Origin of the sequence: Actinophytocola algeriensis (assembly GCF_014203735.1) — a bacterium.
Lineage (GTDB): Bacteria > Actinomycetota > Actinomycetes > Mycobacteriales > Pseudonocardiaceae > Actinophytocola > Actinophytocola algeriensis.
In genome coordinates, this window is sequence record NZ_JACHJQ010000001.1 from 717,689 (window position 1) to 941,236 (window position 223,548).

General features: G+C 70.6%; 228 protein-coding genes, 3 tRNA genes, 2 pseudogenes and 1 riboswitch (2 of these 234 only partly in view). Of the genes and pseudogenes, 121 read left to right on the plus strand and 112 right to left on the minus strand.

Annotation, left to right across the window (positions count from 1 at the left end; translation table 11 throughout):
• Both FHR82_RS03325 and FHR82_RS03330 read left to right on the plus strand, forming a co-directional pair.
• Positions 1-952 carry the 3' portion of a glucosidase family protein gene (locus FHR82_RS03325; RefSeq protein WP_221463271.1) on the plus strand. 1,592 nt of this gene lie to the left of the window's left edge, so 952 of the gene's 2,544 nt are visible here — the last part of the coding sequence; the start codon falls outside the window, past its left edge; its stop codon occupies positions 950-952.
• 196 nt (positions 953-1,148) lie between these two features.
• On the plus strand, positions 1,149-1,901 hold the full coding sequence (locus tag FHR82_RS03330; RefSeq protein ID WP_184808712.1) for an NPP1 family protein: 753 nt from the start codon (positions 1,149-1,151) through the stop codon (positions 1,899-1,901).
• A 428-nt stretch (positions 1,902-2,329) separates the two neighbouring features.
• On the opposite strand, the gene FHR82_RS03335 is transcribed toward FHR82_RS03330, so the two are convergent.
• Both FHR82_RS03335 and FHR82_RS03340 read right to left on the minus strand, forming a co-directional pair.
• Positions 2,330-3,106, minus strand: a complete 777-nt coding sequence (locus FHR82_RS03335) for an ABC transporter permease (RefSeq protein WP_225943961.1) — start codon at positions 3,104-3,106, stop codon at positions 2,330-2,332.
• Positions 3,099-4,058 carry an ATP-binding cassette domain-containing protein gene (locus tag FHR82_RS03340; RefSeq protein ID WP_184808713.1) on the minus strand — a complete coding sequence of 320 codons (960 nt, stop codon included), beginning with the start codon at positions 4,056-4,058 and terminating at the stop codon, positions 3,099-3,101. Before FHR82_RS03340 ends, FHR82_RS03335 begins: the two co-directional genes overlap by 8 nt.
• 122 nt (positions 4,059-4,180) lie before the next feature.
• Between FHR82_RS03340 and FHR82_RS03345 the strand changes: the two genes are divergently transcribed.
• From FHR82_RS03345 to FHR82_RS03355, 3 genes are read left to right on the plus strand one after another with little or no spacing between them, the layout of a single operon-like run.
• Positions 4,181-4,945 carry a TetR/AcrR family transcriptional regulator gene (locus tag FHR82_RS03345; protein ID WP_221463272.1) on the plus strand — a complete coding sequence of 255 codons (765 nt, stop codon included), beginning with the start codon at positions 4,181-4,183 and terminating at the stop codon, positions 4,943-4,945.
• 51 nt (positions 4,946-4,996) lie between these two features.
• The gene (locus FHR82_RS03350; protein ID WP_184808714.1) at positions 4,997-5,650 is read left to right on the plus strand and encodes a DUF998 domain-containing protein; all 654 of its coding nucleotides are present in this window, start codon (positions 4,997-4,999) and stop codon (positions 5,648-5,650) included.
• 10 nt (positions 5,651-5,660) lie between these two features.
• Positions 5,661-6,302, plus strand: coding sequence for a LysE family translocator (locus tag FHR82_RS03355; RefSeq protein WP_184808715.1), 642 nt, complete (start codon positions 5,661-5,663; stop codon positions 6,300-6,302).
• A gap of 94 nt (positions 6,303-6,396) precedes the next feature.
• Here FHR82_RS03355 and FHR82_RS03360 read toward each other — a convergent pair whose 3' ends face one another.
• Complete coding sequence (locus FHR82_RS03360) at positions 6,397-7,356, minus strand: hypothetical protein (RefSeq protein WP_184808716.1); 960 nt, start codon at positions 7,354-7,356, stop codon at positions 6,397-6,399.
• Positions 7,357-7,481: 125 nt separating this feature from the next.
• On the opposite strand from FHR82_RS03360, the gene FHR82_RS03365 reads away from it, so the two are divergent.
• Positions 7,482-7,928, plus strand: a complete 447-nt coding sequence (locus FHR82_RS03365) for a DUF6319 family protein (protein ID WP_184808717.1) — start codon at positions 7,482-7,484, stop codon at positions 7,926-7,928.
• An 83-nt stretch (positions 7,929-8,011) separates the two neighbouring features.
• Here the strand turns inward: FHR82_RS03365 and FHR82_RS03370 are convergent, their stop codons facing one another.
• Positions 8,012-8,590 carry a DUF1361 domain-containing protein gene (locus FHR82_RS03370; protein WP_184808718.1) on the minus strand — a complete coding sequence of 193 codons (579 nt, stop codon included), beginning with the start codon at positions 8,588-8,590 and terminating at the stop codon, positions 8,012-8,014.
• A 40-nt stretch (positions 8,591-8,630) separates the two neighbouring features.
• On the opposite strand from FHR82_RS03370, the gene mgrA reads away from it, so the two are divergent.
• The gene (gene mgrA / locus FHR82_RS03375; protein ID WP_184808719.1) at positions 8,631-9,674 is read left to right on the plus strand and encodes an L-glyceraldehyde 3-phosphate reductase; all 1,044 of its coding nucleotides are present in this window, start codon (positions 8,631-8,633) and stop codon (positions 9,672-9,674) included.
• A gap of 230 nt (positions 9,675-9,904) precedes the next feature.
• Here the strand turns inward: mgrA and FHR82_RS03380 are convergent, their stop codons facing one another.
• The 13 genes from FHR82_RS03380 to FHR82_RS03440 all read right to left on the minus strand — a co-directional run bounded on the left by FHR82_RS03380 (position 9,905) and on the right by FHR82_RS03440 (position 25,005).
• Positions 9,905-10,885, minus strand: coding sequence for an o-succinylbenzoate synthase (locus FHR82_RS03380; RefSeq protein WP_184808720.1), 981 nt, complete (start codon positions 10,883-10,885; stop codon positions 9,905-9,907).
• Entirely contained in the window at positions 10,885-11,367 is a 483-nt protein-coding gene (locus FHR82_RS03385; protein WP_184808721.1) for a gluconokinase, read from the minus strand. Before FHR82_RS03385 ends, FHR82_RS03380 begins: the two co-directional genes overlap by 1 nt.
• Before the next feature lie 13 nt (positions 11,368-11,380).
• Positions 11,381-12,106 carry a hypothetical protein gene (locus FHR82_RS03390; protein WP_184808722.1) on the minus strand — a complete coding sequence of 242 codons (726 nt, stop codon included), beginning with the start codon at positions 12,104-12,106 and terminating at the stop codon, positions 11,381-11,383.
• A gap of 46 nt (positions 12,107-12,152) precedes the next feature.
• Positions 12,153-13,124, minus strand: coding sequence for a hypothetical protein (locus FHR82_RS03395; RefSeq protein WP_184808723.1), 972 nt, complete (start codon positions 13,122-13,124; stop codon positions 12,153-12,155).
• Positions 13,114-13,428 (minus strand): hypothetical protein, encoded by a 315-nt coding sequence (locus FHR82_RS03400; protein ID WP_184808724.1) that lies wholly within the window; start codon positions 13,426-13,428, stop codon positions 13,114-13,116. The genes FHR82_RS03395 and FHR82_RS03400 overlap by 11 nt, the downstream gene beginning before the upstream one ends.
• 10 nt (positions 13,429-13,438) lie before the next feature.
• Entirely contained in the window at positions 13,439-13,918 is a 480-nt protein-coding gene (locus FHR82_RS03405) for a YbaB/EbfC family nucleoid-associated protein (RefSeq protein ID WP_184808725.1), read from the minus strand.
• A gap of 44 nt (positions 13,919-13,962) precedes the next feature.
• Positions 13,963-16,857 carry an MGH1-like glycoside hydrolase domain-containing protein gene (locus FHR82_RS03410; RefSeq protein WP_184808726.1) on the minus strand — a complete coding sequence of 965 codons (2,895 nt, stop codon included), beginning with the start codon at positions 16,855-16,857 and terminating at the stop codon, positions 13,963-13,965.
• 6 nt (positions 16,858-16,863) lie between these two features.
• Complete coding sequence (locus tag FHR82_RS03415) at positions 16,864-19,356, minus strand: LamG-like jellyroll fold domain-containing protein (RefSeq protein WP_184808727.1); 2,493 nt, start codon at positions 19,354-19,356, stop codon at positions 16,864-16,866.
• The gene (locus tag FHR82_RS03420) at positions 19,353-20,366 is read right to left on the minus strand and encodes an ABC transporter permease (RefSeq protein ID WP_184808728.1); all 1,014 of its coding nucleotides are present in this window, start codon (positions 20,364-20,366) and stop codon (positions 19,353-19,355) included. Before FHR82_RS03420 ends, FHR82_RS03415 begins: the two co-directional genes overlap by 4 nt.
• On the minus strand, positions 20,363-21,334 hold the full coding sequence (locus tag FHR82_RS03425) for an ABC transporter permease (RefSeq protein WP_184808729.1): 972 nt from the start codon (positions 21,332-21,334) through the stop codon (positions 20,363-20,365). The genes FHR82_RS03420 and FHR82_RS03425 overlap by 4 nt, the downstream gene beginning before the upstream one ends.
• Entirely contained in the window at positions 21,324-22,859 is a 1,536-nt protein-coding gene (locus tag FHR82_RS03430) for a sugar ABC transporter ATP-binding protein (protein ID WP_184808730.1), read from the minus strand. The genes FHR82_RS03425 and FHR82_RS03430 overlap by 11 nt, the downstream gene beginning before the upstream one ends.
• On the minus strand, positions 22,859-23,938 hold the full coding sequence (locus tag FHR82_RS03435; protein ID WP_184808731.1) for an ABC transporter substrate-binding protein: 1,080 nt from the start codon (positions 23,936-23,938) through the stop codon (positions 22,859-22,861). Before FHR82_RS03435 ends, FHR82_RS03430 begins: the two co-directional genes overlap by 1 nt.
• Before the next feature lie 272 nt (positions 23,939-24,210).
• Positions 24,211-25,005, minus strand: coding sequence for a DeoR/GlpR family DNA-binding transcription regulator (locus FHR82_RS03440; protein ID WP_184808732.1), 795 nt, complete (start codon positions 25,003-25,005; stop codon positions 24,211-24,213).
• A gap of 155 nt (positions 25,006-25,160) precedes the next feature.
• Between FHR82_RS03440 and FHR82_RS03445 the strand changes: the two genes are divergently transcribed.
• On the plus strand, positions 25,161-27,221 hold the full coding sequence (locus FHR82_RS03445; RefSeq protein ID WP_184808733.1) for a PQQ-dependent sugar dehydrogenase: 2,061 nt from the start codon (positions 25,161-25,163) through the stop codon (positions 27,219-27,221).
• A gap of 2 nt (positions 27,222-27,223) precedes the next feature.
• A complete protein-coding gene (locus tag FHR82_RS03450) occupies positions 27,224-28,144 on the plus strand; it encodes a LamG-like jellyroll fold domain-containing protein (protein WP_184809278.1) in 921 nt (306 codons plus the stop codon).
• Between the two features lie 24 nt (positions 28,145-28,168).
• Here FHR82_RS03450 and FHR82_RS03455 read toward each other — a convergent pair whose 3' ends face one another.
• The 3 genes from FHR82_RS03455 to FHR82_RS03465 form a co-directional block, all read right to left on the minus strand.
• The gene (locus tag FHR82_RS03455; RefSeq protein WP_184808734.1) at positions 28,169-29,080 is read right to left on the minus strand and encodes an aminoglycoside phosphotransferase family protein; all 912 of its coding nucleotides are present in this window, start codon (positions 29,078-29,080) and stop codon (positions 28,169-28,171) included.
• Between the two features lie 22 nt (positions 29,081-29,102).
• Complete coding sequence (locus tag FHR82_RS03460; protein WP_184808735.1) at positions 29,103-29,384, minus strand: hypothetical protein; 282 nt, start codon at positions 29,382-29,384, stop codon at positions 29,103-29,105.
• 387 nt (positions 29,385-29,771) lie between these two features.
• A complete protein-coding gene (locus FHR82_RS03465; RefSeq protein ID WP_184808736.1) occupies positions 29,772-30,467 on the minus strand; it encodes a histidine phosphatase family protein in 696 nt (231 codons plus the stop codon).
• A gap of 53 nt (positions 30,468-30,520) precedes the next feature.
• Between FHR82_RS03465 and FHR82_RS03470 the strand changes: the two genes are divergently transcribed.
• The 5 genes from FHR82_RS03470 to FHR82_RS03490 all read left to right on the plus strand — a co-directional run bounded on the left by FHR82_RS03470 (position 30,521) and on the right by FHR82_RS03490 (position 35,230).
• Positions 30,521-31,195: a PadR family transcriptional regulator gene (locus FHR82_RS03470; RefSeq protein ID WP_184808737.1), complete on the plus strand. Its 675-nt coding sequence runs from the start codon at positions 30,521-30,523 to the stop codon at positions 31,193-31,195.
• 150 nt (positions 31,196-31,345) lie between these two features.
• Positions 31,346-32,344 (plus strand): ABC transporter ATP-binding protein, encoded by a 999-nt coding sequence (locus FHR82_RS03475; protein ID WP_184808738.1) that lies wholly within the window; start codon positions 31,346-31,348, stop codon positions 32,342-32,344.
• Positions 32,341-33,117, plus strand: coding sequence for an ABC transporter permease (locus FHR82_RS03480; protein ID WP_184808739.1), 777 nt, complete (start codon positions 32,341-32,343; stop codon positions 33,115-33,117). The genes FHR82_RS03475 and FHR82_RS03480 overlap by 4 nt, the downstream gene beginning before the upstream one ends.
• Before the next feature lie 79 nt (positions 33,118-33,196).
• Positions 33,197-34,165, plus strand: a complete 969-nt coding sequence (locus FHR82_RS03485; protein WP_311770846.1) for a YeiH family protein — start codon at positions 33,197-33,199, stop codon at positions 34,163-34,165.
• On the plus strand, positions 34,166-35,230 hold the full coding sequence (locus FHR82_RS03490) for an ABC transporter substrate-binding protein (RefSeq protein WP_184808741.1): 1,065 nt from the start codon (positions 34,166-34,168) through the stop codon (positions 35,228-35,230).
• A 518-nt stretch (positions 35,231-35,748) separates the two neighbouring features.
• On the opposite strand, the gene FHR82_RS03495 is transcribed toward FHR82_RS03490, so the two are convergent.
• A complete protein-coding gene (locus FHR82_RS03495) occupies positions 35,749-36,633 on the minus strand; it encodes a LysR family transcriptional regulator (RefSeq protein ID WP_184808742.1) in 885 nt (294 codons plus the stop codon).
• A 61-nt stretch (positions 36,634-36,694) separates the two neighbouring features.
• Here FHR82_RS03495 and fxlM point away from each other — a divergent pair, with 61 nt between their 5' ends.
• The 4 genes from fxlM to FHR82_RS03515 are packed head-to-tail and all read left to right on the plus strand — an operon-like array spanning position 36,695 to position 41,150.
• Positions 36,695-37,888, plus strand: a complete 1,194-nt coding sequence (gene fxlM / locus FHR82_RS03500; RefSeq protein WP_184808743.1) for a methyltransferase, FxLD system — start codon at positions 36,695-36,697, stop codon at positions 37,886-37,888.
• Between the two features lie 47 nt (positions 37,889-37,935).
• Positions 37,936-39,261: an MFS transporter gene (locus FHR82_RS03505; RefSeq protein ID WP_184808744.1), complete on the plus strand. Its 1,326-nt coding sequence runs from the start codon at positions 37,936-37,938 to the stop codon at positions 39,259-39,261.
• Between the two features lie 17 nt (positions 39,262-39,278).
• Positions 39,279-40,709 carry a pyridoxal phosphate-dependent decarboxylase family protein gene (locus FHR82_RS03510; RefSeq protein WP_184809279.1) on the plus strand — a complete coding sequence of 477 codons (1,431 nt, stop codon included), beginning with the start codon at positions 39,279-39,281 and terminating at the stop codon, positions 40,707-40,709.
• A 51-nt stretch (positions 40,710-40,760) separates the two neighbouring features.
• Complete coding sequence (locus tag FHR82_RS03515; protein WP_184808745.1) at positions 40,761-41,150, plus strand: hypothetical protein; 390 nt, start codon at positions 40,761-40,763, stop codon at positions 41,148-41,150.
• Positions 41,151-41,738: 588 nt separating this feature from the next.
• Here FHR82_RS03515 and FHR82_RS03520 read toward each other — a convergent pair.
• A complete protein-coding gene (locus tag FHR82_RS03520) occupies positions 41,739-42,242 on the minus strand; it encodes an Lrp/AsnC family transcriptional regulator (RefSeq protein WP_184808746.1) in 504 nt (167 codons plus the stop codon).
• A 95-nt stretch (positions 42,243-42,337) separates the two neighbouring features.
• Here FHR82_RS03520 and FHR82_RS03525 point away from each other — a divergent pair, with 95 nt between their 5' ends.
• A complete protein-coding gene (locus FHR82_RS03525; protein WP_311770847.1) occupies positions 42,338-43,525 on the plus strand; it encodes an MFS transporter in 1,188 nt (395 codons plus the stop codon).
• Here the strand turns inward: FHR82_RS03525 and FHR82_RS03530 are convergent.
• Together FHR82_RS03530 and FHR82_RS03535 are read right to left on the minus strand one after the other, a co-directional pair.
• Complete coding sequence (locus tag FHR82_RS03530; protein ID WP_184808747.1) at positions 43,437-44,411, minus strand: transcriptional regulator; 975 nt, start codon at positions 44,409-44,411, stop codon at positions 43,437-43,439. The genes FHR82_RS03525 and FHR82_RS03530 overlap by 89 nt on opposite strands.
• On the minus strand, positions 44,408-45,070 hold the full coding sequence (locus tag FHR82_RS03535) for a YqeB family protein (RefSeq protein ID WP_184808748.1): 663 nt from the start codon (positions 45,068-45,070) through the stop codon (positions 44,408-44,410). The genes FHR82_RS03530 and FHR82_RS03535 overlap by 4 nt, the downstream gene beginning before the upstream one ends.
• 134 nt (positions 45,071-45,204) lie before the next feature.
• On the opposite strand from FHR82_RS03535, the gene FHR82_RS03540 reads away from it, so the two are divergent.
• The 7 genes from FHR82_RS03540 to FHR82_RS03570 all read left to right on the plus strand — a co-directional run bounded on the left by FHR82_RS03540 (position 45,205) and on the right by FHR82_RS03570 (position 51,383).
• Positions 45,205-46,239: an NAD(P)-dependent alcohol dehydrogenase gene (locus FHR82_RS03540; RefSeq protein ID WP_184808749.1), complete on the plus strand. Its 1,035-nt coding sequence runs from the start codon at positions 45,205-45,207 to the stop codon at positions 46,237-46,239.
• A 5-nt stretch (positions 46,240-46,244) separates the two neighbouring features.
• A complete protein-coding gene (locus tag FHR82_RS03545) occupies positions 46,245-47,285 on the plus strand; it encodes an amidohydrolase family protein (protein ID WP_184808750.1) in 1,041 nt (346 codons plus the stop codon).
• Positions 47,282-47,935 carry an iron-sulfur cluster assembly protein gene (locus FHR82_RS03550; protein WP_311770848.1) on the plus strand — a complete coding sequence of 218 codons (654 nt, stop codon included), beginning with the start codon at positions 47,282-47,284 and terminating at the stop codon, positions 47,933-47,935. The genes FHR82_RS03545 and FHR82_RS03550 overlap by 4 nt, the downstream gene beginning before the upstream one ends.
• Before the next feature lie 130 nt (positions 47,936-48,065).
• Positions 48,066-48,863, plus strand: coding sequence for an IclR family transcriptional regulator (locus FHR82_RS03555; RefSeq protein WP_311770849.1), 798 nt, complete (start codon positions 48,066-48,068; stop codon positions 48,861-48,863).
• 447 nt (positions 48,864-49,310) lie between these two features.
• Positions 49,311-49,880: an ArsR/SmtB family transcription factor gene (locus tag FHR82_RS03560; protein WP_184808752.1), complete on the plus strand. Its 570-nt coding sequence runs from the start codon at positions 49,311-49,313 to the stop codon at positions 49,878-49,880.
• Positions 49,877-50,572, plus strand: coding sequence for an SRPBCC family protein (locus FHR82_RS03565; protein ID WP_184808753.1), 696 nt, complete (start codon positions 49,877-49,879; stop codon positions 50,570-50,572). Before FHR82_RS03560 ends, FHR82_RS03565 begins: the two co-directional genes overlap by 4 nt.
• Positions 50,573-51,002: 430 nt before the next feature.
• Entirely contained in the window at positions 51,003-51,383 is a 381-nt protein-coding gene (locus FHR82_RS03570) for a hypothetical protein (protein WP_184808754.1), read from the plus strand.
• Positions 51,384-51,388: 5 nt separating this feature from the next.
• On the opposite strand, the gene FHR82_RS03575 is transcribed toward FHR82_RS03570, so the two are convergent.
• Complete coding sequence (locus FHR82_RS03575; RefSeq protein ID WP_184808755.1) at positions 51,389-51,796, minus strand: DoxX family protein; 408 nt, start codon at positions 51,794-51,796, stop codon at positions 51,389-51,391.
• A gap of 385 nt (positions 51,797-52,181) precedes the next feature.
• On the opposite strand from FHR82_RS03575, the gene FHR82_RS03580 reads away from it, so the two are divergent.
• Positions 52,182-52,685, plus strand: a complete 504-nt coding sequence (locus FHR82_RS03580) for a hypothetical protein (RefSeq protein WP_184808756.1) — start codon at positions 52,182-52,184, stop codon at positions 52,683-52,685.
• A gap of 97 nt (positions 52,686-52,782) precedes the next feature.
• Here FHR82_RS03580 and FHR82_RS03585 read toward each other — a convergent pair whose 3' ends face one another.
• Positions 52,783-53,298, minus strand: a complete 516-nt coding sequence (locus FHR82_RS03585) for an RNA 2'-phosphotransferase (RefSeq protein WP_184808757.1) — start codon at positions 53,296-53,298, stop codon at positions 52,783-52,785.
• Positions 53,299-53,329: 31 nt separating this feature from the next.
• Between FHR82_RS03585 and FHR82_RS03590 the strand changes: the two genes are divergently transcribed.
• On the plus strand, positions 53,330-54,196 hold the full coding sequence (locus tag FHR82_RS03590; RefSeq protein ID WP_184808758.1) for a class I SAM-dependent methyltransferase: 867 nt from the start codon (positions 53,330-53,332) through the stop codon (positions 54,194-54,196).
• Positions 54,197-54,408: 212 nt separating this feature from the next.
• Here the strand turns inward: FHR82_RS03590 and FHR82_RS03595 are convergent, their stop codons facing one another.
• Both FHR82_RS03595 and FHR82_RS03600 read right to left on the minus strand, forming a co-directional pair.
• Complete coding sequence (locus tag FHR82_RS03595; RefSeq protein ID WP_184808759.1) at positions 54,409-54,621, minus strand: hypothetical protein; 213 nt, start codon at positions 54,619-54,621, stop codon at positions 54,409-54,411.
• Positions 54,622-55,019: 398 nt separating this feature from the next.
• Positions 55,020-55,421 carry a histone-like nucleoid-structuring protein Lsr2 gene (locus FHR82_RS03600; protein WP_184808760.1) on the minus strand — a complete coding sequence of 134 codons (402 nt, stop codon included), beginning with the start codon at positions 55,419-55,421 and terminating at the stop codon, positions 55,020-55,022.
• 328 nt (positions 55,422-55,749) lie between these two features.
• Here FHR82_RS03600 and FHR82_RS03605 point away from each other — a divergent pair, with 328 nt between their 5' ends.
• Entirely contained in the window at positions 55,750-56,703 is a 954-nt protein-coding gene (locus FHR82_RS03605; protein WP_184809282.1) for an acyl-CoA desaturase, read from the plus strand.
• The gene (locus FHR82_RS03610; RefSeq protein ID WP_184808761.1) at positions 56,700-57,809 is read left to right on the plus strand and encodes a glycosyltransferase; all 1,110 of its coding nucleotides are present in this window, start codon (positions 56,700-56,702) and stop codon (positions 57,807-57,809) included. The genes FHR82_RS03605 and FHR82_RS03610 overlap by 4 nt, the downstream gene beginning before the upstream one ends.
• 16 nt (positions 57,810-57,825) lie before the next feature.
• Here the strand turns inward: FHR82_RS03610 and FHR82_RS03615 are convergent, their stop codons facing one another.
• Both FHR82_RS03615 and FHR82_RS03620 read right to left on the minus strand, forming a co-directional pair.
• Positions 57,826-58,590: an SGNH/GDSL hydrolase family protein gene (locus tag FHR82_RS03615; RefSeq protein WP_311770850.1), complete on the minus strand. Its 765-nt coding sequence runs from the start codon at positions 58,588-58,590 to the stop codon at positions 57,826-57,828.
• Positions 58,591-58,706: 116 nt separating this feature from the next.
• Complete coding sequence (locus tag FHR82_RS03620) at positions 58,707-59,489, minus strand: pentapeptide repeat-containing protein (protein ID WP_184808762.1); 783 nt, start codon at positions 59,487-59,489, stop codon at positions 58,707-58,709.
• 22 nt (positions 59,490-59,511) lie between these two features.
• Here FHR82_RS03620 and FHR82_RS03625 point away from each other — a divergent pair, with 22 nt between their 5' ends.
• On the plus strand, positions 59,512-60,513 hold the full coding sequence (locus FHR82_RS03625) for a serine hydrolase (RefSeq protein WP_311770851.1): 1,002 nt from the start codon (positions 59,512-59,514) through the stop codon (positions 60,511-60,513).
• A gap of 141 nt (positions 60,514-60,654) precedes the next feature.
• Here the strand turns inward: FHR82_RS03625 and FHR82_RS03630 are convergent, their stop codons facing one another.
• A complete protein-coding gene (locus tag FHR82_RS03630) occupies positions 60,655-61,431 on the minus strand; it encodes an SGNH/GDSL hydrolase family protein (protein WP_184808764.1) in 777 nt (258 codons plus the stop codon).
• A 95-nt stretch (positions 61,432-61,526) separates the two neighbouring features.
• Between FHR82_RS03630 and FHR82_RS45620 the strand changes: the two are divergent.
• Both FHR82_RS45620 and FHR82_RS45625 read left to right on the plus strand, forming a co-directional pair.
• Positions 61,527-62,567 (plus strand): annotated as a pseudogene (locus FHR82_RS45620) (glycerophosphodiester phosphodiesterase); the annotation flags it as partial.
• Positions 62,568-62,603: 36 nt separating this feature from the next.
• Positions 62,604-63,554: pseudogene (locus FHR82_RS45625) on the plus strand (glycerophosphodiester phosphodiesterase family protein); the annotation flags it as partial.
• Here FHR82_RS45625 and FHR82_RS03640 read toward each other — a convergent pair.
• From FHR82_RS03640 to FHR82_RS03660, 5 genes are all read right to left on the minus strand, one after another.
• Positions 63,532-64,074, minus strand: a complete 543-nt coding sequence (locus FHR82_RS03640) for an HdeD family acid-resistance protein (RefSeq protein ID WP_184808766.1) — start codon at positions 64,072-64,074, stop codon at positions 63,532-63,534. The pseudogene FHR82_RS45625 and the gene FHR82_RS03640 overlap by 23 nt on opposite strands.
• Before the next feature lie 69 nt (positions 64,075-64,143).
• Entirely contained in the window at positions 64,144-64,734 is a 591-nt protein-coding gene (locus FHR82_RS03645; protein ID WP_184808767.1) for a hypothetical protein, read from the minus strand.
• Between the two features lie 12 nt (positions 64,735-64,746).
• Positions 64,747-65,739 carry a trypsin-like serine peptidase gene (locus tag FHR82_RS03650; protein WP_184808768.1) on the minus strand — a complete coding sequence of 331 codons (993 nt, stop codon included), beginning with the start codon at positions 65,737-65,739 and terminating at the stop codon, positions 64,747-64,749.
• Positions 65,740-65,913: 174 nt separating this feature from the next.
• Positions 65,914-66,558 carry a response regulator transcription factor gene (locus tag FHR82_RS03655; protein WP_184808769.1) on the minus strand — a complete coding sequence of 215 codons (645 nt, stop codon included), beginning with the start codon at positions 66,556-66,558 and terminating at the stop codon, positions 65,914-65,916.
• Positions 66,559-66,604: 46 nt separating this feature from the next.
• Positions 66,605-67,723 carry a sensor histidine kinase gene (locus FHR82_RS03660; RefSeq protein ID WP_311770852.1) on the minus strand — a complete coding sequence of 373 codons (1,119 nt, stop codon included), beginning with the start codon at positions 67,721-67,723 and terminating at the stop codon, positions 66,605-66,607.
• A gap of 108 nt (positions 67,724-67,831) precedes the next feature.
• Here FHR82_RS03660 and FHR82_RS03665 point away from each other — a divergent pair, with 108 nt between their 5' ends.
• Both FHR82_RS03665 and FHR82_RS03670 read left to right on the plus strand, forming a co-directional pair.
• Positions 67,832-68,428, plus strand: a complete 597-nt coding sequence (locus FHR82_RS03665) for a class I SAM-dependent methyltransferase (RefSeq protein WP_184808770.1) — start codon at positions 67,832-67,834, stop codon at positions 68,426-68,428.
• On the plus strand, positions 68,425-68,964 hold the full coding sequence (locus FHR82_RS03670) for a YceI family protein (RefSeq protein WP_225943960.1): 540 nt from the start codon (positions 68,425-68,427) through the stop codon (positions 68,962-68,964). Before FHR82_RS03665 ends, FHR82_RS03670 begins: the two co-directional genes overlap by 4 nt.
• On the opposite strand, the gene FHR82_RS03675 is transcribed toward FHR82_RS03670, so the two are convergent.
• Positions 68,946-69,356, minus strand: coding sequence for a Rid family hydrolase (locus FHR82_RS03675; protein WP_225943959.1), 411 nt, complete (start codon positions 69,354-69,356; stop codon positions 68,946-68,948). The two genes, FHR82_RS03670 and FHR82_RS03675, sit on opposite strands and share 19 nt — an antisense overlap.
• A gap of 69 nt (positions 69,357-69,425) precedes the next feature.
• On the opposite strand from FHR82_RS03675, the gene FHR82_RS03680 reads away from it, so the two are divergent.
• The 7 genes from FHR82_RS03680 (at position 69,426) to FHR82_RS03710 (ending at position 75,237) form a co-directional block, all read left to right on the plus strand.
• Positions 69,426-70,475, plus strand: a complete 1,050-nt coding sequence (locus FHR82_RS03680) for an aldo/keto reductase (RefSeq protein WP_184808772.1) — start codon at positions 69,426-69,428, stop codon at positions 70,473-70,475.
• Positions 70,476-70,550: 75 nt separating this feature from the next.
• Positions 70,551-71,396, plus strand: coding sequence for a sigma-70 family RNA polymerase sigma factor (locus FHR82_RS03685; RefSeq protein WP_184808773.1), 846 nt, complete (start codon positions 70,551-70,553; stop codon positions 71,394-71,396).
• 13 nt (positions 71,397-71,409) lie between these two features.
• Positions 71,410-72,372 (plus strand): NAD-dependent epimerase/dehydratase family protein, encoded by a 963-nt coding sequence (locus tag FHR82_RS03690; RefSeq protein WP_184808774.1) that lies wholly within the window; start codon positions 71,410-71,412, stop codon positions 72,370-72,372.
• 95 nt (positions 72,373-72,467) lie between these two features.
• Entirely contained in the window at positions 72,468-72,875 is a 408-nt protein-coding gene (locus FHR82_RS03695) for a YciI family protein (protein WP_221463423.1), read from the plus strand.
• Complete coding sequence (locus tag FHR82_RS03700; RefSeq protein ID WP_184808776.1) at positions 72,872-74,119, plus strand: RNA polymerase sigma factor; 1,248 nt, start codon at positions 72,872-72,874, stop codon at positions 74,117-74,119. The genes FHR82_RS03695 and FHR82_RS03700 overlap by 4 nt, the downstream gene beginning before the upstream one ends.
• A gap of 111 nt (positions 74,120-74,230) precedes the next feature.
• On the plus strand, positions 74,231-74,626 hold the full coding sequence (locus tag FHR82_RS03705; RefSeq protein ID WP_184808777.1) for a VOC family protein: 396 nt from the start codon (positions 74,231-74,233) through the stop codon (positions 74,624-74,626).
• Positions 74,623-75,237, plus strand: a complete 615-nt coding sequence (locus FHR82_RS03710) for a TetR/AcrR family transcriptional regulator (protein WP_184808778.1) — start codon at positions 74,623-74,625, stop codon at positions 75,235-75,237. The genes FHR82_RS03705 and FHR82_RS03710 overlap by 4 nt, the downstream gene beginning before the upstream one ends.
• On the opposite strand, the gene FHR82_RS03715 is transcribed toward FHR82_RS03710, so the two are convergent.
• On the minus strand, positions 75,200-75,778 hold the full coding sequence (locus tag FHR82_RS03715; protein WP_311770853.1) for a TIGR03086 family metal-binding protein: 579 nt from the start codon (positions 75,776-75,778) through the stop codon (positions 75,200-75,202). The genes FHR82_RS03710 and FHR82_RS03715 overlap by 38 nt on opposite strands.
• A gap of 65 nt (positions 75,779-75,843) precedes the next feature.
• Between FHR82_RS03715 and FHR82_RS03720 the strand changes: the two genes are divergently transcribed.
• A complete protein-coding gene (locus FHR82_RS03720; RefSeq protein ID WP_184808779.1) occupies positions 75,844-76,587 on the plus strand; it encodes an AraC family transcriptional regulator in 744 nt (247 codons plus the stop codon).
• Here the strand turns inward: FHR82_RS03720 and FHR82_RS03725 are convergent.
• Genes FHR82_RS03725 through FHR82_RS03745 form a run of 5 tightly spaced genes read right to left on the minus strand, consistent with a single transcriptional unit; the run spans position 76,581 to position 80,568 of the window.
• On the minus strand, positions 76,581-77,150 hold the full coding sequence (locus FHR82_RS03725) for a hypothetical protein (protein WP_184808780.1): 570 nt from the start codon (positions 77,148-77,150) through the stop codon (positions 76,581-76,583). The genes FHR82_RS03720 and FHR82_RS03725 overlap by 7 nt on opposite strands.
• Positions 77,147-78,457, minus strand: a complete 1,311-nt coding sequence (locus FHR82_RS03730; RefSeq protein WP_184808781.1) for a hypothetical protein — start codon at positions 78,455-78,457, stop codon at positions 77,147-77,149. Before FHR82_RS03730 ends, FHR82_RS03725 begins: the two co-directional genes overlap by 4 nt.
• Positions 78,454-79,233 (minus strand): ABC transporter ATP-binding protein, encoded by a 780-nt coding sequence (locus FHR82_RS03735; protein WP_184808782.1) that lies wholly within the window; start codon positions 79,231-79,233, stop codon positions 78,454-78,456. The genes FHR82_RS03730 and FHR82_RS03735 overlap by 4 nt, the downstream gene beginning before the upstream one ends.
• Before the next feature lie 10 nt (positions 79,234-79,243).
• On the minus strand, positions 79,244-80,011 hold the full coding sequence (locus FHR82_RS47235) for a cupin domain-containing protein (protein ID WP_184808783.1): 768 nt from the start codon (positions 80,009-80,011) through the stop codon (positions 79,244-79,246).
• Between the two features lie 32 nt (positions 80,012-80,043).
• Positions 80,044-80,568: an RNA polymerase sigma factor gene (locus FHR82_RS03745; RefSeq protein ID WP_184808784.1), complete on the minus strand. Its 525-nt coding sequence runs from the start codon at positions 80,566-80,568 to the stop codon at positions 80,044-80,046.
• 75 nt (positions 80,569-80,643) lie between these two features.
• Here FHR82_RS03745 and FHR82_RS03750 point away from each other — a divergent pair, with 75 nt between their 5' ends.
• Positions 80,644-81,360, plus strand: a complete 717-nt coding sequence (locus FHR82_RS03750) for a copper homeostasis protein CutC (RefSeq protein WP_184808785.1) — start codon at positions 80,644-80,646, stop codon at positions 81,358-81,360.
• Here the strand turns inward: FHR82_RS03750 and FHR82_RS03755 are convergent.
• Complete coding sequence (locus tag FHR82_RS03755) at positions 81,348-82,043, minus strand: maleylpyruvate isomerase family mycothiol-dependent enzyme (protein WP_184808786.1); 696 nt, start codon at positions 82,041-82,043, stop codon at positions 81,348-81,350. The genes FHR82_RS03750 and FHR82_RS03755 overlap by 13 nt on opposite strands.
• Positions 82,044-82,088: 45 nt before the next feature.
• On the opposite strand from FHR82_RS03755, the gene FHR82_RS03760 reads away from it, so the two are divergent.
• Positions 82,089-82,985 carry a MerR family transcriptional regulator gene (locus tag FHR82_RS03760; protein WP_184808787.1) on the plus strand — a complete coding sequence of 299 codons (897 nt, stop codon included), beginning with the start codon at positions 82,089-82,091 and terminating at the stop codon, positions 82,983-82,985.
• Between the two features lie 15 nt (positions 82,986-83,000).
• Here the strand turns inward: FHR82_RS03760 and surE are convergent, their stop codons facing one another.
• Both surE and FHR82_RS03770 read right to left on the minus strand, forming a co-directional pair.
• Entirely contained in the window at positions 83,001-83,759 is a 759-nt protein-coding gene (gene surE, locus FHR82_RS03765) for a 5'/3'-nucleotidase SurE (protein ID WP_184808788.1), read from the minus strand.
• 9 nt (positions 83,760-83,768) lie between these two features.
• The gene (locus FHR82_RS03770; RefSeq protein ID WP_184808789.1) at positions 83,769-84,686 is read right to left on the minus strand and encodes a 1-phosphofructokinase family hexose kinase; all 918 of its coding nucleotides are present in this window, start codon (positions 84,684-84,686) and stop codon (positions 83,769-83,771) included.
• A gap of 75 nt (positions 84,687-84,761) precedes the next feature.
• On the opposite strand from FHR82_RS03770, the gene FHR82_RS03775 reads away from it, so the two are divergent.
• Both FHR82_RS03775 and FHR82_RS03780 read left to right on the plus strand, forming a co-directional pair.
• Positions 84,762-85,625 (plus strand): aminoglycoside phosphotransferase family protein, encoded by an 864-nt coding sequence (locus FHR82_RS03775; protein ID WP_311770854.1) that lies wholly within the window; start codon positions 84,762-84,764, stop codon positions 85,623-85,625.
• 24 nt (positions 85,626-85,649) lie between these two features.
• Positions 85,650-86,297 carry an enoyl-CoA hydratase-related protein gene (locus FHR82_RS03780; RefSeq protein ID WP_184808790.1) on the plus strand — a complete coding sequence of 216 codons (648 nt, stop codon included), beginning with the start codon at positions 85,650-85,652 and terminating at the stop codon, positions 86,295-86,297.
• 31 nt (positions 86,298-86,328) lie between these two features.
• Here the strand turns inward: FHR82_RS03780 and FHR82_RS03785 are convergent, their stop codons facing one another.
• Entirely contained in the window at positions 86,329-87,933 is a 1,605-nt protein-coding gene (locus FHR82_RS03785; protein ID WP_184808791.1) for an ABC-F family ATP-binding cassette domain-containing protein, read from the minus strand.
• A 545-nt stretch (positions 87,934-88,478) separates the two neighbouring features.
• On the opposite strand from FHR82_RS03785, the gene FHR82_RS03790 reads away from it, so the two are divergent.
• Complete coding sequence (locus tag FHR82_RS03790; protein ID WP_221463274.1) at positions 88,479-89,582, plus strand: Fic family protein; 1,104 nt, start codon at positions 88,479-88,481, stop codon at positions 89,580-89,582.
• On the opposite strand, the gene FHR82_RS03795 is transcribed toward FHR82_RS03790, so the two are convergent.
• Entirely contained in the window at positions 89,537-90,373 is an 837-nt protein-coding gene (locus FHR82_RS03795) for a tetratricopeptide repeat protein (protein WP_184808793.1), read from the minus strand. The two genes, FHR82_RS03790 and FHR82_RS03795, sit on opposite strands and share 46 nt — an antisense overlap.
• A 262-nt stretch (positions 90,374-90,635) precedes the next feature.
• Here FHR82_RS03795 and FHR82_RS03800 point away from each other — a divergent pair, with 262 nt between their 5' ends.
• Positions 90,636-92,015: an FAD-binding oxidoreductase gene (locus FHR82_RS03800; RefSeq protein ID WP_184808794.1), complete on the plus strand. Its 1,380-nt coding sequence runs from the start codon at positions 90,636-90,638 to the stop codon at positions 92,013-92,015.
• Between the two features lie 282 nt (positions 92,016-92,297).
• Here the strand turns inward: FHR82_RS03800 and FHR82_RS03805 are convergent, their stop codons facing one another.
• On the minus strand, positions 92,298-92,840 hold the full coding sequence (locus tag FHR82_RS03805; protein ID WP_184809351.1) for a sulfotransferase-like domain-containing protein: 543 nt from the start codon (positions 92,838-92,840) through the stop codon (positions 92,298-92,300).
• Between FHR82_RS03805 and FHR82_RS03810 the strand changes: the two genes are divergently transcribed.
• The 5 genes from FHR82_RS03810 to FHR82_RS03830 all read left to right on the plus strand — a co-directional run bounded on the left by FHR82_RS03810 (position 92,775) and on the right by FHR82_RS03830 (position 95,717).
• Positions 92,775-93,107: a phosphotransferase-like protein gene (locus FHR82_RS03810; RefSeq protein WP_311770855.1), complete on the plus strand. Its 333-nt coding sequence runs from the start codon at positions 92,775-92,777 to the stop codon at positions 93,105-93,107. The two genes, FHR82_RS03805 and FHR82_RS03810, sit on opposite strands and share 66 nt — an antisense overlap.
• Before the next feature lie 734 nt (positions 93,108-93,841).
• On the plus strand, positions 93,842-94,393 hold the full coding sequence (locus FHR82_RS03815) for an RDD family protein (RefSeq protein ID WP_184808795.1): 552 nt from the start codon (positions 93,842-93,844) through the stop codon (positions 94,391-94,393).
• 14 nt (positions 94,394-94,407) lie between these two features.
• Positions 94,408-94,812, plus strand: a complete 405-nt coding sequence (locus FHR82_RS03820; protein ID WP_184808796.1) for a hypothetical protein — start codon at positions 94,408-94,410, stop codon at positions 94,810-94,812.
• Between the two features lie 174 nt (positions 94,813-94,986).
• The gene (locus FHR82_RS03825) at positions 94,987-95,313 is read left to right on the plus strand and encodes a hypothetical protein (protein ID WP_311770856.1); all 327 of its coding nucleotides are present in this window, start codon (positions 94,987-94,989) and stop codon (positions 95,311-95,313) included.
• Positions 95,314-95,336: 23 nt separating this feature from the next.
• Positions 95,337-95,717 carry a hypothetical protein gene (locus FHR82_RS03830; protein ID WP_221463275.1) on the plus strand — a complete coding sequence of 127 codons (381 nt, stop codon included), beginning with the start codon at positions 95,337-95,339 and terminating at the stop codon, positions 95,715-95,717.
• Between the two features lie 154 nt (positions 95,718-95,871).
• Here the strand turns inward: FHR82_RS03830 and FHR82_RS47915 are convergent, their stop codons facing one another.
• Complete coding sequence (locus FHR82_RS47915) at positions 95,872-96,360, minus strand: saccharopine dehydrogenase NADP-binding domain-containing protein (RefSeq protein ID WP_225943957.1); 489 nt, start codon at positions 96,358-96,360, stop codon at positions 95,872-95,874.
• A gap of 174 nt (positions 96,361-96,534) precedes the next feature.
• Here FHR82_RS47915 and FHR82_RS03840 point away from each other — a divergent pair, with 174 nt between their 5' ends.
• Complete coding sequence (locus FHR82_RS03840; protein WP_184808798.1) at positions 96,535-96,897, plus strand: nucleoside triphosphate pyrophosphohydrolase family protein; 363 nt, start codon at positions 96,535-96,537, stop codon at positions 96,895-96,897.
• On the opposite strand, the gene FHR82_RS03845 is transcribed toward FHR82_RS03840, so the two are convergent.
• Entirely contained in the window at positions 96,894-97,499 is a 606-nt protein-coding gene (locus tag FHR82_RS03845; RefSeq protein ID WP_184808799.1) for a GyrI-like domain-containing protein, read from the minus strand. The two genes, FHR82_RS03840 and FHR82_RS03845, sit on opposite strands and share 4 nt — an antisense overlap.
• Before the next feature lie 30 nt (positions 97,500-97,529).
• Entirely contained in the window at positions 97,530-98,279 is a 750-nt protein-coding gene (locus FHR82_RS03850; RefSeq protein WP_184808800.1) for an SDR family NAD(P)-dependent oxidoreductase, read from the minus strand.
• On the opposite strand from FHR82_RS03850, the gene FHR82_RS03855 reads away from it, so the two are divergent.
• Positions 98,278-99,381, plus strand: a complete 1,104-nt coding sequence (locus tag FHR82_RS03855) for a helix-turn-helix transcriptional regulator (RefSeq protein ID WP_184808801.1) — start codon at positions 98,278-98,280, stop codon at positions 99,379-99,381. The two genes, FHR82_RS03850 and FHR82_RS03855, sit on opposite strands and share 2 nt — an antisense overlap.
• A gap of 210 nt (positions 99,382-99,591) precedes the next feature.
• Here FHR82_RS03855 and FHR82_RS03860 read toward each other — a convergent pair whose 3' ends face one another.
• Positions 99,592-99,807 carry a hypothetical protein gene (locus tag FHR82_RS03860; RefSeq protein WP_184809352.1) on the minus strand — a complete coding sequence of 72 codons (216 nt, stop codon included), beginning with the start codon at positions 99,805-99,807 and terminating at the stop codon, positions 99,592-99,594.
• Here FHR82_RS03860 and FHR82_RS03865 point away from each other — a divergent pair.
• Complete coding sequence (locus FHR82_RS03865; RefSeq protein WP_184808802.1) at positions 99,743-100,045, plus strand: SDR family NAD(P)-dependent oxidoreductase; 303 nt, start codon at positions 99,743-99,745, stop codon at positions 100,043-100,045. The genes FHR82_RS03860 and FHR82_RS03865 overlap by 65 nt on opposite strands.
• Before the next feature lie 476 nt (positions 100,046-100,521).
• Here the strand turns inward: FHR82_RS03865 and FHR82_RS03870 are convergent, their stop codons facing one another.
• The 5 genes from FHR82_RS03870 to FHR82_RS03890 all read right to left on the minus strand — a co-directional run bounded on the left by FHR82_RS03870 (position 100,522) and on the right by FHR82_RS03890 (position 104,663).
• Positions 100,522-101,547, minus strand: coding sequence for a hypothetical protein (locus tag FHR82_RS03870; protein ID WP_184808803.1), 1,026 nt, complete (start codon positions 101,545-101,547; stop codon positions 100,522-100,524).
• Positions 101,547-102,047: a SigE family RNA polymerase sigma factor gene (locus FHR82_RS03875; protein ID WP_184808804.1), complete on the minus strand. Its 501-nt coding sequence runs from the start codon at positions 102,045-102,047 to the stop codon at positions 101,547-101,549. The genes FHR82_RS03870 and FHR82_RS03875 overlap by 1 nt, the downstream gene beginning before the upstream one ends.
• 251 nt (positions 102,048-102,298) lie before the next feature.
• Positions 102,299-103,321 (minus strand): site-specific integrase, encoded by a 1,023-nt coding sequence (locus FHR82_RS03880; RefSeq protein WP_184808805.1) that lies wholly within the window; start codon positions 103,319-103,321, stop codon positions 102,299-102,301.
• 93 nt (positions 103,322-103,414) lie between these two features.
• Positions 103,415-103,487 (minus strand) — tRNA-Arg (locus tag FHR82_RS03885).
• 96 nt (positions 103,488-103,583) lie between these two features.
• Positions 103,584-104,663, minus strand: a complete 1,080-nt coding sequence (locus tag FHR82_RS03890) for a LacI family DNA-binding transcriptional regulator (protein ID WP_184808806.1) — start codon at positions 104,661-104,663, stop codon at positions 103,584-103,586.
• A 95-nt stretch (positions 104,664-104,758) separates the two neighbouring features.
• On the opposite strand from FHR82_RS03890, the gene FHR82_RS03895 reads away from it, so the two are divergent.
• Both FHR82_RS03895 and FHR82_RS03900 read left to right on the plus strand, forming a co-directional pair.
• Positions 104,759-105,967 (plus strand): MFS transporter, encoded by a 1,209-nt coding sequence (locus FHR82_RS03895; RefSeq protein ID WP_311770857.1) that lies wholly within the window; start codon positions 104,759-104,761, stop codon positions 105,965-105,967.
• 23 nt (positions 105,968-105,990) lie between these two features.
• Positions 105,991-107,964, plus strand: a complete 1,974-nt coding sequence (locus FHR82_RS03900; protein ID WP_184808807.1) for a bifunctional copper resistance protein CopD/cytochrome c oxidase assembly protein — start codon at positions 105,991-105,993, stop codon at positions 107,962-107,964.
• A gap of 106 nt (positions 107,965-108,070) precedes the next feature.
• On the opposite strand, the gene FHR82_RS03905 is transcribed toward FHR82_RS03900, so the two are convergent.
• The 3 genes from FHR82_RS03905 to FHR82_RS03915 are packed head-to-tail and all read right to left on the minus strand — an operon-like array spanning position 108,071 to position 110,489.
• The gene (locus FHR82_RS03905) at positions 108,071-108,898 is read right to left on the minus strand and encodes an ABC transporter permease (protein WP_184808808.1); all 828 of its coding nucleotides are present in this window, start codon (positions 108,896-108,898) and stop codon (positions 108,071-108,073) included.
• 11 nt (positions 108,899-108,909) lie between these two features.
• Positions 108,910-109,848 carry an ATP-binding cassette domain-containing protein gene (locus tag FHR82_RS03910; RefSeq protein WP_184808809.1) on the minus strand — a complete coding sequence of 313 codons (939 nt, stop codon included), beginning with the start codon at positions 109,846-109,848 and terminating at the stop codon, positions 108,910-108,912.
• The gene (locus FHR82_RS03915) at positions 109,845-110,489 is read right to left on the minus strand and encodes a TetR/AcrR family transcriptional regulator (RefSeq protein WP_184808810.1); all 645 of its coding nucleotides are present in this window, start codon (positions 110,487-110,489) and stop codon (positions 109,845-109,847) included. Before FHR82_RS03915 ends, FHR82_RS03910 begins: the two co-directional genes overlap by 4 nt.
• Positions 110,490-110,684: 195 nt before the next feature.
• Here FHR82_RS03915 and FHR82_RS03920 point away from each other — a divergent pair, with 195 nt between their 5' ends.
• The 7 genes from FHR82_RS03920 to FHR82_RS03950 all read left to right on the plus strand — a co-directional run bounded on the left by FHR82_RS03920 (position 110,685) and on the right by FHR82_RS03950 (position 123,178).
• Entirely contained in the window at positions 110,685-111,125 is a 441-nt protein-coding gene (locus tag FHR82_RS03920; RefSeq protein WP_184808811.1) for a single-stranded DNA-binding protein, read from the plus strand.
• A 278-nt stretch (positions 111,126-111,403) separates the two neighbouring features.
• The gene (gene ettA / locus FHR82_RS03925) at positions 111,404-113,080 is read left to right on the plus strand and encodes an energy-dependent translational throttle protein EttA (RefSeq protein ID WP_184808812.1); all 1,677 of its coding nucleotides are present in this window, start codon (positions 111,404-111,406) and stop codon (positions 113,078-113,080) included.
• A 12-nt stretch (positions 113,081-113,092) separates the two neighbouring features.
• Positions 113,093-116,728: a hypothetical protein gene (locus FHR82_RS03930; protein WP_184808813.1), complete on the plus strand. Its 3,636-nt coding sequence runs from the start codon at positions 113,093-113,095 to the stop codon at positions 116,726-116,728.
• Between the two features lie 107 nt (positions 116,729-116,835).
• Positions 116,836-121,803, plus strand: coding sequence for an NAD-glutamate dehydrogenase (locus FHR82_RS03935; protein ID WP_184808814.1), 4,968 nt, complete (start codon positions 116,836-116,838; stop codon positions 121,801-121,803).
• The gene (locus FHR82_RS03940; RefSeq protein WP_311770858.1) at positions 121,803-122,231 is read left to right on the plus strand and encodes an acyl-CoA thioesterase; all 429 of its coding nucleotides are present in this window, start codon (positions 121,803-121,805) and stop codon (positions 122,229-122,231) included. Before FHR82_RS03935 ends, FHR82_RS03940 begins: the two co-directional genes overlap by 1 nt.
• On the plus strand, positions 122,224-122,859 hold the full coding sequence (locus tag FHR82_RS03945) for a DUF8010 domain-containing protein (RefSeq protein ID WP_184808815.1): 636 nt from the start codon (positions 122,224-122,226) through the stop codon (positions 122,857-122,859). The genes FHR82_RS03940 and FHR82_RS03945 overlap by 8 nt, the downstream gene beginning before the upstream one ends.
• 19 nt (positions 122,860-122,878) lie before the next feature.
• Complete coding sequence (locus FHR82_RS03950) at positions 122,879-123,178, plus strand: hypothetical protein (protein WP_184808816.1); 300 nt, start codon at positions 122,879-122,881, stop codon at positions 123,176-123,178.
• On the opposite strand, the gene FHR82_RS03955 is transcribed toward FHR82_RS03950, so the two are convergent.
• The 3 genes from FHR82_RS03955 to FHR82_RS03965 are packed head-to-tail and all read right to left on the minus strand — an operon-like array spanning position 123,179 to position 126,207.
• Positions 123,179-124,756, minus strand: coding sequence for a glycoside hydrolase family 13 protein (locus FHR82_RS03955; RefSeq protein WP_184808817.1), 1,578 nt, complete (start codon positions 124,754-124,756; stop codon positions 123,179-123,181).
• A 55-nt stretch (positions 124,757-124,811) separates the two neighbouring features.
• Entirely contained in the window at positions 124,812-125,210 is a 399-nt protein-coding gene (locus tag FHR82_RS03960) for a globin (protein WP_184808818.1), read from the minus strand.
• 22 nt (positions 125,211-125,232) lie between these two features.
• A complete protein-coding gene (locus FHR82_RS03965; protein WP_311770859.1) occupies positions 125,233-126,207 on the minus strand; it encodes a mechanosensitive ion channel family protein in 975 nt (324 codons plus the stop codon).
• A gap of 202 nt (positions 126,208-126,409) precedes the next feature.
• On the opposite strand from FHR82_RS03965, the gene FHR82_RS03970 reads away from it, so the two are divergent.
• On the plus strand, positions 126,410-127,048 hold the full coding sequence (locus tag FHR82_RS03970) for an HNH endonuclease (protein ID WP_184808819.1): 639 nt from the start codon (positions 126,410-126,412) through the stop codon (positions 127,046-127,048).
• Between the two features lie 22 nt (positions 127,049-127,070).
• On the opposite strand, the gene FHR82_RS03975 is transcribed toward FHR82_RS03970, so the two are convergent.
• Positions 127,071-127,310, minus strand: a complete 240-nt coding sequence (locus tag FHR82_RS03975; RefSeq protein WP_184808820.1) for a hypothetical protein — start codon at positions 127,308-127,310, stop codon at positions 127,071-127,073.
• 301 nt (positions 127,311-127,611) lie between these two features.
• Between FHR82_RS03975 and ctaJ the strand changes: the two genes are divergently transcribed.
• Both ctaJ and FHR82_RS03985 read left to right on the plus strand, forming a co-directional pair.
• Positions 127,612-127,854 carry an aa3-type cytochrome oxidase subunit CtaJ gene (gene ctaJ / locus FHR82_RS03980; RefSeq protein ID WP_184808821.1) on the plus strand — a complete coding sequence of 81 codons (243 nt, stop codon included), beginning with the start codon at positions 127,612-127,614 and terminating at the stop codon, positions 127,852-127,854.
• Positions 127,841-128,338 carry a DUF5130 family protein gene (locus FHR82_RS03985; RefSeq protein WP_184808822.1) on the plus strand — a complete coding sequence of 166 codons (498 nt, stop codon included), beginning with the start codon at positions 127,841-127,843 and terminating at the stop codon, positions 128,336-128,338. The genes ctaJ and FHR82_RS03985 overlap by 14 nt, the downstream gene beginning before the upstream one ends.
• Before the next feature lie 81 nt (positions 128,339-128,419).
• On the opposite strand, the gene pepN is transcribed toward FHR82_RS03985, so the two are convergent.
• Positions 128,420-130,984, minus strand: a complete 2,565-nt coding sequence (gene pepN, locus FHR82_RS03990; protein ID WP_184808823.1) for an aminopeptidase N — start codon at positions 130,982-130,984, stop codon at positions 128,420-128,422.
• A 129-nt stretch (positions 130,985-131,113) separates the two neighbouring features.
• Between pepN and FHR82_RS03995 the strand changes: the two genes are divergently transcribed.
• Both FHR82_RS03995 and FHR82_RS04000 read left to right on the plus strand, forming a co-directional pair.
• Entirely contained in the window at positions 131,114-131,728 is a 615-nt protein-coding gene (locus FHR82_RS03995; RefSeq protein WP_184808824.1) for a mycothiol-dependent nitroreductase Rv2466c family protein, read from the plus strand.
• 62 nt (positions 131,729-131,790) lie between these two features.
• Complete coding sequence (locus FHR82_RS04000) at positions 131,791-133,218, plus strand: aldehyde dehydrogenase family protein (protein WP_184808825.1); 1,428 nt, start codon at positions 131,791-131,793, stop codon at positions 133,216-133,218.
• Here the strand turns inward: FHR82_RS04000 and FHR82_RS04005 are convergent.
• Together FHR82_RS04005 and FHR82_RS04010 are read right to left on the minus strand one after the other, a co-directional pair.
• Positions 133,215-133,913 carry an MBL fold metallo-hydrolase gene (locus FHR82_RS04005; RefSeq protein ID WP_184808826.1) on the minus strand — a complete coding sequence of 233 codons (699 nt, stop codon included), beginning with the start codon at positions 133,911-133,913 and terminating at the stop codon, positions 133,215-133,217. The genes FHR82_RS04000 and FHR82_RS04005 overlap by 4 nt on opposite strands.
• On the minus strand, positions 133,910-134,665 hold the full coding sequence (locus FHR82_RS04010; protein ID WP_225943956.1) for a 2-phosphosulfolactate phosphatase: 756 nt from the start codon (positions 134,663-134,665) through the stop codon (positions 133,910-133,912). Before FHR82_RS04010 ends, FHR82_RS04005 begins: the two co-directional genes overlap by 4 nt.
• A gap of 27 nt (positions 134,666-134,692) precedes the next feature.
• Here FHR82_RS04010 and FHR82_RS04015 point away from each other — a divergent pair, with 27 nt between their 5' ends.
• A complete protein-coding gene (locus FHR82_RS04015) occupies positions 134,693-135,163 on the plus strand; it encodes a ribose-5-phosphate isomerase (RefSeq protein ID WP_184808828.1) in 471 nt (156 codons plus the stop codon).
• Between the two features lie 3 nt (positions 135,164-135,166).
• Positions 135,167-135,967, plus strand: a complete 801-nt coding sequence (locus tag FHR82_RS04020; protein ID WP_184808829.1) for an Fpg/Nei family DNA glycosylase — start codon at positions 135,167-135,169, stop codon at positions 135,965-135,967.
• Between the two features lie 55 nt (positions 135,968-136,022).
• Here the strand turns inward: FHR82_RS04020 and FHR82_RS04025 are convergent, their stop codons facing one another.
• On the minus strand, positions 136,023-136,808 hold the full coding sequence (locus FHR82_RS04025; RefSeq protein ID WP_184808830.1) for a hypothetical protein: 786 nt from the start codon (positions 136,806-136,808) through the stop codon (positions 136,023-136,025).
• A gap of 132 nt (positions 136,809-136,940) precedes the next feature.
• Here FHR82_RS04025 and FHR82_RS04030 point away from each other — a divergent pair, with 132 nt between their 5' ends.
• Entirely contained in the window at positions 136,941-137,477 is a 537-nt protein-coding gene (locus tag FHR82_RS04030) for a GNAT family N-acetyltransferase (RefSeq protein WP_184808831.1), read from the plus strand.
• Here FHR82_RS04030 and FHR82_RS04035 read toward each other — a convergent pair.
• From FHR82_RS04035 to FHR82_RS04045, 3 genes are all read right to left on the minus strand, one after another.
• Positions 137,460-137,861 carry an acyl-CoA thioesterase gene (locus FHR82_RS04035; RefSeq protein ID WP_184808832.1) on the minus strand — a complete coding sequence of 134 codons (402 nt, stop codon included), beginning with the start codon at positions 137,859-137,861 and terminating at the stop codon, positions 137,460-137,462. The two genes, FHR82_RS04030 and FHR82_RS04035, sit on opposite strands and share 18 nt — an antisense overlap.
• Positions 137,858-138,613, minus strand: coding sequence for an SDR family NAD(P)-dependent oxidoreductase (locus tag FHR82_RS04040; RefSeq protein WP_184808833.1), 756 nt, complete (start codon positions 138,611-138,613; stop codon positions 137,858-137,860). The genes FHR82_RS04035 and FHR82_RS04040 overlap by 4 nt, the downstream gene beginning before the upstream one ends.
• A gap of 371 nt (positions 138,614-138,984) precedes the next feature.
• Positions 138,985-139,055: transfer RNA gene (locus FHR82_RS04045), tRNA-Gly, on the minus strand.
• 79 nt (positions 139,056-139,134) lie between these two features.
• On the opposite strand from FHR82_RS04045, the gene FHR82_RS04050 reads away from it, so the two are divergent.
• The 6 genes from FHR82_RS04050 (at position 139,135) to FHR82_RS04075 (ending at position 144,598) form a co-directional block, all read left to right on the plus strand.
• Positions 139,135-139,208, plus strand: a tRNA-Pro gene (locus FHR82_RS04050).
• Between the two features lie 206 nt (positions 139,209-139,414).
• Positions 139,415-140,794: a trigger factor gene (gene tig / locus FHR82_RS04055; RefSeq protein ID WP_184808834.1), complete on the plus strand. Its 1,380-nt coding sequence runs from the start codon at positions 139,415-139,417 to the stop codon at positions 140,792-140,794.
• Between the two features lie 110 nt (positions 140,795-140,904).
• A complete protein-coding gene (locus FHR82_RS04060) occupies positions 140,905-141,522 on the plus strand; it encodes an ATP-dependent Clp protease proteolytic subunit (protein WP_311770861.1) in 618 nt (205 codons plus the stop codon).
• A gap of 31 nt (positions 141,523-141,553) precedes the next feature.
• Positions 141,554-142,186 (plus strand): ATP-dependent Clp protease proteolytic subunit, encoded by a 633-nt coding sequence (locus tag FHR82_RS04065; RefSeq protein ID WP_184808835.1) that lies wholly within the window; start codon positions 141,554-141,556, stop codon positions 142,184-142,186.
• A gap of 237 nt (positions 142,187-142,423) precedes the next feature.
• Positions 142,424-143,728 (plus strand): ATP-dependent Clp protease ATP-binding subunit ClpX, encoded by a 1,305-nt coding sequence (gene clpX, locus FHR82_RS04070; RefSeq protein WP_184808836.1) that lies wholly within the window; start codon positions 142,424-142,426, stop codon positions 143,726-143,728.
• 279 nt (positions 143,729-144,007) lie between these two features.
• Positions 144,008-144,598, plus strand: a complete 591-nt coding sequence (locus FHR82_RS04075) for an RBBP9/YdeN family alpha/beta hydrolase (protein WP_184808837.1) — start codon at positions 144,008-144,010, stop codon at positions 144,596-144,598.
• Here FHR82_RS04075 and fdhD read toward each other — a convergent pair.
• Complete coding sequence (gene fdhD / locus FHR82_RS04080) at positions 144,585-145,415, minus strand: formate dehydrogenase accessory sulfurtransferase FdhD (protein WP_184808838.1); 831 nt, start codon at positions 145,413-145,415, stop codon at positions 144,585-144,587. The genes FHR82_RS04075 and fdhD overlap by 14 nt on opposite strands.
• 83 nt (positions 145,416-145,498) lie before the next feature.
• On the opposite strand from fdhD, the gene FHR82_RS04085 reads away from it, so the two are divergent.
• Together FHR82_RS04085 and FHR82_RS04090 are read left to right on the plus strand one after the other, a co-directional pair.
• The gene (locus FHR82_RS04085) at positions 145,499-146,071 is read left to right on the plus strand and encodes an ArsR/SmtB family transcription factor (protein WP_184808839.1); all 573 of its coding nucleotides are present in this window, start codon (positions 145,499-145,501) and stop codon (positions 146,069-146,071) included.
• Between the two features lie 250 nt (positions 146,072-146,321).
• Complete coding sequence (locus FHR82_RS04090) at positions 146,322-147,860, plus strand: phytoene desaturase family protein (RefSeq protein ID WP_184808840.1); 1,539 nt, start codon at positions 146,322-146,324, stop codon at positions 147,858-147,860.
• A 38-nt stretch (positions 147,861-147,898) separates the two neighbouring features.
• Here the strand turns inward: FHR82_RS04090 and FHR82_RS04095 are convergent, their stop codons facing one another.
• A complete protein-coding gene (locus tag FHR82_RS04095) occupies positions 147,899-148,147 on the minus strand; it encodes a mycoredoxin (protein ID WP_184808841.1) in 249 nt (82 codons plus the stop codon).
• A gap of 66 nt (positions 148,148-148,213) precedes the next feature.
• Complete coding sequence (locus FHR82_RS04100; RefSeq protein ID WP_225943955.1) at positions 148,214-149,179, minus strand: hypothetical protein; 966 nt, start codon at positions 149,177-149,179, stop codon at positions 148,214-148,216.
• A gap of 145 nt (positions 149,180-149,324) precedes the next feature.
• Between FHR82_RS04100 and FHR82_RS04105 the strand changes: the two genes are divergently transcribed.
• The 6 genes from FHR82_RS04105 (at position 149,325) to FHR82_RS04130 (ending at position 156,530) form a co-directional block, all read left to right on the plus strand.
• A complete protein-coding gene (locus FHR82_RS04105) occupies positions 149,325-151,952 on the plus strand; it encodes a valine--tRNA ligase (RefSeq protein ID WP_311770862.1) in 2,628 nt (875 codons plus the stop codon).
• Complete coding sequence (folC, locus tag FHR82_RS04110) at positions 151,945-153,300, plus strand: bifunctional tetrahydrofolate synthase/dihydrofolate synthase (protein ID WP_184808844.1); 1,356 nt, start codon at positions 151,945-151,947, stop codon at positions 153,298-153,300. Before FHR82_RS04105 ends, folC begins: the two co-directional genes overlap by 8 nt.
• On the plus strand, positions 153,297-153,683 hold the full coding sequence (locus FHR82_RS04115) for a DUF4233 domain-containing protein (RefSeq protein WP_184808845.1): 387 nt from the start codon (positions 153,297-153,299) through the stop codon (positions 153,681-153,683). The genes folC and FHR82_RS04115 overlap by 4 nt, the downstream gene beginning before the upstream one ends.
• A 61-nt stretch (positions 153,684-153,744) precedes the next feature.
• Positions 153,745-154,152: a nucleoside-diphosphate kinase gene (gene ndk, locus FHR82_RS04120; protein WP_184808846.1), complete on the plus strand. Its 408-nt coding sequence runs from the start codon at positions 153,745-153,747 to the stop codon at positions 154,150-154,152.
• Positions 154,153-154,257: 105 nt separating this feature from the next.
• A complete protein-coding gene (locus FHR82_RS04125) occupies positions 154,258-155,559 on the plus strand; it encodes a hypothetical protein (protein ID WP_184808847.1) in 1,302 nt (433 codons plus the stop codon).
• Positions 155,560-155,600: 41 nt separating this feature from the next.
• On the plus strand, positions 155,601-156,530 hold the full coding sequence (locus FHR82_RS04130) for an ABC transporter ATP-binding protein (RefSeq protein WP_184808848.1): 930 nt from the start codon (positions 155,601-155,603) through the stop codon (positions 156,528-156,530).
• A gap of 63 nt (positions 156,531-156,593) precedes the next feature.
• On the opposite strand, the gene FHR82_RS04135 is transcribed toward FHR82_RS04130, so the two are convergent.
• On the minus strand, positions 156,594-157,316 hold the full coding sequence (locus tag FHR82_RS04135) for a hypothetical protein (protein ID WP_184808849.1): 723 nt from the start codon (positions 157,314-157,316) through the stop codon (positions 156,594-156,596).
• Positions 157,317-157,543: 227 nt separating this feature from the next.
• Here FHR82_RS04135 and FHR82_RS04140 point away from each other — a divergent pair, with 227 nt between their 5' ends.
• Together FHR82_RS04140 and FHR82_RS04145 are read left to right on the plus strand one after the other, a co-directional pair.
• The gene (locus FHR82_RS04140) at positions 157,544-158,344 is read left to right on the plus strand and encodes an ABC transporter permease (RefSeq protein WP_225943953.1); all 801 of its coding nucleotides are present in this window, start codon (positions 157,544-157,546) and stop codon (positions 158,342-158,344) included.
• Positions 158,344-159,156: an ABC transporter permease gene (locus FHR82_RS04145; protein ID WP_184809295.1), complete on the plus strand. Its 813-nt coding sequence runs from the start codon at positions 158,344-158,346 to the stop codon at positions 159,154-159,156. Before FHR82_RS04140 ends, FHR82_RS04145 begins: the two co-directional genes overlap by 1 nt.
• Before the next feature lie 26 nt (positions 159,157-159,182).
• Here FHR82_RS04145 and FHR82_RS04150 read toward each other — a convergent pair whose 3' ends face one another.
• The gene (locus FHR82_RS04150) at positions 159,183-159,593 is read right to left on the minus strand and encodes a DoxX family protein (RefSeq protein ID WP_184808850.1); all 411 of its coding nucleotides are present in this window, start codon (positions 159,591-159,593) and stop codon (positions 159,183-159,185) included.
• A 167-nt stretch (positions 159,594-159,760) separates the two neighbouring features.
• On the opposite strand from FHR82_RS04150, the gene FHR82_RS04155 reads away from it, so the two are divergent.
• Positions 159,761-161,683, plus strand: coding sequence for a TIGR03960 family B12-binding radical SAM protein (locus FHR82_RS04155; protein ID WP_184808851.1), 1,923 nt, complete (start codon positions 159,761-159,763; stop codon positions 161,681-161,683).
• 3 nt (positions 161,684-161,686) lie between these two features.
• On the opposite strand, the gene FHR82_RS04160 is transcribed toward FHR82_RS04155, so the two are convergent.
• On the minus strand, positions 161,687-163,177 hold the full coding sequence (locus FHR82_RS04160; protein WP_184808852.1) for a S8 family peptidase: 1,491 nt from the start codon (positions 163,175-163,177) through the stop codon (positions 161,687-161,689).
• A 177-nt stretch (positions 163,178-163,354) separates the two neighbouring features.
• On the opposite strand from FHR82_RS04160, the gene FHR82_RS04165 reads away from it, so the two are divergent.
• The 7 genes from FHR82_RS04165 to FHR82_RS45640 all read left to right on the plus strand — a co-directional run bounded on the left by FHR82_RS04165 (position 163,355) and on the right by FHR82_RS45640 (position 171,258).
• Positions 163,355-164,143, plus strand: coding sequence for a TIGR03936 family radical SAM-associated protein (locus FHR82_RS04165; protein ID WP_184809296.1), 789 nt, complete (start codon positions 163,355-163,357; stop codon positions 164,141-164,143).
• A 225-nt stretch (positions 164,144-164,368) separates the two neighbouring features.
• Positions 164,369-167,548: an Rne/Rng family ribonuclease gene (locus tag FHR82_RS04170; protein ID WP_184808853.1), complete on the plus strand. Its 3,180-nt coding sequence runs from the start codon at positions 164,369-164,371 to the stop codon at positions 167,546-167,548.
• Positions 167,549-167,704: 156 nt separating this feature from the next.
• Positions 167,705-168,016, plus strand: a complete 312-nt coding sequence (rplU, locus tag FHR82_RS04175) for a 50S ribosomal protein L21 (protein WP_184808854.1) — start codon at positions 167,705-167,707, stop codon at positions 168,014-168,016.
• A gap of 13 nt (positions 168,017-168,029) precedes the next feature.
• Positions 168,030-168,287: a 50S ribosomal protein L27 gene (gene rpmA, locus FHR82_RS04180; RefSeq protein ID WP_184808855.1), complete on the plus strand. Its 258-nt coding sequence runs from the start codon at positions 168,030-168,032 to the stop codon at positions 168,285-168,287.
• 87 nt (positions 168,288-168,374) lie between these two features.
• Positions 168,375-169,853, plus strand: a complete 1,479-nt coding sequence (gene obgE, locus FHR82_RS04185; RefSeq protein WP_184808856.1) for a GTPase ObgE — start codon at positions 168,375-168,377, stop codon at positions 169,851-169,853.
• Positions 169,854-169,861: 8 nt separating this feature from the next.
• Complete coding sequence (gene proB / locus FHR82_RS04190; RefSeq protein ID WP_184809297.1) at positions 169,862-170,971, plus strand: glutamate 5-kinase; 1,110 nt, start codon at positions 169,862-169,864, stop codon at positions 170,969-170,971.
• A gap of 158 nt (positions 170,972-171,129) precedes the next feature.
• Positions 171,130-171,258, plus strand: a complete 129-nt coding sequence (locus FHR82_RS45640) for a hypothetical protein (RefSeq protein ID WP_260417888.1) — start codon at positions 171,130-171,132, stop codon at positions 171,256-171,258.
• Between the two features lie 298 nt (positions 171,259-171,556).
• On the opposite strand, the gene FHR82_RS04195 is transcribed toward FHR82_RS45640, so the two are convergent.
• A complete protein-coding gene (locus tag FHR82_RS04195; RefSeq protein ID WP_311770863.1) occupies positions 171,557-173,659 on the minus strand; it encodes a RecQ family ATP-dependent DNA helicase in 2,103 nt (700 codons plus the stop codon).
• A gap of 124 nt (positions 173,660-173,783) precedes the next feature.
• On the opposite strand from FHR82_RS04195, the gene nadD reads away from it, so the two are divergent.
• The 8 genes from nadD (at position 173,784) to FHR82_RS04235 (ending at position 181,056) form a co-directional block, all read left to right on the plus strand.
• A complete protein-coding gene (nadD, locus tag FHR82_RS04200; RefSeq protein ID WP_184808858.1) occupies positions 173,784-174,374 on the plus strand; it encodes a nicotinate-nucleotide adenylyltransferase in 591 nt (196 codons plus the stop codon).
• Positions 174,375-174,451: 77 nt separating this feature from the next.
• A complete protein-coding gene (rsfS, locus tag FHR82_RS04205) occupies positions 174,452-174,853 on the plus strand; it encodes a ribosome silencing factor (protein WP_184808859.1) in 402 nt (133 codons plus the stop codon).
• Positions 174,850-175,464 (plus strand): histidine phosphatase family protein, encoded by a 615-nt coding sequence (locus FHR82_RS04210; protein ID WP_184808860.1) that lies wholly within the window; start codon positions 174,850-174,852, stop codon positions 175,462-175,464. Before rsfS ends, FHR82_RS04210 begins: the two co-directional genes overlap by 4 nt.
• Positions 175,461-176,180, plus strand: coding sequence for a diglucosylglycerate octanoyltransferase (gene octT, locus FHR82_RS04215; RefSeq protein ID WP_184808861.1), 720 nt, complete (start codon positions 175,461-175,463; stop codon positions 176,178-176,180). Before FHR82_RS04210 ends, octT begins: the two co-directional genes overlap by 4 nt.
• 37 nt (positions 176,181-176,217) lie before the next feature.
• Positions 176,218-177,075 (plus strand): DegV family protein, encoded by an 858-nt coding sequence (locus tag FHR82_RS04220; RefSeq protein ID WP_184808862.1) that lies wholly within the window; start codon positions 176,218-176,220, stop codon positions 177,073-177,075.
• A 140-nt stretch (positions 177,076-177,215) separates the two neighbouring features.
• Positions 177,216-178,034 (plus strand): ComEA family DNA-binding protein, encoded by an 819-nt coding sequence (locus FHR82_RS04225; protein ID WP_311770864.1) that lies wholly within the window; start codon positions 177,216-177,218, stop codon positions 178,032-178,034.
• Positions 178,031-180,439, plus strand: coding sequence for a DNA internalization-related competence protein ComEC/Rec2 (locus FHR82_RS04230; protein WP_184808863.1), 2,409 nt, complete (start codon positions 178,031-178,033; stop codon positions 180,437-180,439). The genes FHR82_RS04225 and FHR82_RS04230 overlap by 4 nt, the downstream gene beginning before the upstream one ends.
• Positions 180,440-180,489: 50 nt before the next feature.
• Positions 180,490-181,056: a hypothetical protein gene (locus FHR82_RS04235; protein WP_184808864.1), complete on the plus strand. Its 567-nt coding sequence runs from the start codon at positions 180,490-180,492 to the stop codon at positions 181,054-181,056.
• 34 nt (positions 181,057-181,090) lie between these two features.
• Here the strand turns inward: FHR82_RS04235 and thrC are convergent, their stop codons facing one another.
• Positions 181,091-182,350 carry a threonine synthase gene (gene thrC / locus FHR82_RS04240; protein ID WP_184808865.1) on the minus strand — a complete coding sequence of 420 codons (1,260 nt, stop codon included), beginning with the start codon at positions 182,348-182,350 and terminating at the stop codon, positions 181,091-181,093.
• 11 nt (positions 182,351-182,361) lie between these two features.
• A riboswitch (SAM riboswitch) is annotated at positions 182,362-182,492 on the minus strand.
• A gap of 148 nt (positions 182,493-182,640) precedes the next feature.
• Between thrC and holA the strand changes: the two genes are divergently transcribed.
• Positions 182,641-183,618 carry a DNA polymerase III subunit delta gene (holA, locus tag FHR82_RS04245; protein WP_184808866.1) on the plus strand — a complete coding sequence of 326 codons (978 nt, stop codon included), beginning with the start codon at positions 182,641-182,643 and terminating at the stop codon, positions 183,616-183,618.
• Between the two features lie 132 nt (positions 183,619-183,750).
• On the opposite strand, the gene rpsT is transcribed toward holA, so the two are convergent.
• The 4 genes from rpsT to FHR82_RS04265 form a co-directional block, all read right to left on the minus strand.
• Positions 183,751-184,011 carry a 30S ribosomal protein S20 gene (gene rpsT, locus FHR82_RS04250; protein WP_184808867.1) on the minus strand — a complete coding sequence of 87 codons (261 nt, stop codon included), beginning with the start codon at positions 184,009-184,011 and terminating at the stop codon, positions 183,751-183,753.
• A gap of 127 nt (positions 184,012-184,138) precedes the next feature.
• Entirely contained in the window at positions 184,139-185,515 is a 1,377-nt protein-coding gene (locus tag FHR82_RS04255; RefSeq protein WP_184808868.1) for an AAA family ATPase, read from the minus strand.
• Positions 185,512-185,775, minus strand: a complete 264-nt coding sequence (locus FHR82_RS04260; RefSeq protein ID WP_184808869.1) for a type II toxin-antitoxin system antitoxin — start codon at positions 185,773-185,775, stop codon at positions 185,512-185,514. Before FHR82_RS04260 ends, FHR82_RS04255 begins: the two co-directional genes overlap by 4 nt.
• A gap of 4 nt (positions 185,776-185,779) precedes the next feature.
• Positions 185,780-186,721, minus strand: a complete 942-nt coding sequence (locus FHR82_RS04265; RefSeq protein ID WP_184808870.1) for an SPFH domain-containing protein — start codon at positions 186,719-186,721, stop codon at positions 185,780-185,782.
• A gap of 61 nt (positions 186,722-186,782) precedes the next feature.
• Here FHR82_RS04265 and FHR82_RS04270 point away from each other — a divergent pair, with 61 nt between their 5' ends.
• The 4 genes from FHR82_RS04270 (at position 186,783) to FHR82_RS04285 (ending at position 190,554) form a co-directional block, all read left to right on the plus strand.
• Positions 186,783-187,538, plus strand: coding sequence for an ABC transporter ATP-binding protein (locus tag FHR82_RS04270; RefSeq protein ID WP_184808871.1), 756 nt, complete (start codon positions 186,783-186,785; stop codon positions 187,536-187,538).
• Complete coding sequence (locus tag FHR82_RS04275; RefSeq protein WP_184808872.1) at positions 187,523-189,058, plus strand: hypothetical protein; 1,536 nt, start codon at positions 187,523-187,525, stop codon at positions 189,056-189,058. Before FHR82_RS04270 ends, FHR82_RS04275 begins: the two co-directional genes overlap by 16 nt.
• Positions 189,059-189,070: 12 nt before the next feature.
• On the plus strand, positions 189,071-189,907 hold the full coding sequence (locus FHR82_RS04280; protein ID WP_184808873.1) for an EamA family transporter: 837 nt from the start codon (positions 189,071-189,073) through the stop codon (positions 189,905-189,907).
• Positions 189,908-190,014: 107 nt separating this feature from the next.
• Positions 190,015-190,554: a hypothetical protein gene (locus FHR82_RS04285; RefSeq protein WP_184808874.1), complete on the plus strand. Its 540-nt coding sequence runs from the start codon at positions 190,015-190,017 to the stop codon at positions 190,552-190,554.
• Between the two features lie 9 nt (positions 190,555-190,563).
• Here FHR82_RS04285 and FHR82_RS04290 read toward each other — a convergent pair whose 3' ends face one another.
• The 3 genes from FHR82_RS04290 to FHR82_RS04300 all read right to left on the minus strand — a co-directional run bounded on the left by FHR82_RS04290 (position 190,564) and on the right by FHR82_RS04300 (position 193,644).
• Complete coding sequence (locus FHR82_RS04290; protein WP_184808875.1) at positions 190,564-191,556, minus strand: TAXI family TRAP transporter solute-binding subunit; 993 nt, start codon at positions 191,554-191,556, stop codon at positions 190,564-190,566.
• A gap of 83 nt (positions 191,557-191,639) precedes the next feature.
• The gene (locus FHR82_RS04295) at positions 191,640-192,986 is read right to left on the minus strand and encodes a sensor histidine kinase (protein ID WP_184808876.1); all 1,347 of its coding nucleotides are present in this window, start codon (positions 192,984-192,986) and stop codon (positions 191,640-191,642) included.
• 4 nt (positions 192,987-192,990) lie between these two features.
• Entirely contained in the window at positions 192,991-193,644 is a 654-nt protein-coding gene (locus tag FHR82_RS04300) for a response regulator transcription factor (RefSeq protein ID WP_184808877.1), read from the minus strand.
• A 70-nt stretch (positions 193,645-193,714) separates the two neighbouring features.
• Here FHR82_RS04300 and FHR82_RS04305 point away from each other — a divergent pair, with 70 nt between their 5' ends.
• Positions 193,715-194,992 (plus strand): Nramp family divalent metal transporter, encoded by a 1,278-nt coding sequence (locus tag FHR82_RS04305; protein ID WP_184808878.1) that lies wholly within the window; start codon positions 193,715-193,717, stop codon positions 194,990-194,992.
• An 89-nt stretch (positions 194,993-195,081) separates the two neighbouring features.
• The gene (locus tag FHR82_RS04310; RefSeq protein WP_184808879.1) at positions 195,082-195,720 is read left to right on the plus strand and encodes a class I SAM-dependent methyltransferase; all 639 of its coding nucleotides are present in this window, start codon (positions 195,082-195,084) and stop codon (positions 195,718-195,720) included.
• A gap of 119 nt (positions 195,721-195,839) precedes the next feature.
• On the opposite strand, the gene FHR82_RS04315 is transcribed toward FHR82_RS04310, so the two are convergent.
• Positions 195,840-196,667, minus strand: a complete 828-nt coding sequence (locus tag FHR82_RS04315) for an HtaA domain-containing protein (protein ID WP_311770865.1) — start codon at positions 196,665-196,667, stop codon at positions 195,840-195,842.
• Here FHR82_RS04315 and FHR82_RS04320 point away from each other — a divergent pair.
• Positions 196,557-197,219, plus strand: coding sequence for a FecCD family ABC transporter permease (locus FHR82_RS04320; protein ID WP_221463452.1), 663 nt, complete (start codon positions 196,557-196,559; stop codon positions 197,217-197,219). The genes FHR82_RS04315 and FHR82_RS04320 overlap by 111 nt on opposite strands.
• On the plus strand, positions 197,219-197,983 hold the full coding sequence (locus tag FHR82_RS04325; protein ID WP_184809299.1) for a heme ABC transporter ATP-binding protein: 765 nt from the start codon (positions 197,219-197,221) through the stop codon (positions 197,981-197,983). Before FHR82_RS04320 ends, FHR82_RS04325 begins: the two co-directional genes overlap by 1 nt.
• Positions 197,984-197,993: 10 nt before the next feature.
• Here FHR82_RS04325 and FHR82_RS04330 read toward each other — a convergent pair whose 3' ends face one another.
• The gene (locus tag FHR82_RS04330; protein WP_184808882.1) at positions 197,994-199,457 is read right to left on the minus strand and encodes a phospholipase D-like domain-containing protein; all 1,464 of its coding nucleotides are present in this window, start codon (positions 199,455-199,457) and stop codon (positions 197,994-197,996) included.
• A 107-nt stretch (positions 199,458-199,564) separates the two neighbouring features.
• On the opposite strand from FHR82_RS04330, the gene lepA reads away from it, so the two are divergent.
• Positions 199,565-201,409 (plus strand): translation elongation factor 4, encoded by a 1,845-nt coding sequence (lepA, locus tag FHR82_RS04335; RefSeq protein WP_184808883.1) that lies wholly within the window; start codon positions 199,565-199,567, stop codon positions 201,407-201,409.
• Positions 201,410-201,415: 6 nt separating this feature from the next.
• Here the strand turns inward: lepA and FHR82_RS04340 are convergent, their stop codons facing one another.
• From FHR82_RS04340 to FHR82_RS04350, 3 genes are read right to left on the minus strand one after another with little or no spacing between them, the layout of a single operon-like run.
• Entirely contained in the window at positions 201,416-201,595 is a 180-nt protein-coding gene (locus tag FHR82_RS04340; RefSeq protein WP_184808884.1) for a hypothetical protein, read from the minus strand.
• Complete coding sequence (locus tag FHR82_RS04345; RefSeq protein ID WP_184808885.1) at positions 201,592-202,119, minus strand: RNA polymerase sigma factor; 528 nt, start codon at positions 202,117-202,119, stop codon at positions 201,592-201,594. Before FHR82_RS04345 ends, FHR82_RS04340 begins: the two co-directional genes overlap by 4 nt.
• A gap of 59 nt (positions 202,120-202,178) precedes the next feature.
• Positions 202,179-202,631, minus strand: coding sequence for an NUDIX domain-containing protein (locus FHR82_RS04350; RefSeq protein ID WP_184808886.1), 453 nt, complete (start codon positions 202,629-202,631; stop codon positions 202,179-202,181).
• Positions 202,632-202,654: 23 nt separating this feature from the next.
• Between FHR82_RS04350 and FHR82_RS04355 the strand changes: the two genes are divergently transcribed.
• The 3 genes from FHR82_RS04355 (at position 202,655) to FHR82_RS04365 (ending at position 204,209) form a co-directional block, all read left to right on the plus strand.
• Entirely contained in the window at positions 202,655-203,191 is a 537-nt protein-coding gene (locus FHR82_RS04355; RefSeq protein WP_225943952.1) for a Uma2 family endonuclease, read from the plus strand.
• A gap of 61 nt (positions 203,192-203,252) precedes the next feature.
• Positions 203,253-203,819: a Uma2 family endonuclease gene (locus tag FHR82_RS04360; protein WP_446471752.1), complete on the plus strand. Its 567-nt coding sequence runs from the start codon at positions 203,253-203,255 to the stop codon at positions 203,817-203,819.
• Between the two features lie 39 nt (positions 203,820-203,858).
• Positions 203,859-204,209, plus strand: a complete 351-nt coding sequence (locus FHR82_RS04365) for an MmcQ/YjbR family DNA-binding protein (RefSeq protein WP_184808889.1) — start codon at positions 203,859-203,861, stop codon at positions 204,207-204,209.
• On the opposite strand, the gene FHR82_RS04370 is transcribed toward FHR82_RS04365, so the two are convergent.
• Positions 204,183-204,614 carry an HD domain-containing protein gene (locus FHR82_RS04370; RefSeq protein ID WP_184808890.1) on the minus strand — a complete coding sequence of 144 codons (432 nt, stop codon included), beginning with the start codon at positions 204,612-204,614 and terminating at the stop codon, positions 204,183-204,185. The genes FHR82_RS04365 and FHR82_RS04370 overlap by 27 nt on opposite strands.
• Entirely contained in the window at positions 204,611-205,573 is a 963-nt protein-coding gene (locus tag FHR82_RS04375; RefSeq protein WP_184808891.1) for a zinc-binding dehydrogenase, read from the minus strand. The genes FHR82_RS04370 and FHR82_RS04375 overlap by 4 nt, the downstream gene beginning before the upstream one ends.
• A 68-nt stretch (positions 205,574-205,641) precedes the next feature.
• Between FHR82_RS04375 and FHR82_RS04380 the strand changes: the two genes are divergently transcribed.
• Together FHR82_RS04380 and FHR82_RS04385 are read left to right on the plus strand one after the other, a co-directional pair.
• Complete coding sequence (locus FHR82_RS04380) at positions 205,642-205,893, plus strand: hypothetical protein (protein ID WP_184808892.1); 252 nt, start codon at positions 205,642-205,644, stop codon at positions 205,891-205,893.
• Positions 205,894-205,911: 18 nt separating this feature from the next.
• Complete coding sequence (locus FHR82_RS04385) at positions 205,912-206,376, plus strand: guanyl-specific ribonuclease (RefSeq protein WP_184808893.1); 465 nt, start codon at positions 205,912-205,914, stop codon at positions 206,374-206,376.
• On the opposite strand, the gene FHR82_RS04390 is transcribed toward FHR82_RS04385, so the two are convergent.
• The 18 genes from FHR82_RS04390 to FHR82_RS47240 all read right to left on the minus strand — a co-directional run.
• Positions 206,366-207,139 (minus strand): enoyl-CoA hydratase-related protein, encoded by a 774-nt coding sequence (locus FHR82_RS04390; protein ID WP_184808894.1) that lies wholly within the window; start codon positions 207,137-207,139, stop codon positions 206,366-206,368. The two genes, FHR82_RS04385 and FHR82_RS04390, sit on opposite strands and share 11 nt — an antisense overlap.
• Positions 207,140-207,282: 143 nt before the next feature.
• Positions 207,283-210,507 (minus strand): ATP-binding protein, encoded by a 3,225-nt coding sequence (locus FHR82_RS04395; RefSeq protein ID WP_184808895.1) that lies wholly within the window; start codon positions 210,505-210,507, stop codon positions 207,283-207,285.
• The gene (locus FHR82_RS04400; protein WP_184808896.1) at positions 210,504-211,127 is read right to left on the minus strand and encodes a hypothetical protein; all 624 of its coding nucleotides are present in this window, start codon (positions 211,125-211,127) and stop codon (positions 210,504-210,506) included. The genes FHR82_RS04395 and FHR82_RS04400 overlap by 4 nt, the downstream gene beginning before the upstream one ends.
• A gap of 7 nt (positions 211,128-211,134) precedes the next feature.
• A complete protein-coding gene (locus FHR82_RS04405; RefSeq protein ID WP_184808897.1) occupies positions 211,135-212,766 on the minus strand; it encodes a CATRA system-associated protein in 1,632 nt (543 codons plus the stop codon).
• A gap of 1 nt (position 212,767) precedes the next feature.
• A complete protein-coding gene (locus FHR82_RS04410) occupies positions 212,768-213,316 on the minus strand; it encodes a TIR domain-containing protein (RefSeq protein ID WP_221463281.1) in 549 nt (182 codons plus the stop codon).
• Positions 213,317-213,431: 115 nt separating this feature from the next.
• Positions 213,432-213,959: a hypothetical protein gene (locus tag FHR82_RS04415; protein ID WP_184808899.1), complete on the minus strand. Its 528-nt coding sequence runs from the start codon at positions 213,957-213,959 to the stop codon at positions 213,432-213,434.
• Positions 213,960-214,029: 70 nt separating this feature from the next.
• Entirely contained in the window at positions 214,030-214,653 is a 624-nt protein-coding gene (locus FHR82_RS04420; RefSeq protein ID WP_221463282.1) for a cyclase, read from the minus strand.
• A gap of 184 nt (positions 214,654-214,837) precedes the next feature.
• Positions 214,838-215,569, minus strand: a complete 732-nt coding sequence (locus FHR82_RS04425) for a sirohydrochlorin chelatase (protein ID WP_184808901.1) — start codon at positions 215,567-215,569, stop codon at positions 214,838-214,840.
• A complete protein-coding gene (locus tag FHR82_RS04430; RefSeq protein ID WP_184808902.1) occupies positions 215,566-216,465 on the minus strand; it encodes an ABC transporter permease in 900 nt (299 codons plus the stop codon). Before FHR82_RS04430 ends, FHR82_RS04425 begins: the two co-directional genes overlap by 4 nt.
• Positions 216,458-217,231: an ABC transporter ATP-binding protein gene (locus tag FHR82_RS04435; protein WP_184808903.1), complete on the minus strand. Its 774-nt coding sequence runs from the start codon at positions 217,229-217,231 to the stop codon at positions 216,458-216,460. The genes FHR82_RS04430 and FHR82_RS04435 overlap by 8 nt, the downstream gene beginning before the upstream one ends.
• 15 nt (positions 217,232-217,246) lie before the next feature.
• Positions 217,247-218,311, minus strand: a complete 1,065-nt coding sequence (locus FHR82_RS04440) for an ABC transporter substrate-binding protein (RefSeq protein WP_311770866.1) — start codon at positions 218,309-218,311, stop codon at positions 217,247-217,249.
• A 14-nt stretch (positions 218,312-218,325) separates the two neighbouring features.
• Complete coding sequence (locus FHR82_RS04445) at positions 218,326-219,603, minus strand: sulfate adenylyltransferase subunit 1 (protein ID WP_184808904.1); 1,278 nt, start codon at positions 219,601-219,603, stop codon at positions 218,326-218,328.
• On the minus strand, positions 219,603-220,547 hold the full coding sequence (gene cysD, locus FHR82_RS04450; RefSeq protein ID WP_225943951.1) for a sulfate adenylyltransferase subunit CysD: 945 nt from the start codon (positions 220,545-220,547) through the stop codon (positions 219,603-219,605). Before cysD ends, FHR82_RS04445 begins: the two co-directional genes overlap by 1 nt.
• Positions 220,544-221,236, minus strand: coding sequence for a phosphoadenylyl-sulfate reductase (locus tag FHR82_RS04455; protein WP_184808905.1), 693 nt, complete (start codon positions 221,234-221,236; stop codon positions 220,544-220,546). Before FHR82_RS04455 ends, cysD begins: the two co-directional genes overlap by 4 nt.
• Positions 221,233-221,409 (minus strand): Insertion element protein, encoded by a 177-nt coding sequence (locus tag FHR82_RS04460; RefSeq protein WP_184808906.1) that lies wholly within the window; start codon positions 221,407-221,409, stop codon positions 221,233-221,235. Before FHR82_RS04460 ends, FHR82_RS04455 begins: the two co-directional genes overlap by 4 nt.
• A gap of 37 nt (positions 221,410-221,446) precedes the next feature.
• A complete protein-coding gene (locus tag FHR82_RS04465) occupies positions 221,447-223,120 on the minus strand; it encodes a nitrite/sulfite reductase (RefSeq protein WP_184808907.1) in 1,674 nt (557 codons plus the stop codon).
• 107 nt (positions 223,121-223,227) lie between these two features.
• Positions 223,228-223,359: a putative leader peptide gene (locus tag FHR82_RS47920; RefSeq protein WP_376706384.1), complete on the minus strand. Its 132-nt coding sequence runs from the start codon at positions 223,357-223,359 to the stop codon at positions 223,228-223,230.
• Positions 223,360-223,419: 60 nt separating this feature from the next.
• Positions 223,420-223,548 carry the 3' end of an FAD-dependent monooxygenase gene (locus tag FHR82_RS47240; RefSeq protein ID WP_184808908.1) on the minus strand. The gene runs 1,092 nt beyond the window's last position, so only the last 129 of its 1,221 coding nucleotides appear in the window; its start codon lies beyond the right edge, outside the window; the stop codon is at positions 223,420-223,422.

Sequence of the window (223,548 nt, forward strand, 5' to 3'; positions counted from 1 at the left end):
CTGGGCTTCTTCGCGCGCGGCCGCTCTGCGGGAGCGGTTCGAGGCGGTCTGGTGGGCGGGCGGTGACGCGAACGGGTACTCCGAGTCGATCGACGACCCGGACGACCCCGCGAACGACAACCGCCCGGTGTTCCAGCGGCACTGGACCGGTGTCACGCCGATGGAGATCGAGCTGCCCGGCGGCAACGCGCTCGCGTCGCCGACGCACGGCCCGGTCGCGTTGGCACAGCGGGAGAAGCCGTGCTACACGGGTGAGTTCGGGCTTTACCACACCGGTTCCGGCCCGACCTCCGCGCCAGAGGGCAACCCGGGCCCGTCGTGTGACAGCGTCACCTCGACGGTGAAGAGCGAGCGGTCGACGTACTCGCTCAACACCGCGGTGATGGCGGTGGCCGAGGGCAACTTCGGCAGGCTCGCGCAGCAGCGGCCGTACATCGACGGCAACGTCCGCATCCAGCTCGACCCGAGCGTGTGGGAGACCCCGGGCGCCATGCCCGAGGTGGCCCCGTCGCCGGACTTCGTGGCGAACATCGACCGGCCGTTCTACGACCGTTCCATGTCGCTGCAGGCGTGGGGCACGTACGGGACGCTGTGGCCGGTCGTGCACCAGTGGCTCGGCGTGTCGCCGTCGCTGGGCACCGGCGCGCTGTCGGTGGTGCCGCAGCTGCCGGACGGCCAGAAGCCGGTGTCGGGCAAGCACATCCGGGTCGGCGCGCACGGGTCCGTGGACGTGTCGGCGGCGCTGAAGGGCAACCGCCTGACGACCACCGTGCGGCTCGATCGCGTGCGTGCCGAGCTGACGGTGGGCGCGGTCCTGCCTGCCGGGAAGCAGCCCGCTTCGGTGACGTACAACGGGAAGCGGGTGGCGTTCGAGGTCGTCCGGACGACGCGGGGTGCCGAGGTGCGGGCGGAGGTCCGCGGCTCCGGGAGCCTGACGATCACGCTGAAGTGAGAAGTGAGGCGCACCGCGGCCGGGTCCTCGTTCGAGGGCCCGGCCGTACTGCCGGCCTGACGTGACGGTGCTCGTGCTCGACGTCGACGGAACGTAAGCAGATGGTCACTTTTGCGACCTTCGGCGGTTGACCAGCACTGATCGCACCCGCTTACGTTGATTGCGTCATCCCGCGATCAATGGAGAGGGCCCTGCGATGCGTGGAAGAAGAACCGTTTTCGTTGCTGTGACGGTCACCCTGCTCACCGTCCTGATCCCCGGCGTCGCGTGGGCGGACCCGCCCCGCGCGCTGCCCGCCAGCTACGCCGCGGCCGACGGGAAGTGGCAACCCGCCTTCGACTACGACGGCGACGGCTGCTACCCGACCCCTGCCATCGGCCCCGACGGCACCATCGCGCCCGGGTTGAACAACTCCGGTGCGCTCAACGGCAACTGCCGCGACGCGTCCGATCTGGACAACACCAACTCGTACTCCCGCAGCAAGTGCAACAACGGCTGGTGCGCCTACCTGTACGACCTGTACTTCGAGAAGGACCAGGCCATACCCGGCTGGGACTGCTGCGGCCACCGCCACGACATCGAGCACGTGGTGATCTGGGTGCAGAACGACCAGGCGCAGTACGTGTCGACCTCCGCCCACGGCAACTACTCGACCTACCCGCGCAACCAGGTCGCGTGGGAGGGCACGCACGCGAAGATCGTCTACCACAAGGACGGCCTCTCGACGCACTGCTTCCGCATCGCGAGCCAGACCGAACCACCGGAGAACCACTACGGCGCCTGGCAGTACCCGGACCTGGTCAGCTGGGACAACTACCCGGCGGGCATCCGGGACCGGCTGGTGAACGCCGACTACGGCAGCGCCAGCCTCGCCATCAAGGACAGCGCCTTCGCGAGCAACCTGGCAAAGGCCAAACCGGCAGGCATCCCGTTCGACCCGAACGCGTAGCCACCCACGATGACCTGAAAGCCGCTGCCGAGACAGCTGCGATGCCACGAAAGGCCCCTTCGGGACACTCGGTGCGATGAAGGACCCCTTCGTAACGCCCGCTGCGATGAAGGACCCCTTCGTCACGTCCGGTGTGATGAAGGGGTCCTTCGTTGTGCTCACCGTGGTGAAGGACCCCTTCGTCACGTCCGGTGTGATGAAGGGGCCCTTCATGACACCGCCACAGCCCCGAAAAGCGCCTTTCACGGCTCAAGGCCAACCGAGCGCGGGGCGGAAGCCCGTAGGGAGGTCGACGGGATGGCAGGCAGACCCGCACCCAACCGCAGCCAAACAACGAAACCGAGGAGCCATCCCAGAGACCTGCCCCTCCGGCGAGGAGCCCCCGGAGGGCACACCCCGCCGAAGAAACGCCAACAGCGCGACTCAGATCATGCCGTCCGGCGCTTGAACAACCGTCCGGTCACCAGCACCGACACCACGAGAATGCCCACACACCACGCGAGCGCGATCCACGGACTGTTCCCCACCGGCGTGCCGAGCAGGAACCCCCGCAGCGACTCGATCATCGGCGTGAACGGCTGGTTGTCCGCGAACCCGTGGATCCACGTCGGCATGGTCTCCACCGGCACGAACGCGCTGCTCGGGTACGGCAGGAACATCACGAAGAACGTGAACCCGCTCGCCGCCTCCGGGGTCTTCGCCAGCAGGCCGACCGCCGCGGAAGCCCACGACAGCGCGAGGATGGCCGCCAGCAGCAGGCCCACCGCCGCCAGCCAGTCCACAACGGACGCGGACGGCCGGAAGCCGATCAAGAACGCGACGCCGAGCACCAGCACGGTGGACACCAGGTTGCGGGCGGTGCTCGCGGCGACGTGCCCGCCGAGCACGGACGCGCCGCTGACGTCCATGGACCGGAAGCGGTCCATGATCCCGTTGGTCATGTCGTTCGTGACCGCCACCGCGGTGAGCGACGCGCCGAACGACGCGCACAGCATGATCACCCCCGGCACGACATAGGTCACGTACTCGGTGCCGGTGTTGATCGCCCCGCCGAACAGGTAGACGAACAGGAGCATCAACATGATCGGCAGGGCGAGCGAGGTCAGCAGCGCGTCGCCGTTGCGGATCGTCAGCGTGGTCGCGCGGCGGACCATCACCCCGAGGTCGCCGAGCGGCGAGGCGGGGCGGAGTGCGAGGTCAGACAACTGCGGGCTCCTTCGCGGTGGTGGTGTGCCCGGTCAGTGCCAGGAACACGTCGTCGAGGGTCGCGGTGTGCACGGCGAAGCGCGCCACCGCGGTACGTGCGGGGTCCAGTTCGTCGAGCAGTGCGCGGACGTGCCCTGCGCTGCCGTCGGTCGCGACCGACAGGGTGAGCCGGTCGCGGTCGGGCAGCAGCGCCCGGTCGCCGAGGAACGCGGCGAGCCCGTCGAACGCGGCCACGCCGGTGAGCGTCAGGTCGAGCCGGTGGCCCGACACCTGCTGCTTGAGCTGTGCCGCGGTGCCCTCCGCGACGATCCGGCCGCCGTCGACGAGCGCGATGCGGTCGGCCAGTCGGTCGGCCTCCTCGAGGTACTGCGTGGTGAGGAAGATCGTCACGCCGGAGCGGGTCAGCTCGGTGATCACGGTCCACATCGCCGCGCGGCTGCGTGGGTCCAGGCCGGTGGTCGGCTCGTCGAGGAACATCACCGCGGGCGGCACGATCAGGCTCGCGGCCAGGTCGAGGCGCCTGCGCATGCCGCCCGAGTAGGTGCCGACGCGGCGGCTGCCCGCCTCGACCAGGTCGAACTGCGCGAGCAGCTCGTCGGCGCGGGCCGCGGCCTTGCCTCGGGACAGGCGGCACAGCCGCCCCATCATCCGCAGGTTCTCCGCGCCGCTCAGCAGCTCGTCGAGCGCGGTGTCCTGGCCGGTGAGGCTGATGCTGCGGCGCACCCGCGCCCGGTCGCGCACGAGGTCGTGCCCGGCGACGCGGGCCGACCCCGAGTCGGGGCTGGTCAGGGTGGTCAGGATGCGCACGGTGGTGGTCTTGCCCGCGCCGTTCGGGCCGAGCAGCGAGAACACGCTGCCGCGCGGCACGTGCAGGTCGACGCCGGTGAGCACCCGCACCGAGCCGTAGGACTTCGTGAGGCCGGTAGCCTCGATCGCTGGTTCGCCGGGCATGGTTCCCCCTGGGAGTTCGTGGACGACGGACTTACTGCGTACGAGATAAACTCTACTGCGTAGAGCGTAAACAGTGAATCAGGGATGTCCCTGAGCCGGGTCAGGGTGGGATGAGCAGTGGGATGAGTGACGAGGAAACAGAGACCGGGCTGCCCGCGAGCTTCGAGATGGCCTGGGGCGTGCGCGACCGGCCGACCAAGGGGCCAAAACGCGGGCTCTCGCTGGAGCAGATCGTCGACGCGGGCATCCACGTCGCGAACACCGAGGGCATCGGCGGGGTGTCCATGGGCCGGGTCGCGAAGGAGCTCGGCGCGTCGGCCATGTCGCTCTACCGCTACGTCGCCTCGAAGGACGAGCTGCTCGCGCTCATGATCGACGGTGCGTTCGGGCAGATCGAGATCGAGCTGGTCGACGGCACGTGGCGCGAGCGGCTCAAGCGGTGGGCCGAGGTCGAACTGGTCGCCTACCGCCGGTTCCCGTGGATCCTGCGCATCCCGGTCACCGGCGCGCCGATCATGCCCCGCCAGCTCTGGTACATGGAGCAGGGCCTGCGCACGCTCGGCGGCACCGGGCTGGAGGAGCACGAGAAGCTGTCGGCCGTCCTGCTCGTCACGAGCTTCACCCGCAGCTTCGCGATGCTGAGCGGCGACATCGCGGCGGCGTTCGAGGCGGGCGACCCCACGACGGCCCGCATCATGCCCCGCTACGGCGAGCTGATCAAGAAGCTGACCACCGCGGAGGAGTACCCGGCACTGCACGCCGTCGTCGACGCGGGCACGTTCGACGAGGACGGCGAGGAGTTCGACAACCTCGACTACGACTTCCACTTCGGGCTCGAGCGCGTGCTCGACGGCATCGAGTCGCTCATCAACCGCCGCAACGCATGACCGATTTGTCTTCTCACGCTGTTCTCAGATTGCGCCGTTAACCTCGAAGCCATGCCCTCCAGAAGCGCGCTGGCGAGCGTTCTCACGCTCCTGCTCGGCTCCGTGCTGATGCTGTCGCTGCACGTGGTCCCGCCGACGAACGAGATCAACGTGGTGCGCAGGACGCTGTCCGAGTACGCGCTCGGGCCCACCAAGTGGGTGTTCGACCTCGCGGTGCTGCTGGTCGCGGTCGGGTCGGCGCTGGGTTTCTACGCGGTGGTGCGGCACCGCCAGGTGCGGCCGTACTCCGGCGCCGTGGTGCTCGGCGCGCTGTGGATCGCGAGCCTCTTGGTGATCGTGGCGTTCACCAAGACCGACTGGACGGTCGGCCCCAGCATCGGCGGCACCATCCACCGGTACGCGAGCGTCGTCGGGTTCGTCTCGCTGCCGCTGGCCGTGCTCCTGGTAGCGCACAAGGTGTTCCCGGACCGGCTGGGGTGGCGGTGGGCCGCGCGCGGGTTCGCCGCCGTGGCGCTCGGGTGGTTCGGGCTGATCCTCGTCGGCGTGGTCCGCATGGGCATGGGCTACGGACCGTGGTGGCGGTTCATCCCGCTGGGCCTGGTGGAACGGGCCATGGCACTGGCCGCGGTCCTGGCGATCCTGACCATCGCGCTCGGCCTGGTCCGGGCCGCAAAACCACAGGACGTGGCGCTGGCCCCGGTCTAACCTCGGCGACGTGATGTCGCTCAGCCAAGTTCTCGCCTTCGCCCTGCTGTCGGTGGTCATCGTCGCCGTGCCGGGGCCGAGCGTGCTGTTCACCATCGGCCGCGCGCTGACGGTCGGCCGCCGCGAGGCCCTGCTGACCGTCGTCGGCAACGCGATCGGTGTGTACCTGCAGGTCGTGGCCGTCGCGGTCGGGGTCGGCGTGGTCGTGGAGCGGTCGGCCGCGGTGTTCACCGTGATCAAGCTCGTCGGCGCCGCGTACCTCGTCTACCTCGGCGTGCAGGCGATCCGGCACCGCCGCAAGGTCACCGAGGCGCTCGCGGAAGGCGTGCCGACGGTCCTGCCGTCCGGGCGTGCGCTGCGCGACGGGATCGTCGTCGGTGTCGCCAACCCGAAGTCGATCGTGTTCTTCGTGGTCGCGCTGCCGCAGTTCACCGACCCGGCCGCGGGGCACGTCCCGGTGCAGATGATGGTGCTCGGCGCGCTGTTCCCGGTGATCGCGGTCGTGCTCGACAGCGTGTGGGCACTGCTCGCGGCGACCGCGCGGGTGTGGTTCTCGCGGTCCCCACGCAGGCTGGAGCTGGTCGGCGGCACGGGCGGCCTGATGATGATCGGCCTCGGCGCGAGCATCGCCGTGACCGGCCGCAAGGACTAGGTCTGTTCTCGCGCGGGGTGCGTTGTTCGTCGCCGGAGGGCCAGGTCGACGGGATGGCGGACAGCGTCCGGGGTGGTGCGGGGCTCGCGCCCGGCTAGGCGAGCGGCGGCAACCCCGCCCACGCCGTCGCGGCGAGTGTGCGGGCCGGGGCACACCGGTCCTCGCCCCGCCGCGCGATGCCGGTCGCCGTCTCCAGTACCGCGAACTCGCGGGTGCCGGTGCCGAGGCCGAAGTCCCCGTGCTCGGTGACGATCCGGCACGACGCCAGCTCTGGATCGTGCCCGGGCACGACCCAGGACGTGCGGCCCGCGAGCGTCTCGCTCCGGGCACCGTCCGGCACGTCCACCGCCGAGGGTGACACGCCGACCAGGAACCGCACCTCGGCGGAGGGCGGATCGCCGTCCGGGTCACCCCACCGGCACCGGTGCTCTGCCGGGTACGGCGACTCGGCGACCTCGTCGAGCCCCAGGGCGGCCTCGATGTCGCGGTCCTGGACGACGTCGCACGCGTAGACCACGGCCAGCGAGGACACCGGCGGCGCCCAGTGCCGCACCTGTCCGGCCGCGAGCACCTCGTAGGCGCCACGCAGCGCGGCCTCGGTCAGGTGGCACAGCGTGTCCTCGCCCGGCCGGGAACCGGGCACGGGTTCGGCGGTGGCGGTCACGGAGACGCCGTCGGCGAGCACGAGCACGGTGTCGCACGTGTCGGCCAGCCGCCCAATGGTCGTGCCGCGGCCTGGGCTCGCGACCCGGTCCCGCCAGTCCGGCGTGAGCGGGTCGTCGCGTAGGAGGCCGACCCAGACGTAGGCGTGGCCGCCGTCCACCGCCACGGCCACGCGGCATTCGTCGAAGGTCGGCGTGCCCGGCATCCGCGCGGTGCCGATCTCCTCGAACGCGGCGGACCCGGTGAGGCTGCACGGGTCGATCGTGGTCGGCTCACCCAGCACGGACGAGGTGAGCGGCAGCTCCTCACCGGCCTCGGGCACCCCCGGCATCCCGGTCGTGCACCCCGTCAATACCAGCACCGCCGCCAGCGCGCACAGCCTGACCCGCACATTCCCCACGACGCACAGACGCGATGATGCGTGCGGAGGTTCCCGGACCCGCCGCGGATGCGCGAGGCGAACGCGTGTTCTAATATCGCCTCCCGCGGTGTGTCCCGTGACGAAGGAGCGTGAAGGTGTCCCCAACGAGCGAGGCCACGGAAACCGAGGCCCCGGCCGAGACCGCGCAGGCCGCACAGGCAGAGCCCGCGAAGGCGGCTGAGCCCAAGGCTGAGCAGGCCGAGCCCAAGGCGGAGGCGGCGCCTGAGCAGCCCGCCAAGCGCGGCCGCAAGCCGAGCACGGCCCGCAAGACCCGCACGGTCGAGCTGACGCTGACGGTCACCGGCACCATGGACGGCGAGTGGCAGGCCGACCTGTCGCACTCCGGCAGCCGGGTCGTGCAAGGCCTGCAGATCCCGGCCGCCGCGGTCTCCCGCGCGGCCGCCGAACTGCACGAGGACATCTCGAAGGCGATCGAGTCCGTGCTCGACGTCGCCCGCGAGCAGCACCAGGCCCGCCTCGCCGAACTGGAGGCGGAACTGACCAAGGTCAAGCAGGCACTGGCCGACCTGCAGGACGGCTGACGTGCCGCGGCACGGCCGTGCGTGTCACGGCCGTGCCGCCGTCACCAGCGGCTCGAGGCGCAGCTCGCCGACCCGGTACGCCGCTAGCCCAGCCGCACCGCGCGGTCCATGATCGCGGGCAGCGCGCGGGCCAGCGCGGCGCCACCGGCCAGCATCGCGAACAACACGAAGAGCACCACCACGGTCCTCGGCTGCGGCACGCGGACCAGGTCGAGCAGGCCGCCCGGGTTCGTCACCAGGTCCCACGAGTTGAACCGGAACACCCGGCCCAGCACGATGCCCACCGCGCACAGGGCGTGCAGCGACAGGTCCGTGAACAGCACCGCCCGGCGGGACACGCCGCGGTCGGCCAGCCAGCGTTCCAGCCGCACCAGTGACAGCACGTACGCGGCGAACCCGATCGCGAACAGCGTCAGGTACTGCGCGAGCAGGCCTGCCGCGACCCAGCCGTCGACGTAGTGCAGGTCGCGCGGCAGGTGCAGCACGTCGGTCAGCACGTAGGGCGCGTTCGGCAGGAACGCCACGAACACCGCGCCACCCGTGATCAGCAGCCAGCGCGGCCGTTCCCGGTGTCCGAACAGGAACCGGGAGAGCACGAGCGGGATCAGGGCGAGGAACGCGTTCCACCCCATCCATCCGGCGTTGGCCACCAGCGCGGACATAACATCACGGTACCCGCGACCCGCCCCGAGGAGACCGACGATGAGCATCCCGCCCGCCTACCAGGCAGCGGAAGACCGCTACGACGACACGATGTCGTACCGCCCTGCCGGCGAGAGCGGCCTGCGCCTGCCCGCGATCTCGCTCGGGCTGTGGCAGAACTTCGGCACCGAGGTGCCCCTGGAGCAGTGCCGCGCGATCCTGCGCCACGCGTTCGACCGCGGCGTCACCCACTTCGACCTGGCCAACAACTACGGCCCGCCGTACGGGTCGGCAGAGACCAACTTCGGCACCCTCCTGGCGCAGGACTTCCGCCCGTACCGCGACGAGCTGATCATCTCCACGAAGGCCGGCTACGACATGTGGCCCGGCCCGTACGGCCAGGGCGGCGGCTCCCGCAAGTACGTGCTCGCGAGCCTCGACCAGAGCCTGTCCCGCATGGGCCTGGACTACGTCGACATCTTCTACTCGCACCGCTTCGACCCGGACACCCCGCTGGAGGAGACCATGGGCGCACTCGCGTCCGCGGTGCAGCAGGGCAAGGCGCTCTACGTCGGCATCTCCTCGTACTCGCCAGCCAAGACCCGCGAGGCGCACGCGCTGCTCGCCGGCATGGGCGTCCGCCTGCTGATCCACCAGCCGTCGTACTCGATGCTGAACCGCTGGATCGAGCCCGACCTGCTCGACGCGCTCGGTGAGCTGGGCGTCGGCTGCATCGGTTTCTCGCCACTCGCACAGGGCATGCTGACCGGCCGCTACCTGAACGGGATCCCCGCCGACTCCCGAGCCGCCCGCGACGGCTCGCTGTCGCAGTCGATGCTGTCGGAGGAGAACCTGGACCGCATCCGCGCGCTCAACGACATCGCGAAGTCTCGCGGCCAGTCACTGGCACAACTCGCACTGGCGTGGACGCTGCGCGACACCCGCATGACGTCCACGCTGATCGGCGCGTCGAGCGTCAAGCAACTCGACGACAACCTGGGCGCCCTGTCCGGCCTCGACTTCACCGACTCGGAGCTGGCCGAGATCGACAAGCACGCGGTGGAGAGCGGCATCAACCTGTGGGCCCGCTCCAGCGCTGAGTGAACTTCCGTTGGCCGGGGTGGGTTGGTGGTTTGTCCTCGCCGGACGGGCTTTGCCTCCGGCGCCTGCGCACCCTCACGACGTCCGTTGTGCCGTGAAAGGCGCTTTCAGGGCGCTCACCGTCCTCAACGCGCCTTTCACAGCGCCGGCGATGTCCTGAAAGCGCCTTTCACGGCATACCAGCCCACACAACGACCACGCGAAGACCCGACCCCAGCCACAGCACCAGTGAACTAAGCCAGCACCCGACCCTGTTCTACCAGCCGCGCGAGCCGGTCCCGCCACCACAGCACCCGATCGGGGTCCCGCAGCTCGTAGCGGTCAAGCAGGGCCGGGTCAGGCGTCGGGGTGACCGGCGCGACCGGCAGGTACCCGTCGACCGGCGTCAGCGCCCGCGTAGGCCCGACGACGTCCCCGTCGAGCAGCGACAACGTGCCCAGTCCGCACGCGAAGTCCAGCTCGGGCAGCGCGCCGGCCAGCGCGAGGCCCGCGCTGAGGCCGACGGAGGTCTCCAGCGCCGAGGACACCACGCACGGCAGCCCGCACGCCTCGGCGACCCGCAGCGCCCTGCGCACCCCGCCGAGCGGCGTGGCCTTGATGACGGCGATGTCGGCGGCCCCGGCGACCGCGACCGTCATCGGGTCCTCGGCCCGCCGGATCGACTCGTCGGCGGCGATCCGCACGTCGACCTTGCGTCGCACCTGGGCCAGCTCGTCGACCGTCGGGCACGGCTGCTCGACGTACTCGAGCCCGCTCGCGGCCCGGTCGAGGAGGGGGATCGCGGCCACGGCGGCGGGGACGTCCCAGGCGCCGTTGGCGTCGACGCGGATCTGCCCGTGCGGCAGCGCGTCCCGCACGGCCTCGAGCCGTTCGATGTCCTCGGCCAGGGGCCCGTCCGCGACCTTGACCTTCACGGTGGCGCACCCGGACGTGGTGACCATCCGGTGCGCCAGATCGGGCCCGACGGCGGGCACGGTCGCGTTGACCGGGATCCGCCCGCGCACGGGGTCGGGCCAGCCGACGGTGCACGCCTCGATGGCGGTGGTCAGCCAGGAGGCGGCCTCGCGGTCGTCGTACTCGGGGAAGGCGCAGAAGTCGCCCCACCCGGCAGGCCCTTCGATGAGCACGCCCTCACGCACGTCGATGCCGCGGAAGCGCGTCACCATGGGGATCGCGTAGACCCGGGCCTGGCCGAAATCGATCATGGTCTTCATCAGATCTCCGAAGCTACCCGGTCCACGATGACCTCGACGGGCAGGGCGAAATCCACGACCAGGGCCTTCTCGTCCGCCTCGAGCGGTTCGAGGTCCGCGTACTGCGAGTCGACGAGCGACTGGGGCATGAAGTGCCCCTTCCGCGCTGCCACCCGGGCCCGCACGGTGTCCTTGTCGCCGTGCAGGTGGAGGAAGGTGATCGTGGGCGCCGCCTCCCGGAGCGTGTCCCGGTACACCCGCTTGAGCGCGGAACACGTGACGACGGCACCCTCGTCGTGCTTGGCGAGCCACGCCCCGATGGCGAGCAGCCAGGGCCGCCGATCGACGTCGGTCAACGGCACCCCGGACCGCATCTTGGCCACGTTCTCCGGCGAGTGGAAGTCATCCGCATCCGCGAACGGCACCCCCATCCGCTCCGCGAGCGCGGTTCCGACAGTGGTCTTCCCGGACCCGGTAACTCCCATCACCACAACGAGTGCCATGGGTCCGATGCTGTCATCCCTCGGCGGCGTTGGCCCAGCGACGCACCCGCGCCTCGACGAACTCCCGCACCCGGTGTGCGTCGTCGGCCGCGAAGACGAGCTGTCCCTCGCGGAGATCGACGACCACCACGTCGCCGGGAGGAACCCGCATCGACGTACCCGCCAGGGGGTACTCGCCGCCGTCCGGCTCGGTCCGCACGGCGACACCGGTCACGTCGCTGAGCGGCACCGAGTGCGTGACCTTCCGCGCGGAAGTGGGCCGGACCACGACGTCGAGCGACTCCGGCGTGACGGTGAGCCTGTCGGCGTCCTTCCCGCGGGCCGTGAACGTCACGTCCAGCGCACTGTCGACGACCTCGGACGACAGGTCGGCGAGCACCATCCGGGCGGCACTCCGGGCGGGCAGCCAGCCGAGCAGCGCCAACCCGACCGCGACCACCGCGACCGCGACGAAGAACGTGGTCTCGGACCACCCGAGCTCTTCCTCGATCCCCGACCCGGTGGCCATCATCACGAAGAACCCGGCAGGGACCCAACCGGCGATCGACACGGTGGACGTCCACATGTTCGGCTTGGCGCGAGTGCTCCACCAGGTCCACATCCCGATACCACTGAAAACGGCGGCGGCGCCGGCCGAGATCAGCATGTTCTGGGTGTCCCGCTGGACCGCCGCCATCGCGACGGTGACCACGCCGAACACGAAAGCCGGTGCGAGCGCGCCGACGATGAGCAGTCTCAACGTTCGCTCGGTGAGTGACGAAGTGCCGGACACTATCTCCCCCTAGCTAGTACAAGTCGCCTTTTCTGGTCCACCAGTCGGACTCGCGGGTCGGCCCGAGAGGTGGGTTCTCCTGCCGCTCGTCTTCCTGGGCGTGCATCTGCCCGACGCGTTCCTGGCCCTCGGCCGAGCGGTCGGACGTCCTCTGCTCGGTGCTGTCGACCTTCGCGGCCTCCGTCGCCCAGCCCACCGACGCACGCGGTACCAGCCCGAGACCGGGCCGCCAGGGTTTCGCCCCGGACACAGGGCTGACCAGCTTGGTCACCGTCTGGGCGATCTGCTTGATCTGCTTGCCGATGTCGGCCAGCGCGTCGAGCAGTTTCCGCAGCATGCCGCCGACCTTGTCGATCAGCGTGGCCGCCCAGGACATGGCCCGGGCACAGAAGTCGGCCACCGCGGCGCCCGCGGTCAGGAAGCCCATCGGCAGCCGTCGCGCCGCGAGCTGGAGCAGGTTCCACACGAACTCCGCGATGAGGTCGCGGATGGCGGATCGAACCGCCGCGATGCGGGTACCGCCCATCGCGATGGCCTGTGCCGCTCCGACACAGGCCAGGCTCGCGCCGGAGAGCTGTGCGGCGCGGAACTCCATGTGGTTCGAGAACGCGATCGACGACCGCGTGTTGCCCGACACGTAGGTGGGCACCTGCATGGCGATCGCGCTGCTCTGCTCCGATGCCAGCCGATCGAGTGCGAGCGCGGTGTCGTTGAGGGTCGCGATCGTCGACGCGACGACCCGCGGATCGCCGATCGTGATGTCCAGCGGCCACCGGAGGATCGAGATGTGGTCGATGATCCAGGAGATCGCCGAGGTGGCCAGCGCGTCCAGCGGGTTGGCGATGACGCCGAGGCCTTCTATGAGGACGTTGCCGATGCCGAGTACACCGTCGAGCCCGTTGCTGTTCTCGTCGCCGATCACCCCGGCCAGCTCCGAGAGCGCGTCGACCGGACCGGCGCCGCTCGTGTTCATCTCAGTGAACATCAGGGCTCCGGAACCGGTCGGCGTGTGCCTGATCTTCGTGGCGGTACGAGGTCGCGGCGTCGTCGGTGTAGGTGGCGTCGCTGCTCACGTGCAGGCCGAGGAGGCGGATGCCTTCACCGGTCTCGGTCGTCGATGCGATGGCCTGCTCGGCGAAGCACTGTGCGAGCAGCCCCAGCGAGGTGACGCCGAGGTCGATGCCCTTGACGGTGCTCGCCAGCTCGGCGACCTCCTCGCCGCGCTGGTGCATGCCGCTCGCGAAGGTCTCCAGTTCCCCGGGTACGACGTGGATGCCGTCGTTGGTCATGTGCGTCTCCTCAGCGCAGCAGGGAGCCGCCGGGCTCGTCGTGGCCCGGGCCTTCCGGACGGCCGCCCCTGCGCCTGCGGAGTACCGCGCCTTCGGCGTCCTCGTCCGGGGCCTGCCTGGTGGGAGTTGGCTCGGGTGGCGGCATGAACTGGGTGATGAAGTCCATCGTGTCCGAGGAGCCGAACTGTTCTGCCAGGGAGGCCGTCACGCGGTTCGAGACCTCGCGTTGCGCTGCCTGCACGGTCTTCATCACCAGCGGGCCCAGCTTCTCCGGGGACACCTTCGCCGCGGGCGCCGCGAACGTGATGTTCTGCAGTGCGCCCGTCGGGGACAGGGTGACCGTCACCGCGCCGTCCGGGGACGTGGCCGTCGCGCTGGCGTTGGTCAGTTCCGTGCGTAGCTGCGCTGCCTTCGTCTCCAGGTCCGCTGCCTGCTGTTGCAACTGCCGCAGCACTGCGTCCGGGTCCAGGCCGTCGAGCGGGTTCGCCATGTCCCGCAGGCTAACGCACGAGATCACAGCGGGTGGCCGGACCGCTACGCGGCACCCAGCCCGGTGAGGTTGGTGACCTCCAGTGTGCCACTCGAGGCCCGCACGCCGAGGCCGTAGTGGTGGTCCTGGGTCAGCGCGCCGCCGATCGACGCGGACCGCAGTGGCAGCCAGCTGCCGTCCACCCGTGCGTACGACGTGATCGTGTCGTCGTGGTGGAGCAGGGCGAACTGGTCGCCGGGCCGCAACGTCACCGCCGCGTCGCCCGGGGTTTCCAGGAACTGGCCGTGCACCCGGACGTTCAGGCCGGACGCCCCTCGGGTGTTGTTGTACCAGGCGGTGACGTAGTTGTCCTTGTCCATCACCCAGCCGACGAACACGCTGTCCTCCGCGGCGCCCGTGTTCGTGAACGCGCCCACCGTCAACAACGACACGGTGTCCCGCGACGACGGGGCCACCGGCGACGACACCAGTGCGAAGTACGGGGACGACCCGGTCGCGGTCAGGCCGTCCGCCGACGTCAGCGACGGCACCGCCTCGCCCGCGAACGGTTGGTGTGCCGTGAAGTCCGTCAGTGACGCCAGGTCCACGACCGGGTAGTCCGCCGGGTCGAACGGAATCCGCGCCACCCCGTACTCGCTGGACGTGGTCGCGGTGAACGCGCGGACCGGGTAGTCGCCCGGCGGCAGCCCGTCCGGCGGCGTGACGGTCCACCGCGTGACCAGCCTCGCGCCGGGGCGCAGGACCTTGGCCGTGGCAGGAGTCCTCGGCGTCGCCCGCCAGCCCGGCGGCACGGCCAGCGACACCCGGACGTCCTTGACCGCGCGGCCGGAGTCGTTCGTGAACGTCGTCGTCGACCCGTCCAGCGCCAGCGGGGTCGACGGGGCGACCGGTGACCACACACCCAGTTCCGTCACGCCGACCTTCGCGCCCGGTGGGTTCTCGAAGAGGACGCGCACGCGGCTCGTCGTCACCGGTGGGAACGTGACGCGGTTCAGCGCGTTGCCCGCCGGCGGGCTCCGGTGCTGGTCCGGCACCACGCGCCACTCCGTGCCCGTCCAGTACTCCAGCTCGTACGACGCCGGGGTCCGCACCCCGCCACCGTCGTCGTACAGGTACATCCGCACGTCCCGCACCGGGGTCGGCACGCCGAAGTCGACGCCGAGGTGGTCGGACGCGTTGGGGGAGTTGTAGTTCGTCCACCTGCTGTGCGGGATGTCGTCGTAGTAGATCCGGCCGTCCAGCACGTCCCACGTGTCGTCGATCGCGTTCGTGTACGACGCGAACGGGCGTGGATAGCCGGTCCCGGCCGGGTTCGACGCGTCGTTCACCTCCGCTGGCCGCGACACCGGCACCGTGGCCACCGGCACCGACAACCGGCCCAGCCCGGAACGGGACGCCACCACGCGACCGTCCACGTACACCCGCAGCCCCGCGCCCTGCCCGTACCGCGAACCGTCGCGGTCCCACAGCACGGTCACGTTCCGCCCGCGGTACGGCACGTTCTCCAGCGCGAAGTGGTCCCATGTGGACGGTACGAGCGGGTTCACCACCAACGGGTCGCCCGGCCGCACGCCCACCAGACCGTTGATCACCAGGTCGGTGAACGTCGAGTGGTTGTAGTGCTCGCTGTGCCCGCGCCCGTCGTAGATCCACCGGTCCTCGTCCGGGTGGTGCGCCTCCGCCACGTACGGCACACCGTTCTTGTACTGCGTCAGCGCATAGCCCCGCAGCAACGAGTAGTAGTCGTCCCGCGACACGTACGGCTGCGACCGCGTGTTCAGCAGGTTCGCCAGCCCTGTCAGCGTCTGCGACGTCGAGAACGGCCAGCTCGGGCCGTTCCACCGGCAGCACCCCGTCAACGCGTCGTGCATGAACCAGTCGGAGCGCCGCTCCACCGTCGTCGGCCCGTACGGCGCCGCGAACCCCTGCGGGTCGGTCAGGGTCGACCACGCCACGTCGTCCGACGGGCGGTCCATGCCGAACATCCACGGCACGTACCCCATCTGCTCCCGGTCCGCGACCAGCGACTCCGACGGGTCGAGGTCCGCGCGTGCCTTGTGGTGGAAGAAGTCCCCGTCCCACAGGTGCTCGTGCGCCGCGTCCGACAGGGCGGCCGCCCGGGTGTCGAACCGGCGGGCCAGCGCCTGCTCACCCGCGAGCCGCGCGACCGCCGCGATGGCCTTCGCGTCCCCGTACTGGTAGGCGTTCAGCGTCGGCCGGTAGCCGTGGCCGCCGTGGTACGGGTCCGCCGGGTCGGTCTCGTACGCCGACGCCGTGTACTCCATCGCGTCCCACACCGGCACCGACCAGTACAGGCCAAGACGAGGGTTGAACTGCGGCGCCCACTTGTCGTACTGCCGCACCAGGTCCGGCAGCAGTGCCACGACCGAGGCGCGGTCACCGGTCACCAGATAACGCTGGTAGGCGGCGGAAGCGGCCCAGAAGGCGTACTGGTGCGCCCAGTCGTCGGTGTCCTCGTTGACGTAGTCCTCTTTCGGCTTCTCACTCGCCCCGGGACCTTGCAGCCAGTAGCGCAGGTAGTCGTCGACCGGGCGGCGGTCGCGCAGCCACCGGCCCTCCGCGATGTGGTGCCCGGCCGCCGCGACGATCCCGCCCAGCGGCGCCGAGTAGCCGGGCGGGTTGTGGAACTCCGTGATGACGTGACCGTTCGCCCGGTCCGTGTAGCGCAGGTGCCGCTTGTACGTGCTCCACCGGTAGTAGTACACGTCCCGCAGCTGCTGGTCCGGGACGTCCAGGAACGGGATGTTCGCCTCGTACCACTCGGGTTCCGCCAGGTCACCCAGCAGTGCGCGGTGGTCGAGGAACGACGTTCCCCTGCCGACGGGCGGGTACGGCGCCGCACCGGCCGTGGTGGGAACCACGGCCGGCACGAGCGTCGTCACCAGCACCGCCGCCAGCACAACAGCGGCCCGGCGCATGGGTTTCTACCTTCCGGACGTGTACAGCTCGGTGACCTCGGTGTCGGTCAGCGCCCGGTCGTAGACGTGCACCTGGTCGATGCCGCCACGCCAGAAGTCGACCTGGTTGCCGCCGTACTTCGCCCGCCCGATCACGGTGTTGCCGTCACCGGAGGAACCGCCGCACACGGACGTGCTGCCCGCGAGCTGGCCGTCGACGTACAGCTTCAGCGAACCCGTGTCCACGTCCCGCACACCCACCAGGTGGTACCACTGCCCGGTGTTCGGCGGTGCGGGCGCGAGCGCCCTGGCCCCGACGAAGCTGAAGGCGAACCGGTTGTCCTGCCCCGAGTACTGCAGGAAGTAGGCGCTGTTCGAGTCGCCGTCCTGGCTGACCGCGGTGGCGAACCCGCCCAGGCTGTCCAGCTTCACCCACGCGGCCACCGAGTAGTTGGCGATCGCGGTGTCCACCAGTGAGGCGCCGGTGTCCACGTAGGCGTTGCCGCCGTTGAACTGCAGCCCCGGCCCGTTCCTGCCCTCCGTCCACACCGGACCGTTCACCAGTGTGCCGTCGTGGTCGCCGACCTCGTCGGCCGTGGTGGTGCCGGAACCCTCGGAGAGCGGGTAGTACGCGATCCCGTCCGGACCCGGCGTGCCGGGCGGTGGCGGCTCGGTGCCCTCACCGGACCCGTCCGCCTCGCGGATGATCTTCTCGTTGATCGCCTTCACCTGCGCGAAGTCCATCTTCTCCACCTGCCGGTCATAGGTGAAGAAGCCGTTGACCTCGTGCTCGACGTCGGTGATCTGCGTGTAGATCGCGCCGGAGATGCCGCACCGCTGCGCCGAGGTGAGCACGTCCTCCTGGTTCTCCACGTAGCGCCTGGTCAGCGTCGTGGAGTCGGGCGTCATCTCGTACGCGTGGCCCTCGCCGAACCACATGTGGCCCTCGACCTCGAGACCGAAGCCACCGTGCTCGCCGTCGGCCGACACCCGCCGCCCGTCCGGCGACGGGGTCGCCGGGCCGACGTACGCGTGGTGGTCGATCATGTCGCCGCGGCCCGAGTCGCCGTGCGAGGCACAGCAGTTCACACCGCTGTGCGCGTTGACGAGCCTGCTCGGGTCCTGCGCCTTCACGTCGTCGGCGATGCGGCCGGTGTCCTCCTTGGCCCACTCGCCCCAGCCCTCGTTGAACGGCACCCACACCACGAGCGAGGTCCAGCTCTTGTGCTGGTCCACCATCGTGTGCAGCTCACGCTCGAACTGGGCCCGCGCGGCGGGTGGCGCCTCCTCGTTCGACGTCTTCATCGACGGCATGTCCTGCCACACCAGCAGACCGAGCTTGTCGGCGTGGTAGAACCAGCGGTCCGGTTCCACCTTGATGTGCTTGCGGACGGTGTTGAACCCGAGCACCTTGTGCTGCTCGAGGTCGAACTTCAGCGCCGCGTCCGTTGGCGCGGTGTGGATGCCGTCCGGCCAGAAGCCCTGGTCCAGTGTGGACATGTGGAACAGGATCTTGCCGTTGAGCGTCATGCGCAGCTTGCCGTCGGCGCCGGGCTTGGTGCCGATCTCCCGCATGCCGAAGTACGAGCCGACCTCGTCGACCTTCTTGCGCCCGTCGTAGAGCGTGACCTTCAGGTCGTACAGGTACGGCGAGTCCGGCGACCACAGCTTCGCCTTCGGCACCGGTACCGTCAGCTCCTGGTTGGCTGGTCCGCGGACCTTGCCGACCACGCGGCCCTTGTCGTAGGCGACCGCCTCGACCGTGCCCTCGATGGTCGAGCGCGCGGTGAGCCGCAACGTGCTGTCCGCCAGCTTCGGCGTCATGTCCAGCCTGCCGATGTGCCGGGAGGCCACCGGCTCCATCCACACCGTCTGCCAGATGCCGGAGCTGCCGGTGTAGAAGATGCCGCGGTCGGGCACCTGCCGCTGCTTGCCGACCGGCTGCCACGTCTTGTCGGTGAGGTCCTCGACCCCGACGACGATCTCCTGCTCGCCGTGCTTCTTGAGCGCGGCGGTGATGTCGACGGAGAAGGAGTCGTAGCCGCCGCGGTGCGTGGTCACCTGCTTCCCGTTGACCCACACGCGGGTGTCGTAGTCGACCGCGCCGAAGTTGAGGCGCACGCGGTCACCGCGCCACTTCGCCGGCACGTCGAACGTGCGGCGGTACCACATGCGTTCCTCGGTCCGCTGGATGCCGGACAGCGCCGACTCCACCGGGTAGGGCACGAGGATGCGTTCGTCCAGGGACTCGCCGATCGGCGGTTCCTCACCCTCCGCCGCGCCCGCGAACTCCCAGACGCCGTTGAGGTTCTTCCAGTCGGGCCGCGTGAGCTGCGGGCGAGGGTACTCGGGCAGCGCGTTGTCCGGACCGACGAGATGGGTCCAGGGGGTGGTGAGCGGCGGCGTTCCTGGCTGCCAAACGGGGTCCGCGACCGCGGGCAGCGCTGGTACCAGCGCTGCCGCGACCAAGGACGCCGCCAGGACGGCGAGCGTTCTTCGGTACACGGGTGACCTCCTCATCGTGACGCGCGACTGAGATATGCCTGGACGGCAACGACAACGGCCAGGAACGCGCCGCTGACCACCGACTGGTAGTGCGAGGACAGGGTGCCGATCTGGTTGATGACGTTCTGGATCACGCGCAGCAGGAGGACGCCAGCGAGCGTGCCGGCGACGGTGCCCGCACCGCCGGTGAGGAGCGTGCCGCCGATCACGACGGCCGCGATCGCGTCCAGCTCGAGGCCTTCGCCGACGATCGTCACGCCGGACGCGGAGTACGCGGCGGCCAGCGCACCAGCGAGCCCAGCGCACAACCCGCTGCCCAGGTACAGCAGCATGGTGTTGCGGGCGACGGGGAGCCCCATGAGCGTGGCGGCCTCGCGGCTGCCACCGATCGCGAACGTCGCGTGGCCGAACCTGGTGCGCTGCAACACGACCATGCCGATCGCGAACAGCACGACCGTGATCCACACCGGGATGCCGAGCCCGAGGAACGTGCCCTGCCCGAGCTTCGTCAGCCAGTCGTCACGCGGCATCAGGCGGGTGGTCGAGCCCTCGTCGGTGATGGCGAGCAGCAGACCGCGCGCGCCGAGCAGCGTCGCCAGGGTCACGATGAACGGCGCGAGCCTGCCGTAGGCGACGAGCCAGCCGTTGAGCAGCCCGATCGCGCCGCACACCACCAGCGGCAACAGCAACCCGACGAGGCTGCCCCACTGGATGCCGTACGCGGCAAGCACCCCGCCGAGCGCGTACACCGAGCCCACGGACAGGTCGATGCCACCGGAAATGATGACGAACGTCATGCCCAGTGCGACGATCGCGAGAAACGAACTCTGGATCGCGATGTTCTGGGCGTTGCCCACGGTGGCGAACGAGTCGAACGAGAACGACGCGATCACCACCACGAGCGCCAGCACCACGATCGAGCCGCGCCGCTGCACCTGGCTCGCGAACCGTTCCCGCCTGGTCGTCCGGTTGGCCGCGACCGAGTCGGCGGCGTGTTCCTCGGTCGGCCGTTCCGTCGCTGTCATGCCACACCAGCCGATCGCGAGCGCTGCAGGTACACGGCGACGACGATGATCGCGGCCTGCACGATCTGGGCCGTCGAGTCGGGCAGGTCGTGTTTGATCAGGGTCGCCGCGATCAGCTGCATGAGCACCGCACCCGCGACCGTGCCGAGGATCCGCACCCGCCCACCGGACAGCGGCGTGCCGCCGACGACGACCGCGGTGATCGCGGACAGCTCGAACAGGTTGCCGATCGCGGACGGGTCGGACGCGGTGAGCCGCGCGGTCGCCAGCACACCGGCGATCGCCGCGAGCACGCCGGAGATCACGTAGGTCAGCATCAGCACCCGGCGCACCGGCAGGCCCGCGAGCGCGCTCGCCGACCGGTTGCCGCCGATCGCGACCAGCTGCCGCCCGAACGTCGTGTACCGGACGAGCAGCCACACCAGCACCGACAGCAGCGCGGCGATCAGCACGATGTACGGGATGCCGAGTGCCTTGCCGGCACCCAGCTCCAGCATCTCGGGGTTGCGGATGTCCTTGAGCTGCCCGTCGGCGAACACCAGCGCGAGCCCGCGCCCGCCGACCAGCAGCGCGAGCGTCGCGACGATCGGCTGGATCCCGACGACCGCGACCAGCGTCCCGTTCGCCATCCCGCACAACGCGCCGGCCACCAGCGCGAGCGCGAGGGCCGGGAAGAGCCCGTAACCCAGGTACAGCGGCAGGGTCGCGGCGGCGATCGCCATGACCGAGCCGACCGACAGATCCACGCCCTCGGTGCCAATCACGAGCGCCATGCCCAGCGCGACGATCAGCACCGGCGCGACCTGCACGAGCTGCGTGTTCAGGTTCGCGAGCGTCGCGAAGTTCTCGGTGAACGCCAGGTTGTAGACCACGAGCACGGCGATCGCGACGTAGACGCCGTTGTCCCGCAGCCAGATCCTGGTGTCGGTGCGCCTCCTGGCCTGCGGCGCCTTGATGTCAGTGGTCATCGGCGGGTTCCTCAGCGAGCGCGGACAGCAGCGTGTTCTCGTTGACGTCAGCGCCGTGCAGTTCGGTGACCACGCGGCCCTCCCGGAGCACGACGATCGAGTCGGACCCTTCGATCACCTCGTCGAACTCCGAGGAGATCAGCACGACACCGAGACCTTCCGCGGCCAGTTCGTCGACCAGGCCCTGTACCTCGGCCTTCGCGCCGACGTCGATGCCGCGGGTCGGCTCGTCGAGCAGCAGCACCAACGGGCGCGTGCACAGCAGCCGCGCGAGCAGCACCTTCTGCTGGTTGCCGCCGGAGAGGTCGCCGACGCGCTGGTCCGGGCTGGACGCCTTGATGCGCAGGCGTTTCATGAAGGTGTCGACGATGGCGTCCTGCCGCTTGCGGGACACGACGCCGGCGGCGGACAGCCGGGGGAGCGCGGCCAGCACGATGTTCTCCCGCACGGACAGGTCCGGCAGGATGCCGTCGGCCTTGCGGTCCTCGGGCAGCATCACGACCCCGGCCCGCATCGCGGCGGCGACGGAACCGGTCCGCAAACGCTTGCCTGCCACGACGACAGTGCCGGAGTCGAGCGGCAGCGCACCCGCGATCGCCATCGCGGTCTCGCTGCGGCCCGCGCCGAGCAGCCCGCCGAGCCCGACGATCTCGCCCGGCCGGACCGTGACGTCGACGCCGTCGAGCCGGTGCTTGCTGGTCAGCCCGGTCGCGGCGAGCACAGGACCGGTGTCGGCCGCGGTGCGTTCGCCGTCGAACTTGGTCGCGCCCTCGCGGCGGACCTCCTCGAGGTCCCTGCCGAGCATGAGCGCGACCAGCCGCAGCCGTGGCAGGTCGGCCATCGGCCCGGAGTGCACGACCCGCCCGTCCCGCAGGACGGTGACGCGGTCGCAGATCCGGTACAGCTCGTCGAGCCGGTGGCTCACGTACAGCACGGCGACCCCGTCGGCCTTGAGGCGCTCGACGATCCCGAACAGCGTGTCGACCTCACGGGGTTCGAGCGAGGAGGTCGGCTCGTCGAGGATCACGACCCGCGCCGACGTGGCCGCGGCCCGCGCGACGGCGACCATCTGCTGCACACCCATGCCGAGTGTCCGCAGCGGCCGCGTCACGTCGACCTCGACGCCGTAGGAGGTGAGGAGGTCCCTGGCCTGGTCCCGCATGGCGCGGAAGTCGACGAGTCCGAAGGAGTTCCTCGGCTCGCGGCCGAGGAACAGGTTGCTGGCGACCGACTGCAGCGGCACCAGGTTGACCTCCTGGTACACGGTCGCGATGCCGGACTGCTGGGCCTCCATGGGCGTGCCGAACGACACCGGCTCGCCCTGGTAGGTCAGGTCGCCGCCGTCCGGGGAGTACACCCCGGTCAGCACCTTGATCAGTGTCGACTTCCCGGCGCCGTTCTCGCCGACCAGCGCGTGCACCTCACCGGGTGCGAGCTCGAAGTCGACCTCGGACAGCGCGACGACACCGGGAAACCGCTTGCCGACACCCCGCGCGGACAACACAGAGGAGAGTGCGGCCGCCATCAGTACGCGTTCGCGACCTCGGCGGTGGCGTTGTCCTTGTCGTACAGCTTGTCGCTGATGACGACGTTCTGGGACACCGCCTCGCCGCCCAGGAACTTCTGCAGCGTCTCGAAGGCCAGTGGCCCGAAGCGCGGGTTGGACTCGACGACCGCGTACATCTCGCCGTCGACGATCTTCTGCACGGCGTTGCGGGTCCCGTCGATCGACACGACGTGGATGTCGGTGCCGGGCGTCTTGCCCGCGCTCTTCAGCGCCACCAGGGCACCCAGCGCCATCTCGTCGTTCTCCGCGTACACGCCGGTGAGGTCCGGCTGCGCCTGGATCAGCTGCTCCATGACCTGCTGGCCCTTGTCCCGGGCGAAGTCACCGGTCTGCTGCGCGGCGATCTCGATGTCCGGCGCGATGTTCGCCATCTCGTCGACGAAGCCCTTGGTCCGGTCGGTGGTCACGTTGTTGCCGGAGCTGCCGAGCAGGATCGCGACCTTGCCCTTGTTGCCCATGGCCTCGGCCATCTCCTGCGCGGCCCGCTTGCCCTGCTCGACGAAGTCGGAGCCGAGGAAGGCCACGTAGTCCTTGCAGGGCTCGGAGTTCACCTTGCGGTCCACGGTGAGGACGGGGATGTTCTTGTCCCGCGCGGCCTGCAGCGCCGGCTCGAGCCCGTCGGAGTTCAGCGGTGCGACGATCAACGCCTGCGCACCCTTGTTGATCATGTCCTGGATGTCGGAGATCTGCTTCGACAGCTGCGAGTTCGCGTTGGTCGTCAGCAGCTGCTTGACGCCGAGTTTCTCGGCCTCGTCCTTGATCGACTGGGTCTCCGCGATCCGGAAGGGGTTGGCTTCCTTCTCCGACTGGGAGAACCCGACGATGGCGTTCTTCAGGTCGATCTTCTCGCCGCCGTACTGGTCCAACGTGCAGGTGGGACCACTCGAGTCCTCCTGCGCGACCTGCTCGCCACCGGTGCCTTGCGTGCTACCGGTGCCGGAGTCCTCGGACTTGGTGCAGCCGGCAAGCGTGAGGGCCGTGCACACCACGGCCACACCGGCGAACTGAACAGGGCGAAGTAAACGGGATGCCGCCATTGGCACAACTCCCAGCCGATCAGAGGTCGCGCCCTCGCCGGCGACCTAGCCGATCAAATTCAGTCACATCCGAAACTTATCTGTCAAGACACCGCACGATCCGCACAAGTTCGTGCGGTGGCCATACGAAGTGCCGCATTCGTAACCGCCACCGGTTTGCGATGAAGGGGTCCTTCGGCACGGTGGGCGTGATGAAGGGCCCCTTCGTCGCGTTCAACGTGATGAAGGGGCCCTTCATCGCCAGGAGGCGGGGGCGTCCGGGCGGGCGGCGGTCAGGACGCGTTGGCAGCCGTCGCCGCCACGTGCACCATGATCCCCAGTTCCCGCAACGCCTCCAGCTCGGCGGGATCGGAAGCGTCGTCGGTCACGACGTGCTGGATGTCCTCGGGCGCCACGGTCTGCAACAACGCCTCAGTCCCGATCTTGGTGTGGTCGGCCAGCACGATCACCTCGTCGGCGGCCGCCGCCAACGCCCGGTCCACGCCGGCGACGGTCAGGTTCGGCGTCGACAACCCCCTGGCGGCGGTGAGCCCGTTGCCGGAGATGAACGCCCGGGTCCCCTGCACGGTCGCCAGAGCCTGCTCGGTGGTCCCCCCGACCAGCGCGTGGATGGACCCCCGCAACGACCCGCCGGTCATGACGACGTCCACCCCCCGGGCCCCGGCCAGGCCGGTGGCCACCAGCAAGGAGTTCGTCACCACCGTCAGCTCCGCATGCCGGGTCAGCCGGGCGGCGAAGGCCTGCGTGGTGGTCCCGGCGCCGACCACGATCGCGTCCCCGTCGGAGACCAGGTCCGCGGCCAGCCCGGCGATCGCGGCCTTCGCGTCGGCCGCCACCAGCGCCTTCTCCGAGTACGTCGGCTCATGCGACAGCCCGCCGGGCAACGCCGCTCCGCCGTGGTGCCGATCGAGCAGCCCCTGTGCGGCAAGGGCGCGCAGGTCCCGGCGCACGGTGACCTCGGACGTCTCGACCTGGCGCGCGAGTTCGCGCAGGGAGATGGCCCCGCTGGACCGGACGAGATCGAGGATGCGTTGGCGACGTTCGGCGGCGAACACGAACATGACCATAACCCGAACAATGGCCGGGATTGACCGAACCTGGCCGAGTTTGATCGAACCGGTCGGAGCCTTGCGTGCGGGTGGAAGCCGTCGGTAGGGTCAGGAAAGCGCTTGCCGGAAAGCGCTTTCCTGACCACGCTGAACCCACAGGGAAGTGGGCGGATATGTCGAAACCCAGACGGTGGCTGGTAGCGATCGCCGGTGCGGTGGTCGCGGCAGGCCTCGCGGTGCCGCCGAGTGCGGTGGCACAAGCCGACGAACCGATCCAAGACCCGTTGCCGGACCCGGTCCCGTCGAGCCTCGGGCTCACGGTCGCGGAGTTCGCGCAGTTCCCCAAGACCGAGCTCACCCCGCCGCCGCCCGACCCGCCGCCGGACCTCCGGCTGATCAGACACGCGCGGATCAACCACCTCGGTGAGGTGCCCGACGGCTCCGGCCGCCTGTACGTGCCCGACCTCAACGGCCGCGTCTACCTGGTGGAGAACGGCACCCAGCACATCTACGTCGACTTCAAGGCCCAGTTCCCCGACTTCTTCTCCGGTCGCGGGCTCGGCAGCGGCTCCGGGTTCGTCACGTTCCACCCGGACTTCAAGCGCAACGGCAAGTTCTACACGGTGCACACCGAGAACGGCGCCGGCCTGACCAAGCCGACGACCTGGCCGTCGCACTCCGCGAACCCGTTCCTGCACTCGATCATCACCGAGTGGACCGCGACCGACCCGTCGGCCGACACGTTCAGCGGCACCCGCCGCCAGGTCATGCGCATCGCGGAGGCCCGCCAGGTCCACGCGATCCAGCAGATCGACTTCAACCCGTACGCGCGCAAGGGCAGCCGCGACTACGGCGTCCTCTACGTCGCGTCCGGTGACGGCGGCCAGGGCGCCACGACGACCGAGCCGCAGCAGCTCGGCAACCCGTACGGCAAGATCCTGCGGATCAACCCGACGGGCACCAACGGGACCGGCGGCCAGTTCGGCATCCCCTCGGACAACCCGTTCGTCGGCACGCCGGGCGCGCTCGGCGAGATCTACGCGATCGGCATGCGCGACCCGCACCGGTTCAGCTGGGACCGGGCGACCGGCCGGATGTACCTCGGCCACATCGGTGAGCACCGGATCGAGGCGGTCTACGACGTCCGGGCGGGCGACAACTACGGCTGGAGTGAACGCGAAGGCGAGTTCCTGTACAAGCGGAACGACCCCCAGTGCTCGGTCTACCCGCTGCCGCCGGACGACGCGCAGTACGGCTACGACTACCCGGTCGCCGCGTTCGACCACAACCCGCCGCCGGGGCACCCGCTGTGCTCCGACTCCGGGCACGCGATCAGCGGTGGGTTCGTCTACCGGGGCAGCATCGCCGAGCTGCGCGGCAAGTACGTGTTCACCGACCTCGTCGACGGCCGGATCTTCTACACCGAGGCGAGTGAGATGCGCCGCGGTCGCCCGGCCGCGCAGATCCACCAGTTCCAGGTGTACGCGAACGGCCAGCGGACCGACTTCCGGCAGCTCGTCGGCGACGCACGGGTGGACCTGCGGTTCGGCCAGGACGCGCGGGGTGAGCTGTACCTGGTCGCCAAGGCCAACGGCAAGGTCTACAAGGTGACCGGCATCAAGCGGTTCGCGAGCTGCGCGGTCGGGCACACGCGGGTGACCGGGTCGGGTGGCGCGGACTCGTGGTCGCCGGTGACGCCGGACAAGTGGCAGTTCCGCGGCGACAGCGTGATCCTGGCCGAGGCGGGCGAGGCCCGTCCCGGCCCGCGTAGGCCGTTCGAGTACGCGGTGCTGGACAAGGGCCCGGCGTTCACCAACGCCCGCGTGGACACGAAGGTCCGGCTCGACACCCCGGTCGAGGTGACGAACCGGGACGTGATCGTGGTGTTCGGGTACGCGAGCGACACGGAGTTCTACTACGCGCACGTGTCGACGGACAACACGATCTACCCACACAACGGGATCTTCGCGGTGAACAACGCCGACCGGCTGCGGATCGACGACCAGTGGAACGAGGTCATGTCCCGCGGCGCGCCGCCCGCGATCACCGACACGGCGTGGCACGACGTGAGCGTCACCCACTGCGCGGACACGGGGGAGATCTCGGTCCGGGTGGACGGTGAGCTGCTGATGACGGCCGTGGACCACACGTTCGGCGCCGGCAGGACCGGGTTCGGCTCCTTCGACAACATCGGGCGGGCGCGGGACTTCCGAGCCACCGGTACGGCGGCGTGACCATGCGCAAGGTGCTGATCGGGCTGTCGTGCGTGGCACTCGCCGCGACTCTGTCCGGCACGGTGCCCGCCGCCGCCAACCCGGCGGCGGGTCACCGCCCGGACGTGGTCCCGTCGATGGCGCGGAACCTCGTCGCCTACTACGACTTCGAGCACCCGGCGCAGGGTGGCGCGGTCGAGCGGGACCGGGGCCGGTCGGGCACGGACCTGTGGCTGGTCAACGGCGCACCCCGGGTGCGCGACGGGATCCGGCACGCGTTGCAGACCGGGCAGAACTCGGCGGTCGCGAGCAACGACGACTGGAAGGCCGGCGTGTACTCGGACACCGGCGTGCCGTCGCTGCGTGCGTTCAACGCGGCCCGCGAGATCACCGTGATGGGCTGGTTCAAGCCGACCGGCGTCAACCCCAGCCCCAACACGGTGACCGAGAACCCGGACGACCACTACAACGCGATCGGGCTGGCCGGTGTGCTCACCGGTGACTCCGACGGGCACGCGGTGCGTGCGCTGCTCGAGGTCATCAACGTGAACGGCGAGCTGAAGGTGGTCGCACTGGGCCGCCGGGTCGACGGCGCAGCGTCGCAGACGTTCGCGGCATCGGCGCCGTGGCAGGAGGTCCTGCCGCCGGGCCGGTGGACGCACCTGGCGGCGACGTTCGACTTCGACACGGGCGAGATGGCGTTGTACCGCGACGGCCGCGCGCTGGACGGCTTCTACACGGTCACCGGTGACCCGTGGTCGCTGGAAGGCGAGCCGGAACCGGACGTGACGACGGCGTCGGACCCGCGCGGCATCAAGATCGGCGGCAGCTTCCCGCAGAACAACGTCGAACGGAACCCGTGCAACTGCCGCATGGACGAGCTGATCTTCCTCGACCGGGTGGCGACCCCGAAGGAGATCAAGGCGCAGTACAAGCGCAGGTAGGCGAACACCTCGCGAGCCCGCCGTTCACGGACGGCGGGCTCGCGGCGTGTGCAGGGCAGCGGCGATCGCGACCTGGCTGACCTCCAGGGTGTGTTTGCCGTCCTCGATGTCCCACAGGGCGTTCTGCAGCACGCGGCCCAGCGTCCAGACCGTCGCACGGGTGCGGTCCAGGCCGAGCCGGTCGGTGAGCAGGTCGAAGCGGTACCGCACGGCCCCGGCAACGTCACCGGTCGCGACGATCGCGGCCCAGCGCTCGTTCAGTGCGGGCAGCAGGTCGAAGCCGGGGTCCCCGGCCAGCGGCTGCGGGTCGATGGCGAGCCACGGCTCCCGTGTACCGGCGAGGACGTTGCCGTCGTGCAGGTCCCAGTGCAGCAGCCGGTCACCGGCCTCGCCGACCAGCTCGGCCACCGCCGCCGCACACGTCCGCACCAGCTCCTGCTCCGCCGGGTCGCGCAGCAGCGGCACCGCAGACGGGACCTGGTCGAGCATCGCCGTCGCCACGTCCGCGAGCCAGCGCACCCCGGCCGGTGCCCGCACCGCCGTCAGCCGCGCCAGCAGGTCCGCGATGACGGCCAGCCGATCGAGGTCGTCCTCGAGCGCGAACAGCGGGCGGGTCGCGTCGAGACGTTCCAGCAGCACCGCGCCCGTCGGCTCGTCGTGGTCGAGCAGCAGGACCGCGCCGTCGCCGTGCCACGTGCGCAGCCCGGCGGCCGTGTCGGCGTTGTCCTCCTCGACCGGCTGCAGCTTCAGCACCGCGGGCACGCCGTCGCGGACCACCGGCAGCACGAGCCCGGCCATGCCGTGCGCGACCGGGCCGTCGAACCGCAGCGACCACTGGCCGACCATCCGGTCGACCAGCGCGGGCAGGTCGCGCACCCACGCGCCGCCTTCCGCGCGCTGCGTGTCCGCGAGCGCGGGCGGGATCTCGATCGGCATGACGTGGCCTTTCCGGAATGTGTCATCCGGGTAGTGCGAGCAGTTCCCGGACAATATCGGCGACTCGCCCGGAACTGTGCCAGACGGGTGTTTCCCGGGCACCTGTTTTTCGCAACCGGGACGCCACCGCCCATTCTTCCCACACCTGGATGTTGTCCTCGAGGTCACCGTGCGTCCGCAACCCGAAAAGCGCGTCGACGGTGCGGCGGCTGGTCGGCGCGGCGAGTGTCGTGGGCACGAAGACCCAGCCGGCCGCCCGGAGCGGCGCGACCACCGCGAGAAGCCGTTCGTGCTCAACACTCACTTATGCCCCAAGAGATTCCGGAGGCGGACGGCACGCCGGAGCGCAACGGGGAGGACCGCTCTACGACGTGCCGCCCGCCAGTGTGCCCGGTCCGTCGAAGGGTGGGAGCGGGGACCGGGCTGGTGTGGCGACAGCGTGCCCGGAATCGAATGCCGCGCGCAAGTTGCAACAGTGGTATTCGGAAATGACCACCTGATCAGGGGAGCTGGGTAACTTCCGGAAATCTGCGTATAACTTCGACAAGAAAATGCCCTCGCACCAGGGCATCCGGTGCGAGGGCATTCCCTCTGCGGCAGCTCGTGCCTGTCGGAGCGTCGAACCGCCAGGCTTACGTCCCGCGCGCCTCGTCGAACCGGCGCGCCACGTCAGTCCAGTGGGGCTGGGTCACTAGTTCAGCGGTTCCGTCCGCACGGTGAAACGCGGGTCCAGGTGGGCGGTGTCGTTGAAGCGGCGGATCACCCAGCGCTCATCCCACACGACGAGCTGCGTGATCGACGCGTTGTCGGCGTCGATGAACGCGAACGGTCGCGACCCGGTGGCCATCGAGACCACCTGGCCGATCGTGCCGCCGTGGGTGAACACGGCGACCCGCCGGTCGGTGTGGGCCGCGGCGATGCGGGTCAGCGACTCGCGGATGCGCGCGGCGAAGTCGTCCGTCGACTCGGCGCCCGGGATGACGTCCCAGCGCTCCTTCGTGAACATCTCCTGCGCGACCGGGTGCTGCTGCGCGACGCGGATGCGGAACAGCCCGCCCTCCCACTCACCGAGGTTGATCTCCCGCATGCCCGGCTCCACGACCGGCGTGACGCCCAGCCGCTTGGCCAGCGGCTCCGCGGTCTGGTGGGTGCGGCGCAGGGTGGTCACGTAGAGGCCGTCCAGTTCCTCGTGTTCCAGGCGCTTCGCGACCAGTTCTGCCTGCTCCTCGCCGACCTCCGCGAGCGGCGGGTCGCCCTGGCCGTCGACCTTCGGAAACGGCCGGTCCTCGCGGGCCGGCTGGGACTCACCATGCCTGACCAGCAGGATCTCGGTCGCGCCCGGCGGCAGGGTGAAGCGGAACTGGCGGTACTCCTCTGAGTTGGTCACGACCCCATTCAAGCGAATACTCGAACCAGAGTATTTGAGCTATGGTAATCACCATGGGCAAGCGGAAGGTCTCCAACCCGCTCGCGCTCGCGGTGCTCGCGCTCCTCGCGGAGAAGCCGATGCACCCGTACGAGATGTCGAGCACGCTGCGGGAACGGGCCAAGGAGCAGAGCATCAAGCTCAACTACGGCTCGCTGTACTCGGTCGTCGACTCGCTGCTGCGGCACAAGCTGATCGACGTGCAGGAGACCGTTCGCGAGGGCAGGCGCCCGGAACGCACCATCTACGCGATCACCGACCCCGGCCGGATCGAAATGGTCGACTGGCTGTCGGACCTGCTCGCGGTGCCGGTGAAGGAGTACCTGCAGTTCGAGGCGGCCATGTCGCTGATGCCGGTGCTGTCGCCGGACGTGGTGATCCGCCTGCTGGAGGTCCGGCGTACCCGGCTGGACGCGGAGATCGCGTCCAACGACGGGATCATGTCCGCGATGGCCGACCACGGGATGCCCTACCTGTGGACCATCGAGGTCGACTACGTGCAGACCCTCCGGCGGGCCGAGCGGGAGTTCGTGCAGACCACGATCGACCGGCTGACCAAGGCCGAGCTGCCCGAGATCCAGGCCTGGCGGCGGGCCCACGAGCTCGCCGACGGCGTGCCGAGCGAGTCCGACTGGGACCGCGCGGTGCGTGAGCTGCCGGAGAGCGAGGTGAACTGGCGGCAGGACTGACCAGGACGGCACACAGCACTGGCCGGGTGCGGCAACACCCGGCCAGTGACCAGAAACCCAGGCTCGTCCCGCGAAGGCACGGCACCAGGCGCGTGTCCAGAATAGCCGTGCCCGCGGACGCACCTGGCCATCAACCAGGAGGAACGTCCGATGACACACGTCAGGGGGACGGCCATCGAGGCCGTCGCGCTCGTCAAGAGGTACGGGGAGGTCACGGCTCTCGACGGGCTGAGCTTCACCGTCCCGGCCGGCACCGTGTTCGGCCTGCTCGGCCCGAACGGGGCAGGCAAGTCCACCACCATCAAGATCCTGACCACGCTGTCCACGCCGACCAGCGGGGCCGCGACCGTCGCGGGGATCGACGTGCTCGCGCACCCGAACGCCGTGCGCCGCGCGATCGGCGTCGTCACCCAGGGCTCTGGCACCGACCGGCAGGCCACCGGCCGCGAGAACCTGCTGCTGGCGGCGCACATCCACGGCATGCGCGGGCGCGCGGCCACCGCGCGGGTCGACGAGCTGCTCGAGCTGTTCGACCTCACCGGCGCGGCGAAACGCCTGGTCAAGGCGTACTCCGGCGGTATGCAGCGCAAGCTCGACGTCGCCATGGGCCTCGTGCACCGGCCGTCCGTGCTGTTCCTGGACGAGCCGACCACCGGCCTCGACCCGCAGGCCCGCAGCGAGATGTGGGCCGAGATCGCGCGGCTCGCCACGCAGGAGCGGCTGACGATCCTGCTCACCACGCACTACCTGGAGGAGGCCGACCACCTGGCCGACCACCTCGTGATCGTCGATCGCGGCAGGCTCGTCGCACAGGGCAGCCCGGAGGAGCTGAAGAGCGAGCTGCGCGGCGACGCCGTGGTGGTCGAGCTGGCGCCGGACGCGTCGGTGGACTCCGCCAGGACGGCCGTCGAGGCGATGGCCAGGGAGGTCACGGTGACCGGCCGGACCATCCGCGCCCGCGTCGACAACGGCGCGTCGGCGGTCCCGGCGGTGCTGGCCGAACTGGAACGCGCCGCCGTCGCGGTCGCCGCGGTGACCGTCGCCCGGCCCGCGCTCGACGACGTCTACCTGCGCCACACCGGCCGCACGTTCGCGGCGGCCTCGGCCTCGGCATCGGGATCGGGATCGGAGGAGGTGGCGGTGGCATGACCACGCTCACCCCCCACACCGGTTACCTCACCGGGCGGCTGCTGATGGCCACGCTGCGCCAGCCCGCGTTCGTGGTGATCATGCTGATCCAGCCGATGATCTGGCTCCTGCTGTTCGGCCAGCTGTTCAAGCGGATCGTGGAGCTGCCCGGCTTCGCGACCGGGTCCTACATCGACTTCCTCACCCCCGGCGTGGTCGTCATGACCGTCCTGTTCACCAGTGGCTGGGCGGGCATGGCGTTCATCGACGACATGGACCGCGGCGTCATGGACCGCATGCTCGCGTCCCCGGCCAGCCGCGGCGCGATGATGCTCGCCTCGGTGCTGAACCAGGCGGTCACGGTCGTCGTGCAGGGCGTCATCGTGGTGCTCGTCGGGCTCGCGCTCGGCGCCGAGTTCCCCGGCGGTATCGCGGGGATCCTCGTGATGTTCCTCGCGTCGGTGCTGCTCGCGGCCGCGTTCTCCTGCCTGTCCAACGGGATGGCACTGATCGTGCGGACGTCCGAGTCGCTGATCGGCTTCTCCACGATGCTCACGCTGCCGCTGTCGTTCCTGTCCTCGGCGATGATCGCCCGCGAGGCGGCGCCGGAGTGGATCCAGACCGTGTCGTCGTACAACCCGGTCGACTGGACTGTCGTCGCGTCCCGCGAGGCGCTGTCGGCGGACCCGGACTGGGGTGCGGTGCTCCTGCGCCTGGCCGGGCTGTTCGTGGTCGCGGTGGTGACCGGGTTCATCGCGACCAGGGCGTTCCGCGCCTATCAGAAGTCGCTATGACCGGTCATAGCCACAAGCTATGAGGTGGTGTCCCGTTGGTGGCTAGCCACCGGCGGGACACCGGGCGATGCTCGTTACCGTGCTTCCCGGACTTGTGCTCGTCGCCGTCGCGACCGCGGTCGGCCGCGTGGTCGGCTCGCTCGTGCCCGCCGCGAGCGCGCTGATCGTGGGCATCCTGCTCGGGGTGGCGTGGCGGTCCTTCGCAGGCGTGCGCCCGGAGTTCGCGCCGGGACTGCGGTTCGCGCAGACCTGGCTGCTGCGCGCGGGTGTGATGCTGCTGGGACTGCAGCTCGCGGTCGCGCACGTCGTCCACTTCGGACCTGCGCTGCTCGCGGTCGTGTTCTTCTCGGTGGCGGTCACGTTCGCCGTCACGTGGCGGCTCGGCCGCCGCCTCGGGCGGTCCAGGTCACTGCTGCTGGCGACGGGCGTGTCGATCTGCGGCGCGTCGGCGGTCGCGGCGGTGAACACGGTGGCCGACGGCGACGAGGAGGACGTCGCCACGGCCGTCACCGCCGTGACGGTCCTGGGGACCGTCGCGATCGGCGCCGTGCCGCTGGTTGCGTGGCTGTTCGGACTGTCCGACCAGGACTTCGGCGTGCTCGCGGGCGCCAGCGTGCACGAGGTGGGTCAGGTCGTCGCGATCGGCGGCGCGGCAGGCGGGCTGGTGCTGCAGGTGGCGGTGGTGATCAAGCTGGCGCGCGTGGTGCTGCTGGCACCGCTCGTGATCGGGCTGGGGGTGTACCTGCGGCAGCCTGCTGTGGTGGGTGGTGCCGCGCTCGCGCCGCGGGCCCGGCCGCCGCTCGTGCCGTGGTTCGTCACCGGGTTCGTCGTGCTGGTCGTGGCGCGGGCGCTCGGAGCCGTGCCCGCACCGGTGCTCGACCTGTCCACTGTGGTCACGAACCTGCTGCTGGGCGCGGGCATGTTCGCCCTCGGCGCCGCGGTCGACCTGCGTGCCGTGGTTCGTTCCGGCGGGCCGTCGCTGGCGGTCGCCGGGGTGGGCAGTGCGTGCCTGTTGACACTGACGACGGTGGGCGTTCTGATCATCTAGGTGAGCACCACACCTGTCCGGATCGGCGCCCTCGTTCCGCTGACCCGGCCCGGCTGGGCCGAGGCGGGGCGGCACCTGCTCGCCGGACTCGAGCTGGCCGTGCGCGACGTCAACGACGCGGGCGGGATCGCCGGAAGTACCCTCGAGCTGGTGGTCCGGGACACCGCGGCCGACCCACAGCGGGCCGCCGCGGCCATGGACGAACTGGCCCGTCTTGGCGTGGCCGCCGTGGCCGGGGAGTACCACAGCGTCGTCGCGCGCGCCGCTGCCGCGCGTGCCGACGCACTCGGCCTGCCGTTCCTCTGCTCGTCGGCGGTGCTCGACGCGCTCACCGACGAGCCGACGGACTGGGTCGCGCGCCTCGCCCCCGCACAGTCCCTCGGCTGGCGGCTCTACGCCGACTTCCTCCTCGGGGCGGGGCACAGCCGCATCGCCGTGGTGGCCCAGCCGAGTGTCTACTGGGCCTCGGGGACCAGCATCCTGCGTGACCACCTGGAGTCGCGCGGTGGCACCGTCATCGACCTCGACCTGCGTGCGGACGTGTGCGACCAGCTCGTCGACCACCGTGCGACCGCCCTGCTCCTCCTGGTCGGCACCCCGGAACCGGCGGTGCCGATCGTCCAGTCCGTCCGCCGCGACCCGCGCCTCGCCGAGGTCCTGATCGGTGCGCCAGCCGGGCAACCGGAGTTCGCCGAATGGGCGGCGTCGCTGGGCACCGACGGCGCCGCGATCCCGTTCCTGCGTTACCTGCCCGAGCGCCTCACCCCACTCGGCGCCCGGGTGGGGACGGCACTGCGCGAACGGCTGGCCGAGGCGCCCTCCTTCGTCGCCTTCGAGGGCTACGACACGGTCGCCGTCCTCGCCGAGGTGCTGCGTGCGCACGGCACCGACCGGGCGCACATCGCCGCATCCTGGCCGCGCGTCGCGGTCGACGGCACCCGAGGGCGGATCCGGTTCTCCCGCACACCGGGCATCGGCGTGTGGCAGTGGGCGTGGCCGCCGATCCAGATCGTCGACCGGGATCCGGCGGATCCTGGTCGCTTCCGGCTCCGCTACGTTGGCTGATAGCTGTGGGTGCTTTGTCCTCGCCGGACGGGCTTCCCCTCCGGCGGCTCCTCGCCGGAGGGGCAGGTCTCTGGGATGGCTCCCTGGGTTGGCATCTTCGGTTCTTTGGCGAGGGTCGGTCTGCCTGCCATCCCGTCGACCTCCCTGCGGGCTATCACACCGGCTCAAGGAGGCGGTTCCGAGTTTTGCTGCCGGTTTTGGTTGTTGGTGCCCCCTTGATCCGGTGTGATCGGGCTTTGCCAGGTCGACGGGATGGCAGGCAGCCTCGGGTGGGGTGTGGGGCTGGCGCCCCCCGCCCGCTTTCGCGGTTCTGGTGGTGTCCCGAAGGACCCCTTCGTTGCGTGCGGTGTGAGGAAGGGCCCCTTCGTTGTGGTCGGCGTGATGAAGGACCCCTTCGTAACGTCCGGTGTGAGGAAGGGCCCCTTCGTTGTGCTCGGCGTGATGAAGGACCCCTTCGTAATGCCCGGTGTGAGGAAGGGGTCCTTCGTTGCGTTCGGTGTGATTGGTTGCCGCACCGGCTAGATCACCTGCAGCAACGTGGCCGCGGGGCCGGTCAGTCGCCTGCCCTTCGGCCACACCGCGCGCAGGCGGCGGTCCAGCCGCAGGTCCGCCACCCCGATCGGCACGAGCGTCCCGGCTGTCAGCTCCGCCTCCACCGCGTGCCTGCTCAGCACCGCCGGGGCGATCCCCGCCACCGCCGCTCCCTTCACCGCGGCGTTCGAGCCCAGGGCCAGTTGCGGGGTAACGGGGTCGTGGCGTGCCAGTGCCCGGTCGAGTGTCTCCCGCGTCCCCGACCCGGCCTCGCGCACCACGAGCGGGGTCGCCGCCAGTTCGGGTGCGGTCAGCGGGCGGCGGCGCCGGGCCCACGGGTGGGCCGGGGTGACCACCACGATCAGCTCGTCCGTGCCCACCACCCGGCTCGCCAGCCCGTCCAGCACGCCGGGGCCCTCCACGAAGCCGACGTCCACGTCCGCGGCTTTCAGCACGAGCCGGGCAACCTCGGCGGAGTTCGTCACCGTCAGTCCGACATGGACCGAAGGCTCCTGGGCGCGCAGGTGCGACAGCCACCTGGGCAGCAGCGCCTCCGCGATCGTCATGCTCGCCGCGATCCGCAGCGTCGCCGCCCGGTCGGCGCGCAGTGCGGACAGGCTCGTCCGGAACTCGTCGGCGGCGGCCAGCAGCGTCACCGCCCACGCCACCACGAGCTTGCCGTCGTCGGTCAGCACCGACCCCTGCGGTGTGCGCACCAGCAGCGGCAGGCGGGCCCGCCGCTCCAGCGCGGCGAGCCGCTTGGTGGCCGACGGCTGCGCGATCCCGACGGCCCGCGCCGCCTTCCCCACGCTGCCCAGCTCCGCCACCTGCACCAACAGGCGCAATGACTCGAGATCCGGTTCGTCACTCATCAAACGGATTATGGGGGCTTGTGCGTAGTGGCAGCATCTGTCATGACACAGGAGGACCTCGTTGCCAGCAGAGCTGAACACCCTGCGCCGGCAGCTGCTCGAACACATACGCGAGCAGGGCGCTGCCACCGATCCACTCGTCGCGGAGGCGCTGCGTACCGTGCCGCGCCACCTGTTCCTGCCGGACCTGCCGCCGGACAAGGCCTACCGCGACGAGCCGATCGTGACCAAGCGCGACCCCGACGGCCGCCCGATCAGCTCGTCGTCGCAGCCGACGATCATGGCGATCATGCTGGACCAGCTGGCGGCCAAACGCGGCCAGCGGGTCCTCGAGATCGGCGCGGGCACCGGGTTCAACGCCGCACTGCTCGCCACGATCGTCGGTGACCGGGGCGCGGTGACGAGCGTCGACCTCGACGCGGACACCGTCGAGCACGCGCGGGAGAACCTCGACGCGGCGGGCTGCCCGAACGTGGTCGTGGTGGCCGCGGACGGCGCGCTCGGCCACCAGGACCGCGCGCCCTACCACCGGATCATCGCGACGGTCGGCGTGTGGGACCTCGCCCCGGCCTGGCTGGAGCAACTCGCACCCAAGGGCCGCCTCGTGGTGCCGCTCGACCTGAACGGTGTGCAGCGCTCGGTCGCGTTCGAGCGTGACGGTGACCACTGGACCAGCCGTTCGGTGTCGCTGTGCGGGTTCATCCGGATGCGTGGCTCCTTCGCCGGCCCCGAGCGGACCTACCTGCTCGACCCCGCCACCGATCTCACCCTCAACCTCCCCACGGCCCGCGAGGTCGACGGCGACGCGCTCACCGAGGTGCTCGGCGAGGCACCGGCCGTCCACCCCGTCGGCGACATCGGGCCGACCCCGACGCCGATGCAGCTGTTCGACGGGTTCACGCTGTGGCTCGCCGTCCAGGAACCCCGCTGGTGCGCACTGTCCGAACAGGTCGGTGCGGACCCGGCGCGGCTCGCGGACGCACCCATGCGCGCACCGGAGTCCGTCGCCACCGCGGGCGTCCTGACCGACGACGGCCTCGCGCTGATCGCCGTCGAGGACGAGAAGCTCACCATCCACGCGCACGGCAACACCGCGGTCGCCGACGACCTCCTCGCGCACGTCCGCGCCTGGGCCGACGCGGGCAGGCCGGGCACGGCCGGGATGCGGATCGACGCGTACCCGGCGGGGACGGCGGGTCGTGGCGGCGATGTCGTGCTGGAGAAGGGACAGTGCAGGCTCGCGCTCTCGTGGTAGGGCCGGGGTGGACGCCGTCCGGTCGGCGACCGTAGGCTCCGCCTGCAATGGCGAATACCTCTCACATTCCAGCCGAGGACCAGCTGACCGTCGGCACGCGGTTCGGGTATGCGCTCGGTTCGCTCTCGACCGGCGCGTTCGGCACCGTGCCCGGTCTGCTGCTGCTCCCGTACCTCACCGACACGCTCGGGGTCGGCGCGTCGGTGGCGGGGCTGCTCGTGCTGCTGCCCAAGGCGTGGGATGTCGTGTTCAACCCGATCGCGGGGCGGATCAGCGACCGGACCACCGGCAGGCTGGGCGCCCGGCGGCCGTACCTGCTGTACGGCGGCATCGGGCTCGCCATCACCTTCGCCGCGCTGTTCGCCGGGCCGGACACCGGCTCCGCGACCGTCGACGCGCTGTACGTCGCGTTCGTGTTCCTGGTGTGCGCCACCGCGTACGCGTTCTTCCAGGTGCCCTACAACGCGCTGCCGGCCGAGATGACCACCAGCCCGAAGGAGCGGACCAGCATCACCGCGTGGCGGATCGCGGTGCTCGCCGTCGCGATCCTGATCTGCGGCGCCGGTGCGCCCGCCGTCCGGGACGCGGTCGGTGGCCTCGCCGGTTACCGGGTCATGGGCATCGCGGTCGGCGTGCTCATCCTGCTCGGCGCGGTCGGGGTGTTCTTCGGGACCGCGCGCACCAGGGTCGCGCAGCCGCTGCCGTCGGTCGCTGGCTGGCGGGAGACGGTCGCCGCGGTGCGTGACTGCCCGCCGTTCCGGGTGCTGCTGACCGCGTTCGTGATCCAGGCGGTCGGCATCGGCACGCTGCTCGCCGGGGTCGACTACCTCGCGCGGGTCGGGCTGGGCGACAAGTCGTGGCAGCCGCTGCTGTTCGCCGCGTTCGTCGGGCCCGCGCTGCTCGTGATGCCGCTGTGGCAGCGGGTCGGGTCCCGGCACGGCAAGCGGTCCGGGTTCGTGGTCGCATCGCTCGTGTTCGCCGTCGGCCTGCTCGGTGTCCTCGGCGCGCGGGTGTTCCCGCCGGTTCTGATCGTGCTGTTCGTCGCCGTGGCCGGGATCGGGTACGCCGGCCTGCAGGTCTTCCCGCTCTCACTGCTCGCGGACGTGATCGGGAACGAGGAGGGCCGCACCGGTCAGGTCCGGGCCGGGGTGTTCGCGGGGGTGTGGACGGCGGGGGAGACCCTCGGGCTCGCACTGGGACCCGCGCTGTACGGCGGAATCCTCGCGCTGGGCGGATATGTGTCGTCGACGGGTGAGTCGGTGGCGCAACCGTCGAGCGCGATCACCGCGGTGATCATCGGGGTCGCACTCGTGCCCGCGTTGTTCACCCTGGCCGCGCTGCCCCTGTTGCGGCGCAAGGAGTTGTTCTCGTGAGTCTGCCATCCACGGGCCTGCCGGCTGAGCAGGTCCTCGACGAGCTGCGCGCCCTGCGGACGGGCGACCTGCCCACCCACGGCGGCCGCACGCTCGCGTACGTGTACGACAGCGGCCGCGCGGGCCTCGACGAGCTGGCCGCGCAGGCACACGCGCTCGCCAGCGCCACCAACGGGCTCGACCCGACCGCGTTCCCCAGCCTGCTGCGCATGGAGAACGACATCGTCGCCGCGGCGGCCGCGCTGCTCGGTGGCGGGCAGGCGACGGTCGGCAGCGTGACGTCCGGTGGCACCGAGAGCTGCATGCTCGCCGTGCACGCGGCGCGCGCCGCGCGTCCTGACGTGGACCGGCCGAAGGTCGTGCTCGCGTCGACCGCGCACGCCGCGTTCCACAAGGCAGCGCACTACTTCGGGATCGAGGCCGTGACGGTGCCGGTCGATCCCGCCACGTTCCTGGCGGACCCGGCGGCCATGGCGGCCGCCATCGACGACCGCACCGTGCTGGTGGTCGTGAGCGCGCCGTCGTACGCGCACGGCGTGGTCGACCCGGTGCCGGAGGTCGCCGCCGCGGCGGGTGAGCGCGGCGTCCGGTGCCATGTGGACGCCTGCATCGGCGGCTGGGTGCTGCCGTACTTCCGCGCGCTCGGCGAGCCGGTGCCGGACTTCGACCTGTCGGTGCCCGGCGTGACGAGCCTGTCGGTCGACCTGCACAAGTACGCCTACTGTCCGAAGGGGACGTCGGTACTGCTGCACGCGGACGCCTCGTTGCGGCGGTCGCAGTTCTTCGCCAGCGCCGCGTGGCCGGGCTACACGATGCTGAACTCGACCATGCAGTCGACGCGGTCCGGCGGCCCGCTCGCGGCGGCGTGGGCGGTGCTGAACCACCTTGGCGACAACGGTTACCGGTCGCTCGCGCAGCAGGTGCTGTCCGCGGTGCGCACGCTCCGGTCGGGCATCGGCGCGATCGAGGGCCTGCGGATCCAGGGCGATCCGCAGTCGACACTGCTGTCGGTCGTCGCGGACGACAGCGTGGCCGACCCGGGGTTCGACGTGTTCACCGTCGCCGACGAGATGACCGAGCGCGGCTGGTACCTGCAGCCCCAGTTCGGTTTCGAGTCCTCGCCGCCGAACCTGCACCTGACCGTGACGGCCTCGAACCACGGCAGCGAGCCCGCTCTGCTGGCGGACCTCGCGTCCGCTGTGGACGCCGCCCGCCGCAGCGGGCCGGTGTCGCTGCCGGAGGAACTGACGGCCGCGATCGCCGGGCTCGACCCGTCCGGGCTCACCTCCGAGCAGTTCGCCGGACTGCTCGCGATGGCGGGCCTGGAGGGCGCGGGCACCCTGAAGCGGATGGCGGAGATCAACGCCATGCTGGGTGCCGCGCCCCCCGGCCTGCGGGAACGGCTGCTGGTCGAGTTCCTCGGCGTGATGTACACGCCGACGGTCTGAATCGGACGGTTTCGGGCCTGCGGACACCCCGCGATGTGCGAGGGTGTCCGCATGCGGATCACCTGTTTCGTCCTCGGGACGCTGTGCCTGCTGATCGCGGCGGTGTGGGTCGGTATTGGCATGATCGACCTCGCCGGTGGCAGCGAAACGTCCTCCACGCCGACGGTCGCGAATCTCCGGGTGACGCAGACCGCCGCGAACACCTCGCAGTACCTGGACGACTTCGGGCCCGCGTCGACGCTGGCACAGATCTTCGCGATCGCGGGCATCGCGTGGATGGTCGGTGCCGCGGCGTTCGCTCCGCGGCAGTCCGCATCCGCCGTGCCTGCCGCCGCCGTGCCTCCCGCCGCCGCGCCCGAGCAACGCCAGTGGCAGCCGCAGTACGCGCCGCAGTGGCAGCAGCAGGGCCAGCCCCACCAGTCCCCCGACCAGCAGGGCTGACCGGCGCCACGCCTACGCCGCTGCCGCGTGCCGCGGAAAGTCCTTCCGCTTGATCTTCGCGCGCCGCCCGTCGGGGTGGTGGAACACGTTCACCACCTGGACGTTCTCGTCCCGCTCGAAGAGCGTGGGGATCCTGGGGATCCACCGATGGACGGTTGTTGTCCGGTGGGGCGTTCGGCGGGTGGGTGTGCCCTCTGGGGGCTCCTCGCCGGAGGGGCAGGTCTCTGGGATGGCAGGGAGCCCCTTGGTGGTCGGCTTCAGCTGCGTGCTCGGTTGGCCTTCGTGTCCTGAAAGACGCTTTCGGGACGTGGGCCCGATGTCATGAAGGGGTCCTTCATCACATCGGACGTAACGAAGGGGTCCTTCATGACGGTGAGCGCAACGAAGGGGTCCTTCATCGCACCGGGTGTTACGAAGGGGTCCTTCGGGGCATCCCGCGGGTGGGTGCGGGCGCTGCGCGCCCGCGCCCGCGTGGCGTGCCTGACCACGTCCGGCATCCGGCGCGGGGCAAGAAACACGGCTCGACCACCAGGGATCCAGGCTCAACGCCCCGAAGGCGCCTTCAGGGCATGCGGACTGTCCTGCTGGTCAGGTCGACCAGCCTTCCGCTGCTGTGGCGTGCAGGAAGTCGTCCACCGGGGGCTCGACCGGGCGGCCTTCGTACTGGGTCGACAGCACCACCGAGGTGCGCATCTCGCCGTGCTTGCCCAAACGCTCGAACAGGCCCTCCAGGTGCGCGAGCGACGCCGCGCGCACCTTGATCATCGAGCAGTGGTCGCCACTGAGCTTGTGGACTTCCACGATCTCCGGGTAGTCCGCCGCCGTGCTGGTCTTCAGCAGGCAGCTGCCCAGTGAGCACTGCATCTGCACGAACGCGAGGATCGGGTAGCCCGCCCGCCGCGCGTCGACCACCGCGCGATAGCCGGCGAGCACGCCCGTCTCCTCCAGCCTTCGCACCCGCTCCGCCACCGCGGGGGCCGACAGGTTGATCCGTCGTCCCAGTTCCTTGTACGACAGGCGGCCGTCGGCCTGTAGCTCCGCCACCAGGCGCCAGTCGACCGCGTCCAGCGGCTTTTCCGAACGAAAGGTCATCCCGCCCCCTTTCCTTTCGCATGGGTGGTCCGGCGGCCAGTATGCCTTCGCCGGGCCCTTCGAACGACCGGCTCGTCTGCATACGCTGAGTCATCGTGAGAAGAACGACGATCTCCCTCTTCGCCGGTGTCGCGGCGATGAACACCGCCATGGCGGGCGCCAGCACGGCGGCCACCCTCATCGCGTCGCACACCGCGGGGGACGGCTGGAGTGGCCTGCCCGGCGCGTTCGGCGTGCTCGGCACCGCGGTCGGCACGCTCGGTGCCGGACATCTGATCTCCCGCCGCGGCAGCAGAACCGCTCTGCTGCTCCTGTACGGAGCGGCCGTTGCCGGGGCCGTCGTCGCCGCAGGGACCGCCATGGCCGCCCTGCTCGTCGGGATGTTCCTGCTCGGTCTGGGCAACGGGGCCGCGCAGCTGTCCCGGTACCTCGCCGCTGAGGCGTTTCCCGTGCACCGCAAGGGGTTCGCGCTCTCGTTGATCGTGTGGGCCGGCACAGTGGGAGCGATCGTCGGGCCCAACCTGATCGCGCCCGGTGCCGGGATCGCCGGTGCGCTCGGGCTTCCCGGGCTCGCCGGGCCCATGCTGGTGGCCGTCGTCATGACTGGTGTCGCGGTGCTCGCCAGCGCCGCGTTGCGCCCTACGCCCGCGCCACCCGCCCGGCGCACCTCGTTCGCCGTGCTGCGCACGCCTGCCGTGGTGACGCCGCTCGTGTCGATGGTCTGCGCGCAGCTGACCATGGTCGCCGTCATGACCATGGCGCCGCTCGAGCTCGAAGCCCACCACCACGGGCTCCAGGTGCTCGGCCTGGTCATCTCCGCGCACATGATCGGGATGTTCGCGCTGGCACCGGTGTCCGGCAGGCTCGCCGACCGGTTCGGTGGGCGCCCGGTCATCCGCGTCGGCATCGGGGCGCTCGTCGTCGCGTCGCTCGCGGCGTTCGGGGCCGGGGGAGTGTCCGGGCTGACGTTCGCGATGTTCCTGCTCGGGTACGGCTGGAACCTCGTGTTCGTCGGCGGATCGGCCATGCTGAGCCGGGAACTGCCCGCCGACCGGCGGATCCAGCTGCAGGGGGCCGTCGACGCGGTGGTGTGGGGCTGCTCCGCGTTCGCGAGCCTCGGTGCGGGTGTCCTGTTCGGACTCGGCGGCTACCCGCTCGTGACCGCCGTCGGTGCGGTGCTCGCGTTGCTGCCGGTCATCGTGCTCGCGCGTCGGCCAGTGCCAGCCGCACCAGCGCCGCACCCGCGGCCTGCATCGACAGGCCCTCGATCGCCTCGGCGGTGAACGGGCGGGCGGTCACCGCGCCTTCGTCGTTGACCGCCACCCGGGCGCCGAAGATGTCGTCGAACACCGGTGCGTCGACGACCACCCGCACCAGCAGGTCCGTCGCGAACGTCAACGGGTCCACGCCGAGACCCAGGACGTGCGCCTCGATGCCGGGGGTGCCGGTCATGGCCACCGCGAACGGCCACGTCCCGTAGTCCGGCGCCTCGACCTCCGGCTCGCCGAGCACCTCCTCCGCGTACTCGCGCAGCAGGAACCGCCACAGGTCGAAGTCGCCGGGGCCGGACGACTGGAACACGCCCACCGGCACCACCTGGTACAGGCCGCCAGCGTGGCCGACCTTGGCCGGGTCGCGCCAGTGCAGGAGGAAGGTGTCCCCGTCGCTGGCCCGGCGGATGGTCAGTGCGCTGATCGCCAGGTTCGCCGGGCGCCCGGCCAGGTCGCACGGGTTGCCGATCGCGTCGCGCAGCGGGGTGCCCGCACCCGCCGCGTACTCGTGGGCCGCCGCCTCGCCGGTGTCGATGCTGTCGAAGTACGTGCCGTCGCCGAACACCAGGCGCGGCGAAGGGCTCGCCAGGTCGGCGTCCAGCAGCCGCCACGTGGGGCGGTTCTCGAACACGGTCGGGGCGTCGAGTGCGGCCATGGCCGCCGAGTAGGTCGGGAAGTCCGGGTGCCCGGACGCGGGCGGCAGGGCGACCGGCGGCGCCGCGTCCATCGTGATGTCCAGCGCGGACAGCGGGATCGGCGCGGGCGGCACCCATGCCGGGGCGGTGAGCAGGGGAGTCCCGGCGACCTTCCGCACGTCCGGGAACTCGTCGACGGCCCGCACCGCCAGCTCGTAGCGGTGTGCCCGCAGGTGGGCGCGCACCCGTGCCCAGTCGCTCACTTCACCAGCCGCCAGTACTGCCTGCCCTTCAGGTCCCGCACGATCACACCCATCCCCACCAGCTCCGCGCGCAGTTCCTTCGCGTCGTCGGAGCGCAGGTCCTTCGCCCGCGCGGTGAGCAACGCGTTCGCGCCGGCAGGCAGGCCCGGCATGTCCGGCACCCACCTGCGGTACTCGTCCGCGTGCGGGTCGCCGTCCTGCCACGGGTAACCGTTGCGGGCGAACACGTCGGCCAGCGCGGTCACGTCCAGTTCGGACGGTCGGCGCGCCAGCTCGCAGGTGTCCGCGTCCAGCAGCACGAGCTGACCCCTGTCGACGAACACGGCCGAGACGTCCGCGCGCTCGAACGACGCGTCGTACTCGTCGCCCAGCAGCCGGACCCGTTCCGGTAACACGGTCACGCCCAGCCGGTCACCGTGCGCCACCAGCGAGAGCACCAGACCGCCGACGAGCCCGATCCCGAGCGCGCCGAGCGTCGCCCACGGCTCGGGGATCGAGTCGACCAGTTCGATCGGCCCCCGGAACGGGGTCCACGACAGCGTCGCGGCCCAGTTCGCCAGCAGCTTCAACAGCCAGACGACCAGCGCGCCCGCCAGCGGCAGGCCTGCCCATCTGACCAGCAGTGTGCCCGCGCTCTCCGTGATGCGGTCGTCCCCCATGGCGTCCATTGTGCCGTTTTGTCGCTCCGTGAAATGAGCGGGTCTATTCCGAGCCGGTGAAATCTGGCGCGTTGACCCTGGTGGACGCCGGTCCCACGATCGGAGAACCGGCCCGTTCCGACGAGGGAGCAGTGATGAAAGCCGTACGGCTGCACGAGTACGACAAGCGCCCGGTGGTCGAGGAGGTGCCAGAACCGGAGGTCTCCGGACCGCTGGACGTGCTGGTGGAGATCGGCGGCGCCGGGCTGTGCCGCACCGACCTGCACATCGTCGAGGGGCAGTGGGCCGAGAAGTCCGGGGTGGCGCTGCCGTACACGATCGGGCACGAGAACGCGGGCTGGGTGCGGGCCGTCGGCACCGCGGTATCCACTGTGGCCCCTGGCGACACCGTGATCCTCCACCCGCTCGCGACCTGCGGGCTGTGCCGTGCCTGTCGTGCGGGGGACGACGTGCACTGCGCGAACTCGCGGTTCCCCGGCATCGACTCCGACGGCGGCATGGCGGAACTGTTGCTCACCAACGCGCGCTCGGTGGTGAAGCTCGACCCGTCACTGCGACCGGCGGACGTGGCCGCGCTCGCGGACGCGGGGCTCACCGCCTACCACGCGGTGCGCAAGTCGGTGCCGATGTTGTACCCGGGCACGCAGGTCGTCGTCATCGGCGCGGGCGGGCTGGGACACATCGGCATCCAGTGCCTCGCCGCGATGGTGCCGTCGGAGGTGATCGTGGTCGACCGGTCGCAGGCCGCGCTCGACCTCGCGAAGGGCTACGGCGCCGCGCACACCGTGGTCGCGGACGGCACGCACGTCGACGCGGTCATGGACCTGACCGGCGGCGAGGGCGCGCACATCGTGTTCGACTTCGTCGGCGAGAAGGGCACGGAGGCCGAGGGCGTGGCGATGCTGCGCCGCGCCGGTTCCTACTTCGTGATCGGCTACGGCGGCCACATCGACATCCCGACGATCGACATCATCTCCACCGAGATCAACGTGATCGGCAACCTCGTCGGCTCGTACAACGACCTCAGTGAGCTGATGACGCTTGCCGCACAGGGGAAAGTGTCGCTGCACACGAAGACCTACCCGCTCGACGCGGTGAACGAGGCCATGGACGACCTCGACAACGGACGGCTGCGGGGCCGCGGAATCCTCGTGCCGGAACGGAGCTGAACGCAATGTACGAAAAGGACGGTCAGAAGTACTTCGTCGTCGACAGCCACATCCACTTCTGGGACGGTCGCCCGTCCAATCAGGCCAACCGTTACGGCGAGGGCTTCATCAACTGCTTCTACGACTACCACCGCAACCTGTCACCGGAGTCCGAGGTGTGGACGCTGGAGGAGTTCTGGCAGCAGTCGGAGGAGCGGATCCTGCACGACCTGTTCGAGGTCGGCTACGTCGACAAGGCGATCTTCCAGCCGACGTACCTCACCGACTTCTACGTCAACGGTTTCAACACGACCGAGCAGGACGGCGCGCTCGCCGAGAAACACCCGGACAGGTTCATCGTCAACGGCTCGTGGGACCCGCGCGACGGCGAGGCGGGCCTGGACAAGCTGGAAGCGTTGTCGCAGCGGTGGAACCTGCGCGGCGTGAAGCTGTACACGGCGGAGTGGAAGGGCGACTCGAAGGGCTGGAAGCTCACCGACCCGTGGTCCTACCGGTACCTGGAGAAGTGCCAGGAACTGGGGATCCGCAACGTGCACATCCACAAGGGGCCGACGATCTACCCGCTGAACCGGGACGCGTTCGACGTGGCGGACGTGGACGACGTGGCGTCGGCGTTCCCGTCGTTGAACTTCATCGTCGAACACGTCGGCCTGCCGAGACTGGAGGACTTCTGCTGGATAGCCACGCAGGAACCGAACGTCTACGGTGGACTCGCGGTGGCGCTGCCGTTCATCCACTCGCGGCCCAGGTATTTCGCGCAGATCATCGGCGAGCTGCTGTACTGGCTGGACGAGAACCGGATCACCTTCGCGAGCGACTACGCGATCTGGACCCCGAAATGGCTGATCGAGAGGTTCGTCGACTTCCAGATCCCGGCGGACATGATCGGCGAGTACGCCCCGCTCACCGTGGAGATCAAGAAGAAGATCCTCGGTCTCAACGCGGCGAAGCTGTACGACATCGAGGTCCCACCGGAGCTGGCGCTGTCCTCGGCACCCGTGGATTCGGGCGAGGCCGTGGGCTCGGCGCCGAAGGTGCCCGCGTGAGCGCGCTGTGGGACGCACTGGGCACGGTCATGGACCCGGAACTGGACCAGCCCGTGACCGAGCTGGGTTTCGTCAGCGAGGCGGTGGTCGTGGACGGTCACGCCCGCGTCCGGCTGCGCCTGCCGACCTACTTCTGCGCACCGAACTTCGCCTACCTGATGGTCGCGGACGCGCACGAGGCCGTCAGCGCACTGCCGTCCGTGACGTCGGTGGACGTCCGGTTGGCGGACCACTTCGCGGCCGAGGAGATCAACGCGGGCGTGGCCGCGTCGGCGGGCTTCGCGGGCTCGTTCCCCGGCGAGGCGGTGGCCGAGCTGGACGAGCTCCGGCTCGTGTTCCAGCGCAAGGCGTACCTGGCCAGCCTGGACCGGCTGTGCGTGCGGCTGCCGGGTTCGCCGGTGGGCCTGACGCTGGCGGACGTGCCGGCGTCCCCGGCACTGGTGTCGCTGATGCGACGGCGAGCCGCGCTGGGATTGCCCTGTTCGAGTGAATCCCCGCTGCTGCTCGACGAACGCGGAGTGCCGATCACAGCGGAGGAAGCCCCGCTGCGACTGCGGTTCGCGAGGTCCGTGCGCGTGAGCATCGAAGGCAACGCCGGGTTCTGCCGTGGACTGTTGCACACGAGATACCCGCAGGCGGTGGGCAACTAAATCGTTCTACATATTCGTGAATAACCGTCAGGCCGATGTCAGACCTGTTGCGGGCCGGTTCGCTGACGTAGGGTCGGCAGGGTGGCGCATGACGAGGTGTGCCGCCCTGTCGGCACGGGGAGGTGCGTCGGTGACCGAACCGCGCGACACCAGCGGGCTCATCGGCTCCGCGCAGCGCGCGTTGCGAGTGCTGGACATCGTGGGCTCGGCAGGCGACGGCATAACGGCCAAAGCGGTCGCACGCCGGGCGGGCTACAACCTGTCGACGACCTACCACCTGCTGAACACGTTGGTGCACGAGGGATATCTCATCCGCCTCGGCCACGGTCGCGGTTTCGGCCTCGGCTACAAGGTGGGCAGCCTGTACCAACGGCTGTGCGCTGAACTGGACGTGGGCCAGGAGTTGCAGGACGAACTGCACCACCTGCACCGCCGAGCCGAAGCAGCCGCCTACTACACGGTGTTCCGCGAGACGGACATAGTGGTGGCCGCGGTGGCCGACTCCCCGCAGTACCCCCGAGCGACTCCGCTGGACTTCGGCTTCCACGAGGCAGCCCACGCGACGGCGTTCGGCAAGGTCCTGCTGGCGTCCATGCAGAAGCGCCAACGCCGGGACTACCTGGCGAGCGCGGGCATGCCGCGCCTGACCTCGCACACCACTGTGCGCTCGGCCGACCTGGACACGGAACTGGAACACGTCGACCGTGCGGGGATGGCGCTGGAGATCGAGGAGTTCCAACCGGAACTGGCGTGCCTGTCGGCCCCGGTACTGGACGCACAGAACCGGGTGACGGGAGCAGTGGCGTTCTCGGTGCCCGCGTCGGAGTTCCACGCACGCCGCTGGCACCTGGAACGAGCCGCGAGGGCCGGAGCAGCCCGCTTCGCCCACCTGCTGGCAACCCGCCCATCACTGGTAAGCGGCATCTGACCCCGGCCCCCGGCCGTGCCCGCGAAGCGGGCACCAGCACACACCCAAGCGGGGCGCAAGCCCACACCACCCCCGCGGCAGACCGATCCTCGCCAAAGAACCGAAGATGCCAACCGGGAAGCATCCCGGAGACCTGCCCGTCCGGCGAGGACATCTTTGGAATCGTCCCGAGCCCAACCGGCCGTCGAGGGCATCCCTGGAATCGCCCCGAAACCAACCGGCAGCCGAGAACACGCGAGGACAACCACAGGCCGCCAACCGAGCCCAGATCAGCTCGCGCGCGCGTTGCCCAACCCCCACCCTATCCCGGGGGCGTCCCGCCTTGCCAGCTTACCGAACCTCACCGACATTCCCCGCGATGTCGATCTTGCCTGTGGATAACTCGCCGATCTCGCGCCAGCCCTCAAGCCTATTGACAAAAAAAACTGTCGATTGGGACCATAGGCCATGGCCACCTACCTCGACGAGCCCGACAAGGTCAGGCGCGCGCTCTCGCCGATCCGGCGGCAGCTGCTCGCCCGCCTCCGCGAGCCGGGGTCGGCCACCCAGCTGGCCGCCGAGATGGACCTCCCGAGACAGCGCGTCAACTACCACCTGCGCGCGCTGGAGGACGCCGGCCTGCTCGAGCTGGTCGAGGAACGTCCTCGCCGCGGCTGCACGGAGCGCATCCTCCGCACCAAGCCCGGCGCGCTCGTCGTCGACCCGACGGTGATCGACAGCGAGTTCACGTACATCCACGACCAGTACGCCGCCGAGCACCTCGTCGGCGTCGCCGCCGGCACGGTCCGCGACGTCGCCCGCATGCAGGCCGCCGCCGCCGAGCAGGGGAAACGCCTGCTCACGTTCACCGTCGAGGCCGAGGTCCGGTTCGCGCAGCCGGGCGACGTGCACGCCTTCACCGACGAACTGACCGCCGCGATCCGCGAGGTCGTCGCCCGTTTCGACACACCAGACGGCCGCCGCTACCGCATGGTCGCCGGTGGCCACCCCGCCACGGAACAACGAGGAACACCATGAACGACGAACCGCCCCGCATCGAGGTCACCATCGCCGCTCCCGCCGACACCGTCTGGCATGCGTTGCGGGACAAGGAAACCATCCGCCACTGGCACGGCTGGGAGTTCGAGGGCCTCGACGACGAGATCGACCTCATCTACTTCGACCACATGACCGAGGACCCCGCCGCCCGCACCCTCAGCGTGCAGGAGGGCGACCTCATCCGCCTCGAACCCGACGGTGACGGCACCCGCGTCACGCTCACCCGGGCGCCGCGCGGCGTCAACCCCGACTGGGACGCCTACTACGACGACATCACCGAGGGCTGGGCCACCTTCCTGCAGCAGCTGCGCTTCGCGGTCGAACGGCAGCCCGGCGCGCCGCGCCGCACCGTGTTCCTCAACGGGCACAACACAACCGGCCGCGACCTCGCTCGGGACCTCGGCCTCGGCGACGCGGGTACCGTCGACCTCGTCGGCGAGAAGGTCACCACGGAGCCGTGGTACCGGGCCGAGCACCAACTCGGCGTCACGGTGGACGCGTGGGGTGGCGGGTTGCTCGTCGTCGCGTCCTGCGAACCCACCGAGGCCAAGCCGGACGGCGTCGCGATGGCGATCCTCTCGACCTACGGCCTGTCCGACGACCAGCTCACCGAGCTCACGAACCGCTGGCGCGCGTGGTGGACCGAACGGTACGGGCCTCTTCCGGATTGACGCCGATGTCCATGCCGCACGGGACTCAGCCGACGGTCGTCGCACTGACGTTTCCGTGACGGAACGTGAGTGTGGTGGCGATCACGCGGCCACCCGTCCGTGACGGTTGATACCTCACTCGTTCGAGGTCAGAGTGGTGACTTCGCAGGTGAACACGCACTCGACGTATGCATGTGCAGCTGCATCGGAAGCCGAAATGACTGACCGGGTGTAGCTGTCCGCTTACCGACTTATACGCACCGTTCATCGCTCATCCGGTGGGGTCACGACGTCATAACAAGATCGATAAGAGAAGATGGACGGGCGCCTGGGCTCGGAGGCGGTGTGACACGAACGTGGCTCCCTGCTGGAACAGGGAGCCACGTGGTCCGTTTCGTGCCCCCAGGTGTTGCCCCAGTTGCATGAGGACGAAGAGGAAAAGCACGAAACGGTGACCAGGATAAGGCTCGAGACCGCGATGACACCAGAAGAAGAAAGATCAGCGGACCTGGAGCGACCGGCCCGCAGGACCGTCCGGCTCGCGGCCGATGCCGCGCCCGAGGCTGTGTCCGGATCGGAGCTGCCTGCTCCCCGCCGCCCGGCGACGCACGCACTTCGGCCCGCGTTGCGGGACCGGGTCTTACGTGTCGCGGAACGGGTCGTCGGCGACTGGGCACCGACCTTGCGCGAGGCGCTGGTGCGGGTACTGGTGTTCGCGGTGGTGCTGGCAGTGCTCGGCGTGGCCTTCGGAGTCGAGGTGGCCGCGGCGGGTGCGGCGGTCGGGTTCGTGATGTTCCTGATCGGCCGCCGCCGCGCCGGTTCCTCGGACTGACCCACTCACGCGCCTCGGACGAGCGCGCGGACCTTCTCATTGCGCAGGTACAACCCTGCCCACACGGCGATGCCGAGATAGACGGGGAACAACGTCGTCGAGAGCAGAGGTGACTCGGCGCGGACGTGTGCGCAGACGGCACCGCCCAGGTAGCCCGTGAGCAGCACCGCGCCGAGTACTGACGTGCGCGGAATCGCGTAGAGCGCGAGGCAGGCGAGCTCGAGGACGCCGATGGGCAGCGCCTGCCAGCCGGGGAAGCCGAGTTCTCTGAACGACTCGACCACCGGCTCGATCGCGAGCAGGTGGATGACCGCGTCGAACAGCAGAAACGCGACCGCGAGAAGGCTGATGACCTGCCCCGCGCGGGTGGCGGTGACGGTGACTGGCTGGGTGCGAGTGGCTGTGTTGTGCATGAAGCAACTCTCACAGCCGACAGCTCAAGTTGTCAAGACAAAAAAAATTGTCGGTGGCCGATTCGGATGAGCCGCCTGTTTGGAGGTGGGCCGGGGTCGGGCGGCCAGGCGAGCTGGGCGAGCGGATTGACTCGGCGGGTTCGCGGAGCCGGTCGTGCGAGCGACGGGCCCGACGTGGCTTTGCGCGTCGCGAGGTGGTTTGTCAATGTCCGCCCCGAGACGAACAGGTGATTCAGTCCCCTGTGGACGGTGGGTTTGGCCCGGACCACGTCGGCCAACAGTCACGGAGGGTGCGTTTTCCACATCTCCTGGGAAGTGGATGGTTGACAGCAGCGCGTAGTGGGTACCTGCTCAGCAACAGGGTCTTTCAAGGAGGTGCAGGAGCATGCTTGTCCTCGGCTTGCTGCTGGTGGTGCTGAGCGGCGCCGTTGCCGTGCTGCTTATCGCCTACAACAACGGTGGCGACGCGCAGACCGTCACCATGTTCGGCCGCGATCTGGCCGACGTGACGATGGCGCAGGCGTTCATCGCCGGGCTCGTGGTCGCGACGGTCTTCCTGATCGGGCTGTCGATGATCATGTCCGCGGGACGCAGGGCCAAGGAGAACCGGTCCCGCTACCGCGAGGCGCGCAAGGAGGCGAAGGTCGCCGCGAAGGAGCGTGACGAGCTCGCCGAGCAGCTGCGCAAGGAAGAAGACCACCGGCACGACCCGGTGGGCGGCGGCCAGACCGACACGATGGTGACGCCACCCGCGGGCACCCAGATGCCCCACGACAACCGCATGGGCGCTCCCGCTCCCGACATGACACCGCCCCGCCACGCTGCGCCGCCGCAGCAACAGCAGCCGGTGATCACCAACATCAAGCCCGGTGACTCCCCCACCAGGTAACCGGGCAGCGATAGCGGTCGGCCGCGGCCTGACTCGACGCGAACATCGGTTTTCTGTCCCCCGGTGAACCGATGCCGCCGGCCGCGGCCGGCCGCCTTTATCCGTGCAGGAACTCGGCGGGAACGTGCTCGGTAAGCCACACGATCTCGTTGCCACGCAGGAACTCCACGCCCGCGGCCCGTGCCGCGGGCGTGTTCACTGTCAGCACCAGGACCCGCTCGCCCTTGCGCCTGCCGACCGACTCGGCCATCGCCGTGGTCACCGACAGGTGCACGTACTGGCGCCGCATGGGCCGCAGCCCGTCCCGCAGGATGCTCGCCGCCGCCGACTCCGCCGTGCCGTGGTACAGCTCGGCGGGCGGCGTGCCCGGCGCACGCACGATCCGGCCTGGCACGCTGTGCCCGTAGCGGGCGCGGACGCGGTCGTCCGCCAGCTCGAACCGTTGCTTCGGGCTGTCCCGCACCACATCTTCCAGCTGCGCGCGGCTCACGCCCAGCGCCGCGAGCAGGTCCGCGACCGGCGTCCAGCCCGCCTCGTCCAGCTCCAGCTCGTAGAGCCACGGTGCGTGCCGCAGCGCGTGCGACATCTTTTTGCTGAGCCGCACGTCGTGCATGACCGCGACTCTAATCGGGCAGACTCGCGGCATGGACGGGATCGGGCTGGCCTTCGACCAGATCGCGGAACGGTACGACCGGGTGCGGCCCGGCTATCCGGAGCAGGTGTTCGACGACATCGCCGCGCTGACCGGAATCCCCGCCGGTGGGCGAGTGCTCGAGATCGGTCCTGGGCCGGGCACCGCGACCAGGGACCTGCTCGGGCGTGGCTGGCGGGTGCACGGCATCGAACCCGGCGTCGCGCTCGCCGCTCGGGCCACCGAGAACCTGGCCGGGCAACGGTTCACCGTCGACGTGACCCGGTTCGACGACTGGGTCCCGGACGGCACCTACGACATGCTGTTCTCCGCCACCGCCTACCACTGGGTGGCGCCGGAGGCGCGGTGGCGGCTCGCGGCCGACGTGCTCGAACCGGGCGGCGCGCTCGCGCTCGTCACCAACCGTACGGTCGCGGGCGGCAACTTCAACGACATCTACCAGGCGTCGGCGGAACTGCACGCGCGGCACGGCCCGGAGGTCGACTTCGGGCTGTCGCCGACCGCGTCGGCGATCCTCGAGGAGGTCCGCGCGTCGGCGCACGACATCGGCGCGCTGTGGGAGGCGATCGAGACGAAGGCAGGGCCCAGCCGCGCCGGCACGTGGTTCACACCACCCGAGATCCGTTCGTACGAGTGGGAAACCACCTACGACGCCGATGACGCGGCCGCGCTGCTGTCCACCTACTCGCCGTACCTGCGGGTGCCGCCGGAGCGGCGCGCGCCGCTGCTGTCGGGTGTCACCGACATCGTCCGCGCGGACTTCGGCGGGGTCGCGACCCGGCGCTACCTCGCGGTGCTGGCCGTGGCCCGGCGTGGTGCTGAGCCACGAGGTGTGGGGCCTGGACGAACAGATGCGTGAACACGCCGACCGGCTCACCCGCGCGGGTTACTGACGCCGGCGCCGGACCTGTGCGGCCAGGCGCCGCTGCGTGGTGTCGACGATGTCCGGCAAGGGGGAGAGCGGTCCGCGGTGGTCGCGGCCGCTGCTCCGCGCCTCGTATTCGGGCCCGAGCCGGAGTCAGCCGCGCAGGAATGGCGCCGGATCGACCTACCAGCCGGGGGTTTTCCTGGTCAGTCGACCGTTTCCCGGTGAGTGGGAATCGAGGGCTCCTGGAAGAGGTTCTCGTACGCGGGCTGACCGGTGTTCGACGCGGTCTTGCCGTTCGCGTGCTGGGTGAGTGGGTGGCTGAAGAGCGACGTCGGGACCTGCTGTGCGGGCCCCTCGTTCGTGGTGGTCGTAATGGTCGTACGTCCCTTCTGGGCAGGCTGGGACCGCGTTGCCACACACGGCAGAAGCGGGTCGGCTCAACGGGAAATCCCCGGTGCCTCCGCAGTTCTCGTCTCCCCGGACGAGGTGCTTCCCAACTGCCATCAACCTACACCCGAACGGGCCGGAGGGGGGCGAATTTCGCGGACACCCGGCCTCCGCGTGTCCGCCGGGGCCGGCCTGCCCACCGTGTCCCACCCCGTGAGACACGCGAGTCTCCCGCCCGTGACCCGCGAGTCACCTGTCCCGGACCGCCGAGCGGGCGGTGCGCGTGCTCCGGCGAGGACCCGATCCAGCCGGTGCACGGATCACGAAAGGTGGACTCGCGAGTCTCGAACGGGAGACGCGCGGGTTCTGGACGGGAGACGCGCGCGTCCGGAAAGGCCGGCTCGCGGGTTCCCGTGGTGCCGTGGAATCAGCTCTTCTTGGCGCGGGGGCGGCGCTTCGGGGCCGGTTTGGCCGCCTTCTGCTCCGACTCCGCCTTCGCGGCCCGGTAAGCCTCCACGACGTGCGACGGGATTCGGCCGCGGCCGGAGAGCCCGAATCCGTTCTCGTTCGCCCACTTGCGGACCAGGCCCGCGTCGTTCGAGGCGCTCGAGCCGTTCTGGCCTGCCTTGCCACCGCGCTTGATCCGGCCACCGACGCGCCGTGCGGCGTCGACGTACTCGGCGAGACCGTCGCGCAGCCGATCCGCGTTCGCCTCCGACAGATCGATCTCATAGGTCACGCCGTCGAGGCTGAACAAGACCGTGGAAACGTCGGAAGAAGCTGTGCCGTCGAGATCATCGACGAGTTGAACCAATACTTGCTGTGCCATCTATCCGCTCCTGACGTGCACGATTCGTGCATACCCGCTGGTTTGTTGCCCGCAACTGTGCAAATAATCAGCTGAATCCGTCAAAAGCGCAAGTGATCACGTGGTTTCGAGAGCTGTCCGATGTGGAGCAGTGACCGTTGACACGGCGACACGGTGTCTGAAATGAGAGTCAGCTCTCTCGATGGTCACCGGATCGCCACACCGGGGGGTGGTACACAGGGAAGCGGACCGTCACGGTCAGCCACTGCTGTTCGCCCGTGTTTGGGGTCCCATTTGTCCACCCGGTGTGGCGTTGTTCCGCCGGACCTGCTTACTTGTGCGCATGGAGATGACGGCTGAGGTCGAGAACACCGGCACACGCCCACGGGAGGTGCGCCCGCTGCACGGTCCGCCGCGCGGGACGTGGCCGCAGGTAGCAACATACATCTTCATCCTGGGCCCGTTCATCGCACTGCTGGCCGCGGTACCGCTCACCTGGGGCTGGGGCCTCGGTTGGCTGGACATCGCACTCGCGGCGTTCTTCTACACGGCCACCTGTCTCGGCGTGACCGTCGGATTCCACCGTTACTTCACCCATCGCGCCTTCAAGGCCACCCGGTCGTTGCGCGTCGGCCTCGCGATCGCGGGCAGCATGGCGCTGCAGGGCCCGATCACCCACTGGGTCGCCGACCACCGGCGCCACCACGCCTTCTCCGACCGCGACGGCGACCCGCACTCGCCGTGGGCGTTCGGCAGCTCGCCGGTGGCGCTGGTGAAGGGCTTCTGGCACGCCCACATGGGCTGGGTGTTCGACCGCAACCTCACCAACGCCGAGCGGTTCGCGCCCGACCTGCTCGCCGACCGCGACATCGTCCGCGTCCACCGCCAGTTCGGCCTGTGGACCGCCGTGACGCTCATCGCACCCGCCGTGCTCGGCGGTCTCATCAGCTGGTCGCTGTGGGGCGCGGTCACCGCGTTCTTCTGGGCCGGGCTGGTGCGGGTGTCGTTCCTGCACCACGTGACGTGGTCGGTGAACTCGATCTGCCACATGATCGGCTCCCGCCCGTTCGCCGCACGGGACCGCTCGGCGAACTTCTGGCCGCTCGCGATCCTGTCCATGGGCGAGTCGTGGCACAACCTGCACCACGCGGACCCGACGTGCGCGCGGCACGGCGTGAAACGCGGTCAGATCGACATCTCCGCCCGCCTCATCTGGTTCCTCGAGAAGTTCGGCTGGGCCACCGACGTGCGCTGGCCGACGCCGAAACGACTGGCGAACCTGGAGAAGCGCGCGAGCGCATGAAGATCGTCCAGCTCGCCAACTTCTACAGCCCCACGTCCGGTGGGCTGCGGACCGTCGTCGACACGCTCGGCAGGGGTTACGTGGCGTCCGGGCACGAGCGGGTGCTGGTGGTGCCCGGCAGGCACCGGGCACGCCTGCGCACCGAGGCGGGCCTGGTCATCATGCTGCCCGGCGTGCCCGTGAGCGGTGGCTACCGCGTGCTGCCGCGGTCCGCCGTGGTGCGCAAGGAGCTCGCGGCCCTCGGCGACGACCTCGTGCTCGAGGTGTCGGACAAGACCACGCTGCTCGCGGTCTGCGACTGGGCACGGGACCGCGGTGTGCCGACCGTGCTGCTGTCCCACGAACGGCTCGACCGGTGGATCGAGGCCCGCGTGCCCAGGCTGTGGCGCGCCGGGGCGGGCCGGGTGCTGGCACCCCTGGTGCGCGGCTGGAACAAGGGCCTGGTGAACCGCTTCGACGCGGTCGTGGTGACGTCGCGGTACGCGGAGCGCGAGTTCGCGGGCCTGCCGGTGCCCGGGCTGCGGCGGATCCCGCTGGGTGTCGACCTCGACACGTTCCGTCCACTGCGGACCCGGCGCGAGCGCGGCGCGGCGCGGCTCGTGTACGCCGGGCGCCTGTCGCCCGAGAAGAACCCGCGTGCGGTGGTCGGTGCCGTACGGGAACTGGTGGCCGGCGGAGTCGCCGTGCGGCTCGACGTCTACGGCGACGGCCCGGAACACACGGCGCTGCGCAAGCTCGCCCGCGGCCTGCCCGTCGACTTCCACGGGCACGTGTCCGACCGGGTGGCGCTCGCGCGGGCGCTGTCGGCCGCGGACGTCGCGTTCGCGCCGAGCGTCGCGGAGACGTTCGGCCTGTCCATCCTCGAGGCGATGGCGTGCGGAACGCCCGTGGTCACCTCGGCCACCGGTGGTGCGCCGGAGCTGCTCGCACCGGGTGCCGGGGTCGCGGTCCCGGCCACCCCGGCGGGACTCGCGGACGGGGTGCGCGAGGTGCTGTCGTGGCCGGTGGAGTGGCGGCAGGCGGCCGCACGCGCGCGGGCAGAGCAGTTCCCGTGGGCCTCGACCATCAGCGCGATGCTGGAGCTGCACCGCGCCGCTCGCGACTGAGCCGCACCGGACCGGGCTACCCGCGTCTGAGCAGTGCCGCCAGCGCGTAGGGGACGAGGTCGTGGCCGCGGCGGACCAGCCACGGCAGGCCCTTGAACACGAGCCAGCCCCACCTCGCGACCTTGCCGGGGACGCGCCCGCCCGCGCACACCAGTGAGATCTCGGTGTGGACGGTCGTGCCGAACGCGACCAACTGGGCCGCGATCGCGCGGGCGAGCAGCCGGTGGCCCAGCTCGGACGGGTGCAGCCGGTCGACCGCCCACGCCTCCGGTGTGTAGATGCCGGGCACCTGCCCCAGGTCGACGATCCCGACGCGGTGCGTGCGGGCAACGGTGTCGAGGACGACGTTGAGCGCCGCGATGCGGGAAGCAAGCGCTCTCCTGAGCGGCCCTGGCAGCCGGAACACCCGGTGGTGGTCGTGGTACTTCGCGGTGATCACGGTCGTTCCCGCCGCGACGAGCGTGCCGACGACGTGGTCGAGGTCGGCCAGCAGCCGCTCCGGGTCGAAGTCCGACCGCATCGTGTCGTTCATGCCGACCAGCAGCACGGCGACGTCGGGCCGCAACGCCAGCGCGGCGGGCAGCTGCGTCTCCAGGACCCCGCCGATGCGGGACCCGCTGACCGCCAGGTTCGCGAGGTGCGCACCACCGAGCGCCTCCGCGAGCAGTGGTGCGAAACCACGCCATCCCCCGCCGAGCGCGGGATCCCCGATGCCCACCCCGACCGAGTCGCCGAGCACGGCAAGTACCAGCCCCGTCGTGGGCGCCGCGTCCACCAGCACGGATGCATCATCCGCGCGCCGGTCGGACAGCCGATGAGAACGCGGTGAGCGCTCGGTGGCGTGTTGGGGAACTCCCCAGGACAGTCACGAATCCCGGCCCGGCGACAGGGACCAGCTCAGCCCCAGTGCGTCGGGCGGGTCAGTCCTGCCGGGAAGCGCGTGGCCTTGTCGCCCTGGGCGGCGTTCATCTGGAACTGGGTGAGGAACAGCGCGCCCGTCAGGTCGGCGCCCCGGACGTTCGCGTCCCGCAGGTCCGCGCCGAGCAGGTCCGCCTCGCGCAGGTCGGCACCGGACAGGTCGGCGCCGATGAGGTATGTCCCGCGCAGGTTCGCGCCGCGCAGTGCGGACTTGCGGAGCTGCGCGCCGACCAGGTCGGCGCCGCGGTGGTCCTTCTTGCCGCGGATCCCGGCGCGGAGTGTCTCGCTGGTGCGGGCCAGCAGTGGCCGGACGCGGTGGCGGAGTGCGTCGACGTCCGTTTCCAGAAGGGTTTTCGCGTTCGCGTGCGTGAGGTCCGTTACGTCCTTCAACGCGACGGACAGGTCGTCCGCGGGTGCCTTCGCCGACGCTTCCGTGAGGTACCAGAGGATCTCGTGCAGCTGGCGCATCACCGCGAACACGTCGAACATCTCGGTCGCGGTGTCCGGTGCGTCCCGCCAGGACACTCCGCCGTAGGTGACCTGAGCCACCTGCTGGCCCGCGCCAAGGCAGTCGAACACCGTGCAGCCGGGAAAGCCTTGCGGCCGCAGCGTTTCGTGGATGCCGCAGCGGAAGTCGGCCAGCAGGTTGGGGCACGCCGTACCAGCCGGTTTGCTGATCGCGAAGTCGCTGGAGCGCGCGAACGCCGGTGCGACACAACACAAGCCGAAGCAGCTGCCGCAGTCGGCCCGCAAGGTGGACATGACCTCACGGTAGCGTGTGCGCGTGAAACTGAACCGCAGGTCCGCACTCAGCCTCGGCACCGTCGCTACGGCCACTGCCGTGCTCGGTTCCGCCACCACCACCGCTGCCGCGGCGCCCGCCACGGACACGACCGCCGACCCGGCCCGGCGGGTCGGCCGCGTCTACGCCCGCGCGGTCGAGGCTTCGGGCGGCACGTGGTCGTCGCTGGTGACCGTCGGCGGCACGACCGCCGTCGAGGCCGGTGCCGACACGGTCGTCGAGGCCTACAGCGTCAACAAGATCGCGGTCGCCACCGCGGTGCTCGACAAGATCGACCGCGGGCTGCTGACGCTCGACCAGCGCGTCGACGTCACCGCCGACATCGTCATCCAGGACACCGACGGCATCTTCGCGCTCGACCGCGCCTACCCCAGCTCGATCACCCTCGGCCACGCGATGGCCAACCTGCTCACCGTGTCCGACAACACCGCCGTGCGCCTGTGCGGCCTGGTGTGCCCGGCGCTGGAGCTGAACGAGATCCTGCGCGGCAAGGGTTTCGTCCACACGCAGGTCGTGCCGGTGACCAACCCGAACCGGTTCTTCCTCGGCCAGACCACCCCGCGCGAGACGCACACGCTGCTGACGCGGCTCGTTGCCGGTGAGCTCCTGTCGCCGACGTCCACCGACTACCTGCTGAACGTGCTGCGCTCGACGTCCGCCTTCGTCGACGGCGTCCGCCTCAAGCTCACCACGCCGGAGCGCCTCCGGGTGGCGACGAAGGCGGGCTGGTTCAACGCGGGCCGCAACGAGGCGGGCGTGGTGTTCACGGCCGACGGCGCCGCGGGTGCCGTGTACTCACTGTTCGCGGCCGGCCCGTTCACCGGCGACGCGACGGTCAACGACACCGACTTCGGTGCCACCCACCCCGCACTGCAGGCCAGGCAGAAGCTGGGCCGCGCCCTGTTCGACGCGGTGGAAGCGGCCGCCCCGGCGGCCAAGCGCGTCCAGGCGACCCCGAAGTACCGCCCGTCGAACGGCGGCTGACCTGTCCTGAAAGACGGAGTCGGGACCGCTGCGATGCCACGAAGGGGCCCTTCGTCACGTTCAACGTGATGAAGGACCCCTTCGTAACGCCCGGTGCGATGAAGGACCCCTTCATGCCATCAGGCCGTGTCCCGAGCGTCTTCAGAGCATCGGGGTGACCGGCGCCGGGTCGGGGCGCTTGGCCACCAACCCGTCGCCGGGCTGGCGGCCGATCAGCTTGTTGCGGACCGTGTCGTGCACAGCGGGGTAGACGTGGTGGCGCAGCCACGACCAGTGCTGAGCCGCCGAGCGCCACACCGGTTCGCGGACAGCGGGCGGGAGTGGCGCGAGCCAGGCCGGGTCCGGCGTGAGCGCCAGGCTCGTCAGCACGTGTGCCGCAACCCGGTGGTGGCCGCGTGGGCCGAGGTGGAGCCGGTCGCCGCCGTAGAGGCGTTCGTCGTCGCAGTACTCGTCGTCGCGGACGTCGATCAGCAGCGTGCCGTGCTTCGTGGCGGTCTCGGTGATCAGGTCGTTCAGCCGGCGCACCCGAGGGCGCAGCCTGCCGAGGCCAGGCAGACGGGCGATGTCGGGCAGCGTGAACAGCACCACCGTCTCGGCGACCCCGGCCATCGTCGTCACGATCTCGTCCAGTGACTCGGCCGTGGTCCGCCACCGGCCCTGCAGCACGTCGTTGCCGCCGCCGAACAGCGTCACCAGGTCCGGGCGGTGCGCGACCGCGTTCGGCACCTGCTCGGTGAGGATCTGGTCCAGCCGCCTGCCGCGCACGGCGAGGTTCGCGTACTCGAGCGACGGCGACACCCGCGCCAGCTCGCCCGCGACCAGGTCCGCCCACCCCCGGTAGCCGCTGCCATCGGGGTACGGGTCGTCGAGACCCTCCGCACAGCTGTCCCCGATGGCGACGTATCTCCGGTAGTGCATTCGTCCAAGGTAGCCCTTCCGGTACACGATCTGTTCACCTCCGGGCAAGCTCACACACCCCGGCCCGCCCGGACCCGCAACGACCATGTGCCCTCATGAGAAGGCAACTGATCGGCTTGCTCGCCGGCGCTTTGCTGGTGGGTGGCACTGCGGTCACCGCCGCCACCGCCACCGCGGATCGCGGTCACGACAAGGAGTTCGACATCCAGGCCCACCGCGGTGGGCTCGGGCTCCGCTCCGAGAACACGCTCAGCTCGTTCGGCAACGCGCTCCGCCTCGGCGTCACCACGCTGGAGCTGGACCTCCAGATCACCGAGGACGGGCGGGCCGTCGTCACCCACGACCGCAGGGTCGCGGCGAACAAGTGCCTCGACACCGCGCCCGTCACGCCCGGCGACCCTGAGTTCCCGTACGTCGGCAAGTACGTGCGCGACCTGACGCTCGCCCAGGTCCGCACGCTCGACTGCGGCAGCATGAAGCTGTCCGGCAAACCGGAGCAGGCGGTCACGCCCGGCTCCCGGATGCCGCTGCTGCACGAGGTGTTCGACCTCGTCAAGCGCTACCGCGCCGACGACGTCAGGTTCAACATCGAGACGAAGGTCGAGGCGGGCGCACCGCACGAGACCGCGCCGCGCGAGCAGTTCGTGCAGGTCGCGGCGAAGGAGATCCGCGAGGCCGGGTTCCTGCGCCGCGTCACCATCCAGAGCTTCGACTGGGGCGCGCTGAAGCGGATGCGCCAGGTCGAGCCGCGGCTGCCGCTCGTCGCGCTCACCAACCACGACTTCCTGCAGACCGGGCAGCCCGGCGCGTCGCCGTGGCTCGGCGGCCTCGACATCGACGACTTCGGCGGCGACCCGATCCGCGCCATCAAGACGTTCGGTGCCACCACGTTCTCGCCCGTGCACGGCTTCCCGCAGGGCGGTTCGGTCGCCGACCCGGACTACCGGCCGTACGTCACGGCGGAGATGGTGCGGCACGCGCACCGCAACGGGATCAAGGTCGTGCCGTGGACCGTCGACGACTACCCGACGCTGCGCAAGCTCGTCGCCGACGGGGTCGACGGCATCATCACCGACTACCCGGACCGGCTGCGGGAGGTGGCGGCGGAGAACCACTTCCGGCTGCCACGCGCGTACGCGTCGCCGTTCGACATCCAGGCCCACCGCGGTGGCCGCGCGGTCCGGCCGGAGAACACCCTCGCCGCGTTCCGCAACGCGCTGGCCATGCCGGAGGTGTCCACACTGGAGCTCGACACGGGCGTCACGCAGGACGGTGTGCTGGTCGTCAGCCACGACCGCGCGGTCAACGGCTCGCACTGCGTCGACACCGCGCCCGCCAGGCCCGGTGACCCGGAGTTCCCGTACGTGGGCAAGCTGATCCACGACCTGACACTGCGGCAGCTGCGCACCATCGACTGCGGCTCGAAGACGCTGCCGGAGCTGCCGGAGCAGCAGCCGGTGCCGGGCGAGAAGATCCCGACGCTGCAGGAGGTGCTCGACCTCGCCACGTCGCGCGAGGACATCCGGCTGAACATCGAGACGAAGATCAGCCCGCTGGTGCGGGACACGCTGGAGTACCGCGAGTTCACGCGCAAGCTCGTGCGGGCGCTGGACCGGTGGACCGGCCGCGCCACGATCCAGTCGTTCGACTGGCGGACGATCCGGTACGCGCGGCAGCTCAACCCGAGGATCGAGACGGTGGCGCTGGTGTGGCAGTACGGCCCGGCCGAATGCCAGACCCTCGCCGACGAGTGCTCGTTGCGGGCTTCGTACGGTGACCCGTCGGTGAAGAGCCCGTGGACCGGCGGGCTGGATTGGTGGAAGCACCAGGATCTCGGGAAGCTGGTGCGGGCCTCGGGTGCGTCGACGGTGTCGTCGAACTGGCAGGTCCACGACCCGGCGCAGAGCGCGGTGCCGTCGCAGGACTGGTACCTGCGCACGGACCCGTCGTACTACCACGGCCCGTCGGTGTCCGCGCTGCGGCAGCAGGGGCTGAAGGTCGTGCCGTACACGGTGAACGACGAGGCGACGATGGACCGCGTGATCGCGCTCGGGGTCGACGGGTTGATCTCCGACGACCCCGGCCTGCTGGTGGCGGTGGCTAAGCGGGCCGGTCTGCGCTAGCCAGGGTCCGGAGGCGGAACCCGAGCACGACCAGGGTCAGCCCCCACACGATGGCGAAGGTGGCGATCGCGATGACCAGCGCGATCGCCCCTTCGGCAGGCTGCACGATGAGCAGCAGGCCGAGCACGAGCGCGACGATGCCGGACAACGCGAGGAACCACTCGTTGCTGATGACCTTCCGCAGCCGCACGGCCGCCGCGATCTGCATGACCCCCGCGATGATCGCCCACACGGCGATGATCACGAGCAACACGATCACGGTGATCTGCGGCCAGATCAGCGCGATGGCGCCGGCGACCACGCCGAGGATGCCGAGCGTGATCAGGTAGACCCGGTCGGTCCCCTGCCCGATCCCCATGACGATCGACGTGATCCCGTCGAGCAGCGTGTAGACACCGAACAGCAGCGCGAGCGCGAGAACGGTGATCCCGGGCCACGCGATGGCGAGGATCCCGAACAGAACGGCGACGACACCGCGCAGCACGATGAGGTGCCACCGGCGGGCGAGGAGTTCCAGCACACTCGAAATGGTCGACCTGTCGCGGGGATCCGGCAACGCGGTACCAGCAGATTCCGCCGTCCGGGTGCCTCAGGGCGGTGTGGGGGCCGGGTGCCGCGCCAGGAGCCCGGCGGCCGCGAACCCCAGCACCGCGCCCGCGAACGCGATGGCGATCCCCGTCCAGCACGTGAACCCGAACCGCACGACGCCGAGCACCAGGGGAGCCGCGAGGACCGGCGCCCACCAGCGGCGGCCGGGGTAGACCGCCGCGCTCAGGCCGAACGCGGCGAACCCGGCGAGCACCACCACCGCCTGCAAGCCCGTCACGCACGCGTTCCTGGGCGCGTCGGCCACGAACCACGTGGGCACCACACTGGCCACGGCACACGCGGAACCGAACGCGAACGCCGCCTGGGCGGCCCGGCCGGACCGCCCAGCCGACACACGTGCGACGACCAGGACGAGCACGAGGACACCGACGAAGGTCAGCACCGCGGGCACGGGGTTCCAGACCGGCATCGCCGACCCGGCCTCCCGCATCCGTTCGCCGGTCCAGTAGTCGTCGCCGGTCGATGGGCTGTGCACCGGAGTGCCCGCCGCGCCGTCGTCCGGCTCGAGCAGCAGGTACGCGCACAAGCCGCCGAAGACGAGCAGGGCGAGCACTCCGACTGTGCGCCTCACCGACGGTGATCCTTATCCGTTCGCGAACGTGCGGTACATGTTGCCCTCCGCGTCCGGGGTGTAATACGGCGAACGGAGGTTGCCGAAGATGTCGTTGTTGCTGGTGCCACCGTGCACCATGCCGACCCCGGTGCCATCCGGCCAGTCATCGTAGTCGAGCAGCCAGGGTCCGCCACTGGAACCGCCGCCGAGTCCGCAGGACATGGTTATCTGGCGGGGAAAGAAGACCGTGGCCTGTTCTGACGGGCCTTCGCAGTAGTACTGGTTCTGGCCGTCTTCCTGGTCACCCGGGTAGCCGATGACCACGTGGTGCTGTTCGAACGGGCCGCCGGTGGTCAACCCGTTGGCATAACCACCGACCGCGTCGATCAGGCGTTGCCCGTTGTCGTTGGTGTTCAGCAGGATGAGCGCCGAGTCGTAGCCGAAGCTGTCGTCGATGGTCCAGCCCTGCAGACTGACCAGGTTGTACGCCTCGAACTCGCCGTACGGCTGATCACCGTGGAAGTACCCGGGAACGAACAGGACGTTGTCGTGCCAGGTGTTGTCCTCGCCGCCACCGTGCACGCAGTGGCCCGCGGTGAACGCCATGTTCCGTGCCGGGCTGTTGACCACGCTGCCGGAACAGACGTAGTTCTCACCGTCCGACACGTCGGTGAAGAAGATCTTGCCGACGGTCCGGGTCCGGTAGATGTTGGTGCCGACGTCCCCGGTCGGCGCCAGCGGTGCCACCACATCCTGGGCCGGTGCGGCGGGCACCGGCTTCTGCTCCGGTTTTCCTTCCGTGGTGCGGAGTCGGTCCGCCGGCTTTGCCTCCCGCATCCGTTCCGGCGTCCAGTAGTCCGCCGCTCGGTTCGCCTCCGCCTGCGGAACCCGGTGCTGTACCACGGTGTTCGCGGAACCGGGTGCTTCCGCCGAGGAACCGGTGGCGGTGATCGTCAGCAACACACCGACGGCGACCAGGCTCGTACCGAGTCTTCGCGCGGTGCGCAACGTGCTGGATGTCAAGTGAACCCCCATGTCGGCGACCGGGGTGCGGGCACGACGAAACAGCCGCGACGCGGCTCGGGTAATCGAGATACCGGCCCCCCAGGCGCAATTGCCGATTACCGTTTCAAGCTAGCACGCCGAGCCCGGCTGGTCCGGTCCATCACCTGATCGGCGCAGTCCGGTGGCGGTGGCTCACACCAGGCCCGCGTCGTGGACCAGCAGGGCTATCTGGGTGCGGTTGCCAGCGTCCAATTTGGTCAGTACGCGGGTGATGTGGGACTTCACCGTCGCCACGCTCACGTGTAGTTCCTCGGCTATTTCCGCGTTCGTGCGGCCTTTGCCCACCGCCACCGCCACGTCGTGTTCGCGCGCAGACAGTGCCGCCAGCGCGGCGCGGGCGCGGGTGTACGCGCCTGCCTCCGTTGCGGCGCGGTCCATCAGGCGGCGGGTGATCGTCGGGGACAGCATCGGGTCGCCTGCCGCCACGCGCCGGACCGCGGCCGCTATCTCCGCCGGGGGCGCGTCCTTCAGCAGGAAGCCGCTCGCGCCCGCGCGTAGTGCGCGTAGCACGTTCTCGTCCGTGTCGAAGGTGGTGAGGACTATGACTTCCGGGGCGTTCGTCCTGGCCCGCACCTTCGCCGTCGCCGCGATGCCGTTGACCCTCGGCATGCGGATGTCCATCAGCACCACGTCGGTCGGGTGGGCGTCCAGGGCCGCGGTGACCTGGTCGCCGTCGCCTGCTTCGCCCACCACTCGCAGGCCGTCTGCGCCGTCCAGCATCATCGTCAGGCCGGAGCGGACCAAGGCGTCGTCGTCGACGATCAGGACCCGGATCATGGCCGCTCCTCGCGGGCCCCGGACGGTCGCGGTGTCCCTGATTCGCTCATGCCGGCCACGGTAGTGACGCCGACACCTGGAACTCCGTCGCGGTCGTGCGGTGGTCCAGCCTGCCGCCTGCCAGCCGCACCCGTTCTGTCAGGCCGACCAGACCCGTTCCCGTTCCCGGGATCGACGACGTGGTGCCCAGCGGGTTCGACACGTCGATCCGCAGCTTCGCGCCGGGGGTGCCGTCCAGCGCGATGCGCACCGGCTGGCCCGGGGCGTGTTTCCGCGCGTTCGTCAGTGCCTCCTGCACCACCCGGTACGCGGTCCTGCCGGTGGTGCCCGGGACCTCGGTGAGGCCCACGTCCCCGTTCAGCTCGACCGGGGTGCCGGTCGCTCGCGACTCCTCCACCAGCGTCGGCAGGTCCGCCAGCGCGGGTACCGGGCGGGCCAGGTCGTCCGGTTCCTCGCGTAGCAGGACGATCACGTCGCGCAGTTCGTCCAGTGCCTGGCGCACCGTCGTCCTGATCACGCCCGCCGCCTGTGACAGCCGCTCCGGGGGCTGGTCCGGGCGGTACTCCAGCGCACCGGCGTACGTCGCCAGCAGCGACAGCCGGTGCGCCAGCACGTCGTGCATCTCCCTGGCGATCGCCGCGCGTTCCGCCGCCCTCGCCTCCGCGACCCGCCTGCCCTGCTCGGCTTCGGCGCGTTCCGCCCGTTCCTGCAGGGACGTGATCACCGCCGCCCTCGCCGCGGCCAGCTGGCCCCAGCCGACCAGGCCCGCGTGCATGACGACCATCAGCGTCAGCCACCAGCCGAACGACAGGCCACTGGTCGGGTGCCACAGCCCCCGGACCGCGTGCGCGGCCACACCCGCGACCGCCACGCCCACCGCTGTCCACAGCGGACGGGTGCGCGCGATGTGCAGCGTCGCGATGTTGGCCACCGGGGTGCCCGTGCCCGCGAGTGCGGCCAGCACCGTCAGCACCAGCGCGACCGGCATCGGCCGGGAGAACAGCAGCGGGAACAGCGCCAGCCCGATGGCGCCCGCCGTGATCTCCAGCGCCGTCATCGACGGCGAGTTCCCGGCCTGGGCGTCGCCGTACACGATCGCCGCCATGAACACGGCGACCGTCGTCATGGTGAGCCACAGTTTGAGGCCGCACAGCCGGTCGTACACGGACCCGAGCGTACGAGCCGGACGGCGCGACGACCATCGACCAAAGTCGAGTTCGAACCCACCAGCCGGTCGATGTGCGACTCCACTCCGGCGCGCGACGCTACCGCCATGACCACGACAGTTCCGCGGACCTCCCTCTGGCCTGCGCTCGTCGGCGCGGTGCGCGGCACCGTGCTCGAGCTGGGGCCCGGCGACGGCGCCAACCTGCGGTACTACCACCCGGACGTGCGGCTGGTGGCCGTCGAACCCGACACCGCCGCACGGACGCGCACCAGCGCCGCCGCGGCCCGCCTCGGGCTGCGCGCACAGGTGCTCGACGGGCGTGCCGAGGCGCTGGCGCTGCCCGACGGCAGTGTCGACGCGGTCGTCTGCTCGTTCGTGCTGTGCTCGGTCGCCGACCAGGCCGCCGCGCTCGCCGAGGTACACCGCGTGCTGCGGCCCGGCGGCCGGTTCCTGTTCGCCGAGCACGTCGCCGCGCAGGCCGGCACCTGGGTGCGCCGAGGTCAGAACCTCGTCGCCGGGGTCACCGGGCTGGTCGGCGCACGTTGCCGGCCGAACCGGGAGACCGGCGCCGCCATCACCCGTGCCGGCTTCGACGTCGTCGACCTGCACCGCTTCGACCTGCCCGGGCCGCTCGGCGCCGGGATCCCGCACCTCGCCGGCGCCGCGGAGCGCCGGTGCGACCTGAAAGGACACATCGCATGACCAGCCGCATGACCAGTACCGAGACCGTGGAGGTCCCGGCCGCGGGCACGTACCGCATCGAGCCGGACGAGTCGACGGTCTCGTTCGCGACCCGGCACATGTTCGGGCTCGCCCCGGTCCGCGGCACGTTCGCGCTCCGGGAGGGCGTCGTGCACGTCGCCGACCCCGTGCAGACCTCGGCGGTGCGCGCCACCATCGCCGCGGACAGCTTCGACACCGGCCTCGCCGCACGCGACAACACCGTGCGGTCCGGCCAGTACCTCGACGTCGCGAAGCACCCCGACATCACGTTCACGGCGAACGGGGTGGCCCATGACGGCGGCTGGGTGCTGCGCGGCACGCTGACCGTGCGCGGCCGCACCGAACCGCTCGACGTGCGCGTCGACGAGGTACGCGTGCTCGACGGCACGCTGCGGCTGCGGGCCACCGCCGAGGTGGACCGCTATGCGTGGGACATCACCGCGATGAAGGGCATGACCGGCAGGCGGCTGCGCTTCACGCTGTCGCTCTCCGCCACTCAGGTCGCTATCGCATAGGCCTCGATCTCCACCGTCATGCGCGGGTCGACCAGCGCGCGGACCTCGACGAGTGTGGCCGCCGGGCGCACGTCACCGAACATCTCGGCGTGCGCCCTGGCGACCTGTAACTTGTCGCCGATGTCGGTCACGTACGTCACCGTCCGCACCACCGCCGCGGGGCCGCTGCCCGCCTCCTTCAGCGCCGTCTCGATGATCGACAGCGCCTCCTTCGCCTGCGTGTAGGTGTCCGTGCCGTCGAGGGCACGGGCACAGGTCCCGGCCACGTGGATGTGGTCGCCGACGCGGACGGCCCGGCTGTAGCCGTACACGTCCTCGAAGTCGCCACCGGAGGCGTAGTTCTCGCGCATGCCCGGCACAGTAACCGCGACCACCGACAACTCCGGATCCATTTACTTGACCTGGAGTCCGCTCCAGCTCGTACCGTCCCCCGGACAGCAGCGACCGAAGGGGGAGAAACCTTGCGCTACCGCGTACTCGGCGGCACCGGCATCGAGGTCAGCGTCCACTGCCTGGGCGCCATGATGTTCGGCTCGGTCGGCAACGCCGACCACGACGACGCCGTCCGGATCATCCACACCGCACTCGACGCGGGCATCAACTTCGTCGACACCGCCGACATGTACTCCATGGGCGAGTCCGAGGAGATCGTCGGGAAGGCGCTCAAGGGCCGCCGCGACGACGTCGTGCTCGCCACCAAGGTCCACTTCCCGATGGGCGACGGGCCGAACAAGGGCGGCAACTCGCGGCGCTGGATCGTCCACGAGGTGGAGCAGAGCCTGCGGCGGCTGGGCACGGACCGGATCGACCTGTACCAGGTCCACCGCCCGGACCACCGGACCGACATCGAGGAGACCCTGTCCGCGCTGACGGATCTCGTGCGGGCGGGCAAGATCCGCGCCTTCGGCAGCTCCGCGTTCCCCGCCTCGGACATGGTCGAGGCCTACCACGTGGCGGAACGCCGTGGCCTGCAACGGTTCCGCACCGAGCAGCCGCCGTACTCGTTGCTGGCACGCGGAATCGAGACAACCGTGTTGCCGACGGCGGCACGGCTCGGCATGGGCGTGCTGACCTGGAGCCCGCTCGCCTCCGGGTTCCTGTCCGGCAAGATCCGCCGCGGCCAGGACATCGACCTGACACGGGGGCGCGCGGCGATCACGCCGTTCCGGTTCGACCCGGCGCTGCCGGAGAACGCGGCGAAGTTCGACGCGCTCGAGCAGCTGGTCGAGGTCGCCGACGGGCTCGGCTGCACGCTGCCCGAGCTCGCGGTCGCGTTCGCCGCCGCGCACCCGGCGGTCACCTCGGTGATCATCGGCCCGCGCACCATGGCGCACCTGGAGGCCACGCTGAAGGGGGCGTCCGTGGCGCTGGACGACGCCACGCTGGACCGCATCGACGAGATCGTCGCGCCCGGTACCGACCTGTACCGCGCGGACGGCGCGTGGCTGCCGCCGGTGCTGGCGGACGCGAGCCTGCGGCGGCGCCCGGCAGGGGAGCGCGCCGCCGCCTGACTCGTCACACTTCCCCGTCGGGTCAGGTCAGGTGTGGTGACATGACTCTGGCCTGACCCGAGGGGGAGGGGTGTGATGCAGGAACAGCTGGCCGCGCGGTTCGAGGCCGACCGGGCCCACCTGCGGGCGGTGGCGTACCGGATGCTCGGCTCGGTGAGCGAGGCCGACGACGCCGTGCAGGAGGCGTGGCTGCGGTTCGCCCGGTCGGACACCAGCGAGGTCGAGAACCTGACGGGCTGGCTCACCACCGTCGTCGCCAGGGTCAGCCTGACCATGCTGCAGTCCAGGGCGCGCCGCGAGGAACCCGTCGAGTCGCTGCCGGAACCCGCGGCCGCGGCCGGGCCGGAGGACGAGACCGTGCTCGCCGACTCGGTGGGCCTCGCGCTGCTGGTCGTCCTCGACACGCTCGGTCCCGCCGAGCGGCTGGCGTTCGTCCTGCACGACATGTTCGCCGTGCCGTTCGAGGAGATCGCGCCCATCGTCGGGCGCACCCCGGCCGCGGCGCGGCAGCTCGCGAGCCGCGCCCGGCGGCGCGTGCAGGGTGCGGAGGCGCACGGGCACGACGTCGCCCGGCGCCGCCAGGTGGTGCGTGCGTTCCTCGCCGCGTCCCGGGGCGGCGACTTCGCGGGGCTGGTCGCCCTGCTGGACCCGAGCGCGACGCTGCGGTCCGACGACATGGCCGTCCGCATGGGCGGCAACCGCGAGGTCGTCGGTGCGGAAGCGGTCGCCCGCGACTTCTCCGGCCGGGCCCGCGACGCGCGGGCCGCGTTGCTCGACGGCCTGCCTGGTGCGGTGTGGGCGCCGCGCGGCAAGGTCCGCGTGGCCGTCCGGTTCTTCTTCGACGGCGACACCATCACGGGCATGGAACTGCTGGCCGACCCGGACCTGCTGGCCGGGCTGGACATCACCGTCGAGGACTGACCACGATCGCGGCATGACACGCGTGGTGGTCCTCGGCGGCACCGGGCACATCGGCGGCTACCTCGTGCCCCGGCTGGTCGCGGCCGGGCACGAGGTGACGGTCCTGACCAGGGGCAAGGCGACGCCGTACCGGCAGGACGGGGCGTGGTCGGCGGTCACGACGGTGGTCGCGGACCGGGACGCGGAGGAGGCGGCGGGCACGTTCGGCGCCCGCGTCCGCGACCTCGGACCGGACGTGGTGATCGACCTGATCTGCTTCACCCTCGCCAGCGCGCGGCACCTGGTGGAGGCGCTCACCGGGCGCGTCCAGCACTTCCTGCACTGCGGCACGATCTGGATCCACGGCCCGAGCGTGGAGGTACCCACCACGGAGGAGGCGCCGCGCCGCCCGTTCGGCGAGTACGGCGTGCGGAAGGCCGAGATCGAGGCCTACCTGCTCGACCAGGCCCGCAGGCACGGCTTCCCCGCCACCCTGTTGCACCCCGGGCACATCAGTGGGCCTGGCTGGGTGCCGGTCAACCCGGCGGGCAACCTCGACCTCGACGTGTACCGCAGGCTCGCCGAGGGGGAGGAGGTCGCGCTGCCGAACCTCGGTCTGGAGACGCTGCACCACGTGCACGCCGACGACGTCGCCCAGTCGTTCACGGCCGCGATGGCGCGCCGGTCGGTCGCGGTCGGGGAGAGCTTCCACGTCGTCTCGCCCGCCGCGCTGACCCTGCGCGGCTTCGCCGAGCGCGTCGCGGGCTGGTACGGCAGGGAGGCCGACCTGGCGTTCCTGCCGTGGGAGTGGTGGCGGGAGACGGTGACGCCGGCGGCCGCCGACCTGACCTGGGACCACATCGCGCACAGCCCGAACAGCAGCATCGCGAAGGCGCGACGGCTGCTCGGCTACCGGCCGAGGTACAGCTCGCTCGAGGCGGTCCGGGAGGCACTGGAGTGGCTGGCGGCCCACGACCGGGTGCCGAAGATGATGTGACCGACGTCACAAGAAGGGCTGTCGTGGGGCGCCGAGGCGGCCTCGACGTCCCGGGCGGAACATCGAACTCCGATGGGAGAACAGCCGTGAAGTACATGATCCTCCACTACGCCTCGCAGGCCGACTACGACGCGATGGCGGGCAAGGACACCCCGGCGGGCCGCGCGTGGACGCCGGACGAGGTCGCCGCGCTCGGCGACTTCATGGGCAGGTGGGCGAACGAACTGGTCGAGTCCGGCGAGTTCGTCGCCGGGCACGGCCTGGCCGCGCCCGTGCTGACGCGCCGGGTGGCGGAGAAGGACGGCGAGACCGTGGTGACCGACGGCCCGTACGCGGAGACCGCCGAGGTGATGGTCGGCCTCACGATCGTCGACTGCGCGAGCTACGACCGGGCCACCGAGATCGCCGCCAAGCTCGCGGCGACCCCGGCGCCCGCCCACGTCCAGGCCCGCGGGTACGTCGACATCCGGCCGCTGATCGACGGCCTGGCGGACATCGCGTGACGACCGCCGCGATCGAGGGCCTGCTGCGTGAGCTCGCGCCGCAGGTCCTCGGCGCGGTCGTCCGCCGCTACGGCCACTTCGACGCGGCCGAGGACGCGGTCCAGGAGGCGCTGATCGCGGCGGCCACGACCTGGCCGGACAGCGGTCTGCCGGAGAAGCCGAAGGCGTGGCTCATCACGGTCGCGTCCCGGCGGCTCACCGACCTGCTGCGCAACGAGCAGGCGCGGCAACGCCGCGAGGACACGTGGAAACTGTCCGCCACCGCGCCCGCTGCCGACGCGGACCAGGCCGACGACACGCTGATCCTGCTGTTCCTGTGCTGCCACCCGGCACTGCCGCGGACGCAGCAGATCGCGCTCACGCTGCGGTCGGTCGCCGGTCTCACCACGACCGAGATCGCGCGGGCGTTCCTGGTGCCCGAACCGACGATGGCGCAGCGCATCACGCGTGCCAAGCAGCGGGTCAAGGCGAGCGGCGTCCCGTTCCGCCTGCCCGCCGACCGCGAAGAACGGCTCGCGGCCGTACTGCGCGTGCTGTACCTGATCTTCACCGAGGGCTACGCGAGCACGGCGGGCCCGTCGGCCTACCGCGCCGAGCTGTCCCGGGAGGCGATACGCCTGACCCGCATCGTCCACCGCCTGATGCCGCGTGACGGCGAGGTCGGTGGGCTGCTCGCGCTGATGCTGCTGACCGACGCCCGCCGCGACGCTCGCGTCGGCTACGACGGCGCGCTGATCCCGCTCGCCGAGCAGGACCGTTCGTTGTGGCACGGGGACTTCGTCGAGGAGGGCGTCGGGCTGGTCACCGCGGCGATGTCGGCAGGCCCGTCCGGCCCGTACCAGCTGCAGGCCGCGATAGCCGCACTCCACGACGAGGCGCCGACGGCCGAGGAGACGGACTGGCCGCAGATCGAGGCGCTGTACCGGGTCCTCGCCGAGATGACCGGCAGTCCGATGGCGGCGCTCAACCACGCGGTGGCGGTGGCCATGGCCCGAGGTCCGGCACCCGCGCTCGCGATGGTCGAAGAGCTGGCGCACGACAAGCGGCTGACCGGCCACCACCGGCTCCACTCGGTCCGTGCCCACCTGCTGGAGCTCTCGGGAGACGCCGAGGGCGCGCTGGCCGAGTACCAGGAGGCCGCCCGGGGCACGCGGTCACTGCAGGAACAGCGCTACCTGCGGATGAAGGCGTCCGCTCTCGCGCACGACACCCGCGACTCCCGTGACGGAGGCCCAGCCCGGTGACACCGGCCGCCACGAGGCGGCCGAGGAACAGCCACAGCTTCCTTCTCCTCATCCGGTCATGGAGCTGTTACGATCCGATCCGGTTCGGATCGTAATTCTGGGAGGACAGTCATGCGTGTCATGGACTTCGATCACCTGGTGCTCAACGTGGCGGACGTGGAGCGGTCGCTCGCCTTCTACACCGGCCCGCTCGGCCTCGAGCCGATGCGGGTCGAGGAGTGGCGGGCGGGGACGCTGCCGTTCCCGTCGGTCCGGGTGAACGAGCACACGATCCTCGACCTGGTGGACAAGCCGCGCGGGGATTCCAACGTCGACCACTTCTGCCTGGTCGTGGAGCCGCTCGACTGGCAGGAGGTGATCGACGCCGGCACGTTCACCGTGCTGGAGGGCCCGGTCGGCCGGTCCGGCGCGCGGGGTGACGCGACGTCGATCTACGTGGCCGACCCGGACGGCAACACCATCGAGCTGCGCTGGTACCCGCAGGACGTGCGGGACGAGACGGTGTGAGCCCCGGTCGTCCCCGCGACACCGCCATCGACGCCGCGGTGCTCGACGCGACGGTCGCCGTCCTGCGGGAACGCGGCTGGTCCGGGTTCGCGCTCGAGACGGTCGCCGCCCGCGCGGGCACCACGAAGGCCGCGATCCGGCGCCGCTGGCCGGCCCGCCAGCGCCTGGTCATCGACGCCCTCGCCACCCTGCTGGCCAGCCCGCCCGCCCCGGACAACGGCTGCACCCGCTGCGACCTCATCCAGGGCGTCGGCCTGCTGACCGAGATGCTCAACGACCGCCTGCCGCCGGGAGTGCTGGCACCGCTGGTCGCGGACTGCGCGGATGCCGAGCTGCGGCGGCACCTGGTGGACACGCTGGTCGCACCCACCAGGGAGGCGGCCTTGATCGCCGTGCGCCGGGCCGTGGACCGCGGTGAGCTGCGAGCGGAGGTCGACCCGGACCTGGTCGTCGACCTGCTCGCGGCCACCGTCTACCAGCGCGCGTTGTTCGGCGACGCCCCGCAGGACGCGCGCACGCTGGTGGACGTGCTGCTGCGGGGCGTCGCCGTCGACTTCGAGCGGCTGGTGTGGATCAGCAAGCAGCCGAAGGAGCTGCGGCACCGGCACTGAGCGCGGCGCTCGCCCAGGCGGGGTCGCGGCCGGTCATGCCCAGGACGCGGTCGAGCAGCGGCGCGTCGGCGCGCACCGGCACCTCCGGTCCGTAGAGACCCATCTCGCGGCCCTGGCCCGCGCCTGCCGCGATCCCGTCGTAGGTGTACGCGAGCAGGTCGTCCGGCAGGTCCAGGCGCTGCCCGGTGGCACGGGCGAGGTCCCACGCGTGCACCACCAGTTCGCCGACGATCATCTCGCCGACCACCTGGGCGGGCCCCATGCTCGTGGTGCCCTCCCACGCGGACGTGGGCGCCCACGCCTGGACCGTGCGGGTCAGCTGCGCGAGCAGGTCGCCGCGCCAGTCCGTGCTGTCCACATCGGATGGTGACGCGTTCTCCTTGCGGCCGGCGGCTTCCAGCGACGGGCCCCAGTACAGCAGGTGGTGGACCAGCTCCCGCACGTCGAACTCGGCGCAGGGCGTCGGGTTCGTGAGCTGACCGGGTTCGATGGCGCGGACGACGTCGGCCAGAGCGTCGGCCGCGGTGGACATGTGTGACATGACGGCGAGGCTAGGTCGGCGGTACGCGGGCGGTATTGAACGAACGCGACATAGACTCGGCCACCGTGGGAAGGGATGTCCGCGAGGTCGGGAGCGCCTGGACGAAGTACCAGCGCCACGGCCACCCGGAACCGTCGGCGGCGCTGCGACCGTGGGTCGCGCGCTACTGGGTCGTGGACTGGGACTACGAGGAGCCCTACCGGCAGAAGATCGTGCCGTACCCGAACGTGCACCTGTCGTTCGGCGGGGGCCGCGCCGACGTGAACGGCGTGGTCAGCGGCCACCAGATCAAGGTCCTGGACGGTGTCGGGCACGTGTTCGGCGTCGCGTTCCGGCCCGGCTGCTTCCGCCCGTGGCTCGGCGCGGCGGTCTCGACGATCACCGACCGGGTGGTACCCGCGGCCGAGGTGTTCGGGCCGGACGTGCCGGCGGACCCGGACGCCGCGACGGTCGACCGGTTCCTGCTCGGCCACCTGCCGGAGCCCGATCCGCGTGCGTTCGCCGCGGCGGACGCGGTGGCGGCCATCGCGGACCACCCGGACGTGACCAGGGTCGAGACGCTCGCCGAGCGCTTGAGGATGAGCGTGCGCGGGGTGCAGCGGCTGTTCGCCGAGTACGTCGGCATCGGGCCGAAGTGGGTGATCCGCCGCTACCGCCTGCACGAGGTGACCGAGCGGATGGCGGCCGGCGGCGACATCGACTGGGCCGCTCTCGCCGCCGACCTCGGCTACGCGGACCAGGGCCACTTCATCCGCGACTTCAAGAGCATGTTCGGCGAACCACCCACCTGGTACGCACAGCGCTACTGACTCCGCGCGGACGGTCCGGCCAGCGCGTAGGCCACCAGACCCACCGCGCCGAGCACGCACGCGGCGACCGTCGCGGCGCCGGAGTGAGCGGGCTGGACCGGCCACGTCAGCAGCGGCGCGGGCGGGGTCCTCGCCGCGAGGATCGCGGTGACGCCGACGACCGTCCACACCATCGGCACACACCACGCGAGCCCACCACCCAGCACGACGACCCCCAGCGCGGCCAGGCCGGTCAGCCCGATCGCGTTGCGCACCACCACGTCCGCGGGCATCCCCAGTGCCGCGACGGACCCCGCCGCCACCACGCAGACCGTGACCGCGTGGACCGCCCTGCGCGGCCGCCAGTCCAGTGCCGCGGTCCGCTCCAGTGACGGGTCCGGTCCCGCGAGCGACGTGGCCGCCACCGACACGACGACCGTGACCGCGAACAACGCGAGCACCACCCGGGTGATCTCCGCGTCGCTCCCTGCCGCGAGCAGCCCGAGCGCGGCGGCGGACACGAGGGCGATCCCCGTGCTCGCCGCCGCCCGCCGCGACCGCACGTACAGCAGGAGCCACCTCATGCCGTGGCCAAGGTGGACAGGTCGCCGCGGCAGTCGAGCGCGGCCTCGCGGTAGGCGGCCATCCGCGCCGCCTGCTCCGCCGCGGGCAGCGACCGCAGCTCCTGCCACGTCGCGCGGATGTCGTCCTCCGCGGCGTCCCACACGTCGTCGGAGCCGGGATATGGCGCCAGTTCGCCGGTGAACCACGACGTCGCGACGATGCGGGCCCCGACCTGGCTGGTCACGGTGTCCCAGTCCGAGGTGTGCACGCACGACGGGGTTCCCGCGCCGGCGAGCAGGGTGAGCTTGAGGCGCTCCGGATCGGTGACCGGGCCTGCGAAGAAGAGCACGGGCACCACGTCCGGCGACGGTGACCGGAAGTCGTCGGCGGGTGGGTACTCGGTGACCGACGTCGGTGGCGAGGGGAGTTTTCCGAGCAGTGCCAATGCTTCGCGTGCGGGGCCGACGAGTGCCGGCAGGTAGCCCTCGTGTGCCCGCATGACGCACACCCTCGGCCCGTCGGTGTCGCACACCAGTACCCGCGCGTCCTCGTCGGCCACCACCGGACTGTCCACACCCGACAGGACCGGCACGGTCACCGCCGCGGCCAGCGCGACCGGCAGCAGCGCGGCGACCCGTGCCCGTGCCCGCGCCGCGACGGCCAGGCAGAAGCCGGTGGCGCCGATCCCCGTGAACCACAACGCCTGCGTGGCGGTCACCGCCGGGTCGACCGTGGTGAACACGGTGATGTCCGGCGCCTCGAACGCCGGTGTCAGCAGCAGCGGCCACCCCCGCTGGATCACCGCGATCTGCGCCGCGAGCGCGGCGACGGCCAGCACCGGCGGAGTGATGAGCGACGGTAGGAGCCGCCCGATCCCGAAGCCCAGCAACGCGATCCCGACCAGAGCCGGCACCATGACCCCGGCCACCGGCAGCCATCCGATGGGGAAGTAGCTCGCGTTCGCCGCCACCTGCACACCGCCGACCGCCAGCAGCACGAGGTAGCCCGCGGTGAGCGCGATCGAGACCGCGCCCACTGTCGGCAGCAGTCGCCGCCACATGGGCTTCGGGGCCGAAGCGAACAGCTCGGTCACCCGCGACCGCCCGTCCCGCATCCCTTGCCACGCCCCGATCCCCAGCACGAACGGCCACAGGAACAGCGTCAGGTAACGGGTCCACTGGGCGAGCCCGATCCACTGCTCGTGCCACGGCGCGGTGTTCTTCCACCACGGCCCGGACAGCGAGTAGACGAGGCCGAGGGAGAAGACCACCAGGCCGATCCCCAGCACGGGCGCGGTGGAGCGCCGCAGTTCGGTGCGCAGGATCATCGGCCCGCACCTCGCGCCAGCAGCGCCGAGTAGCCGCGTTCCATCGGGCTGTCACCGGCATCGGCGTCGGTGCCCGCGGCCGCGAGTTCCGCCGACGCGCCCTGGAACACGACCTTGCCGGCGTCCAGCAGCACCACGTCGGTGCACGCGGCGGCCACGTCCTCGACGAGGTGCGTCGACACCACGACGCACGTGTCGCCGGCGAACTCCCGCAGCAGCCGCCGGAAGTCCATGCGTTGCGTGGGATCCAGCCCGGCGGTGGGCTCGTCCAGCAGCAGGATCGCCGGGTCGTTGACGATCGCCTGCGCGATGCCCGCCCGTCGCACCATGCCGCCGGACAGCGTCTTCAGCTTGTCGTCGGCGCGGTCCGTGAGACCGACCCGCTCGATCGCGCGCTGCACCGCGCCGGGCAGGTCCGCCTTCGGCATTTCCTTGAGCCACGCCATGTACTCGACGAACTCGCGCACCGTGAACCGGCGGTAGTGACCGAACTCCTGCGGCAGGTAACCGAGCCTGCGGCGCACGGCCCTCGGGTCGGCGCCGCCGAGCAGGTCCAGCTCGCCGCCCGCCGGGCGCAACACCGTCGCGAGCGCGCGGATCAGCGTGGTCTTGCCGGCGCCGTTGGGGCCGAGCAGCCCGTGGACGCCGGTGGTGAGCGACAGGTCCACCCCGTCGACCGCCATCCGCCGCCCAGCGCGGACCCGCAGGCCCTGCGCGTGGATCTGATGCGGATAGGTCGTCGGCGCGATCTCGGCCGCACTGACCATGCGAGGCATGTTGTCTCCTTCAGAGTTCGAGCCGCGTGAAGACGGCGGCACGCAGCCGGACCACAGCCGCGCCCGCCACGAGCACGGCCGCCCACACCCCCAGTGCGGCCGGTTCGAGCACCGCGGGCGGCCGTGCCGTGACGAGGCTCGGCCCGATGACGAGCGCCGCCCACCCGCCCACCAGGACGGCCGCCGCGCGGCGCACGCCGGTGAAGGCGCCGAGCGCGAGCGTGGCGACCGTGAAAGCCAGGCAGGGCAGGAGCCACCGCAGCGGCGAGGTCCAGGTGGCGACCGCCAGGAGCGGGATCACCACGGCGAGGACCGCGACCGTGCGGCGCAGCACCAGGTACAGCCCGGCCCTCGGGGTGGCGGCGACCAGCTCGTGGGCCGGGTCGAGCCCGCGCGCCCAGGCCGCCGCCACACCCGCGACCGGTGCGATCGGGGCGAGCAGCAACGCGAGCGACGGGAAGGGCTGCGGGATGAGCCGGTCGGCCACCAGCGCGAGGAGGGTGATCAGCACCGTCATCCCGAGCCACGGCCCCATCGCGGGGGTGGCCCAGGTGGCGAGCCACCGGCCGCGACGGACGGGCGCCGGTTCCGGTGACGGTTCGAGGCCCGCCCACACCTGGTCCAGGAGCGGGGTGACGGACACCGCCTGCGCGGCGAGCCGCGCCCGGCAGTCCGCGCACGACTCGAGGTGCACCTCGACCGCCCACACGACGTCGGCGGCGAGGTCGTCCCCGTCCGCGTAGCCGCGCAGCAGTTCGGTGGACGCGTGCCAGGTCATCTGTGCCCCATGGTTCGCTCCGCAAGCTCTGCTCACAGTGCCTCCCGCATCGCGAGGCGTGCTCTGCGCGCCCTCGTCTTGACCGTGCCCTCCGGGACCCCCAGCAACGCGGCCGTCTCGCGGACGGTCAGCCCGTCCACCACCATCGCCTGCAGCACCTGCCGCAGTTCCGGTGCGAGCCGGTCGAGCGCGACCCCCACCCGGTCACCGACCACATCGGACAGTGCCTCGTCCTCCGCGGCCGGGGCGACCGGCTCGGCGGCGAGTGGCACCGCGGCTTCCCTGGCCCGCCTGCGGAACGCGTCCACGAGCCGCCGGGCCGCGATCGTCCACAGCCACCCGACCGCCGTCCCGTCCACCGCCGCACCCGCGAAGCTGCCCGCCGCCCGCCACACGGCGAGATAGGTCTCCTGCAGCACCTCGGCGACGATCTGGTCGTCCGAGCACCGCCGCCGCAGCCGCACCGCGAGCCACGGCGACGTGCGCCGGTACAGCTGCTCGAACGCCGCCCGGTCGCCGTTCGCCACTCGCCGGACGAGTTCCTCCTCGTCACACATATCCGGCTAGACGACCACCTTTCCGCCCAGGTTCTCGAATCGAGGTGACCTGCGTCACGCTGGATACTCATCCTCATGCGGGTGGAGATCAGCGTCGAGTCGGTGGCGGGTGCGCGGGTCGCGGCGGCGGCCGGGGCGGCGCGGGTGGAGCTGTGCGCGGGCCTGTCCGACGGCGGCCTCACCCCGAGCGCCGCGCTGATCGAGGCGGCGTCCGCGCTGGCCGAGGTGCATGTGCTGGTGCGGCCGAGGCCAGGCGACTTCCACTACACCCGCGACGAGCTGGACCTGATCGTCCGCGACATCGCCGTCGCCCGCGAGCACGGCGCGACCGGCGTCGTCGTCGGCGCGCTGACCGGCGACGGTCGTGTCGACGACCGCTGTGCTGATTTCGTGGCCGCCGCGGCGGGCATGCAGACCACGTTCCACCGCGCGATCGACGTCAGCGCCGACTCCCGGCAGGCACTGGACCGCCTGGCGGCACTGGGTTTCACGCGCGTGCTCACGTCCGGTCGCCGCCGCTCCGCGCTCGACGGCGCACCGTTGATCAAGGACCTCGCCGCACGGGACGACCGCATCGAGGTCATGGCGTGCGGCGGGGTCCGGGCCGCGAACGCCGCACAGGTCATCGCCGCGACCGGGGTGCGCGACCTGCACGCGGCGCCCCGCCGCCCGGTGGGCGGGGCGCCCGGCGGGGACGTCTCGTACGCGGGTGCCGGCGTGCCTCCCGGTCTCGACCACTTCGAGACCGACCCGGACGAGGTCGCCGCGCTCTGCGCCGTTCAGACCGAGTAGGTCAGCAGCTCCTCGGCCAGCGCCCGGTCGCCGGTCACGGTGACGCGGTCCAGCGGCAGCCGCCGCATGAGCACCAGCAGCAGGTCCTGTGTGGTCCCGGACAGCGTGGTGTCGGTGTCGGCCGTGCCAGGCCGCCACGTGTGCCCGTCCGCCGCGCGGGTGATCAGCCAGCCGTCCCCGGTGGGCGGTCGCAGAGCGATCGTGCCTTCGCGCGTACCGGGGAACGTCGCGAGACCCGGCGCGGCCAGCAGGTCGAGCCCTTCGCTGATGACGTCCGCTGCCCGCGCCGGCGGCACCGTGAACGGCACACCCACGGTCAACGCCGCGTCCGCCGTGTGCACGACCAGGTCCGCGAGCGCCCGCCGCACCCACCAGCGCGCGGGCCGCGGTCCTGCCAGCGTCCACACCGGAGTGCCGGGTCCGGCCTCGGCCACGGCCGAGCGCAGCTCGTCGGCGCCCGCCAGCAGCCAGCCCCGCCAGTCGGCGGGCGGCTCGGCGTCCCTGGGGTCGGGCGGGACCGCCGCCGCCCCCGACCGCACCACCCCCGCCATCCAGCGCGGTGCCTGCCCCATGTGCCCGACGAGGTCCCGCAGCGTCCAGCCCGGGCACGTCGGCACCGGCGCGTCCGGGGCCGCGCCCGTCACGATCGTGGCGAAGTCGGCGGTCTGCTCCTGTAGCTCCATGCGCCGTAACGTAGGAACTCCAGTCGGGTGGAGGTGCGAGCGAGTGTGACCGGGAACACGCTGGGCATCGGCGATCTGTCACACCTGACCGGCGTGCCCGTGCGCACCATCCGCTTCTACTGCGACGAGGGCATCCTCGAGACCAGCCGCAGCGCGGGCGGCCACCGCCGGTTCGACCCCGACGCCGTCGAACGGCTCACGCTCGTGCGCCGGATGCGGGCACTCGGCCTCGGACTGCCCGCGATCACCGGCGTGCTCACCGGCCGCCGCACACTCGACGAGGCCGTCGCCACCGAACGGGCCGCGCTGGACGTCGAGCTGGCGGCGCTCGCGTGGCGGCGCGCCTCGCTGCTGGCCGTCGAGCAGGCCCGCCCCGAGGACCGGGCCGCGCGGCTCGAGCTGCTCGCCGCCGCCCACGACGGGCACGCCGCCCACGACGCGCTGGTCGCGTTCTGGCACAACGTGTTCGTCCACCCGCTCACCACCGAGCTGCGCCACGCGTTCATCGTCATGAACGTGCCCGCACCGCCCGAGGACCCGACGCCGGAACAGGTCGTCGCGTACGCGGAGCTGGTGACCGTCGCGCACGAGATGGCGGCGCCGTACCTGGCCCGCGCACGCGCCAACGCCCACCTCGACGAGCCCGCTCTCCTCACGGGTGTCGGCGCGGCGTGCGAGCTCGTGATCCCACTGGTCGAGGCGGGCAGGCCACCGGCGCCCGGCCCGGAGCTGGACCGGTTCGTCGACGCCCACGCGGACGTGCGGGGCCGCCGCGACACCGTCGAGTTCCGGCGTGAGCTGCTCGCCTACGCGGCACCCGACCGCGACCCGAGGATGCGCCGCTACTGGACGCTCGTCGGTGCGGTCACCGGCCAACCGGCGACCGTCGGCACGTGGCACGGCTGGCTGCTGGACGCCCTCGCCTCCTCGGTCCGGGCATGACCGGCACAGTCGGGTCTACGGCAACTCGTCACCCATGAGCGTCTCGTCCTCGTGCACGGAACGCAGCGGGGTGACGGTCACGTACCCCTCCTCGAGCAGCGCGGCGTCCGTGCCCGGCTCCAGCTCACCGTCCACCTCGACGCTGCCGACCTCGATCGCGCCCTCGTCGAGCTGGGTCACCTTGTGCTGCACCCGCCCGTACGAGGCGAGCCGGGCCCACCGCGCGGGCTTCAGCTCGCGCACGTCCGGCACGTTCACGTTCAGCACCGCACCGGGGTTCAGCTCCGCCGCCACCGGCAGCAGCGTCCGCGCGACCCGCGCCGCGCGGTCCCAGCTCGGTTCGAAGTCCGCGTCGAGCGGCAGGTCCAGCGACACCGCGAGCGCGCGGGCCCCGTTCACGCCCCCGGTCAGCGCGGCCCCGACGGTGCCGGAGTGCAGCACCGCGCTCCCCACGTTGCCGCCCCGGTTGATCCCGGACAGCACGATGTCCGGCTTGCCGCCGAACCCGTCGTGGCACGCGGCGAGCACGATCAGCGCCGGGTGCGCGGCCACGGCGTACACCTCGACGTCCGGCAGGTCCGGGAGCGTCCTGCGCTCGACCGTGACCTGCCGGTTGTTCTTCGCCGCCGTGAGCCCCGCGCTGGTGCCGCTGGACTCCGTGGCGGGCGCGGCCACCACGGTGTCCCAGCCGAGGTCACGCGCGCAACGCGCGAGTGCCACCAGGCCGGGGGAGTCGATGCCGTCGTCGTTCGTCACCAGTACGCGCGGGCCCATGCATGTCGACTACCCCGCCGACGTGATTTCTACCCGTTCCGCGAGCGCCCGCACGGCGTCACCGCTGCCGCTGCCCAGCCCGTGCCGCGTCACGTTGAGCGCGCCGGCCGCCGCACCGAGCCGCAGCGCGTCCTCGATGTCCTTGCCCTGCGCGAAAGCGGCCGCGATCCCCGCGGTCATCGAGTCGCCGCCGCCCCTGGTGTCCACCGGCTCCAGCGACGGCCCGCTCACCAGCAGCCCGGCGTCCCCGTACACGGCGAGCGTCGGCTCCGCGGCCCTCGACACGACCACGAGCTCCACGCCGTCGTCGACGATCGACCGTGCCGCCTTGGTCAGCGCGCCGACGCTGTCGTCGTCGGCGCGGCCGTCCTCGAGCAGTTCCTCGTGGCTGACCTTCACCACCGCAGGTGTCCCGGCGAGCGCGGCGGACAGGCGCTGCCCGGCCAGGTCGACGATCACCCGGCACCCGTTGCGCACGAGGTCGGTGGTCAGCCGCTCGTACACGGCGACGGGCACGACCTCCTCGGCCGACTCGTCGACCGAGCCGCTCAGCACCGCGACACCGGAGGCCATGCCCGCGATGACGGTCAGCTCGTACAGGTCGTCCAGCTCGTGGCGGGTCAGCGGATCCGGCCGCTGCTCGACCACCGAATTCCGGTCCCCGTCGCGGCGGTCGTGCACGTAGGCGCCGTTGCGCGCGGTGACGTCCCGCGCCCGCACGTCGACGTCGTGCCCGGCCAACAGGTGCCGCAGCACGTGGCCGGTCTCGCCGCCGAGCGCGCAGCACAACGTCACCGGCGTACCGAGCGCGGTGATCATCCGCGCCTGCCAGAACCCTTGGCCGCCGGCGTGCAGGTGCACGTCCGGTTGCCCGTCGAGATCTTCCACCGTCACCGTCAGCTGAGGAGACGGTGCGAACACACTCACCCGTTCAGTCACAAACGGGACATACCCGCCCTGGCGGGGAAGTAGTCGGTTGACACCGCACGGACGATCGTCGGCATGCGGATGCACCCGGACGAGGCCCACATCGACACCGGCCTGGTGCGGCGGCTGGTGGCGGGCCAGTTCCCCGAGTGGGCGGCCCTGCCGGTCGAGCCGGTGCCGTCGTCGGGCACGGACAACGCGATGTACCGCCTGGGCGACGACCTGTCGGTGCGCCTGCCCCGGATCCCCGGCGCGGCGGACGACGTCGAGCGGGAGCAGCGGTGGCTGCCGCGGCTGGCACCACACCTTCCGGTGACGGTGCCGTCGCTGGTCACGCGGGGTGTCCCGGCCGAGGGTTATCCGCACCCCTGGGCGGTGTACCGCTGGCTGCCCGGCGCCAACCCGGTCACGGCCGACGACGAACTTGCCGAGGAGCTGGCCGCGTTCGTGCACGCGTTGCGGAAGGTGCCCGCCGCGGACGCCCCGGCGGCGAGCCGCGGCGTACCGCTGGCCGCGCGGGACGCGGAGACCCGGGCGGCCCTCGCACGGTCGGCGGACCTGGTCGACACCGCCGCGCTCACCCGGATCTGGGACGAGGCGCTGCGCCTCCCGGCCCGGGACGGTCCGCCGACGTGGTTGCACGGCGACCTGACCCCGGGCAACGTGCTGGTCCGGGACGGCAGGCTGAGCGCGGTGATCGACTGGAGCTGCGCGGGTGTCGGCGACCCGACGGTGGACCTCGAGGTGGCGTGGAACCTGCTCCCCGCCCCGGCGCGCGAGGTCTACCGCGCGGCGCTGGCCGCGGACGAGGTGACGTGGCTGCGCGGCCGGGCGTGGGCGCTGTCGATCGCGATCATCCAGCTGCCGTACTACCTGGAGACGAACCCGGCGCTGGCGGCCAACTCGCGGCACGTCCTCGCGGCGGTCCTGGCCGACTAAGTTACTCGCCAGTATTGTGACGGCATGCCAACGCTCAAGCGGGATGACGACGTCTACGTGCTCGACCTGGGAGACGGCGAGAACCGCTTCCACCCGGACTGGCTGGCCGCGGTGAACACCGCGCTGGACGAGGTGGAGAGCGCCCCGGCCCCGCTGGTGACGACGGCGAGCAGCAAGATCTACTCGAACGGCCTCGACCTCGACTGGCTGGGGCAGCACGGCGACCAGCTGATGGGGTACGTCGCGGACGTGCAGGCGCTGCTGGCCCGCGTGCTCGAGTTCCCGACGCCCACCGTGGCCGCGATCCCCGGCCACGCGTTCGCCGCGGGCGCCATGCTCGCGCTGGCGCACGACTTCCGCGTGATGCGCGCCGACCGGGGTTTCTTCTGCCTGCCGGAGGTGGACATCAACATCCCGTTCACCCCGGGCATGGCGGCGCTGATCCAGTCGAAGCTGGTCCCGGCGACCGCGCACGAGGCCATGACGACCGGTCGCCGGTACGGCGGCGCGGAGGCGGCGGCCGAGGGCCTGGTGGACGAGGCGGTCCCGGAGCCGGAGGTGCTGGCGAACGCCATGAAGCGGGCCCGCTCGCTGGTGGGCAAGAACCCCGAGACGCTGAAGGCGATCAAGGCGCAGATGTACACCGGCCCGCTGGCGGCCCTGCGCGACTGAGCGGACGACCCAGGTGAGCCCGCCTGACCGGTCAGGCGGGTCCGGTCTCGGTGAGCACTCCGTCCGCGAGCCGCAACCACCGCGTCACGCCGATGTCCGCGAGGAAGCGGTCGTCGTGGCTGACCACCACGAACGCACCCTGGTAGGCCCGCAGGGCGCTGGTCAGCTGCTCGACGCTGACCAGGTCGAGGTTGTTCGTGGGCTCGTCGAGGAGCAGCAACCGCGGCGCTGGTTCGGCCCGCAGGACGCACAACAAGGTGGCCCGCAGCCGTTCCCCGCCGGACAGGGCCCCGACCGGCAGCTGCGCCCGTTCCTCCCGGAACAGGAACCGGGCGAGCAGGTACATGGTCTCCGTCGCCGACAACGAGGGCGCGAACCGCCGCAGGTTCTCCATCGTGCTGAGGGAGAGGTCGAGCAGGTCCAGCCGCTGTGACAGGTAGGCGATGCGCCCGTCGGCCCGGTGCATCAGCCCGCCGTCCGGTTCGAGGTCCCCGCTCATCACCCGCAGCAGGGTCGACTTCCCGGCACCGTTGCCGCCGGTGAGCGCCACCCGCTCCGGCCCGCGCAGCGCGAGCGTCAGGCCTTCGCCCGCGAACATTTCCCGCACCCGGATCCGTTCACCGTGGAACACGGTCCGGCCCGCGGGCACCGCGGTGTCCGGCAGGGACAGGGACAGGGTGTCGTCCTCCCGCAGGGCGAGGTCCGCCTCGTCGCGCCGGGCCCGCGCCTCCTCCACTCGTTGCGAGTGCACGTCATCGGCCCGGCCCGCGGACTCCTGCGCCTTCCTCTTCAACCCACCACGGATGATCCGCGGGATGTCGGTGTTCGTGCGCGCACCGGTGGCGGCTCGTTTCGTGGCACGTTCCCGCGCCTCCTGCAGCTCCCGCTTCTCGCGCTTGAGGTCTGCCTCGGCGCTGCGGAGGTTCTTCTCCGCCACCTCACGAGCGGCCTGCTTCGCGGCGTCGTAGGCCGAGAAGTTGCCACCGAAGAACACGAGCCCGCCACGTTCCAGCTCCGCGATCCGGTCCATCCGGTCGAGCAGCGCCCGGTCGTGGCTCACCAGCAGCAGGCAGCCCTTCCAGTCGCCGAGCACGTCGTACAACCGCCGCCGCGCGCTGCGGTCGAGGTTGTTGGTCGGCTCGTCGAGCAACAGGACGTCCGGCTGCTTCAGCAGTTGGGCGGCCAGCCCGAGCGACACGACCTGCCCGCCGGACAGCGTGCCGAGCGTCCGGTCCAGCGTGACGTCCCCGAGCCCGAGCCGGTCCAGCTGCGCCAGCGCGCGTTCCTCGACGTCCCAGTCGTTCCCGACGACGGTGAAGTTCTCCTCGCTGGCGTCGCCGCCCTCGATGGCCGCCAGCGCGCGCATCACCGGTGCGATCTCCAGCACCTCGGCCACCGTCGGCTCACCCGTGAGCGGCAGTGCCTGCGGCAGGTACCCGAGCAACCCGTCGACGGTGACGGCACCCCGGCTGGGTGCGTACTCCCCGGCGACCAGCTTCAGCAGCGTGCTCTTCCCGGCGCCGTTGGGCGCGACGAGTCCGGTGCGCCCTGCGCTGACGGAGAAGGACAGGTCGGAGAAGACGGTGGTCCCGTCCGGCCACGAAAAGGACAGGTTCGAACAAACGATCTTGGACATGACGACGCTCTCATGCGGCGGGCGTGCGAAAGCCGCCCGGAGGAAGACAGGGCAGAAGGAGGGTGCGGCCACAGGCGGTGTCACCACGTCGGGGCACCGCTGGCCGGCTCCGGATCTACCCGGAGATGTCGTCCTCAGCCACCATCAACAGAACGCTCCTCACGATCAACCACCTCGAAGATAGCAGCGTGCGCTGGGGGCGCCGCCGCCCACCTTGACATCGGCTCGAACATTTGTTCGACTACATGAGGGAGTCTGGTGGCGGGGTCCGGAGGGAGGGACCGCGGTTTCGTGATGGCGTCCCCCGGCGGCGCCGAAGGTGGATCACCCGGGCTTCGCCCCCGGACCGGTGCGGATTCCTGGATGGTGATCTTGCGTGTGGACTTTGAAAGGTTTGCCGATTTTCGGTCCGGTCGGCCAGTCTTTCCGCCATGCCTGACGCAATGTCCGCCGAGACGGGCCGTTGGTTCCTCGCTGAAGGCATCGGTGACATTCCGCCTCGGGTTCGCATGGAAGGCGCGTTCCTGCCGCGTCCATTGCCGTCCATGGTGCGGTTGCTGCCGCAGACCTACCGCATTCTCGCCGAGGCGGAACAGGCGATCGGAAGGCTCGACGAGGCGGCGGCGCGGTTGCCCAACCGGGCCGGGCTCGTACGGCTGGCCCAGCTGCGCGACGTGCACGGGTCGGGAGAACTCGGCGGCGTATTCGGGGCATTGCGGGAACTGCTCCTCGCGGATTTGCCGGGCAACGCGGGAACTCCGGAGGTCGACCTCGGCCTGCGGCGATATCTGCGCGCCAACGACGAGGCGGTGGCGTGGGTCCGCGCGGGTGGCCTGATCAACCTCACGTTGTTCAGCAGGCTCGGCTCGATCCTCGACGGCGCGGCGGACTCGCTGGGGCACATCGACGACGACGAGGTGATGGAGATCGCGTGGCGCACCGGGCCAGGTTGGCTTGGTGGCCCCGATCCACGCGACGCGTACCTCGTCGCCGTCCCGCCCGGCGCGGAGCTGCAGACCAGCGGCATGCAGTGGTCGGCGTGGGTGGACTCCGGCTGCGAGGCGCCGCTGCTGGCCAGGGTCGCGCTGGGGCACTACCAGCTGTCCGTGCTGTCGCCGGTCGCGCACGCCGGTCACCTGTCCCGGCTGTACATCACGCTCGCGCTCATTCGGGAGGGCGCGCTGGCCGACCCGCTGCTGCCGGTGTCGGAATGGCTGAGCAGGCACCGGGACGACTACCGCGACCGCATTCTCGACATGGTGCACAAGGGAGATCTCGATGGATTCCTCGTCTTCTTCGCCACGGGCATCGCGGACCTGTGCCGTAACCAGCTGCGATTCATCGACCGGGTCGAACGAATCAGTGCGGAACACCTCAGCAGGATCGGCAGGCGCATGGACGGAATCGTCCGCGTCACCCGCGACCTCGCGGCCACCCCGATCACCACGAACAGCCAGATAGCGCAGCGCTGTGGAATCAGCGTGCAACAGGCCGCGAGCCTGACGAAACAACTCCAGCGGATCGGCGTCGTGCGCAGCATGAACGGGCGCAACCACCCGCAGGTTTTCACCGTCCCGGACGTGATGGACCTTTTCGAACTGAACTACCCGACCCCACCCGACGGCGACGACGAGGTGTTCGACAGGTAGGGGAAGTCGAGGTCACCGGCCAGCAGCGCACGGACCCGGTTCGCCTCCTCCTCGTCGACGTCGACGAGCAGCGCGAGGGCCTGGCTCCACCGGTTCCGCGCGGCGTTGTGGTTGCCCTGTTCCCACCGCGTGCGCCCGGACCACACGAGCACGCGCGCGTGCTCGGCGGGCGCCGCACCGGTCCGGCCCATGATCTCGTCGGCCTGGTCGAAGTACGCCATGGCCGACCGCACCCGGCCCGCGGCGTGCATCGTGGTGCCGACCTCGGCGAGCGCGGCCGCGGTCCCGGGCTGGTCGCCCGCGTCGCGGCGCACGTCCACCAGCCCGAGGTACGCGTCGAGCGCCTTCCCGAGCCGCCGCCAGTCGCGGTACAGCGACCCGAGCGCGGCGAGGACCCGGTCCTGACCGGGCAGCCCGTCGCGGCGCAGGACCGCGAGCGCACGCACCCACCGCTCTTCGGCCACCGCCCGGTCGCCACCCTCGGCGAACGTGGCGGCGGCGCGGTGCAGCAGGTCGGCCAGCACACCCGGCTCCCGGTCCGCGATGGCGAGCGCCTCGCCCGCCTCGGCCAGCTCGGTCCACCACCGCGGGTCCCGCAGCAGCCGGGCCGAGGGCCAGACGGCGGCCGCGAGCCGGGTGCCCAGCCCGCGTGCCGTGTCGCGGTCACAAGCGAGCACGGCGGCCACCACCTCGGCCCGGTGCGCGGCGAGCCACGCGCCGACCGCCGCGGCTCCGTGCTCGTCGAGGTCCACCGCCTGGACCAGGTCGAGGACGCGTGTGTGCTCCGACATGTCACCCACCTGCGTCACGGTACGGCCTGACACCGTCAATGATGGCGCACCGGCCGGGCGAGTCCTCGCGCACGGCGGCTCGGCAGCCGCCTCCTGCGACGATTTCCGGGATTTGTCTCCTGACTTTGTCTTCGTTTCCCGATATCGAAACGATCCACAAAGGCCGGACCGCGCACTGTTCCGCACGCTGGGATATGACCCCCGCAGGGGCCCGCCCGCAGACTTGATTCGACCACTGCCGCCGGACACGAGGGTGAGTTTCATGAGCGAGAGGTTCCAGGCGGGGTCGGTGCCGGTCGCGTGGTTGCGGGAGAACGTCGCAGGCCGCGTCCTCGAGCCGGCCGACGCAGGTTTCGACGAGGCGTGCGCGGTCTTCATGGGCGGGATGGACCAGCGCCCGGCCGTGATCGTGCAGCCCGCCGACGCCCACGACGTGGCAAAGGGCGTCGTGGCGGCCCGTGAGACCGGGGTCCCCCTGGCGGTCAAGAGCGGTGGGCACAGCCCGTTCGCCCTCCCCGACGGCGGGATCCTCATCCACGTGACGTCACTGCGCGACCTGGAGATCGACACGGAGACGCGCACGGTGTGGGCCGGGTCGGGCCTGACCACGGGCGAGGTCACCGCGGCGGTCCACGAGCACGGTCTGGTCCTCGGCTTCGGTGACACGGACACGGTCGGGATCGGCGGCATCACCCTCGGCGGCGGCATCGGTTACCTGGCCCGCAAGTACGGGCTCACCATCGACCACCTGCTGGCGGCCGAGATCGTCACCGCGGACGGCGAGATCCGCGTCGTCGACGAGGAGAGCGACCCGGAGCTGTTCTGGGCGATCCGCGGCGCGGGCGCCAACTTCGGCGTGGTGACCCGCTTCCGGTTCCGCCTGCAGGAACTCAGCACGGTGTACGCCGGTCTGCTGGTGCTGCCCGCCACGCCGGAGACCATCACCGAGTACTGCGAGCTGTCCCTGGCCGCGCCGGACGAGCTGACCAGCATCGGCAACATCTTCCTGGGGATCCCCGCGCCGTTCATCCCGGAGGACAAGGTCGGCACCCCGGTGCTCATGGTGATGATGGTCTACGCGGGCGAGGGCGAGGTCGCCGAGCGGGCACTGGCGCCGTTCCGCGGAATCACGACCCCGCTCGCCGACATGATCGCGCAGGTCCCGTACCCGGCCATCTTCCCGAACAAGGGGATCAACGGCGACCACATCGCGGCGGACAGCAACTTCTACCTGGACGAGATCGCCATCGCCGACGCGAAGCTGCTGCTCGAACAGATCGAGCAGTCGACCGCCGACATGGCCGCGGTGCAGATCCGGCCGCTCGGCGGCGCGACCGCCAGGGTGCCGCAGGACGCCACCGCCTACGCCCACCGCGACCGCAATTTCATGGTCCACCTCGCGGCGTTCTACTCCGACCTGAGCACCGCCGACGAGCACCACCGCTGGGCCACCGACCTCACCGTCACGCTGCAGAAGGGCGTGCCGGGCGTGTACGTGAACTTCCTGAGGGGCGACAGCGCGGCCCGCATCCGCGAGGCCTACCCGCCCGCCACGTGGGAGCGGCTGCGTGCGGCCAAGCGGACCTACGACCCCGGCAACCTGTTCCGGCTGAACAGCAACATCCCGCCCTCGGACGGGTAACCCCCGCGGATCGGAAACCGTGTCGCCTGGTCCGGCGGCACGGTTTTCGTGCGTGCCGTCCAGCTGTCGGTGCCCGGGGTTGGCGTTGCCCGGTTCTCCGGACCGTCGTCTGTGGAGTGAAGCCGTCCCCGAAGAGTGCGTTTCGAGAGGACGATCACCTAATGCGGCACATCGCGGCTGAGTTCGCGCAGCTCAGCGGCTGGTGGCCGCGCGGCTCCAGAAAGTTCGGCACGCTTCTCGGCGGTCCGGCTTCCGACTCAGGACACCAGCGCGGCACGAGCGTCAGACGGCGATGCGGTGTTGGGCGAGCCGGTCGTAGAAGGGCTGGTGGTGGGCGGCGACGCGGCGCAGGTGGTCGTTGGTGTCCGGGGACTCGTGGTGCGCCGCCGCCGGCTTGGAGGCCAGGCCGCTGCTCTCGGCCACCTCCGCGTGCCAGCGGGCCGTGCGCTGCCAGGTCGACTGGTGGCCGGGGGACCAGTTCAGCGCCTCGGGCATGAACTCGAGCCCGACGCGTTCGCAGTACGCCCGGACCGTGGATTCCGGTCTGGCGACGAGGTCGTCGCCGTCGATGACCAGCGGGGTCTCGCCGGTGGCGGTGCGTACGGTCTCGAAGATGCCGTTCAGGCGCTCGAACCCGTACTCGTCGAGGGTGGCGTCCGGGTTCTTGGCGTAGTGGGAGGCGATCGCGCCGCGGGGTTCCCGGATCATGAACGTGTTGGTGACGTGGGTGAACAGGCGCTCGTCGTCGGTCAGCGGAGCGTGTTCGTAGTCGGAGGTGTCCTTGGCGAACACCCGGCGCCCGCCTGCGTTGACCTCGAGCAGCACGTCGATGAGTTGCTGCTGACCCCGGATCTGCTGCCGACATGGATGGATGCGTTGTCTGGTCTGGAAGTGCTGCTGGTGCGCGTTACGTGCCCGCTCGTGGTCGCAGAACAGCGGGAACGCGCCCGGCGCAACCCGAGCGGGCTCGCACGAGGCCACTACCGCATGGTTCATGACCACGGCACCACCTACGACATGACCGTCGACAGCACCACGGGAACGCCCGCCGAACTGGCCAGAGCTGTACTGCGCAGGCAACTCGTCCGATAGGACCTGCCGACGGATGATGTCGTTAGACTGACCGTGGCGCCTCCGTGAGCACGCGACTGCCGAATCCCACGCACTCTCACGCCGCCGAGCGGTCGCCTGAAGATCCGGCGGAGCGCCAGGTGCAGACCAGTATTTCGTTTCACCCCAGCGCACGTTCACGCTGAAGCACCTGCTCTTGTTGTCGGGCTGTCGCAATTCCGACCACATAGCCCGCACGCGGGAGCGGGTGGAGCGGACTGTGGGAGCAAATGAGAGCCAAAGGAGTACGGATGCGGGACATACAAAGAAGGGTTAGCCGTGAGACCTGATGCATCGAAACCCGTGACTGTATATCTGCAGGAACTCACGCAGCGTGGCGGCCTCGCGCCACGATCGGCGCGGGGCAGGTCCTTCAGGTGTGCTCGCTCCGCCTCGTCGAGTTGCAGGGCGTGGGCAAGGCCGTCGATCACGCTGTCGGAGACGCCGGTTGCGTTGTCCCGTCGAGGGTCTCCCTCATCTCACCGCGTCGGCTGAATCACACCCCATCAACACCTCGACTTCCACAGTGGACGTCCGATTGCGACTCCAATGTCGCTGCGAGCACAGATCGAACACAGGGTCACCGTGCTCGCACGGATGGTGCACAGTGGAGTACGGGCGAACTACGGGCAGCGCGGCGCGAGGAGCACCCCCTACGATGTCCACGGCGCAGGGTCGCGCCCTGACCGGTCACGCCCTGATCAATGGGAGGACACATGACCGTCCGGCGGCCGAGCGAGCAGATGCCCGCTCTGGAACGCGCCAGGGCTCAGGCGGCGCAGGTCTTCGGGCCACAGACCGCCAAGCGGCTCGCCATGTTCCGCAACGGTGTCCTCTACGTCAATCCCGGTGGATGGGCGCGGTTCCTGGCCTGGCTGGTCGACGTCGTCGTGTCGGTGCTCGTTATGGCGGTCGGTGTCTTCGTCGCGGTCGGCGTGGGCCTCGCGGCCGGCCTCGACAACAGGACGGCAGGCGGGATCGGGATCGCGACGCTGTTCCTGGCGCCGTTGCTGTACGGCGGGTTGTGCTTCCGCAACGGCCGCGCGCTCGGCGGGGTACTCACCGGCACCCAGGTCGTACGCATCAAGGACGGTGGCAGGATCGGCGGCTGGGCATCATGGGCGATGCTGGTTCGAGTCCTGTTTCCACTGCTGGCCATCGGCATGATCATCGGCGCGCTGGGCGGCGGTGGAACAGGCCCGGGTTCGGACAGGGTCAGTGTGGACCCCCATGCGATCCGCCAACTCCATGCCGTCGGCATCACATGACCCGGAGGCGACGTGTGGGCCTGTTGGCCTTGGTGATCGGCCTGGCGACGGTGGTTGTCGGCACCCTCGCGGCATGTGGTGGCGGTGCCGCGCGTGCGTGCGAGGAGGCGCTGACCGCCGCCGCGACCTCCGTGGACGGTGTGGTCGCGGCCGAGTTCACCTGCGAGCGGTCGTTCGGCAACCCGAGCCAGGAGGGGTCGGTCACGATCGCGGGCACCACCGAGACGGCGGTGGCCGCGGTGATGGAGGACGTGCTCCAGGCGTTCGCCGCCTCGTCAGAGCTGGGTGACGCGACCGTGGTGTACACCCGGTTCGCCAACGAGGACGGCACCATCTCGGTCCACGAGGGCCTGGCCGGGTTCAACGGGACGCCGTCGATCCGTGACCTCCGCGAGCACTACGGCATCACGCCCGGCTGAGGAACGACCGAGTGCCGGGATGTGCGTGGACGTCGACTGCAGGCTGTGATGGGCAGGAGATGGGCGCGCCTCAGGGGTCGGCTCGTGCGGAGGATGGCCGAGGCAGGGCCCGTCGGGGGCATACTCGCCGCGCTGCTCAGCTTGGGGAGAGCGCGGAACTGGGACTGTGAGGACGTGTTCCGGGAGACGGCGCTCGCCGTCGACGGTGTGGTGTCGGCCGAGTTCGACTGCAGCGACATGTTCGGTGGCGGCTGGCAGCGGGGCAAGGTGATCCTCCGGGCGTCGTCGCGTGAGGAGGCGGTGCGGGTGATGGACGCGCTGTTGCGGGCGTTCGCCGCCGAGCCGCGCCTCGAACCCCGGTGGTCGACGCCGCAGGAATACCGGAACGAGGACGGGTCGATCGTCGTCGGAGCGGGGGCGGCCGGGTTCCCGGCGGTGCCGAGGATCCGTGAGGTACGCGCGCGCTACGGCATCGCGCCAGGGGAAGGATTGACCGAGTGACGCGGCGTGCGCGATGGTGGTTGTTGCCGGTGGTCGTAGCGGCGGTGCTGCCGGTCTCGGCGTGTTCGTCCAGTGCCGCCAGGTGCGAGGAAGCGTTCACCGCGGTGACGACGTCGGTGTCCGGTGTGGCCTCCGCGGAGTTCGACTGCAGCGACCAGTTCGGCGGCGGCTGGCAGCGTGGTCACGTGGTGGTCGAGGCAAGCACCGAGGACGAGGCCATCGCCGTGGTGGACGCGATTCTGCGGGCCTACGCCGCATCGCCCGACCTCGAGGACCGCTGGGCAACACCGCAGAAGTACTTGAACGAGGACGGGTCGATCATCGTCAGCGCGGGCGACGTCGGGTTCCCCGCCGTGCCGAACGTCGACGAGGTGCGCGAGCACTACGGCATCACACCCGGCTGACACCGCAGACAAGTTCTGGGTCACTGTCGGCTCCGCGTGAACGCGATGGCGTGGACGTGTGCGGCGACCAGAGTGCGGTGCGTCTCGGTGGAGCCGAACCCGGTGACACGCCGACCCGCGCCCATGCTGAGTGACGGGCGGGTGGAAGCACCGGTCACGCGCAGCGATCGTGACCTTCTCCGCATCGCGGACCCGGCGGGCGGAGTGCAGGGCGAGGCAGTCGCTCGGCACCACGTCCCACCCGGTTCCGGACATCACCATGACCCCGGCACGGGTTGCTTCGTCGTCTTTGGACTCCGCCAGCGCAAAAGGTGGCGAACTCGGCGGTGGTGTCGAGGTAGTGAACTCCGCCCTCGATGCACGCGTCCATCAGCGGGTGCGCCGTGTTCCGGAACGGGTCGGCGACGTTGAGCAGGCAGTCGACATCCTTCAATGCCTCGCGCACCGCGTCGGCATCGTCGACATCGAACACGCGCGCCCCGACGCCCAGTGCATTGGCCAGTTCGCCGTGCGACCGTGGTCTCGTCCGGCCACCGTCGTGTCGAGGCCGATCTGCACGGCCCGTTCCGCGACGAGCCGGCCGGTGTACCCGGTCGCGCCGTAGATGAGGAGTCGTCCGTTCACTGCCGCGGGTTCTTTCCATTTCCAGGTGCCGTTCGAACGCTGGGAACCGACCAGGACGACTTCGGTCCGGAAAAGCAACGTCGGACAGTGTGATCCGACGGCCACCGGATCAGGTGGCGTCGGGCCGTTACCAGGACCGGAACCGTCCGGATTCACGGCTACCGTGGGACACGATCTTCGAGAGGAGCTTGCGATGACTGGTCAAGAAGGGCATGACGACGCCGGTCTCACCGACGCGGAGGCACGGGCGCGGCAGGTGCGCGGTCTCTACGAACAACTCGAGCGGCACCTGCTGGGCAGGACGTGGACGCTGCCGGAACTTGCGGTGGGCTTCACCAACGACGCGGCCCATGTCGGCCGCCTGGTGCTCGCGGCCGAGCGCACGTGGGACATCGACGGCGATGTGAATGCCGAGCTGCGCCACAAGCTCGCCGAGTGCCTCTGGTGGGTCTTCGTGCTCGCCGACCGTCTCGGCGTCGACCTGCCAGAGGCTTACGCATCCACAATGGACCGCATCCGCGGTGGACTCGAGCAGTCCGTCCGGCGCATGACCTAGGGGGCAACGGGGTCACGCAGGATCGTGCGCAGGTGCTCCTGTGGGGTGGTGGCGGTGAACGGGTCCAGGTGGATCTCGTGGTGCGCGCCGACGCGGCGCAGGCCGCGAGCCGATGCGAAGGCGCCGAGCCGCGCGAGTGTGCCGAACTCCTCCGCGAAAGGCCCGTGGTGCATGACCTGCACGACCAGTCGTTCGGGCAGGGTGAAGAGCGTCAGGTCGTCGTCGGCCGGGGAGACGGTACGGCGTGCGGACGCGAGGTCCTCGGCGGTGGTGTCGTCGCTGACCTGTGCCAGCACGCGGTACTCGAGCATGTCGATGGGATTGACGCTGTAGAAGTCGGCGATCTCGACGGAGGCGGCGTCCGCGGGGTACCGGTAGAGGATTTCGACGACGTCCGCGGTGTCATCCGGCCGCAGGGCGGGCGGGAGAGCGGCGGCGGTCGCCGCGACGAGCACCTTCTTGCGGTAGAAGCTGTCGGTACCTGGACGTCCGCGTCCGGTGGTGGAGATGAACGTGGTGCGTGGGGCCCAGACGAGCTCCGGCGTGTCGGCGGCGTGCGGGTGCGCGGTCGCCGAAGCGGCTGTGCTGTCAGTGGTGTTCATGGGTTCTCCTGAGTTGTAGGTCTGATCCGGTCAGTGTCTGCGGCTCTCGCCGCCGTCGACGACGAGTTCGGCTCCGGTGACGAAGCCGTTGGTGGCCAGGAAGAGCGCGGCTTCGGCGGCTTCGACGGCCTGTCCGAGCCGCCCGAGAGGTACCCCCTCGGCGAGCCGGGCCCGCAGCAGGATGCGAGCGGCCTCGTCGTCACCGGCGTCGGCGAGGATCCCGGGTGTTTCGATGTAACCGGGGGCAAGGGTGTTGACGCGAATACCGCGCGGGGCCAGTTCGTTGGCCCAGACCCGGCCCAGGGCGTGCACAGCCGCTTTCGACGCCCCGTACACGCCGAAGGACGGCGTGCCGGTGAACGCGGCGGTGGACCCGTTCAGGATGATCGAGGAGCCCTCGTGGAGCAGGGGCAGAGCCTTCTGCACGGTGAGGACGACGCCGCGCACGTTGGTCCGGAAGATCTGGTCGAGGTGCTGCTCGGTCACGTCCTCCAGCGGAGCGAAAGACCCGCCACCCGCGTTGGCGAACAGGACGTCGATTTGGTCTCCGGAGGCGGTGATCGTGTCCATGAGCCGAGCGATGTCGGCCGGTTCGGCGATGTCGGCGCGCACGGGCGTCGCCCGCTCTCCGATCTGCTCCGCCGCCGCGGCCAACTCCGGCGCGCGCCGGCCCGTCAGGTAGACGTGCGCCCCTTCCTCGGCGAACCGCCGGGCGGTGGCGAGCCCGATGCCTGAGCTGCCGCCGGTGACCAGCGCGGTCGTGCCGTCGAGTTGACCCATGTGCTGTGTACCTCCGTGCCGAACGTCGAGGTGCCGTGTTGCGCCTCGTCTGCGACGGTACGAGGAGTTGCGGACAGGTTCGGCCCGGAATTCGCGCTATCCTCGTGGTGTGCTCAGCGCCTCACATCGCCTCTTGCGGTTGCTCACGGTGCTGTCGACACGTCCGGAATGGACCGCGGCCGAGCTCGCCGAGCGTCTCGGAATCCATGAGCGGACAGTGCGCAGGGACATCGCGAAGCTGCGGGAGCTGGGCTACGGCATCGACGCGGCGACCGGGCCGCACGGCGGGTACCGGCTGGGCCAGGGCACGCAGATGCCGCCCTTGAGCCTCGACGACGACGAGGCCTTGGCAACGGCGATCGCGCTGCGTCAGCTGGCCTGGCGCGGTCCTGACGGTGAAGGCCACGCCGCACTCGGCGCGTTGGTGAAGCTTCAGCGGTCCTTGCCGCGGCGGGTGGCTGATTCCCTGCGCAGTTTCGATGCCGTGGTCGCCGAGGCCGGCGATGCACCGGAGGCCACGGCATGGGGGCAGGTGGATCCCGTGGTCCTGGCAGGGCTCGCGGGCGCCTGCCGGGCGCGTGAACGCGTCCGTCTGTCCTATCGCGACAGGCGGGGCAGCGGCAGCGAACGTGAGCTGGAGCCACGCCAGGTGGTCCGCACGGCTCACCGCTGGTACCTCGTCGCCTGGGACCTCACCCGCGGCGACTGGCGCGTGTTCCGTGCCGACCGGATCCGCGACGTCACCGTCACCGGCCGGGCAGATCCACGGCGACCGGAGGTCGACGCGGCCGCGATGGTCGAGGCGGCGATCACCAGCACCCCCTACGAGGTCCATGCCGATGTGGAGATCCCCCGTTCCCTGACCGCGGTAAGCGCGCTCATCCCGGCCACGGTGGCCCGGCACCGCGCCAACGGCCCCGACCGCACCATCACCCGGCTCGGCGGGCCCAGCACACAGTGGATCGCCGACTACCTCCTCCAGCTCGGCGTGCCATTCCGGGTCGTCGCACCCGACGAGGTGCGGCGGCTCGTCGTCGACCGCCTCCAGCAACTGCTCGCCCTGCAGCAGAACGGACCCGACCCCACAGTGGACGGGTTCTAGCGGTTGTCTGCCAGGATCAGATCGGCCACGGCGGCCAGGTCCGGGCCGACGATGTCCTGGTGGTCGCCGACTGGGCTCGGCACCGTTCCGGGTGCTGTGGTCGGACGCAGTTCGCGAGGCGGTCCACCGACGGCCGGTGGCGCTGGCCGAGCACAACCCGTTCGCCACCCCTGAGGCACCCGGCCGCGCCGCTCCGGACCGCCCGGGACGTCAACCCCGGAGGCCCGCCTCGTACTCGGCGACCGCGTCACGCAGGACATCGGCGACCGTTGTCGTCTTCAGCGACGCGCAGAGAGCCTGGGACACCTCGGCGTAGACCCTGCCCAGCACCGGCTGAATGCCGTAGCCGACGCTGGTCGCGATGCGCTGCGAGGTGGCGATCTCCTTGTCGGTGCCGCGCCGGTCGAACGCGATCCACGTCAGCACGTGGACGAGGAGACGTGCGACGGGACAGCTCGACGCGAAGGTGGCACTCGTTACCGGAGGAACCGAGGGCATCGGCCTGGCGACCGCCCGGCGCTTGGCATCCGAGAGGGCGACGGTGTACGTAACCGGTCGCCGTCAGGACAAGGTGGCCGCCGCGGTCGTGGAAATCGCGGACGACGTCACCGGGTTCACCGGCGACGGCCGACCTCGGCAGCCTCGACCGCCTCTTTCGCCTTGACCGGGGAGCGCGAGAACCGGCTCGACGGACGCACCTGCGCCATCCGCGACCTGCTCATCCAGGCCCCACCCCCGGTCGTCGCCAGCATGCTCGGCTACCGCCCGGCCTGCGTTGGGGTCCTCGCGGCCGAGGCTGGCGCGACTTGGAAGCGTTACGCAGCAAGCGATCACACACCTCGAAGCTAGAGACGACGGCTTTACGCCCGGGGGATCCCATGATCGGTGTTCCCGCCACGACCGGCGGCTCATGGGTGCGGTGGGGTGCTCGAACCCAGCGTGGCCGCCGAATGACGAGCGATCACATTGGCTAGTCCTGTCTCAGTAGACCCCGCCGGCTGACGTGCCCGGTGCAGGTGACCTATCTGCCACGGTTCGGCTGCCCGAAAAGCGCTCTTCCCAGGCGTGCCTACGAAGAGCCGACAAATGGCGCGGGTCCTCCTCGCGAGGGGAAGACCCGCGCAGTGCGGATTGGTGTGCTCAGCGGGGTAGGACGAGACGGTTGGCGATGTCGTACAGGTCGGTCAGCGGCACGCTGCCGGCGATGAGGATCGGGGCGTCATTGACCGCGTCGAGTACCCACAGGCTGTGGTGGCCGTTCTCGTTGACGTAACGCGTCGGGTGGCCTTGCGTGGGCTGGCCAGGGTCGCCCCTCGGCGCGTTGGCGGTGCTGAGCCTGATCGGCGGCATGGTGGTACAGGTGCCCAGCTCGTAGCCCGTGCTGAGCGCCGACCCGAGGGGGGAGGGATCGAAGGGCTTCCCGACATCGAAGGCGCAGATCCGCATTCCGCCTGGGAGGTCGCGCAACCCGAACGACGGGGTGACTGTCGTGTTGCCCGGGTAGCGGAGGTTCTGCGCGACCCGGCGGCCGACGTCGACCAGCTGCTGCGCGGGCGCCGTGTAGGGGAACTCGGTCAACACGTGCACATACATCGCCCCGCCGTCGGGGTGTGGGACGTACAGCTCGTAGCCGCCCGGGCCGCCGGCGTCCGAGCTTTCGACACCGCGCTGCCCGTTGATGGTGACGGGGTTGCCCGGGCGGGACCTGACCGCCACCTCGTCGACCGACGCCATCGGGAAATGCTGGACGTTGACGTTGAGGTTTTGACCGTTGGCCGTGACGGTGAGCATGTACTCACCGCCGTACAGTGGCGTGTCCGGGTCGTCCTGGGTGGCTACGACGTTGACTCGTTGCACGCGATAGTCGACCGAACCCGGCGGTAGCCAGCCGAGGGAGAAGGGCATCCGCAGGTCCGCGATGGCCGGCTCGGCCTGAACCTCGTCGGCAGGGGCGGCGACGTTGTCAGCGGGGGCGGAGCGGTTCAGCGCCACGACGGTGACCGCGGCGAGGGTCAACGCGGCCACCCCGGCGGCGACCGCGAGCGGCCTGCTCACCGTGCGCCTGCGGTCGATGCGCTGCTGAGCGGCGGCGAGCACCGTGTCGTCGTCGGGCACGTCGTGTTCGTGCGCGGTGAAGGTGTCCTTGATCAGCTTCTCGATGTCCATCAGCTCTCCTTGGCCTCCGCCAGCTGCTCGATGGTCAAGCCGCTTCGCAATGTCGTCAGCGCCTTGTGGGCGTGGGCGCGCACGGTGGATTGGGCGCAGCCGAGCAGGTCGGCGATCTCGGCGTCGACGAGTTGCTCGTAATACCGCAGCACCACCACAGCTCGCTGGCGCTTGGGCAGCCGCGCCAGGCGCTGCCACATGTCCTCGCGTAACGCGTGGTCCGAGGCGAAGTCGTCCGGTCGCGCCTCGTCCGGAAGCTCATCTGCGGCGATCAGGCGCGCCGACCTGCTGCGTCGCCAGGACAGGTAGCCGTTGGTGACCATCCGCAGGACGTAGCGGTCCGGGTGGTCCGTGTCGCTGATCCGGGACCAGCGGCGGTAGACCTTGACCAGCACGTCCTGCACCAGATCAGCGGCCTGCTCCCGCTCCCCGGTGAGCATCCTCGCGTACCGCAGCAACCGCGGCAGCTGCGCCCGGACGAAGTTCTCGTAGTTAGCCATCACTACCAAAGACTCTGCCCGAAGACGATCTGTTTACTCCGCGCCGCAGCCACCGATGTCGACCTCCGGCGTACAACGGCCGTCGACGCGGGCGAGCCGGCGGCGCGGGCAGTGGCCCGGCTCAGAGCCAGCAGCGCAACGCGACCTCCGCGTGGGCAAGCCGAGTGAATCGGCCGTCGCCTGCCGCGACCGCATCCCGTAGGCCCGCGGCGATTACCGCTCTGGGCTGATCTTCGCCCAGTCGGAGCGGGTCAATGATCTGGGACGCTCGGGCAGGCGGGGAGCCAGGACCTTCGCCGCTCGCTGGTCTCCGGGTCGAGCGTGGCGCCCGCCGCCGCGGCCAGTGCCGCGCACCGGGCCAGGTGCTCACGCAGCACCTCCACTGTTTCCGGATCGAGCACGACACGGGTGTGTCGTTTGCCCTTGGGGTCGCCGGTGTAGATGTCCCTGCCGTCCTGCTTGATCACGAGCCCGAACTCCGCCACCCCCGACTCGAGATCCACAGCTGATATCCGCAACCCGCACAGGTCGCCGCGACGTTTGCCGGTGGTGAACGCCAGCCACACGCAGGCCCCCCACGCGGGGTCGTTGCGCCACGCCTTGTTGATGAGCTGTGCGGCCTCGTGGGTCTTGGGCGGTTGGGGATTCGGTTTGGGAGCCTCCGGCGGTGGCACCTGATCGAGGGGGTTGGCTCCCAGCCACTCCCAGACGACGGCCCGGCCGAACGCGCCGTTCAAGATCGTGTGTATCTCCCTGACCGAGGACGTGGACAGGCCCTCGCACTGGTGTCGCACGCAGCGGTGGTCGCGCTCATGCTGACGTGGAGTCCGGTGGTCGACCTGTGGTTGCCGTCCGCAGTGCTTGCGGCACCGCCGCAGCTCCGCGAAGAACGTTTCGAGCACGTGCGGGTGTGCCTTCTTGAGCGAGGTCTCGCCCAGCAGAGGGCGGATGTGGTTCTTCTGTTTGTTGCGCCAGCCGCGCAGCGTCCCCCGGTCGATGTCGATGACGTCGAGGAACGCGTTGATCAGCTCGTCGACCGTCGCGTTCGTCCGCGGCGCCTTCTGATCATCGACCGTCTTGAGCCAGCGGATCAGTGCCCGCTCAGCAGCCTTGTCCAGGCCCGGTGTGTTGGCCGCGACCGTCTCGCCGACATAGATCGGCTTCTTGGTGACCGGGTCCAGGCCGTTGTAGACCCGGATCCGCTTTGCTCCGCTACGGAGCGTCTCGATGTTCCCTCGTCTGCGCTGGTCGGAGCGCCTACCCCTAGACGTCATGACTTCCCCCATGACTCGAATCTATGCCACGGGTGATGCCACGGAGATCATTCAGCTGTCCCCGCCAGCGCTGTTCGCGCTGGTCAGGGTCTGCGCCCCCGGCAGGACTCGAACCTGCGACCCAGAGCTTAGAAGGCTCCTGCTCTGTCCGCTGAGCTACGAGGGCATGAGGCAGCCGACCGCGCGAGGCGGATGGCTGTCCCTGGGTCTGATCGTTCGGAGAGGCTCTGGCGTTTCTCGTTCTGGCCAAGTCGGCCTGAGGTCACACCACCGCGGCGGTCGAGCCGCGGACCTGGAGGTCGACTCCGATGGTCACCGGTCTGCCCGGTCTGGCGCCGTCCAGCATGCGTAACGCCAGCTCACCGGCCTGCCGGCCCTTGGCGACGAGGTCCTGCCGGACGGTGGTCAGCGGCGGATCGGCCCAACTGGCGGCCGGGGTGTCATCGAAGCCCACGACGGAGACCTCTCCCGGCACCGACAGCCCGAGCTCGTTCGCGGCGCGGATCGCGCCCAGCGCCAGCTCGTCGGACATGCAGAGCACCGCGGTTGGTCTCGGTTCGAGCCCGAACAGCCACCTGGCGCCCTCCCTGCCCATCTCGCGCGCGTTGCCCGGTGCCTCCCAGAACGGCACCGCGTCCGCAAGAATACCCTGTTCACCGAGGGCTTCCCGGTAACCGGCGAGGCGGTCGAGGGTCACCTCGAAGTGCGCCTGCTCGATCCTTTGTGGACTGACCGGCCCGCCGACGCCGTCCGCGCTCAGGCCGAGGCCGACGATGCCCACGTGCCGGTGCCCCAGTCCGGCGACGTGCTTCGCGGCCAGGTACGCGCCACCCCGGTCGTCCACCCGCACCCGCGCCGACTTCGGCACGAACGGCTGGTCGACCACCACGAGCGGCAGGTCCCTGGCCCGCACCGCCTCCAGCGCCGGAGCGTTGTCCGGCAGCGAGTACGCCACCACGACGTCGGTCTGGGCCCGCATCACCGACTGCGCGCGCGGTCCGTCGCCGCTCACACCGGGCAGGAGCAGCAGTGATCGCTCTCCGGTGTCCATTGTGGATGACAGGGCGTCGAGCATGATCGACAGGGCGGGGTCGGAGAACGCCGAGGACAGCCCGTCGCACAGCATGAACGCCACCGAGCCGGCCTGTTTCGTCGCGAGGCTCCGCGCGACCGGGTCCGGTCCGGCGTAGCCCAGCTGCTTCGCGGTCGCGATGATCCGCTCGCGCAGCGCGCCGGAGAGCTGGTCCGGCCGGTTGTACGCGTTCGACACCGTCGCCCGGGAGACGCCGACACGCTGGGCGATGGTGTCCAGCGTCGGTCGCCTTTCCCGGTCCTGGGTCACGCCGCAAGCCTACGACCAGGTGCGACAGCAAACGCGTAGCCACGACTGAAGCGCTTCAGTACGATGGGCGCGAGGGGTACAGGGAGGAGAAACAGGTGCGCTCGGGGCGGCTCTCAGTGTTCATGGTGTTCGCGCTCAACGGCGTGGTCATCGGCTCGTGGGCACCACGCATGCCGGCACTGGCCGAACAGATCGGCGCCACTGCCGGTGTGCTCGGCCTGGCGCTGCTCGGCGCGAGCATCGGCATGATCGCCGCCGCGTCGCTCACCGGCCGCCTGTGCGCGCGGTTCGGCGCACGGGTGATGGTCCTCGTCTCCGCGCTCGCGACCGCTGTCGTCCTGCCGGTCCTCGCCTCGGTCGGCTCGCCGCTGCAGCTCGGGCTGGTCCTCGTGCTGCTCGGCGCCTCGGTCGGCATGCTCGACGTGGCCATGAACGTGGCCGCGGTCACCGTGATCCGCCGCACGGAACGCCCGCTGATGCCGGTCTTCCACGCCGGGTTCAGCTTCGGCGCGCTGGCGGGGTCCATGGGTGCCGCGTTCGCCGCGGGCCACGGGCTCGGCCTGGTCCCGCACTTCTCGCTGGTCGCGGGCGCCACGGTGCTGCTCGTGGCGGGCACGATCACGTTCGTGCCGCGCGAGGAGGCCGCCGCCGACACCGGCGAGCACACCGGCCCCGACCGCCGCATGCTGCGCAGGCCGGTCCTGTGGCTGCTCGGCCTCATCGCGCTGTTCTCCGCGATCGTCGAGGGCGCCAGCGGCGACTGGTCCGCGCTGTTCGGGGTCCGCGAGCGCGGCATGTCCGAGGCGGCAGGCGCGGTCACGTTCTCGGTCTTCTGCGTCGCCATGGGCATCGTGCGCCTGCTCGGCGAGCAGATCGAGCGCCGCTTCGGTGCCGTGAAGGTCCTGGTCACCGGCTCGCTGATGGCCGGCTTCGGACTGATCATGATCGCGGCCGTCCCCTCCGCGTGGCTCGCCTACGTCGGGTTCGCGATGGCGGGCGGCGGGCTCGCGTTCGCGTTCCCGGTCGCGCTCGACCTCGCGGGCGCGGTCGGCAGGCGCGGCGACGGGACCGGCGGCGAACGCGAGATCGGCTTCGTCACGACCATCGCCTACTCGGGCTTCCTGATCGGCCCGCCCATGATCGGCGGCGTCGCGCAGGTGACGAACCTCGAGTTCGCCATCGGCTTCGCCGGGGTGATCGCGCTGCTCATCGCACCGGCGGCGATCGCGTCGGCCCGCGCCCGCAGGCGCGAGAGTGAGGCGGCCGGCCGCGAAAAGGAGACGATCGCACCGGCGACGCTCTAGATGCCGGTGACTACAGTCAGGGCGTGTCCGTCGACAGCACCGCGAAAACCGCCCACTCGCGGATTCCCAGCGTCGTCCCGCTGATCTTCGTCTCGGCGCCGTTCGCGGCACTGGTCGCCGTCGTGCTGCTCAGCTACACGGCCCCGGACGCGACGCTGGACGTGCAGTTCGGTGCGGCGGTGCGCGTGGCGGCTGAGGCTGGCGCGGTGCTCACCGTCGGGTGCCTGCTGTTCGCCGCCTTCCTTGTGGCGCCCCAGAAGTCGGGCCTCATCGGCGCAGGCGGGTACGCGGCGCTGCGGACCGCTGCGTGGTCGGCGCTGGTGTGGTTCGCGGGCGCCGTCGCGTCCGTCCCGTTCCTCGTCGCCGACGCGATCGGCCGCCCGGTGTCGACGGTCCTGCGCGACCCGGCGCTGATGTTCGAGCTCGTCGGGGTCCTCGAACAGGCGAAGGCCTGGCTGATCACCGCGGGCATCGCCCTGTTCATCGCGTTCGCCGCGTTCGTCATGCTGTCGTGGGGCTGGATCACCGTGCTCTTCGGCCTCAGCGTGTTCGGCGTGCTGCCGGTGCCGATGACCGGGCACTCGTCCTCGGGCGGCAACCACGACCTGGCCAGCAACAGCCTCGTGTTCCACCTGGTCGCGGCGTCGCTGTGGGTCGGTGGCCTGGTCGCGCTCATGATGTACGCCAGACGGTTCGAACGCGGGCCCGCGATGACCGTCGCCGCCACCCGGTTCTCCTCGGTGGCGCTGGTGTGCTGGATCGCGATGGCGGTCTCCGGCGTGATCAACGCCTGGGTGCGGGTGCCGGTCAGCACGGTGTTCGACAGCTCCTACGGCTGGCTGGTGATCGCCAAGATCGTCGCGCTGGGGCTGCTCGGCGCGTTCGGCTACTTCCACCGCCAGTACAGCGTCCGCGCCATCCAGGAAGGTGGCACGAGCAGGCTCCTGGTGCGGCTCGCCGCGGTCGAGGTGCTGGTCATGTTCCTCACCATCGGCATCGCGGTCGCGCTGGCCCGCACCCCACCGCCGCCGCTCGAGTACCTGCCCGGCCAGGTCGAGCTGGAGCTGGGCTACCCGATCGACGCCCCGCCGACGCTGCTGAACCTGCTGACCGCGTGGCGGTTCGACCTCATCTTCGGCACGCTCGCGATCGCCATGGCCGTCCTGTACCTGATGGGCGTGCGCAAGCTGCTGGCCAGGGGCGACAAGTGGCCGATGGGCCGGGTCGTCGCGTGGCTCGCGGGGTGCGCGACGATCCTCTTCGCGACCTCGTCCGGCATCGGCCGGTACTCGGCCGCCATGTTCAGCGTGCACATGGAAGTGCACATGATGCTGTCCATGCTGGCGCCGGTGCTGCTGGTGCTCGGCGGGCCGGTCACGCTGGCGCTGCGGTCGCTGCCGGTGGCGGGCAAGGACGGGGTGCCTGGCCCGCGTGAGTGGCTGCTGGCGCTGGTCCGCTCGCCGCTGTCGCGGTTCCTGACCAACCCGATCGTCGCGCTGGTGCTGTTCGTCGGGTCGTTCTACGTCCTGTACTTCTCCGGCCTGTTCGACTGGGCGCTGGACAAGCACTGGGCGCACCTGCTGATGAACGCCCACTTCCTGCTGGTCGGCTACGTCTTCTACTGGCCGGTGATCGGCATCGACCCGTCGCCGCGCAGGCTGCCGCACGTCGCCCGGCTCGGCATGGTGTTCGCGTCACTGCCGTTCCACGCGTTCTTCGGCGTGATCCTCATGGGCATGAACACGGTCATCGGCCAGGAGTTCTACCAGCGGCTGGCGCTGCGCTGGAACAGCGACCTGCTGTCCGACCAGCGGCTCGGCGGCGGGATCGCGTGGGCGGCCGGTGAGCTGCCGCTGCTGATCGTGCTCGTCGCGCTGCTGGTCCAGTGGGCCCGCGCGGACGACCGCGAGGCCCGGCGGCAGGACCGCCGGGCCGACATGGAAGGCGACGACTCCGACCACGCCGCCTACAACGCGATGCTGAAGAAGCTCAACTAGTCAGCCTCCCCGGATTTAAAGGGTTGGTGGCTGGGTGCCGTCACGTTCCCCTGAGGTATCCGCTGATCAGGCACAGACGTCAGCGCAAAGATCCACGGGACAGGTCCTAGAACGACAGGGAACGGCGGAAGCCGCGCACCGCGGCCACGATGCCAACGACCATCAGCAGGGCGCTCGCCGCGAGTGCCGCCGCGACCCCGTTGCCGACCGGCAGATCCAGCGCCAGGTTGCGGGACGCGTCGACCGCGTAGGTCAGCGGGTTGACCGTGGCGACCACCCGCAGCCAGGCGGGCAGCCCGTCGACCGGCACGAACGCGCTGGACGCGAACATCAGCGGGAACATCGCGAGGAACCCGATGGTCTGCATCGACTCCGCGTTGCGTACCCACGCCCCGATCGCGAGAAAGATCCACGACAGCGCCCAGCTGACGGCCAGGGCCAGCAAGAACGCCGGCAGCACGCCCAGTACGCCCCCGGCAGGGGAGAAGTCGAACAGCACCACGGCCGCGACCAGCAGGATCACCAGCTGCAGCGCGGTGCGGACCAGATCCGACAGGCTGCGCGCGACCAGCACCGAACCCTGGTGGATCGGCAGCGACCGCAGCCGGGCCAGCACGCCGTTCTTCATGTCCGACACGAGCCCGATGCCGGACTGGAGCGCCGCCCCGATGCCGGTCGTGACCAGGATCGCGGGCATCAGGTAGTTGATGTAGGTGACCCCGGCGGGGAAGCTGCCGGTGTTCGCCATGCCGCTGAAGACCTGGCTGAACAGCAGCAACATGATCAGCGGCTGCAGCACGCTGAAGATCACCAGTTTGGGGTCGCTCACCAGCGAGCGCAGCGACCTGCCGGTGAGGATGGCGATCTGTGACGTGACTCCGGTGCCGCGCCAGCGGGGGAGCGCCGTGGTCGGCGCGACGGTTGCGGTGGTCATGACTGGCTCCTTCAGGCGGCCTTGTTCTTGGCGAGGGTGAGGTAGACGTCGTCGAGGCTCGGCTCGGTGAGTGCCAGCTCGGCCACCTCGACGCGGACCTCGTCGAGCGCGCGGACCACGACGGCGAGGTCCGCGGAGGTGTCGACGGGGGTGCGCAGCTCGGCGCGTGGCTCGTCGAGCACCGGCGCGAGGCCGTGGCGCTCGAGCGAGACGATGGCGGCGGGCGCGTCCTGCGGCGAGGCGAGCGTGACGTGCACGGCCCGCTTGCCGACCTGCGACTTCAGCTCCGCGGCCGTGCCGGAGGCGACGACCCTGCCCGCCGACAGCACCGTGATCGCGTCGGCGAGGCGGTCGGCCTCCTCGAGGTACTGGGTGGTCAGCAATACGGTCGTACCGTCACCGACCAGCTCCTCGACGATCCCCCACATGCCGAGCCGGCTCTCCGGGTCCAGGCCGGTCGTCGGCTCGTCGAGGAAGATCACGTCCGGCCTGCCGACCAGGCTCGCGGCGAGGTCGAGCCGCCTGCGCATGCCGCCCGAGTACGTCCTGGCGGCCCGCTTGGCGGCGGCGGTGAGGTCGAACAGGTCCAGCAGCTCGTCGGCCCGCGCCCTGGCCTCGCGGCGGGTCGCGCCGAGCAGCCGGGCGATGAGCACGAGGTTGTCGACCCCGGAGAGCTGCTCGTCGACGGACGCGAACTGCCCGGTCAGGCCGATGCGTCCGCGCACCTCGTCGCCGTCGCGCGCCACGTCGAACCCTGCGACGCGGGCCGTGCCGCTCGTGGGCGGGAACATCGTGGTGAGGATGTTGACCAGCGTGGTCTTGCCTGCGCCGTTGTGGCCGAGCAGGCCGAGCACGGATCCGCGCGGCACCTCGACGGTGACGGCGTCGAGTGCGGTCACGTCGCCGAAGGCCTTGGTGATTCCGGTGGCCTCGATCATGAGGTCGTTCATGGCTTGCTCCCCTTTTCAGTGCGGATGACCCCGTGGAGGAACAGGTCGACGATCTCGGCCGGGTCCCCCATGGACTCGCCGAAACCGTGGCCCTGCATGCGGTTGGTGAACACGAGGCCGAGCAGCATCCGCACGGCCCGCTCGGGGTCGACGCGGAGGTTGTCGGCGGTCTCGTCGAACAGGCCGCCCATGGCGTGCGATACGCGGAGCATCTCGGGTGGCGGGCCCGGCTCGTGTTCTTTCTCGTCCCCGTGCATGCGCTGCCGCATGGCCTCGGGGGAGACGCCGCCGGTCCGCATCGCCTGCCCGACGGCCCAGATGCGGTCGAGGTAGCCGCTGATCGCCTCGACGCCGAGGGTGAGCCGCCCCGCCAGCGGGCCGCCGGTGCCGATGCGCTCAATGACCGCGACTTCCTCGTCGGAGTTCAACCCGGCCCGCATGCAGGCGATGAGCAGGTCCTGCTTGTCCTTGAAGGCGCGGAAGACCGTGCCCTCTGCGATGCCCGCGGCGGCGGCGATCTGGCTCGTGGAGACGTTGCCGCCGTGCTCGATCAGCAGGGGGAGTGTCGTGCGCACGATCGCGGCGCGCCGCTCTTCCTGGCTCATCGCGGGCGCCCGGCGCCTCTTCTCGTCCTCGACCATGCTGCCAATGTATGAGTGAGTTCTCACTCACGTCAATGAGTGAGGACTCACTCATGCGGTGACGCCTACCACAGCCCACCGACATTTCCCGGTCCGCGCCGCCGTCGATCGGCGAGTTGTCCACAGCAGCACCGGTGATCCACAACCCGCCGGTAACTCCCGGCACCCGTCGGCCGTTCGCGGCACGCTTGGCCCATGTTCGAAACACCGATCACCGTCACCGGCCGGGTCGTCACCGACGTGGCGACCCGCGTGACCGCGGCGGGAGACAAAGTGGCCAACTTCCGCATCCTCTGCCAGGAACGCCGCTACGACAGGGAACAGGAGACATGGGTGGACGGCGACCGCCTGTACATGCGCGTGACCGGCTGGCGCAAGCTCGCCGAGGGCCTGGGTGCGCTGGAGAAAGGTGACCAGGTGGTGGTGAGCGGCCGGCTGAAGGTCCACGAGTACACCGCCGCGGACGGCACCCTGCGCGCCGGCCCCGAGATCGATGCCCGGGCAGTGGGCCCGGACCTCGCCTGGCACACGGTGATCGTCAACCGGCGAGCGTGGGCGTCCGCGGACCAACTCGCGCTGGTCGGACCGACGGGCCAACCCGAGACACCGGAAGAGGAGGTGGCCGACGCGGCCTGATCTCCGCCTCTCTCACCGTCTGCCCCAGGTTTCCGCAGGAGCCGAACCTGCGACCCAGAGCGTGGCGGCCTCGCCCACGGTGGAGGGCCACACAATGTTCGTCCACCCGGCCGACCCGGTCGGGTGAACCAGCCGAGTCCCGGAAGGAGTCGATCACCCTGGCCTTCGTGGTCCGGTCCCTCTGCCGGTGGATTGCCGCCTGACCGCACATCGTTCGCGTAGGCAAAACAGCCACACCGCGGTCATGGCCGAGCACCGACCGCTCTACGATCGCGCCCATGGCCGAGTTCATCTACACCATGAAGAAGGTGCGCAAGGCGCACGGGGACAAGGTCATCCTTGATGACGTCTACATCCAGTTCTACCCCGGGGCGAAGATCGGGGTGGTCGGCCCCAACGGCGCTGGCAAGTCGAGCGTGCTCAAGATCATGGCGGGGTTGGACCAGCCGAACAACGGCGAGGCGTTCCTGTCCCCCGGGTACACGGTCGGCATCCTGCAGCAGGAGCCGCCGCTGAACGAGGAGAAGACGGTCCTCGGCAACGTCCAGGAGGGCGTCGGCGAGATCCACCAGAAGCTCATCCGCTACAACGAGATCGCCGAGCTGATGGCGACGGACTACTCGGACGAGCTGATGGAGGAGATGAGCAAGCTCCAGGAGGACATCGACCACGCGGACGCGTGGGACCTGGACTCGCAGCTCGAGCAGGCGATGGACGCGCTGCGCTGCCCGCCGCCGGACGCGGACGTCACGCTGCTCTCCGGTGGTGAGCGCCGACGGGTGGCGCTGTGCAAGCTGCTGCTGTCGAAGCCGGACCTGCTGCTGCTGGACGAGCCGACCAACCACCTGGACGCGGAGAGCGTGCTGTGGCTGGAACAGCACCTGCAGCAGTACTCGGGCGCCGTCCTCGCCGTCACACACGACCGGTACTTCCTGGACAACCTCTCGCAGTGGATCCTCGAGCTCGACCGGGGGCGCGCGCACCCGTACGAGGGCAACTACTCCACCTACCTGGAGAAGAAGGCCGAGCGGCTCGCGGTCCAGGGCAAGAAGGACCAGAAGCTGCAGAAGCGGCTGAAGGACGAGCTCGCGTGGGTGCGGTCCAACGCGAAGGCGCGGCAGACCAAGTCCAGGGCTCGTCTCGACCGGTACGAGGAGATGGCGGCGGAGGCCGAGCGGACGCGCAAGCTCGACTTCGAGGAGATCCAGATCCCGCCGGGGCCGAGGCTGGGCAACATCGTCGTCGAGGTCGACAAGCTCAGGAAGGGCTTCGGCGACCGGGTCCTGATCGACGGCCTGTCGTTCGACCTGCCCCGCAACGGCATCATCGGCGTGATCGGGCCGAACGGTGTCGGCAAGTCGACGCTGTTCAAGACCATCGTGGGCATGGAGAAGCCGGACGCGGGCGAGGTCAAGGTCGGCGACACGGTGAAGCTGTCCTACGTCGACCAGGAACGTGGCGGGATCGACCCGAAGAAGAACGTGTGGGAGGTGGTGTCGGAAGGGCTGGACTACATCCACGTCGGCCAGGTCGAGATGCCGTCCCGCGCGTACGTCAGTGCGTTCGGGTTCAAGGGTGCCGACCAGCAGAAGCCGGCGGGCGTGCTGTCCGGTGGCGAGCGCAACCGGCTCAACCTGGCGCTGACCCTCAAGCAGGGCGGCAACCTGATCCTGCTCGACGAGCCGACGAACGACCTCGACGTGGAAACTCTCGGCTCGCTCGAGAACGCGTTGGAGCAGTTCCCGGGCTGTGCGGTCGTGATCTCTCACGACAGGTGGTTCCTCGACCGCGTCGCGACGCATATCCTCGCGTGGGAGGGCACCGACGAGAACCCAGCCAAGTGGTTCTGGTTCGAGGGCAACTTCGAGGGCTACGAGAAGAACAAGATCGAGCGCCTCGGAGAGGAAGCCGCCCGCCCGCATCGGGTCACCTACCGCAAGCTGACCCGCGACTAGGTTGGGGGTGCGGTGGCGGCGGCCTGGAACGACCTACCGGCGATCGGTGGGCTGCACGAGTGCGCCGCGCTCGTGGGCTCAGCGGAAGCGCTCCGTGTGAGCGCGCCGGAGCTCAGTGTCCAGCTCGCCAGGCGCGCGCTGCTGGTCGGCGCCACCGACGCCTCGGCAGCCACCACCGACGTCGGTGAGGGCAGGAACCTGTTGATGCGTGCACAGGCGTTGCTCGCGTCGGGGTTCGTCCGGGTCAGCCAGCACCCGAAGGCCGTCGAACCCGGGTTCGCGGCCCTCGCGCTGGCCGAGTCCGGCGGTGCCCCGGACGTCGCCGCCGGGGTGCGGATCGATCTGGCCGCGTGCGCGCAGCAGGTCGGCGAGCCGCTCCTGGGCGGCGCGATCCTGCGTCCGGTGCTGGAGTCCGTGCAGACACCGCCGTCGGTGCGGGCCACGGCACTGGGCAGGCTCGTCGGCTGCGTCGCACACGTGGCACGGCGCGACGACATCGAGGACGCGCTCTCCGAAGCCGACCGCCTGCTCGCCGCCGACAACGGGATCACCGCGGACGTGCGGCGGATGGAACGGGCCCGCCTCGCGGTGCGGTCCGCCGGCTACCACCGCTGGTACGGCGACACCGAGGACGCGATCACCGCGGCCCGCGAGGGGCTGAACCTGCTGACCAGGTTGCGCAGCGACCTGCGATCGGAAAGCGACCGGCTGCGGGCGCGGCTGTCGCTGGAGCTGGTGTGCGGTCTGCTCGACGAAGGCGAGCTGCACGAGGCGGAGGCGGCCGCACACCCGGTCGTCGACGAGCCGGTGCGCGCCACGTCGGCGGCCTCGGTCGGCAGGCTGATGCTGGCACTGGCGACGCGGGTGTACCTGCCGTCCGGCCAGACGGACCGCGGCAGGCACCTGCTGGACCAGGCGGCGTGGATGGCGGAACGCCACGCGTTGGACGGTTTGCGTGCCGACACGCTGACCGAGGTGTCCCGCCTCGATGAGCAGGCGGGCCGGGCAGGCGACGCACTGGAGGCGATGCGGTCGGCCCGTGCGGCCGAGCACCGCCGCATGCGCGCGGTGTCGCGCGCCGCCCGCATCGTGCTGGTGGAGGTGGGCGCCAACCACGGCGTCCGCGACACCACCCAGCAGTCGGTGGCGGCGATGGTGCGTCAGCTCGCACACCCGGCCGGGCTGCCTGCCGCGGTGGCTCCGCCGCCACAGGTCGGCCCCTCCTCGGCCACACCGTCGCGGGAGAACCACACGCCACCCGCCGCCGCGGAGCTGGCGGGCACGGTCGACATGGACGACGAGGGCACCCGCCTGCTGGACCGGGAGGCCTTGTTCCGCAGGCTCCGCTCGGTCCGCAAGGGCGAACGGCCGGTCGCGCTGACCCTGGTCCGCCTCGAACCGAACGGTGACGGTGGCAAGGACGACGACCGCGGTCCGGACACGGGCATCATGGCCGGCCTGGCCGACAGGGTCCGTGACATGGCCCCGGACAACGCCGAGGTGGCGAGGTCCGACGGCGGTGAGCTCGCGGTCATCCTCCCCGCCACCACGAGGGACCAGGCGGAGGAGTTCGCGGCCACCATCCGCGAGTCCGACTGGGCGAGCGCCGAGGACATGAACATCAGCACCGGCGTGGTGCAGACAGACCATGCCACCACCGACGCGGCAGGCATGCTGACCGCGGCCCGCGACGCACTGACCCCAGGACAGCCCCCCGCACAGACGGCACAGGTCCCGCCCCAAGCGGCACAGACTCCGGCACACACGGCGCAGGCTCAGGCGGCGCAGGCTCAGGCGGCGAACGCGGCCTCTCTGGCGGACACGTCGGCGGCACTGCACTCGGCCCTGTCGGAGGACACGCCCACCAGACCGCTGAACGCGAGGCCTGCCGAACAGGGGCCTGCTGAGCAGGGGACCACCGAACAGGCAGGCGGCCGCTCGATCCTGAGCGCCCTGAGCATCCCGTCGGGCAGCGGCGGCCGCCGAAGGGCGGGCGAGGAACAACCCCCGGGTGCGAAGTCCCGCTGGCCGGCCGAACCGGCGGAGGCCCCGCGCTGGACCAGGGCGGAACGAAGGGCACAACAGGAGTCGACCTGGCTCGCCGACCCGACCTCAAGACCCCAGGGCGGCTGGCCCGCCTCGGCGGAGGAACCGAGCCAGGGCAAACGAGCCGCCACGCCGGACAAGCCGTCGTTCGGCGAAACCGTTGCCCTGAACCGAACCCAGCTCCCCACCCACCACGGCAACCCCCCGGGCGAGACCACCCGCCGCGACCTCCGGACCCCGGCGACCACAGGCTCCTCGGCCACAACCAACGAGGCCGCTCGGCCATCCGCCGCCCCCCAGGACACCGCGGCGCCCGCCTCCGCCGCCCCGACGAACACCGCCCCGACGAACACCGCGCCCTCGGACACCTCCGGCCGCCACGGCACCCCGGCACCCGCTCGCGGCGAGGAGCCGGGAGCCGCTCCTCAAGCCGCCACGGATGCGAGCGCGTCCGCCGGCTCGGCGAGCAACACCACCGAGGCGCCGCGCGCCGGGACTGCTACCGGGCGCCCTGCCGAGTCCGAAGCGGCGAGCAGTCAGGCCGCGGATGCGCCGGATGTTCCGGCGGGTCGCGTCTCGCCCCCGCATGAGGACACCGCGAAGCCGGACGTTCCCGCTGAGCCGCCGTCCGCCGCGGTCGCCACCGCGAGTGGCGCCGACGCTCCTGAGCCAGGCCTGAACGGGACCGGTGGCTGGGGTTCCGGAGACGGCGGGTTCGCGGCCGGGCTCGCGGGGCTGTCCAGCGGAGGAACGCTGCGCGGTGCGGGCGATGCCGAGTCCCAGCGGTCCTCCTACGAGGAGACCAAGGCCGAACTCGCCAGGATGATGTCCGCGCTCAACGCCAGGTCGCTCGCGTCGCGGGAGAGCAAGAGCAACGGGGCCCGGCAGTCGGTGCCTGCCCCGCCCGAGCCCGACGTACCCGAGCCGCCCGCCCGGTCCGACGTGGCCGAACCCGTGCCGGAACCCACCGTGCCGGAACCCGCCGTGCCCGTCCCGGCCCCGCAGCCCGCGCCAGGGCAGCGGTCCGGGCTCATGGCGGCCTTCGACGCGCTCACCGGGCCCCTGCCCGGCCTCCGGGCTGAGTTCGACGCCGCCGCCGAGCTCCCCGCGCGCAGGCCGGCCAAGTCGTGGGCCGAGCTGGAGTCGTCGGCCGTGGTGGAGTCCCCCGCGGACGACCTGTTCGGGACCGAACCAGGGGCCGAGCCCGGGACCGAACCGGGCACCGAACCAGGGACCGGGACCGAGGCCGTCGCCGAGACCAGGACCACCGAGAAGCCGAAGTTCCGCTCCTCGCTGGGAGCGGCGTTCGCCGAGTTCGGGGCGACCGAGAAAAAGGTCACAGAACCGGTCAAGGAAACGGTTCAGGAAACCTCGTACGACGAGCCGATCGGACCGCAGCCGCGGCCCAACCACCTCCCGCGACGCGGGGAGAGGTCCTCCGCGACGATCGCCAGCCTGCTCACCGAGGCACTCGCCGCATACCAGTCCACGGCCGAAGATGCCGAGGAACCCCGGGCTCCCGAGCGGTTCGACTCCTTCGTCGGGGACGAGGCGGAACGGCAGCAGTCGGGGGTCAGAGGACGGCACCGGTCGCCCGAATGAGGCGCAGGGTTACGTCGTACGGTTGGCCCGTCGCCCTCGCGTGATCGCTTAGTCTGTGTGCCGCATGTGGCACACCGTCGTGCCGCCAATCGTGGAGTCGCCTGAACATGAGCTCGCCCGGAACCCGCACCCGCACCGACAGAACCGGTGGGTTGGACCGGACAGAAACCGAGGAGACCCCGGAACAACGCCGGGACGATCTCATCGAGCAGGCCGCGTCGGCCGCCCCGGACATGGCGGACCTGATCCGGCACTACTACCGCTACATCCCGCCGGAGGAGGTCAACGACACCGATCCGGTTGACCTGGTCGGGATCGTGCGCACGCACCGTGACCTCGCCGCACGCCGGGTGCCCGGCCGGCCCGCGGTCCGCGTCTTCAACCCGGACGCCGAGACCGACGGCTGGCGCACCGCGGGCACCGTGGTGCAGCTGGTCAACGACGACATGCCGTACCTGGTCGAGTCGGTGAGCGCCGAGCTCGTCCGCAACGGCCTGCAGGTGCACCGGGTCGTGCACCCGATCGTCGTCGTCAGCCGGGACGTCACCGGCGGCCTGCGTGACATCCTCACCGACGCCGAGGCGGACGACCCGCCATCGGACGCGCTCGCGGAGTCGTGGATGTCGATCGAGGTCGACCTCATCACCGACGCCGACCGCAGCCGCGAGATCGAGAGCCGCCTCCTGTCGGTCCTCAACGACGTCCGCGAGGTCGTCGAGGACACCGACCGCATGGCGGGCACCGCCCGCGCGCTCGCCGACCGGCTGGAAGTCAGCCCGCCGATCGACGAGGCGCTGTCCCTCGAGGGCGCGGCCCTGCTCCGCTGGCTCGCCGACGGCCACTTCACCTTCCTCGGCTACCGCAGCTACGACCTCGTCCGCGACGGCGGCAGGCGCGCGCTCAAGGCCGTCCTCGCGAGCGGCCTCGGCGTGCTGCGCCAGGACAGCCTCGCCACCCGCGGCCTCACCGCGGGCCCGGACGCCGACGCCGCCGCCACCTCGCCGGACCTGCTGATCCTCACCGAGGCGTCCGCGCCGTCGTCGGTCCACCGGTCGACCTACCCGTACTACGTCGGCGTCAAGATGTTCGACGAGAACGGCGAGGTCACCGGTGAGCACCGCTTCCTCGGCGTGTTCACGATCAACGCGCTGCACGAGGACGTGCTCGACATCCCGGTCGTCGGCCGCCGCGTCCGCGAGGTCATCCACCGCGCGGGCTTCCCGCTGGAGTCCTACACCGGGCAGAAGATGCTCGAGGTCATCCAGAACTGGCCGCGCTCGGAGCTGTTCTCCACCAACACCGACACGCTGTACCAGACGACGACCGGCGTGATCGCGCTCGCCGACCGCCGCCGCCTGCGCCTGTTCCTGCGTCAGGACCCGTACGGCCGGTTCTTCTCCTGCCTGGTGTTCCTGCCGCGCGACCGCTACACCACCACCTCGCGCCTGGCGATGACGGGCGTCCTCATCGACGAGCTGGCGGGCACGAACCTCGAGTTCGCCACCCGCATCGGCGAGACCCCGCTGGCCCAGGTCCACTTCACGGTGCACACCGACCCGGAGGTGTCGACGGACGTCGACGTCAACCGCATCCAGGAGCGGCTGACCGAGGCCGTCCGCACCTGGGACGACCGCCTCGTCGAGGCCGTGTTCGCCGAGCAGCGGGACCGGGTCGACAGCGGCGCCCGCCGTGAGGGCGACATGGTCGCGGTCGGCGCCGAGTCCGCCACCGAGCAGGGCCTGCGGTTCGCGAGCGTGTTCCCGGAGGGCTACAAGGAGGACTTCTCCGCCGTCGAGGCGCTCACCGACCTGCGCAGGCTGGAAGGGCTGCGTGCCGGCGGTGGCCTCGACATGTCGTTCTACCGCCCCGGGGACGCGAAGCCCGGCGAACGCCGCTTCAAGCTGTACCTCGAGGGCGAGGGCGTCACGCTGTCGCAGATGCTGCCGGTGCTGCAGAACATGGGTGTGGAGGTCGTCGACGAGCGGCCCTACGAGCTGCACCGCGAGGACGGCACCCGCTGGTGGATCTACGACTTCGGCCTGCGGATCGACGAGTCGGTCGTCGAGGACAAGACCCCCGAGCAGCAGCTGCGGCAGCGCACCCTGTTCCAGGACGCGTTCGGCGCGATCTGGCGCGGGGACGCCGAGCCCGACCGGTTCAACTCGCTCGTGCTGCGTGGCGGGCTGAGCTGGCGGCAGGCGGCGCTGGTGCGCGCCTACTCCCGCTATCTGCGCCAGGCCGGTGTCCCGTTCGACCAGGGCGACGTCGAGGACACGGTGCTCGACCACGCCGAGGTCGCGATCGCACTGGTCCGGTTGTTCGAGACCCGCTTCGACCTCGCCAAGGCCGACGAGGTGCGGGACCGGGCGATGGAGTCCCAGGTCGCCGAGATCACCACGATGATCGACGAGGTCACGAGCCTCGACGCGGACCGCATCCTGCGCAGCCTCCTGGCGCTGATCAGGGCGACGCTGCGGACCAACTACAACGTCCGCGACTCCCGAGGCGAGCCGCGGCCCTACCTCGCGGTCAAGCTCGATCCCGCGCAGGTCATCGACCTGCCCAGCCCGAGACCGAAGTTCGAGATCTTCGTGTACTCGCCTCGGGTCGAGGGTGTGCACCTGCGGTTCGGCCCGGTCGCGCGCGGCGGGTTGCGCTGGTCGGACCGCCGCGCGGACTTCCGCACGGAGATCCTGGGCCTGGTCAAGGCGCAGGCGGTGAAGAACGCGGTCATCGTGCCGGTCGGCGCGAAGGGCGGGTTCGTGGTGAAGCGCCCGCCCGCGGGTGACGACCGCGAGGCGTTCATGGCCGAGGGCATCGCCTGCTACAAGGACTTCATCTCCGGCCTGCTGGACCTGACCGACAACCTGCGCGCGGGCGAGGTGGTCCCGGCCAAGGACGTGGTCCGCTACGACGCCGACGACACCTACCTGGTCGTCGCGGCCGACAAGGGCACCGCCACGTTCTCCGACATCGCGAACGAGGTCGCCGCGAGCTACGGCTTCTGGCTCGGTGACGCGTTCGCCTCCGGTGGTTCGGTCGGCTACGACCACAAGGCCATGGGCATCACCGCCCGCGGCGCGTGGGAGAGCGTGAAGCGGCACTTCCGCGAGCTCGGCAAGGACACGCAGACCGAGGACTTCACGGTCGTCGGCATCGGTGACATGGCCGGCGACGTGTTCGGCAACGGCATGCTGCTGTCCGAGCACATCCGCCTCGTCGCCGCGTTCAACCACATGCACGTGTTCATCGACCCGAACCCCGACGCGGCCACCTCCTACGCGGAACGGCGACGCCTGTTCGACCTGCCCCGCTCCAGCTGGGACGACTACGACCGGTCGCTGATCAGCGAGGGCGGCGGCGTGTGGCCGCGCACGCTGAAGTCGATCCCGATCAGCGAGCAGGCCCGGGTCGCGCTGGGGCTCGACGAGGGCATCACGAAGCTGTCGCCGCCCGAGCTGATGAAGGCGATCCTGCTGGCGCCCGTCGACCTGCTGTGGAACGGCGGCATCGGCACGTACGTGAAGGCGGAGACCGAGTCGCACGCGGACGTGGGCGACAAGGCCAACGACGCGATCCGCGTCGACGGCGCCGCGCTGAAGGTCAAGGTCGTCGGCGAGGGCGGCAACCTGGGCCTGACCCAGCGCGGCCGCATCGAGTTCGCGAAGGCGGGCGGCAAGGTCAACACCGACGCGCTCGACAACTCGGCGGGCGTGGACTGCTCCGACCACGAGGTCAACATCAAGATCCTGCTCGACCAGCTGGTCGCGGGCGGGACGCTCGCGCGGGAGCAGCGCAACGAGCTGCTCGCGGAGATGACCGACGAGGTCGCCGACCTCGTGCTGGCCGACAACTACTCGCAGAACGCGGTGCTCGGCGCGAGCCGCGCGCACGCGGTGTCGATGCTGACCGTGCTCGCGCGGCTGGTCAACGACCTGGAGACGACGTCCGGGCTGGACCGCGGCCTGGAGGCGCTGCCGACGAAGGCGCAGTTCCGCGACATGGACAAGCGGGGCGAGGGCCTCACCTCGCCCGAGCTGGCCACGCTGCTGGCGCACGTCAAGCTGCGGCTCAAGCACGAGGTCCTTGCCTCCGAGCTGCCCGACGCCGACGTGTTCGCGCGCAGGCTGCCGGAGTACTTCCCGACGCAGCTGCGGGAGCGGTTCGGCAGCGGCACCGACTCGGCGATCGGCAACCACCCGCTGCGCCGCCAGATCACGACGACGCTGGTGGTCAACGAGGTGGTCGACGGCGGCGGCGTCTCGTACGCGTTCCGCCTGGCCGAGGAGATGAACGCGTCCGCGACCGACGCCGTGCGCGCGTTCACGGCCGTCACCAGGATCTACGACCTGGACGGCCTGTGGCGCGACATCCGCGCGCTGGACAACGTGGTGCCGACGGCGGTCGCCGACGACATGGTGCTGGAGACCAGGCGCCTGCTGGACCGCGCGTCGCGCTGGCTGCTGTCCAACCGGCCGCAGCCGCTCGCGGTCGGCGCGGAGATCAACCGCTTCGGCAGGGTGGTCGCCGAGCTGGCGCACGACGTGCCGTCGCTGCAGCGCGGCGCGGAACGCGAGGAAGCCGCGCAGCGGGCCGAGGAGCTGGTGTCCCACCGGGTGCCCGCCGAGCTGGCGCGGCGGATCGCGGCCCTGCTCGACTGCTACGGGCTGCTGGACATCACCGAGGTCGCCGAGCTGGCCGACCGCGACGGGCTCGACACCGAGCGCAGCCCGCGCGAGACCGCCGAGCTGTACTACGCGCTGTCCGAGCACCTCAACATCGACTCGATGCTGACGTCGATCAGCGCGCTGGAACGCGGCAACCGCTGGCACGCGCTCGCCCGGCTCGCGCTGCGGGACGACCTGTACTCGTCGCTGCGGGCGATCACGCTCGACGTGCTGCGCCAGAGCGACCCCGGCACGTCCGCGGACGAGAAGATCGAGAACTGGGAGCGCGCCAACTCCCGGCGCATCTCCCGGTCCCGCGAGTCCCTGGAGGAGATCCGCGGGGTGGGCATGATGGACCTCGCGACACTCTCCGTCGCCACTCGGCAGGTGCGCAGTATGGTTCGGTAGTGGGTGTCTTCATCGCCGAGGTCCAACCGCGTTGGTCGGACATGGATTCGTACGGCCACGTCAATCACGCCAACACCGTGACGCTGCTCGAGGAGGCCCGCGTCGCGCTGCTCTTCACCGAGGGTGCGCGGCACGGAGCCGAGGGCATGGCGCGCGGTGTGGTGGTGGCCAAGCTGTCCGTGGACTACCTGATGCCGATCATCGCGGACGGCAATCCGGTGCGGGTGTCGGTGTCCGTGAGCGACATGCGGCACGCCGCCTTCACCCTCGACTATCGGGTCCACAGTGGACCGTTGGAGGAGATGGCCGCCGTGACCGCCCAGACGCTGATGGTGCCGTACGACACGGCGAGCGGCAGGCCGCGCAGGCTCACCGAGGGCGAGCGGGACTTCCTCGCGGCCTACCGGAGTGGGAGCAACGGTGCCTGAGCTGACCTTCGCCGACCCGTCCGAACGGGACGACCTCGGCGCGTTCGTGGCCCGTGCGGTGCGCCTCGACGGGCAGACCGCGGTGCGGCTGCGCAACCGCGACGGCGACCGCGTGGACGCGTGGGTCGCGACGCCGTTCGACGTGCTCGCCACGAGGACCGTGCGGGGCGCCATGGAGCCGGGCGACGTGACGGTGTTCGGCAACGACCTCCTCGCCGCGCTCGCGGTGTCGCGGGCCGACCGGGTCGACCCGGGCCGCGCGGTCGACATGCAGTGGCGCTCCGCGCTGCCGCCGCAGGCGCACTGGCAGGTCGTCGAGGAGCAGCTGCCCGCGAAGGTCGTGTCGGAGCTGACCGAGCGGGGCCTCGAGCTGGCGCGGGAGAACCAGGGACCGCACGGCACCCCGCCCGCGTCGCTGCTCGACCAGACGGTGCTCACGGTGTCCGGCGACGGCCTCGAGGTGAAGATCCCGATGCGGTGCCTGTTCGCCATGTCGGGCATGGGTTTCGTCGGCTCCGGCGACGAGGAGCACGTCCGCGTCACCGCGACCGACGCGTGGCTGCGCATCGACGCCCGGTTCGGCGCGGTGGTGCGCAGAAGGCACGCGTTGCTGCCATTGCTCGTCTGAGCGTGGTTCGATGGGTGGCATGAGCGACCCGGAGGACCCGACACGCCGGTTCCTGGACCAGACCGTGCCCAGGCACGACGAATGGGATGGCCGGGAGCCGGAGGACGGCCCGGCCCGGCCGAGGCACGTCCAGTACCCCAGCGAGCCGGTGGAGCCGTTGAGCGCCAAGGAACGCCGCTCGAACACGATCCGCGGGGTGGCGTGGGGCGCGGCCTCACTGGGCGCGTTCGGCGCGGGTGCGGCACTGTCCGACGACGAGGCGCGGGCCGAGTCACCGGAGATGGACGCCGGGTTCGGCGAGATCGGCAGCGGTCTGTAGTCAGACGAGCCAGACGGCGGTGTCCGGCGGCAGCATGCCGTCGGCGAGTGCGTCACTGGCCAGCAGGATCTCGCCCGGCGGCAGCGGCACCGCGGTGTCCGAGGCGTTGAGGACGCACACGAGCCCGCCGCCCTTGCGGCGGTACGCGAAGCAGCCGGCCGGGGCGCCGTACCACTCCAGCTCCGTGCCCGCGAACGCCGCGTGCGACTTGCGCAGCTCGATCGCGTGCCGGTACAGCGACAGCGTCGAGTCCGCGTCCTCCAGCTGCCGCTCCACGGTCAGCTTCGCCCAGTCCTGCGGCATCGGCAGCCACGTCGACGTGCCGGGGGAGAAGCCGAACGGCGGTTCGCCGCCCTCCCAGGGCAGCGGCACGCGGCAGCCGTCGCGACCGCGGTCCTGGCCGCCGGACCGGAAGTACTTCGGGTCCTGGATGGCCCAGTCCGGCAGTGCCACGTTCGGCAGGCCCAGCTCCTCGCCGTTGTACAGGTACACCACGCCGGGCAGCCCCAGCTCGACGAGCGCCATCGCCCGCGCGCGCTGCTCGCCCTGGTGACCGTCGCCGTAGCGGGTCACCTCGCGTGCCACGTCGTGGTTGGACAGCGTCCACGTCGGCGGCGCCTGCGCGGCGGCAGCGGTCGCCAGCGACGCCTCGATCGCGGTGCGCAGCTCGGCCGCGTCGAACGGCGCCAGGACCAGCCGGAAGTTGAAACCCAGGTGCAGCTCGTCGGGCCGCAGGTAGCGGGCGAGCCGCTCGTTGTCGGTCACCCAGATCTCGCCGACCGCCATCGCGCCGGGGTACTCGTCGAGGACGCGGCGGACCAGCCGGTGGATGTCGTGCACGCCGTCGTCGTCGAACCGGGGGTCGTACAGGTCGTGCTGGCCGATCGTGTTGCCCGCGCGCGGGTCCATGTCCGGCAGGTCGGCGGGCTTGGCCATGCCGTGCGCGACGTCGATGCGGAACCCGTCGACGCCGCGGGCGAGCCAGAACCGCAGCGTCTGCTCCAGGTCGGCGCGCACCTCGGGGTGTTCCCAGTTCAGGTCGGGCTGCCGCACGTCGAACAGGTGCAGGTACCACGGGCCCGGCGTGCCGTCGGGCTCCGCGACCTGCGTCCACGCGGACCCGCCGAAGACGCTGACCCAGTTGTTCGGCGGCCCGTCACCCCGGCCGGGACGGAAGATGTAGCGGTCGCGGGCGCGGGGGTCGGCGAGAGCCTCGGTGAACCACACGTGCTCGTCGCTCGTGTGGTTCGGCACCAGGTCGATCGTGATCTTGATGCCGTGGGCGTGCGCCTCGCTGACCAGCCGGTCGAACGCGTCGAGGTCGCCGAACAGCGGATCGACGTCCCGCGGGTCGGCCACGTCGTAGCCGTGGTCGGCCATGGGGGAGCGGAAGAACGGGGTCAGCCACAGCGCGTCGACGCCGAGCAACTCCAGGTAACCGAGCCGGTCGCGGATGCCGTCCAGGTCGCCGACGCCGTCGCCGTCCGAATCGGCGAACGAACGGACGTAGACCTGGTAGAAGGTCGCGTCTCGCCACCAGTCGGAGGCGTCCCTTGGGGTGTCCCCGGCTCTACGCACAATCGACCATCCTGCCAGTCGTCACCGGGACGCGAACAGGAATTCGGTGGTTCCGCTACGTCCAGCTGTTCATCAGGCTGTTGGCGGCCATCTCCAGATACCCCCACAACTGGCGCCGATGCTGGTCGGACAAACCGGCCTCGTCTACCGCTGTTCGCATGCATCGCAGCCAGGCGTCCCGCTCGATCGGCCCGATCGCGAACGGTGCGTGCCGCATCCGCAACCGTGGGTGGCCGCGACGCTCGGAGTAGGTGTGCGGCCCGCCCCAGTACTGCATCAGGAACAGCCGCAGGCGCTCCTCGGCGGGCCCGAGGTCCTCTTCGGGGTACAGCGGGCGCAGCACCTCGTCCTTGGCGACCTCCTCGTAGAACCGCGCGACGATGCGGTGGAAGACCTCCTCGCCGCCGGCGGTCTCGTAGAAGCTCGCTACTTCCTCAGGGGTAGGTGTGGCCACGTTTCCATCCTGCCATCCGTGCTCAGGCTTCCGAGTTGTTGGTGTAGCCACGCACCACGGGGCCCTGGATGCCCGCGTCCTCGAACGCCTCCATGATCCGCGCCCGCAACGTCCGCTGCACCGCCCACTGGCGGCCGGGCCGCACCTTGACGGTCATCCGCAGCATGATGCCCTCGGTGGCGGACACCCGCTCGACGCCGAGCACCTCCGGCGGCTCGAGCACGTCCTCGGCCACCGGCTCGTTCTCGGCGGCGTAGGTCGCGATGCGGCCGAGGATGTCGGTGGCCTGCCCGACATCGGCGCCGTAGCCGATCGGCACGTCCACGACCGCGACGGCGAAGCCCTGGCTCGAGTTGCCGACGCGGAGGATCTCGCCGTTGCGGACGTACCAGACGGTGCCGTTCACGTCCCGCATGGTGGTGATCCGCAGGCCGACGGCCTCGACGGTGCCGGAGGCCTCACCGACGTCCACGACGTCACCGACGCCGTACTGGTCCTCCAGCATCATGAAGACACCGGACAGGAAGTCCTTGACGACGTTCTGCGCACCGAACCCGACCGCGACGCCGAGGATGCCGGCGGAGGCCAGCACCGGCGCCAGGTTCACGCCCAGCTCGGCCAGGATCATCATGAACGCGATCCCGAACACGAGCACCGACGTGATCGACTTGAACACCGAGCCGATGGTCTTGGCGCGCTGGGCCCGCCGCTCGGAGAGCAGCGTGCCGAGCGCCTGAGGTGCTCGTTCCCTCAGCGGCCGCAGCAGGGTCGGGATGTTGCCGCCGCTGGCGCGGGTGAGGCGGTCGATCAGCTTGCGTGCGAGGGACCGGATGACCATGGCGACGATCAGGATCAGGATGATCGTGAGCGGTTTGGCGACCAGCCAGTCCGCCGATGACGCGAGCCACTGATTGCCGGTCAGCTGCTTCACCGTGTCGCACCAGTTGTCGCCCGGGTCGCACTCGGGGGCCTGGAAAGACAACTCAACATCGGTCACGGGCCCGACGATAACGGCGCGGCAACGATGCCCGTTCAGTGGCCGGTGTGACAGAAATCGCGCGCACCGCCAGGGGCCGGGTCCCTCAAGGTCGATTCGGTCACCGATCAAGCACAGTGGCCGGACACGTTCCGCAACACGCGTGCGTTCCGGGGGTGATCTGTGGTCTGCTAGGGCTGCCAGATCCGGTGGAGGTGGTCGCGTGCCCGACCGACATCCGACTCCGATCGGCGCCGCCCGAGGGCCGGCGCCGCGGACGCCCGTGCGTCCGCAAGCCGTACCGTCGGATGCCGGCGCGACCGAGCCGCCCAGTGGCTCCCTGCCCTGGGGCAAGCGGCGCGTGCTGCTGCTCAACACCACCTTCGAGCCGCTCACGGCGTTACCCCTGCGCCGCGCGGTGGTGCTGGTCGTGTGCGGCAAGGCCGAGGTGGTCCACGGTGACCCGGCCGGGATCGTGCTGCACTCCGCGAGCGACAGCGTGGTCGTCCCGTCCGTGATCCGCCTCTCCAGCTACGTGCGCGTGCCGTACCGGGCACGCGTGCCGCTCACCAGAGCAGGCCTCATGCACCGGGACAGACATCGCTGCGCCTACTGCGGTGGCCGGGCGGAGACCATCGACCACGTGATCCCGCGCAGCCGCGGCGGCGAGCACACGTGGCAGAACTGTGTGGCGTGCTGCGTGAAGTGCAACCACCGCAAGGCCGACAAACTGCTCTCCGAGCTGGGCTGGCGGCTGCGGGTGGTGCCGAGGGCGCCGCGCGGAACGCACTGGCGCCTGCTCGCGGGCGTCATGGACACCGATCCCCAGTGGCTGCCTTACCTGGGAGAGCCGGCCGCGTAGGCCGGCTCTCCGCTGGAAAGGACTAGGACGCGGTCACCCGCGTGCCGAGCGTGACCCGGGTGCCGCGCGTGACGCGGGTGCCTGCGGTGACGCGGGTACCCCTGGTCACCCGGGTGCCGCGCGTGACCCTGGTGCCTGCCGTGACGCGTGTTCCCCGTGTGACCCTCGTGCCTCGGGTGACCCTGGTGCCAGCCGTGACGCGGGTGCCGAGGCAGGCGGACTGGTCCGAACGGGTGATGATCGACGGGCTGGTGGTCTGCATGACGGGGACTCCTCGGCGATACGGGCACGGAGAGTGCCGTGGGAAGGACCGCAAGGGCCGTACAGGTGAAAGCTATGAGGTTGAACTGTAATCGACAAGACGTAAAGCGTGACGATGCGATGTCGTTCTGTGTGTTGACGCCGTTCGCGCGTCGTGCTTCATCCCGTTGCATGAGTGACCGGTGGGCGCACGGCCCAACGCGGCTACCAGGCCCGCGGTAGCGATCACCCGATGTGATCTTGAGCGGCCCCCGCGGCTGCCGAGTGTCGCGGCCCGTCCGGGGCTGGGTAATGTGTCGCGCGTGAGCGTCGTGGAGACCATTCTGATCTACGCGGTGATCCCGCTGGCCATTTATGGCCTGGTGGCGTTGCTGACCTTGCGGGACAAGTCCACGAAGGCGCCGCGGTACCGACCGGGGCAGCCCTGGGAGTACCCGGCGGTCTGGTGGACCGCGAACCCGGCGGGCGCCGACGCGTCCGCGGTACCGACCGGTGGCGGCAAGCCGCGCCCCACGGCCAAGGGAGGCGCTCGTGGCAGCTGGTGAGGTCGTACTGCACCGCAAGCCGGGCGACATCGTCGACGAGGACGTCGAGCACGGGCACGCCGCGGTCGTGACCGCGAGCGGCCGCGTGTCGGTCGCCAGGGAGTACACGCCCGCGAAGCCGGAGCTGCCGTTCAACACGGTGCAGCTGGCCCGCCTCGACGAGGCGCTGACGCTGTCCGCCCGCTCGACGGGCCTCGGGTTCAGCGTCTACCTCGGCGACCTGGGCGCCGACACCCGCGCGACGGCCGAGCAGCTGCACGCCGAGTCCGGCGAGACCGCGCCGTCCGTGGTGCTCATCGCCGTGTCACCCGGCCAGCGCAGGGTCGAGATCGTGACCGGCGCGGACTCCACCCGCCGCCTGCCCGACCGCGCCTGCAACCTGGCGGTCATGAGCATGGTCGCGTCCTTCAAGGAGGGCGACCTGGTCGGCGGCCTGGTGAGCGGCCTGCGCATGCTCACCGACCAGGCGGGCCCCAAGCACTAGCAGACCGAAGAAGAACGCCGCGCCCTCCAGTCGGAGAGCGCGGCGTTCTCGTATCCGTGACTTCGGGCCGGGCTGTGGGAACTACGGGGTGTCGAACGCCCGGGCGGCCAGGGCCCGGAGGATCCCGGCGCGGCCTTCGGAGACCAGGCGGCGCAGGGCAGGCGGGTGGGACTCGTCTGCCAGCCACGCGTCGGCCGCGGCCACGGTGTCCTCCGACACCGCCCACGACGGGAACAGGCCCAGCGCCACCGGCTGCGCCCGCTCACTGGACCGCCGCGCCCACACGTCCGCCACGTCCGCGAAGTACCGCGCCACGTACGGCGCCAGCAGCTCCTTCTGCGTCGGGTGCGAGAAGCCCGCGATGATCGCCTCGTTCTTGGCGTTCGGCAGCTCGTCGTCGTGCACGGCCCGGCGCCACGCCTCGGCCTTCACGTCGGCGGACGGCCGCAGCGCCCGCGTCCGCTCCGCCTGCCGCTGACCGGTCGCGGTCGGGTCGGCTGTGAGCGTCGCCTCGACCTCGTCGTCGGTCGCCGCGTCGTGCGCCACCAGCGCCTGCAGCAGCCGCCAGCGCAGGTCCGTGTCCACCACGAGCCCCTCGAGCGGCGCCGACCCGTCCAGCCACCCGCGCAGCACGGCCAGCTGGTCGGCCTCGAGCACCGACCCGGTCAGCGAGTTCACGAACGCCAGCTGCTGGTCGGACTCCGTCGCCGGGTCCGCGGCCAGCGCGAACAGCCGGTCGGTGAACATCCGCCAGCCCTCGGGCGCCCACGCCGGGTCCGCGTACGAGTTGATCGCCGTCTGCGCCTGCAGCAGCAGCCGCTGCACCACGCCGACCTCGGTCTCCGCCGGCAGCCCGTGCGCCACGAGCGTCACGAAGTCCCGCGCCTTCAGCTCTGCCTCACGCGTCATCTCCCACGCCGCCGACCAGCACAGCGTGCGGGGCAGCGGCTCGGTGATGTCGCCGATCCGGTCGACCAGCGTCACCAGCGAGTCCGGGTCGAGCCGCATCGTGCAGTAGCTGAGGTCGTCGTCGTTGACCAGCACGAGCTTGCCGCGGGACACCCCGACCAGGTCCGGCACCTCGGTGCGCTCGCCCGTCACGTCCAGCTCCACGCGGTGCGTGCGCACCAGCTTGCCGTCGGCGGAGTCGTCGTACACGCCGACGGCGACCCGGTGCGTGCGCAGCTCACCGGCACCCGGCTTCGCCCCGCCCTGCGTGATCGCGAACGACGTGAACGTGCCGTCGGCGCCGACCTCGAACGAGGGCCGCAGCGAGTTCAGGCCGGTCGTCTCCAGCCACTGCGCGCTCCACCACGACAGGTCGCGCCCGGACGCCTCCTCCAGCGCCGAGAGCAGGTCGGCCAGCGTCGCGTTGCCCCACGCGTGCTTCGCGAAGTACACCCGCAGCCCGGACAGGAAGTGCTCCTGCCCCACATAGGCGACGAGCTGCTTGAGCACGGAAGCGCCCTTGGCGTAGGTGATGCCGTCGAAGTTGACCTCGACCGCCTGCAGGTCCGGGATGTCCGCCGCGACCGGGTGCGTCGACGGCAGCTGGTCCTGCCGGTACGCCCACGACTTCTCGATGTTCGCGAAGCTGGTCCACGCGTGCTTGTACTCGGTCGCGCCCGCCTGCGCGAGCACCGACGCGAACGTCGCGAACGACTCGTTCAGCCACAGGTCGTTCCACCACCGCATGGTGACCAGGTCGCCGAACCACATGTGCGCCATCTCGTGCAGCACGGTCTCGCAGCGCCGCTCGTAGGAGTAGCGGGTGACCCTGCTCCGGAACACGTAGTCCTCGAGGAAGGTCACGCAGCCCGCGTTCTCCATGGCGCCCGCGTTGAACTCCGGCACGAAGCACTGGTCGTACTTGCCGAACGGGTAGGCCACGCCGAAGTTGCTGTGGTAGAAGTCGAAACCCTGCTTGGTCTCGGTGAACAGGCGCTCGGCGTCCATGTGCTCGGCGAGCGAGGCGCGGCAGTAGATGCCGAGCGGGATCGTGGTGTGCTCGTCGGAGTACTCGTCGCGCCACTCCGCGTACGGGCCCGCCACGAGCGCGGTCACGTACGTCGACATCCGCTCGGTGGTCTCGAAGACGTGCCGGACCGCGCCCTCGGCGGTCGGCTCGCTCGACTCCACCGTCGCGTTCGAGATGACCTTCCAGTCCTCCGGGGCGGTGATCGTGAACCGGAACGTCGCCTTCAGGTCGGGCTGGTCGAAGCAGGTGAACATGCGCTTCGCGTCGGCGGTCTCGAACTGCGTGTACAGGTAGACGCCGCCGTCGACCGGGTCGGTGAACCGGTGCAGACCCTCGCCGGTGTTCATGTACCGGCAGGTCGCGGCGACGGTCAGCTCGTTCTCCTCGGCCACCGACGACAGCGCGATGCCCTTGTCCTCGGTGTAGCCGGACACGTCGACGGCGGTGCCGTTCAGGGTCGCGTTCTCCACGGACGCGGCGACCAGGTCGATCCAGGTGTCCGCGCCTGCCTCCTTGCTCGCGAAGCGCACGGTGGTGGTGGATGTGAACGTGGTGTCGCCCGGCTTGCCGCCGCCGTCCGTGAGGTCCAGCTCGACGTCGTAGGACCGGACGTCGAGCAGCGCGGCGCGCTGTTGTGCTTCGTCACGGGTCAGGTTGGGCGGGGCCACTGGTCACCTCAGGTCGTTGTTCGGAACTGACAATCCTGTTCATCGGCATCCAATCACCCAGCGGTACGGTTTGGCCCGTCAGGCGTGAAGAACGGGAAGAACTCTTCGGTTTCGCCGGTTGCTCTGGTTATGACTGCTACCAGTGAGACGAAGATCGACTTCTATTTCGACCCCTTGTGCCCGTTCGCCTGGATCACCTCCAGGTGGATTCTCGAAGTCGAGCAGCAACGTGACGTCGACCTGCGCTTCCGTGTGATGAGCCTCTCCGTGCTCAACGAGGGCCGCGACCTTCCCGAGGACTACCGGAAGATGCTCGACAACGGGTGGGGCCCCGTGCGCGTGGCGATCGCCGCCGCGCAGGCGCACGGTGAGGAGGTCCTCCGCGACCTGTACACCGCGATGGGTACCCGGATCCACAACCAGGGCAACAAAGATCTGGACGTCGTCATCAAGGAGGCGCTCGCCGAGGTCGGTCTGCCCGCGGAGCTCGCGGAGGCGGCGCACACCAGCGCCAACGACGAGGCGCTCCGCAAGAGCCACCACGAGGGCATGGACCCGGTCGGCATGGACGTCGGCACCCCGACCATCCACGTGAACGGCACCGCGTTCTTCGGCCCGGTGCTGAACTCCATCCCGCGCGGCGAGGACGCCCTGAAGGTGTTCGACGGCACAGTCGCACTGGCGAGTTTCCCCAACTTCTTCGAGCTCAAGCGCACCAGGACCGGCGATCCGTCCTTCGACTGACCCGAGTTGATGTGACAGGCTGGGCTTCAGTCCCGGCGTACGCGTCACATCACGGAGGATCGATGGCCGCCCCCACCGTCAGCACCGCCCACTTCGTCAACGGATCGTTCACCGACAGCAGCGTCGGTGGCGAGCGGATCGACGTCGTCAACCCGGCGACGGAAGAGGTCATCGCGTCGGTGCCGGCGGGCACCCAGAGCGACGCCGACGCGGCAGTACAGGCCGCTGCGTCGGCCTTCGAGGCGTGGGCCGCGACGCCGCTGTCCGAGCGCGTCGCCGCGGTCGGCCGCGTCAACGACGGTCTGCGCGCCCGCGCCGCCGAGCTGGCGGCGACGATCACCGCCGAGGTCGGCACGCCGATCATGTTCTCGCAGAAAGTGCAGGTCACCAACCCGGTCGGCATCACGGCCGGGGTGCTGGCGGAGATCGAGGCCGGCGCACTCGACCCGGTGACGTTCGGCAACTCGACGGTCGTGCGTGACCCGATCGGTGTCGTCGCCGCGATCACCCCGTGGAACTTCCCGCTCCAGCAGATGGTCGCGAAGGTGACACCCGCGCTGGTCGCGGGCAACACGGTGGTGCTGAAGCCCAGCGAGGTCGCCCCGCTGACCGCGGGCCTGCTGGCCGCGATCATCGAGGAGGCCGGGCTGCCCGCAGGCGTCTTCAACATGGTCCACGGCACCGGCCCGGTCGCGGGCGAGGCGCTGGCCGCGCACCCGCTCGTCGACATGGTGTCGTTCACCGGCTCGACCCGCGCGGGCCGCCGCGTGGCCGCCGTCGGCGCCGAGACCATCAAGAAGATCGCACTCGAGCTGGGCGGCAAGTCCGCGTCGGTGGTGCTCGACGACGCCGACCTCGCGCGCGCGGTCAAGATCACCGTCGCGAACAGCTACATGAACAACGGCCAGGCGTGCAGCGCGTTCACCCGCCTGCTGGTGCCCGCGGACCGGCACGACGAGGCCATCGAGATCGCGGCCGCCGCCGCCGCGAAGTACGTGCCCGGCGACCCGGCACTCGAGTCGACCCGCATCGGCCCGTCGGTCTCGGCGGCGCAGCGCGACCGCGTGGTCGGCTACATCCGCACGGGCGTCGAAGAGGGCGCGACGTTGGCGGCGGGCGGCCCAGACCCCGTCGAGGGCCGCGGCTACTTCGTGCGCCCGACGGTCTTCGGCAACGTCACGCCGGACATGACGATCGCGCAGGAGGAGATCTTCGGCCCGGTCCTGTCGGTCATGCCCTACACCGACACCGACGACGCCGTGCGCATCGCGAACGGCACCCAGTACGGCCTGGCCGCCGGTGTGTTCGGCGCCGACGCCGACCGGGCCCGGGCCGTGGCCGGGCGGCTGCGGGCCGGACAGGTCGACATCAACGGTGCCGCGTTCAACACCAAGGCCCCGTTCGGGGGCGTCAAGCAGTCCGGCAACGGCCGCGAGTTCGGCCGCTACGGGCTGGAGGAGTTCACCGAGCTGAAGTCGATCCAGGCCTAACGTCTGCCGCGGGCCAGGTCGTTGCGCTGGCGCCGCACGAACTCCGCGTCGACCGGGTCCCCGTGACCGGGCACGACCACGGCGGGTCTCAGATCGAGGATCCGGTCGAGCGCGGACGGCCAGTGGGACGCGTGCGAGTCCGGCCCGATCGACGGTGGCGCGCCCTGTTCCACCAGGTCACCCGCGAACACCACGTCCACGTCCGGCACGTGCACGAACACGTCGTGGTCGGTGTGCGCCGGCCCGGCGTGGACGAGCGTCACCGTGCGGCCGCCGAGGTCCAGCAGCACCTGTGAGGTGATCACCTCAGTCGGCGCGACCAACTGCGCCGAGGCGAGGCGGTCGGCCTGCTCAGCCTTGCCCTCCGACCGGTACTTCGCCGACCACACGCGCCGCTGCCGCTCGCCCTCCGCGAGGATCAGCGACCGGCACCGCTCGTGTGAGATCACCGAGGCGGGCAGGAACGCGGCCGTGCCGAAGAAGTGGTCGAAGTGCGCGTGCGTGATCACCACGGTCCACGGCAGCGGCGTCACGAACCGCACCGCGGCCGCCATCGACGCGCCGTGCACCTCGTCCGTGCCGGTGTCGATCACCAGGCAGTGCGTGTCACCCACGACGAGCCCGAGCGTCTGGTCCAGCTCGACATAACGGCGCGCGTAGACGCCGTTCGCGACTTCGACCCATCGGCCGCTCATGCGGCGAACGCGCCGTTGACCAGCACGGGCACGACCGCGCTGACGTCCACGTCGCCCGCCAGCTTCACGTCGTCGGGCACCCCGGCGGCGACCAGCTCGCGCCCGGAGACTGAGTCGGCGAGCACCGCCGGGATCCGGTCCGCGACGGCCCGGTAGGACACCGCCGCGAGCTCAGCCTCGGAAGACGGCGCCGCCCGCCCGGTCACCGCCGCGGCGATGGCGCCCGCACCGAGGTAGTCCTCGACCGACGGCCGCAGGGTCTGCTGCGGCCGCCAGCGCTCACCGCCCGCGATCACGCCGATGGGCCGGTCCCCGGCGATCGCGGCCGCTGCCGCGCCGACGGCGGACGCGTTGCGCAGGCAGCCCGCCAGCACGGTGGCGCCGGTCTCGGCGGCCACCGCGGACAGGGTCGCCCCGTTGGGTGAGGAGATCCCCAGCAGGACGTCCGGTGGCAGCTCGGTCAACGACGACGGCCGCAGCGACCACCCGGCGTGGCCGATCGACTCGTCGAGGCCGGACGGCGTCAGCACCGCACCGGCGGCCTTCGCCGCCTCGGCCGCGCGTTCGTCGTGCCACGGCAGCGGCAGGACCCGCGCGCCACGTCCCAGTGCCACGTCGACCGTGGTCGTGAACACCAGCACATCGACGACGACGAGCACCGCGCAGCGGGGACCGAGCGCACGAACACCGTCCAGGCCCCACTCGACGCGAAGGTCGAAGCCGTCCTGTTCGAAGACCGTCACCGGGCACATGCTTCCAGAACTGGCAGAATGCCGGGCGTGCGTGTCTACCTGGGTTCCGACCACGCGGGCTTCGAACTGAAGGCGCATCTCGTCAAGTACCTGTCCGACGCCGGTCACGAGGTCACCGACGTCGGCCCGGCCGAGTACGACGCCGCCGACGACTACCCGCCGTACTGCGTCGAAGCGGCGCGTCGCACGGTCGCCGACGAGGGCAGTCTCGGCGTGGTGATCGGCGGTTCCGGCAACGGTGAGCAGATCGCGGCCAACAAGGTGCCCGGCTGCCGTGCCGTGCTGGCGTACAACACCGAGACCGCCGAGCTCGGCCGCGCGCACAACGACGCGCAGGTCATCGCCGTCGGCGGGCGCATGCACAGCACCGAGGACGCCACGGCCATCGTCGAGGCGTTCCTCGCGACGTCCTTCTCCGGCGACGAGCGCCACGCCCGGCGCATCGCCATGCTGACCGACTACGAGCGCACCGGCACCCCGCCGCCGCTGCCCGCCTGAGCCGTGCCAGAGGGTCACACACTCCACCGGCTCGCCCGTCTGCACACCAAGCGGTACGGGAAACGTCCGGTCTCTGTGTCGAGCCCACAGGGCCGGTTCCCGGCGTCTGTGGTGGACGGCAGGGTGCTGGCGCGGGCGGAGGCCTACGGCAAGCACCTGTTCCACGTGTACGGCCCGGACGCGATCGTGCACGTCCACCTCGGCCTGTACGGCACGTTCACCGAGCAGCCGCTGCCGACGACGCTGCCGGTCGGCCAGGTGCGGATGCGGATGGTGGGCGAGACGCACTGGACCGACCTGCGCGGGCCGACGCGCTGCGAGGTGCTGAACGTCGCCGAACAGCGGGAGCTGCTGTCGAAGCTGGGCCCGGACCCGTTGCGCCGCAACGCGGACCCGGCCGCGGCGTACGCGCGGATCACCCGCTCGAAGCTGCCGGTGGCGGCGCTGCTGATGGAGCAGAAGATCCTCGCGGGCGTTGGCAACGTGTACCGCGCCGAGCTGCTGTTCCGCCACGGCGTGAACCCGATGCTGCCTGGCCGGGACCTCGGCGACGTCCTGTGGAAGGACATGTGGGCGGACCTGGTGGACCTGATGCGCGACGGGGTGCGCAAGGGACGCATCGACACCGTCCGCGACGAGCACCTGCCGCACGTGACCGGTCGCGCGCCGAGGGTGGACCGGCACGGCGGCGAGGTGTACGTGTACCGGCGCACCGACATGCCGTGCCTGGTGTGCGGCACGCCCGTCCGCAAGGCGGAGCTGGCGGCCCGCAACCTCTACTGGTGCCCCACCTGCCAGGCCTGAACGCGCTGAAGGGCACCTTCGGGAGTGTCCCGAAGGTGCCCTTCACGGCGTTGGGTCAGAACCCGCCGAAGTCCCCGCCACCGCCGTAGTCTCCGCCGCCGCCGTAGTCACCACCGCCGTAGTCGCCGCCGTAGTCACCACCGCTGTCGCCGCCACCGGCGTCGCCCGCGTCACCGCTCTCCGCCGCGTCGGCCTGGCCCGCGTCGTAGCCCTGCTCCCAGGCCTGCGCGTCCGGGATCCCGTACATGCCGGAGAACATCGCGCTGAACAGCAGCATCGAGCCGACACCCCAGGCACCCGCCACGAGCGCCGGCTTCCACCACGGCTCGCTGTACCAGCCCTGCGGCACCGGCCGCCCGGCCACGCGCCCACCCGGGTAGTAGTGCGGCGTCGCGTCGCTCGGCTGTGCGGAGGCCTCGAGGTCGCGGCCCTCCACGTTCACCCTGCGGTCCTCGGTGACCTTGCCCGCCCGTTCCCGCTCCGCGTCCGCGGGCAGCTCGGGGCCCGGGTCCATGTCCATGGCCAGCCGCGCGGCACGCACGTAGTACAGGCCCTCCAGGGCCGTCGACGTGACGAGCCGGGCCTGCTCGGCGGTGGCCGCCTGCTCCATCTGCGACCCCGCGGCCGTGTACCGCTCGGAGGCGTCGGCGAGCGCCTGCTTGGCAGGCTCGTTCGTGCCGACCAGGTTCACCACCTGCCCACCGAGCCGCTCGACCCAGCGCCGCGCGTCCGCCTTGGCGTCCTCGAGCCGCTGCTGTTTGGCGTTGGCCTGGTTCTTCATGTAGGTCGCCGCCAGTGCCACCACGACAAGCACCAGCACCACGACGACGATCGTCCCCATCACTGCACCTTCCGACGGCAAAGCCTTGTGAACGGACAACGGGGACGCTACGCCCGGAGTTCCGGGGTCGCGTGGCGAGTAATATTCCCGTAAGACGTGCGACCCGGCATTGGTCTGACCTATCGTGGAGGGATGGTCTTCCGCCACAGTCCGGACGAGCCGGTACTGGTGCGCGAGGCCACCCAGAACGACGCGAAAGCCATCGGCGAGGTGCACGCCGAGGCGTGGCGGGTGGCGCACCGGGACCTCTTCGAGAGCCACTGGTTGCGCAGGTTCACCGACGAGCGTCGCCGGCGCTGGAAGTCGGTCATGGCATCCCGCGACTTCGTCCGCGACACCCTGCTGGTAGCCGAGCGCGGTGACCGCCTGGTGGCGTTCGTGTACTTCGGGCCGGTCGACTACGGCGTCCGCGAGGGCGAGATCTTCGACCTGTACGCACACCCCACGGCATGGGGCAGCGGAGTCGCGTGGACGCTGATGGACAACACGTGGGAGTTGCTGGTCGACGCGAGGTACCGCCGAATCCACCTGTGGACGATCACCGGCGCCAACCGTGCCAGGCACTTCTACGAGTCGTTCGGCTTCACCCAGACCACCAGGACCCGCGAGGTCGACTTCGGGGACGGCAGACCGGTGCTGGAGGTGGAATACCTACGCAGCACCAGATAACGCCGAACGAATGTCGTCCGGCATCGGCTTGGGCACCAAAGTGGACGAGTCGACGAACACGTGCCGCATCTCCCCGTCGGCGACAAGCCGTTCCCCGACCCGGTACTCGGGCCGAATGATCAGGCTCGTGTTCCCGAGGTGCGCGACCGGCATCGAGATGTCGAGGACTTCGTCGAACCGCGCCGCACTGCGGTAACGAAGCGTCGCCTCGGCCACGACGACGTCGAACCCACGCCCCACCATCTCCTGGTACGGCGAGATCCGGTCCCGCCACAGCTCGGTGAGCGCGTTGTCGTAGTAGAAGAGGTAGTGCCCGTTGAAGACAACCCCTTGCTGATCACACTCGCTGTACCGAACCCGAAGCCGATGAACGAAGACGCTCACCGCTCACCCACAGCGTCACTGCCGGCGAACCGGCTGAGCCGAGCAGCGGCCTGGGGGGCCAGCTGCCCGAAGACAACCCCGGCCCGCCGGACAGGATCGGCGACATCCACTTCGGCCCGATCATGCCGGACCGCCCGAACCACAGCAGCGGCAACATCGTCAGGCGACTTGGCCTGAAACCCAGCCGGAAGAGCAACCCCGTCGGGTGCTGCCGCGTCGGAGACCGCCCCGACGTTCACCAGGGACACCCCGACCCCCAGCGGCCCCCAGTCCTGCCGAAGCGCGAGAGCGAACCCCCGGACCCCGAACCACGCGGCACTGTGCAACGAGGACGCGGGCCCGACCGTCTTCCCTCCCAGGGAGGAAACGAAGACGATGTGCCCGGACCCGCGGGCAACCATCCGCTCCCCGACAAGCCGGGCGAGTGTCAGCGGAACCCGCAGGTTGACGTCAAGCACCCGGTCAACCTCATCAAGCGAGTGATCGGTGAGCAACCCACCCCCGTCGACCCCGGCCGCGAGCACGAGCAGGTCGACGTCCCCAGCGAAGTCGACCACCCGCACCAGCTCATCCCGGTCCGCGAGATCGGCGACAACCCCCCGCCCGTCAACCTCAGCGGCGACGGCCTCGACCAGCTCCCCCCGCAACCCGGTGACGGTGAGCGAACACCCTTCCCCCCGCAACCGCCGGGCAACAGCCCGCCCCAGCCCCCCAGTGGCCCCGGTAACAAGAGCGGCCCCACGAATCTCCATGGCGGGATGGTAATCGCCCAGGCAGAACCCCCACGCCCCACAGCCCGCGTCCAACCGCGCCAACAAGCACTAGGACACCCACGAGGAACAGGCGCGACCGAGAGCGGCGCGAGGAGATCCCGAAGGACGAGGGCAGAGAGAGAACTGAGCAGAGAGAGAACCGGGCAGAGAGAGAACCGGGCAGCGGAACGAGACATTGCCCCCAGAGGAGAACCCAAGGCAACCCCGCGAAGCTCAAGCAACAGGCACGAAACCGGCGAAGGGGGTCCGGGGGCGAAGCCCGCCGGGCGGGACGCGGGGGTTGCACCCCCACAAGAAATGGCGAGTGAGCAGGGCGAGCGCTCTCCGCGAGCAGGGGTGCCCCACGAACGAGCGGGTGACGGGAATCGAACCCGCATGACCAGCTTGGAAGGCTGGGGCTCTGCCATTGAGCTACACCCGCGTGCGCCGCTACCGGGCGGCGCGAGGACAGCCTAGCGTGCCGCGTTAAGCTGTGGCGGGTGTCCCTGGTGAGGGACCGCCGGGATGTGGCGCAGCTTGGTAGCGCATTCGCTTTGGGAGCGAAGGGTCGCAGGTTCAAATCCTGTCATCCCGACTCGACTCTGGGAGGAGTCTGTCCGCGCGGGCGCGGACCAGTGTCGTCTCGTTGTCTCGTCATGGGGTCAAGCCCCCAAGCCCCTATGACTGGGCGGGCGCAGGCGGCGAGAACGCCAGGTCGGCACCCGCCCGCCTCGCCTGACCGTGAGTTCCATACACTCGCGAGAGCCCAAACCGGTCAACCCAGCTACCCAGGAGATCACGTTGAAGAGCACCGTCGAGCACCTGAGCCCGACGCGGGTCCGGATCAACGTCGAGGTGCCGTTCGACGAGCTCAAGCCGAACTTCGACCGCGCGTACAAGAAACTCGCCGCACAGGTCCGCATCCCCGGCTTCCGCCCCGGCAAGGCACCCGCCCGGGTCATCGAGTCCCGCATCGGCCGCGCGCCGATCCTCGACGAGGTCGTCAACGAGGCCATTCCGGCCAAGTACATGGAGGCGATCACGGAGGGCGAGGTCCGGACGCTGGGCCAGCCCAACATCGAGGTCACGAAGCTGGAGGACGGCGACCACATCGCGTTCACGGCCGAGGTGGACATCCGGCCGGACATCACGATCCCGGCGTTCGGCGAGCTGTCGGTCACGGTGGACGACCTGGAGCTGGCCGACGACGAGGTGAACGAGCAGCTGGACGAGCTGCGCGCCCGGTTCGGCACGTTGACCGGGGTGGAGCGCGCCGCGGAGAACGGTGACTTCGTCTCGATCGACCTGGCCGCGACGGTGGACGGCCAGGAGGTCGAGGAGGCCAAGACCAGCGGCCTGTCCTACGAGGTCGGCTCGGGCGAGATGATCGAGGGCATCGACGAGGCCATCACCGGCACGTCGGCAGGCGAGTCGGCGACGTTCACGACGAAGCTGGTCGCGGGCGAGTTCGCCGGGCAGGACGCCGAGGTCACCGTGACGGTGAACTCGGTCAAGGTCCGTGAGCTACCGGAGCCGGACGACGAGTTCGCCCAGCTGGCGTCGGAGTTCGACACGATCGACGAGCTGAAGAGCGACCTGCGCGAGCGCCTGACCCGCGTCAAGAAGATGCAGCAGGGCGTCCAGGCGCGCGACAAGGTCCTCGAGGCGCTGCTCGAGGTCACCGAGGTGCCGCTGCCGGAGAAGGTCGTCGAGTCCGAGGTCGAGGTCCGCAAGCACGACGCGGTCCACACGTTCGACCACGACGAGGCGAAGTTCGAGGAGTTCCTCACGTCCCAGGGGCAGACCCTGGAGCAGTTCAACACCGACGTGCAGGAAGAGGCCGAGAAGGCCGTCAAGACGCAGCTGGTCCTGGACTCGATCGCCGACGCCGAGAACGTGAACGTCGACGACAACGAGCTGACCGAGCGGATCATCTACCAGGCGCAGCGGTTCGGCATCAGCCCTGACGAGTACGTGCAGCGCGCGCAGCAGTCGGGCCAGCTCGGCGCGATCTTCGCGGACGTGCGCCGCGGCAAGGCGCTGGCCTCGGTCGTCCGCCTGGCGACGGTGACCGACGCGAGCGGCAACGCGGTCGACCTGGAGGAGCTGTTCGGTCCTCGTGAGGCCGCCCAGGAAGAGCCGGCCGCTAATGCGCCGGTAGAGGATGCCGAGAGTAAGTGACGCTCTGAGCGAACTCGGGCGGTGTCGGGCATTCGATGCCGCCCGCCTTCGTTAATGTCGGACGTGACACCAGATCAACCTCGCAACCAGAGCGGAGAAGGCAGGCGAACGTGACGCATCCACGGCAGACGCCCGACATGCGGTCGGGCACCGCGGGACTCACCCTGAACGACTCGGTGTACGAGCGGCTGCTCCGTGAGCGCATCGTGTTCCTCGGTTCCGAGGTCGACGACGAGATCGCGAACCGGATCACGGCGCAGCTGCTGCTGCTCGCCGCTGAAGACGCCGAGAAGGACATCGTCTTCTACATCAACTCGCCAGGCGGTTCCGTCTCGGCGGGCATGGCGATCTACGACACGATGATGCTCATCGAGCCGGACGTCCAGACGTGGGCGATGGGCATGGCGGCCTCCATGGGCCAGTTCCTGCTCAGCGCCGGCCAGCCCGGCAAGCGCTACGCCCTGCCGCACGCGCGGATCATGATGCACCAGCCGTCCGGTGGTGTCGGTGGCACGGCCTCCGACATCGCGATCCGGGCCGAGGTGCTGAACAAGTGGAAGCGTGAGATGGCGGAGCTGACCGCCGAGCAGACTGGGCAGACCGTCGAGCAGATCACCCAGGACGCCGACCGCGACCGCTGGTTCACCGCCCCGGAAGCCCTCACCTACGGCTTCATCGACCAGGTGGTCAACCGCGCGAGCCAGACCCCCAACGGCAGCGGCAGCTGACGCGGGTCACGAGACCTGAGGAGAACACATCGTGAGTAACCCTTACTCTCCGCAGTCCCGGTACGTGCTGCCGTCCTTCGTCGAGCGCACGAGCTACGGGGTCAAGGAGTCCAACCCGTACAACAAGCTGTTCGAAGAGCGGATCATCTTCGTCGGCGTGCAGATCGACGACGCGTCGGCCAACGACGTGATGGCGCAGCTGCTGTACCTGGAGTCGGTCGACCCCGACCGCGACATCACCATGTACATCAACTCGCCCGGTGGGTCGTTCACGTCGCTGATGGCGATCTACGACACCATGCAGTTCGCGCGGCCCGACGTGCAGACCTTCTGCCTCGGCCAGGCCGCTTCCGCGGCCGCGGTGCTGCTGGCGGCGGGCACCCCCGGCAAGCGTTTCGCGCTGCCGAACGCCCGTGTGCTGATCCACCAGCCCGCCATGGAGGGCGTCTACGGGCAGGTCTCGGACCTGGAGATCCAGGCCAACGAGATCCAGCGCGTGCGCCGTCTCATGGAGGAGACGCTGGCTCGGCACACCAACCGGGACGCCGAGCAGATCCGCAAGGACATCGAGCGCGACAAGATTCTGACGGCCGACGAGGCCAAGGCGTACGGCATCGTCGACGACGTGCTTCCCTACCGGAAGCTGTCGGCGAACCGGCCCTGATCCGGCTGGCAGGTGGCTCCGGACCGTAGTTTTCCGGGGCCACCTGATCGGCCGAATCCGACAACTCGGCGGTCAGGTTCTCCCATTGAGTGGGGGTTGGCAGGTACCGTCGAAGGCAACAGGCACGACCGGGCCTGGAGTGGAGTGCGCGACACTCGTACTCGAAGGGCCCGTACAAGGCCACAGATCCAGGCTTGCTCACTCAGGGCACGCCGGAGGGGACAGAGGTCAGCGGTCATGGCGCGTATCGGCGACGGCGGAGACCTGCTGAAGTGCTCTTTCTGCGGGAAGAGCCAAAAGCAGGTGAAGAAACTCATCGCCGGCCCCGGCGTGTACATCTGCGACGAATGCATCGACCTCTGCAACGAGATCATCGAGGAAGAGCTGGCCGAGGCCGGTGACGTCAAGCTCGACGAGCTGCCCAAGCCCGCCGAGATCGACGAGTTCCTCGACCAGTACGTGATCGGCCAGGACGAGGCCAAGCGCACGCTGGCCGTGGCCGTCTACAACCACTACAAGCGCATCCAGGCCGGTGACCGCGCCCGGCCGGAGACGCGTGAGGGCGGTCGCGAGTCCCGCGAGGAGACCGTCGAGCTCACCAAGTCGAACATCCTGCTGCTCGGCCCGACGGGCTGCGGCAAGACGTACCTGGCGCAGACGCTCGCGAAGCTGCTGAACGTTCCGTTCGCCATCGCGGACGCGACCGCGCTGACCGAGGCGGGCTACGTCGGTGAGGACGTCGAGAACATCCTCCTGAAGCTGATCCAGGCCGCCGACTACGACGTGAAGCGCGCCGAGACCGGCATCATCTACATCGACGAGGTCGACAAGATCGCCCGCAAGTCCGAGAACCCGTCCATCACCAGGGACGTCTCCGGCGAGGGCGTGCAGCAGGCGCTGCTGAAGATCCTTGAGGGCACCACCGCGTCAGTGCCGCCGCAGGGTGGTCGCAAGCACCCGCACCAGGAGTTCATCCAGATCGACACCACCAACGTGCTGTTCATCGTGGCCGGCGCGTTCGCGGGCCTCGAGAAGATCATCCAGGACCGCGTCGGCAAGCGCGGCCTCGGCTTCGGCGCCGAGATCCGGTCGAAGGCGGACATCGACAACGCCGACTTCTTCGCCGACACCATGCCGGAGGACCTGATCAAGTTCGGTCTGATCCCCGAGTTCATCGGGCGTCTGCCGGTCGTGGCCTCCGTGACCAACCTCGACAAGACGTCGCTGGTGCAGATCCTCACGGCGCCGCGCAACGCGCTGGTGAAGCAGTACCAGAAGCTGTTCGAGATGGACGGCGTGGAGCTGGAGTTCACCGACGCGGCGCTCGAGGCCATCGCCGACCAGGCGATTCTCCGTGGGACCGGTGCTCGTGGGCTCCGGGCCATCATGGAGGAGGTGCTGCAGACCGTCATGTACGACATTCCTTCGCGGTCTGACGTCGCCAAGGTGGTCATCACCGAGCAGACGGTCCGGGAGAACGTGAACCCGACGATCGTGGCTCGTCAGCCTTCGCGTCGGGAGCGTCGCGAGAAGTCCGCCTGAGTTTTCGGGGACGGGGCCCGGGATTGTTCCGGGCCCCGTCGTCGCGTCCTGGGCGCCTGCGCCAGGAGTTCGTGCGGGTTCCCTGGTGGAGAAACGCTCGAGTACGCCGCGACGGTCGACCACGGTGTGTGATCGGCCTTCGCGTGGTCTTGCTCCTTCTCGGTCCACGCGGCACAGGACTCAGGCACTGCCCTCGCCTGCCTCGTCGTAGTGGAGCCTTGTTCCGTCCGTGGCAAGGAAAGTGAGCACCTCCCACCCCAACGGTGCGAGGATGACCGCATGCCGTACGTCTTGCTGCTCCACGGGCACATGGGAGCTCCGCCCCCGCACTGGCAGAGCTGGCTCGCGCACGAGCTCGCCGACACCGGGTACGTGGTCGAGGTTCCCCAGCTGTCCGAGCCCGACCGGCCGCAGGTGGACGTCTGGCTCGGCGAGCTGCGGCACCACCTCGAGGCCGCGCCCGCCGACGACGAGCGGATCGTGCTCGCGCACTCCTGTGGCGCGGCGCTGTGGCTGCATCACGCGGCCCAGCTCGTCGACACCGAGCACCACCAGTTGCGGTTCGACCGGGCACTGCTCGTGTCGCCGCCCGGGCCGCGGTGGCAGCACCCCGACGTGCACGGGTTCGCGCCCGCCCCGCTCGACCCGGCCGGGGTGCGGCGCGCGGCAGGCTGGACGCAGCTCGTGGTCGGGGACGACGACGTCGCGTGCTCCGTCGACGAAGCCGTCGACATGGCGTCCGCGCTGAAGATCGACCTCGACATCATCCCCGGCGGCGCGCACCTCGACGGATCCGCCGGCTACGGGCCGTGGCCCGCGGTCCGGGACTGGGTCGCCGACCGGCACACCCGGATGGTCACGAACCGGTGATGCGCTCCGCGTGCGTGTAGACGTTCATACTTGTGCCGCGCAGGAAGCCGACCAGCGTGATGCCCTGCTCGTCCGCCAGCTCCACCGCCAGCGACGACGGTGCCGACACGGCCGCCAGGACCGGGATGCCCGCCATCGCGGCCTTCTGCACCAGCTCGAAGCTCGCCCGGCCCGACACCACCAGCACCGTGCCGCCCAGCGGCACCCGGCCGTTCAGCACCGCCCAGCCGGTCGCCTTGTCGACCGCGTTGTGCCGGCCCACGTCCTCGCGCACCACGAGCGGCTCGCCGCCGTCCGCGGTGAAGATGCCCGCCGCGTGCAGGCCACCCGTGGAGTCGAACACCCGCTGCTGCTCGCGCAGCCGGCCGGGGAAGGTCACCAGCGTCTCCGGTGAGACCCGGCAGGCGTCCTCGGCAGGGGAGAAGCGGGTCTTCAGCTTCACCGCGTCCAGCGCCGCCTTGCCGCACACACCGCACGACGAGGTCGTGTAGAAGGTGCGCTCCAGACTGGTGTCCGGTGGCTCGACACCCGGCGCCAGCGCCAGGTCCAGCACGTTGTACGTGTTGCGGCCCTGGGCGTCCACGCCGTCGCAGTAGCGGGCGGTGGTGATGTCCTCCGCCGCCCCGATCACGCCTTCGGTCAGCAGGAATCCGTGCGCCAGCTCCACGTCGTGGCCGGGGGTGCGCATCGTCACCGACAGCGCCTTGCCGCTGATCCGCAACTCCAGCGGTTCCTCGGCGGCGAGCGTGTCCTGACGCCGACTGCTGCCGCCCTCGGTGAGCCGCAGGACCGGGCGCCGCACGGTGACTCGTCCCATGTAGGCAGCCTACACCGCTATAACAAGAAGTCTTTAGAAAGAACCCTTGCTCAAGGAGTCTTTAGCAAGATATCTTGATATGCATGGTCGACGAGCAGAACAACATCACCGATCCGAAGGAACTCCGGGCGCTCGCACACCCGCTGCGGTGGCAACTCCTCGAGATCCTGACCCGTGAGGGCAGCGCCACCGCCACGCTGTGCGCGCGGGAGACCGGTGAGAGCGTCGCCAGCTGCTCGTACCACCTGAACATGCTCGCCAAGTACGACTTCGTGGTGCAGGCCGACGGCGGGAAGGGCCGGGAGAAGCCGTGGCGGCTCGCCAGGGAGACCACCCGGTGGACCGATGTCGGGCTGGACACCGAGGGAGCGGTCGCCGCGCAGGCCGCGACCAGCGCCTTCCTCGACTACACGCTGAACCAGATCAGGGAACGGCACCTCGCCCTGGCCGCCGAGCCGGAGGAGTGGCGGGACGCGGCCGGGATGGACAACTCCACCCCGTTCCTCACCGCCGACGAGGTACTCGAGTTCCGGACGGACGTCCGCAAAATGCTGGACCGCTACCGCGACCGCCGGGACAAGCCCGAGACGCGACCCGATGGCGCTCGCTCGGTGAACCTCTTCTTCTCCGCCACGGTCCTGCCGCGGCAGGACTGACAACCCACTGAACCAGCCGTCGTGCGACGACGGCTCTCTTCGACCTGCCCAGAAAAGGAGATCGTCATGGATGTCTTCAGCGCCAGCGCGATCGTCGCCGCCCGCCACGCAGACCTGGTCAGAGAGGCCGACGAGTCCCGGCTCGCCCGGGCTGCCCGTGAATCCCGGGACGAGCCGAAGCCGGCGCCGAAGCCCGGGCCGCGGGCGGTTCGGGCCCGCAGGCTGGGTGTTGCCCGGTAGCGTGACCGGGATGACCGAACGCTACGACGTGGTGGTGGTCGGCGGTGGCCACAACGGACTGGTCGCCGCCGCTTATCTGGCCCGTGCCGGGAAGTCCGTGCTCGTCCTCGAACGGCTCGGCCGCGTGGGCGGCGCCGCCGTGAGCGCCACCCCGTTCCCCGGAGTGGGCGCGCGACTGTCCCGGTACTCGTACCTCGTGAGCCTGCTGCCCACCGCGATCGTCCGCGACCTCGGGCTGCGGATCGCGTTGCGGTCGCGTGCCGTGTCGTCGTACACGCCGGTCGAACGGCACGGTCGCCCGACCGGGCTGCTGGTCGAGCGCGACCCGGGGGAGGCCACCGCCGCCTCGTTCCGCGAACTCACCGGCTCGGACGACGAGTTCACCCGGTGGATGTCGTGGTACTCGTCGCTCTCCGCGATGGCGCAGGCCGTCGCGCCCACCATGCTCGGACCGGTCCCGTCGCGTGCCGCGTTCCGGTCGCTCGTGGCGGGGGCCGCCGGGGATCGGTTGTGGGAACAGGTTTTCGAGCAGCCGATCGGCACGGCGATCGAGGAGACGTTCGCCGACGACGTCGTCCGCGGCGTGGTCGCGACCGACGCGTTGATCGGCACCCACACCTCACTGCGGTCACCGTCACTGCTCGGCAACCGCTGTTTCCTCTATCACCTGATCGGTGATGGCACGGGTGAGTGGCGCGTGCCGGTCGGCGGCATGGGCGCGGTGACCGGGGAACTGGCCAGGGTCGCGCTGCAGGCGGGCGCCGTGCTGCGGACCTCGGCGACCGTGTCGCGCGTGGACGCCGACGGCGCCGTGGCCGAGGTGTCCTACGTCGCGGACGACACCGAGCGCACGGTGACGACTTCGTACGTGCTGTCCGGGGTGGCGCCCGCGGTACTGGACGGACTGCGCGGCCGTGTCGCCACGCCGCCCGCCGGTTCCCAGCTGAAGATCAACATGCTGCTGTCGCGCCTGCCGCGCCTGCGTTCCGGGGTCGACCCGAGGCAGGCGTTCGCGGGCACACTCCACCTCGACGAGTCCTACGCGGAACTCGAAAGTGCTTACCAGTCAAGTGTTTCCGGTGTGGTACCCGACCCCATGCCCGGTGAGATGTACTGCCACACGCTGACCGACGATTCCATTGTGGACGGCGAGCTGCACACGCTGACCCTGTTCGGCCTGCACGCCCCGGCCTCGCTCTTCGCGGGCGACAACGCGGGCAGGCGAGCGGACCTGTGCGCCCGGTACCTGGCCGGCCTGAACCGCCACCTGGCCGAACCGATCGAGGACTGCCTGGCGACCGACGAGGACGGCCGCCACTGCATCGAGGCAAGGACTCCACTCGATCTCCAGGACGAGCTCGCCATGCCCGGCGGCCACATCTTCCACGGCGACCTGGACTGGCCGTTCAGCGACGAGGGCGGCGGCTGGGGCGTCGAGACCGACGTGCCGAACCTGTTCCTGTGCGGCAGCGGCGCCCGCCGCGCGGGCGGGGTCAGCGGCATCGGCGGCCACAACGCGGCACAGGCGGTACTGGCCGCGACGACCTGAGGGGCACGCCGCACAGCGCACCCCTCAGTGCCCGGCGGTCAGTTCAGTTCGGCCTTGACCTGCGCCAACGTGGGGTTCGTCAGTGCCTTGCCGTTCGGGAAGTGGAGTGTGGGGACGGTCTGGTTGCCGCCGTTGACGCTCATCACGAAGTCGGCCGCGCCCGGCGTCCGCTCGATGTCGACCTCTGCGTACTCGATGCCGTCGCGGTCCATCTGCGACTTCAGGCGCCTGCAGTAACCGCACCAGGTGGTCGAGTACATCGTCACTTTCGCGGGGGCCTCGGTCATCACCACTCCTGTCGGGAAGGACTGTCCACCCCCATTAACGCGCGACAGCCTCGAAACATGCCCGAGTCAGGCGTGACAGCCGCCCGCGGCAGGCAGTGGAGCGGTGGGGTCGAAGAACTCGTTCGGCTCGCGGCCGCCCCCGGGCGCGGTCACGGAGGGTTCGGCGGCCACCGGGGCGAGGAACCCCTTCCGGTAGGCATCGCACCCGATCGAGTAGCCGAAGCCGGACGCGTCGCCGTACCACAGGCCGCGGCTGCTCGGCGTCCACCGTTCGCCGTGGCGCAGCACGTAGTCCACGTCCGCCCGCACCACGACGATCACGTTCATCGCGTCCACGAGCTTCGTCGGCCCCTGCGGCCGGAACGCGTACGCGAACACGTAGTTGGTGTGCACGACCAGCTCGTCGGGGTCGCCCGCCCGAACCGACATCGACCCGGTCACCTTCGGCGCCACCGGCAGCAGCTCGGCCCCTGCGGCCACCAGGCTCACGAGCGACTGCACCTCGGCCTCGTGGCCGTCGGCGAACAGCGGCTCGAGCTGCCGCTTCGCGTCCGGTGCGAGCAGTCCCAGGTAGCCGGCCGGGTCGTGCTCGGCCAGCATCCGCGTGTCGATCCGGCTCGCGACCAGCGCGTCCCGCACCAGGGCGGTGGTCTCCGCCACCTGCTCCGCGCTGAAGCCGCCCACGGCCCGCGCTTCGGGGAGCGTGATGCCGCCGGCCCCGTTCGCCCAGTCCGCGGCGGGCGTCGACGCGAACGGCCGCGCCGGGTCCAGCTGCGCGACCGACCGGACCGGCCGCGTGTCATCCGCCACGGGGTCCCCGGCCACGGGCGCGAACAGGCTGCTCCTGATGAGCAGGGTCGCGACCGCGCCGACCGCGAGCACCACGAGCCCACCCGCGAGCCAGCGACCGCGGCGGCGCCGGGTTTCGGCACGCAGCAGTTCCCGCACGTCCTCCGTGGCCGCACGTTCGACGGTGACCGCCCAGTCGACCTCAGGGGCCTCCCATTCCTGGGCGTGCTGCCGAGACTTCACCTGCTCCCCTACCCTGACCCACAACCAGGCAAAACACGAACCTTCCGGTGCTCAGGTCATCGATCGGACCGACCCGCGCGTTAACAATGTGTGCGCTGCGGAACTCGAATGCGGGCGCCCGGTGGCGGTTCGTAGACTTTTGGGCGTGACTGACACCGCATCTCAGCAGCCCACAGACCTCCCCCCGGCCTGGGAGCCGGCCACGGTAGAGGCGGAGCTGTACGAGCGGTGGGTAGACGCGGGCTACTTCGCCCCGGACCCGGACAGTGACGCACCGCCGTTCTGCATCGTCCTGCCGCCACCGAACGTGACCGGCAGCCTCCACATGGGGCACGCCCTCGACCACACCCTGATGGACGCGCTGACCAGGCGCCGCCGCATGCAGGGGTACGCCACGCTGTGGCAGCCCGGCATGGACCACGCGGGCATCGCGACCCAGAACGTCGTCGAGCGGGAGCTGTCCCGGGAGGGCAAGACCCGCCACGACCTGGGCCGCGAGGCGTTCGTCGAGCGTGTCTGGGAGTGGAAGGGCGAGTACGGCGGCAGGATCCTCGGCCAGATGCGCCGCCTCGGCGACGGCGTCGACTGGTCGCGTGACCGGTTCACGATGGACGAGGGACTGTCCAAGGCGGTCCAGACGATCTTCAAGCGCCTCTACGAGGACGGCCTGATCTACCGGGCCGAACGGATCATCAACTGGTGCCCGCGCTGCCTGACCGCGCTGTCCGACATCGAGGTCGAGTACGCCGACGACGAGGGCGAGCTGGTCTCCATCCGCTACGGAGAGGGTGACAACTCGATCGTCGTGGCCACCACCCGGGCCGAGACGATGCTGGGTGACACCGCGGTCGCCGTCCACCCGGACGACGAGCGGTACAAGCACCTGGTCGGCACCGAGGTCGAGCTGCCGCTCACCGGCCGGAGGATCCCGATCGTCGCCGACGAGCACGTCGACCCCGAGTTCGGCACCGGCGCGGTCAAGGTCACCCCCGCGCACGACCCGAACGACTTCGAGATCGGCCGCCGCCACGACCTGCCCAACATCACGGTCATGGACGAGCGGGCGAACATCACCGCCCACGGTCCCTTCGAGGGGCTGGACCGGTTCGAGGCGCGGCCCGCGATCGTCGCCGCGTTGCGCGAGCAGGGCCGGATCGTCGCGGAGAAGCGCCCGTACGTGCACTCGGTCGGCCACTGCTCGCGCTGCGACACCGTGGTCGAGCCGAGGCTGTCGCTGCAGTGGTTCGTCAAGGTCGAGCCGCTCGCCCGCGAGGCGGGTAACGCGGTCCGCGACGGCCGCACCACGATCCACCCGGCCGACCTGTCCAAGCGGTACTTCGACTGGGTCGACAACATGCACGACTGGTGCATCTCGCGCCAGCTGTGGTGGGGCCACCGGATCCCGGTCTGGTACGGCCCGAACGACAAGGTCATCTGCGTCGGCCCGGACGAGGAGCCGCCGTCGGGTGAGGAGTGGACGCAGGACCCCGACGTCCTCGACACGTGGTTCTCGTCCGCGCTGTGGCCGTTCTCCACGCTCGGCTGGCCGGACGAGACCGCACACCTGGACAAGTTCTATCCGAACAGCGTCCTCGTCACCGGCTACGACATCCTGTTCTTCTGGGTCGTGCGGATGATGATGTTCGGCCTGTACGCGATGGACGGCAAGCAGCCGTTCGACAACGTGTACCTGCACGGGCTCATCCGCGACGCGGCGGGCAAGAAGATGTCGAAGTCGCGCGGCAACGTCATCGACCCGCTCGAGTGGCTCGACCGCTTCGGCGCCGACGCGGTCCGGTTCACCCTCGCGCGGGGCGCGAACCCGGGCAGCGACATGGCGCTCGCCGAGGAGTGGGCGGCCGGGTCCCGCAACTTCGGCAACAAGCTGTGGAACGCCACCAGGTTCGCGCTGATGAACGGTGCCACCGTGGCGAGCGTGGTGCCGCCGCGCGACCAGCTCACCGACGCCGACCGCTGGATCCTCGACCTCACCGACGCCGTCGTGTCCGAAGTGGACGGACTGTTCGACGACTACCAGTTCGCGAAGCTCTCCGACGCGCTGTACCACTTCACGTGGGACGAGCTGTGTGACTGGTACCTGGAGATCGCGAAGGTCCAGATCGGTGAGGGCGGGGCGCGTGCCGACGCGACGCGGGCGGTCCTCGGGCACGTCTTCGACGTCGTGCTGCGGCTGCTGCACCCGCTGGTCCCGTTCGTCACCGAGCGCCTGTGGACCACGCTGACCGGGGACGAGTCCCTGGTTGTCGCCGAGTGGCCGAAGCCGACCGGTGCGGCCGCCGACGCCGACGCGGCCCAGCGGATCGCGGGTGTCCAGAAGCTCGTCACCGAGGTCCGGCGGTTCCGGTCCGACCAGGGCGTCAAGCCGGGGCAGCGGGTGAAGGCCAAGCTGGTCGGGGTCGAGGACGCCGGCCTTGGGTCGCTCGCGACCGCGGTCTCGTCGCTGGCCCGCCTGGAGGCGCCGGGCGACTCGTTCACGCCGAGCGCGTCGATCGAGGTGTCGCTCCCCGGCGGGCACGTCCACGTCGAGCTGGACCTGTCCGGCACGGTCGACCTCGCGGCCGAGCGCAAGCGGCTCGAGAAGGACCTCGCCGTGGCGGAGAAGGAGCTGAAGGGCTGCGACGCGAAGCTGAACAACCCGAACTTCACCGACAAGGCCCCCACCGAGGTGGTCGCGAAGATCAAGGGTCGTCGTGAGGTGGCGGTCGCCGACATCGCCAGGATCACGGCGCGGCTGGAGATCTTCGGTGGCTGACGAGTCCACATTGGATGATCTCCGCCAGGTCGAGTCGGAGCTCAACACCCGTTGGCCGGAAACGAAGATCGAGCCGACGCTGGCACGGATCCGGCTGCTCGTCGACCTGCTCGGCGACCCGCACAAGGCCTACCCGGTCCTGCACGTGGCGGGCACCAACGGGAAGACCTCGGTCACCCGCATGATCGATGCGCTGCTGACGCGCATCGGTCTGCGGACCGGCCGGTACACCAGCCCGCACCTGCAGCTGGTGACCGAGCGGATCGCGGTGGACAACGCCCCGATCTCGCCGGAGCGGTATGTCGAGGTGTACCGGGACATCGAGCCCTACCTCGCGATGATCGACCGCGGCTCGGATGTGCCGATGAGCAAGTTCGAGGTGCTCACCGGCATGGCGTTCGCCGCGTTCGCCGACGCGCCCGTCGACGCCGCGGTGCTGGAGGTCGGACTCGGTGGCACCTGGGACGCCACGAACGTCGCCGACGCCAAGATCGCGATCGTGACGCCGATCAACATCGACCACGTCGAGTACCTCGGCAGCGAGCTCACCGGCATCGCGGCCGAGAAGGCGGGGATCATCAAGCAGGGCTCGATCGCGCTCCTCGCCGAGCAGACGCCCGAGGTGGCGGAGGTGTTGCTGCGCAAGGCCGTCGAGGTCGACGCGACGGTGGCGCGCGCGGGCCTGGAGTTCGGTGTGCTGCGCCGGGACGTGGCCGTCGGCGGGCAGATGCTGAAGCTGCAGGGCCTCGGCGGCGCGTACGACGAGATCTTCCTTCCGCTGCACGGTCCGCACCAGGCGAACAACGCGGCACTGGCACTCGCTGCGGTGGAGGCGTTCTTCGGCGCTGGCGCGCAACGGATGCTCGACCAGGACGCGATCCGCGAGGGCTTCGCGTCGCTGGTCGTCCCCGGCAGGCTGGAGCGAGTCCGTTCCGCGCCAAGCGTTTTCGTCGACGCCGCGCACAACCCCCACGGTGCGCGGGCGCTCGCGGATGCGCTCGACGCGGACTTCGGCTTCCGCAACCTCGTCGGTGTCGTCGGCGTGATGCAGGACAAGGACGTGCGCGGCATCCTGTCCGCGCTGGAGCCGGTGCTCCACGAGCTCGTGGTGACGACCAACTCCTCCGAGCGCGCGATGCCCGCGGAGGAGCTCGGCGACATCGCGACGGAGATCTTCGGTCCCGACCGCGTCGAGGTCCGGCCGCGACTCGATGACGCGATCGACGCCGCCCTCGCCCTGGCGGAGGCCGACGCGGACGAGCTGCTGTCCGGTATCGGCGTCGTGGTGACGGGCTCGGTGGTCACCGCGGGCGAGGCACGGGCGCTGCTGGGCAAGGAACCGGCATGAGTGCCAAACCGGTCGACCCCATGCGGTCCTTCGTCGGCGTCATGTCCGCGACGCTCGTCCTCGAGGTGATCGTCGTCCTGCTGGCGCTGCCGGTGGTCGCGAAGCTCGGCGACGGCCTCGGGACGTGGCAGGGCGTGCTGGTCGGCGCGCTGGCGCTGGCACTGCTCGTGACCTGCGCGTTCCTGCGCCGCCCGTGGGGCAGGTGGGTCGCGGCGGGCCTCCAGGTCGTGATGATCGCGTGCTGGTTCGCGGTCGTCGCGCTCGGCGTTCTGGGCCTGGTGTTCGGGCTCGTGTGGGCGGTGCTGCTGTGGATGCGCCACGACGTGGCCCGCCGCATGGCGGAGGGGCGTCTGCCGAGCCAGCAGACGACCCCGTCGGAGTAGCGAAACCCGCCAGCTAGGCTTCGCGCGCAGTAAGTTCCCCCATGAAGGAGTACCCACAGTCGTGAGCGAGCGCACCCTGGTCCTGGTCAAGCCGGACGGCGTCAGCCGTGGCCTGGTCGGTGAGGTCATCTCCCGCATCGAGCGCAAGGGCCTGAAGCTGGCCGCGCTGGAGCTGCGCAACGTCGAGCGGAGTGTTGCCGAGCAGCACTACGCCGAGCACTCGAGCAAGCCGTTCTTCGAGTCGCTGCTGGAGTTCATCACGTCCGGCCCGGTCGCGGCCCTGGTCGTCGAGGGCGACAACGCCATCGCCGCGTTCCGCCAGCTGGCGGGCGCCACCAACCCGGTGCAGGCGGCGAACGGCAGCATCCGAGGCGACTTCGCCATCGAGGTCCAGTACAACATCGTCCACGGTTCCGACTCCCCGGAGTCCGCGAAGCGCGAGATCGACCTCTGGTTCCCGGGCGTCTGAGCCTGTGACGGGGCTCGGCCTGCCGGCCGAGCCCCGCGATTCGCCCCTCGTCACCGCAGGTGGGCCGCTAGTGTGAGCGGCGCCGTTCGACGTGGGGGAGTACAGATGCCAGACATCGGTGGGTTCGGTCGCGGGCTGCTCAAGGGCGCCCTGTCGGCGACTGAGAAGGCGGCCGAGAAGGTCAAGGACGCCGCGGAATCCGCGTCCCGCCGCATGACCGACGACGATGACCCCGACGCGACCCAGATCGTCAGGAGCGGGGACACCGACGCCACGCAGGTCGTGCCGGACGACGACCCTGACATCACCCAGGTCATCCCGGGCTCGCAGACAACCGGCTCCGCCGCTCCTCAGAGCCCCCGCCCCGCCCCGGCTGGTCTCGCCCGGCACGGCAGCCCTGCCAGGCCCCGGCCCGGCCCGCTGACGCCGCAGGGCGGCTTCCCCGGCTCACCGCCCGGTGCGCCGCTGGGATCCGCACCAGGAGTGCCCCGCGCCTTCCCATCCGCCCCCGGTCCGCAGGCCCCGGCCGCCGGTCTGGCCACCCCGCCCGGCGGTGCCTTCCCGGCTGGGCCGCAGGGTGGTCCGCCTCCTCAGCGGTTCGCCGGACCCGCCACGCCGCAGGCAGGCGTCCCGCAGGCCGCACCGCCGAACCAAGCCCCGGCCGCTTCCCGTGGCGATGAGCCGAGCCTCGCCGACGAGCCCGAGGACCACGCGGACGCGGCCGAGGTGCAGGAGCTGGTCGAGATGTTCCAGCAGCTCCTCGCCAGGCGCAGGCCGCCGTCCGGTCCCATCCCCGGCGACTGGTCCATCGGCGTCGGTGACCTGCTCGCCGAGCACCCGAAGGTGCCCAAGCGCGTCCGCGGCCTCGTCGTCAAGCTGAACCGCTTCGGTGGCATCGCCTACTCGCCGCAGGAGGTCGCCTTCGACGGGGACGACGTCCCGTGGGAGAAGGTCACCGAGGTGCGGACCCGGCACGTCGTCGACTACCTCGTCGGCGACGCCGTCCAGCAGCAGGTCGAGAACCTGCCCATGCCGTGGTTCCCCGGCCGCAAGCGCCTGCTCGACGCGCTCGGCCAGGCCCTCCTCACCGTCACCATCGCCACCGCCAAGGACCAGCTCGAGAAGTTCGAGCTCGACCTGCGCGTGCCGGCCGAGGTCGTCTACAAGGCGTCCTTCGGGCGGAGCAAGGAGCTCAACGCGGGCGTGGTGTCCGCGCTGGTCCTCGCCGACCCGGCCGTCAACCAGTCGCTCATCGCCACCGCGCGGGCCCACGGCATCACCGTCACCAGTGGCGACGACGAGCTGCTTGCCAACGCGGACGAGCGGGCCGACAAGATCCGCGAGAAGGTGAAGGCCCTCGAGGCGGAGCTCGACCGCTTCACCGCGCGGTTCGGCCGCTCGGGTTAAACGGACAGGTCCCGTCCAGGGCCGCGCTTTACGCTCCGACAGTGGGAGACGAACTGGTCGTGGCGCGGGACCTCGTCAAGAGGTTCGGGCGCCTGACGGCGGTGGACGGCATCGACGTCGAGGTCCGGCGCGGGGAGGCGTTCGGCTTCCTCGGCCCGAACGGCGCAGGCAAGTCGTCCACCATGCGCATGATCGGCTGCGTGTCCCCGCGTTCGGGGGGTGACCTGCGGGTCCTCGGCATGGATCCGGATCACCAGGGCCCGCACGTCCGCGCGCGGCTCGGTGTCGTGCCGCAGCAGGACAACCTCGACACCGAGCTGACGGTTCGCCAGAACCTGCACGTCTACGGCCGCTACTTCGGCCTCTCGAAGGCGCACGTGCGCGCGAAGGCCGCCGAGCTGCTGACGTTCGCCCAGCTCACCGAACGCGCCGACGACGAGGTCGAGTCGCTGTCCGGCGGCATGAAACGGCGGCTCACCATCGCCCGCTCGCTGATCAACGACCCCGAGCTGCTGCTGCTCGACGAGCCGACCACCGGCCTCGACCCCCAGGCCCGCCACCTGCTGTGGGACCGGCTGTTCCGGCTCAAGCAGAACGGCGTCACCCTCATCATCACCACGCACTACATGGACGAGGCCGAGCAGCTGTGCGACCGGCTCGTCGTGATGGACCGCGGGCGGATCGCCGCCGAGGGCAGCCCGACGGCGCTGATCGGCCGCTACGCCACGAAGGAGGTGGTGGAGCTGCGTTTTCCTCCCGGCGAGGACCCGGTTGACGTGGAGGCGCGGCTCACCGGTCTCGCCGACCGCGTCGAGGCCCTGCCCGACCGGGTGCTGCTGTACGCCGCCGACGGCGAGGCCGTGCTCGGCGCGGTACACCAGCGCGGCGTCGACCCGGTGTCCAGCCTGGTGCGGCGCAGCTCCCTCGAGGACGTGTTCCTACGTCTCACCGGCCGCACACTCGTCGACTGACCAACCGTCCACAGTGGATTCCCGGAGCCGTCCCGGCCGGTGATTTGACGGTGTGCTCGGAAATCAGGCGCGCCAGGCCGGGTGCGGCGTGGTCAGCCCGTCGAGCGCGGCCCGTCCGGAGATCCCGGTCAGATCCCAGTCGATCGCGCCGAGCAGCAACGCGATCACCGCGTCCGTCAGCATGTTCGCGTCCTGCCAGCCCTGGCGCGTGTGCTGTTGCGGACGGACCCGGTGGCGCAGCACGAAACCGTCCAGCATGGCTTGGAGTACCGACGACAGCCGCTGATACGTCCACTCGGGACGCATCACGATGTCGAGGCCGTCCGCGAGCCTGCGGTAGATGTCGGTCCACGCCCGCCTCGCCGTCCGTGAACTGGGCGCGAACGCCGCCGCGAGGTGCGGATGTCGCGGCAGCAGCGGGGCGAGGTGCAGCACGAGATAGCTCCTCGGGTGCTGCACGAGGTTCGACAGCAGGTCGTCGGTGACGTCCGCGATGTAGCGGGAAACCGGCACGTCCGGGTTGTGCCGGGGGCCCGGGATCACAGGCTGTTCCCGCAACAGCGCGTACACCACGGCATCCGCCAGGAAGTCGCCGCGCGTGGCCCACCTGCTGAAGAACGCGCGCCGGCGTGCCGCCTCACCGGACCACGACGGCGCGAGCCGGATCACGTCGTCGGTGCGCAACCAGTCCAGCGCGGTCGGGAAGCTGATGTGCCCGAGGCGTTGTGACTGGCTGTCGCCCACCGGCTCCGCCTGCAGGAAGGCGTCCATGAGGTCCGCCGCCACGGAAAGGAAATGGATCGCCGTCGTGTCGTGGCGTGAGGGACGTGCGTGCAGGGCCACAGGCGGTTTTCCTCCAAGGCAAGGGAACCACCAGAAAGTGTGGCCCGGCAGGCCGTTCGAGAGCAGCCCGCGAAAGGGTGAAGCTTCAAATACGGAATGTGGTTCATCATCCGGATGGTCCTTCCGCCCTCCCCCGATTGGCGGTGATGATGGGCGAGGAGGACGAGCAAATGGTGCAGGGAGACGGCCGGGTCGTCGGGTCGGCGCACGCGGCGTTCATCGTCGTCGAGGGGATGTGGACCTGGTACCGGCGCAACTGGCGCGCCACCGTGGTGTCCAGCGTCGGCCAGCCCGTGCTCTTCCTGCTCGCGCTCGGGTTCGGCCTCGGGTCGCAGATCGAGCCCACCGCCGCGACCGGCGGCCTCGAGTACGTGGTGTACTTGGCACCCGCGCTCCTCGCGGCGACCTCCGTGCAGATCGCCGCGTTCGAGTCGACCTACCCGATCCTGTCGGCGTTCAAGTGGCAGCAGACCTATCTCGGCATCGCCGCGTCGCCCATCACCCCGGCCCAGATCTTCGCCGGGCACCTGACGTGGGTGGGCCTGCGTCTCGGCGTCTCGGGTGCCGCCTACCTGGTCGTGGCGGCCGCGCTGGGCGCGCTCACCGGGTTCGGCGTGCTGGGTTCGCTGGCGGTGTCGATCCTCACCGGGCTCGCGCTCTCCGCGCCGATCGCCGCGTACTCCGCGACCCTGCAGACAGAAGGACAGCAGTTCAGCGCCCTGTTCCGGTTCGTGGTGATGCCGATGACCCTGTTCGCGGGCACGTTCTTCCCGGTCGAGCAACTACCCGGGTGGGTGCGGCCGTTCGCGTGGATCACGCCGCTGTGGCACGGCACGGAACTGAGCCGCGGCGCCGCCTTCGGTGACCTGTCACTGCTCGCCGCCGCCGGCCACGTCGCGTACCTGCTGGCATTGCTGGCGGTCGGCACCTGGTTCGGCGTCCGCACGTTCACCAGAAGGCTGGCCGCGTGATGACGGCAGGGGACGGGTTGCTGCTGCGGGTGCTGCCGACGGGCATGTACGCGGGTCGCGCCCGCGTGCTCGTGGAGCGGTCGCTGCTGGTGAACCGGCGGGCCTGGCTCGCGGTCGTGTCCGGGTTCTGCGAGCCGCTGTTCTACCTGTTCGCCATGGGCATCGGTTTCGGCGCGCTGGTCGGTGACGTGGCCGGGCCTGGCGGCGAACCCGTCAGCTACGTCACGTTCGTGGCGCCCGCCCTGCTCGCCGCGTCCGCGATGAACGGCGCCGTGTACGACGCGACGTTCAACATCTTCTTCAAGTTCAAGTACGCCAAGCTGTACGACGCGATGCTGGCGACCCCGCTGGGTCCGGTCGACGTCGCCATCGGCGAGATCGCGTGGGCACTGCTGCGTGGCGGCCTGTACGCGGGCGGGTTCCTGACCGTCATGGCGGCGATGGGACTGCTGACGTCGGCGTGGGCGCTGCTCGCGTTGCCCGCCGCGCTGCTGGTGGCGTTCTCCTTCGCCGCGGTGGGCATGGCCTGCACGACGTTCATGCGGTCCTGGCAGGACTTCGACCTCATCCAGCTGGCCCTGATGCCGATGTTCCTGTTCTCCACGACGTTCTTCCCGCTGGACGTCTACCCCGCGTTCGTCCGCGTGGTGGTGCAGTGCCTTCCGCTGTACCACGCGATCGAGCTGATGCGGGCACTGTGTGCCGGGGTGGTCGAGGTCGGCCTGCTGTGGCACGTCGCGTACTTCGTGGCGATGGTCGCCCTGGGGGTGGTCGTCGCGGCACGCAGGCTGGGCGCCCTGCTGCTGCGCTGACGCCGCGGCAGCAGGGCGCCGCAGTGTCAGAACAGCGGACCGGTGATCGTGATGCCGAGCTCGCTGCCGTAGCCCGCGTACAGCGCGAGGATCAGCAGCGCGGCGCCGGCGAGCGCGATGTCCTTCTGGAACGCGATCATCTCATTCTGTTTGGCCATCGCGTCGGTCTCCTTCCAGAACGGGTGCATCAGGACCGCCGTCGGGATCAGGAAGATCACGAGCAGGAGGGCGCCGAGGTCGATCCAGATCCCGAGCAGCACCAGCAGTGCGCCGACGAGCATCAGCACGCCGCTGCCGAGCACGGCGAGCTTGGGCTGTGGCAGTCCGCGGGACGCGGCGTACCCGGCCATGGCGTCGGCCTTGGCGAGGTGGCCGAAGGCCGATCCGAGGAACAGGAGCGCGAACAGAATCCGGCCTATGAGAGCGACGACGTCCATACCGACCTCCGTCGAAGGGGATGGTTCAGGGCTCAACTATCCGCCTGCGCGATCACGTTCGCAACACACGTCGCCACGTCGCGTGGCCATTCCGCGACCCAGCCCCGCCGAGGCCCGAGGAGCCGCCACCCGACGCCGCCGACCAGGCGGGTTACTCTTGGGCCACTATGAGTGCCGAGTCCGTCTTTCCCCGTCTGGAGCCGTTGCTGCCCAGGGTGTCCAAGCCGGTCCAGTACGTCGGTGGGGAGCTGAACTCCACCGTCAAGGACTGGGACGCCACCACCGTGCGGTGGGCGTTGATGTACCCGGACGCGTACGAGGTCGGGCTGCCCAACCAGGGCGTCATGATCCTGTACGAGGTGCTCAACGAACTCCCCGACGTGCTGGCCGAGCGCACGTATGCCGTGTGGCCGGACCTCGAGGCCCTCATGCGGGAGCACGGCGTCCCGCAGTTCACCGTGGACGCCCACCGCCCGCTCGGTGCCTTCGACCTCCTCGGCGTCAGCTTCTCGACCGAGCTGGGCTACACCAACCTCCTGACCGCGCTCGACCTCGGCGGCATCCCACTGCACGCGGTGGACCGCACCGACGAGCACCCAATCGTGATCGCGGGCGGCCACGCCGCGTTCAACCCGGAGCCGATCGCCGACTTCGTCGACGCGGCGGTGCTCGGCGACGGCGAGGAAGCGGTCCTCGAGATCACCGACCTGGTCCGGACCTGGAAGCAGGAGGGCCGCCCGGGCGGCCGCGACGAGCTGCTGACCCGGCTCGCCGAGACCGGCGGCGTGTACGTCCCCAAGTTCTACGACGTCACCTTCGACGACGCCGGCGCGCTGAACCCGGTCACGCCCAACCGGGACCGGGTGCCCGCGACGGTGGCCAAGCGCACGACGATGGACCTCGACGCGTGGCCGTACCCGAAGCAGCCGCTGGTCCCGCTCGCCGAGAGCGTGCACGAGCGGATGAGCGTCGAGATCTTCCGCGGCTGCACCCGCGGCTGCCGGTTCTGCCAGGCCGGCATGATCACCCGTCCGGTGCGCGAGCGGTCGATCCAGGGCATCGGCGAGATGGTCCACAGGGGTCTGGAGGCGAGCGGCTTCGAGGAGGTCGGTCTCCTCTCGCTGTCCAGTGCGGACCACTCGGAGATCGCCGAGGTCACCAAGGGTCTCGCGGACCGGTACGAGGGCACCAACACAGGTCTGTCGCTGCCGTCCACCCGGGTCGACGCGTTCAACATCGACCTCGCGAACGAACTGTCCCGCAACGGCCGCCGCTCAGGGCTGACCTTCGCGCCAGAAGGTGGCAGCGAGCGGATTCGCCGCGTCATCAACAAGACGGTGTCCGAAGCCGACCTGATCCGCACGGTCAGCGCCGCGTACGCCAACGGCTGGCGGCAGGTCAAGCTGTACTTCATGTGCGGTCTGCCGACCGAGACCGACGACGACGTCCTGCAGATCGCCGCGATGGCCCAGGAGGTCATCCGCGCGGGCCGGAAAGCCAGCGGCCGCAAGGACATCCGCTGCACGATCTCGATCGGCGGGTTCGTCCCCAAGCCGCACACGCCGTTCCAGTGGGCCCCGCAGTGCGACCCGGACACGGTCGACTCCCGTCTGCGCAAGCTGCGGGAGGCCGTGAACTCCGACCGCGGCCTCGGCCGCAACATCGGCATGCGGTACCACGACGGCAAGCCCAGCCTCATCGAAGGACTGCTGTCCCGCGGGGACCGTCGCGTTGGCCGCGTCATCGAGCGCGTCTGGCGTGAAGGCGGCCGTTTCGACGGCTGGAGCGAGCACTTCTCCTACGAGCGCTGGACCACCGCCGCCGCGGCCGAGCTCGAGCCGCTGGGCGTCAACATCGGCTGGTTCACCACGCGGGAGCGCACCGAGGACGAGGTCCTGCCGTGGGACCACCTCGACTCGGGCCTCGACAAGGGCTGGCTGTGGGACGACTGGCAGGACGCGCTGTCCGAGCAGGAGCTGGACGACTGCCGCTGGACCCCGTGCTTCGACTGCGGTGTCTGCCCGGCCATGGGTACCGACATCGAGATCGGCCCCACCGGGCGGAAGCTGCTGCCGCTGACGCCCGTGTAGTCGTCAGCGGCCGGTGACCGCTGCCAACGCGTCGACCAGACCGTGGCCGTAGAACCCGTTGTACGGCTTGTAGCCCGTGCAATAGGCGTCCTGCGCCCCGGTGTCGTCCAGGTCGTAGTCGGCCGGGCAGGGCAGCGGCTCCGCTTCCTCGGTCAGCATCTTCGTGATCGTCTGCGACGTCGCTTCCGGGTTCTCCGACGCGATGAGCGCGGCGACACCGGCGACGTGCGGGGCGGCCATCGACGTGCCGCAGAACCGGTCGTAGCCGCCCGGCACCGTGGACAGCACGCAGTCGTTCTCCTGCTGCTTGGCACCCGACGGGTCGTACGCCTTCGGTTTCGTCTCGCCGCCGGGCGCGGTCACGTCGACCACGCCGAGCCCGTAGGAGCTGTAACTGGACTTCAGCTCGTTGCGGCCCACCGCCGACACGGCCACCACGCCGCGCAGCCCCGCAGGCAGCACCTTGCAGCTGCCGTCCAGCGTGCGCCGTTCCGCCTTGCCGGAGGCGGCCGGGTTGTCGGTGGTCCGTCCACTCGGGTCGGCCAGGTCGGCGCCCTCGTTCGTGGCCGCCGCGACGGTCAGCACGCCGTGCTGCGTCGCGTAGTCCACCGCACGCCGGACCGACTCGAACACGACGTGCTCACTGTCCCGGTCGCACGTCATCAGCCAGGGGTCGACGAAGTAGCTGTTGTTGGTGACCTTCATCTTGTTGGTGGTGGCCCACATCAGCCCGCACACCGCGTACTCCGGGAGGATGTAGCCCTGGTCGTCGACCACCTTCACCGACGCGATCCGCACGCCGGGCGCGACACCCGTGGTGCCGCGGCCGTCGTCGGCGGCCGCGATCGTGCCCGCGACGTGTGTCCCGTGTGGCGAGGTCGTCGGCTCCCACGCGGTGGGTGCCGGGTCGGCCTTTCCGGACAGGCAGCCCGCCGACACCGAGCGATCCAGTGCCGCGCTCAGGTCGGGGTGGTTCGGGTCGACTCCCGAGTCGAGTACGCCCACCACGACGTCTTTGCTGCCCGGGTTGATCCGGCGCGCCCGGTCCGCGCCGATCATCGTCATGTCCCACTGCTCGCCGGTGCGGTCCGTTTCGTCCACTTCGGTCGGGTTGGAGGACGTGGTCGCCATCGCGGCGGTCTCGTCCTTGCGGGGGCCTTGCTGCGCCGCCAGGGCCTCTTCGGCGCTGAACGCCCGATCGGTGCCCATCCGCTCGGCGAAGTCGTCGTCGGACGAGCTGGCCACCGCTACGGCGATCTGTGGGTAGTAGACGGTGAGCGCACCGCATGCCGCCGCGATCTCGTTCACGGCCTCCGGCTGGGCGGTGCCGGGCTCGAGCAGGACCAGGTACCGGAGCTCGGCGTTGCCTGTAGAGCACGCGTCGGGCGGTGGGGTCACCGCCTGGGCGCTCGCGCTCACACCGGTCGTCACCAGGGACGTCGCGAACACCGCGGCACTGACCGCTGCCGCCGGTAGACGGCGCAGCAGAGGCACGGGTGACCTCCATTAGTTGGGGCGGCCGGTTCGGGGGCCGGCACTCCAATGCCCGGACGGTAGCCAGATTGCCGCTCGACAGACAAGCTCGCCGCCCGAATTGGACCTGGGGGTACGGTGCCAGCATTCCCGAGGGAACACCACCGGACCAGCCGGATACCACCAGAAGGAGTAGCGCTGACCCGCGACGACCGTCCGAACCCCTCCGCCTCGGCGGTACAGAAGCTGCGGCTCCGGTACGCCAAGCGCGGCCCGCTGAGGTTCACCTCACACCGGGACGTCGCACGCGCGTTCGAGCGCGCGTTGCGCCGGGCACGGGTGCCGATGGCGTACTCCCAGGGCTTCAACCCGCATCCGAAGGTCTCCTGGATCGGTGCCTCGCCGACGGGGGTCGCGAGTGAGGCCGAGTACGTCGAGATACAGCTGGTCGAGGTGCTCGAACCGGACGAGCTGGTCCGCGTCCTGGACGCGGCGATGCCACCCGGGCTGGACCTGCTGGAGGCCGTCGGTGTGCCGGTCGGCACCGGTGGAGAGGCGCTCGCGGACCGCATGGAGGCCAGCCGGTGGCGGATCGAAATTCCCGGCGTGGCGTCCGACACGCTCAAAGCGGCGTGGGAGGGACTCGTCGCGGCGGAGGTTGTCGAGGTCGAGCGCCTGACCAAGCACGGAATGCGCACGATCGACGCACGCTCCGCGATCGTCACCGGATGGGTCGAAGATGACCCGGTCGTGTCTCCTTCAACCACTCAACCCGGACCATGTGGGATACTCGTCGTGGTTGTCCGGCAGCTGACACCTGCTGTTCGACCGGACGACGTGTTGAGTGCGCTTCGCGTCGTCGCTGCTCTGGAACCGCCGGTGCCCGCGAAGGCGACCCGGATGGCCCAGGGACGGCTCGACGACAGCGGAGGTCTGTCCGACCCGTTGGCCCCAGACCGGGCCGCGCGGGCTTCGGCGTGCGGGTGACGCTCAACGCGACGTTGTGACTGACCTGCCGTGCTCGCCGGGAAGGCCCGGTGCACACGGCGAGAGGCGAGGATTCCCGCCGCACAGCGGCGGAAAAGACAGCACGCTTCACCGGGAGGAGCACGGTGAGGCGAGGACAACGAGGCCCCTGTGTGGCCGCGTCCGAGAGTGCTGGTGCCTGACGGCGCCGGCGCTGATGGACGCGCCCGGGGGTGAAGGAGCTACATGTCGGATATGTCGACGCCTGCCGGAAACACCGGCGGGGACACCACCACACCCACCACACCAATCGCCGCCGCGCTCGCGGACCTGCCAGCCAGGCTCCGCGTGCACGCGCTCGCCAAACTGCTGGGTCGCAGCAGCCGCGAGGTGCTCGCCGCCGTCACCGCGCTCGGTGCCGACGGCCGCAGCGTCCAGTCGAGCATCGACCGGGAGCTGGCACTTCGAGTGGCCGAGTCGCTGGGCGTGACGGCGGCCGACCCGGCCGACGCCGAGCAGGCGGCCACTGAACAAGCCGCGACCGAGCAGGCCGCGCGGGTCGCGCCGCAGACGACGACTCCGGCCGCCGGGGCTCAGGGCTCGCCCCACGTCGCGGGCACGCCGGGCTTCAGCGAGCCCCCGGCCCCACGTGCCCAGGTCGCCGAGTCGCAGTCGACCAGGACCACGCCGCCGACGCCGGTGTTCGCGTCGGCGTCGCCGCTGTTCCTCCCGCCAGAGCCGCCCGCCGCGCCTCCCCGCGTGGCTGTCCGCCCCAAGGACGAGCCGGAGCCCGAGCCGGAGCCAGTCGAGGACGAGGTCGACGATTCCGAGGACGCCGACGATTCCGACGAAGGCAGGCCGCGTCGCCGCCGCGGGCGCCGTGGGCGTGGCCGTGGCAAGGGTGGCCAGGACGACGTCGCTGGTGACGAGGCCGACGAGGTCGAGCAGAAGCCTGCCGCCAAGCAGGTCGAAAAGGTCGACAAAACGGACAAGCCGAGCAGGCGCAAGGCCAAAGAAGAGCCCGAGGCCGACGACACCGACGAGGACGCGGCGGAGGGCGAGGACGCGGCCACCCGCCGCCGTCGCCGCAGGCGCCGCCGCCGCGGTGGCGCGGACGACGAGGCCGGCAACCCGACCGAGGACGACCCGCCGAACACGGTCGTGCATGTCCGCGAGGCTCGCGAGGACAAGGACAAGAGCGAGTCCGACGGCCGCGACGAGGTGCGCAGCGTCCGCGGCTCGACCCGCCTGGAAGCCAAGCGCCAGCGCCGCCGCGACGGCCGCGAGGCCGGCCGCCGTCGTGCCCCGATCCTCTCCGAGGCCGAGTTCCTCGCCCGCCGTGAGGCCGTCGACCGCGCCATGGTCGTGCGCGAGCGCGGCGACCGGATCCAGATCGGCGTGCTCGAGGACGGCGTGCTCGTCGAGCACTTCGTCACCTCGTCGGGCACCGGGTCCCTGGTCGGCAACGTCTACCTGGGCCGTGTCCAGAACGTGCTGCCCTCGATGGAGGCCGCGTTCGTCGACATCGGCCGCGGCCGCAACGCCGTGCTCTACGCCGGTGAGGTCGACTGGGACGCCGCCGGTCTCGAGGGCAAGGCCCGCAAGATCGAGCAGGCCCTTTCGACGGGTGACAGCGTCCTCGTCCAGGTCACCAAGGACCCGGTCGGCCACAAGGGTGCGCGCCTGACCACCCAGATCAGCCTCCCCGGCCGCTTCCTCGTGTACGTGCCGGGTGGTGGCGCCACCGGCATCTCCAGGAAGCTGCCGGAGAACGAGCGCCGCCGCCTCAAGGACGTGCTCAAGCGCGTCGTCCCCGAGGACGCCGGCGTGATCATCCGCACCGCCTCCGAGGGCATCAGCGAGGAGGAGCTGGCGCGCGACGTCCGCAGGCTTCAGGCCCAGTGGCAGGTCATCAAGGACAAGACCGAGGGCACCAACGGCGTCCGCAAGGTCGGCGCGCCTTCGCTCGTCTACGAGGAGCCGGACCTGCTGGTGAAGGTCGTCCGCGACCTGTTCACCGAGGACTTCTCCGCGCTCGTGGTCCAGGGCGGCATCGCCTGGGAGACCGTCGACGCGTACGTCCGCCACGTCGCCCCCGAACTCGCCGACCGCGTCCGCAAGCACGTCGGCAACGCCGACGTCTTCGCCGAGTACCGCATCGAGGAGCAGTTGCTCAAGGCCCTGGACCGCAAGGTCTGGCTGCCCTCCGGCGGCTACCTCGTCATCGACCGCACCGAGGCGATGACCGTCATCGACGTCAACACCGGCAAGTTCACCGGCTCCGGCGGCAACCTCGAGGAGACGGTGACCAGGAACAACCTGGAGTCCGCCGAGGAGATCGTCCGCCAGCTCCGGCTGCGCGACATCGGCGGCATCATCGTCATCGACTTCATCGACATGGTGCTGGAGTCCAACCGCGACCTGGTCCTCCGCAGGCTGACGGAGTGCCTCGGCCGTGACCGCACCCGGCACCAGGTGGCCGAGGTCACATCTCTGGGCCTGGTGCAGATGACCCGCAAGCGGGTCGGCACCGGTCTGCTCGAGGCGTTCGGCACCACCTGCGAGCACTGCAAGGGCCGAGGCGTCCTGATCTCGACCGACCCGGTCACCAAGCCCGGCGGGTCGAATGGCCACACGCACCCCGAGCCGTCCCGGGGCAGCACCCGCCGCTCCCGAGGCCGCGGCGACGAGGGCAAGGACAAGGACAAGGCGCCGAACAAGGACGCCGCGAAGGAAGCCGCTGCCCTGGCCGCCAAGGAGGCCGTCCGCGACATCGCGAAGGCCACCACCACGAAGGGCCCCGGGAACGAGTCGGCGGAGCCCGAGACCGCCGAACCGGAAGCCCAGCCGGAAGCCCAGCCGGAAGCGCAGTCGGACGTCCAGCCGGAGCCGAAGGCCGAAACCCGCTCGGAAGCGCCCACGCGCGAACGCAGCCGTCACCGCAGCCGGAACCGCTCGGAGTCACGGACCGCGAGCAACGCAAACGGCACGGAGGCGGCCGCGAGCCGCGCCGAGACCAACGGCGTCCCCGCCGGCCCGGCTCCGACGGCCGACGAGCCGGCCGCCGAGGTACCGGCCCCGTCGGAGACGACGGACGAGACCGTGGCCGACGGTCAAGTCCCCAACCGTCCCGCGACGGATGAGCCCGCCCACAGCGAGCCCGCCGTCGCCGAGGCGGACCCGGCCTCAGCCCAGACCGCCGAGGATCGCGCTGAGCCGGTCATTGGCCGCTCGGATGCCGACCAGGTGGACTCGGAGCCGTCCGAGCCTGTTCAGCGTCCGTACGAGGGCACCAACGGTGCTGCTGATCACGCAGAGCCGGTCGAGCCTTCCGTGCCCGCTCCGTCCACCCCGCCGCGCAGGCAGCCGCGTCGTGCGGCGTCACGCCCGGCAGGGCCTCCGGTCTCGGCGCAGCGCGATGGCTGACCCCGGTTTGGTCCCCGTTCAGGCAGGCACGTATCCTGAAGGTCGGCCCGCCGCGTTGGTGGGCCGACTCGTGCGCGAGCCCGGTGTCATCTCGCCCGGTCGCCGCGTAGCCCCAAGGTTTTCCGAAGCAGTCGAGTAGCAGGAGAGTTGCGTCCGATGTACGCGATCGTCAAGACCGGCGGCAAGCAGTACAAGGTCGCCGTCGGCGACATCGTCGAGGTCGAGAAGCTCGACGGTGAGCCGGGCGCCGAGCTCACGTTCCCCGCACTGCTCGTCGTCGACGGGGACCAGGTCACCACGGACTCCGACGCCCTGGCGAAGGTGGCCGTGAACGGTGTCGTCGTGTCCCAGACCAAGGGCCCGAAGATCCGCATCCACAAGTTCAAGAACAAGACTGGCTACCACAAGCGGCAGGGGCACCGGCAGAAGCTGACCCGTGTCGAGGTCACCGGCATCAAGACCAAGTAGGAGCTGAACAGCCATGGCACACAAGAAGGGTGCGTCCAGCTCCCGCAACGGACGCGACTCCAACGCCCAGCGCCTCGGCGTGAAGCGCTTCGGCGGCCAGGAGGTCAACGCAGGCGAGATCCTGATCCGCCAGCGTGGCACCAAGTTCCACCCGGGCGTCAACGTCGGCCGAGGCAAGGACGACACGCTGTTCGCCCTGGCCGCGGGCGCGGTCCAGTTCGGCGAGAAGCGCGGTCGCAAGACCGTGAACATCGTCCCGGTCGAGGGCTGAGCCCGCGATCGAAGCAAGACCCCACGAGGGGCGGGCCGGCGAGTAATCGGCCCGTCCCTCTTTTGCGTTCTCAGGAAGGTTTTCGCAGTGTCCCGATTCGTTGATCGCGTGGTCATCCACGCCGCCGCGGGCGACGGCGGCAACGGCTGCGCCTCGGTGCACCGCGAGAAGTTCAAGCCCCTCGGCGGCCCGGACGGCGGCAACGGCGGCAACGGCGGCGACATCGTCCTCGTCGTCGACTCCGGGGTGCACACCCTGCTCGACTTCCACTTCCGCCCGCACGCCCGCGGTACCAACGGCAAGCAGGGGCAAGGCAGCAACCGCGACGGCGCGGCGGGCGAGTCCCTCGAACTGAAGGTGCCCGACGGCACCGTCGTGCTCACCGAGGACGGTGAAGTGCTCGCCGACCTCATCGGCAACGGCACCCGCTTCGTCGCGGCCAGGGGTGGCCGAGGCGGCCTCGGCAACGCCGCCCTCGCCTCCAAGGCCCGCAGGGCCCCCGGCTTCGCACTCCTCGGCGAGCCCGGCGAGGCCGCGGACCTCGTGCTCGAGCTGCGTTCCGTCGCCGACGTCGGTCTCGTCGGTTTCCCGTCGGCGGGCAAGTCGTCCCTGATCTCCGTGCTGTCCTCGGCACGCCCGAAGATCGCCGAGTACCCGTTCACGACGCTCGTGCCCAACCTCGGCGTCGTCACGGCGGGCGCCGCCACCTTCACCGTCGCCGACGTACCGGGTCTCATCCCCGGCGCGAGCCAGGGCAAGGGCCTCGGTCTCGACTTCCTCCGCCACATCGAGCGCTGCTCCGTGCTCGTGCACGTCATCGACTGCGCGACCTACGAGCCCGACCGCGACCCGGTGTCCGACCTGGACGCGCTCGAGGAGGAGCTGGCCCGCTACACGCCCGGCCTCGGTGGCAGCCTCGCCGAGCGCCCCCGGGTGGTGGTGCTGAACAAGATCGACGTGCCGGACGCCCGGGACCTCGCGGAGATGGTCCGCCCCGACTTCGAGGCCCGAGGCCTCCAGGTCTTCGCGGTGTCCACGGCCAGCCACGAAGGCCTCCGCGAGCTGTCCTTTGCCCTCGCAAAGGTCGTCGAGGAGGACCGCGCGTCCCGTCCGTCGCTCGAAGCGAGCCGCATCGTCCTGCGCCCGACCGCCGTCGACGACGCGGGCTTCACCGTCGTCGACGACCCCGAGCAAGAGGGCGGCTTCATCATCCTGGGCGAGCGCCCCGAGCGCTGGGTTCGCCAGACCGCGTTCGACAACGACGAGGCAGTCGGCTACCTCGCCGACCGCCTGAACCGGCTCGGCGTCGAGAAGGTGCTCGCGGACCGTGGTGCCAAGCCGGGCTGCCCGGTCACCATCGGCGGCGTGACCTTCGACTGGGAGCCCACCACTCCCGCCGGTATCGACGTGCTCATGCACAACCGCGGCAGCGACCCCCGCCTCGAGCGCAACGACCGGATCGGTGCGGCCGAACGCAAGGCGGCCAAGATCGCCCGCCGCACCCCGTCGAGCCTGGAGACGGCCGACCTCAAGACCGACGAGCAGGAAGACGACGAGTTGTCGTGACCGGAGTGCTGTCCGCGACCAGGTCGAAGGTGGCGGCCGCCAGACGGATCGTGGTGAAGGTCGGGTCGTCCTCCCTCACCACCGCGGAGGGCGGCCTGGACCCGGCCCGCCTCGACGCCCTTGTCGACGCCCTGGCTGCCCGCCGCACCGCGGGCAGCCAGGTGGTGCTGGTGTCCTCCGGCGCCATCGCCTCCGGTCTCGCACCGCTCGGCATCAGCAAACGACCCCGCGACCTCGCCACCCAGCAGGCCTCCGCCAGCGTCGGCCAGCTGGTGCTCGGCCATGCCTACGTGTCGTCGTTCGCCCGGTACGGCCTCCGCGTCGGCCAGGTCCTGCTCACGTCGGACGACGTCGTCCGACGCTCCCACTACCGCAACGCCCAGCGCACCCTGTCCCGCCTGCTGGCGCTGGGTGTGGTGCCGGTCGTCAACGAGAACGACACCGTCGCCACCGAGGAGATCCGCTTCGGCGACAACGACCGCCTCGCCGCGCTCGTCGCCTACCTCGTCGGCGCTGACGCACTGGTCCTTCTCTCCGACGTCGACGCCCTCTACGACGGCAACCCCAGCCGCCCCGGCGCGCAACGCATCACCGAGGTACTGGACCACTCCGACGTGGCTCACGTGCAGGCCGACGCCGGGGGCTCGGACATCGGCACCGGCGGCATGACCACCAAACTCGCCTCGGCCCGGCTGGCCTCGGCAGCGGGTGTCCCGGTGCTTCTCGCCGCGGCCACCGATGCCGCCAGCGCACTCGGCCCCGCCGACGTCGGCACCGCCTTCGCGACCGGCGGTCGCCGACTCACCCCCCGCCGCTTCTGGCTTGCCTACGCCGCCGACCCCCGAGGAAAGCTCCAGCTGGACGACGGCGCCGTCAAGGCCGTCGTCGACCGCCGCCGCTCCCTGCTGGCCGCGGGCATCACCTCGGTGACCGGCGAGTTCGAGGCAGGCGACGTGGTCGAACTGACCAACCTCCAAGGTGACGTCGTGGCCAGGGGAGTCGTCGCCTTCGACGCCACCGAGCTGCCCATGCTGATCGGCCACTCGAGCCCCGACCTCGCACCCGAACACCGCCGCGAGGTCGTCCACGCCGACGACCTGGTCCCGCTCCGGCACTGACGGGACGTCCAGCCGCAGTCGAGCGGCGTCGTGCTCGATGCGGCATGGCCAGTCAGTTCCGCGTGGGAATCACGGCCCGCGGCCCATTTCGACAATGCCACCAGTTACCTCATGTGGGCCGACGCCGCTGCCCAGGGCGAGGTCTGGCCCTGCCGCCGGTGCGCACCGCCGAGCAGTCGACCTCGAACAACTGGCTGGGTCGCTCGATGTCCGAGATCGCGCTGCGGGTGTTCGCGCTCGCGTCTCCGTTGAGGCGCAAGGCATTCGCCGACGTGGGCGCTGACTGAGACTATCCACTGTGTAGTTCTCAATGAACGAGCCGCGTTCCCAGCGGCAGTGGCGGTCGCCATCTGGCTCAGCACCCGGGGCCGGGGCGGCCGTGTTGCCGGCCTGGGTGCCGTCACCTCCGTCGTGCCGGCCGCGGAACGACACGTCAAGCGCACCCTCCGGACGCTTGCCGTGCCGGGAGTTTCCGCGTTCGCGCACCACCCATCGCCGGAGGGCGTCTCGACTCCGGAGATTCGGGTTCACGTGGCCAGCGCTGACCCGTGGGCGGTACGCGTACCGGAGGTGGTCTGTGGGCGTTCAGGTGGTGGTTGCCAGCACGAACGGCAGGACCGCGGGCACACCTGCCTCTCGCACCAGCTTGGTCGCGACCGTCATCGTCCAGCCCGTGTCGAGACGATCGTCGACCAGCAGCACCGGCCCGTCCACCGTGAACAGCCGTTCCGCCAGGTGTGCGTCGACGGTCAGCTTCGGCCACACCTGAGCCAGGCGCAACGCGCTGTTGGCCCGGTGCTCGCCGGACGGTTCCGAGCCGATCTCGCCGAGGAGGGTCAGCCGGCCGATTGTCGCGAGTCGCTCACCAAGGCTGGACACCAGCTTCGGCCTGCTCTGCGAGCCGATCGTCACCACACCCACCGGACGTTCCGCCCAGTCCCAGGACGCCAGAACCTGCACGCAGGCGTTCACCATGTCGCCCGGTACCGGCCCGTCCTCGGTGGTCGCCGAGAACAGGTCGCGCAAACGGTTGCCCCACCCGACATCCGTCAACCGACCGAGCGCCCTACCAGGCGCCGCGATCACCTCGGTGCCGATCCGACCGGACAGAGGCACGTCGAGCTTGGCCATACCGCTTGGCCATTGACGACGCGGATCGACCTCGACGCCGGGACGGCGTAAACGCTCGTCGGCCTCCTGAACCCGGTCCAACGAGACCTCGGTGCTCCACCTGGGGCCGGAACAGTTGTCGCACCGTCCACACGGCGTGGCGTGCGGATCATCCAGCTGCCGCAACAGGAACTCCATGCGGCAGCTGCTCGTCGACTGGTAGTCGAGCATCGTCTGCTGCTCGGCTGCCCTCGCCTCGGCGATGCCGCGGTAGCGCTCCCCGTCGTACTGCCAATCCCCACCGGTGGCGACCCAGCCGCCCTTGACCCGCCGTACCGCCCCGTCGACGTCCAGTACCTTCAGGACCATCTCGAGCCGCGATCGGGACAGGTCGCACTGCGGTTCGAGTGCCACTGTGGACAGTGGCCGGCCGGACGCGGACAGTGCGTCGACCACCTGCCGCACAGCGGGTTCCGGCGGGAACGCCAACGAGGCGAAGTACTTCCAGATCGCCCGGTCCTCCGTGCCGGGCAACAGCAGGACCTCCGCCCGGTCGACGCCACGCCCCGCTCGGCCGATCTGCTGGTAGTACGCGATCGGCGACGCAGGCGAGCCGAGATGGATCACGAATCCCAGGTCCGGCTTGTCGAAACCCATGCCCAGTGCCGAAGTCGCCGCAACGGCCTTGATCCGGTTGGCCAGCAGGTCCTGCTCGATCCGCTCCCGCTCGGCCGTATCGGTCTTGCCGGAGTAGGCGGCGGCCTCGAACCCGTTGTCCCGCAGGAACGACGCCACCTCGTGCGCCGACGCGACCGTCAGCGTGTAGATGATGCCGGATCCGGGCAGCTCGCCGAGGTGCTCGGCCAACCACGCCATCCGTGCCTGCGGCGTCGGCAGATCCAGCACACCCAGGTGCAGGCTCGCGCGGTCCAGCTCACCGCGCAGCACCAGCGTGTCTTTCCTGCCCAGGTCGAGCTGGTCGGCGACGTCGCGAACCACGCGGTCGTTGGCGGTCGCCGTTGTCGCCAGCACGGGCACACCTGCTGGCAGCTCGGTGAGCAACGTGCGCAACCTGCGGTAGTCCGGCCGGAAGTCGTGCCCCCAGTCGGAGATGCAGTGCGCCTCGTCGACCACCAGCATGCCTGCCGACGCGGTCAGCTCCGGCAGCACCGTGTCCCGGAAGTCGGGGTTGTTCAGCCGCTCCGGGCTGACCAGCAACACGTCGATGCGGCCTGCCAGGACGTCGGCCTGGACGTCCTGCCACTGGTCGAGGTTCGCCGAGTTGATGGTCGCCGCGTGCACACCCGCCCGCGCCGCCGCGTCGATCTGGTTGCGCATCAGGGCGAGCAGCGGCGAGACGATCACCGTCGGCCCGTTGCCCAGTTCCCTTAACAGCGCCGTGGCGAGGAAGTACACGGCCGATTTGCCCCACCCGGTGCGTTGTACGACGAGCGCCCGCCTGCGGTCGACGACCAGCGCCTTGATGGCTGTCCACTGGTCCTCCCGCAGCGTCGCGCCGTCGCCCGCGAGGGCACGGAGCCGGTTCTCTGCTGAATTGCGAAGTGCTTGCTCGTCCACGGGACCCACGATGGCGCATCGGGCGCGAGTGGGCCAGGAGAAGGCCGTGCGAATGGGACTTTCGCTCGGACAAGTGGTGGGTGACACATTCCGGCCGACCCGGCTGCACGTACGCTGACCAGCTATGACAGGTCGTCGGATCGGAATCATGGGCGGCACCTTCGATCCCGTGCACCACGGGCACCTGGTCGCCGCGAGCGAGGTCCAGGCCAGCTTCGACCTCGACGAGGTGATCTTCGTGCCGACGGGACAGCCGTGGCAGAAGAGCCACCGCAAGGTCAGCGCCGCGGAGGACCGCTACCTCATGACGGTGATCGCCACCGCCTCCAACCCGCGCTTCTCCGTGAGCAGGGTGGACGTCGAGCGCGGCGGCACCACCTACACGATCGACACACTCCGCGACCTGCGCGAGATCCACCCGGACGCGGAACTGTTCTTCATCACCGGCGCGGACGCGCTCGAACAGATCCTGTCCTGGCGGCAGGCCGAAGAGTTGTTCTCCCTGGCCCATTTCGTGGGCGTGACCAGGCCCGGCTACCGGCTCGACAGCAGACATCTGCCCGCCGGATCGGTGAGCCTCATCGACGTGCCCGCGATGGCGATATCCTCGACGGCGTGCCGTGAACGGGTCGCGTCCGGCCTCCCGGTCTGGTATCTGGTTCCGGACGGCGTCGTCCAGTACATCAGCAAGAGAGATCTCTATCGGGAGGCGTGACCCGGACTGCCTCGGCACGGGTACTCTCTCAGGGTTGAACTGCCGCCGCCGGCAGTACGAATCGAACGAGGAGTGACGTGGCCGCAACGCACGACGCACGGGAGTTGGCGCTGGTCGCCGCCAATGCGGCAGCCGACAAGAAGGCCAGTGACGTGATCGTGCTCGACGTGTCGGACCAGCTGGTCATCACGGACTGCTTCGTGATCGCCTCCGCACCGAACGAGCGGCAGGTCGGCGCCATCGTCGACAACGTCGAGGAGAAGATGCGCGACAGGGGCACCAAGCCGGTGCGCCGCGAGGGCGCGCGCGAGGGCCGCTGGGTGCTGCTCGACTTCGTCGACGTGGTGGTGCACGTCCAGCACGCCGAGGAGCGTGCCTTCTACGGCCTGGAGCGGCTGTGGAAGGACTGCCCACGCATCGACTTCGAGCCGGATGGCCCGCCCGACCAGCCGAACGGCGCTGAGGGCGGGCCGACGTGACCCTGCGCCGGCTCGTCCTGTGGCGACATGGCGAGACCGACTACAACGCCTCCAGCCGGATGCAGGGCCAGCTGGACTCCGTGCTCACGGACGTGGGGCGTAACCAGGCCAAGTTCGCGGTACCCGCCCTGGCCAGGTTCTCGCCGGACGTCGTCGTCGCGTCGGACCTGAAGCGGGCCACCGACACCGCGACGATCTTCACCGAGACCACCGGCGTGCCGCTGCGGTTCGACAAGCGGTTGCGCGAAACGCACCTCGGGCTCTGGCAGGGCATGACCGGCCCCGAGGTGGACGAGCAGTGGCCGGGTGCCCGGCAGATCTGGCAGACCGACTCGACGTGGACCCCACCCGGCGGTGAGGCGCGGGTCGAGGTCGCCGCGCGTGCCTCCGAGGTGGTCGCCGACCTTGACCAGTCCACTGAGGACACCGCGGTGCTGTGCGCGCACGGCGGCCTGATCACCGCGCTGACCGGGTACCTCCTGGAGCTGCCGGTCACCACCTGGGCGAAGCTGGGTGGCATCGGGAACTGCCACTGGGTCGTGCTTGCGCGGCGAGCGACCAGCGGCCTGTCCTGGCGGCTGATCGCGTACAACGCGGGCATCACCGGTTGACCACCCTTCTGGTGTTCGGGGACTCGCTGAGTTTCCACGGACCGGATGGCCCCTACCCGGCCGACGACGAGCGGTTGTGGCCCAATCGCGCCGCCGCGGCGCTGGGCGGGCGGGCTGAGCTGTTCGCGAGGGCGGGCTGGACCGCCCGCGACGCGTTCTGGGCTCTCACGAGTGACCCTGGGGTGTGGGCGCAGCTGCCGAAGGCGGACGTGCTGGTGCTGGGAGTCGGCGGCATGGACACCCTGCCCTCGCCGCTGCCCACCTTCCTGCGTGAAGGGCTGCGCTACTTGCGGCCCGACCCGCTGCGCCGCTGGGTGCGCGACCGCTATGTGGCCGCGCAGCCATGGCTGGCCAGGGCTCTGCGGGGCCGCCCTGTCGCGCTGCCGCCCGCATTGACCGTTCGCTACCTGGACCGGGTGCTCGAGTCCATCCGCGCGTTGCGGCCGGACCTGCCGGCGGTCGCGGTCCTGCCGCCGGTGCACCGGTCCAGCTCCTATGGCTTCGTCCACACAGGTCGACTCCTCGGGACCGCCGCGATCCGCGAATGGGGCGAGCGGTCCGGTGTGCCGCTGCTGGACCTGGCTTCGCTGGTCGGGAAGCACGTACTGGGCGGCCGGGGCAACCCGGACGGCATTCACTGGGGCTGGGAGGCGCACGAGCTGGTGGGCAAGGCCCTGGCCGATGAGGCAGGAGCTCTGCTCGACCGGCCGCGATGACGCTCATTTCGCCACCGACCACGTAGGCTCTCCGACCGTGCCGGTCGCAGTGGTCACCGATTCGAGTGCGTACCTGCCGGATGGCTTCGCCAACCGGCATGCGGTGCACGTCGTGCCGCTGCACGTGCTGATCGACGACCAGTCCGGGATGGACGGGGTCGACATCGGCCCGGTCGACGTGGCGGCCGCGCTGACCGGCAAACGCACGGTGACGACCTCGCGACCGAACCCGGACGAGTTCGAGCAGACCTACCGGCGGCTGCTCGACGAGGGCGCGGACGGTGTCGTGTCGGTGCACCTGTCCCGGGAGCTGTCCGGGACCTGGGAGTCGGCGCGGCTGGCGGCGCAGGAGGTCGGCGTCGACCGGGTCCGCGTCGTCGACTCGCGGACCACGGTCATGGGGCTCGGCTTCGCCGTGCTGCGCGCCGCCACGGTGGCGGCGGCAGGCGGCTCGGGGGAAGCGGTCGAGGAGGCAGCGGTGGTGGCGGCAGCGCGGACCACCACGTTCTTCATGGTCGAGACCCTCGAGTACCTGCGCAGAGGTGGGCGGATCGGGTCGGCGGCCGCGTTCTTCGGCACGGCACTCGCGGTCAAGCCGGTACTGCACGTGAAGGACGGCCACATCGTGCCGTTGGAGAAGGTGCGCACCACACACCGGGCGGTGTCCCGGCTCGTCGACCTGGCGGAACAGGCCACGGTGGCCAGCGGGGCGGACGGCGTCGAACTCGCCGTGCATCACCTCGCCGCCCATGAACGGGCGGTGGAGCTGGCGACCCGGTTGGACGAGCGGGTCGCGCCGTTGTCCGGGTGCCTCGTGTCGGAGCTCGGCGCGGCGATCGGTGCGCACACCGGTCCGGGCATGCTCGCCGTGGTGGTCTGTCCGGCCGACCGGTAACCCGCCACCGTCTCACAGCACACCGACAATTCCGCGCCCGAAACCGCCCGCCACGGGCAGTTGTCCACAGCCCACCGAGTTGTCCACAGCGGACGTCCACCGACCCTTCCGCCCACCCGTTCCCGCATATCGTCGAACCCGTGATCGAAACGACTGCACGGCGCGAACGGAGAACCGAAGCGACCCGGGACCGTCTCGCCGGCCTGATGGGCCAGGCGCGGGCGGAACCGCGAGAGGAGACCGCCGACCTGCCACCCGACCAGGGATGGGAGGACGTGTCGGTGGATCCGCCCGAGCCACCGCCGCGCGAGCCGTGGTGGCGGCGTGGCCTGGCGGGCAGGCTGATGGCCGAATGGACCCCGGAGACGGCCGGTGGAGGCAGGCGGAAGCTGGCCGTCGCGGTCGTCGGTGGGCTCGTGCTCACTGTCATGGTCGCCGTCGGCGTCGCCGTGTCGTCGGGTGGGACCGAGCACGAGGCACCGCCCGTGCTGCCGGTAGCCGCCGCGAGCGAGTCGGTGCCGCCGCCGGAGACGTCCATGGTGGTGAGCGTGGTGGGCCGGGTCTCGCGACCGGGGCTGGTCACGTTGCCGGAAGGTGCGCGGGTCGCCGACGCCCTGCGGGAGTCCGGCGGACCGATGCCGGGAGCTGATCTCGGTCCGCTCAATCTGGCTCGCAAGCTGGCCGACGGCGAACAGATCTACGTCGGTGTGCCACCGCCGCCCGGAACCGAGCCGGTTGCGGGTGCGACGGCGCCGGGGGAGCCCGAGAAGATCGACCTGAACGCGGCGACGCTGACGGATCTCGACACGTTGCCCGGGGTGGGACCGGTGACCGCGCAGAGCATCGTCGACTGGCGCGCCGAGCACGGCCGGTTCGACAGCGTCGACCAGCTGCGGGAGATCGACGGCATCGGGCCGAGCCGCTTCGAAAAGCTGCGGGACCTGGTAGTGACGCGATGATCAGCGGGTTGGGGCTCGACGTCGGTGGCAGGCAGGACTGGCGACTGGTGCCCGCGGCTCTTGTGGTGTGGTTCGCGACGATGGCGGGCCTGCTGCTCGGCTGGTGGTGGACCGCGGTCGGCGGGCTCGTCGGGGTCGCGGTGGGTGTCGCCGTGGTGGCCCGGTCCCGTGGGCGGTCGGCGGTCGCCAGGTGGTGGCGATTGGGCATGGCCTGGTCGTTGCTCGTGTGCGGCCTGCTGGTGGGGCTGGTCGGGACGCTGAGACTGCGGGCGGCCGCGGAGGACCCGCTGCGGGTGCTCGCGGGTGCCGGGGCGTCGGCGGTCGTCCGGGTCGAGGTCACTGAGCGGCCTAAGCCGGTGTTCTCCGCCGGGTTCGGTGGCCAGCAGGGCGGCGTGTGGACCGTGGTGGTGCCGGCTCGGGTGGTGAGTGCGGTGGTCGCTGGTCGTCCTGTGCGGTCGGCAGGGGCGGTCGTGGTGATCGCACCGGCCGAGCGGTGGCGTGCGCTGCTCCCGGGGCAGCAGGTGACCGCGACGGCGGCGATGGCGTCGGCTCAGCCGGGCGAGCTGACCGTGGCCGTCCTGAGGGTGCGTGGACCGCCGGAGGCCGTGAGTGAGGCAGCGGCGTGGCAGCGGATCGCGCACACCCTGCGGGCAGGACTGCGAGATGCGGCGGCTGTGCTGGACGCGGAGCCGCGCGGACTGTTGCCCGCGTTGGTCGTCGGCGACACCGATGAACTGCCTCCGCAGGTGGTGGACGAGTTCCAGGCGGCAGGGCTCGCCCATCTGCTCGCTGTGAGTGGCAGCAACCTGGCGATCGTCTGCGTGGCGGTGCTGTTGCTCTTGCGGACGTTGCGGTGTGGGCCGAGGACCGCGGCTGCCGGAGCCGTGCTCGCGCTGGTCGGGTTCGTGGTGCTGGCGGGGCCCGAACCGAGCGTGCTGCGAGCGGGCGTGATGGGTGCGGTCGGGCTGCTGGCTCTCGCGGTGGGGCGGCAGCGGGCGGCGTTGCCTGCGCTGGCCGTCGCGGTGATCGGGTTGGTGCTGTGGGACCCGGCCATGGCGGTGAGCATCGGGTTCGCGCTGTCGGTGCTCGCGACCGGCGGGCTCGTGCTGATCGCGCCGAGGTGGGCGGACCGGCTCGCGGGGCGGGGAGTGCCGCGAGGGTTGGCCGAGGCGCTGGCGGTGCCCGCGGCCGCACACCTGGTCACGGCGCCGGTGGTGGCTGGGTTCGCGGGTGAGGTCAGTCTTGTCGCGATCGGCGCGAACCTGCTGGTGGCGCCAGTGGTCGCGCCGGCGACCGTGCTGGGAGTGCTGGCGGCGGTGGCCGCGCCGGTGTCGCCGTGGCTCGCCGAGGTGCTGGTGCGGTTGGCGGGTCCGGAGGCGGACTGGCTGATCCTCGTCGCACACCACGCCGCAGGTGTGCCGGGAGCGGTGATCTCCTGGCCGGCGGGGTGGCTCGGCGGGGTACTGCTCGCCGGGTGCGTGGTGTTGCTGGTGGCGGTGTTGCGCAGACGGCGGCTGCGGGTGCTCATCGCCCTACTGCTGACCGGGCTGCTGGTCGTCGTGGTGCCGTTGCGGGTGATCGCGCCTGGTTGGCCGCCGGACGGATGGGCCGTGGTGGCGTGTGACGTCGGGCAGGGCGACGCGTTGGTGCTCGCGACGGGCGACGCGGGCCGAGCGGTCGTGGTCGACACCGGGCCGGAGGCGGCGCCGCTCGCCGGGTGTCTGGACCGGCTGGACGTGTCGCGTGTGCCGTTGGTGGTGCTGAGCCACCTGCACGCGGACCACGTCGGTGGACTGGAGGCGGTGCTGTCGGACCGGGCTGTGGGGGCTGTGGGCCTCAGCCGGGCCCGGGAACCGCGTTGGGCTTGGGAGGAGGTGCGACGGCAGGCGCGGGACGCCGGGGTGCCGGTGGTGCAGTTGACCGCCGGGCAGCGGCTGAGCTGGCCGGGGTTGGTGATCGAGGTGTTGGCGCCGGACGAGGAGGAGGTGATGCCGGCGGCGGAGTCGGACGGTACGGAGATCAACAACGCGTCGTTGGTGTTGCGGGCGAGCACGCCGGCTGGGCGGGTGTTGCTGAGCGGGGACGTGGAGTTGTCCGCACAGGCACGGTTGCTCGACGGACGGGCGGACCTGTCCGCGGAGGTGATCAAGGTGCCGCATCACGGTTCGCGGTACACGTCGCCGGAGTTGTTCTCGGCGACGCGGGCGCGGATCGCGCTGGTGAGTGTCGGGGCCGGGAACCGCTACGGGCATCCCAGTCCGTTCATAATGCGACTGCTCGCACGGGCCGGGGTGCTGGTGTTGCGGACCGACACGAGCGGGGACACCGCGATCGTGGCGACGGATGCCGGGCCTCGGGCGGTCACCCGGGGTGCGTCGCGGGGACCACCTGGTGGCTCTCCGTGAGTCCTGTGCCGCGGACGGAGGGGTTGGTGCGGATCGGCTAGCTTTGCCTGGTGTTCGACAAGCTGCGGAAAGCCGTTGTCGGTGGAGATGTGCCGACTGAGCCGGTGGTGGTGCGGATCCAGGACTCCGGGTTCGGCACGTTCATCGTGACCGGTGAGTGGGATCCACGAGTCGTGACGGTGACCGGGCCGTGGCAGGCGACGGTGAGGCTCAGCGCGCCGTTGCAGGTGCCCGACGTGTTGAAGCGACATGTCGTGTTGCTGATCCGGCCGCCGCGCATCGTGCCCACCGACCGGCACGCGGTCACGTTGACCATCGACGGGCAACCCGCGCCGCTGGACTGCGGGCGGCGTGCGCTGCGCCGGGCGACGTTCAACGTCCGTGCCAGCGCGGCGGGCCGGGAGTACCTGCTGCGTCACGAAGGTCGGTGGCGGGCTCGGTTGGAGCGCAACGGGCAGCAGGTGTCGCGGTTGTCCACATCGGATCGTGGGGCGACATTGCACGCCACGTACCAGCCGGGCGCGGACGTCGTGGACGCCACGGTGGGTGTGGCGCTGGGTTTGGTGCTCGGCGTTGGGGCGCCTGGGTTTCTGCGGAACCTTCTCGCCGTGCTCTGACCGTTGTCCGGACAGAGCACGGCGAGGGTGGGACTCAGTCGGCCAGTGCTCGGCGGACGGCATCCGCGGACGGGGGCACCGTTGCGCGCGGGCCCACCTTGTCCTCCACGGCGTCCAGGGTCTTGAGGCCGTCGCCGGTGATGAGGAGGACCGTCTCGGCCTCCGGGTCGAGCTGGCCGGTCTCGATGAGCTTCTTGGCCGTGGCCACGGTGACGCCACCCGCGGTCTCGGCGAAGATGCCTTCGGTCCTGGCCAGCAGGCGAATGCCTTCGACGACCTCCTCGTCGGAGACGTTCTCGACCGCGCCGCCGGTGCGGCGGACGACGTCGAGCACGTACGGGCCGTCGGCGGGCGCGCCGATCGCGAGAGAGCGGGCGATGGTGTCGGGCTTCACCGGCGTCACGACGTCGTGGCCCGCCTTGTAGGCGGCCGCGACCGGGGAGCAGCCCGTGGCCTGCGCGCCGAACACGCGGTAGGGCTTGCCGTCGACGAGGCCGAGGTCGGTCAGCTCGCGGAACCCCTTGTCCACCTTGGTGAGCTGGGAACCGGACGCGACCGGCACGACGATCTGGTCGGGCAGGCGCCAGCCCAGCTGCTCGGCGACCTCGTAGCCGAGGGTCTTCGAGCCCTCCGCGTAGTACGGCCGGACGTTGACGTTCACGAACGCCCAGTCCTCGTGCTCCGCGGCCAGTTCGGTGGCGAGGCGGTTGACGTCGTCGTAGTTGCCGTCGACGGCGATCAGTGCGCCGTCGTACACGGCCGTGGTCAGGACCTTCGCCCGCTCGAGGGACGACGGGATGAGTACCACCGACTCCCAGCCCGCGCGGGCGGCGGCGGCCGCGACCGCGTTCGCGAGGTTGCCGGTGGACGGGCACGCGAGCACCCGGAACCCGAGCTGGCGTGCGGCGGCGAGTGCGACGCCGACGACGCGGTCCTTGAAGGAGTGCGTCGGGTTGCCGGTGTCGTCCTTGACCCACAAGGACTTCACGCCGAGAGCGGCCGCCAGGCGGTCGGCCTTCACGAGCCGGGTGAGGCCGGGGTCGGTGTTGGGGTATGCGTCCACATCGGACGGTACGGGCAGCAGCTTGCGGTAGCGCCAGATCGACTTGGGTCCCGCCTCGATCTCCGCTCGGGTGATGTCACCGAACTCGTAGGAGACCTCGAGCGGGCCGAAACACTCGGCACACGCGAATTCCGGGGCGAGCGGGATCTGGTTGCCGCACTCCCGGCAGGTCAGGGCGCGTGCGGGCCCGAGGTTGAGCGTGGTGTGGCCGGGGTCGGCGGTGATCGTCATCGCGAGGTATCTCCTCATCTGTCCCGCGTGCGGGTCGGAATTGGCACCGTGATCGTCGCCGTTATCGCGGTCGCGAATGACGTGGCTGACGCCGGTTGCCGGGGCTTCGTCGGGCCGATCCCTCTGCCCCTCTGGATGAGCGGTATTCAGTTGTCTGCCGGACACGTTACGGCACACCCCCGTCACCCGGCCAATGTGAGGTCCATCATTCGAGACCCGCTTCAGCGGTTCTCCACAGCGGCGGGCGTGCCTGTCGATCCGGCCTCGACGGGTGATGCGAGGATGGCGGGGTGAAGGCGCCCGCCGTGACACCGCCCGCACTGCAGCTGGTGCTGGGCGACGAGGAACTGCTGGTCGAACGGGCTGTCCAGGCCGCGGTTGAGTCGTCGCGGCTCGCTGACCCGACGGCCGAGACGACCCGTGTGAAGGTGACCGATCTGACCGGCCCGGAGCTCGCGGAGCTCGTCAGCCCGTCGCTGTTCGCCGAGCGCCGCGTGATCGTGCTGGAGGGCGCCCAGGAGGCGGGCAAGGACATCGCCGCGTCGATCACCGCCTACGTGAAGGAGCCCGCGGACAGCGTCCAGCTGGTCGTGCTGCACAACGGCGGTGGCCGCAAGCCGGGCAAGGATCTGGTCACCGCGATGAAGTCGGCCGGCGCGCAGGTCGTCGACTGCCCGAAGATCACCAAACCGGGTGACCGCGAGTCGTTCGTCCGCAACGAGATCCGCCAGGCAGGCGGCAAGACGGACATGGAGGCGGTCCGCGAGCTGATCGAGTCCGTCGGTTCCGATCTGCGGGAGCTCGCCGCGGCATCCGCGCAGCTGGTCGCGGACACCAACGGCCAGGTGACGGTCGAGGCGATCCGCCGCTACCACCGAGGGCGCGCGGACGTGACGGGCTTCGCGGTGGCGGAGAAGGCCGTCACCGGCGACGTGACCGGGGCGCTGGAGATGCTGCGCTGGGCGATGCAGCTCGGGGTGCCGCACGTGCTCGTGGCCGACGCGCTGGCGGACGCGGTGCGCACGGTGGCGAAGGTGTCGGGCGCGGGCCGCGCCGACCCGTTCCGGCTGTCGAGCGAGCTGGGCATGCCCGCGTGGAAGGTCCGGAAGGCGCTGGCCCAGTCGCGCGGCTGGCACCCGGCGGGCCTGGTGATGGCGATGCAGGTGGTGGCGGACGTCAACGCGGACGTGAAGGGCGTCGCGGTGGACGCGGGCTATGCGCTGGAGCGAGCGGTGCTGAAGCTGGCGGAGGCACGGCGCCGGGCTTGACCGCACCCGGGAGCGGGCGGCTGACGCCGGCGCTGCCGAGCTCGGACTGGGCTCGTGAGCTGCGCTGATGCTGTCCTGGAAACGACAGAGGGCGCGTCGGCTGGTGCCGACGCGCCCTCCGGATGCTCTGGGTCAGAGCTGGTTCGCGCGGTTCGCCATGGCGGACTTCTTGTTCGCCGCCTGGTTGGCGTGGATCACGCCCTTGCTGGCCGCCTTGTCGAGCTTGCGGCTGGCGTCCTGCAGCAGCTCCGTGGCCTTCGCCTTGTCGCCGGCGTCGGCTGCTTCGCGGAACTTGCGGATCGCGGTCTTCACCGAGGACTTGACGGACTTGTTGCGCAGGCGCGCCTTCTCGTTCGTCTTGATCCGCTTGATCTGCGACTTGATGTTGGCCATGGGGGACTACTCCTCGATGTCGATCACGGTGGTCGTGGCCGCATTTCGGGTGGCCCCTCCGGAACGGTGGGTTTCCTCCTGGGCGGAATGCCACACGGGCACGACCCGGTGAGACTACCAGGGGCCCTCAGCGGCCTCCCAGGATGCTCCTGGTCAGGGCCTGCCGCTGGTCCATCAGCTCTGCCAGGGCCTTGTCCAGCGTGGCCTCGGTCATCTGGGCGGCGCCCTCCTCCACCTGCTGGAGGACTGCCCGTCGCACGAGTTCCTTGATGAAGCTCGCCGTCACGCCCTGCGTCGCCTCGACCACGTCGTCCGCCTTGGGCAGGTCCAGGGTTGTCTTCCTGGCGTAGAGGCGGAGCAGGCGTTCCCGGCACTCGGCGTCCGGTTTCGGGACCTCGACCGCCAGGTCTATCCGGCCTGGCCGCTCCGTCAGCGCTTCTTCCATCGTGTCGACGCGGTTCGTGGTCAGGACGAAGGTCACGTCCGCCTCGGAACCGATGCCGTCCATCTCGTTCAGCAGCTCGAACAGGACCGGGTTGCCGTCCATGGACCTGGAGCGGTCCTGGGCGATCAGGTCCACGTCCTCGACCACCACGACTGACGGCGCCAGTCGCCTGGCCAGGGCTGTGGTGGAGCGCAGGAAGCGGATCATCGCGACGCCGCTCAGCACGAAGACCGTGCACTCCGGGGTCCTGCTCAGCAGGTACCGCACGGTGTGGGTCTTGCCAGTGCCCGGTGGGCCGTAGAGGAGCAGACCGCGTTTCAGGTGCTGGCCGTGGGTCTTCAGGGCCTCGGTCTGCTCCTCGCTGCGGACCACGTGGCGCTCTATCGAGGTGAGCACGCCGTCGGGGAGCACCACGTCCTCTGCCCGCAGTGCCGGTCTCGGCAGGAACGTCAGCAGCTGGTTGTGCCGGTGCTCGTTCCTGCCGAACGACAGGACCTGGCCGCGGAACACGTCGTGCTCCCGCATCAGCCGCTCGATTTCCTCGCGAACCGTGGCCGCAGTGGCGCGGTCCGCGGCCAGGAGTTGCAGGTGGCAGCGGTCTTCGCCGCGATCCTCCTGCGCGCCCTGGACCGCCAGGACCAGCGGTGTGCCGTCCGGTGCCGCTGTGCAGACCAGGCCCAGCTGGACCGCCTCCGTCGAGGCGTCCGGGCCGGTCGCGACCGTCGTGTAGTCGACCGCGCCCAGCTGGTAGGAGCGGTTGGTCGCCGCCTCGGCCAGCATGTCGATCACCGTGTTGAAGTGTCTGTTGCCCGCGATCCCGAACCACACCGCGTCCGGGCTGCGGGCCGCCAGGTAGGCGTCGACCCCGCGCTGCAGGTTCACGTGCTCGAACGCCGGCAGGTGCAGCGCGACGTTCGGGATCTCGGTCAGCGGGCAACCGAGGTGGTCGGTGATCCGGTTGATCAGCGGCGAGTCGTCAGCACCGTGGAGAGCGTGCTGTGCGGACTCGAACACCGCCTTCACGGCCTGGGCCAGTTCGCGGGCGTCGGTGACGTTCACATCTCCACAGTGCCCTGGTCGGCGCCCTCCGCGCCTCCGGGATCTCCACCATTTTCCCCCGAGGGATCTTCCTTGGGAGGCCGCCCCCGCCGGGGGAGCTTCCCCACGTTGTCCGGCAGCCGTCCCGCCTGCGACAGCGCCCGGCGGAGCAGGAACTCGATCTGCGCGTTGGTGCTGCGCAGCTCGTCACCTGCCCAGCGCGCCACCGCGTCGTGGACCACCGGATCCAGACGGAGGAGGACTTTCTTGCGCTCCGGCACGGAATCAGTGGTACAGCGAGCCGGTGTTGACCACGGGCTGGGTCTCGCGGTCCGAGCACAGCACCACGAGCAGGTTGCTGACCATCGTCGCCTTGCGCTCCTCATCCAGGTCGACCACCTCCTGCTCGGCGAGCTCCCGCAGCGCGAGCTGCACCATGCCGACCGCGCCCTCGACGATGCGCTGCCGTGCCGCGACCACCGCGCCCGCCTGCTGGCGGCGCAGCATCGCGCCCGCGATCTCCGACGCGTACGCCAGGTGCGTGATGCGCGACTCGATCACCTCGACGCCGGCGGCCTCCACCCGCGCCGCGATCTCCGCCGACAGCTTCTCGGTGATCTCCGAGGCGTTCTCCCGCAGCGACAGCTGCTCGACACCGTGCGCGTCGTACGGGTAGCTCGTCGCGATGTGCCGGACCGCGGTTTCGGTCTGGATGTTCACGAACTCGTCGTAGTCGTCGACCTCGAACACCGCGCGGGCCGTGTCGGTGATCCGCCAGACCACCACGGCGGCGATCTCGATCGGGTTGCCGTCGGCGTCGTTGACCTTGGTCACCGCGGTCTCGTGGTTGCGGATCCTGGTCGAGATGCGCCGCCGGTAGGTGAACGGGTTGACGAACCGCAGCCCGTCCATCCGCACCGTGCCGACGTAGCGGCCGAGGAACTGCAGCACGCGGGCCTCGCCGGGCGCCACCATGATCAGGCCGACGTTGAGGATCAAGCCGCCTGCCAGCAGCACGCCCGCCAGCACCATCAGCACGACGCCCGACGTGCGGGGATCGTCGCCGCCCAGTCTCAGGAGACCGACGAGCAGCAGGACGATGCCGCCGAGGTAGGCCAGCACCACGAGGCCGAGCACCGGCAGCCCCGAGCTGCCGAAGGCCACGCGCTCACGTACGTGCGGCGCCGGCATCTTCGGTGTGTCGACGGCGAGTTCGGTCGCGTTCATGACGTTCCCCTCAGAGGTTTCATCTAGCAAAGTGATATCACTTTAACGTAGTGTCAAGTCCATGAGCGAGGCACTGCGCCTGACCCGGCTGTACAAGACGTTCGGCACGACCATCGCGGTCGACCACATCGACCTCGCCGTACCCGCAGGCTCGTTCTTCGGCCTGGTCGGACCCAACGGCGCGGGCAAGACGACGTCCCTGTCGATGGCCGTCGGGCTGCTGCGTCCCGACGCGGGCACGGCGACGGTCTTCGACATCGACGTGTGGGCGGACCCGTTGCGCGCCAAGACGTTGATCGGCGTGCTGCCCGACGGCATGTCGATGCCGGAACGCCTCACCGGCCGCGAACTGCTCACCTACATGGGCCTGCTGCGCGGGCTGCCCGCCGGCACGGTCGCCGAGCGGGCCGACGAACTGCTCGCGGTGCTGGAGCTGGCCGATGCGCAGCACCGGCTCGTCATCGACTACTCCGCCGGCATGCGCAAGAAGATCGGCCTCGCCGTGGCACTGCTGCACGCGCCGCGGCTGCTGGTGCTCGACGAGCCGTTCGAGGCCGTCGATCCGGTGTCGGCGTCCACGATCCGCACGATCCTGCAGCGGTTCGTGGCCTCCGGCGGCGCGGTCGTGTTGTCCAGCCACGTGATGGCGCTGGTCGAGCAGCTGTGCAGCCACGTCGCGGTGATCACGCGAGGCCGCGTCGTCGCGGCAGGGCCGGTCGACCTGGTGCGTGGCGCGACGAGCCTCGAGGAGGCGTTCGTGCACATCGTGGGCGGGCGGACCGGCGGCGGGGAAGGACTGTCGTGGTTGGCGTCCTGATCCGGATGCGGTGGCGGGTGCTGCGGCACTCGCTGCACGGCAAGCAGGCCGTGCTGACGGTGCTCGGGTTCGTGGCCGGGCTGGTCGCGGCGACCGTGACGCTCCTGGTGGCCGCGGCACCGTTCGACGACGCCCGCGTGGCAGCGGACGTGCTCGCCGCCGTCTATCTCGTGTGGACGGTCGGCTGGCTGTTCGCGCCGGTGCTGTCCGGTGGCGGCGACGAGACGTTGCGGCCGGAGCACTTCGCCTTGCTGCCGCTGACCCCCCGGCAGCTGGCGGCGGGACTGCTGGGCGCCGCGTTCGTGGGGGTGCCCGCGATGGTGACCGCGGTGGCGTTCTGCGGGTTGCTGGTGCACGCGTCCGGGGCGCGGGTGCTGGTCGCGGTGGTCGCGGCACCGCTGCAGCTGGTGTTCGTGATCCTGCTGTCGCGCGTGATGATGGCGGCGCTTGGCGCGGTGCTGCGGTCCCGTCGCGGCCGTGACCTGGGGATCCTGCTGACCGCGGCGGTCGGCATGTCCGGGTTCGGAGTGCAGGCGCTGGTGCGATCGCTCGGGCCGGGGCTCGTCGAGGGCGAGTCGCCGGTGCTGTCGGCGGTGCTGCGGTGGTCGCCGTCCGGGTGGGGCACGGTCGCGGTGACGTCGTCGTGGCCGGTGGCGCTCGCGTGCGTGGCGGGGCTGCTCGTGGTGAACGCGGCGCTGCTCGCGGTGTGGGGCGTGCTGCTGGTGCGGCGGACGACGCGGGTCGCGGCCACGGCGAGCGCGGTGCGGCAGCGGAGGTTCGGCGGCGTGCTGCCCGCGACGCCGGTGGGCGCGGTGGTCGGCAAGGAGCTGCGGACGTGGGCGCGGGACGCCCGGCGGCGGGTGGCCATGCTGTCGACCGTCCTCGTCGGCGTGGTGATCTCGGTGGGACCGCTGCTGTCCGGGGATGGCGGTCCGGCGCCGTTCGGCGGGCTCGCGCTGGTGGCGTTCGGGTGTCTGATGGCCGGGAACCTGTACGGGATGGACGGCAGCGCGCTGTGGCACACGGTGGTCGCGCCGGGGGTGTCGCGGGCGGACGTGCGCGGGCGGCAGATCGCGTGGCTGCTGGTGATCGGGCCGGTGGCGCTGGCGCTCGCGGTGGTGCTGCCCGCGGTGTCGGATCCCGGGACGTACCCGTGGGTGCTGGGGTTGGCGCCCGCGTTGCTGGGTGGGGGCGCGGGGCTGGTCGTGCTGCTGTCGGTCTACGCGGGGTATCCGATGCCGGATCAGCGGGCGAGCCCGTTCGCGTCCGGTGGGAGTTCCGGGCTGTTGCGGACGTTGCTGCAGCTGGGGATCGGCCTGTTGCTGGCGGTGGTGTCGTTGCCGGTGGTGGCGGTCGTCCTCGTGGGGGAGGTCGCCGGGATGCCCGTGGTGTCGTGGCTCGGGGTACCGGTCGGGATCGGGCTGGGCGTGCTGACGTTCTGGTGGTGGGGCGCGCTCGCGGCCCGGCGGCTCGCGGACCGTGGGCCGGAGTTGCTCGGACAGGTGTCGAAGAGGGTCTGACAGGGTGGTGAGGTGCACCCGGTCGCGGTTCTGCTTGTGCTCAGCGCTGCTTTCGCGCATGCCGGGTGGAACATCTTCGCCAAGCGGGTGCCCGACGGGGGTGCGCTCTTCGTCTGGCTCGCTGCCGTGTGGGGTGTGGTCTTCCAGTTGCCGCTCGCCATCGTGATGGTGGCGCGGGACGGTATGGCCGCGTCCTGGTGGCTCGCCTTCGGTGTCAGTGGGGTCATCCACCTCGGTTACTTCGTCCTGTTGCAGCGGGGTTACCGGGTCGGGGATCTGTCCGTCGTGTACCCGCTCGCCCGCGGCACCGGTCCGCTGCTGACCGTGGTGGCGGCGGTGTGGTTCCTCGGGGAGCGGCCCGGTGCCGTCGCGCTCGTCGGTGCCGTCGGGGTGGTGGCCGGAGTCTTCGTCATCGGTGGGCTCGGGACCGGGGCCGGGATGGGTTATGGGCTCGCCACCGGCGCGCTGATCGCCTCCTACACGCTCTGGGACGCCCACGCCGTCACCGCGCTCGCGGTGCCACCGGTGATCCTCATGTGTGGTTCGGCGCTCGTGGAGTCGGTGCTGCTCGCGCCCTACGCCCTCGCCCGCCGGGAGGCCGTCGGGCGGATCTGGCGGGACCACAAGGCCGCCGTGCTCGCTGTCGCCGTGCTCTCCCCGCTCGCCTACGTCCTGGTGCTGTTCGCCATGCGGCTCGCACCCGTCAGCCTGGTGGCACCGGCGCGTGAGCTGTCCATCGTGGTCGGAAGTCTCGGGGCCTGGTTGTTGCTCGGTGAGCCGAACCCGCTGCGGCGGCTCACCGGGGCGGTGATCGTGCTCGCGGGAGTGGCGGCGATCGCGGTCAGCTGAGTACTCCCGGCGGAGTAGACGGCCGGTGGGTTCTACCGCTCTGCGCGTAGTGCGGATCGGCCCGTGGGACCGACGCTTTTCCGAGCCGTGCCACCGACCATGGAGGCATGACTGAGAGCGAGAACCGGCGGTATCTGTTGCGGGCGGGAGCGGCGATCGCGGTCGTCGGGGCGGTGAGCATCGGCGCGATCGGCATCGCGGCCGCGTCGAGCGGCGAGACGACCGCGGCGGCACAGCCGACCTCCGCACCGGCACCGGACGACGACGAGCACTGGCGCGGTCCGTGGGGTGGTCCGTGGCGCGGCGGCTTCGGCGGTGGTTCCGGTGGCTTCGGCGATGTCCTCGGTGCCGATGTCGACGGCATCCTGCACGGCGAGGTCGTGCTGTCGAAGGAAGGCGGCGGCACGCAGACCGTGCTGGTGCAGAAGGGTGCGGTGACCGCGGTCAGCGCGACCGAGGTGACCGTGAAGAGCACGGACGGGTTCACGACCGCGTACTCGGTGAACGACGACACGAAGGTCAGGGCGGACGAGGACAGGATCGGGTCGGTGGCGAAGGACGAGGAGGTGCTCGTCGTGGCGCCGAAGTCGGGTGACAAGCACACGGCGACCGTGCTCATCGACCTCACGGACGTGGGCTGGAAGTAGTACCCCGCGTCAGCCGCGCAGGTCGCGGTAGGCGGTCGCGGCGCCCGGGTGCATCGGCAGCGGCGCGGTCGCGATGAGCGAGCGCTGGTCCAGGTACTGGGTGCCAAGCGCTTGCGGCGGCACCAGCCGCGACGCGCGGGTGACCAGCACGCGGGCGACCGCGCCTGCGACGTCCTCAGGCAGGTCGCGGCGGGTGACCAGCAGGTTCGGCACGCCGATGGTGTCGACCGGGTGGCCGTAGCCGCCGTCGGGGACCGCGACCTGTTCGTACACCGGTCCGTGCGTGGCCTGCAGGGCGGCGAGCTGGTCGGTGAGGTCGAGCAGGCGGATCGGGCGGATGCGGTGCAGCTCCGTGAGCGCGGGGGTGGGTACACCGCCGGACCACAGGAGCGCGTCGACGCTGCCCATGGCCAGTTCCGCGACGGCCTCGGCGAGCGGGTGGTGGTCGACGGTGGCGGTGATCCCGCTCTCGGTGATCATCCGGTCGCCGAACAGGGCGGCGCCGGAACCTTTGGCGCCCAAAGAGATCCGCTGCCCGGCGAGGTCGGTGACGGACCGCGCCGGGCTGTCGGCGGGGACGACGAGCTGCATGTAGTTCTCGTAGACGCGGCCGATCGCGCGCAGTGGCAGGGGGATGGTGAAGGGGGTGCGGCCCGCGTAGGCGGCGGCCGCGGCGTCGGCGAGGGTGAGGGCGAGGTCGGCGCCGCCGTCGCGGACGAGGCCGAGGTTGTCGACGGAGCCGGTGGTGCTGAGGACTGTCGCGGGCATCTCGCCTGCCAGCAGCTCGGCGAACTCCTTGTAGAAACCGCCGGGTTCGCCCGCCGCGATGCGGAGTGTCTCCTGTGGACTGCCGGTGCAGGCGGTGGCGATGAGGGCGGCGCTCAGCGTGAGGAACGCGCGGCGGGTTGGCCTCCGGCCCCCGGGTTCAACGCTACCGGAGGGGGCCGACAGTTTCGGTGGCGTCGGGGTGGGTTGTCCACAGGGCGTTGCGGGGGTGGTCATTGCGTGAGTTGTCATTGCGGGGGGCGTCATTGCAGGGGTCGTCATTGTGCGGGTTGTCGCTGTGTGGGTTGTCGCCGCGTTGGTCATCGTGCCGTCCGCAGGGTGATGGTCACGGCCAGGCCGCCGCGGTCGCCGTTGCCGACGGTGAACCGGCCGCCGTGGGCGGTGGTCAGGCGTTCCGCGATCGCGAGGCCGAGGCCGGAGCCGGGGGTCGCGGTGGTCGCGCGCCAGAAGCGTTCCGTCAGGCGTGCCAGGTGTTCTTCGGGCACGCCGGGGCCGTCGTCGTCGATGGTCAGTGTGGTTTCCGCCGGGGTGGTGTGGCTGGTCCAACGGATCGTCGCGTCCGCGCCCGCGTACTTGATCGCGTTGTCCAGCACGACATCCAGCACCTGTGCGAGCTCCGGTTCGGCGCAGCGCACCGGGAGCGTCACCGGGATCTCGCCGGCCAGGTGCACACCCGCCGCGTCCGCCGCCCGCCCCCACGCCTCGACCCGGTCGGCGAGCACGGTCGCCGCGTCGCAGCGCGCGGCCGCGGCCGACGCGGCCAGGTCGGTCGCCGTGCTGTCCGCCGACGCGAGCGTCAGCATGCCGGCCAGCAGGGCCTCGAGGCGGTCCAGTTCGCTGACCACGGGGTCGTAGGCGGGGTCGGTCGCCGCGAGCGTGTCGATGCGCAACCGCAGTGCCGCCAACGGGTTGCGGAGCTGGTGGGACGCGTCGGCGACGAGTTGCCGTTGCCTGCCAGCGGATTCGGCGAGCGCGTCGGACATCTGGTTGAACTGCTCCGCCAGGCCGCGCAGCTCGGGCGGGCCGGTGCTGACGTCGACGTGGGTGCGTTCGCGTCCGGCGGCCACCGCGTGCACGCCGTCCGCCAGCTGCGCCACGGGCCGCAGCAGCCAGCGCGCGATCCGCAGCACCAGCAGCACACACGCGGCCGCCGCGACGAGTGCCGCGAGTAGCACCACCGCCCAGCGGAACCGGATGTCCGCCACCGCGGCCGCCACCGACGACCGCAGCACCACCGCACCCGACACACTCGTGCCGGTGCCGACGGCCTGCGTGAACAGCACGGTGCCGCCCGACCACGGCCGCAGCTCGGCGAGTGCCTGCCTCGGCTGGTTGCGCAGCGCGGCGTCGATGGCGGCCGCCACGTCCGGGTCGGTCGCCCGCATCCCGGCCTCGACCACGACGCGGCGGCGGGCGTCCACGACCACCACGTCATCGCCGTACAGGGTGGTGTGCGCGCGGACCTCGGTGACGAGGTGGGTGCGGTTCTCCTGTGCCAGCACGGCGAACCGGGCCGCGTCGGTGGTGCGGGACGACACGAACTGCTGGGTGCGGTTGGCCGCGGTCGACAGCAGCAGCGGCACCGCGAACCCGGCGACCGCGACCACCGCGAACGCCAGCAACACCGCCAACAGCCTGCGCCGCAAGGAGCTACTCCTCCAACCGGAACCCGAAGCCGCGGATCGTCGCCACCAGACCCGGGCGGCCGAGCTTGGCACGCAGGCCGGTCAGGTGCACGTCCAGCGACCGGGACACCGCCAGGTACGCGTCGCCCCACACCTCGTCCAGCAGCCGCTGCCTGCTCACCGCCACCCCCTGGTTGCGCGCCAGCACCGCGAGGATGTCGAACTCCTTGGCCGTCAGCTCGATCTCGCCGCCGTCCGTGCTGACGCGCCGCGCGTCGAGGTCGATTTCCAGGTCCCGCACCCGGACGACCCTGGACTCCCCGGCAGGTGCCGCCCGGCGGGTCACCGCGTGGATGCGGGCCAGCAGCTCCGCGAGCCGCACCGGCTTGACCAGGTAGTCGTCGGCGCCCAGGTGCAGGCCGCGGACCACGGAACGTTCGTCGCCGCGGGCGGTCAGCACGATCACCGGGGTGGTCGCCACGCGGCGCAGCTTCCGCAGCACCTCCAGACCGTCCACATCGGGCAGTCCGAGGTCCAGCAGCACCAGGTCGGCGTCGTGGTGGCGGGTCAGCGCGTCCTCGCCGCGGGTGAGCCGCTCGGTCAGGTGCCCGTGCGCGCCCAGCGCGCCGACGACCGCGTCCGCGACGCCGTCGTCGTCCTCGACGACCAGGACCTTCACGTGCGACCTCTTTCCTAAGCGACCGTTAAGTCTGACGGACCGGGGTGCCACCCGAGGTTACGGTCCCGGCATGTCGAGTGAAGTGGACCACAACGTGGTGGCCGCGCCAGCGGACTGGCGTGCCCGGCTCAAGCAGATCGGCCCCGGCATCATGGCCGCCGCCACCGGCGTCGGCGCGGGGGACCTGGTGGCGACGATGGTCGCCGGTTCCAAGTACGGCTACACGCTCCTGTGGGCGGTGATCATCGGCACCGCGTTCAAGCTGGCGCTCGGTGAGGCCGTCGGCCGCTGGCACCTCACGTCCGGGCAGACGATCCTGTCCGGCTGGCGCACGCTCGGTAAGTGGGCGCTGTGGTACTTCGGCGTGTACGCGGTGATCTGGGGCTTCGTGTACGGCGCCACCGCGATGTCCGCGTCCGGGCTGCCGCTGAACGCGCTGTTCCCGTTCCTGTCCGTGCGGTACTGGGCGATGCTCTGCGGGCTCGCCGGTTTCGCGCTCGTCTGGTACGGCCGGTACGCGATCCTCGAGAAGGTCATGACGGCCTTCATCGGGATCATGTTCGTGACCGTGGTCGGCACCGCGTTCCTCGTGGCACCGAACCTCGGTGACGTCGCGTGGGGCCTCGTGCCGAGGCTGCCGGACGGCTCGCTGGTGTACGTCCTCGGCCTGATCGGCGGCGTCGGCGGCACGATCACCATGGCCGCCTACGGTTACTGGACGATCGCGAAGGGCTGGCGCGGCCCGTCCTGGCTGCCGATGATGCGCACCGACAACGCGGTCGGCTACCTCACGACCGGCGTGTTCGTGATCGCGATGCTCATCGTCGGCTCGGAGTTGCTGGCCGGCCACGAGGTCGTCACCGGCGACAAGGGTCTCCTGACCCTCGGCGACACCCTGGCCGCCGACTACGGCGAGTGGGCCAGGATCCCGTTCCTGGTCGGGTTCTTCGCGGTGGCGTTCACGTCGGTGATCGGCGTGTGGAACGGCGTGAGCCTGCTGTTCGCCGACTGGTGGCGCACGCTGCGCGCACCGTCGGACGAGGCGGGCGAGAAGGTGGAGCACCGGCAGCTGGAAGGCAGCCGTGCCTACCGCGGGTACATCCTGTGGCTGACGTTCCCGCCGATGGTCCTGCTGTTCCTCGACCAGCCGTTCCAGCTGACCGTCGCGTACGGCGCGCTCGGCGCGTTCTTCATGCCGTTCCTCGCCGGGACGCTGCTGGTGCTGCTGAACTCGCGGCGGGTGGGCGCGGACGGCCGGTCGGGCTGGATCTCGAACACGTTCCTGGTCGCGTGCGTGGCGTTGTTCGCCTACCTCGCGTACGACCAGCTCGTCGGCCTGTTCGAGTAGGACCGGGGGGTCGGTGGCTGGGCCCGGCCGGGCGATGACCAGGCCGGGTCCAGCGCCCGGATCTCCGCGTCGCGGACTACCGTCGAGCCATGTCTGGCTGGGCGGGGAGCCGGTTGCCGGCGCGGGTGTACGACTTCGGGGTCGAGCGGGAGTGGCTCGCGCGGCCCGCGGGTGCGCTGCTGTGGGGCACCGACACCCGCCTGATGTACGAGACGATCCGCACCATCGGGGCGCTGCCGCCCGGTGCCGCGGTGCTGGACGTGCCGTGCGGCGGTGGGCTCGCGTTGCGTGGGACGCGGCCGGGGCAGGACCTTCGTTACGTGGCGGCCGACATCTCGCCGGTGATGCTGGCGCGGACCCGCGCGCAGGCCACCAGACTGCGCCGCGAGGTGACGGTGATGACCGCCGACGTCACGCGGCTTCCCTTCCAGGACAACGGTTTCGACCTGTGCGTGTGCTTCAACGGCCTGCACTGCCTGCCCGATCCCGCGGCGGCCGTGCGGGAGATCACCCGCTGTCTCAAGGTCGGCGGCCGCCTCGTGGGGGACACGATCGTGCGCGGGGCGGGGCGGCGGCAGGACCTCGCGATCGGTGCGTTCCACCGGTTCGGCCTGTTCGGCCCCGGGCGCACGGTCGACGAGGTCGAACGCTGGTTCACCGACGGCGGCCTGCGCGTGGACCGGCTGGAGCTGTCGGGCGCCGTGGCCCACTTCGCGGCGACCCGCTGAGCGCGGGCCGCCGCGAGAGTGCTCAGGCCCTGACCCGCCTGCGCGGCATCACGAGCGTGGCACCCGTGAGCACCATCGTCAGGCTGATGGCGACCAGCATGCTCACGTTCACCCCCGTGTCAGCCAGGTTCTGCGCGACCGGGGTCGTCGGCGTGTGCACGGACCCGCCGCCGCCACCGCCCGCCGCCGGTGGCGGGAGGGTCGCGCCGTCGAGTGCGATCGTGACGGTCAACCGGGTCCAGTTCGGTACCCGCCGGGTAGAAGCCCGCGAAGCCCGACGCGCCCTGCTCGGTCAGCACCGCGGGCATCGCCGTGTACGTGTTGAGTCCGTTCCCGACGGTCGGGGTGCCCGGCGTCAGCGTGGCGAACACCGCGTCGTCCAGCTCGACGTACTCCTCCGGGTTCTCCAGCCCCTTGCTGCGCACGTCGAGGAGCAGTTCCGCGGCACCGTTCGCGAACCGCACCTGGGGCTGCGAGATCGTCAGGTCCAGCAGACCGTCGTGGCCGGTGAAGTGGACGCCGCCCGCGAACGTGACGAGCTCCTCCGTGCCCGAGGTCAGGTTCTCCCACGCGAACGGGCCGTCGCCGGTCACGTCGTCGAGCGTCCACGAGCCGTGGGCGATCGGACCGCGGATGTAGTCGCGGAACGACTCCTTCAGGCCCCACTCCAGCCGCGCGTCGGTCACCCCGGTGCCCGGGTCCACCGGCGGCGTCGTGGGGTCGGTAGGGCCGGTCGGGTCCGTGGCGAAGGTCAGGTCCGTGAACAGCTCGTGTGCCGCGTTCACCGCGCCGCCCGCGGCATACGTGATCACGCCACAGGTTTCCGGCGTGCACTCCTGGTCGGCCACGTCGAGCGTGCCGCTGAACGTGCCGTCCGGCTTCAGCTCCACGTAGTCCGGGTTCGTGCCGGCCGGGTCGAGGATCGCCCTGGACGCCGCGGGCAGCACCCACTCAACGCGTTCGCGTTCGGGGTGATCGCGTTCCTCACCTACGTCGCGGACCCGCAGGCGCGTGAGCAGATCGTGTTCTGGCAGCTCGGCAGTCTCAACGGGGCGACCGGATCGGCGGTCGCCGCGGTGACACCGCTCGCGGTGGCGGGCCTGGTGATGGCGGCTCTGGTGGCGGGACGGCTCGACCTGCTCGCGCTCGGGGAGGGGCCCGCGCGGCACCTCGGCGTGCACGTGGAACGGCTGCGGCTGGTGGTGGTCGTCGCGGTGGCGCTGCTCGTCGGGGCGGGGACGGCGTTCGCGGGGATCGTCGGGTTCGTCGGGCTGGTGGTGCCGCACGTGATCCGGATGATCGCCGGGCCCGCGCACAAGCTGCTCGTGACGGCCAGCGCGGTGGGTGGCGCGCTGGTGATGGTGAGCGCGGACCTGCTGGCGCGGACCGCGGTCGAGAACGCGGAGCTGCCGCTGGGCATGCTGACCTCGCTCGTCGGCGGGCCGTTCTTCTTCTGGCTCCTGCGGCGCACGCGGAGCAAGCAGGGCGGGTGGGCGTGATGCTCGCCGCCCTGTCGGCGGTGTCGGTCGCCCGAGGCGGGCGGACCGTGCTGGACGACGTGTCGCTCACCTTGTCGGCCGGGGAGGTCGTCGCCGTCGTCGGGCCCAACGGGGCGGGCAAGTCGACGATGGTGGGCGTGCTCGCCGGGGACCTGTCACCGGTGTCCGGGACCGTCACCGTGGACGGGCGGCCGGTGGAGCGGTGGCGGCCGAGGGAGCTCGCCGTGCGGCGGTCGGTGCTGCCCCAGCACACCGCGGTCGCGTTCCCGTTCACCGTCGCGCAGGTCGTCGCCATGGGCCGGGCGCCGTGGGCGGGGATCGCGTCCGCCGACGAGGACGAGCGGGTGGTCGCCGAGGCCATGGCCGTGACCGAGGTGACCGAGTTCGCCGGCCGCACGTTCAGCACGCTGTCCGGCGGCGAGCGGGCCAGGGTGGCACTCGCGCGCGTGCTGGCCCAGCGCACGCCCGTCCTGCTGCTCGACGAGCCGACCGCGGCCCTCGACCTGCGGCACCAGGACCTCGTGCTGTCCGTGGCCGCCGCCCGCGCCGCCGCCGGGTGCGGCGTGCTGGCCGTGCTGCACGATCTGAACCTCGCGGCGGCGTACGCGGACCGGGTCGCGATCGTGGCCGGCGGGCGGCTGCGGGTGTGCGGGCCGCCGGGCGAGGTGCTGACCGGTGACCTGCTGACCGAGGTCTACCACCGCGAGGTCGAGGTCATGGCACACCCGCGTACCGGCAGTCCGCTGGTGCTGCCGGTGCGCTGATCAGGCGTGCTCAGCCGTCCACGAGCAGGCCCCGCAGCGGGCCCTGCAGGCGTCCCGCCCGTTTGGACTGGCCGGGCAGGAACACGAGCCGGTGCGTGCGGGGCAGTCCCCGGCTCTCCAGCTCCGCCTGCTCCTCGGCGATCGGCCGCCACAGCCGGTCGACGACGTCGGCCGGCGTGCCGGACACCTCCTCGACCGGCAGTTGCAGGTGCTCGGACCACAGCCGCAGCCGGGTCGTGCGGATCAGTTCGTGGTCGTCGGTCGCGATGTTGACCTCGGTGTCGTTGAACAGCGAGTGCTCGTTGAGGTTCGCGGACCCGATCGTCATCCACGCGTCGTCCACGATGCCGACCTTCGCGTGCACGTACACCGGCGCCCACGTGTCGCCGTCATGCGTGGACAGCGTGGTCGCCACCAGCTGGCGGCCGGGGCTGTCCTCGTCGGCGTCGATGAGCCTGCCGAGCTGGCCGCGGGTGGTGTCCGCGCCGTTGCTCGGCTTGCGCGGCAGCAGCAGGACCACGCGGAAGTCGTCGGTCGGCGGGGCGCATAGCTTGTCCATCAGCACCTCGGCGATCTCCGGTGACCACAGGAACTGGTTCTCCAGGTAGACGAGGTGCCGTGCCGACCGCAGCGCGCGCAGGTAGGCGTCGAGGATCGTGAACTCGCCCTTCGGGGCGAAGTCGTAGGTCTTGTCGGGGACCGTGCGGAGGAACTGCACCTTCGTGCCGCCCGCCTTCGCGGGGATCTTCGGCTCCGGCAGGTCCTCGTCCGTGACCTCCTCCCAGCGCTGCCGGAAGTGCCGCGCCACATCGGCGACGATCGGGCCTTCGAGCCTGGTCATCAGGTCGTGCCAGCAGATCGGGCGGCTCGGCGGGTGCTGCACGCTGTCGTGCCGGTCCCCCTCCAGCGCGGTGAAGTCGATGCCGCCGACGAACGCGACCTCGTCGTCGACGATCACCAGCTTCTCGTGGTGGCAGTGCATGGTGCGTTCACGCGAGTCGAGCACGCACTTGACGTCGGTGTTCGCCGTGAACTTCTTCTGTTCGGCCCGCACCAGCCCCCGGGTCGGCTGGAAGGCGGGCAGGGGCGGGCCCGCCCACAGCAGCAGCCGCACGTCGACGCCGCGCTGCGCGGTCGCGGCCAGCAGGTCGCGCAGTGTGGGTGCGTCCGGTTCGCGGGTCAGCCGGAAGTCCGGGCTCGCGTGCCAGTTGGCGATGTGGACGTGCGACCTGGCGTTCCTGATGGCCCTCTCGATGGCAGGCAGCGCCTCCTCACCGTCGACCAGCACGTCGACCCGGTTGCCGTCGCGGATCGGCGCGCGGCCCCCGAAGCGGTCCTCGGTGCCGGTCGGCTCGAGGACCTCGCCCCAGCCGAGGTGTCTCAACCGGCGTTCGTGGTGAGCGCACAGGGCGTGCTCGAGGCCGTCGCCCAGCCGCTCGTCCACCTTGTCCAGGAGTGAGCGAAATGAGTTCACAGCTACCATGGCACTACAGCTCGACGAGGTTCGCCGAACGAGCGCGCAGGCGGTCCCCGGGCACGTGGGACGATGTGACGTACCCGTAGACACCGCGAGGAACCTGAGTGACCACTTTCGCCGACACGACGTTCACCAAACCTGAGCTGATCAGGAACTTCTGCATCATCGCGCACATCGACCACGGCAAGTCGACCCTTGCCGACCGCATGCTGCAAATCACCGGCGTCGTCGAGGAGCGGCAGATGCGGGCCCAGTACCTGGACCGCATGGACATCGAGCGTGAACGCGGCATCACGATCAAGGCACAGAACGTGCGGCTGCCGTGGCAGGTCGCCGGGCAGAACCACGTCCTGCACATGATCGACACGCCGGGCCACGTCGACTTCACCTACGAGGTGTCGCGTGCGCTCGAGGCGTGCGAGGGCGCCGTCCTGCTGGTCGACGCCGCCCAGGGGATCGAGGCGCAGACGCTCGCGAACCTGTACCTCGCGATGGAGAACGACCTCACGATCATCCCGGTCCTCAACAAGATCGACCTGCCTGCCGCGGACCCGGACAAGTACGCCGAGGAGATCGCGCACATCGTGGGCTGCGAGCCGACGGACGTGATGCGCGTCTCGGCGAAGACCGGCCTGGGTGTCCGCGAGCTGCTGAACGAGATCGTCCGGCTGGTGCCCGCCCCGGAGGGTGTCGACGACGCCCCGGCCCGTGCGATGATCTTCGACTCGGTCTACGACACCTACCGCGGCGTGGTGACCTACATCCGGGTCGTGGACGGCAAGATCACGCCCCGCCAGCGGATCAAGATGATGTCGACGGGCGCGACGCACGAGCTGCTCGAGGTCGGCATCATCTCGCCGGAACCGAAGCCGTCGACGGGCCTCGGTGTCGGTGAGGTCGGCTACCTGATCACCGGCGTGAAGGACGTGCGCCAGTCGAAGGTCGGCGACACGGTGACGTCCGAGCGGCGCGGCGCCACGGAGGCACTCGCCGGCTACCGCGAACCGAGGCCGATGGTCTACTCGGGCCTGTACCCGGTGGACGGTTCCGACTACGCCGACCTGCGTGAGGCGCTGGACAAGCTGCGCCTCAACGACGCCGCGTTGTCCTACGAGCCGGAGACCTCGGCCGCGCTCGGCTTCGGCTTCCGCTGCGGCTTCCTCGGCCTGCTGCACCTGGAGATCGTGCGGGAGCGGCTGGAACGCGAGGCAGGCCTGGACCTCATCTCCACCGCGCCGAACGTGGTCTACCGGGTGGTCCTGGACGACGGCGGCGATCTGCAGGTCACCAACCCGTCGGACTGGCCGGAAGGCAAGATCGCCGAGGTCTACGAACCGGTGGTGAAGACGTCGATCATCGCCCCGAGCGACTACATCGGCGCGATCATGGAGCTGTGCCAGTCGCGGCGCGGCCAGCTCGGTGGCATGGACTACCTGTCGAGCGACCGCGTCGAGCTGCGCTACACGATGCCGCTCGGCGAGATCATCTTCGACTTCTTCGACACGCTGAAGTCCCGCACCCGCGGCTACGCGTCGCTGGACTACGAGCCGGCCGGCGAGCAGGCGGCGGACCTGGTGAAGGTCGACATCCTGCTGCAGGGCGAACCGGTGGACGCATTCTCGGCGATCTGCCACCGCGAGGCGGCGTACGCGTACGGCACCCGCATGGCGTCGAAGCTGCGCGAACTCATCCCGCGGCAGCAGTTCGAGGTCCCGATCCAGGCGGCCATCGGCGCGCGCGTCATCGCCCGCGAAACCGTCCGCGCGATGCGCAAGGACGTGCTCGCGAAGTGCTACGGCGGTGACATCACCCGTAAGCGCAAGCTGCTGGAGAAGCAGAAGGAAGGCAAGAAGCGCATGAAGATGGTGGGCCGCGTCGAGGTCCCCCAGGAAGCCTTCGTAGCCGCCCTCTCCACGGACGAGTCCTCGGACAAGACGAAGAAGAAGTAGCCGCGGCTATTCCGGCACGAGCCACGCCACGTCCAGCGTCCACGAGGCCAGGCGTGGCTCCCTGCTGGTCAGCCGCAGCCCGGCGGCCATCGCGTCGGCGATGACGTCCGGCGGCACCGGGTCCACGCGGCGCAGCAACGCCGCCAGTGCGCCCAGCAGGTCCAGATCACCACGGCTGTACTTCATTCCGGACCTCCACCGAGAAGGATCAGCCGCCTGCGCAACACGTCCAGGCAGCGGCCGCGGGTCTGACCGAGGCTGTTGACCTTGATCCCCAGCGCGCGGCTGAGCTGCACGTAGGTCAGTTCCGGCGCGTGGGCCAACAGCCCCAGCAGCTGCCTGCACCGCGCGGGGAGCGTCGCGAACGCCTGCCACAGCAGCTTGTCGCGCGCCGTGCGGAGCACCGCGGGTTCCTCGTAGGTCCCGATCTCGATCTGCTCGAGCGGGACCTCGCGCCTGCCCTGCAGCAGGATGCGGAGGCACTCGCGACGGGCCGTGGTCGCGAGCCAGCCAGCGACCCGGTCGGGGTCGCGCAGCCTCGGCAGGTGTTCGGCCAGGGCCGCCCACGTGTTCTGCGACGCGTCGGCGGCGTCGGCACCCCGCAGCCGGTGCGCCCTCGTCACCGACCAGACGACGCTCGCGTGCCGGTGGACCAGTTCGTGCCAGGCTTCCTCGTCACCACGTGACGCCCGGTGGATCAGCTCCCGCATGGCACCTCGGACGGAGCCCGCGCCGTTCCGGATTCGGCTGCCACCCGAAATGAGTAGGACTACCCACCGTGCGCGACTCCGTGCTCCAGGTACACGGTCCGCCGCTCCTCCTGCGCCCGCACGGCCGCGCGCATGCGGCGTTCCAGCCGCGGGATCAGCCGGCCGAAGGCCTCGTCGGGCGGCAGGAACGCGGCGGACTTCAGCTCCTCGGGCTGGAGCCGGATGGCCGCGATCTCGTCGACGGTGAGGATCCCGCCGTCGAACACGAACAGCACCCGGTCGCCCTGCGCCGGGTGCGGCGCCCAGTCGACGACGAGCAGCGCACCGGGCTCACGGACCAGGCCCAGCTCCTCGGTGAGCTCCCGCGCACACCCCTGTGACGGCGTCTCGCCGACCTCGATGATGCCGCCGGGGATCTCCCAGTGGTCCTTGTACGTCGGCTCCAGGAGCAGGATCCGGCCCTGCTCATCACGGATCAGTGCGCCTGCCGCGCTGAGGATGGTGTTGTGCACGGCAGCAGTGCACCATGAGCGGCATGGGGCGGCCGTTCACGGTGGACGATCTCGAGTTCATGCCGGACGACGGCAACGTCTACGAACTGATCGACGGGGTGCTGTTCGTCAGCCCGCCACCCGGCAGGCGCCACCAGCGGGCGCTGGTCCGCCTCGGCGAACTGCTCGACGACACCTGCCCCGACGAGCTCGCCGTGCTGTGGCCGCCGTACGTGGTGCGCCCGTCGCTGGACACCGAACTGCGCCCGGACGTACAGGTCGCGTGGGACGCCGACATCCACGGCGAGGTCGTGCTCGACGCACCGGAGCTGGTCGTGGAGGTCATCGACGCGAGCAGCACCATCAACGACCTCAACAACAAGAAGGCCGCCTACGAGCGCATGGGCGTGCCGCACTACTGGGTGCTCGACCCGGCCCGCCCGGCGCTGCTGGTGTACGAGCTGGTGGACGATGCCTACGAGCTGGCGGCCGAGGTGTGCGCGGAGGAACCGTACGAGACCGAGGAGCCGTTCCCGGTTCGCGTCGTGCTGACCGAGCTCCTCGGCGGTCACCCTTCGTGATCATGTCGGTGCCCTGTGTTGTACTTGGCGCCGACAAGAAAGGGGGAGCACCATGAGTGTCATGACCGCCACGCGCTCGGCCGGCATTCCACAGGGTCGCCCATTCACCGTGGACGACCTGGAGGCCATGCCCGATGACGGGAACCGCTACGAGCTCATCGACGGGATGCTGGTCGTGAGCCCGGCACCTGGCATGCGCCATCAGAAGATCGTGGCCAAGGTGTTGGTGGCGCTGGACGCTGTCTGTTCGGACAGACTGCACGTGTTCCCGGCGCCCTTCGCCGTCCGGACCTCGACGACCACCGAGCTGCAGCCGGATGTGCTGGTGGCCCGCGACGAGGACCTCACGGAGAAGCTGCTTCCGGTCGCGCCGCTGCTGGCCGTGGAAGTGCTGTCGCCGAGCAGTGTGATCAACGATCTGAACAACAAGAAGGCTGCCTACGAGCGGATGGGCGTGGCGTCGTACTGGGTGGTCGACCCGCAGGCGCCGAGCATCGCCGTGTTCGAGCTGTCCGACGGTCGCTACGAGCAGATCGCCGAGGTGAAGGGCACCGACGTCCTGTCGGTGGAGCGGCCGTTCCCGGTGCGCATCGTGCCCACCGAACTGCTCGGCACGCTCGCCCCGTAGGTCTCTTTCGTCCAAGACGGGCGGATTACCGTCGTGGGTATGGGTGACGAGATCGAGCGGATGCGGGCCTTGTGCATGGCGTTGCCGGAGGCGAGCGAGAAGGTCAGCCACGGCGAGCCGGCCTGGTTCGTGCGCAGGCGGATGTTCGTGATGTTCGCCGACAGGCACCACGACGACCGGGTCGGGTTCTGGTGTGCGGCGCCGCCCGGGGTGCAGGAGGCGCTGGTCGACGGCGAGCGGTACTTCCGGCCGCCGTACGTGGGGCACCGCGGGTGGCTGGGCGTGTACCTCGACGTGCCGGTCGACTGGGAGGAAACAGCCGAGGTCGTCGAGGACGCCTACCGCACCATCGCGCCGAAGTCGCTAAGCGCCCAGCTGCCGCAGCGCTGACGTGTACTTGGCGAGCAGCCGCTCCTGCGTCGCCTCGTCCAGGCGGGACAGGCGGTCCGGGGACATGTTGTCCGCGATGTCCGCCCGCTTCACCGCCAGCGCGATCGGGTTCGCCGTCACGCGTGCGAGGTAGGCCTCCTGGTCCTCGCCCGGCCGCTTGCTGATCGCCGCGAGCGCGTCCAGCACGGGTGGGGGGCAACCCTGTTCGGCCAGGTCCTCCAGCGTCACCGACGTGTCCTCGACCACGTCGTGCAGCACCGCTGCCATCCGCTCGTGCTCGTCACGCAGCGCGCCCATCACCCGCAACGGGTGACTGATGTAGGGCCGGCCCGCCTTGTCGAGCTGGCCCTCGTGCGCGCGGCGTGCGACCTGGATGGCGTTGTCGAGGGTGAACGTGCGCTTCATCGGGTGAATACGATCTTTCCTGCGGTTTCTCCGGCCAGCATCTGCTCGAATCCGTCCTTCGCCTCGGTCATGGGCAACTCGGCGCCGATCGCCGGACGTAGACCCTTCAGGTCGCAGAATGCCAGCAGGTCGGCCAGTTCTTCCTTGTTACCCATGGTCGAGCCAACCACGCGGATCTGCATGAAGAACAGCCGCTGAAGGTCGGCACTCGGGTCCGGCCCGCTGGTGGAGCCCGATACGACGACCGCGCCGCCGGGCTTCACCGACTTCATGGTGTGCGCCCAGGTGGCCTTGCCCACGGTCTCGAACACGGCGTCGACCCGCTCCGGCAGCCGGGCGCCGGTCTCGAAGGCCGCGTCGGCGCCCAGCGACATGGCGAGCGCGCGCTTCTCCTCGGTCCGCCCGGTCACCCACACCCGCATGCCAGCCGCCTTGCCCAGCGTGACCAGCGCGGTCGACACGCCACCGGACGCGCCCTGCACGAGCATGGTCTGACCTGGCCGGATACCGGACCGGGTGAAGAGCATGCGGTACGCGGTCAGCCACGCCGTGCCCATGCACGCGGCCTCGCCGAACGACAGCGACGCCGGCTTGGGCAGCACGTTGCGCGCGGGCACCACGACCTTGTCCGCGAACGTGCCCTGGTACCGCTCGGTGAGAAGGCTGCGCTTCGGGTCGAACGTCTCGTCACCGAAGGAGGTGTCGCCGATCACACTGTGGATGACGACCTCCGTCCCGTCCTCGAGGACACCCGCGCCGTCGCAGCCGAGGATCATCGGGAACTGGTCGGGCTTGATGCCCACACCCCGCAACGTCCACAGGTCGTGCATGTTCAGGCTGCCCGCGCGCACGTCGACGGTCACCCAGCCGTCGGGCACCTCGGGGTCGGGCCGCTCGCCGACCCGCAACGAGTCGAGCGGGCTCTCCGGATTCGGCTCTGCTGCGTAAACGGCGAACATGCCCACCAACGTAACCGGTGCGGCCATCCGGCGGACTAGTGAAGTGGTACAGGTCTACTCTCGTAGTCATGGTGGCGGAGTGGTGGAACGGTGTAGAGCTGTGGGTGTCCGGCCTCGCGTTCCCGCTCCAGTTCGCTCTCGTGATGGTGCTGCTCGGGCCGTTCTGCGTGGTCGTGGCCTGGGCGATCGACCGCGCCGTCGACCACGCGTCCACCTGGTTCGGGCCCGCGCCGGGTGACGAGGAGCCGATCGGCACCGAGCACGCCGAGGACGCCGACGGCGAGCGCAGTGCGGATCTGGTCGACTCCGCCTCGCGGTGACTCCATAGGGTGAGGCCCGTGGGGTCATCAAGACGCATCACGCTCGCCCTGGTCGGGCTCGTCGTACTCGTGCTCGCGGGCTGGTTCACGCAGTCCCAGCTGACCGGCGACGCGCCGCCGCCGTCCGGGTCGTCATCGTCCGGGTCGTCGCCCGGGTCGTCGTCGGAGACGGCGGACTCCGGGCAGCCGTCCTCCGGCATGCCGGAACGCGCGCTGTCCGACCTGCCCGCCGAGGCCGCCGACACGTGGCAGCTGATCGAGCAGGGCGGCCCGTTCCCGTACCCCCGGGACGACGGCAAGGTGTTCGGCAACCGCGAGGGCCTGCTACCCGACCAGGACCGCGGCTACTACCACGAGTACACGGTCGAGACCCCCGGCAGCGACGACCGCGGCGCCCGCAGGCTGGTCACCGGTGAAGCGGACGAGGTCTACTACACCGGCGACCACTACGAGTCGTTCGTGCAGGTGGACGTCACCCGTTAGGGACCCACCGGGCGGGCCGCTTCTCGGCGAACGCCCGGATGCCCTCCTGGCCTTCCTCGCCCGCGAAGAACCCGGCGGACAGTCGCAGCATCGCGGCGAAGTCGTCGGCGAGCTCCGCGGCACGCGCCCGGCGCAGCATCTCCTTGGTGGCGGCGAGCGCCGTGGGCCCACCGAGCGCCAGCATGCCGGTGTACCGGTCGACCTCGGCGTCGAGCGCGTCGGCGGCGACGGCCGAGTTGAGCAGCCCGATCTCGACGGCACGGGCCGCGTCGAACTTCTCCCCGGTGAGGAACAGCTCGTGCGCGGCCCGGGGCAGCAGCCGGGGCAGCACGGTCACGGAGATGACGGCGGGCACCAGCCCCAGCCGGACCTCGGTGAACGCGAAGGTGGCATCGCTGACCGCCACCGCGATGTCCGCCGCGGCGACGATCCCCACACCCCCGGCACGAGCAGGCCCGGCCAACTTCGCCACGACGGGCTTCGCACTGGTCCAGATCTGGGTGAGGATCTCGGGGAACTCGTTCACACCCGCCGTGCTCGAGCCGGGGTCCCCGGCTTCCTTGAGGTCCATCCCGGCACAGAACACCGGCCCGGTGTGATCGAGCAGGATCACCCGGACGGTGTCGTCCCCACCCGCGGTGGCCAGGTGATCCCGCAACTCCCGCCGCAACTGCGCGGACAAGGCGTTCCGGTTGTGCGGCGAGTCCAGGGTGATCCTGGCGACGCCCTTGTCGACCGTGTAGTGCACCAGCTCGTCAGCCATGGTCGAGAGCGTAGCCAGCCCGCGTCCTTGGATCTGTGTGGGCAGGTCTTGGCCTGATCAGCAGTTACCTCAGGGGAACGTGACGGCAGTCAGCCACCAACCGCCTGCGGTCCGCCGGTGTCGCTGGGTCGGGACCAGCACTTTCAAGTCCGGGGAGGCGGGCTGGCGCGGTCAAGCACCTCCTCGATCCGCAACGGACTGGCCGGGTGATGGGTGAGACACAGCGGCGACTGCATGCGCCGGAACGCGAACGTGTCACCGGTGACGTAGAACTGGCCCCGGCCCAGCCCGGAGATGTCGCTGAGCGTGCTGCCCTTGGGGCCCGCCACCTCCTTCGCCGCGGCGATCTGCGCCGGGCTGTTCAGGCGGCCGAAGAACTGGGTGGTCGCGTTGCCGGTGATCTGGTTGTGCAGGCCCTTCGGCGCCTGGGTGGCGAACAGGAGCCCGAGCCCGTACTTGCGGGCCTGCGAGGCGAGGACGATGGTGCTGTGCGTGCTGGCGGTGACCCCGCTCGACGGGGCCAGCGTCTGCGCCTCGTCCATCACGAGCAGCCCGCCGAGCGGGCGGTCACCCGCCGGGTTCCGCTTGATCCACGCGAAGATCTCCATCTGCAGCTGGTTGACGAACGCCTGCTTCTGCTCGTCGGCGGGCAGCCCGATGAAGCTGATCACCGACACGCGGGCGCGTTTGCCGGGAGCGGGCGTGAACAGCACGGCCGGGTCCGCCGGTTCGCCCGCGCCCGCGAAGAGCGGGTCGTTGACCATCGCCGCCTTGAGGTTCTCGGCGAGGTCGGCGGCGATCGCGTGCCCGCTGCCCAGGCGGCTCACCCCGTCCGGGAGATCGGTGAGCAGGTCGATGAAGCCGAGCATGCCGCGGGAGCCCTTGCGCGCGTAGTGGGTGAGCGCCTCGCGGAGCACCGCCTTGCCTCGGACGGCCTTGTTGGCGGCACCGGTGACCTTCGCGTGTGACGCCAGCGCGGCGACGGCCACCTCCACGGCGGCGGTGAACTCGTCCTCGTCGTCCAGCACGCCCGCGAAGTCGGGCAGCGGGTGGAAGCTGAGCGGCCGTCCGCTCGCCCGGCCGGGTGTCCAGACGACGACGTCGGTGTTGTCGAGGTAGTCGCCCGCCGCCTCGGCGTCGCCGGGTGCCCAGTCGGTGGGCGGCGACGGCCACGCGTCCCCGAGCCGGGCGAGGTCGTTGTTGGGATCGAGCACGATCGCGGAGACTCCGCGCCGCGCGCACTCCTCGACGATGCGCCGGATCAGCACGGTCTTGCCGGACCCCGACCCGGCGAACACGACGGCGTGTTTGCGCAACGACTCGAGCTCGATCGCGACGGGCTGGTCCACGCCGAGCGTGATCGCGGTGGGGGAGGGCGCCTGGTGTGCGGGTGTGGCGATCGGCTGGGTGCCGGTATGGGGTGGGGCGGGTGTCGCGAGTGCCTGGCGTGCGGCGCCGGGCGGCGATGCGGCGTGGTGGCCGTCGGTGGGTGGTCCGCTGGTGTCCGTGCCGCGGGTGTCGGGGTCGGCGGCGGGCCACGGTGAGCTGCGCGGTGGTGGTGTCGTCGGGAGGAGTTCGGACAGCAGGGCCGAGTTGCTCGCCGGTTTGCGGGCCACCAGCCACTCGCGCAGGTCATAGCTCCGGTTGGTGAGCATCTCGGTCAGCGCGCCGAAGGTGCGGAGGTCTTCGGGGCTGATGTCGACGTCCTTGCCGCCCTTCGCGTGGAACTCGGCCAGTTCCTGTGTCGTCTTCAGGCCCTTCGACCACGGGCTGTTGCGGATCAGGACCAGGTGCCGGTTGTTCGCGCTGCCCCGCACACCCGCCGCCGACCGGGCGTTGCGGATCCGGTGCAGCGCCGACAGGTGGTGTTTCGCGGCGATGGCGCGGAAGGTCCAGTGCTCCTCGATGTCGTACTCCTCGTCGAGGGTGCGGCGGATCGCCGCGTGCACCACCGGCTTCCCCTCCGGTGGCGGCTCGGCCTTCCACACCATGTCGTCGTTGCCGACCTCGGTGATCCACGACCGCAGCGCCGCAGACAGGTACGCGGGCATGAGCCGGTCCTCGCTGCGCTCGTCGAGCGGCCGCGAGACGTCGACCCCGGCGCGCAGCTCGGCGAACTGCTCGTCCAGCTCGCCGAAGTACGCGGGCTCCGGGCCGCGCGGCTGCTCGACCTCCACGACCGGGACCTGCGCGTCGAACGACGTCAGCTCGTGGATCTCACCGCGCAGGCACGCCTCCACGTGTGCGTCGATCCGCTTGAGCAGCTCCCGCGCCCGGTAGGTGTCCCACGCGGCCCCGAACGCGTCCGGGGAGACCGGCCACGTCGGGTGCGGGGGCGTGAACCCGATGTTGGCGTACGGCACACCCAGCCACTTCCGCACGAACTCGCGGCCGTGTTCCGGGTCGATGATCCGGTCGAGCGGCTTGCTGGGGCGGAACCGGTCCGGCACCGAGTCGACGGCCTTGTCGCTCAGCAGGTGCCAGGAGTTCGGCAGGCAGGCCACGAGCGAGAGCGTGCGGCGGGTGCGTTCGCGCAGCTGCATCAGCCCGTCCGCGATCATCGACAGCTCGCTCGCGAGCTTCGGGTCGTCCTCGGTCTGGAGCGGCGTCGCGGTCGACCGGGCCACGAGCGTGTCGAGCTGGTCGACGGCGATGACGCTCGCGCCGGTGAGTGCCAGCAGCTGGAAGATCTCCTGTGCGATCTCGTGCAGGGGCTTCTGAGTCGGGCGGATGCCCCACTTGTCCCGCGCCTCCCGCTCCGGCTCGTCGAACCCGTCGAAGAAGTCCTCGCCGATGTCGGACTTCTTCAGGTCCGACGACGCGAACAGCACCAGCGCCCGCGCGGTGTCCGCGCACTTCTTGCCCACCCCGCGGTCGAGGCGGAACAGGTCGGCGATGAACGCGTCGAGGTCGTCGACGGAAACGCTCGCGTCGCCGACGATCGCCTTCGTGACCGAGTCCGGTGTGCCGGTTCGCATGCAGAGCCTGCGCAGGAACCGCGTCAGCTGGCGTTCCCCGTCGTCGTCGGTCTTCAGCAGCCCGGCCAGGACGTGCTGCACGACGTCGGACCAGAAGACGTCGCCGGTGCTGAGCGCCACCAGGAAGAAGTAGCCGTCCTGGCTCTGCACTTCGCGGCGGACCCAGCCGAGCAAGTGGGTCTTGCCGACGCCTTTCTGGCCCTGCAGCACGATCCCGATCGGGCTCGGTCCGTTGCTGTCCACGGCGGCCTTGATGCCGGCGCGGACAGCTCGTTCGGCGTCCTGGTGGAGGCCGTCGACGTGGTAGGGGGAGGTGGTCCAGACGTCGTCAGGGGTCTCCGCCCAGTTGAACCGGAGCGCGGCGAGCGCTTCTCTCGCGTCCTGCATCATGATTCCTCGATCGAGATCAGGTGGTTCTCGTCACCACCGATCAACACCGCCGCGGCCCGGTCGTCGGCCTGCACGGCCTTGCGGTCGGGGTTGGGGGCGAGCGTCACCTCCTGCTTGCGGCCCAGCGTTTTCAGGACTCCGTCGACATCCTCCTTCGACGCGCCGTTCAGCAGCGGGCGCAGTTTGGCGAGGTGCACCCAGTCGCCCGGCTTCGACGCGATTTTGCGGTAGGCGTGCCGGATCTGGGTCTCGAGGTCGGCGCCGCCGTCGACGTCGGGCTGGAACACGTCCGCCAGCTCGCGGCGCTCCCGGTCGAGGTACCGGTCGATACCGTTGAGCACCGCGAAGAACGCGTAGCCGTAGTAGCCGGGACGGGTCGGCCGTTGTGCCTTCAGCTCGTAGCGGCAGCGGACCCAGCCATCGTCGGTGAGGTCGTGGACGTACGGCTTGTTGCCCGTGCGGGTGCTGTGGACGAGGCCGAGCTCGTTGAGCCGCCTGCGGACGTCACCGGTGATGCGGATGCCGGTGACCTCCTCCAGCTCGGTGTTGTCGATCTCCCGCGCCACCGCCATGAGGGTGAACAGCGCCGAGACGCCCTGACTGGTGAGCCGATCGTTCATCGAGTACTCATTTCCTTGTTCGCCAACCGAGTCTGCTGAGCACGACAGTGGACAGGTCCGAGACGTTGCCGGGGATCGCGACGTGGCCGTTGTCCTGCGCGGCCGGCGCGCGGTCGATGGTGATCTCCAGTTCGGTCACCAGCTCACGCATGCGTTCGGCGTCGCCGTCGCGGGCGGCGTTCTCCATGGCGCGCAGGATGCGTTCGACCGAGCGCCAGCCGGTGTAGGGCAGCAGCGTCGTCCTCGCCTGTTCGAGCGCTGCGGCGGCGTCGGCGTACACCTGGTTCGGGTCGGCCGGTGATACCGAGTCACCGCCCGCCAGCTCCGCGTGGAGCCGCGCCGCCACCTGGCCGGTGCTGTGGCCCCGGACCAGTTCCAGGTGCCGCAGGTTGCGCAGGAAACCGGGCAGCCGCACCGGGTTCGTCCCCTTCGTCAGCACGGGGAACAGGCGGCGGTCGGCCTCACCGGCGAGGGTTCTGCGCAGGAACCACTCGGCCTCCGCGGTCTGCCATCGGCTCACCTGGCGGTCGATGACGAGGCACAGGTGGCGGGCGGTGTCCTGGGTGCTGGCCAGGAAGTCGACGTCGCCGGACAGCGAACTCTCCGCCTTCACGCCCAGCACGCGCAGTTCGCGCACGAGTGCCGTCGCCTGGTCGTGGGTCGAACGCGGTGTGCTCACCAGGACGTCGACGGCGTAGTCGCGGGTCTGGCCCTGCGCGGCCGCCACGAACGCGTCCCGGTTGTCCGCCAGCAGGTCGCTGCGGTCCAGCCGGTGCGCCACCACCGCGGCGATCGTCTCCAGCGCGTACGCGATCTGGCTCGCCGACGGCACCCGCTCGGCGAGCACCGGGAGCTGCTCGCCGAAGCTCCAGTACGACACGTACGGCAGGGTCAGGTGGCGCAGTATCAGCGACGGCTGCACGTTCCGCACCAGCCAGTTGTGGAACAACGGCGTGGTCAGCTCGGTGCACTTCTTGTACCAGGAGTCCGCCCGCTCGTACTCGACGCGGTCGTCGAACCTGGACAGCACCGGCAGCGCGGTCAGCTGCGGGCGGTCGTACGGCATCCGGTCGCGGGCCTTGTCCGCGCGGCGCACCACGTTCACCGCGCCGCCCACGCTCTGGTCGTTCGCGGTGAACAGCACCACCAGGTGGTCGGGGAGGTGGGCGGTGCAGATGCTCGCGATGTCGGCGAAACCCGTGCGGCTGTCGATGAGCACGAAGTCGTACTCCTCGGTCCAGTCCGCGCGGCACAGCTCCAGCGCGTCGGCGAACCCCTGGCTGTACAGGGCGGCCCAGTCGATGCTCTGCACGCGTCGCGCGTAGTCCTCGTCCTGTTCGCCGCCCGCCGCGAGCAGGTGCACCACGCCCGGCTCGTCGAGCACCAGCTCCGTGATGTAGGCGGCCGACGGCTTCCGCGCGCCGGTCGCGAAGTCGTCGACGAGGTCGACGATCCCGGTGGTGGGCGGCGACGGCAGCAGCGGCCGGAAGTAGGCGGCCAGTCCCGGCGCCTCGAGGTCCCAGTCGACGGTGAGGACGCGGTAGCCCCAGCGGGCCAGCAGAACCGCGATGTTGCTCAGCGCGAAGCTGCGCCCGACGCCGCCCTTGAAGGAGTAGAAGGTGACGACCGTGCCCGCCATGTCAGAACCTCGGCAGCGGCGTCATGCCCGGCATCGGCGGGTCCGGCCGCTGGATCGGCCAGTCCGGCTTCCACGGCGGCACCCTGCCGAGCCGTTGCGAAAGATCTATCGCGACTTTCTCGATCTCCTCGACGAAATCGATCCAGCGCACGGTCTGCTGAAATACAAGATCCGGTTTGTTCCACTTCTTGAGGTCCCGCCACGACCGTTCCCGCGCGAAACTCGGGAAGTTGTCGGAGTCGGAGAACAACACCGGGTAGATCAAACCCTGCTGCCCGACCACCCGCTCGCGTTCGGCCATGCTGTGCCACTCGGCGAGGCACCAGCGCGAACGGAAGTACTGCGGTGAGCACACCGGAACGAGGATCCTCGTGCGGCGCAACGCATCCTCGAGGTGGTCGGGCCAGACGCTGCCGACCTCCATGCCCTCGTCGATGAACATCCTCGGCTCGTCGGCGAGGTGATCGGCGAGGCAGTCCCGCAGGCGGGGGAAGAAGTGGTGCTTCACCCATTTGTAGGGGTTGCCCTCGCGGCGATAACTGATGAACACATCAAATGCGTAGTCGGACACCTCGTGCCGCCGCCCCTTCGACCCGAACGTTGATGCGGTCCGAGCATAGGCGACCAATGTCCGAAAATTGTTGACAAATAAAGGACAACGTGGCCTAACGGTCCGGTGTGTACCTGATCGGGACGTAGGCGTACTCGCCCTGGGCGTGCCACGTGTACTCCTGGTGCTTGACCGGGGTCGCGCCGAAGTCGTAGGCGACGTACGTGGTGCGGGACGCGTTGGTCCAGTGGTCGAACAGGCGGACGTGCTTGCCCCACGCGAGCAACGCGTCGCCGGTGCGGAGCTCGTCCTTGGCGATCATCCGGGACACGTCTGTCAGGTCGTGGTCGAGGCCGTGGCGGGGCGTGGCGTAGCTGACCGGCAGGCCCCACACCATCGACACGAAACCGGAGCAGTCGGTGCGGTAGTACGGCTCGTGGCAGCCGCCCAGTACGCCGTTCCAGTCGGTTCGCGCGTAGCCCGTCTCGGCGCGGTAGCACGTGTCCTGGTCGTACAGTGGCTGCGCCTGGAACCACTCCTCGGCCCTGGCCATCATCGGGGCGGTCGCTGCCGTGTACGGGATCGCGTCCGCGCCGACCGGCAGTGCGACGGCCACCGCGATCGCCCATCTGAGCCACTTCACCCGGGAATTCTACGTAATGGGGACGGTCCCCCTGCACCGTTGCAGGGGGACCGTCGTCATCCGCGCCCGGTCAGGCGATGGTGGTGGAGGTGAGCACCGGGTTCGGATTGGGGAAGCACGACGTCGGGGCGGAGATGTCACCGATGAACGTGCCGACGACCGCGGTGAACGTCAGGCCCGGGTCGTCGTAACTGGTGCCGTACAGGCTGGCATCGATGGCACCTGAAGCCCCCGCCGTCAGGTGCGCCGTGATCGTCGGCAGTTCGAAGGTGGCGCCGCCTGCTATCGGGCCCGCGAAGGACACCGTGACGACACCGCCCGACTCGGTCCAGGTCGGGTCGCTGCCCAGGCCGGAGCCGCCGGTCAGGTCCACGCCGGTGAGCGTGGCGTTCGCCGGGACGGGGACTTTCAGGGTGAACGTGTTGACGTTCTTGACCGTGTAACCGGCCGCTTCGGACGGGACCTGGTTCGGGGCCGGGTCGACCACGATGTCCAGGGCGCCACCGGGAGCGACCGTCGCCGGCGCCGTGGCGTCGACGGTTTGGTTCAGTGCCAGGTTCTCGGTGCCGAGCGGGGTGTCGGCCTGGCAGTCGTAGACGATGTCCGTCGCCGCGGACGCGGTTGGTGCGAGCACCACGGAGGCGGTGACGGCGACAACGACCGCCGCACCGGTTTTGAGCAGGGTGAACCTCATTGTCCTCACCTTGGAAACGTTGCAGGGTATAGGTTTCCGGTACCGGTGATGCCCAGGCCCTTCCTTGTCTACTGCTGAGTAGCGATCACGTCAAGCCTTCCCGGTTACCGATAGTGCTCGCACGACTGCGAAACACGCGCCACCCAATGGGCGAACCGGCGCGACTGAGAGGAGTAACCCCAGGTCAGGCGGCTGCGACAGCGGCGGTCGCCAGATAGCGGTCCACGATCAGCGACGCGAGCTTCGGTGCGTCACCCATCGGGTCCGCCACCACCGCGTCGCCCGCGAGCGACGCGACCCGGTCCGGCAACCGGCCCGGCGCGAGGAACCACGACGCGACCGCGATCCGCCGCGCTCCCGCCGCCCGCAACGCCGCGATCGCGCCGGGCACGTCCGGGTCGGCGGTCGACGCGAACGCCGCCCGCACGCCCGCGACCGGGAACCGGCGCGCCCACGACGCGGCCACGGCGGCCACCGCCTCGTTCGCGGGTGCGTGCGACGACCCGGCACCGGCGAGCACGATCCCGAGCGACGGGTCGTCGAGCCGGGCGCCTGCCGCGACGAGACGCCGCAGCGCCACCGCCGACAGCCGGTCGTCCGGGCCGAGCACGTCCGACACCGACACGGACAGCCGGGGGAACCGGGCGTGCGCCTCCGCGACCAGTGCGGGCAGGTCGACCCGCGCGTGGAACGCCGAACCCAGCAACAGTGGCACGATCACCGCTTCCCGGTGCCCATCGGCCGCGAGCGCTGACAACACGTCCGGCAGCCGCGGCGCGGACAGGTCCAGGAACGCGGCACGGACGTCGAGACCCGGATCGGAGGCACGCACCACGTCCAGCAGCGCGGCGATGGACGCGGCGGAACGCGGGTCGCGGCTGCCGTGTGCGACGGCGACGAGTGGCGGCGCGGTCACAGCGACCCGTTCAGTCCGCGGGCACGCAGCACGGCCCGCTCCAGCGGCCGGAACACCAGCAGCTCGATCCCGATGCCCACGAAGAGGATGAGGATGATCGCGGCCATCACCATCGACATGTCCGACAGCGACATCCCGTTGTGCAGGAACTGCCCGAGGCCGACCCCGAGCTGCGGCGAGGTCGCGATCAGCTCGGCGGCCATCAGCGACCGCCACGAGAACGCCCAGCCCTGCTTCAGGCCGCCGAGGAAGCCCGGCAGCGCGGCGGGCAGCAGGATGTGCCGTGCGGACGCCAGCCTGCCCGCGCCGAGCACCTTGCCGACGCGGGGGAGGATCGGCGGGATCTGGTCCATGCCGGACACGAGCCCGTTCGCGATCGACGGGACCGCGCCCAGCAGCACCACGAAGTAGATCGACGCGTCGGTCAGGCCGAACCACAGCACCGCCGCGGGCACCCACGCCACCGACGGCAGGCTCTGCAGACCGGACACGATCGGCCCGATCCCGCGCCGCACCACCGAGAAGTTCGCGATCACCAGGCCGAGCGGGATCGCCACCACCACCGCGACCAGGAAGCCGATCACCGCTCGGTGCACCGAGATCCACAGGAAGCCGACGATCTCGCCGCTCGTGACGCGGTCCCAGATCTGGGTCCACACGTCCGCAGGCGCGGGCAGCTGGTACTCGGGCCAGAACGCGGCCGCCCACAGTGCCTGCCAGATCGCGACGATCACGACCAGCGCGACGACCGGCGGCAGGACCTGGCCGAGGATCTTGCGCCCACACCCGCGGGTGTCCGCGGCCGTGGGGGTGTCGAGCGCGTCGAGGCCCGCCCCGACGGACGCGGTGTCGTCCTCGACGGTTCCGGTGTTGCTCTGGCCGGGACCGTCAGGCATGGCTGCTGATCACCTCGTGCAGGCGTGTGTTGATCGCGTCCACCACACCTGCCTGCGCGGCCGGGTCGATGTCGTCGACGTGCCACTCCTGCACGACCCGGCCGGGCCGCGACGACAGCAGCACCACGCGCTGACCGAGCCGCACGGCCTCGCGCACGTCGTGTGTCACGAACAGGACCGCGGTCTCGGTGGCGCGCCAGATCCGCAGCAGCTCCGACTGCAGCACGTCACGGGTGATCGCGTCGAGCGCGGAGAACGGCTCGTCCATGAGCAGCAGCGAGTTCCCGTCACCGTCCACAGCGGACGCCAGCGCACGCGCGAGTGCCACGCGCTGGCGCATGCCGCCGGACAGCTCGTGCGGCCGCTTGTCGCCGACCCCGGCGAGCCGCACCAGTTCGAGCAGCTCACTGGCGCGGGCCCGCCGGTCGGCACGCTTCACACCGGCCAGGCGCAGCGGCAGCTCCACGTTGCGGGACGCCGTCAGCCACGGCATCAGCGCGGCCTCCTGGAACATGACCGCGGGCCGCGACGTGTTCAGTTCGATCTCGCCCGCCGACGGCGCGTCCAGCCCGGCGACCAGGTTCAGCACGGTCGTCTTGCCGCACCCGGACGCGCCGAGCAGGCACACGAACTCGCCAGGCGCGACCTCGAGGTCCACCCCGTCGAGCGCGGTGACGGCGCGCCTGCCCTCGCCGAACGTCTTGCCCACGCCGGAAAGTCGCACGGCGTGGCCGGTCTGAACACCCATCTCGAGCGTCGCGGTCATGATGGTGCGCCTCCCCTATTTCTTGTCCAGGCCACCCGCGTCGACCGCGGGCTTCCCGGCTTCCTCGAGCACGGCGTTCAGTTCGGTCAGGTCCGCGAAACCGGCCACCTCGGGCGCGGTCTCCGCGATGCCCGCGGTCACCTGGTCCTGCGCGAGCTGCTTGAACTCACCGGCGATCGGGTCGAACGTGAGCGAGATGTTGGACCAGGCCCGCTCGATCACCTCGGGCTTGAGCGCCTTGCCGGTCAGCGCTTCCAGCTGCGTGTTGACGGCGGCCTGTGCGTCGGCGGTGTTCTCGTTGGCGTAGTCGATCGACGCGACCAGGCCGCGCAGGAACGCGCGCACGGTCTCCGGGTGCTCGTTCAGGAACTGGGTCCGTACGATCACGACGGTGGTCGGGAACCGGCCGTCCGGCCACAGCTCCTCCTCGTCGAGCAGCACGGTCGCGCCCGCCTCCAGCACCAGCCGCGACGACCACGGCTCCGGCAGCCACGCCGCCTGCACGTTCCCGCCCCGGAAGGCGTCGAGCGTCTGCGCGTTCTCCATGTTCGTGACCTCCACCTTGCCGGTGAGGTCGTTGTCCGCCAGCCACTTCTTCAGCGCGACGTCCTGCGTGTTGCCGAGCTGCGGGGTCACCACGGTCTTGCCGGCCAGGTCCGCGGGCGTCCTGATGTCCGGCTTCACCACCAGCTGCGCGCCGCCGGAGGTGACGCCGGAGATCAGCCGCACGACCTCGCCCTTGGACTTCGCGTAGGCGTTGATCGCCGGGCCGGAGCCGATGAACCCGATGTCGAGCGAGCCGCCGAGCAGCGCCGACACCTCGGTCGGACCCGCGTTGAACTCCTGGCGGGTCAGCTCGGTGTCGCCCAGCTCCTCCTCGAACAGGCCCTTCTCCAGGCCGATCAGCGCGGGTGCGTGGGTGACGTTCGGGAAGTAGCCCAGACGCAGCTCGGCCGCCGGGCCCTTGTCCTGTGCGGCCGCGCCGGTGCTGTCGTCGCCTTCGTCCGCGCGCGAGCACGCGGTGGCCAGCAACGACAGTGCTGCGATCGTGGCGGTGAGGAGCCGAGTCCTGGTACGCACAGGTTCGGGCCTTTCTAGTTCCTGTCGAGTAAGGGGAGCGGGGCCCCGACCAACCCCGCGGCCAGTGTCGTGCCGTCGGCCGGGTCGATCACCAGGAAGGCGCCGGTCCGGCCCCGGCTCGAGTAGCCGTCGACCGGGAGCGGCTCCGCCGTGCGCAGCACCACCTGACCGATCTCGTTGAGGGTCAACGTCTCCGGGTACTCGTGGGTGGCGAGCTTCTGCTCGTCGAAGCGGGTGCGCAACTCGGTGACCACTGCCTGGACGGTCTTGGCGCCGGACTTGACAAGAACTTTCTGGTTCTGCCGCAACGGTTTGTCCGCCAGCCACGCGAGGGTCGCGGACAGCTCGTCGGTCAGCTCCGGTGCCTCGGCGGCGGCGGCGATCACGTCACCGCGGGAGATGTCGACGTCGTCGGCGAGCAGCAGCGTCACGGACCGGTCCGCTTCCGCCTCGGTGAGTTCGCCGTCGGGTGTGTCGATGCGCTCGACCGTGGTCCGCAGCCCGCCAGGGAGTACGACGACCTCGTCACCCGGCCGGACCGTGCCTGCCGCGACCTGGCCCGCGTAGCCGCGGTAGTCCGGGTGTTCCTCGGTGCGGGGCCGGATCACGTACTGCACGGGGAAGCGGAACGGCGCCTCGTGCGGGTCCTGCTCGACCGGCACGGTCTCCAGGTGGTCCAGCAGCGTCGGACCCGTGTACCACGGCGTGTGCGGCGAGTGCTCGACCACGTTGTCGCCGCGCAGGGCGGAAACCGGGATCGCGAGCACCGTGCCCATGGGGTAGCCCAAGGAGGTCGCGTGTGCCGTGAACTCCTTGGCGATCACCTCGAACGTGCCCTCGTCGTAGTCCACGAGGTCGATCTTGTTGACCGCCAGCACGAGCCGAGGCACCCCGAGCAGCGCGAGGACCGCGGCGTGGCGGCGGGTCTGCTCGATGACGCCTTTCCGCGCGTCCACCAGCAGGATCGCCAGCTCGGCGGTGGACGCGCCGGTGACCGTGTTGCGGGTGTACTGCACGTGGCCCGGGGTGTCGGCGAGCACGAACGTCCGCTTGTCGGTGGCGAAGTAGCGGTACGCCACGTCGATCGTGATGCCCTGCTCACGCTCGGAGCGCAGCCCGTCGACCAGCAGTGAGAGGTCCGGTGTGGACAGTCCCTTGTCGACGCTCGCGCGGTGCACGGCGTCGAGCTGGTCGGCCAGCACCGACTTCGTGTCGTACAGGAGGCGGCCGACGAGCGTGGACTTGCCGTCGTCCACGCTGCCCGCTGTCGCAAGCCTGAGGAGATCGGACATCAGAAGTAGCCCTCTCGCTTGCGGTCTTCCATGGCCGCCTCGGAGAGGCGGTCGTCGGCGCGGGTCGCGCCGCGCTCGGTGAGCCGGGACGCGCCGACCTCGGCGATGACCTCGTCGAGGGTGGTGGCGACGGACTCGACGGCGCCGGTGCAGGAGCCGTCGCCGACCGTGCGGTACCGGACCGTCTTGCGCACCTTGGTCTCGCCGTCCCGCGGGCCGCCCCACGGGCCCTCGGCGAGCCACATGCCGTCACGCAGGTAGACCTCGCGCTCGTGGGCGTAGTAGATCTCCGGCAGCTCGATGCCCTCCCGCTGGATGTAGCGCCACACGTCCAGCTCGGTCCAGTTCGACAGCGGGAACACCCGCACGTGCTCGCCGGGACGGTGCCGCCCGTTGTAGAGGTTCCACAGCTCGGGGCGCTGCCTGCGCGGCTCCCACTGGCCGAACGCGTTGCGGAGGCTGAAGATCCGCTCCTTCGCCCGTGCCCGCTCCTCGTCGCGGCGTCCGCCGCCGAACACCGCGTCGAACTTGTTCTCCGTGATGGAGTCCAGCAGCGGCACGGTCTGCAAGGGGTTGCGGGTGCCGTCCGGGCGCTCGGTGAGGCGGCCGTCGTCGATCCAGTCCTGCACCTTCGCGACGACCAGGCGCAGGCCGTACCGCTCGACGACGCGGTCGCGGAACTCGATGACCTCGTCGAAGTTGTGCCCGGTGTCCACGTGCAGCAGCGGGAACGGCACGGGTGCGGGCCAGAACGCCTTGACCGCGAGGTGCAGCAGCAGTGTGGAGTCCTTGCCGCCGGAGAACAGGATCACCGGCCGGTCGAACTCGCCCGCGACCTCGCGCATGATGTGGATGGCCTCGGACTCGAGGCGCCCCAGCGCATCCAGGGTGGGCCGGGCCGGTTCGATGGTGGCGGTCGACGCTTCGCTCGCACGCTCGCTCATCCGTGCAACCCGCATTCGGTCTTGGCAAGGCCGGCCCACCGGCCGCTGCGGGCGTCCTGCCCCGGCAACGGTTTCGCGGTGCACGGCGCGCAGCCGATGGACAGGTAACCCTCGGACACGAGGGGGTTCTCCAGGATGCCGTGCTCGGCGATGTAGCCGGTGAACTCGTCGTCGGTCCACGGCGCGATCGGGTTGATCTTCACCAGGCCGTTGCGGTCGTCCCACTGCACGATCGGCGTGTTCGCGCGGGTCGGCGCGTCGACGCGGCGCACCCCGGTCACCCACGCGTCGTAGCGGGAGAGGGTGTTCCGCAGCGGCACCACCTTGCGCAGGAAGCAGCACTGCGTCGGATTGGTCTTGTTCAGCAGCCCGAACTCGGCCTCCTGGTCGGCGACCGACTGCTCGGCCTCGGCGTTCACGATCCGCACCGACGGGTAGACCACCTCGACCGCGTCGCGGGTGCCGATGGTCTCGGCGAAGTGGTAGCCGGTCTCCAGGAACAGCACGTCGACATCCGGCTTCGCCTTGACCGCCAGGTCGATCAGCACCGCGTCCTGCATGTTGGAGGCGACGATGAAGTTGTCGCCGAACGTCGCCGCGGTCCACGCGAGGGCTTCCGCCGCGGTGGCGTCGGCCAGCTCCTCCTGCGCCCGTTCCGCGACCTTCCGCAAGTCGGTCGTGGTGGTCACTTGGTCACCTCTTCCCGCTGTGCGGTCGATCCAGTCAGGTTGAGCCCGACGAACTTCACGGTGAACACGCGCCTGCAGCCGGTGCACAGCCACGCCGCGTGCGGTTCCTCCTGCGGGCGAAGGTCCTCGTCGCCGCAGTAGGGGCAGTAGAAGGGGGTCGCCCTGTCACTCATCGCAGCCTCCGCGGGGAGGAAGTACGTCGGCCGGCGGTCACTTGAGGTCCGCCTCCTCGGCACGGGCGACCCACTGCGGGAAGCGCTCGTCCGGCTTGCGGTCGGCCACGTAGTTGCGCACCACGCGCTCCACGTACTCAGCCAGCTCGTCCGCGGTCACCTTGTGGCCACGCAGCTTCCGCCCGAAACCGGTGTCGAGGCCGAGCCCGCCGCCGAGGTGCACCTGGAAGCCCTCGACCTGGTTGCCATCGTCGTCGGTGACGATCTGGCCCTTCAGCCCGATGTCCGCGGTCTGGATGCGGGCGCAGGAGTTGGGGCAGCCGTTGATGTGCACGCTGATCGGCGTGGTCACGTCGCCGGTGATGTCCTTGAGCCGGTCCTCGAGCTGGCTCACCAGGTCCACCGCGCGGGCCTTGGTCTCGACGATCGCGAGCTTGCAGAACTCGAGGCCGGTGCACGCCATCACGCCGCGCCGCCACGGCGACGGGTCGGTCTGCAGCCCCAGCCCGGCGAGCGTGGTCTTCAGGCTGTCCACTTCGGACCTCGCGACGTCGAGCACGATCAGCTTCTGCAGCGGTGTGAACCGCACGCGGTGCGAGCCGGCCTTCTCCGCGGCGTCGGCCACCGCGATGAGCTTGGCGCCCGACACGCGGCCCGCGATGGGCGCGGCGCCGAGGTAGAAGTGGCCGTCCTTCTGGCGGTGCACGCCGATGTGGTCGCGCGGCTGGTCCGGCACCTCGGGCGGGGGCCCGTCGTACAGGGGCCGCTTCAGGTACTCGGTCTCCAGGACCTCGCGGAACCTGGCGGCGCCCCAGTCCTTCACGAGGAACTTGAGGCGCGCGCGGTTGCGCAGCCTGCGGTAGCCGTAGTCGCGGAAGATGCTGATCACGCCCGCCCACACGTCCGGCACCTCGTCGAGCGAGATCCACGCGCCGAGGCGCTGGCCGATCATCGGGTTCGTGGACAGGCCGCCGCCGACCCACACGTCGAAACCGGGGCCGTGCTCCGGGTGGTGCACACCGACGAACGCCACGTCGTGCACCTCGTGCGCCACGTCGGGCAGCCCGGAGATCGCGGTCTTGAACTTGCGCGGCAGGTTGGCGAACGCCTTGTCACCGACGTACCGGCGCTTGATCTCGTCGATCGCGGGGGTGCCGTCGATCACCTCGTCCTCGGCGATGCCCGCGACGGGCGAGCCGAGGATCACACGCGGGCTGTCGCCGCACGCCTCCATCGTCGTGAGGCCGACGTCCTCCAGCTTCTTCCAGATCGTCGGCATGTCCTCGACGCGGATCCAGTGGTACTGGATGTTCTGCCGGTCGGTGATGTCGGCGGTGTCGCGTGCGTAGTCGCGGGACACCTCGCCGATGACCCGCAGCTGCTCGGTCGTGACCGCACCACCGTCGATGCGGACGCGCAGCATGAAGAACTCGTCGTCCAGCTCCTCCGGCTCGAGCGTGGCCGTGCGGCCGCCGTCGATGCCGGGCTTGCGCTGGGTGTAGAGGCCGAACCAGCGGAACCGCCCGCGCAGGTCGCCAGGATCGATGCCGGCGAAACCCGTGTGGGCGTAGATGTTCTCGATGCGGGCGCGGACGTTGAGCGGGTTGTCGTCCTTCTTGCTGCGCTCGTTGGGGTTCAGCGGCTCGCGGTAACCGAGCGCCCACTGCCCCTCACCGCGCTTCTGGCGTTTCGTGGTGGGAGATGACGACACCCGTCCGACCTCCGAGGTCTGGGCGCTCGCGCACACCGGACGACGTTCGGGAGGTCGCCGGCGCACCCGGGCGCCGGCGTACGAGAATAGAAAACGGCGGCGGCGGGTTACCGCCGGCACATCGCGCTGGAAACACGAACGAAGTCCACGTGGCGCCGGGCCACGAGGAGGAGTTCGGTAACAGCGGACATGACCTCAGCGTGCCACGCGTCCACGAGGTGGTCCACCTGCATCCGCATCGTGGGACAGGCGCCGACTAGCTTGCGATTAGGTCCGGCACCTGCCAGTGCGGTGCCGTCTCAGTGCGGTGCCGTCTCAGGGGGTGGCGTCGGCCTGCTGTAGGCGGAGTGCTGGTTCAGCTCGTCCATCCACGTGGTGAAGCCCGCCGGTGTCATCGACGGCCAGTCCGGGGTGTGCTCGACCTGGGC

Bases quoted from the DNA above. Each gene is read 5' to 3' on its own strand.
- FHR82_RS03330 (WP_184808712.1), top strand. From the start codon at position 1,149: ATGCGTGGAAGAAGAACCGTTTTCGTTGCTGTGACGGTCACCCTGCTC.
- FHR82_RS03340 (WP_184808713.1), bottom strand. From the start codon at position 4,058: ATGCCCGGCGAACCAGCGATCGAGGCTACCGGCCTCACGAAGTCCTAC.
- FHR82_RS03345 (WP_221463272.1), top strand. From the start codon at position 4,181: ATGAGTGACGAGGAAACAGAGACCGGGCTGCCCGCGAGCTTCGAGATG.
- FHR82_RS03350 (WP_184808714.1), top strand. From the start codon at position 4,997: ATGCCCTCCAGAAGCGCGCTGGCGAGCGTTCTCACGCTCCTGCTCGGC.
- FHR82_RS03370 (WP_184808718.1), bottom strand. From the start codon at position 8,590: ATGTCCGCGCTGGTGGCCAACGCCGGATGGATGGGGTGGAACGCGTTC.
- mgrA (WP_184808719.1), top strand. From the start codon at position 8,631: ATGAGCATCCCGCCCGCCTACCAGGCAGCGGAAGACCGCTACGACGAC.
- FHR82_RS03380 (WP_184808720.1), bottom strand. From the start codon at position 10,885: ATGAAGACCATGATCGATTTCGGCCAGGCCCGGGTCTACGCGATCCCC.
- FHR82_RS03385 (WP_184808721.1), bottom strand. From the start codon at position 11,367: ATGGCACTCGTTGTGGTGATGGGAGTTACCGGGTCCGGGAAGACCACT.
- FHR82_RS03395 (WP_184808723.1), bottom strand. From the start codon at position 13,124: ATGTTCACTGAGATGAACACGAGCGGCGCCGGTCCGGTCGACGCGCTC.
- FHR82_RS03400 (WP_184808724.1), bottom strand. From the start codon at position 13,428: ATGACCAACGACGGCATCCACGTCGTACCCGGGGAACTGGAGACCTTC.
- FHR82_RS03405 (WP_184808725.1), bottom strand. From the start codon at position 13,918: ATGGCGAACCCGCTCGACGGCCTGGACCCGGACGCAGTGCTGCGGCAG.
- FHR82_RS03410 (WP_184808726.1), bottom strand. From the start codon at position 16,857: ATGCGCCGGGCCGCTGTTGTGCTGGCGGCGGTGCTGGTGACGACGCTC.
- FHR82_RS03415 (WP_184808727.1), bottom strand. From the start codon at position 19,356: ATGAGGAGGTCACCCGTGTACCGAAGAACGCTCGCCGTCCTGGCGGCG.
- FHR82_RS03420 (WP_184808728.1), bottom strand. From the start codon at position 20,366: ATGACAGCGACGGAACGGCCGACCGAGGAACACGCCGCCGACTCGGTC.
- FHR82_RS03425 (WP_184808729.1), bottom strand. From the start codon at position 21,334: ATGACCACTGACATCAAGGCGCCGCAGGCCAGGAGGCGCACCGACACC.
- FHR82_RS03430 (WP_184808730.1), bottom strand. From the start codon at position 22,859: ATGGCGGCCGCACTCTCCTCTGTGTTGTCCGCGCGGGGTGTCGGCAAG.
- FHR82_RS03435 (WP_184808731.1), bottom strand. From the start codon at position 23,938: ATGGCGGCATCCCGTTTACTTCGCCCTGTTCAGTTCGCCGGTGTGGCC.
- FHR82_RS03440 (WP_184808732.1), bottom strand. From the start codon at position 25,005: ATGGTCATGTTCGTGTTCGCCGCCGAACGTCGCCAACGCATCCTCGAT.
- FHR82_RS03445 (WP_184808733.1), top strand. From the start codon at position 25,161: ATGTCGAAACCCAGACGGTGGCTGGTAGCGATCGCCGGTGCGGTGGTC.
- FHR82_RS03450 (WP_184809278.1), top strand. From the start codon at position 27,224: ATGCGCAAGGTGCTGATCGGGCTGTCGTGCGTGGCACTCGCCGCGACT.
- FHR82_RS03455 (WP_184808734.1), bottom strand. From the start codon at position 29,080: ATGCCGATCGAGATCCCGCCCGCGCTCGCGGACACGCAGCGCGCGGAA.
- FHR82_RS03470 (WP_184808737.1), top strand. From the start codon at position 30,521: ATGGGCAAGCGGAAGGTCTCCAACCCGCTCGCGCTCGCGGTGCTCGCG.
- FHR82_RS03475 (WP_184808738.1), top strand. From the start codon at position 31,346: ATGACACACGTCAGGGGGACGGCCATCGAGGCCGTCGCGCTCGTCAAG.
- FHR82_RS03480 (WP_184808739.1), top strand. From the start codon at position 32,341: ATGACCACGCTCACCCCCCACACCGGTTACCTCACCGGGCGGCTGCTG.
- FHR82_RS03495 (WP_184808742.1), bottom strand. From the start codon at position 36,633: ATGAGTGACGAACCGGATCTCGAGTCATTGCGCCTGTTGGTGCAGGTG.
- FHR82_RS03505 (WP_184808744.1), top strand. From the start codon at position 37,936: ATGGCGAATACCTCTCACATTCCAGCCGAGGACCAGCTGACCGTCGGC.
- FHR82_RS03515 (WP_184808745.1), top strand. From the start codon at position 40,761: ATGCGGATCACCTGTTTCGTCCTCGGGACGCTGTGCCTGCTGATCGCG.
- FHR82_RS03520 (WP_184808746.1), bottom strand. From the start codon at position 42,242: ATGACCTTTCGTTCGGAAAAGCCGCTGGACGCGGTCGACTGGCGCCTG.
- FHR82_RS03535 (WP_184808748.1), bottom strand. From the start codon at position 45,070: ATGGGGGACGACCGCATCACGGAGAGCGCGGGCACACTGCTGGTCAGA.
- FHR82_RS03540 (WP_184808749.1), top strand. From the start codon at position 45,205: ATGAAAGCCGTACGGCTGCACGAGTACGACAAGCGCCCGGTGGTCGAG.
- FHR82_RS03545 (WP_184808750.1), top strand. From the start codon at position 46,245: ATGTACGAAAAGGACGGTCAGAAGTACTTCGTCGTCGACAGCCACATC.
- FHR82_RS03560 (WP_184808752.1), top strand. From the start codon at position 49,311: ATGGCCACCTACCTCGACGAGCCCGACAAGGTCAGGCGCGCGCTCTCG.
- FHR82_RS03565 (WP_184808753.1), top strand. From the start codon at position 49,877: ATGAACGACGAACCGCCCCGCATCGAGGTCACCATCGCCGCTCCCGCC.
- FHR82_RS03575 (WP_184808755.1), bottom strand. From the start codon at position 51,796: ATGCACAACACAGCCACTCGCACCCAGCCAGTCACCGTCACCGCCACC.
- FHR82_RS03580 (WP_184808756.1), top strand. From the start codon at position 52,182: ATGCTTGTCCTCGGCTTGCTGCTGGTGGTGCTGAGCGGCGCCGTTGCC.
- FHR82_RS03585 (WP_184808757.1), bottom strand. From the start codon at position 53,298: ATGCACGACGTGCGGCTCAGCAAAAAGATGTCGCACGCGCTGCGGCAC.
- FHR82_RS03590 (WP_184808758.1), top strand. From the start codon at position 53,330: ATGGACGGGATCGGGCTGGCCTTCGACCAGATCGCGGAACGGTACGAC.
- FHR82_RS03600 (WP_184808760.1), bottom strand. From the start codon at position 55,421: ATGGCACAGCAAGTATTGGTTCAACTCGTCGATGATCTCGACGGCACA.
- FHR82_RS03605 (WP_184809282.1), top strand. From the start codon at position 55,750: ATGACGGCTGAGGTCGAGAACACCGGCACACGCCCACGGGAGGTGCGC.
- FHR82_RS03610 (WP_184808761.1), top strand. From the start codon at position 56,700: ATGAAGATCGTCCAGCTCGCCAACTTCTACAGCCCCACGTCCGGTGGG.
- FHR82_RS03620 (WP_184808762.1), bottom strand. From the start codon at position 59,489: ATGTCCACCTTGCGGGCCGACTGCGGCAGCTGCTTCGGCTTGTGTTGT.
- FHR82_RS03630 (WP_184808764.1), bottom strand. From the start codon at position 61,431: ATGCACTACCGGAGATACGTCGCCATCGGGGACAGCTGTGCGGAGGGT.
- FHR82_RS03655 (WP_184808769.1), bottom strand. From the start codon at position 66,558: ATGATCCGGGTCCTGATCGTCGACGACGACGCCTTGGTCCGCTCCGGC.
- FHR82_RS03665 (WP_184808770.1), top strand. From the start codon at position 67,832: ATGACCACGACAGTTCCGCGGACCTCCCTCTGGCCTGCGCTCGTCGGC.
- FHR82_RS03670 (WP_225943960.1), top strand. From the start codon at position 68,425: ATGACCAGCCGCATGACCAGTACCGAGACCGTGGAGGTCCCGGCCGCG.
- FHR82_RS03675 (WP_225943959.1), bottom strand. From the start codon at position 69,356: ATGGATCCGGAGTTGTCGGTGGTCGCGGTTACTGTGCCGGGCATGCGC.
- FHR82_RS03685 (WP_184808773.1), top strand. From the start codon at position 70,551: ATGCAGGAACAGCTGGCCGCGCGGTTCGAGGCCGACCGGGCCCACCTG.
- FHR82_RS03690 (WP_184808774.1), top strand. From the start codon at position 71,410: ATGACACGCGTGGTGGTCCTCGGCGGCACCGGGCACATCGGCGGCTAC.
- FHR82_RS03695 (WP_221463423.1), top strand. From the start codon at position 72,468: ATGATCCTCCACTACGCCTCGCAGGCCGACTACGACGCGATGGCGGGC.
- FHR82_RS03705 (WP_184808777.1), top strand. From the start codon at position 74,231: ATGCGTGTCATGGACTTCGATCACCTGGTGCTCAACGTGGCGGACGTG.
- FHR82_RS03715 (WP_311770853.1), bottom strand. From the start codon at position 75,778: ATGTCACACATGTCCACCGCGGCCGACGCTCTGGCCGACGTCGTCCGC.
- FHR82_RS03725 (WP_184808780.1), bottom strand. From the start codon at position 77,150: ATGAGGTGGCTCCTGCTGTACGTGCGGTCGCGGCGGGCGGCGGCGAGC.
- FHR82_RS03730 (WP_184808781.1), bottom strand. From the start codon at position 78,457: ATGATCCTGCGCACCGAACTGCGGCGCTCCACCGCGCCCGTGCTGGGG.
- FHR82_RS03735 (WP_184808782.1), bottom strand. From the start codon at position 79,233: ATGCCTCGCATGGTCAGTGCGGCCGAGATCGCGCCGACGACCTATCCG.
- FHR82_RS47235 (WP_184808783.1), bottom strand. From the start codon at position 80,011: ATGACCTGGCACGCGTCCACCGAACTGCTGCGCGGCTACGCGGACGGG.
- FHR82_RS03745 (WP_184808784.1), bottom strand. From the start codon at position 80,568: ATGTGTGACGAGGAGGAACTCGTCCGGCGAGTGGCGAACGGCGACCGG.
- FHR82_RS03750 (WP_184808785.1), top strand. From the start codon at position 80,644: ATGCGGGTGGAGATCAGCGTCGAGTCGGTGGCGGGTGCGCGGGTCGCG.
- FHR82_RS03755 (WP_184808786.1), bottom strand. From the start codon at position 82,043: ATGGAGCTACAGGAGCAGACCGCCGACTTCGCCACGATCGTGACGGGC.
- surE (WP_184808788.1), bottom strand. From the start codon at position 83,759: ATGGGCCCGCGCGTACTGGTGACGAACGACGACGGCATCGACTCCCCC.
- FHR82_RS03775 (WP_311770854.1), top strand. From the start codon at position 84,762: ATGCGGATGCACCCGGACGAGGCCCACATCGACACCGGCCTGGTGCGG.
- FHR82_RS03780 (WP_184808790.1), top strand. From the start codon at position 85,650: ATGCCAACGCTCAAGCGGGATGACGACGTCTACGTGCTCGACCTGGGA.
- FHR82_RS03785 (WP_184808791.1), bottom strand. From the start codon at position 87,933: ATGTCCAAGATCGTTTGTTCGAACCTGTCCTTTTCGTGGCCGGACGGG.
- FHR82_RS03790 (WP_221463274.1), top strand. From the start codon at position 88,479: ATGGTGCGGTTGCTGCCGCAGACCTACCGCATTCTCGCCGAGGCGGAA.
- FHR82_RS03795 (WP_184808793.1), bottom strand. From the start codon at position 90,373: ATGTCGGAGCACACACGCGTCCTCGACCTGGTCCAGGCGGTGGACCTC.
- FHR82_RS03800 (WP_184808794.1), top strand. From the start codon at position 90,636: ATGAGCGAGAGGTTCCAGGCGGGGTCGGTGCCGGTCGCGTGGTTGCGG.
- FHR82_RS03815 (WP_184808795.1), top strand. From the start codon at position 93,842: ATGACCGTCCGGCGGCCGAGCGAGCAGATGCCCGCTCTGGAACGCGCC.
- FHR82_RS47915 (WP_225943957.1), bottom strand. From the start codon at position 96,360: ATGGAAAGAACCCGCGGCAGTGAACGGACGACTCCTCATCTACGGCGC.
- FHR82_RS03840 (WP_184808798.1), top strand. From the start codon at position 96,535: ATGACTGGTCAAGAAGGGCATGACGACGCCGGTCTCACCGACGCGGAG.
- FHR82_RS03845 (WP_184808799.1), bottom strand. From the start codon at position 97,499: ATGAACACCACTGACAGCACAGCCGCTTCGGCGACCGCGCACCCGCAC.
- FHR82_RS03855 (WP_184808801.1), top strand. From the start codon at position 98,278: ATGTGCTGTGTACCTCCGTGCCGAACGTCGAGGTGCCGTGTTGCGCCT.
- FHR82_RS03850 (WP_184808800.1), bottom strand. From the start codon at position 98,279: ATGGGTCAACTCGACGGCACGACCGCGCTGGTCACCGGCGGCAGCTCA.
- FHR82_RS03865 (WP_184808802.1), top strand. From the start codon at position 99,743: ATGCGCTGCGAGGTGGCGATCTCCTTGTCGGTGCCGCGCCGGTCGAAC.
- FHR82_RS03870 (WP_184808803.1), bottom strand. From the start codon at position 101,547: ATGGACATCGAGAAGCTGATCAAGGACACCTTCACCGCGCACGAACAC.
- FHR82_RS03875 (WP_184808804.1), bottom strand. From the start codon at position 102,047: ATGGCTAACTACGAGAACTTCGTCCGGGCGCAGCTGCCGCGGTTGCTG.
- FHR82_RS03880 (WP_184808805.1), bottom strand. From the start codon at position 103,321: ATGACGTCTAGGGGTAGGCGCTCCGACCAGCGCAGACGAGGGAACATC.
- FHR82_RS03905 (WP_184808808.1), bottom strand. From the start codon at position 108,898: ATGACCACCGCAACCGTCGCGCCGACCACGGCGCTCCCCCGCTGGCGC.
- FHR82_RS03910 (WP_184808809.1), bottom strand. From the start codon at position 109,848: ATGAACGACCTCATGATCGAGGCCACCGGAATCACCAAGGCCTTCGGC.
- FHR82_RS03915 (WP_184808810.1), bottom strand. From the start codon at position 110,489: ATGGTCGAGGACGAGAAGAGGCGCCGGGCGCCCGCGATGAGCCAGGAA.
- FHR82_RS03920 (WP_184808811.1), top strand. From the start codon at position 110,685: ATGTTCGAAACACCGATCACCGTCACCGGCCGGGTCGTCACCGACGTG.
- ettA (WP_184808812.1), top strand. From the start codon at position 111,404: ATGGCCGAGTTCATCTACACCATGAAGAAGGTGCGCAAGGCGCACGGG.
- FHR82_RS03935 (WP_184808814.1), top strand. From the start codon at position 116,836: ATGAGCTCGCCCGGAACCCGCACCCGCACCGACAGAACCGGTGGGTTG.
- FHR82_RS03950 (WP_184808816.1), top strand. From the start codon at position 122,879: ATGAGCGACCCGGAGGACCCGACACGCCGGTTCCTGGACCAGACCGTG.
- FHR82_RS03975 (WP_184808820.1), bottom strand. From the start codon at position 127,310: ATGCAGACCACCAGCCCGTCGATCATCACCCGTTCGGACCAGTCCGCC.
- FHR82_RS03995 (WP_184808824.1), top strand. From the start codon at position 131,114: ATGACTGCTACCAGTGAGACGAAGATCGACTTCTATTTCGACCCCTTG.
- FHR82_RS04000 (WP_184808825.1), top strand. From the start codon at position 131,791: ATGGCCGCCCCCACCGTCAGCACCGCCCACTTCGTCAACGGATCGTTC.
- FHR82_RS04005 (WP_184808826.1), bottom strand. From the start codon at position 133,913: ATGAGCGGCCGATGGGTCGAAGTCGCGAACGGCGTCTACGCGCGCCGT.
- FHR82_RS04010 (WP_225943956.1), bottom strand. From the start codon at position 134,665: ATGTGCCCGGTGACGGTCTTCGAACAGGACGGCTTCGACCTTCGCGTC.
- FHR82_RS04025 (WP_184808830.1), bottom strand. From the start codon at position 136,808: ATGGGGACGATCGTCGTCGTGGTGCTGGTGCTTGTCGTGGTGGCACTG.
- FHR82_RS04030 (WP_184808831.1), top strand. From the start codon at position 136,941: ATGGTCTTCCGCCACAGTCCGGACGAGCCGGTACTGGTGCGCGAGGCC.
- FHR82_RS04040 (WP_184808833.1), bottom strand. From the start codon at position 138,613: ATGGAGATTCGTGGGGCCGCTCTTGTTACCGGGGCCACTGGGGGGCTG.
- clpX (WP_184808836.1), top strand. From the start codon at position 142,424: ATGGCGCGTATCGGCGACGGCGGAGACCTGCTGAAGTGCTCTTTCTGC.
- FHR82_RS04075 (WP_184808837.1), top strand. From the start codon at position 144,008: ATGCCGTACGTCTTGCTGCTCCACGGGCACATGGGAGCTCCGCCCCCG.
- fdhD (WP_184808838.1), bottom strand. From the start codon at position 145,415: ATGGGACGAGTCACCGTGCGGCGCCCGGTCCTGCGGCTCACCGAGGGC.
- FHR82_RS04085 (WP_184808839.1), top strand. From the start codon at position 145,499: ATGGTCGACGAGCAGAACAACATCACCGATCCGAAGGAACTCCGGGCG.
- FHR82_RS04090 (WP_184808840.1), top strand. From the start codon at position 146,322: ATGACCGAACGCTACGACGTGGTGGTGGTCGGCGGTGGCCACAACGGA.
- FHR82_RS04095 (WP_184808841.1), bottom strand. From the start codon at position 148,147: ATGACCGAGGCCCCCGCGAAAGTGACGATGTACTCGACCACCTGGTGC.
- FHR82_RS04115 (WP_184808845.1), top strand. From the start codon at position 153,297: ATGAGTGCCAAACCGGTCGACCCCATGCGGTCCTTCGTCGGCGTCATG.
- FHR82_RS04125 (WP_184808847.1), top strand. From the start codon at position 154,258: ATGCCAGACATCGGTGGGTTCGGTCGCGGGCTGCTCAAGGGCGCCCTG.
- FHR82_RS04140 (WP_225943953.1), top strand. From the start codon at position 157,544: ATGGTGCAGGGAGACGGCCGGGTCGTCGGGTCGGCGCACGCGGCGTTC.
- FHR82_RS04145 (WP_184809295.1), top strand. From the start codon at position 158,344: ATGACGGCAGGGGACGGGTTGCTGCTGCGGGTGCTGCCGACGGGCATG.
- FHR82_RS04150 (WP_184808850.1), bottom strand. From the start codon at position 159,593: ATGGACGTCGTCGCTCTCATAGGCCGGATTCTGTTCGCGCTCCTGTTC.
- FHR82_RS04155 (WP_184808851.1), top strand. From the start codon at position 159,761: ATGAGTGCCGAGTCCGTCTTTCCCCGTCTGGAGCCGTTGCTGCCCAGG.
- FHR82_RS04170 (WP_184808853.1), top strand. From the start codon at position 164,369: ATGTCGGATATGTCGACGCCTGCCGGAAACACCGGCGGGGACACCACC.
- rplU (WP_184808854.1), top strand. From the start codon at position 167,705: ATGTACGCGATCGTCAAGACCGGCGGCAAGCAGTACAAGGTCGCCGTC.
- rpmA (WP_184808855.1), top strand. From the start codon at position 168,030: ATGGCACACAAGAAGGGTGCGTCCAGCTCCCGCAACGGACGCGACTCC.
- nadD (WP_184808858.1), top strand. From the start codon at position 173,784: ATGACAGGTCGTCGGATCGGAATCATGGGCGGCACCTTCGATCCCGTG.
- FHR82_RS04230 (WP_184808863.1), top strand. From the start codon at position 178,031: ATGATCAGCGGGTTGGGGCTCGACGTCGGTGGCAGGCAGGACTGGCGA.
- thrC (WP_184808865.1), bottom strand. From the start codon at position 182,350: ATGACGATCACCGCCGACCCCGGCCACACCACGCTCAACCTCGGGCCC.
- rpsT (WP_184808867.1), bottom strand. From the start codon at position 184,011: ATGGCCAACATCAAGTCGCAGATCAAGCGGATCAAGACGAACGAGAAG.
- FHR82_RS04265 (WP_184808870.1), bottom strand. From the start codon at position 186,721: ATGAACGCGACCGAACTCGCCGTCGACACACCGAAGATGCCGGCGCCG.
- FHR82_RS04270 (WP_184808871.1), top strand. From the start codon at position 186,783: ATGAGCGAGGCACTGCGCCTGACCCGGCTGTACAAGACGTTCGGCACG.
- FHR82_RS04285 (WP_184808874.1), top strand. From the start codon at position 190,015: ATGACTGAGAGCGAGAACCGGCGGTATCTGTTGCGGGCGGGAGCGGCG.
- FHR82_RS04290 (WP_184808875.1), bottom strand. From the start codon at position 191,556: ATGACCACCCCCGCAACGCCCTGTGGACAACCCACCCCGACGCCACCG.
- FHR82_RS04305 (WP_184808878.1), top strand. From the start codon at position 193,715: ATGTCGAGTGAAGTGGACCACAACGTGGTGGCCGCGCCAGCGGACTGG.
- FHR82_RS04310 (WP_184808879.1), top strand. From the start codon at position 195,082: ATGTCTGGCTGGGCGGGGAGCCGGTTGCCGGCGCGGGTGTACGACTTC.
- FHR82_RS04325 (WP_184809299.1), top strand. From the start codon at position 197,219: ATGCTCGCCGCCCTGTCGGCGGTGTCGGTCGCCCGAGGCGGGCGGACC.
- FHR82_RS04340 (WP_184808884.1), bottom strand. From the start codon at position 201,595: ATGAAGTACAGCCGTGGTGATCTGGACCTGCTGGGCGCACTGGCGGCG.
- FHR82_RS04345 (WP_184808885.1), bottom strand. From the start codon at position 202,119: ATGCGGGAGCTGATCCACCGGGCGTCACGTGGTGACGAGGAAGCCTGG.
- FHR82_RS04355 (WP_225943952.1), top strand. From the start codon at position 202,655: ATGGGGCGGCCGTTCACGGTGGACGATCTCGAGTTCATGCCGGACGAC.
- FHR82_RS04360 (WP_446471752.1), top strand. From the start codon at position 203,253: ATGACCGCCACGCGCTCGGCCGGCATTCCACAGGGTCGCCCATTCACC.
- FHR82_RS04365 (WP_184808889.1), top strand. From the start codon at position 203,859: ATGGGTGACGAGATCGAGCGGATGCGGGCCTTGTGCATGGCGTTGCCG.
- FHR82_RS04370 (WP_184808890.1), bottom strand. From the start codon at position 204,614: ATGAAGCGCACGTTCACCCTCGACAACGCCATCCAGGTCGCACGCCGC.
- FHR82_RS04375 (WP_184808891.1), bottom strand. From the start codon at position 205,573: ATGTTCGCCGTTTACGCAGCAGAGCCGAATCCGGAGAGCCCGCTCGAC.
- FHR82_RS04380 (WP_184808892.1), top strand. From the start codon at position 205,642: ATGGTGGCGGAGTGGTGGAACGGTGTAGAGCTGTGGGTGTCCGGCCTC.
- FHR82_RS04390 (WP_184808894.1), bottom strand. From the start codon at position 207,139: ATGGCTGACGAGCTGGTGCACTACACGGTCGACAAGGGCGTCGCCAGG.
- FHR82_RS04395 (WP_184808895.1), bottom strand. From the start codon at position 210,507: ATGATGCAGGACGCGAGAGAAGCGCTCGCCGCGCTCCGGTTCAACTGG.
- FHR82_RS04400 (WP_184808896.1), bottom strand. From the start codon at position 211,127: ATGAACGATCGGCTCACCAGTCAGGGCGTCTCGGCGCTGTTCACCCTC.
- FHR82_RS04405 (WP_184808897.1), bottom strand. From the start codon at position 212,766: ATGGCGGGCACGGTCGTCACCTTCTACTCCTTCAAGGGCGGCGTCGGG.
- FHR82_RS04420 (WP_221463282.1), bottom strand. From the start codon at position 214,653: ATGAGGTTCACCCTGCTCAAAACCGGTGCGGCGGTCGTTGTCGCCGTC.
- FHR82_RS04430 (WP_184808902.1), bottom strand. From the start codon at position 216,465: ATGCCTGACGGTCCCGGCCAGAGCAACACCGGAACCGTCGAGGACGAC.
- FHR82_RS04435 (WP_184808903.1), bottom strand. From the start codon at position 217,231: ATGACCGCGACGCTCGAGATGGGTGTTCAGACCGGCCACGCCGTGCGA.
- FHR82_RS04445 (WP_184808904.1), bottom strand. From the start codon at position 219,603: ATGTCCGATCTCCTCAGGCTTGCGACAGCGGGCAGCGTGGACGACGGC.
- cysD (WP_225943951.1), bottom strand. From the start codon at position 220,547: ATGAGCGAGCGTGCGAGCGAAGCGTCGACCGCCACCATCGAACCGGCC.
- FHR82_RS04460 (WP_184808906.1), bottom strand. From the start codon at position 221,409: ATGAGTGACAGGGCGACCCCCTTCTACTGCCCCTACTGCGGCGACGAG.
- FHR82_RS47920 (WP_376706384.1), bottom strand. From the start codon at position 223,359: ATGCGGATGCAGGTGGACCACCTCGTGGACGCGTGGCACGCTGAGGTC.